Annotated in this window: 170 protein-coding genes, 6 rRNA genes and 1 pseudogene (2 of these 177 running past the window's edge); 137 read left to right on the plus strand and 40 right to left on the minus strand. The window is 72.5% G+C overall.

Annotated features, from left to right (window positions below; all coding sequences use genetic code 11):
• Together smc and ftsY are read left to right on the plus strand one after the other, a co-directional pair.
• Positions 1-3225: the 3' portion of a chromosome segregation protein SMC gene (gene smc, locus OG618_RS24880; protein WP_329489758.1), read on the plus strand. The gene continues 405 nt to the left of window position 1, outside the view; the window shows 3225 of its 3630 coding nt (coding positions 406-3630); the start codon falls outside the window, past its left edge; its stop codon occupies positions 3223-3225.
• A gap of 239 nt (positions 3226-3464) precedes the next feature.
• The gene (gene ftsY / locus OG618_RS24885) at positions 3465-4673 is read left to right on the plus strand and encodes a signal recognition particle-docking protein FtsY (protein ID WP_329489759.1); all 1209 of its coding nucleotides are present in this window, start codon (positions 3465-3467) and stop codon (positions 4671-4673) included.
• A 127-nt stretch (positions 4674-4800) separates the two neighbouring features.
• On the opposite strand, the gene OG618_RS24890 is transcribed toward ftsY, so the two are convergent.
• Positions 4801-5472 carry a bifunctional DNA primase/polymerase gene (locus OG618_RS24890; protein WP_329489760.1) on the minus strand — a complete coding sequence of 224 codons (672 nt, stop codon included), beginning with the start codon at positions 5470-5472 and terminating at the stop codon, positions 4801-4803.
• A gap of 632 nt (positions 5473-6104) precedes the next feature.
• Between OG618_RS24890 and nsdA the strand changes: the two genes are divergently transcribed.
• The 7 genes from nsdA (at position 6105) to ftsH (ending at position 16794) form a co-directional block, all read left to right on the plus strand.
• Positions 6105-7559, plus strand: coding sequence for a transcriptional repressor NsdA (gene nsdA, locus OG618_RS24895; RefSeq protein WP_329489761.1), 1455 nt, complete (start codon positions 6105-6107; stop codon positions 7557-7559).
• A 339-nt stretch (positions 7560-7898) separates the two neighbouring features.
• Positions 7899-9254 carry an ammonium transporter gene (locus tag OG618_RS24900; RefSeq protein WP_329489762.1) on the plus strand — a complete coding sequence of 452 codons (1356 nt, stop codon included), beginning with the start codon at positions 7899-7901 and terminating at the stop codon, positions 9252-9254.
• Positions 9254-9592: a P-II family nitrogen regulator gene (locus tag OG618_RS24905; protein ID WP_329489763.1), complete on the plus strand. Its 339-nt coding sequence runs from the start codon at positions 9254-9256 to the stop codon at positions 9590-9592. The genes OG618_RS24900 and OG618_RS24905 overlap by 1 nt, the downstream gene beginning before the upstream one ends.
• A gap of 196 nt (positions 9593-9788) precedes the next feature.
• Positions 9789-12305, plus strand: coding sequence for a [protein-PII] uridylyltransferase (locus OG618_RS24910; protein WP_329489764.1), 2517 nt, complete (start codon positions 9789-9791; stop codon positions 12303-12305).
• Between the two features lie 199 nt (positions 12306-12504).
• Positions 12505-14070, plus strand: coding sequence for a signal recognition particle protein (gene ffh / locus OG618_RS24915; RefSeq protein WP_329492257.1), 1566 nt, complete (start codon positions 12505-12507; stop codon positions 14068-14070).
• A 119-nt stretch (positions 14071-14189) separates the two neighbouring features.
• Positions 14190-14732, plus strand: coding sequence for a GNAT family N-acetyltransferase (locus OG618_RS24920; protein WP_329489765.1), 543 nt, complete (start codon positions 14190-14192; stop codon positions 14730-14732).
• Positions 14733-14850: 118 nt separating this feature from the next.
• Complete coding sequence (gene ftsH / locus OG618_RS24925) at positions 14851-16794, plus strand: ATP-dependent zinc metalloprotease FtsH (protein ID WP_329489766.1); 1944 nt, start codon at positions 14851-14853, stop codon at positions 16792-16794.
• A 266-nt stretch (positions 16795-17060) separates the two neighbouring features.
• On the opposite strand, the gene OG618_RS24930 is transcribed toward ftsH, so the two are convergent.
• Positions 17061-17885 (minus strand): class I SAM-dependent methyltransferase, encoded by an 825-nt coding sequence (locus OG618_RS24930; protein WP_442906858.1) that lies wholly within the window; start codon positions 17883-17885, stop codon positions 17061-17063.
• A 276-nt stretch (positions 17886-18161) separates the two neighbouring features.
• On the opposite strand from OG618_RS24930, the gene proS reads away from it, so the two are divergent.
• The 18 genes from proS to OG618_RS25020 all read left to right on the plus strand — a co-directional run bounded on the left by proS (position 18162) and on the right by OG618_RS25020 (position 35476).
• Complete coding sequence (proS, locus tag OG618_RS24935; RefSeq protein ID WP_329489768.1) at positions 18162-19574, plus strand: proline--tRNA ligase; 1413 nt, start codon at positions 18162-18164, stop codon at positions 19572-19574.
• Between the two features lie 783 nt (positions 19575-20357).
• Positions 20358-20936 carry a hypothetical protein gene (locus OG618_RS24940; protein WP_329489769.1) on the plus strand — a complete coding sequence of 193 codons (579 nt, stop codon included), beginning with the start codon at positions 20358-20360 and terminating at the stop codon, positions 20934-20936.
• 567 nt (positions 20937-21503) lie between these two features.
• Positions 21504-21932 carry a 30S ribosomal protein S16 gene (gene rpsP / locus OG618_RS24945; RefSeq protein WP_329489770.1) on the plus strand — a complete coding sequence of 143 codons (429 nt, stop codon included), beginning with the start codon at positions 21504-21506 and terminating at the stop codon, positions 21930-21932.
• A gap of 2 nt (positions 21933-21934) precedes the next feature.
• Positions 21935-22174, plus strand: coding sequence for an RNA-binding protein (locus OG618_RS24950; protein ID WP_030306741.1), 240 nt, complete (start codon positions 21935-21937; stop codon positions 22172-22174).
• Between the two features lie 235 nt (positions 22175-22409).
• Positions 22410-23033: a ribosome maturation factor RimM gene (rimM, locus tag OG618_RS24955; protein WP_329489771.1), complete on the plus strand. Its 624-nt coding sequence runs from the start codon at positions 22410-22412 to the stop codon at positions 23031-23033.
• A 56-nt stretch (positions 23034-23089) separates the two neighbouring features.
• The gene (gene trmD, locus OG618_RS24960; protein ID WP_329492258.1) at positions 23090-23908 is read left to right on the plus strand and encodes a tRNA (guanosine(37)-N1)-methyltransferase TrmD; all 819 of its coding nucleotides are present in this window, start codon (positions 23090-23092) and stop codon (positions 23906-23908) included.
• A gap of 154 nt (positions 23909-24062) precedes the next feature.
• Complete coding sequence (gene rplS, locus OG618_RS24965) at positions 24063-24413, plus strand: 50S ribosomal protein L19 (RefSeq protein ID WP_063347674.1); 351 nt, start codon at positions 24063-24065, stop codon at positions 24411-24413.
• Positions 24414-24649: 236 nt separating this feature from the next.
• The gene (lepB, locus tag OG618_RS24970; RefSeq protein WP_329489772.1) at positions 24650-25486 is read left to right on the plus strand and encodes a signal peptidase I; all 837 of its coding nucleotides are present in this window, start codon (positions 24650-24652) and stop codon (positions 25484-25486) included.
• Positions 25487-25673: 187 nt separating this feature from the next.
• Positions 25674-26426: a signal peptidase I gene (gene lepB / locus OG618_RS24975; protein WP_442906859.1), complete on the plus strand. Its 753-nt coding sequence runs from the start codon at positions 25674-25676 to the stop codon at positions 26424-26426.
• Positions 26427-26672: 246 nt separating this feature from the next.
• Positions 26673-27674: a signal peptidase I gene (gene lepB / locus OG618_RS24980; RefSeq protein WP_329489773.1), complete on the plus strand. Its 1002-nt coding sequence runs from the start codon at positions 26673-26675 to the stop codon at positions 27672-27674.
• A 145-nt stretch (positions 27675-27819) separates the two neighbouring features.
• Positions 27820-28575 (plus strand): signal peptidase I, encoded by a 756-nt coding sequence (lepB, locus tag OG618_RS24985; protein WP_329489774.1) that lies wholly within the window; start codon positions 27820-27822, stop codon positions 28573-28575.
• Positions 28576-28774: 199 nt separating this feature from the next.
• Positions 28775-29248, plus strand: a complete 474-nt coding sequence (locus tag OG618_RS24990; protein WP_329489775.1) for an NUDIX hydrolase — start codon at positions 28775-28777, stop codon at positions 29246-29248.
• Between the two features lie 55 nt (positions 29249-29303).
• A complete protein-coding gene (locus tag OG618_RS24995; RefSeq protein WP_030056781.1) occupies positions 29304-29630 on the plus strand; it encodes a DUF2469 domain-containing protein in 327 nt (108 codons plus the stop codon).
• 402 nt (positions 29631-30032) lie between these two features.
• The gene (locus OG618_RS25000) at positions 30033-30467 is read left to right on the plus strand and encodes a YraN family protein (protein ID WP_329492260.1); all 435 of its coding nucleotides are present in this window, start codon (positions 30033-30035) and stop codon (positions 30465-30467) included.
• Position 30468: 1 nt separating this feature from the next.
• A complete protein-coding gene (locus OG618_RS25005) occupies positions 30469-32190 on the plus strand; it encodes a YifB family Mg chelatase-like AAA ATPase (RefSeq protein ID WP_329489776.1) in 1722 nt (573 codons plus the stop codon).
• 2 nt (positions 32191-32192) lie between these two features.
• Positions 32193-33362, plus strand: a complete 1170-nt coding sequence (gene dprA / locus OG618_RS25010; RefSeq protein WP_329489777.1) for a DNA-processing protein DprA — start codon at positions 32193-32195, stop codon at positions 33360-33362.
• Between the two features lie 553 nt (positions 33363-33915).
• A complete protein-coding gene (whiG, locus tag OG618_RS25015; protein ID WP_329492261.1) occupies positions 33916-34731 on the plus strand; it encodes an RNA polymerase sigma factor WhiG in 816 nt (271 codons plus the stop codon).
• A gap of 172 nt (positions 34732-34903) precedes the next feature.
• Positions 34904-35476, plus strand: coding sequence for a TetR/AcrR family transcriptional regulator (locus OG618_RS25020; RefSeq protein WP_329492262.1), 573 nt, complete (start codon positions 34904-34906; stop codon positions 35474-35476).
• A gap of 37 nt (positions 35477-35513) precedes the next feature.
• Here OG618_RS25020 and OG618_RS25025 read toward each other — a convergent pair whose 3' ends face one another.
• Positions 35514-36266 carry a M23 family metallopeptidase gene (locus OG618_RS25025; protein WP_329489778.1) on the minus strand — a complete coding sequence of 251 codons (753 nt, stop codon included), beginning with the start codon at positions 36264-36266 and terminating at the stop codon, positions 35514-35516.
• A gap of 677 nt (positions 36267-36943) precedes the next feature.
• Between OG618_RS25025 and rpsB the strand changes: the two genes are divergently transcribed.
• The 6 genes from rpsB (at position 36944) to rlmN (ending at position 43098) form a co-directional block, all read left to right on the plus strand.
• A complete protein-coding gene (gene rpsB, locus OG618_RS25030) occupies positions 36944-37867 on the plus strand; it encodes a 30S ribosomal protein S2 (protein ID WP_329489779.1) in 924 nt (307 codons plus the stop codon).
• A 129-nt stretch (positions 37868-37996) separates the two neighbouring features.
• A complete protein-coding gene (gene tsf, locus OG618_RS25035; RefSeq protein WP_329489780.1) occupies positions 37997-38836 on the plus strand; it encodes a translation elongation factor Ts in 840 nt (279 codons plus the stop codon).
• A gap of 262 nt (positions 38837-39098) precedes the next feature.
• Positions 39099-39863 carry a UMP kinase gene (gene pyrH, locus OG618_RS25040; RefSeq protein WP_329489781.1) on the plus strand — a complete coding sequence of 255 codons (765 nt, stop codon included), beginning with the start codon at positions 39099-39101 and terminating at the stop codon, positions 39861-39863.
• Between the two features lie 127 nt (positions 39864-39990).
• Complete coding sequence (gene frr, locus OG618_RS25045; RefSeq protein WP_329489782.1) at positions 39991-40548, plus strand: ribosome recycling factor; 558 nt, start codon at positions 39991-39993, stop codon at positions 40546-40548.
• A gap of 200 nt (positions 40549-40748) precedes the next feature.
• Positions 40749-41885, plus strand: a complete 1137-nt coding sequence (locus OG618_RS25050; RefSeq protein ID WP_442906860.1) for a phosphatidate cytidylyltransferase — start codon at positions 40749-40751, stop codon at positions 41883-41885.
• A gap of 112 nt (positions 41886-41997) precedes the next feature.
• The gene (gene rlmN, locus OG618_RS25055; protein ID WP_329489784.1) at positions 41998-43098 is read left to right on the plus strand and encodes a 23S rRNA (adenine(2503)-C(2))-methyltransferase RlmN; all 1101 of its coding nucleotides are present in this window, start codon (positions 41998-42000) and stop codon (positions 43096-43098) included.
• Between the two features lie 49 nt (positions 43099-43147).
• On the opposite strand, the gene OG618_RS25060 is transcribed toward rlmN, so the two are convergent.
• The 4 genes from OG618_RS25060 to OG618_RS25075 form a co-directional block, all read right to left on the minus strand.
• Complete coding sequence (locus OG618_RS25060) at positions 43148-44299, minus strand: hypothetical protein (RefSeq protein ID WP_329489785.1); 1152 nt, start codon at positions 44297-44299, stop codon at positions 43148-43150.
• Positions 44300-44326: 27 nt separating this feature from the next.
• Positions 44327-45121 carry an ABC transporter ATP-binding protein gene (locus OG618_RS25065; protein WP_329489786.1) on the minus strand — a complete coding sequence of 265 codons (795 nt, stop codon included), beginning with the start codon at positions 45119-45121 and terminating at the stop codon, positions 44327-44329.
• A 212-nt stretch (positions 45122-45333) separates the two neighbouring features.
• Entirely contained in the window at positions 45334-46728 is a 1395-nt protein-coding gene (locus OG618_RS25070) for an aspartate aminotransferase family protein (RefSeq protein WP_329489787.1), read from the minus strand.
• On the minus strand, positions 46725-47198 hold the full coding sequence (locus OG618_RS25075; protein ID WP_030306695.1) for an Lrp/AsnC family transcriptional regulator: 474 nt from the start codon (positions 47196-47198) through the stop codon (positions 46725-46727). Before OG618_RS25075 ends, OG618_RS25070 begins: the two co-directional genes overlap by 4 nt.
• A gap of 269 nt (positions 47199-47467) precedes the next feature.
• Between OG618_RS25075 and OG618_RS25080 the strand changes: the two genes are divergently transcribed.
• The 3 genes from OG618_RS25080 (at position 47468) to OG618_RS25090 (ending at position 51807) form a co-directional block, all read left to right on the plus strand.
• Complete coding sequence (locus tag OG618_RS25080; RefSeq protein ID WP_329489788.1) at positions 47468-48943, plus strand: gamma-aminobutyraldehyde dehydrogenase; 1476 nt, start codon at positions 47468-47470, stop codon at positions 48941-48943.
• Between the two features lie 195 nt (positions 48944-49138).
• Positions 49139-50497: an aspartate aminotransferase family protein gene (locus OG618_RS25085; protein WP_329489789.1), complete on the plus strand. Its 1359-nt coding sequence runs from the start codon at positions 49139-49141 to the stop codon at positions 50495-50497.
• Positions 50498-50637: 140 nt separating this feature from the next.
• A complete protein-coding gene (locus tag OG618_RS25090) occupies positions 50638-51807 on the plus strand; it encodes a polyamine ABC transporter substrate-binding protein (protein ID WP_329489790.1) in 1170 nt (389 codons plus the stop codon).
• A gap of 30 nt (positions 51808-51837) precedes the next feature.
• Here OG618_RS25090 and OG618_RS25095 read toward each other — a convergent pair whose 3' ends face one another.
• Complete coding sequence (locus OG618_RS25095) at positions 51838-53490, minus strand: PucR family transcriptional regulator (RefSeq protein ID WP_329489791.1); 1653 nt, start codon at positions 53488-53490, stop codon at positions 51838-51840.
• A gap of 422 nt (positions 53491-53912) precedes the next feature.
• On the opposite strand from OG618_RS25095, the gene OG618_RS25100 reads away from it, so the two are divergent.
• The 13 genes from OG618_RS25100 (at position 53913) to OG618_RS25160 (ending at position 71347) form a co-directional block, all read left to right on the plus strand.
• A complete protein-coding gene (locus tag OG618_RS25100; protein ID WP_329489792.1) occupies positions 53913-55427 on the plus strand; it encodes a gamma-aminobutyraldehyde dehydrogenase in 1515 nt (504 codons plus the stop codon).
• Positions 55428-55489: 62 nt separating this feature from the next.
• Positions 55490-56743, plus strand: coding sequence for a polyamine ABC transporter substrate-binding protein (locus OG618_RS25105; protein WP_329489793.1), 1254 nt, complete (start codon positions 55490-55492; stop codon positions 56741-56743).
• Between the two features lie 35 nt (positions 56744-56778).
• On the plus strand, positions 56779-57921 hold the full coding sequence (locus OG618_RS25110; protein WP_329489794.1) for an ABC transporter ATP-binding protein: 1143 nt from the start codon (positions 56779-56781) through the stop codon (positions 57919-57921).
• The gene (locus OG618_RS25115) at positions 57918-58862 is read left to right on the plus strand and encodes an ABC transporter permease (protein WP_329489795.1); all 945 of its coding nucleotides are present in this window, start codon (positions 57918-57920) and stop codon (positions 58860-58862) included. Before OG618_RS25110 ends, OG618_RS25115 begins: the two co-directional genes overlap by 4 nt.
• Positions 58862-59665, plus strand: coding sequence for an ABC transporter permease (locus tag OG618_RS25120; RefSeq protein WP_329489796.1), 804 nt, complete (start codon positions 58862-58864; stop codon positions 59663-59665). The genes OG618_RS25115 and OG618_RS25120 overlap by 1 nt, the downstream gene beginning before the upstream one ends.
• Before the next feature lie 80 nt (positions 59666-59745).
• Entirely contained in the window at positions 59746-61140 is a 1395-nt protein-coding gene (locus tag OG618_RS25125; protein ID WP_329489797.1) for an NAD(P)/FAD-dependent oxidoreductase, read from the plus strand.
• 305 nt (positions 61141-61445) lie between these two features.
• On the plus strand, positions 61446-61877 hold the full coding sequence (locus OG618_RS25130) for a hypothetical protein (protein WP_329489798.1): 432 nt from the start codon (positions 61446-61448) through the stop codon (positions 61875-61877).
• A gap of 80 nt (positions 61878-61957) precedes the next feature.
• Positions 61958-62899 (plus strand): hypothetical protein, encoded by a 942-nt coding sequence (locus OG618_RS25135; protein ID WP_329489799.1) that lies wholly within the window; start codon positions 61958-61960, stop codon positions 62897-62899.
• A 210-nt stretch (positions 62900-63109) separates the two neighbouring features.
• Positions 63110-64633, plus strand: a complete 1524-nt coding sequence (locus OG618_RS25140; protein ID WP_329489800.1) for a CoA-acylating methylmalonate-semialdehyde dehydrogenase — start codon at positions 63110-63112, stop codon at positions 64631-64633.
• A gap of 641 nt (positions 64634-65274) precedes the next feature.
• Positions 65275-66798 (plus strand): 16S ribosomal RNA (locus OG618_RS25145).
• 280 nt (positions 66799-67078) lie between these two features.
• Positions 67079-70199: ribosomal RNA gene (locus tag OG618_RS25150) — 23S ribosomal RNA — on the plus strand.
• Positions 70200-70284: 85 nt separating this feature from the next.
• Positions 70285-70401: ribosomal RNA gene (gene rrf / locus OG618_RS25155) — 5S ribosomal RNA — on the plus strand.
• Together the 16S, 23S and 5S rRNA genes form the textbook arrangement of a ribosomal RNA operon.
• Positions 70402-70495: 94 nt before the next feature.
• A complete protein-coding gene (locus OG618_RS25160; RefSeq protein ID WP_329489801.1) occupies positions 70496-71347 on the plus strand; it encodes a phosphatase PAP2 family protein in 852 nt (283 codons plus the stop codon).
• Between the two features lie 81 nt (positions 71348-71428).
• Here the strand turns inward: OG618_RS25160 and OG618_RS25165 are convergent, their stop codons facing one another.
• On the minus strand, positions 71429-71992 hold the full coding sequence (locus OG618_RS25165; protein WP_329489802.1) for an acetate uptake transporter: 564 nt from the start codon (positions 71990-71992) through the stop codon (positions 71429-71431).
• A gap of 288 nt (positions 71993-72280) precedes the next feature.
• Positions 72281-74842 (minus strand): SpoIIE family protein phosphatase, encoded by a 2562-nt coding sequence (locus tag OG618_RS25170; RefSeq protein ID WP_329489803.1) that lies wholly within the window; start codon positions 74840-74842, stop codon positions 72281-72283.
• Positions 74843-75412: 570 nt separating this feature from the next.
• Here OG618_RS25170 and OG618_RS25175 point away from each other — a divergent pair.
• From OG618_RS25175 to OG618_RS25215, 9 genes are all read left to right on the plus strand, one after another.
• Positions 75413-79915, plus strand: coding sequence for a HAMP domain-containing protein (locus OG618_RS25175; protein ID WP_442906954.1), 4503 nt, complete (start codon positions 75413-75415; stop codon positions 79913-79915).
• 339 nt (positions 79916-80254) lie between these two features.
• Positions 80255-80890, plus strand: coding sequence for a response regulator (locus OG618_RS25180; RefSeq protein ID WP_329489804.1), 636 nt, complete (start codon positions 80255-80257; stop codon positions 80888-80890).
• Between the two features lie 123 nt (positions 80891-81013).
• Complete coding sequence (locus OG618_RS25185) at positions 81014-83722, plus strand: DNA translocase FtsK (protein ID WP_329489805.1); 2709 nt, start codon at positions 81014-81016, stop codon at positions 83720-83722.
• Between the two features lie 274 nt (positions 83723-83996).
• Positions 83997-84860 carry a helix-turn-helix domain-containing protein gene (locus OG618_RS25190; RefSeq protein WP_329489806.1) on the plus strand — a complete coding sequence of 288 codons (864 nt, stop codon included), beginning with the start codon at positions 83997-83999 and terminating at the stop codon, positions 84858-84860.
• A gap of 96 nt (positions 84861-84956) precedes the next feature.
• Complete coding sequence (rimO, locus tag OG618_RS25195; RefSeq protein WP_329489807.1) at positions 84957-86429, plus strand: 30S ribosomal protein S12 methylthiotransferase RimO; 1473 nt, start codon at positions 84957-84959, stop codon at positions 86427-86429.
• Complete coding sequence (gene pgsA, locus OG618_RS25200) at positions 86426-87064, plus strand: CDP-diacylglycerol--glycerol-3-phosphate 3-phosphatidyltransferase (protein WP_329489808.1); 639 nt, start codon at positions 86426-86428, stop codon at positions 87062-87064. Before rimO ends, pgsA begins: the two co-directional genes overlap by 4 nt.
• Positions 87065-87171: 107 nt before the next feature.
• On the plus strand, positions 87172-87642 hold the full coding sequence (locus OG618_RS25205; RefSeq protein WP_329492264.1) for a CinA family protein: 471 nt from the start codon (positions 87172-87174) through the stop codon (positions 87640-87642).
• Positions 87643-88025: 383 nt separating this feature from the next.
• Entirely contained in the window at positions 88026-88394 is a 369-nt protein-coding gene (locus OG618_RS25210; RefSeq protein ID WP_329489809.1) for a helix-turn-helix domain-containing protein, read from the plus strand.
• 54 nt (positions 88395-88448) lie between these two features.
• On the plus strand, positions 88449-88730 hold the full coding sequence (locus OG618_RS25215; RefSeq protein ID WP_329489810.1) for a hypothetical protein: 282 nt from the start codon (positions 88449-88451) through the stop codon (positions 88728-88730).
• Between the two features lie 100 nt (positions 88731-88830).
• Here the strand turns inward: OG618_RS25215 and OG618_RS25220 are convergent, their stop codons facing one another.
• On the minus strand, positions 88831-93618 hold the full coding sequence (locus OG618_RS25220; protein ID WP_329489811.1) for an ATP-dependent helicase: 4788 nt from the start codon (positions 93616-93618) through the stop codon (positions 88831-88833).
• A gap of 317 nt (positions 93619-93935) precedes the next feature.
• Here OG618_RS25220 and OG618_RS25225 point away from each other — a divergent pair, with 317 nt between their 5' ends.
• The 7 genes from OG618_RS25225 to rny all read left to right on the plus strand — a co-directional run bounded on the left by OG618_RS25225 (position 93936) and on the right by rny (position 101817).
• Complete coding sequence (locus OG618_RS25225; protein ID WP_329489812.1) at positions 93936-95477, plus strand: S8 family peptidase; 1542 nt, start codon at positions 93936-93938, stop codon at positions 95475-95477.
• Positions 95478-95572: 95 nt separating this feature from the next.
• A complete protein-coding gene (locus OG618_RS25230) occupies positions 95573-96127 on the plus strand; it encodes a GNAT family N-acetyltransferase (RefSeq protein WP_329489813.1) in 555 nt (184 codons plus the stop codon).
• Positions 96128-96159: 32 nt separating this feature from the next.
• A complete protein-coding gene (locus OG618_RS25235; protein WP_329489814.1) occupies positions 96160-96354 on the plus strand; it encodes a DUF3046 domain-containing protein in 195 nt (64 codons plus the stop codon).
• 50 nt (positions 96355-96404) lie between these two features.
• The gene (locus OG618_RS25240; protein ID WP_442906862.1) at positions 96405-97772 is read left to right on the plus strand and encodes an AI-2E family transporter; all 1368 of its coding nucleotides are present in this window, start codon (positions 96405-96407) and stop codon (positions 97770-97772) included.
• A 200-nt stretch (positions 97773-97972) separates the two neighbouring features.
• A complete protein-coding gene (recA, locus tag OG618_RS25245; protein WP_329489815.1) occupies positions 97973-99103 on the plus strand; it encodes a recombinase RecA in 1131 nt (376 codons plus the stop codon).
• Between the two features lie 7 nt (positions 99104-99110).
• Positions 99111-100175: a regulatory protein RecX gene (locus OG618_RS25250; RefSeq protein WP_442906863.1), complete on the plus strand. Its 1065-nt coding sequence runs from the start codon at positions 99111-99113 to the stop codon at positions 100173-100175.
• Between the two features lie 187 nt (positions 100176-100362).
• On the plus strand, positions 100363-101817 hold the full coding sequence (rny, locus tag OG618_RS25255; RefSeq protein WP_329489816.1) for a ribonuclease Y: 1455 nt from the start codon (positions 100363-100365) through the stop codon (positions 101815-101817).
• On the opposite strand, the gene OG618_RS25260 is transcribed toward rny, so the two are convergent.
• The 5 genes from OG618_RS25260 to OG618_RS25280 form a co-directional block, all read right to left on the minus strand.
• The gene (locus OG618_RS25260) at positions 101798-103627 is read right to left on the minus strand and encodes an FAD-dependent monooxygenase (protein WP_329489817.1); all 1830 of its coding nucleotides are present in this window, start codon (positions 103625-103627) and stop codon (positions 101798-101800) included. The genes rny and OG618_RS25260 overlap by 20 nt on opposite strands.
• A 146-nt stretch (positions 103628-103773) precedes the next feature.
• Positions 103774-104625, minus strand: coding sequence for an amino acid ABC transporter permease (locus OG618_RS25265; protein ID WP_329489818.1), 852 nt, complete (start codon positions 104623-104625; stop codon positions 103774-103776).
• A complete protein-coding gene (locus OG618_RS25270) occupies positions 104622-105272 on the minus strand; it encodes an amino acid ABC transporter permease (RefSeq protein WP_329489819.1) in 651 nt (216 codons plus the stop codon). Before OG618_RS25270 ends, OG618_RS25265 begins: the two co-directional genes overlap by 4 nt.
• A 49-nt stretch (positions 105273-105321) precedes the next feature.
• The gene (locus OG618_RS25275) at positions 105322-106224 is read right to left on the minus strand and encodes a glutamate ABC transporter substrate-binding protein (protein WP_329489820.1); all 903 of its coding nucleotides are present in this window, start codon (positions 106222-106224) and stop codon (positions 105322-105324) included.
• Positions 106225-106347: 123 nt separating this feature from the next.
• On the minus strand, positions 106348-107124 hold the full coding sequence (locus tag OG618_RS25280; RefSeq protein ID WP_329489821.1) for an amino acid ABC transporter ATP-binding protein: 777 nt from the start codon (positions 107122-107124) through the stop codon (positions 106348-106350).
• Between the two features lie 385 nt (positions 107125-107509).
• Here OG618_RS25280 and OG618_RS25285 point away from each other — a divergent pair, with 385 nt between their 5' ends.
• Positions 107510-108283: a response regulator transcription factor gene (locus OG618_RS25285; protein WP_329489822.1), complete on the plus strand. Its 774-nt coding sequence runs from the start codon at positions 107510-107512 to the stop codon at positions 108281-108283.
• A 6-nt stretch (positions 108284-108289) separates the two neighbouring features.
• The gene (locus OG618_RS25290) at positions 108290-109726 is read left to right on the plus strand and encodes a sensor histidine kinase (RefSeq protein ID WP_329489823.1); all 1437 of its coding nucleotides are present in this window, start codon (positions 108290-108292) and stop codon (positions 109724-109726) included.
• 80 nt (positions 109727-109806) lie between these two features.
• Here OG618_RS25290 and OG618_RS25295 read toward each other — a convergent pair whose 3' ends face one another.
• Entirely contained in the window at positions 109807-110826 is a 1020-nt protein-coding gene (locus OG618_RS25295; protein WP_329489824.1) for a TAXI family TRAP transporter solute-binding subunit, read from the minus strand.
• A gap of 130 nt (positions 110827-110956) precedes the next feature.
• On the opposite strand from OG618_RS25295, the gene miaB reads away from it, so the two are divergent.
• Complete coding sequence (miaB, locus tag OG618_RS25300; protein WP_329489825.1) at positions 110957-112453, plus strand: tRNA (N6-isopentenyl adenosine(37)-C2)-methylthiotransferase MiaB; 1497 nt, start codon at positions 110957-110959, stop codon at positions 112451-112453.
• Positions 112454-112549: 96 nt separating this feature from the next.
• Positions 112550-113248 carry a class III extradiol dioxygenase subunit B-like domain-containing protein gene (locus tag OG618_RS25305; protein ID WP_329489826.1) on the plus strand — a complete coding sequence of 233 codons (699 nt, stop codon included), beginning with the start codon at positions 112550-112552 and terminating at the stop codon, positions 113246-113248.
• A gap of 49 nt (positions 113249-113297) precedes the next feature.
• On the opposite strand, the gene OG618_RS25310 is transcribed toward OG618_RS25305, so the two are convergent.
• Complete coding sequence (locus OG618_RS25310; RefSeq protein ID WP_329489827.1) at positions 113298-113558, minus strand: antitoxin; 261 nt, start codon at positions 113556-113558, stop codon at positions 113298-113300.
• A gap of 169 nt (positions 113559-113727) precedes the next feature.
• Here OG618_RS25310 and miaA point away from each other — a divergent pair, with 169 nt between their 5' ends.
• From miaA to hflX, 5 genes are all read left to right on the plus strand, one after another.
• Entirely contained in the window at positions 113728-114678 is a 951-nt protein-coding gene (miaA, locus tag OG618_RS25315; protein WP_329489828.1) for a tRNA (adenosine(37)-N6)-dimethylallyltransferase MiaA, read from the plus strand.
• Positions 114679-114924: 246 nt separating this feature from the next.
• On the plus strand, positions 114925-115434 hold the full coding sequence (locus OG618_RS25320; RefSeq protein ID WP_329489829.1) for a hypothetical protein: 510 nt from the start codon (positions 114925-114927) through the stop codon (positions 115432-115434).
• Positions 115435-115508: 74 nt separating this feature from the next.
• Positions 115509-116429, plus strand: a complete 921-nt coding sequence (gene dapF / locus OG618_RS25325; protein WP_329489830.1) for a diaminopimelate epimerase — start codon at positions 115509-115511, stop codon at positions 116427-116429.
• A 180-nt stretch (positions 116430-116609) separates the two neighbouring features.
• Positions 116610-118985 (plus strand): RelA/SpoT family protein, encoded by a 2376-nt coding sequence (locus OG618_RS25330; RefSeq protein ID WP_329489831.1) that lies wholly within the window; start codon positions 116610-116612, stop codon positions 118983-118985.
• Positions 118986-119136: 151 nt separating this feature from the next.
• Positions 119137-120645, plus strand: coding sequence for a GTPase HflX (hflX, locus tag OG618_RS25335; RefSeq protein WP_329489832.1), 1509 nt, complete (start codon positions 119137-119139; stop codon positions 120643-120645).
• Positions 120646-120723: 78 nt separating this feature from the next.
• On the opposite strand, the gene OG618_RS25340 is transcribed toward hflX, so the two are convergent.
• Complete coding sequence (locus tag OG618_RS25340; protein ID WP_329489833.1) at positions 120724-121869, minus strand: trypsin-like serine peptidase; 1146 nt, start codon at positions 121867-121869, stop codon at positions 120724-120726.
• A gap of 32 nt (positions 121870-121901) precedes the next feature.
• On the minus strand, positions 121902-123098 hold the full coding sequence (locus OG618_RS25345) for a trypsin-like serine peptidase (RefSeq protein ID WP_329489834.1): 1197 nt from the start codon (positions 123096-123098) through the stop codon (positions 121902-121904).
• 331 nt (positions 123099-123429) lie between these two features.
• Between OG618_RS25345 and OG618_RS25350 the strand changes: the two genes are divergently transcribed.
• The 5 genes from OG618_RS25350 (at position 123430) to OG618_RS25370 (ending at position 131419) form a co-directional block, all read left to right on the plus strand.
• Complete coding sequence (locus tag OG618_RS25350; protein WP_442906864.1) at positions 123430-125265, plus strand: IucA/IucC family protein; 1836 nt, start codon at positions 123430-123432, stop codon at positions 125263-125265.
• 80 nt (positions 125266-125345) lie between these two features.
• Positions 125346-125978, plus strand: coding sequence for a GNAT family N-acetyltransferase (locus tag OG618_RS25355; protein WP_442906955.1), 633 nt, complete (start codon positions 125346-125348; stop codon positions 125976-125978).
• A gap of 61 nt (positions 125979-126039) precedes the next feature.
• On the plus strand, positions 126040-127485 hold the full coding sequence (locus tag OG618_RS25360) for a lysine N(6)-hydroxylase/L-ornithine N(5)-oxygenase family protein (RefSeq protein WP_329489836.1): 1446 nt from the start codon (positions 126040-126042) through the stop codon (positions 127483-127485).
• Positions 127463-129286, plus strand: a complete 1824-nt coding sequence (locus OG618_RS25365; protein ID WP_442906865.1) for an IucA/IucC family protein — start codon at positions 127463-127465, stop codon at positions 129284-129286. The genes OG618_RS25360 and OG618_RS25365 overlap by 23 nt, the downstream gene beginning before the upstream one ends.
• Before the next feature lie 12 nt (positions 129287-129298).
• The gene (locus OG618_RS25370) at positions 129299-131419 is read left to right on the plus strand and encodes an ATP-dependent DNA helicase (protein ID WP_329489837.1); all 2121 of its coding nucleotides are present in this window, start codon (positions 129299-129301) and stop codon (positions 131417-131419) included.
• 102 nt (positions 131420-131521) lie between these two features.
• On the opposite strand, the pseudogene lexA reads toward OG618_RS25370, so the two are convergent.
• Positions 131522-132193, minus strand: a pseudogene (gene lexA, locus OG618_RS25375) (transcriptional repressor LexA); the annotation flags it as partial.
• A gap of 551 nt (positions 132194-132744) precedes the next feature.
• On the opposite strand from lexA, the gene nrdR reads away from it, so the two are divergent.
• The 15 genes from nrdR (at position 132745) to OG618_RS25450 (ending at position 152585) form a co-directional block, all read left to right on the plus strand.
• Positions 132745-133242 (plus strand): transcriptional regulator NrdR, encoded by a 498-nt coding sequence (gene nrdR, locus OG618_RS25380; RefSeq protein WP_329489838.1) that lies wholly within the window; start codon positions 132745-132747, stop codon positions 133240-133242.
• A 300-nt stretch (positions 133243-133542) separates the two neighbouring features.
• Positions 133543-136434, plus strand: coding sequence for a vitamin B12-dependent ribonucleotide reductase (locus OG618_RS25385; protein WP_329489839.1), 2892 nt, complete (start codon positions 133543-133545; stop codon positions 136432-136434).
• Between the two features lie 221 nt (positions 136435-136655).
• A complete protein-coding gene (locus OG618_RS25390) occupies positions 136656-136901 on the plus strand; it encodes an RNA polymerase subunit sigma-70 (RefSeq protein WP_329489840.1) in 246 nt (81 codons plus the stop codon).
• Positions 136902-136904: 3 nt separating this feature from the next.
• A complete protein-coding gene (locus OG618_RS25395) occupies positions 136905-137471 on the plus strand; it encodes a Clp protease N-terminal domain-containing protein (protein ID WP_329489841.1) in 567 nt (188 codons plus the stop codon).
• A gap of 229 nt (positions 137472-137700) precedes the next feature.
• Complete coding sequence (locus OG618_RS25400) at positions 137701-139485, plus strand: sensor histidine kinase (RefSeq protein WP_329489842.1); 1785 nt, start codon at positions 137701-137703, stop codon at positions 139483-139485.
• On the plus strand, positions 139485-139937 hold the full coding sequence (locus tag OG618_RS25405; protein WP_329489843.1) for a roadblock/LC7 domain-containing protein: 453 nt from the start codon (positions 139485-139487) through the stop codon (positions 139935-139937). The genes OG618_RS25400 and OG618_RS25405 overlap by 1 nt, the downstream gene beginning before the upstream one ends.
• Positions 139934-140302 (plus strand): DUF742 domain-containing protein, encoded by a 369-nt coding sequence (locus tag OG618_RS25410; protein WP_329489844.1) that lies wholly within the window; start codon positions 139934-139936, stop codon positions 140300-140302. Before OG618_RS25405 ends, OG618_RS25410 begins: the two co-directional genes overlap by 4 nt.
• Positions 140283-140993 (plus strand): GTP-binding protein, encoded by a 711-nt coding sequence (locus OG618_RS25415; RefSeq protein WP_329489845.1) that lies wholly within the window; start codon positions 140283-140285, stop codon positions 140991-140993. Before OG618_RS25410 ends, OG618_RS25415 begins: the two co-directional genes overlap by 20 nt.
• Positions 140990-142234 (plus strand): cytochrome P450, encoded by a 1245-nt coding sequence (locus tag OG618_RS25420; protein WP_329489846.1) that lies wholly within the window; start codon positions 140990-140992, stop codon positions 142232-142234. Before OG618_RS25415 ends, OG618_RS25420 begins: the two co-directional genes overlap by 4 nt.
• A 184-nt stretch (positions 142235-142418) precedes the next feature.
• The gene (locus OG618_RS25425) at positions 142419-143624 is read left to right on the plus strand and encodes a cytochrome P450 family protein (protein ID WP_329489847.1); all 1206 of its coding nucleotides are present in this window, start codon (positions 142419-142421) and stop codon (positions 143622-143624) included.
• Between the two features lie 245 nt (positions 143625-143869).
• Positions 143870-145252: an ABC transporter substrate-binding protein gene (locus OG618_RS25430; protein WP_329489848.1), complete on the plus strand. Its 1383-nt coding sequence runs from the start codon at positions 143870-143872 to the stop codon at positions 145250-145252.
• 139 nt (positions 145253-145391) lie between these two features.
• Entirely contained in the window at positions 145392-146399 is a 1008-nt protein-coding gene (locus OG618_RS25435; RefSeq protein ID WP_329489849.1) for a carbohydrate ABC transporter permease, read from the plus strand.
• A complete protein-coding gene (locus OG618_RS25440) occupies positions 146396-147430 on the plus strand; it encodes a carbohydrate ABC transporter permease (RefSeq protein ID WP_329489850.1) in 1035 nt (344 codons plus the stop codon). The genes OG618_RS25435 and OG618_RS25440 overlap by 4 nt, the downstream gene beginning before the upstream one ends.
• Before the next feature lie 97 nt (positions 147431-147527).
• On the plus strand, positions 147528-150674 hold the full coding sequence (locus OG618_RS25445) for an Ig-like domain-containing protein (RefSeq protein ID WP_329489851.1): 3147 nt from the start codon (positions 147528-147530) through the stop codon (positions 150672-150674).
• Positions 150675-150872: 198 nt separating this feature from the next.
• Positions 150873-152585: a DUF4153 domain-containing protein gene (locus OG618_RS25450; RefSeq protein ID WP_329489852.1), complete on the plus strand. Its 1713-nt coding sequence runs from the start codon at positions 150873-150875 to the stop codon at positions 152583-152585.
• A 226-nt stretch (positions 152586-152811) separates the two neighbouring features.
• On the opposite strand, the gene OG618_RS25455 is transcribed toward OG618_RS25450, so the two are convergent.
• Complete coding sequence (locus OG618_RS25455; protein ID WP_380390945.1) at positions 152812-154359, minus strand: MFS transporter; 1548 nt, start codon at positions 154357-154359, stop codon at positions 152812-152814.
• Positions 154360-154519: 160 nt separating this feature from the next.
• Here OG618_RS25455 and OG618_RS25460 point away from each other — a divergent pair, with 160 nt between their 5' ends.
• From OG618_RS25460 to OG618_RS25470, 3 genes are all read left to right on the plus strand, one after another.
• Positions 154520-155338, plus strand: coding sequence for a TetR/AcrR family transcriptional regulator (locus OG618_RS25460; RefSeq protein ID WP_329489853.1), 819 nt, complete (start codon positions 154520-154522; stop codon positions 155336-155338).
• 183 nt (positions 155339-155521) lie between these two features.
• Positions 155522-156232 (plus strand): ribonuclease HII, encoded by a 711-nt coding sequence (locus tag OG618_RS25465; protein WP_329489854.1) that lies wholly within the window; start codon positions 155522-155524, stop codon positions 156230-156232.
• Between the two features lie 256 nt (positions 156233-156488).
• The gene (locus OG618_RS25470) at positions 156489-157016 is read left to right on the plus strand and encodes a hypothetical protein (protein WP_329489855.1); all 528 of its coding nucleotides are present in this window, start codon (positions 156489-156491) and stop codon (positions 157014-157016) included.
• A 145-nt stretch (positions 157017-157161) separates the two neighbouring features.
• Here the strand turns inward: OG618_RS25470 and OG618_RS25475 are convergent, their stop codons facing one another.
• Together OG618_RS25475 and OG618_RS25480 are read right to left on the minus strand one after the other, a co-directional pair.
• Complete coding sequence (locus OG618_RS25475) at positions 157162-157770, minus strand: hypothetical protein (RefSeq protein WP_329489856.1); 609 nt, start codon at positions 157768-157770, stop codon at positions 157162-157164.
• A 538-nt stretch (positions 157771-158308) separates the two neighbouring features.
• Positions 158309-160543 (minus strand): RecQ family ATP-dependent DNA helicase, encoded by a 2235-nt coding sequence (locus OG618_RS25480; protein WP_329489857.1) that lies wholly within the window; start codon positions 160541-160543, stop codon positions 158309-158311.
• A gap of 228 nt (positions 160544-160771) precedes the next feature.
• Here OG618_RS25480 and OG618_RS25485 point away from each other — a divergent pair, with 228 nt between their 5' ends.
• On the plus strand, positions 160772-162346 hold the full coding sequence (locus tag OG618_RS25485; protein ID WP_329489858.1) for a DUF4192 domain-containing protein: 1575 nt from the start codon (positions 160772-160774) through the stop codon (positions 162344-162346).
• A gap of 76 nt (positions 162347-162422) precedes the next feature.
• On the opposite strand, the gene OG618_RS25490 is transcribed toward OG618_RS25485, so the two are convergent.
• Positions 162423-163736 carry an alpha/beta fold hydrolase gene (locus OG618_RS25490; RefSeq protein ID WP_329489859.1) on the minus strand — a complete coding sequence of 438 codons (1314 nt, stop codon included), beginning with the start codon at positions 163734-163736 and terminating at the stop codon, positions 162423-162425.
• 749 nt (positions 163737-164485) lie between these two features.
• Between OG618_RS25490 and OG618_RS25495 the strand changes: the two genes are divergently transcribed.
• From OG618_RS25495 to OG618_RS25525, 7 genes are all read left to right on the plus strand, one after another.
• Entirely contained in the window at positions 164486-166624 is a 2139-nt protein-coding gene (locus OG618_RS25495) for an amylo-alpha-1,6-glucosidase (protein WP_329492271.1), read from the plus strand.
• A gap of 163 nt (positions 166625-166787) precedes the next feature.
• Complete coding sequence (locus tag OG618_RS25500; RefSeq protein ID WP_329489860.1) at positions 166788-167546, plus strand: NUDIX hydrolase; 759 nt, start codon at positions 166788-166790, stop codon at positions 167544-167546.
• Positions 167547-167878: 332 nt separating this feature from the next.
• Complete coding sequence (locus OG618_RS25505) at positions 167879-169594, plus strand: ATP-binding cassette domain-containing protein (RefSeq protein ID WP_329489861.1); 1716 nt, start codon at positions 167879-167881, stop codon at positions 169592-169594.
• 3 nt (positions 169595-169597) lie between these two features.
• On the plus strand, positions 169598-170503 hold the full coding sequence (locus OG618_RS25510; RefSeq protein ID WP_329489862.1) for a hypothetical protein: 906 nt from the start codon (positions 169598-169600) through the stop codon (positions 170501-170503).
• Positions 170504-170722: 219 nt separating this feature from the next.
• Entirely contained in the window at positions 170723-171655 is a 933-nt protein-coding gene (locus OG618_RS25515) for a FadR/GntR family transcriptional regulator (RefSeq protein WP_329489863.1), read from the plus strand.
• Between the two features lie 553 nt (positions 171656-172208).
• A complete protein-coding gene (locus tag OG618_RS25520) occupies positions 172209-173849 on the plus strand; it encodes an RNA polymerase sigma factor (protein WP_329489864.1) in 1641 nt (546 codons plus the stop codon).
• A gap of 397 nt (positions 173850-174246) precedes the next feature.
• Positions 174247-175029 (plus strand): S1 family peptidase, encoded by a 783-nt coding sequence (locus tag OG618_RS25525; RefSeq protein ID WP_442906956.1) that lies wholly within the window; start codon positions 174247-174249, stop codon positions 175027-175029.
• Between the two features lie 229 nt (positions 175030-175258).
• On the opposite strand, the gene OG618_RS25530 is transcribed toward OG618_RS25525, so the two are convergent.
• Positions 175259-175492: a DUF7455 domain-containing protein gene (locus OG618_RS25530; protein ID WP_329489866.1), complete on the minus strand. Its 234-nt coding sequence runs from the start codon at positions 175490-175492 to the stop codon at positions 175259-175261.
• A 536-nt stretch (positions 175493-176028) separates the two neighbouring features.
• Here OG618_RS25530 and OG618_RS25535 point away from each other — a divergent pair.
• From OG618_RS25535 to OG618_RS25560, 6 genes are all read left to right on the plus strand, one after another.
• Entirely contained in the window at positions 176029-178140 is a 2112-nt protein-coding gene (locus OG618_RS25535; protein ID WP_329489867.1) for a DNA gyrase/topoisomerase IV subunit B, read from the plus strand.
• A gap of 156 nt (positions 178141-178296) precedes the next feature.
• Positions 178297-178782, plus strand: coding sequence for a DUF1453 domain-containing protein (locus OG618_RS25540; RefSeq protein WP_329489868.1), 486 nt, complete (start codon positions 178297-178299; stop codon positions 178780-178782).
• A gap of 42 nt (positions 178783-178824) precedes the next feature.
• Positions 178825-179985 (plus strand): sensor histidine kinase, encoded by a 1161-nt coding sequence (locus OG618_RS25545; RefSeq protein ID WP_329489869.1) that lies wholly within the window; start codon positions 178825-178827, stop codon positions 179983-179985.
• Between the two features lie 65 nt (positions 179986-180050).
• Positions 180051-180743 carry a response regulator gene (locus tag OG618_RS25550; RefSeq protein ID WP_442906957.1) on the plus strand — a complete coding sequence of 231 codons (693 nt, stop codon included), beginning with the start codon at positions 180051-180053 and terminating at the stop codon, positions 180741-180743.
• A 298-nt stretch (positions 180744-181041) separates the two neighbouring features.
• Positions 181042-181398, plus strand: coding sequence for a DUF485 domain-containing protein (locus OG618_RS25555; protein ID WP_329489871.1), 357 nt, complete (start codon positions 181042-181044; stop codon positions 181396-181398).
• On the plus strand, positions 181395-183065 hold the full coding sequence (locus tag OG618_RS25560; RefSeq protein WP_329489872.1) for a solute symporter family protein: 1671 nt from the start codon (positions 181395-181397) through the stop codon (positions 183063-183065). The genes OG618_RS25555 and OG618_RS25560 overlap by 4 nt, the downstream gene beginning before the upstream one ends.
• Before the next feature lie 97 nt (positions 183066-183162).
• Here the strand turns inward: OG618_RS25560 and OG618_RS25565 are convergent, their stop codons facing one another.
• Both OG618_RS25565 and OG618_RS25570 read right to left on the minus strand, forming a co-directional pair.
• Entirely contained in the window at positions 183163-183852 is a 690-nt protein-coding gene (locus OG618_RS25565; RefSeq protein ID WP_329489873.1) for a response regulator, read from the minus strand.
• On the minus strand, positions 183849-185501 hold the full coding sequence (locus OG618_RS25570) for a sensor histidine kinase (RefSeq protein ID WP_329489874.1): 1653 nt from the start codon (positions 185499-185501) through the stop codon (positions 183849-183851). The genes OG618_RS25565 and OG618_RS25570 overlap by 4 nt, the downstream gene beginning before the upstream one ends.
• A 309-nt stretch (positions 185502-185810) precedes the next feature.
• On the opposite strand from OG618_RS25570, the gene OG618_RS25575 reads away from it, so the two are divergent.
• From OG618_RS25575 to OG618_RS25585, 3 genes are read left to right on the plus strand one after another with little or no spacing between them, the layout of a single operon-like run.
• The gene (locus OG618_RS25575; RefSeq protein ID WP_329489875.1) at positions 185811-186644 is read left to right on the plus strand and encodes an ABC transporter ATP-binding protein; all 834 of its coding nucleotides are present in this window, start codon (positions 185811-185813) and stop codon (positions 186642-186644) included.
• A 31-nt stretch (positions 186645-186675) separates the two neighbouring features.
• Complete coding sequence (locus OG618_RS25580; RefSeq protein WP_380388628.1) at positions 186676-187506, plus strand: ABC transporter permease; 831 nt, start codon at positions 186676-186678, stop codon at positions 187504-187506.
• 38 nt (positions 187507-187544) lie between these two features.
• Positions 187545-188621 carry an ABC transporter substrate-binding protein gene (locus tag OG618_RS25585; protein ID WP_329489877.1) on the plus strand — a complete coding sequence of 359 codons (1077 nt, stop codon included), beginning with the start codon at positions 187545-187547 and terminating at the stop codon, positions 188619-188621.
• Between the two features lie 45 nt (positions 188622-188666).
• On the opposite strand, the gene OG618_RS25590 is transcribed toward OG618_RS25585, so the two are convergent.
• Both OG618_RS25590 and OG618_RS25595 read right to left on the minus strand, forming a co-directional pair.
• The gene (locus OG618_RS25590; protein ID WP_329489878.1) at positions 188667-189584 is read right to left on the minus strand and encodes a sucrase ferredoxin; all 918 of its coding nucleotides are present in this window, start codon (positions 189582-189584) and stop codon (positions 188667-188669) included.
• A gap of 204 nt (positions 189585-189788) precedes the next feature.
• Complete coding sequence (locus OG618_RS25595) at positions 189789-192239, minus strand: DNA gyrase/topoisomerase IV subunit A (protein WP_329489879.1); 2451 nt, start codon at positions 192237-192239, stop codon at positions 189789-189791.
• A 270-nt stretch (positions 192240-192509) separates the two neighbouring features.
• Here OG618_RS25595 and OG618_RS25600 point away from each other — a divergent pair, with 270 nt between their 5' ends.
• From OG618_RS25600 to OG618_RS25610, 3 genes are all read left to right on the plus strand, one after another.
• Positions 192510-193883: a M16 family metallopeptidase gene (locus OG618_RS25600; protein ID WP_329489880.1), complete on the plus strand. Its 1374-nt coding sequence runs from the start codon at positions 192510-192512 to the stop codon at positions 193881-193883.
• The gene (locus OG618_RS25605) at positions 193880-195271 is read left to right on the plus strand and encodes a M16 family metallopeptidase (protein ID WP_329489881.1); all 1392 of its coding nucleotides are present in this window, start codon (positions 193880-193882) and stop codon (positions 195269-195271) included. Before OG618_RS25600 ends, OG618_RS25605 begins: the two co-directional genes overlap by 4 nt.
• Before the next feature lie 305 nt (positions 195272-195576).
• Entirely contained in the window at positions 195577-196770 is a 1194-nt protein-coding gene (locus OG618_RS25610; RefSeq protein ID WP_329489882.1) for an RtcB family protein, read from the plus strand.
• 51 nt (positions 196771-196821) lie between these two features.
• Here OG618_RS25610 and OG618_RS25615 read toward each other — a convergent pair whose 3' ends face one another.
• Both OG618_RS25615 and OG618_RS25620 read right to left on the minus strand, forming a co-directional pair.
• Entirely contained in the window at positions 196822-197631 is an 810-nt protein-coding gene (locus tag OG618_RS25615; RefSeq protein ID WP_329489883.1) for an LAGLIDADG family homing endonuclease, read from the minus strand.
• 142 nt (positions 197632-197773) lie between these two features.
• Complete coding sequence (locus tag OG618_RS25620; protein WP_329489884.1) at positions 197774-198055, minus strand: HPr family phosphocarrier protein; 282 nt, start codon at positions 198053-198055, stop codon at positions 197774-197776.
• Positions 198056-198398: 343 nt separating this feature from the next.
• On the opposite strand from OG618_RS25620, the gene OG618_RS25625 reads away from it, so the two are divergent.
• From OG618_RS25625 to OG618_RS25640, 4 genes are all read left to right on the plus strand, one after another.
• On the plus strand, positions 198399-201152 hold the full coding sequence (locus tag OG618_RS25625; protein ID WP_329492272.1) for a bifunctional acetate--CoA ligase family protein/GNAT family N-acetyltransferase: 2754 nt from the start codon (positions 198399-198401) through the stop codon (positions 201150-201152).
• A 94-nt stretch (positions 201153-201246) separates the two neighbouring features.
• Entirely contained in the window at positions 201247-201846 is a 600-nt protein-coding gene (locus OG618_RS25630; RefSeq protein ID WP_329489885.1) for a DUF5998 family protein, read from the plus strand.
• Between the two features lie 38 nt (positions 201847-201884).
• Positions 201885-203069, plus strand: a complete 1185-nt coding sequence (locus OG618_RS25635) for an alkaline phosphatase family protein (protein ID WP_329489886.1) — start codon at positions 201885-201887, stop codon at positions 203067-203069.
• Between the two features lie 33 nt (positions 203070-203102).
• Complete coding sequence (locus OG618_RS25640; RefSeq protein ID WP_329489887.1) at positions 203103-203759, plus strand: thymidine kinase; 657 nt, start codon at positions 203103-203105, stop codon at positions 203757-203759.
• A gap of 7 nt (positions 203760-203766) precedes the next feature.
• Here the strand turns inward: OG618_RS25640 and OG618_RS25645 are convergent, their stop codons facing one another.
• The gene (locus tag OG618_RS25645) at positions 203767-204522 is read right to left on the minus strand and encodes a VOC family protein (RefSeq protein ID WP_329489888.1); all 756 of its coding nucleotides are present in this window, start codon (positions 204520-204522) and stop codon (positions 203767-203769) included.
• Positions 204523-204677: 155 nt separating this feature from the next.
• Between OG618_RS25645 and OG618_RS25650 the strand changes: the two genes are divergently transcribed.
• Positions 204678-205538, plus strand: coding sequence for a sulfurtransferase (locus OG618_RS25650; RefSeq protein WP_329489889.1), 861 nt, complete (start codon positions 204678-204680; stop codon positions 205536-205538).
• A gap of 61 nt (positions 205539-205599) precedes the next feature.
• Here the strand turns inward: OG618_RS25650 and sepH are convergent, their stop codons facing one another.
• A complete protein-coding gene (gene sepH, locus OG618_RS25655; RefSeq protein ID WP_329489890.1) occupies positions 205600-206679 on the minus strand; it encodes a septation protein SepH in 1080 nt (359 codons plus the stop codon).
• A 516-nt stretch (positions 206680-207195) separates the two neighbouring features.
• Between sepH and OG618_RS25660 the strand changes: the two genes are divergently transcribed.
• On the plus strand, positions 207196-208074 hold the full coding sequence (locus OG618_RS25660) for a hypothetical protein (protein WP_329489891.1): 879 nt from the start codon (positions 207196-207198) through the stop codon (positions 208072-208074).
• A gap of 6 nt (positions 208075-208080) precedes the next feature.
• Here OG618_RS25660 and OG618_RS25665 read toward each other — a convergent pair whose 3' ends face one another.
• A complete protein-coding gene (locus tag OG618_RS25665) occupies positions 208081-209403 on the minus strand; it encodes a D-arabinono-1,4-lactone oxidase (RefSeq protein ID WP_329489892.1) in 1323 nt (440 codons plus the stop codon).
• Positions 209404-209517: 114 nt separating this feature from the next.
• Entirely contained in the window at positions 209518-210774 is a 1257-nt protein-coding gene (locus OG618_RS25670; RefSeq protein WP_329489893.1) for an MFS transporter, read from the minus strand.
• Positions 210775-210901: 127 nt separating this feature from the next.
• Between OG618_RS25670 and OG618_RS25675 the strand changes: the two genes are divergently transcribed.
• Together OG618_RS25675 and OG618_RS25680 are read left to right on the plus strand one after the other, a co-directional pair.
• A complete protein-coding gene (locus tag OG618_RS25675; protein ID WP_329489894.1) occupies positions 210902-212044 on the plus strand; it encodes a ferrochelatase in 1143 nt (380 codons plus the stop codon).
• 20 nt (positions 212045-212064) lie between these two features.
• Entirely contained in the window at positions 212065-212889 is an 825-nt protein-coding gene (locus OG618_RS25680) for an inositol monophosphatase family protein (protein WP_329489895.1), read from the plus strand.
• Between the two features lie 167 nt (positions 212890-213056).
• Here OG618_RS25680 and OG618_RS25685 read toward each other — a convergent pair whose 3' ends face one another.
• Positions 213057-213242: a hypothetical protein gene (locus OG618_RS25685; RefSeq protein WP_329489896.1), complete on the minus strand. Its 186-nt coding sequence runs from the start codon at positions 213240-213242 to the stop codon at positions 213057-213059.
• 464 nt (positions 213243-213706) lie between these two features.
• Between OG618_RS25685 and OG618_RS25690 the strand changes: the two genes are divergently transcribed.
• The 4 genes from OG618_RS25690 to OG618_RS25705 all read left to right on the plus strand — a co-directional run bounded on the left by OG618_RS25690 (position 213707) and on the right by OG618_RS25705 (position 217791).
• Positions 213707-214360 (plus strand): response regulator transcription factor, encoded by a 654-nt coding sequence (locus tag OG618_RS25690; RefSeq protein WP_329489897.1) that lies wholly within the window; start codon positions 213707-213709, stop codon positions 214358-214360.
• Positions 214361-214435: 75 nt separating this feature from the next.
• The gene (locus OG618_RS25695) at positions 214436-215749 is read left to right on the plus strand and encodes a sensor histidine kinase (protein ID WP_380388621.1); all 1314 of its coding nucleotides are present in this window, start codon (positions 214436-214438) and stop codon (positions 215747-215749) included.
• A gap of 255 nt (positions 215750-216004) precedes the next feature.
• Positions 216005-216988, plus strand: a complete 984-nt coding sequence (locus OG618_RS25700; RefSeq protein ID WP_329489898.1) for an acyl-ACP desaturase — start codon at positions 216005-216007, stop codon at positions 216986-216988.
• Positions 216989-217491: 503 nt separating this feature from the next.
• Complete coding sequence (locus OG618_RS25705) at positions 217492-217791, plus strand: DUF4193 domain-containing protein (protein ID WP_073924890.1); 300 nt, start codon at positions 217492-217494, stop codon at positions 217789-217791.
• A 276-nt stretch (positions 217792-218067) separates the two neighbouring features.
• On the opposite strand, the gene OG618_RS25710 is transcribed toward OG618_RS25705, so the two are convergent.
• Positions 218068-218517, minus strand: a complete 450-nt coding sequence (locus tag OG618_RS25710; protein ID WP_329489899.1) for a DUF3093 domain-containing protein — start codon at positions 218515-218517, stop codon at positions 218068-218070.
• Positions 218518-218652: 135 nt separating this feature from the next.
• Here OG618_RS25710 and OG618_RS25715 point away from each other — a divergent pair, with 135 nt between their 5' ends.
• From OG618_RS25715 to rrf (OG618_RS25740), 6 genes are all read left to right on the plus strand, one after another.
• The gene (locus tag OG618_RS25715) at positions 218653-219231 is read left to right on the plus strand and encodes a PaaI family thioesterase (RefSeq protein WP_329492274.1); all 579 of its coding nucleotides are present in this window, start codon (positions 218653-218655) and stop codon (positions 219229-219231) included.
• Entirely contained in the window at positions 219228-219695 is a 468-nt protein-coding gene (gene dut / locus OG618_RS25720; protein ID WP_329489900.1) for a dUTP diphosphatase, read from the plus strand. The genes OG618_RS25715 and dut overlap by 4 nt, the downstream gene beginning before the upstream one ends.
• A 69-nt stretch (positions 219696-219764) precedes the next feature.
• Positions 219765-220571, plus strand: coding sequence for a DUF3710 domain-containing protein (locus OG618_RS25725; protein WP_329489901.1), 807 nt, complete (start codon positions 219765-219767; stop codon positions 220569-220571).
• Between the two features lie 433 nt (positions 220572-221004).
• Positions 221005-222528: ribosomal RNA gene (locus OG618_RS25730) — 16S ribosomal RNA — on the plus strand.
• A 280-nt stretch (positions 222529-222808) separates the two neighbouring features.
• Positions 222809-225929: ribosomal RNA gene (locus OG618_RS25735) — 23S ribosomal RNA — on the plus strand.
• An 85-nt stretch (positions 225930-226014) separates the two neighbouring features.
• Positions 226015-226131 (plus strand): 5S ribosomal RNA (gene rrf / locus OG618_RS25740).
• Between the two features lie 104 nt (positions 226132-226235).
• On the opposite strand, the gene OG618_RS25745 is transcribed toward rrf (OG618_RS25740), so the two are convergent.
• A complete protein-coding gene (locus OG618_RS25745) occupies positions 226236-226688 on the minus strand; it encodes a GNAT family N-acetyltransferase (RefSeq protein WP_329489902.1) in 453 nt (150 codons plus the stop codon).
• A 175-nt stretch (positions 226689-226863) separates the two neighbouring features.
• Positions 226864-227655: a VOC family protein gene (locus tag OG618_RS25750; protein WP_329489903.1), complete on the minus strand. Its 792-nt coding sequence runs from the start codon at positions 227653-227655 to the stop codon at positions 226864-226866.
• A gap of 154 nt (positions 227656-227809) precedes the next feature.
• Here OG618_RS25750 and recD2 point away from each other — a divergent pair, with 154 nt between their 5' ends.
• Together recD2 and OG618_RS25760 are read left to right on the plus strand one after the other, a co-directional pair.
• Complete coding sequence (gene recD2, locus OG618_RS25755) at positions 227810-230047, plus strand: SF1B family DNA helicase RecD2 (protein WP_329489904.1); 2238 nt, start codon at positions 227810-227812, stop codon at positions 230045-230047.
• 224 nt (positions 230048-230271) lie between these two features.
• Positions 230272-230686, plus strand: partial view of a citrate synthase gene (locus OG618_RS25760; RefSeq protein ID WP_329489905.1) — the 5' portion only. Its footprint extends 875 nt past the window's final position; the window shows 415 of its 1290 coding nt (coding positions 1-415); the start codon lies at positions 230272-230274; its stop codon lies off the right edge, out of view.

Raw genomic sequence — 230686 nt, forward strand, 5'->3', positions numbered from 1 at the left:
GAGATGCACGTCATCGTCGGGCAGGGACAGCTCGACTCCGTGCTGCACGCCGACCCGATGGGCCGCCGCGCCTTCATCGAGGAGGCGGCCGGCGTCCTCAAGCACCGCAAGCGCAAGGAGAAGGCGCTGCGGAAGCTGGACGCGATGCAGGTCAACCTCAACCGGGTGCAGGACCTGGTCGCCGAACTGCGGCGCCAGCTCGGACCGCTGGGCCGGCAGGCGAAGATCGCCCGGCGCGCGGCCGGCATCCAGGCCGAACTGCGCGACGCCCGGCTCCGGCTGCTCGCCGACGACCTGCTCGCGCTGCGCACCGCCGTCGAGGCCGAGGTCGCCGACGAACTGGCGCTGAAGCTGCGCCGCTCCACCGTCGAACAGGAGCTGTCCCGGGCGATCCAGCGGGAGGCCGTCCTGGAGGCGCAGGTCCAGCAGCTCGGTCCGGGCCTGGAGGCGGCCCGGCAGACCTGGTACCGGCTCTCCGCCCTGGCCGAGCGGACCCGCGGCACCGTCGGGCTGGCCGAGGCCGGGGCCCGGCACGCGGCCGCCGGGGGAGCGGTCGAGGAGCGGCGCGGCCGGGACCCGGAAGAGCTGGAGCGCGAGGCCGAGCACGTCCGGGAGGAGGAGGCCGCCCTGGCCGAGGCCCTGGAGGAGGCCCGGTACGCGCTCGCCGAGGCGGTCGAGTCCCGGGGTGAGCTGGAGCGGGAACTCGCCGCGGAGGAGCGGCGGTTGAAGGACGCCGCCCGGGCCATCGCGGACCGCCGCGAAGGGCTGGCCCGGCTGCAGGGGCAGGCCGCGGCCGCCCGGTCCAAAGCCGCCGCCGCCGAGGCCGAGATCGGCCGGCTCACCGAGGCCAGGGACGAGGCACTGCTGCGCGCCGAGGCCGCCCGGACCGCGTACGAGGAGCTGCGGGAGCAGGTCGACGCCTCGGCGGGGGACGACGAACGGGCCGAGGCCGCCCACGAGGCGGCCCGTGCGCGGCTCGCCGCCGTCGAACGCGATCTGGCCGGTGCCCGCGAGGCCGCCGGCGCCGCCGAACGCGAGCGGGCCGGGCTGACGGCGCGGCACGACGCCCTGGCGCTCGGGCTGCGCCGCAAGGACGGCACCGGCGCGCTGCTGGCGGCAGCCGACCGGCTGGCCGGGCTGCTCGGCCCGGCGGCCACGCTGCTGCGGATCGCGCCCGGGCACGAGGGCGCCGTCGCGGCCGCCCTCGGCGCCGCCGCGGACGCGGTGGCGGTCGACTCGCCCGGCACGGCGGCCGACGCCCTGCGCCTGCTGCGCGCGGCGGACGCCGGCCGGGCCGCGCTGCTCATCGCCGGTGCGCCCGAGCCGGCCGCGCCGACGCCGCCGTTGCCGCCCACCGCCCGCTGGGCCGCCGAACTGGTCGACGGCCCGGCCCCGTTGCTGCCGGCCGCGCGGGCCCTGCTGGCCGGCGTCGCCGTGGTCGGCTCGCTCGACGAGGCGGTGCGGCTGGTGACGGAGCACCCGGCGCTGACCGCGGTCACCGCCGAGGGTGACCGGCTCGGCGCGGGCTTCGCGTACGGCGGCGCGGGCGGTGCGCCGAGCCTGCTGGAGACCCAGGCGGCGGTCGACGAGACCGCCCGGGCGATCGGCGAACTGGACCTCCGCTGCGCCGAGTCGGCCGAGCGGCTGGCCGAACTCACCGAACTCCGGGGGGAGTCGGCCGCCAGGCTGGAGCAACTGGCCACCACCCGGCGGAAGGCGGAGCGCGAGCGGGCCGAGGTGGCCGGCGCACTCGGCCGGCTCGGCGGGCAGTCCCGGGCCGCCGCCGGCGAGGCCGAACGGCTCGCGGCCGCGGCCGGTCGCGCCGAGCAGGGGCTGGCCGACCTGCTCGACACCGCCGAGGAGCTGGCCGGACGGCTCGCGGCCGCCGAGGAGTCGGCCGACGCGGGGGAGGACGAACCCGACGCCGCGGAACAGCAGCGGTTGGCCACGGCCGCCACCGGCGCCCGGCAGGCCGAGCTGGAGGCCCGGCTCGCCGTGCGGACGCACGAGGAGCGGGTGCGCGCCCTCGCCGGGCGGGCCGACCAGCTGGACCGGGCCGCGCGGACCGAGCGCGAGGCGCGCGCCCGCGCCGCCGAGCGCCGGGAGCGCGCCGAGCACGACGCCCGGGTGGCGAACGCCGTCGCGGCCGGCGCCCGACAGCTGCTGGCCTGCCTGGAGGTGTCGCTGGCCCGCGCCGACGCCGGACGGGCCGCCGTCGAGCAGGCGCGCGCCGAGCGGGAGGCGCAGCTGCGGGAGCACCGCGAGCACGGCCGCGAACTCAAGGCCGAGCTGGACAAGCTGGTCGACGCCGGGCACCGGGACGAGGTGCTGCGCGCCGAGAAGCGGCTGCGGATCGAGCAGCTGGAGTCCCGGGCGCTGGAGGAGTTCGGCATCGAGGGCGGTGAGCTGCTCGCCTCGTACGGGCCGGACCGGCTCGTCCCGGCGCCGGCACCCGACGACGGCGGGGAGCCCGGCGAGCCGCGGCCGTACGACCGGGCCGAGCAGGAGAAGCGGCTGCGGGCCGCCGAGAAGGCCTACCAGCAGCTCGGCAAGGTCAACCCGCTGGCGCTGGAGGAGTTCGCGGCGCTGGAGGAGCGGCACACCTTCCTCGGGGAGCAGCTGGATGACCTCAAGCGGAGCCGGCGCGACCTGCTGGACATCGTCAAGGACGTGGACGAGCGGGTCGAGCAGCTGTTCAGTTCGGCGTACCACGACACCGCCGCCCAGTTCGAGGGCGTCTTCTCGCGGCTCTTCCCCGGCGGGGAGGGGCGGCTGGTGCTGACCGATCCGGACAACATGCTGACCACGGGGGTCGAGGTGGAGGCCAGGCCGCCGGGCAAGAAGGTCAAGCGGCTCTCGCTGCTCTCCGGCGGCGAGCGCTCGCTGACCGCGGTGGCGCTGCTGGTGTCGATCTTCAAGGCCCGGCCCAGCCCGTTCTACGTGATGGACGAGGTGGAGGCGGCGCTGGACGAGACCAACCTGCGCCGGCTGGTCGGGATCATGGAGGAGCTGAGGGAGAGTTCCCAGCTGATCGTGATCACCCACCAGAAGCTGACCATGGAGTCCGCCGACGCCCTCTACGGCGTGACCATGAAGGGCGACGGCATCTCCCAGGTGATCAGCCAGCGGCTGCGGGAGGGGGCGCCCCCGGCCCGTCGGCGCAGGGCGCTCGCGCAGCCGGCCGGGCAGCGGGAGGCGGCCGCCGCCGCCCGTCCGACCGGGTGATCCACCGGCCGACGCCGGGGCAGCTGCCCGTGGGCGACCCGATCACGGATACTGGACGGGTTGTGACTCCTCCCCCTCGCGCGCGAGGGGGCTTCTGATTCAGCCGCTTGACGACCTCATGACGGCCAAGCCCCGACCGGTGCCGGACGGCACCGCGTCGGCGTAAGGGAGGCGGCGACGCCCCGTGCGTCGGTGACCGAAGGATCACTCTGTCGTGGGATCCCGAGAAGGAGATTGATGTGGAATACGTGATCCTTGCCGTTGTCATCGCCGTGCTGGCCGTCGGCGCGGTCGCCGGCCTGGTCGTCTCCGGCAGACGACGCCGGGAGCTCCCCCCGAAGGCGCGGCCGCCGGTCATCACGCCGCCCGGGACCCCGCGGGAGCCCCAGGTCGGCGAGGAGGCCGCGCCGCCGACCGAGGAGCCGCGGCGCACCGTCGAGGAGGTCGAGCTCCCCGAGGCGGAGGCGGCCCCGGAGGCTCCCGAGGCGGTCGAGGCCGAGCAGGCGCCGGCCCTCGAAGTCCCCGAGCCCACCGCCGGCCGGCTGGTCCGGCTGCGCTCCCGGCTCTCCCGCTCGCAGAACTCGCTCGGCAAGGGCCTCCTGTCGCTGCTCTCCCGCGAGCACCTCGACGAGGACACCTGGGAGGAGATCGAGGACACCCTGCTGACCGCCGACGTCGGCGTCGCCCCCACCCAGGAGCTGGTCGAGCGGCTGCGAACCCGGGTGAAGGTGCTCGGCACCCGCACCCCGGACGAGCTGCGCGCCCTGCTGCGCGAGGAGCTGGTCGAGCTGGTCGGCAAGGACGCCGACCGCACGGTGCACTCCACCAAGCACGAGGCCGGCCCGGCCGTCGTCCTGGTGGTCGGCGTCAACGGCGTCGGCAAGACCACCACCACCGGCAAGCTGGCCCGGGTGCTGGTTGCCGACGGCCGCTCGGTGGTGCTCGGCGCGGCCGATACCTTCCGTGCCGCCGCCGCCGACCAGCTGCAGACCTGGGGCGAGCGGGTCGGCGCGCGGACCGTCCGCGGCCCGGAGGGCGGGGACCCGGCCTCGGTCGCGTTCGACGCGGTCAAGGAGGGCATCGCCGAGGGCGCCGACACCGTGCTGGTGGACACCGCCGGCCGGCTGCACACCAAGACCGGCCTGATGGACGAGCTGGGCAAGGTCAAGCGGGTCGTGGAGAAGCACGGCCCGGTGGACGAGGTGCTGCTGGTGCTGGACGCCACCACCGGCCAGAACGGTCTGATCCAGGCCCGGGTCTTCGCCGAGGTGGTCGACATCACCGGCATCGTGCTCACCAAGCTGGACGGCACCGCCAAGGGCGGCATCGTGGTCGCGGTGCAGCGGGAGCTGGGTGTCCCGGTCAAGCTGATCGGGCTCGGCGAGGGCGCCGACGACCTGGCGCCGTTCGAGGCGGGTGCGTTCGTGGACGCGCTGATCGGGGACTGAGCCCCGGCCGCTGTCCGAGGAAGGGTCCGCTCCGGTCGGGGCGGGCCCTTCCGCGTGTCCCGGCGTCTTCCGGGGCGGCGCGGTGGGGGAGCGGGCGGCGGCCCCTCGGAGCCGGCGGGCGGGGTGGTTACGAGGCGAGCCAGGCGGGCTCGGCGCTGCGCTCGCGCCCGCGGTGGCAGGCGTAGGCGAGGGTGCCGAGCAGCAGCCGGGCCTCGGGCGGGCAGCCGGCGTTGTCACGGGTGGGCCGGCGCAGCCAGCGGACCGGGCCCAGACCGCCGAGCACGGTCGGCGGCGCGGCGACGTAGCTGCCCTCGCCGTGGCAGGTGAGGTCGAGCGCGGCGTCGTCCCAGCCCATCCGGTACAGCAGGTCGGGCAGCCGCCGGGCGGTGCCGGCGGCGACCAGGAACTGCAGCCGGCCGGTGGGCGAGGCCAGCACCGGGCCGACCTGGGTGCCCATCCGCTCCAGCCGGACCAGCGCCTGGAGGCCGGCCTGCTCGGGGACGTCCAGGACGTCGAAGGCGCGGCCGGTGGGGAACAGGACGGAGACGTTCGTACCGGTGCGGTCCGCCGGTGCGCCGCCGGGGGCCGGATGCAGACCGGGCGCGGCACAGCGGGCGGCCCCGCAGTGGCAGCGGGCCGCGGCCGCCGGGCCGGCCTGGTTGCCGACGGTGACCGCCCAGCCCCAGCGGCCGGTGTACTCCGCGGCCGCCCGGGACGCGGTCACCCGGGTGCGGCGGCGTGCGCTCAGCGGGGCCAACCGCAGGTGCCCCAGTCGAAGTTCGCCGAACAGGTTGTCCATGCCTCCCCCAACAGGTTCTCGTTGCCGATGGTTACGGGATGGTGACTTTGTGTTGATTGTCCGTTGCGTCGTGCGTGGTGCGGGAGCGGCGCGCGGCGCATGGCGTGCGCCTGTTGCGGCCCTGCGCCTCGGGCGCCGCCTTGTGGGGGGCGGTGCTCGTGCCGGATCGTCGTGTCCACGAGGCGGCCGTCTACCGGGGTGGGCGGCAAACTCGCCTGGGGCTGCCGTGGGTTGCAGGTGAGGGGCCGTGGTGCCGGTGGGGACTTGGCAGCCCGCATATGCCGGACCGCCGGGACTATCCAGTGAAGCGTGTGCGGTCTTGGATCGGTTCACTCCTGGGGGTGGCGAAAGGTGGCGTTTCGCCAGGGCCGCTCCCCGGGACCGTGTGCGGGGCGTTACGTTCAGCACGCAGACATCGTCGGGGAGTCCGCTTCCGGCCCTGTGGGGGCGGGAGTTGGGGAATCTGACGGCTCGTCCGCGAGGATGGCACACCAGTGCGACGAGTGGTCCGACCAGCGGTCTCGACAGCACCTCGGGTACGGAAGAGAAGCAGCACGTCTGGCAAGAGCCCGCAACCGTCGGGCGGTCACGATCGGGGCCCCGCAGGGGCCGGGCGGGATGGGGACGTTCCCATGGCAGAGAAGCAACCCAATGAGAAGCTGACCACGTGGTTCGCCCGCAGCGGCTGGTCCAAGGGCGAACTGGCCCGCCAGGTCAACCGCCGGGCCCGCCAGATCGGCGCCCACCACGTGTCCACCGACACCTCGCGGGTGCGGCGCTGGCTCGACGGGGAGCAGCCCCGCGAGCCCATCCCGAAGATCATGTCGGAGCTCTTCTCCGAACGCTTCGGCTCCGTGGTCTCCATCGAGGACCTCGGGCTGCGGGCCGCCATCCCGGTCTCCACCGTCGGCGGCGGCGTCGACCTGCCGTGGAGCGCCCCGCAGACCGTCCAGCTGATCAGCGACTACTCGCGCAGCGACCTGATGCTGAACCGGCGGGGCTTCCTGGGCACCTCGCTCGCCATGACGGCCGGCGCCGCGCTGATCGAGCCGATGCAGCGCTGGCTCGCCCCCGGCCCGAACGGCGCGCCCACCCCGATCCTGACCGCCGCCAACGGCGGCGAGCCGTTCACCGGCCGGCTCTCCGAGCCCGAGCTGGAACTGCTGGAGCAGACCACCGTCATGTTCCGGCAGTGGGACGCGCAGAACGGCGGTGGGCTGCGCCGCAAGGCCGTCGTCGGCCAGCTGCACGAGGTCACCGACCTGCTCCAGGAGACCTACCCCGAGCAGACCACCCGGCGGCTGTTCCGGCTCACCGCCGAGCTGGCCCACCTGGCCGGCTGGATGTCCTACGACGTCGGCATGCACCCCAGCGCGCAGAAGTACTACGTGCTGGCCCTGCACGCCGCCAAGGAGGCCGGCGACCGCCCGTTCGGCGCGCTGATCCTCACCGACATGAGCCGCCAGATGATCCACCTCAACCGCGGCGAGGACGCCCTGGAGCTGATCCACCTGGCCCAGTACGGCAGCCGGGACACCGCCACCCCGCGCCAGCAGGCCCTGCTGTACGCGATGGAGGCGCGCGCCTACGCCACCATCGGCGAGGTGAACCGCTGTGCCCGGGCGGTCCGGCTGGCCGAGGACACCTTCACCGACATCCGCGAGGGCGACGGCGACCCGGACTGGCTGAAGTTCTTCTCGCCGGCCGAGCTGAACGCCGAGAACGCGCACTCCTTCCGCGACCTCGCCTACCACTCGGACCGGGCCGAGCTGTACGCCTCGATGTCCGCCCCGGTCATGGAGCGGGCGGTCGACCTCTTCCGCCAGGACGGCGACCACGTCCGCTCCTACGCCTTCAACCTGATCGGCATGGCCAGCGTGCACCTGCTGCAGCGTGAGCCCGAGCAGGCCGTGGTGATGGCCGAGCAGGCGGTGGAGATCGCCACCAAGGTGCGCTCCGAGCGGCTCAACTCCAGGGTCCGCAAGACCACCGAGGCCGCCGCCGCCCGGTACGGCGGGGTGGACGCGATCAGCCGGCTCAAGGAGCGGGTGGTCCAGGACATCCCGGAGTACGTGTCGGTGGTCTGACCCGCACCGGCGTCCGCCCCCAGCCTTCCCAGCCCCCCGGCCCCCTCGGCCTCCCCAGCCTCCCCAGCCCCCACCGACCGTGACGGCCGCCGCCGCCACGGTCGGTGGTGTGTCCGGCACCGCGCGTGCCGCGGGGCGGCACGGTAACCCACCGGGCCCGGCGGCACGGCCGTGGTTCACGTAGGCGTAACCCGCGCGTCGCCGTCGTCACGGTCGCGAAACACCGGGTCGCATCGGTCGAAACCCGACTTCGGCACGCTCCTCCCATCGCCGACACCCCGGGTGGCACGGGACAGGTATCCCGGGTGTGGAGCGGCTTCCATTCATGAGGAGACGCCGATGCCGGACGGCTTCAGCGCGGGCGATACCGCCTTCGTGCTCATTTGCGCGGCCCTGGTCATGGTGATGACCCCCGGGCTGGCCTTCTTCTACGGGGGCATGGTCAGGGCCAAGAGCACACTCAACATGCTGGCGATGAGCTTCCTCTCGCTGGGCATCGTCAGCGTGCTCTGGGTCCTCTACGGGTACTCGCTCAGCTTCGGCCCCGACGCCGGCGCCGGGCTGATCGGCAACCTGGACTTCCTCGGGATGCACGGGGTGGGGCTGAACGACCTGACCGGGACCATCCCGGTCACCGCGTTCTCCGCCTTCCAGCTGATGTTCGCGATCATCACCCCGGCCCTGATCAGCGGGGCCGTCGCGGACCGCGCCAAGTTCACCGCCTGGGGCCTGTTCATCGCCCTCTGGGTGACCATCGTCTACTTCCCGGTCGCGCACTGGGTCTTCTTCTTCGACGGCGGCAACGGCGGCTGGCTCGGTGACCGCAACGGCGTGATCGACTTCGCCGGCGGCACCGCCGTGCACATCAACGCGGGCGTCGCGGGCCTGGCGCTCTGCCTGGTGCTGGGCAAGCGGGTCGGCTTCCGGAAGGACCCGATGCGGCCGCACAGCCTGCCGCTGGTCATGCTCGGCTCCGGGCTGCTCTGGTTCGGCTGGTTCGGCTTCAACGCGGGCTCGGCGCTGGCCGCCAACGGCGTCGCCGCGATGGCCTTCGTCAACACCCAGGTGGCCACGGCGGCCGCGCTGCTCGGCTGGCTGATCTACGAGAAGCTGCGGCACGGCGCGTTCACCACGCTGGGCGCCGCCTCCGGCGCGGTGGCCGGTCTGGTCGCCATCACCCCCGCGTGCGGTTCGGTCAGCCCGCTCGGCGCGGTCGCGATCGGCCTGATCGCCGGCGCCGTCTGCGCCGCGGCGATCAGCCTCAAGTACCGCTTCGGCTTCGACGACTCGCTCGACGTGGTCGGCGTGCACGCGGTCGGCGGTGCCATCGGCTCGCTGCTGGTCGGCCTCTTCGCCACCGGCACCGTCGGCCAGACCGCCAAGGGCCTGTTCTACGGCGGTGGCCTGGAGCAGCTCGGCAAGCAGGCGATGGGCGTGGCCGTGGTCGCCGCCTACTCCTTCGTCGTCTCCTGGCTGCTGGCCAAGGCGATCGACAGCACGGTCGGGTTCCGGGTCGCCGAGGAGGTCGAGGTGGCCGGCATCGACCAGGCCGAGCACGCCGAGTCCGCCTACGACTTCAGCGCGCTGGGGGCCGGTCCGGCCAGGATGGCCGCCGCGGTGGTCGCCGAGTCCACCTCCGGGGCCGCCGCCAGGGCCGCCGGGAAGAACACCGAGAAGACCGGGGTCGACGCCTGATGAAGCTCATCACCGCAGTCATCAAGCCGCACCGTCTGGACGACGTGAAGGCCGCCCTGCAGGCCTTCGGGGTGCACGGGCTGACCGTCACCGAGGCGAGCGGTTACGGCCGCCAGCGAGGTCACACCGAGGTCTACCGGGGCGCGGAGTACACCGTGGACCTGGTACCCAAGGTCAGAATCGAGGTCCTGGTCGAGGACGACGACGCCGACCAGCTGATCGACGTCCTGGTGAAGGCCGCCCGGACCGGCAAGATCGGCGATGGCAAGGTCTGGAGCGTCCCGGTCGAGACCGCCGTGCGGGTCCGGACCGGTGAGCGCGGCCCCGACGCCCTCTGACCAGGACCCCTTCCTCCAGGACAGGGCCTAGCATTCAGCACGATCCCGCCGGCGGGCCCGTGACCACCCCGTGGTCGCGGGTCCGCTGACGGCGTATCAGCGCTCCTCGCGCGAATCGGCGTTCCTCGCGCGACCCGGGCGCCGCCCGCTCGACCAGCGCGCGCTCAGACCGGACGACGACGGACGGGGACCCCCGATGACCACGCAGCCCGACCCGCCCTCCCGGCCCGCCGCCGGGCCCGCGACTCCCCCCGTGCGCCCGTCCGGGGACGACGGACCGCCCGACCACGGCACCGCCCGGGCCCGACTGCTGGACACGCCCGGCCTCGTCGGCACCGCCCGCCGCACCGCGCTGGCCGCGCTCACCGACGAGTGGCTGGCCGGACTGCTGGCGGCGGCCGGTGCCCCGGCCGGCGTCGCCCTGGTCGCGGTCGGCGGCTACGGGCGCGGCGAACTCTCCCCGCGCAGCGACCTCGACGTCCTGCTGCTGCACGACGGTCCGCTCGACCCGGAACTGCCCGAACGCATCTGGTACCCGGTCTGGGACGCCGGCGCCTCGCTCGACCACTCCGTCCGCACCCTCGCCGAGGCCCGGACCGTCGCCGCCGACGACCTCAAGGCCCAGCTCGGCCTGCTCGACGCCCGGCACATCGCCGGCGACCGGGAGCTCACCGCCGGGCTGCGCTCCGCCGTGCTCGCCGACTGGCGCGCCGGCGCCCCGAACCGCCTGCCCGAGCTGCGCGAACTCGGCCGCGAGCGGGCCGAGCGCCACGGCGAGCTCTCCTTCCTGCTGGAGCCGGACCTCAAGGAGGCCCGCGGCGGCCTGCGCGACGTGGTCGCGCTCAACGCGATCGCCGCCACCTGGCTGGCCGACGCCCCGCGCGACGGCCTGGACGCCGCCGCCCTGCGGCTGGCGGACGTGCGGGACGCGCTGCACCTGGTCACCGGCCGGGCCACCGAGCGGCTCAGCCTCCAGGACCAGGACCAGGTCGCCGAACGGCTCGGCGTACTGGACGCCGACACCCTGCTGCGCCAGGTGTACGAGGCCGCGCGGACCATCGCCTACGCGAGTGACGTCACCTGGCGGGCGGTGGACCGGGTGCTGGCCGCCAGGACCACCCGGGGCCGGCGCTCCTCCCGGCTCTCCTTCCCGTTCACCGGCACCGGTCGGGGCGGCGGCGCGGTGGCCCGCGGCGCGGTCCAGCGCCGGCCGCTCGCCGAGGGCGTCGTCGAGCAGGACGGCGAGGCGGTGCTCGCCCAGGGGGCCCGCCCGGCCGCCGACCCGGTGCTGCCGCTGCGCGCGGCGGCCGCGGCGGCGCAGAACGGGCTCACCATCTCCTACGCGACGGTCCGCCGGCTGGCCGCCGAGTGCCGCCCGCTGCCGGTGCCCTGGCCGGACGAGGCGCGCGAGCAACTGGTCACCCTGCTCGGCGCCGGGGAGGCCTGCCTGCCGGTCTGGGAGGCGCTGGAGGCGGAGGGGCTGATCACCCGGCTGCTGCCGGACTGGGAGCGCGTGCGCTGCCGTCCGCAGCGCAACGCGGTGCACCGCTGGACGGTCGACCGGCACCTGGTGGAGACGGCCGTGCGGGCCGCCGCGATGACCCGCCGGGTGGCCCGGCCGGACCTCCTGCTGGTCGCGGCGCTGCTGCACGACATCGGCAAGGGCTGGCCCGGCGACCACAGCGAGGCGGGCGAGGTGATCGTCCGCGACGTGGCCGCCCGGATGGGCTTCGACCACGAGTCCGTGGAGACCCTCGCCGTGCTGGTCCGCCACCACCTGACGCTGGTGGAGACCGCGACGCGGCGGGATCCGGACGACCCCGCCACCGTGGAGGCGATCACCAAGGTGGTCGCCACCCTGCCGCAGCTGGAGCTGCTGCACGCGCTGACCGAGGCCGACGCGACCGCCACCGGCCCGGCCGCCTGGAGCCGCTGGCGGGCCTCGCTGGTGGAGGGCCTGGCGGCCCGGGCCGCCGACCGGCTGGCCGGCGCTTACCCGTCGCCCGACCCGGGCCGGTGGGGCTCCCACGCCGGGGAGGCGGCGCCGACCGCCGAACAGGAGCGGCTCGCCGTCGAGGCCGCCCGGACGGGCGGTCCGGCGCTCTCGCTGCTGGCCCAGGCCGACGGGGACGACCAGCCGGGCACCGAGCCGATGGGCGTGCGGCTGACCCTCGCCGTGCCCGACCGGCCGGGTCTGCTCGGCACGGTCGCCGGGGTGCTGGCCCTGCACCGGCTGACCGTCCGCTCGGCGGGCCTGCGCGAGCTGGACCCGATCGGCGCCGGCCCGGTGCTGCTGCTGTCCTGGACGGTGGCCGCCGAGTTCGGCGAGCTGCCCGAGGCGGCCCGGCTCCGGGCCGACCTGCGCCGGGCGCTGGACGGCTCGCTGGACGTCTCGCGGCGGCTCGCCGAGCGCGACGCGGCCGCCCCGCGCCGGCGCGGCATCCCCACCCCGCCACCGGTGGTCGCCGTGGCGCCCGAGGTGGCCTCGGCGACGGCGACGGTGCTGGAGGTGCGCGCCCATGACGCCCCCGGCCTGCTGCACCGGATCGGCCGGGCCCTGGACGGCGCCGGCGTCCGGGTCCGGACGGCGCACGTCAGCACGCTCGGGGCGGAGGCCGTGGACTCCTTCTACCTGACCGACCAGGCGGGCCGGCCGCTCTCCGGCCGGCGGGCCGGGGAGGTGGCGCAGGCCGTCCGGGCGGCGCTGGGCTGACCGGGCCCCGACGGCCGCCGGGGCCCCGTCGCCGCCCTCGCCGGGCGGCCGCGGGGCCTGCGGGCGGCCGTCGGAGCCGCCCGCTCCGGGCGCCCCCGGGCCGGTTCGTCCCGGGGGTGGAGACCGTTGCCGGGGCGGCCGGATACCCTTGGGGGCGACGACCGTACTGATCCCGATGCCGCAGAGGACCCGCGACGACGTGTTCGACACCCTTTCCGATCGCCTCGCAGCGACGTTCAAGAACCTCCGGGGCAAGGGCCGCCTCAGCGAGGCGGACATCGACGCCACCACCCGCGAGATCCGCATCGCGCTGCTGGAGGCGGACGTCGCGCTGCCGGTCGTGCGGGCCTTCATCAAGCAGGTCAAGGAGCGGGCCCTCGGCGCCGAGGTCTCCGGCGCGCTGAACCCCGCCCAGCAGATCATCAAGATCGTCAACGAGGAGCTCATCGCGATCCTCGGCGGCGAGACCCGCCGGGTGAGGTTCGCCAAGAGCGGCCCCACGGTGATCATGCTCGCCGGCCTCCAGGGCGCCGGTAAGACCACCCTCGCCGGCAAGCTCGGCCACTGGCTGAAGCAGCAGAAGCACACCCCGCTGCTGGTCGCCTGCGACCTCCAGCGCCCCAACGCCGTCAACCAGCTCCAGGTGGTCGCGGAGCGCGCGGGCGTGGCCTTCTACGGCCCGCAGCCGGGCAACGGCGTCGGCGACCCGGTGCAGGTCGCCCGCGACTCGATCGAGTACGCCAAGCAGAAGCAGTACGACGTCGTCGTCGTCGACACCGCCGGCCGTCTGGGCATCGACGCCGAGCTGATGCAGCAGGCCGCCGACATCCGGGCCGCGGTGAACCCGGACGAGGTCCTGTTCGTCGTCGACGCGATGATCGGCCAGGACGCGGTCACCACCGCGCAGGCCTTCCTCGACGGTGTCGACTTCACCGGTGTGGTGCTGTCCAAGCTCGACGGCGACGCCCGCGGTGGCGCCGCCCTGTCGGTCGCCCACGTCACCGGCCGGCAGATCATGTTCGCCTCCAACGGCGAGAAGGTCGACGACTTCGACGCCTTCCACCCGGACCGGATGGCCTCGCGCATCCTCGGCATGGGCGACATGCTCTCGCTGATCGAGAAGGCCGAGCAGACCTTCTCGCAGGCCGAGGCCGAGAAGATCGCCTCCAAGCTGCAGGGCGGCGGCAAGGACTTCACGCTCGACGACTTCCTGGACCAGCTGGAACAGGTTCGGAAGATGGGCTCGATCTCCAAGCTGCTGGGCATGCTGCCCGGCATGGGCCAGATCCGCGACCAGATCAACAACATCGACGACAAGGACGTCGACCGCGTCGGCGCGATCATCAAGTCGATGACCCCGGCCGAGCGGACCGACCCCAAGCTCATCAACGGCTCGCGCCGGCTGCGCATCGCCAAGGGTTCGGGCGTCCAGGTCGGCGAGGTCAACAACCTGGTCGAGCGGTTCTTCGAGGCCCGCAAGATGATGTCGGCGATGGCCTCCGGCAAGGGCATCCCCGGTATGCCGGGGATCCCGGGCATGGGCGGCGGCTCGAAGAAGTCCGCCAAGAAGGCCCCGGCCGCCAAGGGCAAGCGCAAGAGCGGCAACCCGCTGAAGCGCGCGCAGGAGGAGGCCGCGGCCGCCGAGCGCCGCGCGCTCGGCCCGGGCGCCGGCCAGCCGCCAGCCCAGGGCGGCGCCTTCGGCCTCGGCGCGGGCAAGGGCCCGTCCGACTTCGAGCTGCCCAAGGAGTTCAAGGACCTGCTGTAGGTCCTGTTGCAGGTCCTGCCGCGGTTCCCGCGGCGCCGCCCGCCCCCGGCACCGTCCGGGGCCGCCGTCGGCGTTCGAACGGCCCGCCACCCGGGGTATCCGGGTGGCGGGCCGTTCACATGTCCGATGATGGTGGGGTGAGAGTGACGATCAGGGCCCCACGGGCCGACGACGAGGTTCCGTACGCCGAGGCCGTCCGCCGGTCCGCCGAGCACATCGGGCGGTGGAACCCGGTCGAGCCGAACGGGCTCCCCGATCTCCTGGAGCGCCAGGGCGCCGGTCTGCGCACCTTCCTGATCGTCGATCAGGCCACCGGTGGGCTGGTCGGCAAGGTGAACGTCGCCAACATCGTGATGGGCCGGTTCTGCAACGGCGCGCTCGGCTACGACTCGTACGTGCCGTTCGCCGGGACCGGCCGGATGAGCGAGGGCATGCGGCTGGTGCTGGACCGCTGCTTCGCCCCGCAGACGGCCGGCGGTCTCGGCCTGCACCGGTTGGAGATCAACGTGCAGCCGGACAACGCGCGTTCGATCGGGCTGGCCAAGCGGCTCGGCTTCCGGCACGAGGGGTACACGCCCCGGATGCTGTTCCTGAGCGGCGCCTGGCGGGACCACGAGCGGTTCGCGCTGACCGCCGAGGAGTGGCCCGGCGCGGGGGAGTAGCGCGGCGCGGGGCGGGGTGAGCGGCACGGGGGGAGCGGCGCGGCTGGCGGGTGTCCGGGGTGCCCCGGGTGCCCGTGGTGCGGCCGTGCGGGCGCGGCGTTGCGGCTGTCTCACCCGGATGAATGTCCGTATTGTCCGACAGGTGACCGATCCCGTACCGCCGCGACGGACCCCCGACCAGCCCTGGCGCTCCGAGGGCGCCCCGCCCCCGCAGCCGCCCCGTCGCAAGATGCCCGGCGGCTGGATCGGCCTCGTGCTCACCGCCCTCGTGGTGTTCCTGATCACCGACCTGCTGCTGTCCTTCTTCGGCAACGCCGGCGCGACGACGATCTCCTACACGGAGTTCAACAACCAGCTCAACAACGGCAACGTCACCAAGATCTACTCCAAGGGCGACTCCATCGAGGGCACCCTCAAGAACGCGGCGCCCAAGCCGGACGGCGCCAAGGGCGACTACACCGAGTTCGACACCCAGCGCCCGTCCTTCGCGGGCGACAGCCTCTGGACCACCCTCCAGCAGCAGGGCGTCGAGGTCACCGCCAAGCCGGTGGTCCAGCAGCGCAGCTTCCTCGCCAACCTGCTGATCTCGCTCGCCCCGATGCTCCTGCTGATCCTGATCTGGGTGCTGCTGGCCCGCCGGATGGCCGGCGGCATGGGCGGCGGCCCGCTCGGCCGCAAGGCCCCGCCCAAGCCGGTCACCGCCGAGCAGGGCAAGCGCACCACCTTCGCCGACGTGGCCGGCATCGATGAGGTCGAGGCCGAACTCGCCGAGGTGGTCGACTTCCTGAAGAACCCGCAGCACTACCGGCGGCTCGGCGCCAAGATGCCGCGCGGGGTGCTGCTCGCCGGTCCGCCCGGCACCGGCAAGACCCTGCTCGCCCGGGCCGTCGCCGGCGAGGCCGACGTGCCGTTCTTCTCCGCCTCGGCCTCGGAGTTCATCGAGATGATCGTCGGCGTCGGCGCCGGCCGGGTCCGGGAGCTGTTCGCGGAGGCCCGCAAGGTCGCCCCCGCGATCGTCTTCATCGACGAGATCGACACCATCGGCCGCCAGCGCGGCGGCAGCGGCGGCATGGGCGGCCACGACGAGCGCGAGCAGACGCTCAACCAGATCCTCACCGAGATGGACGGCTTCACCGGCTCCGAGGGCGTCATCGTCATCGCCGCCACCAACCGGGCGGACGTCCTCGACCCGGCCCTGCTGCGCCCCGGCCGCTTCGACCGGCGGATCACCGTCAGCCCGCCGGACCGCGACGGCCGCGCGGCCATCCTGCGGATCCACACCCGGGCCGTCCCGCTGGCCGGGGACACCGATCTCCACCAACTGGCCAAGGTCACCCCCGGCATGACCGGCGCCGAGCTGGCGAACCTGGTCAACGAGGCCGCCCTGCTGGCCGTCAAGCGCAAGCAGGACGCGGTGGGGGAGCGGGACCTCTCGGACGCGCTGGAGAAGGTCCAGCTGGGCGCCGTCCGGCCGCTGGTCATGCCGCAGGCCGAGCGGGAGCGCACGGCGTACCACGAGAGCGGCCACGCCCTGCTCGGCATGCTCCAGCCCGGCGCCGACCCGGTCCGCAAGATCACCATCGTGCCGCGCGGCCGCGCCCTCGGCGTCACCCTGTCCACCCCCGAGACCGACCGCTACTCGTACACCGAGCCCTACCTGCGCGGCCGGATCATCGGCGCGCTCGGTGGGATGGCCGCCGAGCAGGTGGTCTACGGGGTGATCACCACGGGTGCGGAGAGCGACCTGGAGCAGGTCACCAACATCGCCCGGGGGATGGCCGGCCGCTGGGGGATGAGCGAGCGGGTCGGCCGGCTCACCGCCGTCCCCTCCGACCCGCAGGGCGCGTACGGGCTCTCCGCGGCGCCGACCACGCTGGACGCGGTCGACGAGGAGGCCCGGCGGATCGTCGCCGAGTGCTACGAGGAGGCGGTGCGGCTGCTGACCGAGCAGCGGGCCAGGCTGGACGCGCTGGCGGCCGCGCTGCTGGAGGCCGAGACGCTGGACGAGGAGGCGGCGTACCGGGCCGCCGGGGTGCCCCGGAAGGCGCTCGACCAGGCGTGAGCCGGCCGACCGGGGGCGTCCGCGATGGCTGCGGGCGCCCCCGGTCCGGCTCCGGTGGTGGGGCGGTGCGGCGGCTGGGCTGTCCGGTGGTGCGGCTCGGCTGTTCGGCTGTTCGCTGTTCGGCTGTTCGGCGGTTCGGCGGTTCGGCGGTTCGGCGGCTCGGCGGCTCGGCGGCTCGGTGGTGCCGTGGTGCGGTTCTGTCGCGCTGTGGGCCACGCGGTCGCTCGCCGGTCGCTCCGGGGCCGGTCGCTCCGGGGCCGGTCGGGCTACCGCGGCTGGTCGGCGATCAGGTACCGGAACACGTTCTCCATCCGGACCGAGCCGTCCGGCCGCAGGTACGGCTGCAGCGCCTCCTCCAGCTCCTTCGCCACCAGCGACAGCCCGGAGAACTCCGCCGCCGCGTCGTAGAGGCCGGTGGAGAGCAGTCCGCGCACCGCGCTGTCCAGGTCCGGATAGGCGAACGGGCAGCTCACCCGGCCGCTGCCGGCCGGGCGCAGGCGGGCCGGCCCGAGCAGGTCCTCCAGGGCGCCGGGCGTGCTCAGCCCGAACGGGTCGCGTGCGGTGGTGCGCCCGGCCATCCGCCGGGCCACGTCCAGGACGGCCGCGCTCTCGCAGCGCTCCGGCGGGCCCCAGGCGGCCAGCACCACGTGCCCGCCGCGCAGCGTCAGCCGGGCCGCGTCGGTCACCACGCGCTGCGGATCGGCGGCCCCCGGCAACTGCTCGAAAACCGTGACCAGCGAATAGGCCGAGCGGGGGACCTCCGCCGGTGGCCGGGCACCCGCGCCCACCTTCAGCCGACGGTCCCGCGCCAGCTCGCGCAGCTCGTCGTGCGGCTCCAGACCGGCGACCTGGGCACCCCGCCCGGCGGCCAGCAGCAGCGCCAGGCCGGAGCGGCAGCCCAGGCCGAGCACGCTGCTCGCCGGGCCGACCTCCAGCCGGGCGTAGACCGCCTCGTAGAGCGGTACCAGCATGCGTTCCTGGATCTCCGCCCAGTCGCGCGCCCGCGCGGGCCACGCCCCCGCGGCCCGCCGGTCGTGCGGATGTGCGCCTGTGGGTCGTACGGTCGTGCCGGTCGTTCGAGCTGAAGCCATCGCGGCCTCCCATCCGGTCCTTCGGTGTCCTGCTACGGCTCCCCCAAAGTCCCGCCCCACTCCAGCGAACAGCGGCTCGGGCGCGGCGTCCAGAGGGGTGCAGGGTGGTGCGCGCGTGTCGCGGTCGTGCGCCCCCTGGCGGAACCGGGGCGCCCTTCGGCCGCCGGGCGGCCCGGGCACCGTCCCGGCCCGGGCGGGAAGGGGACGGCTTGCGCGCGAACCGGTTCCGTGGAACGGATTCGAAGTCAGGCCCCTTGTCCCCGTACCATTCGCCCCATGGCAAAGGCACCCGTTCTCACCCCCCAGGCGGACGACTTCCCGCGCTGGTACCAGGACCTCATCAACAAGGCCGAGCTGGCCGACAACGGTCCGGTGCGCGGCACCATGGTCATCCGACCGTACGGCTACGGCCTGTGGGAGCGGATGCAGCAGGAGATGGACGCCCGCATCAAGAAGGCAGGCGCGCAGAACGCCTACTTCCCGATGTTCATCCCGCAGTCCTACCTGACCAAGGAAGCGGAGCACGTCGAGGGCTTCGCCCCCGAGCTCGCCGTGGTCACCCACGGCGGCGGCAAGCAGCTGGACGAGCCGGTCGTCGTCCGGCCGACCTCCGAGACCATCATCAACGAGTACTTCTCGAAGTGGGTGCAGAGCCACCGCGACCTGCCCCTGCTGATCAACCAGTGGGCCAACGTGGTCCGCTGGGAGCTGCGTCCGCGGGTCTTCCTGCGGACCACCGAGTTCCTCTGGCAGGAGGGCCACACCGCCCACGCCACGTACGAGGACGCCCGCGAGTACGCCTCGATGATCCACACCCAGGTCTACGGCGACTTCATGACCAACGTGCTCGGCATCGACGTCGTGCTCGGCCGCAAGACCGCCAAGGAGCGCTTCGCCGGCGCGATCAACACCCTCACCCTCGAAGGCATGATGGGCGACGGCAAGGCGCTGCAGATGGGCACCAGCCACGAGCTGGGCCAGAACTTCGCCAAGGCGTTCAACACCACCTACCAGCTCCAGGGCGCCGAGCGCGAGTACGTCTGGCAGACCTCCTGGGGCGTCTCGACCCGTATGGTCGGCGGCCTGATCATGTCCCACGGCGACGACAACGGCCTGCGGGTGCCCCCGCGCCTGGCCGCCGTCCAGGCCGTCGTCCTCGCCATCAAGGGCGACGACGCGGTCATCGCCAAGGTGCGCGAGATCGGCGCCCGGCTGGAGGCCGTCGGCATCCGCGTGGTCGTCGACGACCGCACCGACACCCCGTTCGGCCGCCGCGCCGTGGACTGGGAGCTCAAGGGCGTGCCGCTGCGCATCGAGGTCGGCCCGCGCGACCTGGAGAACGGCACCGCGATGCTGGCCCGCCGCATCCCCGGCGGCAAGGAGCCGGTCTCGATCGACGCGCTGGCCGAGCTGCTCCCGGGTGTCCTGGAGGAGGACCAGGCGCTGCTGCTGCGCCAGTCCCGCGAGCGCCGCGAGTCCCGCACGGTCGACGTGACCAACCTGGACGAGGCCGTCGAGGCCGCCGCCACCGGCTGGGGCCGGATCTCCTGGGCCGAGCTGGGCCCGGAGGGCGAGGCCAAGCTGGCCGAGCAGGGTGTCTCGGTGCGCTGCATCGTGGCCGCCGACGGCTCGGTACCGCAGACGGACGACCAGGACGGCAACATCGCGATCGTGGCCCGCGCCTACTGATCGGCTGCTGAGCGGCGACTGACCGGCCGCTGACCGGCCACGTCCACCGACCAGCCCGCGCCGCCCACTGAACGGCGCGCGGATCCGTCGGCGCACCTACAGCGGTGCGCCGGTGGATCCGCGTCTGCGGGGAGGTTCGGGTCCGTTCGGGTCGGTTGGGCTGTTGGGGCTGCTGGGGCTGTTGGGGCTTCTGGTGGTGCTCGGGCCGCTGGGCCGCTCGGACGTGGGCGCACCGGCGGACCTCGGGCCGGTTGACCGGCGGGCCCGCAGGACGGGCCTGGTGCGGTCTCGGGACGCCCCGGGCGAGGCGATGGCTGACGTTGGTCGTCGATGTTGGAAACCGACAGGTACTGGCGATTTCTGGCAGCTGACGGCAATGATCCGGCAGCTGCCCGACAACCGTGAGACATCCGTCGGACATCCGGTCGACAACCGCCGTCGGGAATTCCGGCGGTAACCGTCCGGTGGCCGTCTCACCAGTCGACATCCCTACTGGCCGGTCAACTGCCGGTATTAACGGAATAGCGGTACGGTGTACGGCCCGTGGCCCTGTCAACTCGACAGGACCACGGGCCGTACGTCCTGGGTGCGACAGCCCGCCCCCCGGACGGAAATGACGAGGTCCGCCGAGCTACGACGGGCCCAAACCGGCAGGGGGTTGGTCTTGCGTCAGATCCGGAACGCGCATTTCGCGCGCGCTCGTACATTCCTGAGAGTTTCCTGGGAATTCCAGGAGATCGGGAACACGCGGAACATCGGCTCGCACTCCGTCGTTGGTCTAGCGTGAGCACGACACAGCCCCTCGTTCTCGCGGCCGAACTGGCCGCCGCCTGGAGTGACATCCAGGCCTTCCATCAGGACCTCCCCGACCTCGCCTCGCCCGAGGCGTTGATCGGCGAGTCCTCCTCGGCCTGTGGCACGCGGCTCGGTTTCGAGCGGCTCCTCCACGAGGCTGCCCACGGTCTGGCCGCGGCCCGGGACATCCGGGACACCTCGCGGGCCGGCCGCTACCACAACCGGCGCTTCCTGCTCCTGGCTTCCGAGCTGGGCCTGGCGCACCCGGTCGAGCCGCATGCGAGCAGCGGCTTCTCCCAGGTGACCATGCTCAAGGAGACGCAGGAGCGGTACGCCGAGACCATCGAGCGGCTGGATCGGGCCCTCGGCGCTCACCAGGAGGCGGTGGCCGGGGACGGCGTCTCGCGCGCCTTCCGCGGCCCGGCGGCCCGGCACGGCTCCTCCGGGGGCGGCGTCCGGGTCAAGGCGGTCTGCGGGTGCGGGCGCAACGTCCGCGTCGTGCCGTCGGTCCTCGCGCAGGCGTCCATCGTCTGCGGTGCCTGCCAGCAGCCGTTCAAGATCGCGTAGCGTGGGGAGCCGGCCGGCGACTGTGCGGGCAGTGCGTCCGGCCGGAGCGATCGACGGCCTCGGCCGGCAGGGCTGATCGGGACGACCGATCGGCGGCCCTGACCGGCGGCTGTGATGTGTTGGGCTGACCGGGAGCGGGGGCTCCCGGTCGACCTGTTTCGGCGGTCGGCGACGGGTGGACCGCGGCGGCCGGGTGGTGTGGCGGTCCGAATGGTGGGCCGGTGAGGGGCGGTGGTGAGCCGTGGCCGTGGCCGGGTGTCGGTCGGGCGGCTCCGGGGAGTGGCTGTGCCGGTCGGTTGCCGGGCGAGTGCCGGGCCAGTGCCGGTCGAGCGCTTCTAAGCGTGACCGGGCGTTGACCGGGCGACTTCGGGCCGTGGTCGGTGGCGGTCGGGCCGAGCGGGCGGCGAGGCGGTTCGCGCCGGTATGGCAGAATGGACAGCTGAGTACTCGGCAGCCGAGCAGGACCCCTCTCTCCTACGGCTGGCGTGTCCCTTGAACGGCCAGCCTCGCAACCCCACGCGACGGTGCGGCCGCTCACCCACGTCAACACCAGGAGAATCCACTCCCGTGGCAGTCAAGATCAAGCTCAAGCGTCTCGGCAAGATTCGCTCCCCGCACTACCGCATCGTCGTCGCCGACTCGCGCACCAAGCGTGACGGCCGCGCGATCGAGGAGATCGGCATCTACCAGCCGACCTACAACCCCTCGAAGATCGAGGTCGACGGCGAGCGCGCCCAGTACTGGCTGTCCGTCGGCGCCCAGCCGACCGAGCCGGTTCTCGCCATCCTCAAGCTGACCGGCGACTGGCAGAAGTTCAAGGGCCTGCCGGCCCCGGCTCCGCTGCTGGTTGCCGAGCCCAAGGTCGAGGACTTCTCGCACCTGTTCGCGAAGGCCGTCGCCGGCTTCGAGGACGCCACCACCGGTGTTGCCATCACCCCGAAGGCCAAGAAGTCGGACAAGGCCGAGGCTGACGCCGACGCCGCCGTCGAGGCCTGATCGTGATCGAGGACGCCCTCGACCACCTGGTGAAGGGCATCGTCGAGCACCCCGACGAGGTGCAGGTGCGTTCGCGCAACCTGCGTCGGGGGAACACCATCGAGGTGCGTGTGCACCCCGATGACCTCGGCAAGGTGATCGGCCGGGGCGGCCGCACGGCGCGTGCACTGCGCACCGTTGTCGGCGCCCTCGGCGGTCGCAACGTCCGTGTCGACCTGGTCGACGTGGACAGCATTCGCTGACGCTGCTGCTCGTTCAGCCGTCAGGCTTGAGGCCGGTCGGGACGCATGTCGTCCCGGCCGGCCTTTCTCTGTTCCCGACCGCCTTCTCGCCGTGCCCCCGCCTCCACGGCCCTGTGCTCCAGCGCCGGGACCCGTCACGGCGACCACACCGTTGGTACCCCGTACCAGCACCCACACCCAGTGCCCAGCGCCAGCACCCAGCACTCAGCACCCAGCACCCAGGAGAACGATCACCGTGCAGCTCGTCGTCGGTAAGATCGGCCGCGCCCACGGCATCAAGGGGGATGTCAGCGTCGAGGTCCGCACCGACGAGCCGGAACTCCGGCTCGGTCCCGGTGCCGTCCTCCTCACCGACCCCGCGTCGGCCGGACCGCTGACCGTCGAGTCCGGCAAGGTGCACAGCGGCCGGCTGCTGCTGCGCTTCGCCGGCGTCAAGGACCGCAACGACGCAGAGGCCCTGCGCGGCACCGTCCTGATCGCCGAGGTCGACCCGGAGGAGAGCCCCGAGGACCCGGAGGAGTACTACGACCACCAGCTGATCGGTCTGGACGTCGTCCTGCTCGACGGCACCCCGGTCGGTGAGCTCACCGAGGTCGTCCACCTCCCGTACCAGGACCTGCTCACGGTGGAGAAGCCCGACGGGACGGAGGTGCTGGTGCCCTTCGTCACCCGCATCGTGCCGACCATCGACCTGGAGAACCAGCGCGTCGTCATCGACCCGCCGGGCGGCCTGATCGACCCGGAGCAGGCCGAGGTCGTGCGGGGCGAGTCGGACGACGCGGATGCGTCGGACGGGTCGGAGGGGTCAGACAGGTCGGACGGGTCGGACGAGTCGGTGGATCCGGAGGAGTCGGAGTGACCGCCGAGGAACTGTCGCCGCAGGAGCCGCCCGCGGTGCGGGGCGTCCAGGACGGGATGCGGATCGACGTCGTCACGATCTTCCCCGAGTACCTGGAGCCGCTGAACATCTCCCTGGTCGGCAAGGCCCGCGCCCGCGGTCAGCTGGATGTGCACGTCCACGACCTGCGCGGCTGGACGCACGACATCCACCGCACTGTGGACGACAGCCCGTACGGCGGCGGACCGGGCATGGTGATGAAGCCCGAGCCGTGGGGCGAGGCGCTGGACGGCGTGCTGAGCGCGGGCCCCGACGGGGAGGTGCCCACGCTGGTGGTGCCCACCCCGAGCGGGCGCCCCTTCACCCAGGAGCTGGCCCAGGAGCTCGCCGGACGCCCGTGGCTCACCTTCACTCCGGCCCGGTACGAGGGCATCGACCGGCGGGTGATCGAGGAGGCGGCCGCCCGGATGCCGGTGGTCGAGGTGTCGATCGGCGACTACGTCCTGGCCGGTGGCGAGGTCGCCGTGCTGGTGATGGTCGAGGCGATCGCCCGGCTGCTGCCCGGGGTGCTCGGCAACGCCGAGTCCCATCGGGACGACTCCTTCGCGCCCGGCGCCATGGCCGACCTGCTGGAGGGCCCGGTCTACACCAAGCCCGCCGAGTGGCGCGGCCGGACCGTGCCGGACGTCCTGCTCAGCGGCAACCACGGCCGGATCGCCCGCTGGCGGCGCGAACAGGCCTTCGCCCGGACCCTGGCGAACCGCCCCGATCTGGTCGAGCGCTGGCAGTACGGCGGCTTCGACAAGAAGGACCGTGAGGCGCTGAGCATCCTCGGCCTGGCCTGGGACGAGCAGCTCGGTCGATTTCGGTCTGTGGTCGATGGTGTGGAAGAATAGGTCGCTGCTGTCTGTCGCTGGTCTCCTCACGTAGGAGTCACGTGGTCCGGTGCCCTCGCCACGGGGGGAACATCGCCAACCGATGCGGCCCGCAGCGAACCCCATTGTGACGAACTTCCGTGGGCGGCCCGTGGCGCCTGCGATGGAGAGCAACATGAGCAACAAGCTCGCTGCTGTCGACGCGGCCTCGCTGCGTAGCGACATTCCGGCCTTCCGCGCCGGTGACACCCTGAAGGTCCATGTCCGGGTCATCGAGGGCAACCGCTCTCGTGTCCAGGTCTTCCAGGGCGTCGTCATCCGCCGCCACGGCGCCGGTGTCGGCGAGACCTTCACCGTTCGCAAGGTCAGCTTCAACGTCGGCGTGGAGCGCACCTTCCCGGTGCACACCCCGGTCGTCGAGAAGATCGAGGTCGTGACCCGCGGTGCGGTTCGCCGCGCCAAGCTGTACTACCTGCGTGACCTCCGCGGCAAGGCCGCGAAGATCAAGGAGAAGCGCGACCGCTGATCCACCGTCCCCCGGTACTCCCGGGGGATCGGAGCGCTCTAGGGGGCGCGGCTGCCGCACGGTAAGCTCACCCCCCGATGAGCACGCACGAACCATCCGCGGACCGCGACGGCTGTCCCGCACCCACTGGTGCGGACTCGCCGTCGCGGTCCGCGGCCGTTTCCACGACCGCGCCCGCCACGGCGCCGGTGCCCGCCACGGCGCCGGTGCCCGCCACGGCGCCGATGGTGGAGCCGGTGCTCGAGCCGGGCACCCGGCGCGTCCCCGAGACCCAGGCGCCCCGGGAGGCGGTCCCGGAATCCGAGCGGACCTCGGCCGACGGCTCGGTGGAGGACTCGGTGGAGGACTCGGCGGGCGCTGCGGCCGACGTTTCGGTGGACGAGCCCGGGGTGGTGCCCCGTTCGCGCTCGCGTGACCTCCTTCTGCTGGTGGGTATCTGCCTGCTGTCCCTGCTCCTGGTGAACGCCTTCGTGGCGCGGCCGTTCGCGGTGCCGTCCGGGTCGATGGAGAACAGCCTGCGCCCGGGCGACCGCCTGATCGCGAACCAACTGGCCTACTCCTTCGGAGGGCATCCGCAGCGCGGTGATGTCGTGGTCTTCGACGGGAGGGGCTCCTTCCTGCGTGGGTCGGCCGAGCCGACCGGGTTCGGGAACGCACTGCGCTCGCTCGTCCGGGATCTCGGACTTGCGCCGGCCGACGACTCGGTCTACGTCAAGCGCGTCATCGGCGTCGGCGGGGACCGGGTGACCAGTACCGGGCCGGGCGCGCGGATCACCGTCAACGGCGTACCGGTCGACGAGTCCTCCTACCTCGCACCGGGGGACGAGCCGTCGAAGGTGGCCTTCGATGTGGTGGTGCCGGCCGGAAAGCTGTGGGTCATGGGGGACCACCGCGATGCCTCCCGTGACTCGCGGGACCACCTGGGTGAGCCCGGTGGCGGGTTCGTGCCCGAGGGCAAGGTGATCGGACGGGCGGAGTGGGTGGTCTACCCGGTCGGCCACTGGACCGGCCTGGACCGGTCGGCGGCGTTCGCCGCGGTAGGGGGGACCGGTGGCCATGGGGACCAGAGGTAGGGGCCGCCTGGCGGACCGACCGTCCGACGCGGTACCGGGCGATCCGGCGGGAGCACGCGGACCGGGGACGTCCGGTCCGGAGGCAGCGACGCCCATCCGCGGGCGGGCCGACCGTCGGCGTACCGCCCGCCGGGCCGCCCGCCGCCGCAAGCGCTCGCTCCTGCACGAGATCCCGCTGATCGTCCTGGTGGCACTGCTGGTGGCCCTGGTGATGAAGACCTTCATGGTGCAGGTGTTCGTCATCCCCTCCGGTTCGATGGAGCAGACCATCCAGATCGGCGACCGGGTGCTGGTGGACAAGCTCACCCCCTGGTTCGGTGCCGAGCCGGGGCGCGGCGACGTCGTGGTGTTCAAGGATCCGGGCGGTTGGCTGGAGGCCGACCACAAGCCGTCCACGGATGGGCCGGTACTTCGCGGGGCGAAGCAGGTCCTCACTTTCGTCGGGCTGCTGCCGTCCGACAGCGAGCAGGATCTGATCAAGCGGGTGATCGGTGTCGGCGGGGACACCGTGGAGTGCTGCGACGAGCAGGGCCGCCTCAGCGTCAACGGCACGGCGGTGGACGAGCCGTACCTGTCGCCGGGCAACCCGCCGTCCCGCCAGCCGTTCAAGGTGAAGGTGCCGCAGGGGCGGCTCTGGGTGATGGGCGATCATCGGGACGTGTCGGCCGATTCCCGTTTTCACATGGGTAATCCGGGGCAGGGCACCATCCCACTGAGTGGTGTGGTCGGTCAGGCGTTCGTGGTGGCCTGGCCGGTCGGCCGGGTCCATCAACTTGATGCGCCGGGTTCACTCTCCTCAGTGGCCCGGTCCGCGGACCTCCGTGGAACTGGGCCGGAAGCGATGGATGTTGGGCCGCTTCCGAAGGAACCTCCGCTCGTTATGGGTGTGTTGGGCATCCTTCCGCTCATCGGCCGAAGGCCCGGGCGGCCTCGGGAGTAGGCCCGGCTGACCGGTGGAGGGCCGGCCGGCGTGCGTGGGAGCGCGAGCCGGATGCCTGGGAGTGATAGAGAAGTGCTGGTGCGGCCGGTACGCGACAACGGCCGCGTCCGGAGGCTGTGCCGGTGTCAGGTGTCCCCCAAGAGGGCGGCCCTGGGGCCGGGGCACGGTCGATGGTGGAGGTAGTGCCCGCTGTGCGGCACTGTGAGCGCGGACGCGCAGGCGTCCGCACAGCTGGGAGGAGACGTTGTGGGGGATTTGGTGATCGGCGCCCGCTCAGGCGCCGGAGAGCCCGAGGGCTCCGGTCATCGGGCGGAACGGTCGACGGAGTCCGCAGTGTCTTCGAGTTCCGCGGAGGACGCGGCGGTTCAGTCCGCGGACGAGCAGGGCAGTGGTGCGGGCGACGGTTCCGACGCCCGGGACGACGTGAGCTCTGACGGCGGGTCGGAGGAGAAGGCCGGCGGCAAGGAGCACAAGCAGCGCTCGTTCTGGAAGGAACTGCCGATTCTGATCGGCATCGCGCTGGTCCTGGCGCTGGTGATCAAGACTTTCTTCGTCCAGGCGTTCTCCATTCCGTCGGAGTCGATGCAGAACACGCTTCAGGTCGGCGACCGCGTCCTGGTGGACAAGCTGACCCCGTGGTTCGGAGCCGAGCCCGAGCGGGGCGAGGTCGTGGTGTTCCACGACCCGGGCGGCTGGCTGGCGGACGAGCCCACCAAGCAGAGCGACAACTCCTTCGTGCGGGGGGTGCAGGACGTGCTCAGCTTCGTCGGCCTGATGCCCTCCGAGAACGAGAAGGACCTGATCAAGCGGGTCATCGCGGTCGGTGGGGACACCGTCGAGTGCGAGGGCGAGGGGCCGGTCAAGGTCAACGGGATCGCTCTCAACGAGCCGTATGTGTTCCCCGGTAACACCCCCTGCGGGACGAAGCCCTTCGGCCCGGTGAAGGTGCCGGACGGCCGGATCTGGGTGATGGGTGACCACCGAGCGGACTCGCTGGACTCCCGCTTCCACATGGACCAGCCGGGTGGCGGCACCGTTCCGGTGGACGAGGTCATCGGACGGGCCTTCGTGGTGGCCTGGCCGATCAACCACTGGTCGACACTGCCGGTGCCGGACACCTTCGACCAGAAGGGTCTGGCGGCGGCCGTGCCGTTCGTTCCGCCCGTGGCCGGCGCGGTCGGCGCGGTCAGCCTGCTTCCGCTGGTGCGCCGGCTGAAGGGCCGGTCGGAGCGCGCGAAGCGGTCCTGACCACCACCGGGTCGCCCCCGGGTCTTGCGCGGGCCGTGGTACCGACGAGTAATCTGCTCGGACGTGCCACGGCCCGCCGGGTTTTCCGCCTGTGGCCCCGGCGTGCCATGAGCGGTCCCGGGTCAGGCAGGGGTGGATGGTTTCGATGAGCAGTGTCGCGACACCGACGGCGGACCGCCCGCCTGCGCCCGGACGGTCCCGGCCCAGGCCGGCCGCGGTGCTGCAGGGCGTGCTGATCGGGCTCGGTCTGGTCCTGCTGGTCGGCGGCTTCGTGGTCATGGCGCTGGACTACCGGCCGTACGGCATTCCGACCGGTTCGATGACCCCGACGCTCAAGGTCGGGGACACCGTCGTCGCCCGGCAGATCGACGGCAAGGACGTCGGCCGGGGTGACGTCGTGGTCTTCCGCGACCAGGCGTGGGGCGGTGAACTCATGGTCAAGCGCGTGGTCGCGGTCGGCGGGGACACCGTGGCGACCACCGGGGACGACCAACGGCTGACCGTCAACGGCAAGCCGGTGGAAGAGCCGTACCTGGAGACGCAGGGCCCGCAGGGGAGCGCGTTCAGCGTGGACGTGCCTCCTGGCCGGCTCTTTCTGCTGGGAGACAACCGACAGGGGTCGCTCGACTCCCGCCTCCACCTGGAGGTCGACGGCGGCACGATCCCCGCCACCGAGGTGGAGGCCCGGGTGGAGGCCACCGTCCTGCCCTTCGGCCGGACGGGTCTGTTCGCCCGCACCACCGCCTTCGACGCGCTCGGTGGGCCGAAGGCCGGCGAGCCGGGACCGTTGGAGCCGGCCTTCTACGCCACCGTTGTAGGCGCGGCGATGATCGTCGTGACCTGTGGGGTGAGCGGGGCGGCCGGTGCGGCCCGCCGGCTGGGACGCCGCCGCGACGCTTGACGGGTGCCACGGCCGCCGCTCCGGCGGGCGCCGCCGCCCCGGTCGGCGGCGCAGCCTCAGTTCGAGTCGGCGCCGACGGCCGCGCGACCGCCGGCGCCCGTGGCCCGATCGCTCTGCCGAACATCGCCCCGGCAGGTCCTGCCGGGTGGCAGGATCGAGGGGATCGGCCCGACGAACGAGGGGAGGGGGGAGGGCGGCGATGACGGCCAAGCACCGCAAGGCTTCACGGATCCTGCTGTTGGACGGGCAGGACCGCCTGCTTCTCTTCCGGGGCTCGGATCCGGTGGTGCCGGACGTCACCTGGTGGTTCACCCCCGGAGGAGGCCTGGAACCGGGGGAGAGCACTCGCGAGGCCGCGGTGCGCGAGCTCGCCGAGGAGACGGGGCTGCGGGGCGTGGACCTCGGGCCCGTGGTTGCGTACGACACGGTTTCGTACTCCTTTCGGGAGCAGCGCTACGAGCAGGAGCAGTGGTTCCACCTGGCCCGGACCGTGGAGACGGTGCTCGATCATTCGAGGATGGGCAGGGACGAGCACGCCGAACTGCTCGCGGCACGCTGGTGGACGGTCGAGGAGCTGGGGGAGACCGCCGAAACGATCTATCCGATCGGGCTGGCGGACTTCGTGGGGCGACTGCTGGCCGAGGGGCCGCCAGTCACGCCGGTAAGGCTCTGAGGGTGAGTGCGGTGGTCCACAATGGGTGGACGTGACAAGTTGAGGGGACGCCTGGATGAGTGCCGAAGATCTCGAGAAGTACGAGACCGAGATGGAGCTCAAGCTCTACCGGGAGTACCGGGACGTCGTCGGCCTGTTCAAGTACGTGATTGAGACCGAGCGACGCTTCTACCTCACCAACGACTACGAGCTGCAGGTGCACTCGGTCCAGGGCGAGGTCTTTTTCGAGGTGTCGATGGCGGATGCGTGGGTCTGGGACATGTACCGGCCGGCCCGGTTCGTCCGTAAGGTCCGGGTGCTGACCTTCAAGGACGTGAACATCGAGGAGCTCGCGAAGAGCGATCTGGAGCTGCCCTCGGACGAGTCCGGGTTCGGGAACTGACGTTGGACCGCTCGGTCCCGCGGTGTCCAGGGGAATTTCGACTTTCCCGGGATTCTCACTCCTGCGAGTGACAGAAGTTATCCACAGGCCCGGGTTATCCACAGGAAATAGCAACCCTCTGGCCCTGTCCCGGGTCGCACGGAAACCTCCGCGTCGGAGGTGGTCACCGTGCAGGACACCAAGCGCACCACGCGTAAGCAGAGTGAGACGCCCAAGGCCCGACCGAGTGGGCAGGCCCGGCGCAGGGCGGCGAGGGCGCCGGAGGAGTACCAGGCGGAGCTGTCCGGGCTCGGAAACAGGCCAGCTCCGCCGCGCACTGAGCAGGCCGACCCGGAGAAGGCCGGTCCTGAGCGAGCCGTTCCCGAGAAGGCCGTTCCTGAGCGGGGCGGTCCGGGGAAGGCCCTGTCGGGGCGCGGCACGAACAACGGGCTGGGCCGTTACGGGGAGCGGGTCGCCGCCCGGCGGCTCGCCGAGAGCGGCCTCAGGATCCTGGACCGCAACTGGCGCTGCGTCGAGGGCGAGCTGGACATCGTCGCCCTCGACGGCGACACCCTGGCCGTTTGTGAGGTGAAGACCCGCTCCGAGCGGGGATTCCAGCAGCCGAGCGAGGCCATCGACCGAGCCAAGGCCGCCCGACTCCAGCGATTGGCGGAGCGCTGGGTGGCGGAGCGCTGGCCCGGCCACTTCGCCAGGTTGGCCGGCCCCGGGTACAGCCCCGTGCCGGCGGACCCGCAGTGGCCGCCCGTGCCGCCCGGCGGCGTCCGGATCGACCTCGTGGCCGTCATCAACCGGGCCCGGGGCGCCGCCTCGGTGGACCACCTGAGGGGGGTGGTCTGAGATGGCCTTCGCCCGTACCTGTTCCGTCGCGCTGGTCGGCGTCGACGGTGTGATCGTCGAGGTCCAGGCCGATCTGGAGCCCGGAGTCGCCGCCTTCACCCTGGTCGGTCTGCCCGACAAAGCCCTCTCCGAGGCCCGCGACCGGGTGCGCGCGGCCCTGGTGAACAGCGGCGAGGTCTGGCCGCAGCGAAAGCTCACCGTCGGACTCAGCCCCGCCTCGGTACCGAAGAGTGGCAGCGGCTTCGACCTCGCGGTGGCCTGCGCCGTCCTCGCCGCCGCCGAGCGCTTGGATCCGTCCTCCATCGCCGAACTGCTGATCATCGGCGAGCTGGGGCTCGACGGGCGGGTGCGCCCGGTACGCGGCATCCTGCCGTCGGTGCTCGCCGCCGCCGACGCCGGTTACCAGCGGGTCGTGGTGGCCGAACAGACTGCCGCCGAGGCCTCCCTGGTCCCGGGCGTGACCGTCATCGGCGTGCGCAGCCTGCGGCAGCTCGTCGCCGTCCTGACCGGCGCACCCGAGCCGGAGGAGCCGCCCGACCCGATCAGCGGCCGCCCGGATCCCCTGATGGCCGGGCTGATGCTCCCCACCGCAGGGGTGCGCGGACTGCCCGACGACCGGGCCGCCCGGCTGGACCTGGCGGACGTCGCCGGCCAGTACGAGGCCCGACGCGCGCTGGAGATCGCCGCCGCCGGTGGTCACCACCTGTACTTGAAAGGTCCACCGGGCGCGGGCAAGACCATGTTGGCGGAGCGGCTCCCGGCGCTGCTGCCGCCACTCACCCAGAAGGAGGCCCTGGAGGTCACCGCCGTGCACTCGGTGGCCGGCCTGCTCCCGGCCGGTCGGCCACTGATCGACTGCGCGCCGTACTGCGCACCGCACCACTCCACCACCATGCCGGCCATCGTCGGCGGCGGCAGTGGCCTGCCCCGACCGGGCGCGGTCTCGCTGGCCCACCGGGGTGTGCTGTTCCTGGACGAGGCGCCGGAGTTTCCGGTCAGGGTGCTCGACGCGCTGCGCCAGCCGCTCGAATCGGGGGAGGTGGTGATCGCCCGATCGGCCGGATCGCTCAGGCTGCCGGCCAGGTTCCTGCTCTGCCTGGCCGCGAATCCCTGTCCCTGCGGGCGGTACTCGCGGCGGGGCGAGGGGTGCGAGTGCACTCCGGCGATGGTCAGCCGGTACCAGGGGCGGCTGTCCGGACCGCTGCTCGACCGGGTCGACCTCCAGGTCCAGGTCGCTCCGGTGACCAGGGTCGAGCTGATGGAGCGGGACACCACGGCGGAGAGCACCGCGACCGTGGCGGCCCGGGTGCTTGCCGCGCGGGAGCGCGCGGCGGCACGGCTGGCGCACACACCGTGGCGGACCAATGCCGAAGTGCCCGGCCATGAGCTGCGGACCCGATGGCAGCTCGGCCCCAACGCGCTGAACGATGCCGCCCGACAGCTGGAGCGCGGTCTGCTGACCGCCCGCGGCCTGGACCGGGTGCTCAGGGTCGCCTGGACGGTCGCCGATCTCGCCGGGCGCGACCGGCCGGACCAGCGGGACGTACGGACGGCCCTGGTGCTCCGCACCGGTGTGGAGCAGGGGCTGCCGTTGACCGAGCGCTCCTTCGGCCGGCTCGGCGGCGAGCCGCTGCCGCCGGCCGGGCCGAATGGCGACCGGCTGCTCCGTGCCGGTCCACCTGCCGCGACACCCGATCAGCGGCCGAGCGACAAGGAGACCTGAGCATGAACCAGACGATGAACCACCCTCAGCACCCCTCCGAAGCGGGGCGGGAGGCCGAGCCCGAGCGTCTCGCCAGGGCAGCGCTGAGCAGGCTCAGCGAACCGGGCGACGCTGTCCTGGGTCGGTGGCTCACCCAGCTCGACGCCGCCGATGTCGTCCGGGCGATCCGGGACGGCACCGTCCCCGACCATCCGGGCCCGGACGCGGAGCGGCTCGCCGCCTACCGGGCCAGGCTGGTCGACGTCGACCCCGTCGCGGACCTGGAGCGAGTGCGTACGGCCGGTGGGCGCTTCATCATTCCGGGCGACACGGAATGGCCGAGCCAACTCGACGACCTGGGAGCCGGCAGACCGCTCGGGCTCTGGTTGTCCGGGACGGGTTCCCTGCGACTGCTCGCCCTCCGCTCGGTCGCGGTCGTCGGCGCGCGGGCCTGCACGGCCTACGGAGCGCACGTCGCGGGGGAGCTGTCGGCGCAACTGGCCGAACGCGGGTGGGTGGTGGCCTCCGGCGCGGCGTACGGGATCGACGCGGCCGCCCACCGGGGTGCGCTGGCCGTCGGGGGGATGAGCATCGGAGTCCTCGCCTGCGGGGTCGATGTGGCCTACCCGAGGGGCAACGCCCAGTTGATCCGACGGATCGCCTCCCAGGGACTGCTGCTGAGCGAGCTTCCGCCGGGGGAGCACCCGAACCGGTTCCGGTTCGTGCTGCGCAATCGCGTGATCGCGGCCCTCACCCGAGGGACGGTGGTGGTCGAGGCGGCGTTGCGCAGCGGGGCGCTGAGTACGGCCAGACGCGCCCGGGACCTCAACCGGCACACGATGGGTGTCGCCGGCCCGGTGACGTCGGAGCTCTCGGCCGGAGTGCACGCCCTGATTCGCGGCGGCGCCACGCTGGTCACCGACGCGGCGGAGGTCGCCGAGCTGATCGGCGCGATCGGTGACGACCTCGCGCCCCAACGCGGCGGGCCGGTGCTGCCGAGGGACCTCCTGGAGCCGGTCGTGGCGAGGGTCCTGGAGGCGGTGCCGGCGACGGCGGAGGGTGCGCCGGTGGAGCGCCTGGCCCGGCAGTCGGGTCTCCCGCCGGACGAAGTGCTCCACCGGCTCTACGAGTTGGGGTCGCTCGGCTTCGTGGAACGGCACGGTGCTCACTGGCGACTGGTGCGTGGCCGGTGACCGATCGGGCGGATCAGGACGAATCGGGAGGCGGCCGGGTGCGCCGCCGTCGGCGGGAGGTGGGGCGGTGAATCGCCGGTCAAGGCGTTCACCCCCGCTGCCGGGTCCCGGCGACACGAACGCCACCGGATCGGGGGACGACCGAGTGGCGGTAGCACATTGCAGTGAGTCGGTCACGCTACGCTCGCCATGCCTTCCCTATCAGCACATGACTCGGCAGAACGGCGCAGACCAACGCATGCCCACACACATTCCCGGACACAGAGTGACCGGTGGCGCCCGGTCCTCGGGAGGGCCGCGGACCGAGCGGCGCCCCGTGACCGAGTTCCCGCCCAAGGCGACGGGTGCGATGGGGGCCCTTGCCCGGCAGGGTGGCCGACCGGCGCACACCGGCGCGTACGCCGGTCGGCCGGACGAGCCCGGTCCGCCGGACGCTTCCGAAGCGGCCGGTACGTCCGAAGTGGCTACCGCCCCCGAGGTGGCCGCCGTCCCCGGCCCGGCCCAGGGCCAGGACGCCGCGCCCGTACCCGCGGAGACGTCCACACAAGCGGAGGTGCCCGCTCCCGCCGGAACGCCGACACCACGGCGGGAGTCGGGCGTCGGCTCCGACCGCACGGCGCTGGAAGCGCTCTGGCGCTCCTACAAGGAGACGGGCGACCAGCGATTGCGGGAGCAGCTGATCCTGCACTACTCACCGCTCGTCAAATACGTGGCGGGCCGGGTCGGGGTCGGTTTGCCCTCCAACGTCGAGCAGGCGGACTTCGTCTCCTCGGGTGTCTTCGGGCTGATCGACGCGATCGAGAAGTTCGACATCGATCGGGCCATCAAGTTCGAGACCTACGCGATCAGCCGGATCCGCGGCGCGATCATCGACGAGCTCCGGGCCCTGGACTGGATCCCGCGTTCGGTGCGGCAGAAGGCGAAGGCGGTCGAGCGGACGTACGCGACCCTGGAGGCCCGGCTGCGCCGCACACCGCACGAGCCCGAGGTCGCGGCCGAGATGGGCATCGCGATCGAGGACCTGCACGCCATCTTCAGCCAGCTCTCCCTCGCCAACGTGGTGGCGCTGGACGAACTGCTCCACCCGGTGGGCGAGGGCGGGGACCGGCCAAGCCTGGGCGACACCCTGGAGGACCGCGGCGCGGACAACCCCGTGGAGGTGGCCGAGGACCGGGAGCTGCGCAGACTGCTGGCACAGGCGATCAACACCCTGCCCGAGCGGGAGAAGACCGTCGTGACGCTCTACTACTACGAGGGCCTCACCCTCGCGGAGATCGGCCAGGTGCTGGGGGTGACGGAGAGCCGGGTCAGCCAGATCCACACCAAGTCGGTGCTGCAGTTGCGAGCCAAGCTGTCGGACATCCGGTAGCGGCCCCTTCGGCACCCGATCGTTCGGCAGCACCGACCCCTGGCGGGCTGCCTGCGGGGTGCTTCCGCCCTTCCGCCGGATCCCCTCCACGCACCCCGTCATGCGCGGCGCCGTATCGGCGGGGTGTAGGGCTCCGTACAGTGGGACAGTGCCGAAGATCCGAGCGGCCACTTTGGCCGAGCACCGACAGCTGCAGCGGGCAGCCCTCCTCGATGCTGCCCGCAGCCTGCTCACCGAGGGGGGAATGGATGCCCTGACCTTCCCCGCGCTCGCGGCGCGCACCGGTCTGGCGCGCTCCTCGGTCTACGAGTACTTCCGTTCCCGCGCCGCTGTGGTCGAGCTGCTCTGCGAGGTCGACTTCCCGCTCTGGGCGGCCGAGATCGAGGCCGGGATGGAGAGCTGCGACACCGCGGCGGCCCGGATCGAGGCCTACGTCCGAGGTCAGCTCGCGCTGGCCGGGGACCCTCGGCACCGGGCAGTGGCGGCGATCTCGGCGCTGGAGCTGGACGAAGCGGCGCGCGAGCGGATCCGGGCGGCCCACGGCAAGCTCGTCGGCCTGGTGGTCCAGGCCCTCCAGGACCTCGGTCACGAGCAGCCGCGGCTGGCTGCCGGGCTGCTCCAGGGAATCGTGGAGGCCGCCGTTCGGCAGGCCGAGCAGCGTCCTACCGGTGGACCGGCCCTGAGTCAGGAAGTGATCGCGGACGCCGCGGTCGCGCTCGCCCTGCACGGCCTGGGCGGGAGCTGACCGAGCCGGGCCCGGCGCTCCCGTCCGAGCACCGGTCTCAGCGCTCCCGTCCGAGCGGGAGCAGTCGGGCCGCACCGGCTCCGAAGAGGGCCAGGGGATCGAGGTACCAGTCGCCGCGCAGCAGCCCCCAGTGCAGGCAGTCGTGGCCGGCGCAGTGGACGGCACCGGGGGTGAGCTGCCCGATCACTTCGCCGGCCGTGACGGTGGTGCCGGTGGCGAGGCTCCCGGTGACCGGCAGATAGGTGGTCCGCAGCGGCGGAGATCCTGAGGCCGGGTGGGTGACGGTGACCACCGGTCGGCCCGCCACCAGGCCGGAGAAGGAGACCACCCCGGGGGCGGCCGACCGGATGTCCGCACCACCCGTGGCGGCGAGATCGACGCCCCGGTGTCCGGCGGCCCATGGTGTGGCCGGTGCCTCGAAGCGCCTGACCAGCCCACCCGGGCCGCCCACCGGCCACACCCGTCCGCTCCCGGAACCCGCACCGCCCCCGGAACTGGCACTGGCACCGGCATCGGCATCGACGGAGTCGCGCGAGCCGTGCCCCGCCGCCTCGGCGGCATGGCCCACCGGCCCCGGCAGAACGGTCAGCAGCAGGGTGGTCACCGTCACAAGCGCGAGCAGCAGCCGGCGGTTGGGTCCGGGCCCCGGCCCGAGTGGCGGGGGCGACGACAAGCCCCCGACCCCGCCGAGGGCGCCGGACGACGCGGTGGTGGACGAAGCGGCGCCGGACGGCGCGGCGGGGGAGACGGGCGGAACGAACGGAGCGGTGGCTTCCAGGGCGGTTGTCATGCCGCCGAGGTTCTCCGGGGTACGCGAGCCCGACCAGCCCCACCCCGATTCCTGTGGACAACCGGGCCCTGTGGACAGCCGCCATCCCTCCCACGGGTGACGCGCCCCGAGTGCACCCCCGGCGCGAGCTCCTCCGAGCACGCCCCCCCGCCCCCGCATCCACCCCTGCACGCGGCCCCTCGCCCCCACCCCCCGGCCTCCCTACCCCAGCCCGGGCCAGGCCGTCCCACCGCCCCCGCCGTCCTGCCCCCGTCCACCGCCCCACCGGCCGTCCCGGCGCGGTCCCGTCCACCCTCCCTCCCGCTTCCCCGCCCGCCTCCCCACCGACCTCCCGTCCCTGTGGAGTCGCCTGCGGCTCGGCGCTTCCCGTACACTTCACACGCGACCCGGTCCGCCGGGTCGACTTCGCACGCCCCGCCACCGGTGGACGGATGCGGCTCAGCCGCCGCCCCCGCCAGGTGCGAGTGCCGCTCGGTCCGCCGAGCCCGAAGGGTCTCCGGACCACTCGGGCCGAAGCGGCTCGGCACGTTCGGGGCGTCAGGCGTGGCTGTCACCTGACTGTCACGGACAAAACCGAGCCTGACCCGGCCGTACGCAGACGCCGAGCGGGGAGCGCCACCGCGCGACCCACCACGTCGACTGCGCGGAGCCGGGCGCAACACCTTAGGAGTACGGCTATGGCCGTCGTCACGATGCGGGAGCTGCTGGAGAGCGGCGTCCACTTCGGTCACCAGACCCGCCGCTGGAACCCGAAGATGAAGCGCTTCATCATCACGGAGCGCAACGGCATCTACATCATCGACCTCCTGCAGTCGCTGAACTACATCGACCGCGCCTTCGAGTTCATCAAGGAGACCGTTGCCCACGGCGGCAGCGTCCTCTTCGTCGGCACGAAGAAGCAGGCCCAGGAGGCCATCGCCGAGCAGGCCACCCGCGTGGGCATGCCCTACGTGAACCAGCGCTGGCTCGGCGGCATGCTGACCAACTTCCAGACCGTCTACAAGCGCCTTCAGCGGATGAAGGAGCTCGGCGAGATCGACTTCACGGATGTGGCCGGCTCCGGCCTCACCAAGAAGGAGCTCCTGGTTCTGGAGCGCGAGCACACCAAGCTCGAGAAGACCCTCGGCGGTATCCGCGACATGCAGCGCGTTCCCAGCGCCGTCTGGATCGTGGACACCAAGAAGGAGCACATCGCTGTCGGCGAGGCCCGGAAGCTCAACATCCCGGTCGTCGCGATCCTCGACACCAACTGTGACCCCGACGAGGTCGACTACAAGATCCCGGGCAACGACGACGCGATCCGCTCCGTCACCCTGCTGACCCGTGTGATCGCCGACGCCGTCGCCGAGGGCCTCAAGTCCCGCGCGGGTGTCGCCAAGGGCGACGCGAAGGCCGAGCCGGGCGCCGACCAGCCGCTGGCCGACTGGGAGAAGGACCTCATCGAGGGCGAGAAGAAGGCTGAGGAGGCTCCGGCCGCCGACGCCGACGCCGCCACCGAGGCCCCCGCCGCCGAGGCTGCTGCCGAGGTCGAGGCCCCCGCCGCCGAGGCCCCCGTCGCCGAGGCTGCGGCCGCCGACGAGGCTCCGGCCGAGCAGGCCTGACGTACCAAGGGTGAGGGGCACTCGCCGGTACGACACCGGTAAGTGCCCCTCTCTCCCGTGCCGGGACCGAACCAGCGGTCCCGGCACAACCCCACGCAGACACGCGAGACGCGAGAAGAGATTCACACCATGGCGAACTTCACCGCCGCGGACGTCAAGAAGCTCCGTGAGCTCACCGGCGCCGGCATGATGGACTGCAAGAAGGCTCTGGACGAGGCCGAGGGCAACGTCGACAAGGCCGTCGAGCTGCTGCGCATCAAGGGCCAGAAGGGCGTCGCCAAGCGCGAGGGCCGTGACGCCTCCAACGGCGCCGTCGCCGCGCTGATCGCCGAGGACAAGAAGTCCGGCGTTCTGGTCGAGATCAACTGCGAGACCGACTTCGTCGCCAAGGGTGACAACTTCGTGCAGGTCGCCGACGCGATCGCCGCCCACGTCGCCGCGTCCGCTCCGGCCGACCTGGACGCCGCGCTGGCTTCCGAGATCGAGCCCGGCAAGACCGTCCAGCAGTTCGTGGACGAGGCCAACGCCACCCTGGGCGAGAAGATCGTCTTCCGCCGCTTCGCCCAGTTCGCGGGTGACGGCTTCGTCGCGGTCTACCTCCACAAGACCAGCCCCGACCTCCCGCCGGCCGTCGGCGTCCTGGTCGAGCTGGACAAGGAGAACGCCGAGGTCGCCAAGGACGTCGCGCAGCACATCGCCGCCTTCGCGCCGAAGTACCTCTCCCGCGAGGACATCCCGGCCGAGGACATCGAGAACGAGCGTCGCGTCGCCGAGGCCACCGCGCGCGAGGAGGGCAAGCCCGAGGCTGCCCTGCCGAAGATCGTCGAGGGTCGCGTCACCGGCTTCGTGAAGGAGTTCTCCGTCCTGGAGCAGGCCTTCGCGAAGGACAACAAGAAGACCGTCGCCAAGGTCCTCGAGGAGAACGGCGTCGCCCTCAAGCGCTTCGCCCGCTTCCGCGTCGGCGCCTGAGCCACGTTCCACCGGACTCCCGGCACGTTTAGGCTGGGAACCGCCCCCGCCCGCTGACCAGGGCGGGAGGGACGCGCCGAACGGGCTCACCCAGCGTCATCCGTCTATGGGCGGGCCGCGTCGGCACCATGAACGACGAGGAGGCCATTGCCGTGCAGGACACCGTACCGGTTCCCGCGGCAGTGGCCTCCTCGCGTGTACGCGCAGGTCGGGGATCCGCACACCCGCGCCTGTGAACCAGTAGGTGTAGAAGGAGAAGTCCATGCAGGAGACGCAGGAGACCGCGCAGGACCCGCAGGCCGGCTCGCCCCGCCGGGTGCTGCTGAAGCTGTCCGGTGAGGCTTTCGCCGGTGGCGGCGGGCTCGGCGTCGACCCGGACGTCGTGCACGCGATCGCCCGTGAGATCGCCACGGTCGTCCGCGCCGGTACCGAGGTCGCGGTGGTCATCGGTGGTGGCAACTTCTTCCGCGGCGCCGAACTCCAGGTGCGCGGCATGGACCGGGCCCGCTCCGACTACATGGGCATGCTCGGCACCGTGATGAACTGCCTGGCGCTGCAGGACTTCCTGGTCAAGGAGGGCATCGAGACCCGGGTCCAGACCGCGATCACCATGGGCCAGGTCGCCGAGCCGTACCTGCCGCTGCGCGCCGTCCGGCACCTGGAGAAGGGCCGTGTGGTGATCTTCGGCGCCGGTATGGGCATGCCCTACTTCTCCACCGACACCACGGCCGTCCAGCGTGCGCTGGAGATCCACGCGGACGTGCTGCTGATGGGCAAGAACGGCGTGGACGGCGTCTACGACTCCGACCCCCGGACCAACCCGGACGCGGTCAAGTTCGACGCGCTGGAGTACTCCGAGGTCATCGCGCGCGACCTCAAGGTCGCCGACCTCACCGCGATCACGCTGTGCAAGGACAACAACCTCCCGATGCTCGTCTTCGAGCTGCTGGCGGAGGGCAATATCGCGCGTGCGGTGAAGAGTGAGAAGATCGGCACACTCATCAGCCAGGATTCTGTCCGGGCCTGAGCAGCAATCAGCCGTACGGGACGGCGTCGCTACGCCGGCACCGCGTTCGGCGGCCGCCACACCGCGACCGGCTTCGACACCGACACCGGTCGGGACAACAGCAGATGAACCGGACAGGGAGTACACAGTGATCGAAGAGACCCTCCTCGAGGCCGAGGAGAAGATGGAGAAGGCCGTCGAGGTCGCCAAGAACGACTTCGCCGCCATCCGGACCGGCCGTGCGCACCCGGCGATGTTCGCCAAGATCGTGGCCGAGTACTACGGCGCCGTGACGCCGATCAACCAGCTGGCCTCGTTCTCCGTGCCGGAGCCGCGGATGGCCATCGTCTCGCCGTTCGACAAGACCGCGCTGAAGGCCATCGAGCAGGCGATCCGCGACTCCGACCTCGGCGTCAACCCGTCCAACGACGGGTCCATCATCCGGGTGGTGCTCCCCGAGCTCACCGAGGAGCGTCGCCGCGACTACATCAAGGTCGCCCGCGGCAAGGGCGAGGACGCGAAGGTCTCGATCCGTTCCGTGCGCCGCAAGGCCAAGGACGGCATCGACAAGCTGGTCAAGGACGGCGAGATCGGCGAGGACGACGGCCGTCGCGCCGAGAAGGAGCTCGACGACACCACGGCCAAGTACGTGGCCGCCGTCGACGAGCTGCTGAAGCACAAGGAAGCCGAGCTGCTCGAAGTCTGATGAACGACGCCCCTGACGCCCCTGGCTACTGGGGCCCATCCGATCAGCAGCACCAGCAGTACCAGCCGCACCCCCCGTACCGGCCGGCGCACGCGCCGCAGCCGGGCGCACCGGGCGCTGCGGGTGACCCCGGCCACCGAACGGGTCACTCGCAGCAGCCTCCGGTGTACTGGGGCGGTGACGCGGAGGAGACTCAGGTCATGCCCCCCGTACCGGCCGACCCAGGGCCCGACCCCGCCGAGGGGCCGACCCGGGAGGCCGGTCGGCTGAGCGGACCGCTGTTCCGGGACGAGCAGCCCCGGACCGCGGTGCCGGGCGCGGCGGAGACGGTCGTGCTGCGCGCGATCACCGACGAGACCGCCCCGGCTCCCGGCCGCGGCGGCCCGCCGTACCCGGGCGTCCCGGCGTACTCCGCGCCGCCGCAGAGCCACCCGGCGGCCGGGCAGCCCCACCCTGTGCCGTTGTCCCACCCAGGGCAGGAGACACCCGTGGCCCAGCCCGCTCCGCAGCCGCAGCCCCGCAAGCAGCGCGGCGGTCGCAACCTCCAGGCCGCGATAGGCGTGGGCGTCGGCCTCGGCGCGGTGATCATCGCCTCGCTGTTCGTGGTGAAGGCGCTGTTCCTGTTCGTGGTGATGGCGGCCGTGTCGGTCGGGATCTGGGAGCTGACCAGCCGGCTGGCCGAGCGCAAGCAGATCAAGGCGCCGCTGGTCCCGCTGGTCGCGGGCGGCATCGCGATGATCGCCACCGGGTACTGGGCCGGCGTCCAGTGGGCGGCGGCCTCGCTGGCGCTGACCGGCCTGGCGGTGATGGTCTGGCGGATGGCCGAGCCGCCGGAGAACTACCTGCGGGACATAACGGCGGGCATCTTCACCGCGTTCTACGTGCCGTTCCTGGCCACCTTCGTGGCGATGATGCTGGCGGCGGACGACGGCCCGCAGCGGATCGTGCTGTTCCTGATCGTCACCGTCTGCAGCGATACCGGCGCCTACGCGGTGGGCTACAAGTTCGGCAAGAACAAGCTCGCCCCGACGATCAGCCCGGGCAAGACCCGTGAGGGCCTGGCCGGCGGCATCGGCCTGTCGATGCTGGCGGGCGCGCTGCTGATGGAGCTGATCATCGACGGCGGCAGCTGGTGGCAGGGCCTGATCCTGGGCGGCTGCGCGGCGGTCGTGGCGACCCTGGGGGACCTGGGCGAGTCGATGATCAAGCGTGACCTCGGCATCAAGGACATGGGCTCGCTGCTGCCCGGCCACGGCGGCATCATGGACCGGCTGGACTCGCTCCTGCCGACCGCCCCGGTGGTCTGGCTGCTGCTGGCGGCCTTCGTCGGCAGCTGAGCCGGCCGGGCGGATCCGAACGGTGGGAGCCGTCGAGGGGCTCCGGACGCCTGGCGTCCGGAGCCCCTCGGCCGTCTGGCGAGGTCCTAACGTCTGCGACACTGGATGAACCATGCCTAAGCCCGGAGAACTCACCTTTGTCGCGCCGCGTGGCGCCAAGCCCCCGCGACACCTCGCCGACCTGAGCCCCGTCGAGCGCAAGGAGGCCGTCGCCGAGCTGGGCGAGCAGCCGTTCCGCGCCAAGCAGCTCTCGAACCACTACTTCGGCCGGATGTCGAACGATCCGGCGAGCTGGACGGACATCCCCGCCGCCAGCCGGGAGAAGCTCACCGAGAGCCTGCTGCCCGAGCTGATGTCGGTGGTCCGGCACGTGTCGTGCGACGACGACAACACCCGCAAGACGCTCTGGAAGCTGTTCGACGGCACGCTCGTCGAGTCGGTGCTGATGCGCTACCCGGACCGGGTCACCATGTGCATCAGCTCGCAGGCGGGCTGCGGCATGAACTGCCCGTTCTGCGCGACCGGCCAGGCCGGGCTGACGCGCAACCTCTCCACCGCCGAGATCGTCGAGCAGATCGCGGCAGGGATGCGCGCGCTCAAGGAGGGCGAGATCCCGGGCGGTGAGGCCCGCCTCTCCAACGTGGTCTTCATGGGCATGGGCGAGCCGCTGGCGAACTACAACCGCGTGCTGGCCTCGATCCGCCGGCTCACCGACCCTGCGCCGGACGGCTTCGGCCTCTCCCAGCGCGGCATCACCGTCTCCACCGTGGGCCTGGTGCCGGCGATGAACCGCCTCGCGGACGAGGGCCTCTCCTGCCGCCTCGCGCTGTCGCTGCACGCCCCGGACGACGAGCTGCGTGACGAGCTGGTGCCGGTCAACACCCGGTGGAAGGTCGCCGAGGTGCTGGACGCGGCGTGGAACTACGCGGAGAAGTCCGGTCGCCGGATCTCCATCGAGTACGCGCTGATCAAGGACATCAACGACCAGGCGTGGCGGGCGGACCTGCTCGGCCGGCTGATCAAGAACCACCGGGTGCACGTCAACCTGATCCCGCTGAACCCGACGCCGGGTTCCAAGTGGACGGCCTCCCGGCCCGAGGACGAGCGCGAGTTCGTCCGGCGGCTGCAGGCGCACGGCGTGCCCACCACCGTCCGTGACACCCGCGGCCAGGAGATCGACGGCGCCTGCGGCCAGCTCGCCGCGGCGGGCTGAGACACCGGGCCGGCCCCGCCGGGCCCGCCGGCCCGGTGCGGGCGCCGGTTCAGCGCAGACCGGCGGCCGCCAGCGCGGCGGTCAGCCCGCCGGTGACCAGCAGCACGGTGCCGACCGCGAGGGTCCGCAGGGCCACCGCACCGAACAGCAACCGGGGCGGGGTGCCGATCCGCAGCAAGGCGTCGGCGACGTCCCGGCGGGCGGTGCGGAGCTCGGCCAGCCGGGACACCACGGCGGCCACCGCGCAGCCCAGCATCAGACAGGCCTCGACGGCGGGCAGGGTGTCGGCGCTGCCGGGCACCCCGATCCAGTAGCGGATGGTGGTGAGCACCACCGCGACCGCCAGGGTGAGCACGGCCAGCGGCGGGCCGAGCCGGCGGGCCTGCGCGGTCAGCCCCCGTCCGGCGAGCAGCCGCAGCGGGGTCGGCCGGCCGACGGCGAGCAGCGTTCCGGTCCAAGACAGCAGCGGGCCGGTGAGCAGGGCGAGCCCGACGGCGCTCGCCGCCCAGCCGCCCAGCGCGGCGGTGCTGGTGGAGCCGAGCCCGGCCGGCAGGTGGATCGGGCGGCCGTCGGCGGCGGCGCCGGGACGCAGCGCGATGAGTTCCAGGGCGAGGCCGATCACGGCCAGTCCGACCGGCAGGGCGATCCGCAGGGGGCCGAAGCCGGTCGGTACGGGCTGCCGCCTGCCGGGCAGGGTCTCGGCGATCGGCACCGCGGCGGCCGCCGCGATCCCCGCGGTGAGCGGGACCAGGGCGATCAGCGTGACGGGCGCGGCGGCCGGCAGCGGAAGGCCCATGCCGACCTCGGGGGCGAGCGAGGGCCCGGCGATGTCGTTGCGCAGGACCAGGAAGAGCAGCAGGGTCAGCGCGGAGCCGAGGGTGCAGGCGAGCGCGATCTCGCCGGCGATCAGGGTCCGGATCCGGGCGGAGCCGGCGCCGGCCGCGGTGAGGCCGGTGATCCGTTCGGGGCGCCGGGCCGGTACCGCGCGGGCGGCCACGGCGGCGAACCAGGCCACCGCGGCGAGCGGGGGCAGGCACCAGAGCAGCCGGGCGACGGCGTCGGCGCCGCCCGCCGGGTCGCTCATCGCCCGGCCGAGGGCGCGCAGCAGGAACGCGGCGACGACCGCGCCGGCCAGCGCGGTGAGCAGCCAGCGGCCGAGGTCGGGCACCCGGTAGCCCCGGGCCAGACGGAGATAGAACACGTCGACTCTTTCAGCGGCGGGGCGGCGTCATCGGCGCGTGGCCGACACGGCGGACGCTCCGGTGGCTCCCGGCGCGGCGGCGGTTCCGGCGGTTCCGGCGATTCCGGCCGGTCCGGGGGTGCCGCGCGGGACGGGGGCGGCGGGGGCGGCCAGCCGTCCGTCGACGAGTGCGACGGCGCGGTCCGCGTACCGGACGAGCTCGGGGTCGTGGGTGGCCAGGACGAGGGTGAGCTGGTGCGAGCGGGCCGCGCTGGTCAGTATCCGCAGGACCTGGTCGGCGGCCTCGCGGTGCAGCGGCGCGGTCGGGTCGTCGGCGAAGACGACCGGGGGCAGCGGGGCGAGCGCGCGGGCGACGGCGATCCGCTGGCGCTGGCTCTGGATCAGCCGGTCGGGCCGCAGCCGGGCGATGTCGCCGATGTCGAGCCGCTCCAACCACTCGGTGGCGGCGGTGTACGCGGCCTTGTTGCCGGCGCCGGCCAGCAGCAGGGGCAGGGCGACGTTCTCCCGGGCGGTCAGCTCGGGCACCAGGTGCGGTTCGGAGCCGACGAAGCCGAAGCGGTCGCGGCGCAGCCGTTCGCGGCCGGCCCGGCCGAGGGTGTGGACGGGGGCGCTGTTGAACCAGACCTCCCCCTCGTCGACCGGGAGGAGGGCGGAGAGACAGCCGAGCAGGGTGCTCTTGCCGGAGCCGCGCGGGCCGGTGACCGCCAGCACCTCGCCGTCCCGGACGCCGAGCGAGATGCCGCGCAGGGCGGGGGTGCCGTGATGGGACTTGACGATCCCCCGGGCCCACAGCACGTCGTTGTCAGGCGGGGCCGCTGACATGAGGTTCCATCCTGGGTGGCCGCAGGGATATGACAGTCGTCAGATTAGAACGACCGGGGCCCGGCGCGGTGGCGGCGCACTGGCCCATCAGGGGCAAATCACCCGGAAACAGGCGTGTTTGGTCCGAGAGATCGTCCGGGAAACGCCGCAGGGCGGTCCCGCGGGGAGCGGGACCGCCCTGCGGCGGAGGGTGGGGAAGGAAGATCAGGTCGTCAGATCTTGGCCCACGCGTCGGTGAGGCTGGTCCGCAGGATCTGCTCGATCTCGTCGAAGGTCGACTGGTCGGAGATCAGCGGCGGGGCCAGCTGGACGACCGGGTCGCCACGGTCGTCGGCACGGCAGTACAGGCCGTTGTCGAAGAGCGCCTTCGACAGGAAGCCGTAGAGCACGCGCTCGACCTCGTCGTCGTTGAACGACTCCTTGGTGACCTTGTCCTTCACGAGCTCGATGCCGTAGAAGTACCCGTTGCCGCGGACGTCGCCGACGATCGGCAGGTCGCGCAGCTTGTTCAGGGTGCCGAGGAAGTTCGCCTCGTTGTCCAGCACGTGCTGGTTCAGGCCCTCGCGCTCGAAGATGTCGAGGTTGGCGAGCGCCACCGCGGAGGAGACCGGGTGGCCACCGAAGGTGTAGCCGTGCAGGAAGGTGTTGTCACCCTTGTAGAACGGCTCGGCCAGGCGGTCCGAGATGATCGTGGCGCCGATCGGGGAGTAGCCCGAGGTCATGCCCTTGGCGCAGGTGATCATGTCGGGCTGGTAGCCGAACTTGTCGGCGCCGAACATGGTGCCCAGGCGGCCGAAGGCGCAGATGACCTCGTCCGAGACCAGCAGCACGTCGTGGCGGTCGCAGATCTCGCGCAGGCGCTGGAAGTACCCGGGCGGCGGCGGGAAGCAGCCACCGGCGTTCTGCACCGGCTCGACGAAGACGGCGGCGACGGTCTCGGCGCCCTCGTTGAGGATCGCCACCTCGATCTCGTCGGCGCACCAGCGGCCGTAGGCCTCGGGGTCGACGGTGCCGTCCGGGCCTTCGAGGAAGGCCGGGGCACGGTAGATGTTGGTGTTCGGGGCCTTGTGGGTGCCCGGCACCAGCGGCTCGAACGGGGCCTTCAGGCCCGGCAGGCCGGTGATCGACAGGGCGCCCTGCGGGGTGCCGTGGTAGGCGACCGCACGCGAGATGACCTTGTACTTGGTGGGCTTGCCGGTCAGCTTGAAGTACTGCTTGGCCAGCTTCCACGCGGTCTCGACGGCCTCGCCGCCACCGGTGGAGAAGAACACCTTGTTCAGGTCGCCCGGGGCGTAGTTGGCCAGGCGCTCGGCCAGCTCGACGGCCTTCGGGTGGGCGTAGCTCCACACCGGGAAGAAGGCGAGCTCCTTGGCCTGCTTGGCAGCGGCCTCGGCGAGCTCGACGCGGCCGTGGCCGGCCTGCACCACGAACAGGCCGGAGAGGCCGTCGATGTACTTCCGGCCCTTGTCGTCCCAGATGTAGGTGCCCTCGCCCCTGGCGATCGTCGGCACGGGGGAGTTCTCGTACGACGACATGCGGGTGAAGTGCATCCACAGGTGGTCGTAGGCGGTCTTGGAAAGGTCCTTCTGCGCCGGGTCGGCTGTCATCGGGTGCCCCAGGTGTAGGTCTGTTTCCGGAGCTTCAGGTAAACGAAGCTCTCGGTGCTCCGCACGCCGGGAAGCGCGCGGATGCGCTTGTTGATCATTTCGAGCAGGTGCTCGTCGTCCTCGCAGACCAGCTCGGCCAGGAGATCGAACGAGCCTGCGGTGCAGACGACGTAGTCGACCTCGTCGAGGGCGGCCAACGCGTCGGCGACGGGCTCGATGTCGCCCTCGACCCGGATCCCGACCATCGCCTGGCGGGTGAAGCCGACGGTGAGCGGGTCCGTGACGGCGACGATCTGCATCACGCCTTGGTCGAGCAGCTTCTGGACGCGTTGCCGTACGGCTGCCTCGGACAGGCCGACGGCCTTGCCGATGGCGGCGTACGGGCGGCGCCCGTCCTCCTGGAGCTGCTCGATGATCGCCTTGGAGGCGGCGTCGAGGGGAACGCTGGCGTTCCGGTCGCGGTTGGCCACGCCGCCACTGTGCCTGATCGGCCCTCTGTTCGCAAGCGCGGGATCTGCTGATTTCGTCGTGATCTTGGAAATCATGTACGGATTTCATTGCCGTGTCGAAGTTGTCCTGTCGATACCGGCTGTCGTACGGCTACTCTGGTCCGGTACGCGCGCGGCTTCGCAGCGCAGCGCGCGTCCCCCCGAACAGTGGACCGCGCCGCGCCCGGCGCGGCCACTCGGCGCCCTTCGCCCGGCGGATCCGCCGACGTACCATGGCGCCGGAATCTGCAATGCCGCAGGCCCAGACCGAGGAGAGACCCGTGAGCGACCTTCGCACGCTGCGCAACTACATCAACGGTGAGTTCGTCGATGCGGCGGACGGCCGCACGCTCGACATCGTGGACCCCACCACCGGCGAGGTCTACGCGACGTCCCCGCTGTCCGGCGCCGCCGATGTCGACGCCGCGATGGCCTCCGCCGACGCCGCTTTCCCGGTCTGGCGCGACGCCACCCCGAGCACCCGCCAGAAGCTGCTCCTCAAGATCGCCGACGCGGTCGAGTCCCGTGCCGACGAGATCGTGGACGCCGAGGTCCGCAACACCGGCAAGCCCCGCGCGCTGACCCTCTCCGAGGAGATCGGCCCGATGGTGGACCAGATCCGCTTCTTCGCCGGCGCCGCCCGCCTGCTGGAGGGCAAGGCCGCGGGCGAGTACATGGACGGGATGACCTCGATCGTCCGCCGCGAGCCGGTCGGCGTCTGCGCCCAGGTCGCGCCGTGGAACTACCCGATGATGATGGCCGTCTGGAAGTTCGCCCCGGCCATCGCCGCGGGCAACACCGTGGTGCTGAAGCCCTCGGACACCACCCCGGCCTCCACCGTGCTGCTGGCCGAGATCATCGGCGGCATCCTCAAGGACATGGAGCTGCCGGCCGGCGTCTTCAACGTGATCTGCGGCGACCGCGAGACCGGCCGGGCCATGGTCGAGCACCCCACCCCGGCGATGGCCTCCATCACCGGCTCGGTGCGCGCCGGCATCTCGGTCGCCGAGTCGGCGGCCAAGGACGTCAAGCGCGTCCACCTGGAGCTGGGCGGCAAGGCCCCGGTCGTGGTCTTCGAGGACGCGGACATCGCCGAGGCCGTCGAGGGCATCTCGGTCGCGGGCTTCTTCAACGCCGGCCAGGACTGTACGGCCGCCACCCGCGTGCTGGTGCACGAGTCGATCCACGACGCCTTCGTCGAGGCGCTGGCCAAGGCCGCGGCCGAGACCAAGACCGGTGGCGTGGACGACGAGGACGTGCTGTACGGCCCGCTGAACAACGCTAACCAGCTGAAGCAGGTCACCGGTTTCATCGACCGCCTGCCGACGCACGCCAAGGTCGAGGCCGGCGGCCACCGGGTCGGCGACAAGGGCTACTTCTACGCCCCGACCGTCGTCTCCGGGCTGAACCAGGACGACGAGATCATCCAGAACGAGGTCTTCGGCCCGGTCATCACCGTGCAGAAGTTCTCCGACGAGGACCAGGCGGTCGGCTACGCCAACGGCGTCGAGTACGCGCTGGCCTCCTCGGTCTGGACCAAGGACCACGCCCGCGCCATGCGGATGTCTCGCCGCCTGGACTTCGGCTGCGTCTGGATCAACACCCACATCCCGCTGGTCGCCGAGATGCCGCACGGCGGCTTCAAGAAGTCGGGCTACGGCAAGGACCTCTCCTCCTACGGGTTCGAGGACTACACCCGGGTGAAGCACGTCATGACTGCGATCTAGCAGGTCGTGACCGTCGGGCGGGGTATGACGGCGATCCAGTCGGTTCGCTGCGATCCAGTCGCGGTCACAGGTCTGGCGAAGGGCCCGGGTCGGGAACGACCCGGGCCCTTCGCCTTGCCATCCTGTCGGCCGTTCGGGTGACCGCCTGACAGGATGAACCTGCACTTCGGCACCGCGACTCCCTAGCCTTGCCGCATGAGCATCCCCACCGCTGACTCAGCTGCCGGCCAGGCCGTCAAGGCCGCCGACCGCGCGCACGTCTTCCACTCGTGGTCCGCCCAGGCGCTGATCGACCCCCTCGCGGTGGCCGGCGCCGAGGGCTCGTACTTCTGGGACTACGACGGCAATCGCTACCTCGACTTCTCCTCGCAGCTGGTGAACACCAACATCGGGCACCAGCACCCGAAGGTGGTCGCCGCGATCCAGGAGCAGGCCGCGAAGCTCTGCACCATCGCCCCCGGCTTCGCCGTCGAATCGCGCAGCGAGGCCGCCCGGCTGATCGCCGAGCGCACCCCCGGGGACCTCGACAAGATCTTCTTCACCAACGGCGGCGCCGAGGCCAACGAGAACGCCATCCGGCTGGCCCGGCTGCACACCGGGCGGCAGAAGGTCATGGCGACCTACCGCTCATACCACGGCGCCACCGCCAACGCGATCGCCCTCACCGGCGACCCGCGCCGCTGGGCCAACGAGACCGGCGTCTCCGGTGTCGTGCACTTCTGGGGCCCGTACGCCTACCGCTCCAACTTCCACGCCGAGAACGAGGCGCAGGAGTGCGAGCGCGCGCTGGAGCACCTGGAGCAGGTGATCGCGTTCGAGGGCCCGGGCACGGTCGCGGCGATCATCCTGGAGACCGTGGTCGGCACCGCCGGCATCCTGATCCCGCCGCCGGGCTACCTGGCCGGGGTGCGCGAGATCTGCGACCGCTACGGCATCGTCCTCATCCTGGACGAGGTGATGGCCGGCTTCGGCCGCACCGGCGCCTGGTTCGCCGCCGACCACTGGGGCGTCACCCCGGACCTGCTGACCTTCGCCAAGGGCGTCAACTCCGGGTACGTCCCGCTCGGCGGGGTGGCGATCAGCGCGGAGATCGCCGCGACCTTCGCCGAGCGGCCGTTCCCCGGCGGGCTCACCTACTCGGGCCACCCGCTGGCCTGCGCCTCGGCCGTCGCCACCATCAACACGATGGCGGAGGAGGGCATCGTCGAGAACGCCGCACGGATCGGCGAGGACGTGATCGGCCCCGGTCTGCGCGAGCTGGCCGAGCGGCACCCCTCGATCGGCGAGGTCCGCGGCCTCGGCGTGTTCTGGGCGCTGGACCTGGTCAAGGACCGCGCCACCCGCGAGCCGCTGGTGCCGTACAACGCGGCCGGCCCCGCCAACGCGCCGATGGCCGAGCTGGCCGCCGCCTGCAAGAAGCGCGGGCTCTGGCCGTTCGTCAACATGAACCGCTTCCACGTCGTCCCGCCGTGCACCGTCACGGAGGAGGAGGCAAAGGCCGGTCTCGCCGTGCTCGACGAGGTGTTGTCGCTGACCGACGAGCACACCGTCTGACCGGCGGACCGTCCGACCAGCAGGCAGTCCGACCAGCACACAGTCCGGCGTGCACGTGGCCCGACGACGTATCAGACCCGACAGGACGGCCCCGGGTGCCCGCGTGCGCCCGGGGCCGTCCCACGCCCCGGAGGCCCACCTTGTCCCGCACCACCCTCACCCGCCGCGGCGTGCTCGGCACCGCCGGGTTGATCGGCGCCGGCGCCCTGACCGGCTGCGGCATCCCGTCCGCCTACGTGGCCGAGGACCACCGCTCCGCGCCCGACCGCTCGGGGAGCGAGAAGCGGCTGGCGTTCTCCAACTGGACGCAGTACATCGACGTCGACGACGACGGCAACCGGCCGACCCTGGACGCCTTCACCGAGCGGACCGGGATCAAGGTCACCTACACCGAGGACATCAACGACAACGACGAGTTCTTCGGGAAGATCGGCCCGGTCCTCACCCAGGGCAGCGACCCCGGCCGGGACCTCATGGTGGTCAGCGACTGGATGGCCGGGCGGTACGTCTCGCTCGGCTGGGTACAGGCGATGGACCGCGCCAACCTGCCCAACGTCACCGCCCAGCTGGATCCGCAGCTGGCGAACCCGGCCTTCGACCCCGGGCGCCGGCGCAGCGTGCCGTGGCAGTCCGGGATCACCGGCATCGCCTACAACCGCAAGGAGCTGGGCCGCGAAATCAGGTCGACCGCCGACCTCTGGGCCCCCGACCTCAAGGGCCGGGTCACCCTGTTCGCCGGGCTGGACGAGGCGCTCGGCCTGCTGATGCTCGGGTACGGCGCCGACATCGGGGCCTTCACCGAGGACGACGCGCACCGGGCGATGGACCTGGTCCAGAAGATGGTCGACGGCCGGCACATCCGCCGCTTCACGGGCAACGACTACACCAGCGACCTGGCCTCGGGGGCCGCGCTGGCCTGCCAGGCCTACTCCGGTGACGCCGTCCAGCTCACCGCCGAGAACCCGGACATCGCCTTCGTGGTGCCCGAGGAGGGCGGCGAGCTCTGGGCGGAGAGCCTGCTGATACCCAACCGGGCCGACCACAAGACCAACGCCGAGCTGCTCATCGACCACTACTACCGACCCGAGGTGGCCGCCGAGCTGGCCGCCGCCGTGCAGTACATCTGCCCGGTGCCGGCCGCCCGCGAGGTGCTGGCGGACAGCGGGGACAAGGAGAAGGCCGAGCTGGCGGAGCACCCGCTGCTGTTCCCGACCGACGAGATGCGGGCACGGCTGCACACCATGCGCGACGTCACCTCGGCCGAGCGTCCAGGCCTGCACAAGGTCTGGGGCCGCATCACCGGGGTCTAGCCGCAGGGGGCCGGCCGAGGGGGCCGCGGCTCAGCGGCGCACCGCGTCCAGCCCGAGCAGCGCGACGTGCAGCGAGAGGCAGGACTCCACCTGGTCGAGGTCGACGCCGAGGATCCGTTCGACCTTGTGCAGCCGGTCGTAGAAGGACGGCCGGGACAGGTGCGCGGCGTCGGCCGCCGCCGACTTGTTCCGGCCCTGCTCCAGGTAGATCCGCAGCATCTGCACCAACTGGGCGTTGTGCTCGGCGTCGTAGGCGAGCAGCGGGCCCAGCTCGCGCTCGACGTAGGTCTGCAGCCGGGCGTCGTCGCGCAGCAGGTGCAGCAGGCCGCGGAGCCGGACGTCGGGCAGCCGGTAGTACGCGGCCGCCCGGCCGCCGGGGGCGTCGTGCAGTGCGGCGTCGGCGACCTGGGTGGCCTCCAGCAGGGTGCGCCGGGCGTCGCGCACCGAGCCGACCGAGGAGCCGGCGGCGACCACCGGCGCCGGCGCGGGGGCGGCCTCCCGGTCGGCCTCCGCCGTCAGCCGGCGCAGCGCCGCGGCGAAGGCGTCAAGCGCGGCGTGCTCGTCCTGCTGGGCGGCGAGGGCGATCAGCACGCCGACGCCCTCGTCGTCCAGCGCGCCGACGAGCGCGGAGAGCCGGCAGCTCCGGATCGCGGTGGCCGCCAGCTCGGTGAAGTCGCGCAGCCTGGCCTGGGCCTCCAGGGCGGCCGGGATGGGTCCGCGCCGCTGCCGCAGGACCACCCCGACCAGCCGGCGGCCCTCCAGCGGCACGCCGAGGGCCTGGGCGCGCAGCGCCACCTCGGAGACGGTCAGGGCATGGGTGAGGATGCCGGAGAGCAGCGTGCGGTGGGTCTGCCGCTCCAGGCTCTCGCGGTCGCGCACCACCAGCCGGTTGAGGGCGAGCGCGGAGGCGCCGCGCTCCAGCAGCATGGTGTGCGGGTGCGCGGTGCCCTCGGGCAGCGGCCCCGGGTCGGCGACCAGGACGAGCCGGCCCCAGTCCTGGCCGCGGGCGCCGACCGTGGTGACCAGCCAGCCGCTGCGCGGGTCGTGACCGGTACGGCCGGGCGGGCGGACCCCGCGCGAGCGGCGTTCCCAGTCCTCCAGCAGCTCGGTCTCGGGCCGGCCGGCGGTGTCGTGCGCCAGTACCTGGTGGGCGAGGTTCTCCAGCACCACCGGCCCGCCCGCCATCCGGGCCACCTGACGGACCACCTCGGCCGGCTCGGCGCCCTCCACCACCAGCTCGTTGAAGACCTGGTGGACCGCCTCCGAGGTGCGCAGCTGCTCCAGCTGGGCGTTCACCACCAGGGCGTGCACGGCCTCGGTGACGGCGACGAAGCGCAGCTCGCGGCGGAGCGCGATCAGCGGGAGACCGCGCTGCTCGGCGGCGTGCACCAGGGCGCGGGGCAGCGAGTCGAAGTAGCGCCGGCCGAACTCGATGACCAGGCCGGCCACGCCGACCTCGTCCAGCTCGCGCACGTACCGGGCCAGTCCCTCGCGGTCCTCGGGCAGCGCGATGCCGGTGGTCAGCACCAGCTCGCCGCCCTGGAGCACCCCGGCGACATCGGGCAGTTCGCTGACGTGGACCCAGCGGACCGGGCGCTCCAGGTGGTCGGTGCCGGCGACGACCTGGGGGAGGCCGCGCCGCATCACCTCCAGGTCGAGCACACGGGCGACGGTGGGGAGCATCGCGGGCCTCCAGGGTTCAGAGTGTCAGGTAAATCATCGCTCGCGGCGACGAACTGTCGCCCTGCCGGAACCCTTGCACCCTGTAAGGCCCTGCGCGGCTAGCTTTCCGGGGTGACCCTTGTCACGCCCCGGCGGCACCGGGCATGGTCAGCGGGTCGGCTGTGGCGAAAGACGACACAACCGCGGGAATCCGTCGCGTGACCGGAAAGCAACACCGGAATCCCTTGCCGGGGTCACGCCCGGCTGTCAGGATCGCGCATCCCGGTGACCGACCGGGCCGGTTTCCCCCGTACCGAGGACGCGGCGACTCGACCAGTCGTACGACGCCGGTGCGGTCCCCCGCCCGCCGGCACCTGCACCATGGCGGATCAGGCGGTCTTTCGCCTTGCGGGCAGTCGAACCACCGGCACTTGGAGGAACAGATGGACCTGACCGACTTCGGCGCGGGCGCGCAGTACATCGCCGGCCGGCAGAGCCGGGGGAGCGGCGAGCCCTTCCAGGTCGTCAACCCGGCGGACGGCAGCGTGGTCGAGCAGATCTCCCTCGCCTCCACCGAGCAGGTCGACGCCGCCGTGGCCGCCGCCCGCGCCGCGCTGCCCGAGTGGGCCGGCGCCACCCCGGGCGCCCGCTCGGAGGCGCTGACCAGGCTCGCCGCCGTGCTCACCGAGGCCGGCGCCGACCTCGCCCGGGTGGAGTCCGCGCAGACCGGCAAGCCGGTCAAGCTCTCCACCGAGTTCGACGTCCCCGGCACGATCGACAACGCCGCCTTCTTCGCGGGCGCCGCCCGCAACCTGGAGGGCAAGGCGGCCGGCGAGTACTCGGGGGACCACACCTCGTACGTGCGGCGCGAGCCGATCGGCGTGGTCGGCTCGATCTCGCCGTGGAACTACCCGCTCCAGATGGCCGCCTGGAAGATCCTCCCGGCGATCGCGGCGGGCAACACCATCGTCCTCAAGCCGGCCGAGCTGACCCCGCTGACCTCGGTGATGTTCGCCCGGGCCTGCACCGCGGCCGGCATCCCGGACGGCGTGGTCAACGTGGTCACCGGCGCCGGGCGCACCGCTGGCGAGCGCCTGGTCGCGCACCCGGACGTCGCGATGGTCTCCTTCACCGGCTCCACCCCGGTCGGCCGACGGGTCGCCGAACTCGCCACCGCGACGGTCAAGCGCACCCACCTGGAGCTGGGCGGCAAGGCCCCGTTCGTGGTCTTCGACGACGCCGACCTGGACGCCGCCGTGCACGGAGCGGTCGCCGCCTCGCTGATCAACAGCGGCCAGGACTGCACCGCCGCCACCCGCGCGTACGTGCAGCGGCCGCTCTACGACGCCTTCGTGGCGGGCGTCGCCGACCTCTACCGCACGATCCGGCTCGGCGACCCGCTGGACCCGCGGACCGACCTCGGCCCGCTGGTCTCCCACACCCACCGCGACCGGGTGGCCGGCTTCGTCGAGCGGGCCCGCGGGTACGGCGCCACCGTCGTCACCGGCGGACACGCCCCCGAGAAGGGCCACGACGGCACCGACCTCACCCGCGGCGCCTACTACCTGCCGACCCTCGTCACCGACGCGGCGCAGGACAGCGAGATCGTCCAGGGCGAGATCTTCGGCCCCGTCCTGGTCGTCCTGCCCTTCGACGGAGACGACGAGGGGCTGCGGCTGGCCAACGACACCCCGTACGGCCTGGCCGCCTCGGCGTGGACGAGCAACGTGCACCGTTCGCTGCGCGCCACCCGGGAGATCGCGGCGGGCTGCGTCTGGGTCAACGACCACATCCCGATCATCAGCGAGATGCCGCACGGCGGCTACAAGTCCTCCGGTTACGGCAAGGACATGTCGCAGTACTCGCTGGACGAGTACACGCAGGTCAAGCACGTCATGTTCGACACCACGGCGGTGGCCCGCAAGGACTGGCACCGCACCGTCTTCGGAGACAGATAACCCCTCCCAGGGGCGTTCCCCCACCGCCCCGACCCGACCTCTCCCCCCAGGAGGCCCGTTCCATGGTGTTCAACGAGCTCACCGACGGTCTGCCCGAACCGGTCCGCAGGGCCTGGGAACGCAGTCTGACCAGTGGCCGGGCCGCCGTCGGCAGGCGGACCCTGCTGCGCGCCGCCGCCCTCACCGCCGGTGCGGGCACGCTGGCCGCCTGCGGCATCCCGGCGGCGGGCACCGCCGGCACCGGTGACTCCACCGCGAACGCCGCCCCCGACCTGTCGGAGGACGAGCGGGAGGTGAGCTTCTCCAACTGGCCGCTGTACATCGACACCGACGAGAACGACCAGGAGAAGCACGGCTCGCTGGAGGCCTTCACCGCGGCCACCGGGATCAGGGTCAAGTACGCCGAGGACATCAACGACAACGTCGAGTTCTTCGGCAAGGTCAAGCCACAGCTCGCGGCCGGCCAGGACACCGGCCGCGACCTGATGGTGCTCACCGACTGGATGGCCGCCCGGCTGATCCGGCTCGGCTGGGCGCAGAAGCTCACCCCGGCCAACGTCACCACCGCGATCACCAACGTGGACTCCCGCTTCCGCGCCCCCGACTGGGACCCGGGCCGGCTCTACTCCTACCCGTGGGCCGGCATCCAGGTCGTGATCGCGTACAACCGGAAGGCGACCAGGGGCAAGGAGGTCACCAGCGTCGCCCAGCTGCTGGAGGACCAGGACCTCAAGGGCCGGGTCACCTTCCTCTCCGAGATGCGCGACAGCGTCGGGATGACCCTGCTGGACATGGGCAAGGACCCGGCGAAGTTCACCGCCGACGACTACGACGCGGCGATCGCCCGGCTGCAGAAGGCGGTGGACAGCAAGCAGATCCGCCGCTTCACCGGCAACGACTACGGCCAGGAGCTCTCCTCCGGGGACATCGCGGCCTGCGTCGCCTGGGGCGGCGACCTGATCCAACTCCGCGCCGACAACCCGGACATCGAGTTCGTCGTCCCGGAGCAGGGCTTCGTCTACGGGACCGACAACATGCTCGTCCCGGCCAAGGCCCGGCACAAGGCCAACGCCGAGAAGCTGATCGACTTCTACTATCAGCCCAAGATCGCGGCGCAGCTGGCCGCGGGCATCGGCTACGTCTCCGCCGTCACCGGGATGGAGAAGGAGCTCGCGGCCATCGCCCCGGACACCGCGGCCAACCCGCTGGTCGTCCCCACCCCCGAGATGGCGGCGAAGGCGCACGTGTTCCGCAGCCTGACCGAGGCCGAGGAGAGCTCCTTCGAGGAGAAGTTCTCCAAGCTCATCGGCGCCTGACCCCCTGACGGCAGAGAACCAGAGAGACACCACCCATGACAGAGCAGCTGCGCTCCGCGGCCACCGGTGGCGACGTCCGCCTCACCGGCATCGGCAAGACCTACGGCGCCTTCACCGCCGTCCACCCGCTCGACCTGACCGTCCCGCAGGGCTCCTTCTTCGCCCTGCTCGGCGCCTCCGGCTGCGGCAAGACCACCACCCTGCGCATGATCGCCGGGCTGGAGGAGCCCACCAGCGGCACCGTCCTGATCGGCGGCCAGGACGTCACCGCCCTGCCCCCGTACAAGCGCCCGGTGAACACCGTCTTCCAGAGCTACGCGCTCTTCCCGCACCTCGACATCTTCGAGAACGTCGCCTTCGGCCTGCGCCGGCGCGGCAAGAAGGACGTCAAGAAGCAGGTCGACGACATGCTGGAGCTGGTGGAGCTCGGCCAGTACGCCCGCCGCAAGCCGCACCAGCTCTCCGGCGGCCAGCAGCAGCGCGTCGCCGTCGCCCGTGCCCTGATCAACCACCCCCAGGTGCTCCTCCTCGACGAACCGCTCGGCGCCCTCGACCTCAAGCTCCGCCGCCAGATGCAACTGGAGCTCAAGCGGATCCAGACCGAGGTCGGCATCACCTTCGTCCACGTCACCCACGACCAGGAGGAGGCCATGACGATGGCCGACACCATCGCGGTGATGAACGGCGGCCGGGTCGAGCAGCTCGGCGCCCCCGCCGAGCTCTACGAGAACCCCGCCACCACCTTCGTGGCCAACTTCCTCGGCCAGTCCAACCTGCTGCCCGCCGACGTGACCGGGCAGCAGGGCGGCGACCTCCTGCTCAGCGCCGCCGGCGCCCGGCTCTCCGTGCCGAAGGCCCGGTGCGCCGCCGACGCGAGGAAGGTCCACCTCGGCGTCCGGCCGGAGAAGATCACCATCGAGCACTCCTCCGCCGAGGTCGCCGACGGCCGCAACCGGCTGGGCGGCACCGTGGTCGACTCCAGCTTCATCGGCGTCTCCACCCAGTACCTGGTGCGCACCGACGGCGGCCAGGAGGTGACCGTCTTCGAGCAGAACATGGAGCGCGACACCCGGATCGTCCCCGGTGCGCCGGTCGTCCTGCACTGGAACCCGGCGCACTCCTTCGCCCTGGACGCCGCCCAGGCGATCGACGCGGGCACCGGGGAGGAGGCGGCATGACCACCACCACCGCCGTGGCGCCGCCGCAGGCCGTACCCCCCGACGGCAGCCCGCTGCCCGGACCGGCCGCGCGGCCCAGGCGAAAGCTCACCCCGTACTGGCTGCTGCTGCCGGGCATAGCCTGGCTGGTCGTCTTCTTCGCGGTGCCGATGGTCTACCAGGCCTCCACCTCGCTGCAGACCGGCTCGCTGGAGAGCGGCTTCAAGGTCACCTGGCACGTCGCCACCTACTGGGACGCCCTGGTCGAGTACCGCTGGCACTTCGTCCGCTCGTTCGGCTACGCGGCCACCGCCACGCTGTTCTGCCTGGCCATCGGCTATCCGCTCGCCTACACGATCGCCTTCAAGGCGAGCAAGCGCTGGCGCAACGTCATCCTGATCCTGGTGATCGCGCCGTTCTTCACCAGCTTCCTGATCCGCACGCTGGCCTGGAAGACGATCCTCTCGGACGGCGGCCCGGTGGTCGGCGCGCTCAACGCGCTGCACGTCCTGGACCTCACCAGCGCCGTCGGCCTCACCTCCGGCGACCGGGTGCTGGCCACGCCGCTCGCGGTGGTGTGCGGCCTGACCTACAACTTCCTCCCGTTCATGATCCTGCCGCTGTACACCTCGCTGGAGCGGATCGACCCGCGCCTGCACGAGGCGGCCGGAGACCTGTACGCCCGCCCGTTCACGACCTTCCGCAAGGTGACCTTCCCGATCTCGCTGCCCGGCGTGGTCGCGGGCACGCTGCTCACCTTCATCCCGGCCTCCGGCGACTACATCAACGCCCAGCTGCTGGGCTCGCCGAGCGAGCAGATGGTCGGCAACGGCATCCAGAAGCAGTTCCTCAACGTGCTCGACTACCCCACCGCGGCAGCGCTGAGCTTCATCCTGATGGCCCTGATCCTGGGGATGGTGACGGTCTACATGCGCAAGGCCGGGACGGAGGAACTGGTCTGATGTCCCGAGTGATCAAGTGGATCCGGGCCCACCTGGTGGTGCTGGCCGGCCTGCTGGCCCTGGCCTACCTGGTGCTGCCCAACCTGGTGGTCCTGGCCTTCTCGTTCAACAAGCCGGTCGGCAAGTTCAACTACGAGTGGTCCGAGTTCTCCACCGACGCCTGGACCGATCCCTGCGGTGTGGCCGACATGTGCCAGTCGCTGTCGCTGAGCCTGGAGGTCGCGGTGCTCGCGACCGTCGGCGCCACCGTGCTCGGCACCATGGTCGCCTTCGCGCTGGCCCGCTACCGCTTCCGCGGCCGCTCCGCCACCACCGCGATGATCTTCCTGCCGATGGCCATGCCCGAGGTGGTGATGGCCGCCTCGCTCGGCACGCTCTTCCTCAACATGCGGATCCCGTTCGGCTTCACCACGATCCTCATCGCGCACATCATGTTCTGCCTGAGCTTCGTGGTGACGGCGGTCAAGGCGCGGGTGATGAGCATGGACCCGAGGCTCGAACAGGCCGCCCAGGACCTCTACGCGACCCCGACCCAGACCTTCCTGCGGGTCACCCTGCCGCTGGTCGCCCCCGGCATCGCCGCCGGCGCGCTGCTCAGCTTCGCGCTCTCCTTCGACGACTTCATCATCACCCAGTTCAACTCGGGCCCGACCACGGTCACCTTCCCGATGTTCGTCTGGGGCGCCTCGCAGCGCGGCATCCCGGTGCAGGTGAACGTCATCGGCACCGCGATGTTCATCGCCGCGGTGGTGCTGACCGTCGCCGGCCAGTGGCTCGGGAACCGCCGGAAGGCCACCGCCTGACCGGCACCGCCGGCGCCCCCGACGTAGCGTCGGGAGCGGCCGACAACCATCATCGATGTGCAGAAAGTGGCTGATAATGCATGGACTCCGCCCGCGCGCTCAGTGACGCCAGGCCCACCCCCTTCTGGCTGGAGGACCCGGGCCGGCCGGCGGCGCTGCCCGCCCTCGTCGGCGACACCACCTGCGACCTGCTGGTCGTCGGCGGCGGATACTCCGGCCTCTGGACCGCCCTCGTCGCCAAGGAGCGCGACCCCTCCCTGGACGTCGTCCTGGTCGAGGGCAACGAGGTGGGGTGGGCCGCGTCCGGGCGCAACGGCGGATTCTGCGCGGCCAGCCTGACCCACGGTTTCGGCAACGGGCTGCAGCGCTGGCCCGCCGAACTCGCCCAGCTCGAACGCCTCGGCGCGGCCAACCTGGACGGCATCGAGGCGACCATCGCGCGCTACGGGATCGACGCCGAGTGGGAGCGCACCGGCGAGATCGACGTCGCCACCCAGCCCCACCAGCTCGCCGAGCTGCAGGAGGTCGCCGAGGCGGTCGCCGAGTACGGACTCGACATCACCGTGCTCGACCGCGACGAGCTGCGGGCCGAGGTCGACTCGCCGACCTTCCTCGGCGGGCTCTGGGACAAGGAGGGCGTGGCGATGGTCCACCCCGCCAAACTCGCCTGGGGCCTCAAGGACGCCTGCCTCTCCCAGGGCGTGCGGATCTTCGAGCACACCCGGGCGACGGACCTCAGGGAGCACGGCGGCGGCATGGCCGTCCGCACCCCGTACGGACGGGTCTTCGCCCGCCGGGTCGCGCTCGGCACCAACGTCTTCCCGTCGCTGGTCAAGCGGGTCCGCCCGTTCGTCGTCCCGGTGTACGACTACGCGCTGATGACCGAGCCGCTCAGCGCCGAGCAGCTCGCCGCGATCGGCTGGAAGGGGCGGCAGGGGCTCGGCGACAGCGCCAACAAGTTCCACTACTTCCGGCTCTCCGCCGACAACCGCATCCTCTGGGGCGGCTACGACGCCGTCTACCACTACGGCGGACACGTCCGGCACGAGTACGACCAGCGGCCGGAGACCTTCCGAACCCTGGCGCACAACTTCTTCCGCTGCTTCCCGCAGCTGGAGGGGCTGCGCTTCACCCACGCCTGGGGCGGCGCGATCGACACCTGCAGCCGGTTCTCGGCGTTCTTCGACACCGCCCACCGCGGCCGGGTCGCCTACGCCGCCGGGTACACCGGGCTGGGGGTGGGCGCCACCCGGTTCGGCGCCGAGGTGATGCTCGACCTGCTGGCCGGGGAGCGCACCGAGCGCACCTCGCTGGAGATGGTCCGCTCCAAGCCGCTGCCGTTCCCGCCCGAGCCGGTGCGCTGGGCCGGCATCGAGCTCACCACCCGGTCGCTGGAGCGCGCCGACCGGACCGGTGGGCACCGCAACCTCTGGCTGCGCACCCTCGACCGGATGGGGCTGGGCTTCGACAGCTGAGCGGCCGCCCCGACGGCCTTCCGCGCCGATCACCGGCTGATCCGGTGATCGGCGCGGAGAATCCGCCGAGCCGATCCGATCCGAGCCGAGCTGATCCGAGCTGATCCGAGCCGAGCCGAGCCGAGCCGAGCCGAGCTGATCCGAGCCGAGCCGAGCCGAGCTGATCCGAGCCGATCCATCCGTTCGGCGAGGTGATCGCGCTATCCGTGTAAGAGAGACCCGCCGTCCGCCTCTCGTTGGTGACGGCGGGTCTCGGTTTCCCGCCGCGCCACGATCAGCAGCGCGCTGAGAAACGGGGACAGGACATGGAGAGCACCGGACTGCACTGGCTCGCCCAGGCGGCACCGGACCCGGACGCCTTCCGGGAACAGTGGGAACGCAGCGGGCTGGGCCTGATGCTGCTGCCGGCCGGCCGGCGCTGGGACGTCCTCTCGGTACCCGGCCGGCTCGGCCGTCCCGTCATCGACATCCTCGACTCCCGCTCCTGCGGGCCGGTCCTCGGCGACTCCGCCGGCGAGAGCGTCGGCTTCCTCGTCCCCGTCGGCACGGCCGCGCGCTGGGTCGGGACGGGCGTCCGGTGCGCCGGCGAAGGCACCTGGATCGTCGTACCGCACCCCGAACGGCACAACCGCGGCGTGCGCTGGCTCGTCCCGCCCGACGGCTCCGGACGGCTCAACGACCCGGTCGTGCTGGAACTCGCCCTGCACGAGGCCGCCGCCCGGCTCAGCGACTGGTGACGCCGCCGCGGCGCCGGAGCCGGGGCGCCGACCGGACGCGGCCCGGCGCACGGCCCGGGCGGCCGCGCCAGACTGGGAGGATGACCACCGCCCCGGACGCCGTCGACCCCTTCCTCCGCCCCGGCCGGGCGCAGTTGCGGCTCGCCGAGCCGGCCCGGCCCGTCTGCGACCGGCTCGGGCTCGCGCTCGCCGGTGGGCACGCGCTGCGCGCCCACGGAGTGCCGGCCTGCGCCCAGGACGGGCTGACCCTGGTGGCCGACGGCGGCACCGATCTGCCGCAGGCCGCCGCCGAGCTGGCCGCCGCCTACCGGGCGGCGGGCGGCGGGGTGGCCGAGCGCCCGGGCACCCCGCGCCTGGAACAGCTGTCCGTCCGGCTGACGCTCGGTGGGCGGTCGCACACGGTGGAGCTGCGCAAGGAGCCACTGGGCCACCGCCCGGTCCGCCTCGACCTCGGCGCGCCGGCGGCCGGGGAGCCCCCGCTGACGATGACCGTCGTCGCCCTGGAGGACGCGGCCGGACTCGCCACCGCGCTGCTCGCCGACCGGGGCCTGCCCCGGGACCTGCTCGACGTGCACGCCCTGACCGCCTGGTACCGGGAGGGGGAGCTGCTCGCACTGGCCACCGCGCTGGACGCGGACTTCCAGCCCGCCGTCCTCGCCGACCGGTTGGAGACGCTGGCCGACGCCGCCGACGGACGGTTCCGGGCCCGGGGAGCGGCGGGCGGCGCGGTGGCCGGGCTGAAGCGGTGGGCGTTGGCGTGGTCGCAGGACCTCCGCCTCGACCTGCTGGAGACCCAGGAGGCCGCGGACGGATTGCACGATCCGTACCTGGAGGACGTCGAGGCCCTGGAGGACCCGGAAGTCGAGGAGGACGTCGAGGCCCTGGGAGAGCGGGAGGGCCGGGAGGACCGGGAGCTCGTGGAGGACACCGGCGAGGCGGCACCGGTCGAGGACGCGGCGGGCGCGCGGTCGGCCGGTGCCCGGGAGGAGGCAGACGGGGCGACGGGGTCCGGTGGGGTCTGAGCTTCGCCCGTCCGGCCGATACGGCCGACGACCTGTAAGGCTGAATCCCGGATCCCCGTCAGCCTGTTCGTTGAGGCGGGCGATGACGGCCAGCAGACTGGGTGATGAGCGCGGTAGCCCCGTGATCCCGTCGCCCGGCCCTCTCGCGGGCGGCGCCACACAAGGGACCGGCGGCAGGACGCCGCCCGGGACTTCGGAGGCAGACGGACCATGAGCAAGCACATCATTCACTGGATCGGTGGCCGGCCGGTCGCCACCGCCGGCGCCGCACCCCGCCGCGGTGACCTCTTCGACCCGGCCACCGGCCAGGTCTCGGGTCACGTCGACTTCGCCGGGATCGACGAGGTCGACCAGGCGGTGGCCGCCGCCGCCTCGGCCTTCGTCGAGTGGCGCAACGCCTCGATCGCCAAGCGCACCACGGTGCTCTTCAACTTCCGCGAGCTGCTCAACGCCCGCCGGGACGAGCTGGCCGCGATCATCGTCGCCGAGCACGGCAAGGTGCACTCCGACGCGCTCGGCGAGATCGCCCGCGGCCTGGAGGTCGTCGAGTACGCCTGCGGCATCCCGCAGCTCGTCAAGGGCGGCTTCACCGAGCAGGCGTCCACCGGCATCGACGTCTACTCGATCCGCCAGCCGCTCGGCCCGGTGGCCGTCATCTCGCCGTTCAACTTCCCGGCGATGGTGCCGATGTGGTTCTTCCCGATCGCGATCGCGGCCGGCAACACCGTCGTCCTGAAGCCGTCCGAGAAGGACCCGTCCGCCGCCAACTTCCTGGCCGAGCTGTGGAAGGAGGCCGGGCTGCCGGACGGCGTGTTCAACGTCGTGCACGGTGACAAGGTCTCCGTCGACCGCCTACTGGAGCACCCCGACATCAAGTCGGTCAGCTTCGTCGGTTCCACCCCGATCGCCCGCTACGTCTACGAGACCGGCACCCGCTACGGCAAGCGCGTGCAGGCGCTCGGCGGCGCCAAGAACCACATGCTCGTCCTGCCGGACGCCGACCTGGACCTCAGCGCCGACGCGGCCATCAACGCCGGCTTCGGCGCGGCCGGCGAGCGCTGCATGGCCATCTCGGTGCTGGTCGCCGTCGACCCGATCGGCGACGAGCTGGTCGACAAGATCAAGCAGCGGATCGCCAACCTGAAGGTCGGCCCGGGCTGCAACGGCGACTCCGAGATGGGCCCGCTGGTCACCGGCCAGCACCGGGACAAGGTCACCTCCTACGTCGAGTCCGGTGTCGCCGACGGCGCCGAGCTCGCGGTCGACGGCCGCAAGCACCCGATCACCGCCGAGGACCGCAACGGCGCGCCGACCTCGGACGGCTTCTGGCTCGGCCCCACCCTGTTCGACCACGTCAAGCCCGGCATGTCCGTCTACAACGACGAGATCTTCGGCCCGGTGCTGTCGGTCGTGCGGGTCTCCTCCTACGAGGAGGGCGTGGCGCTCATCAACGCCAACCCCTACGGCAACGGCACCGCCATCTTCACCAACGACGGCGGCGCGGCCCGGCGCTTCCAGTACGAGGTGGAGGTCGGCATGGTCGGCATCAACGTGCCGATCCCGGTGCCGGTCGCCTACTACTCCTTCGGCGGCTGGAAGTCCTCGCTCTTCGGCGACGCCCACGCGTACGGCCCGGACGGCGTGCAGTTCTTCACCCGCGGCAAGGCCGTCACCCAGCGCTGGCTGGACCCCTCGCACGGCGGCATCAACCTCGGGTTCCCGACCAACAGCTGAGCCCCCGCCGCACTGCCGCCGCCGGCCGGACCCCTCCCCCCGGGGTCCGGCCGGCGGCTGTTTGCATCGCCCGGCCCGGCGGCGTAGTGTTCTCTAGTCGCTCGGCTGGGAGCACCGGACACGTGTCTACGCGGACGGTCCCGGAGCGGCCAATCCCTTGAAACATCACTTCCCGGTTCGGGCTGGGTTGTGCTTTGTCATTTCGACGGCAGGCACGGCTCATGCCTTATTCGGTGTGCCTGTTTATATGGATTGCGGCCGGATTCGCTTTTCGGGGCGGGGATCGGCTAGAGTTTGAAACGTCGGACAGGGCGTCAAGCCCGGGAAGACACCAGCGAGTTGGATGAACGAAGCGCCGGAAACGGAGCGGAAAACATCTGGTAAGCTGGAAACACGAAAGAACGAAGCGCCCGGAGGGCCCGCTGGAAGGCGGTCCGAAGGAAGTGTCCGTTCCTTGAGAACTCAACAGCGTGCCAAAAGTCAACGCCAGATATGTTGACATCCCCGGCCTTGATCCTTGTGATCGGGGTTGGAGATTCCTTTATGAAGTAAACACTAGCGAGGACGCAGTGCGCGGGGCCGCCCTATTCCGGTGGTTGCCGTGCCGCTCGACGCGAGTGCGGCTCGATTACGGGCAGACATTCACGGAGAGTTTGATCCTGGCTCAGGACGAACGCTGGCGGCGTGCTTAACACATGCAAGTCGAACGGTGAAGCCCTTCGGGGTGGATCAGTGGCGAACGGGTGAGTAACACGTGGGCAATCTGCCCTGCACTCTGGGACAAGCCCTGGAAACGGGGTCTAATACCGGATATGACCTTCCTCCGCATGGGGGTGGGTGTAAAGCTCCGGCGGTGCAGGATGAGCCCGCGGCCTATCAGCTTGTTGGTGGGGTAATGGCCTACCAAGGCGACGACGGGTAGCCGGCCTGAGAGGGCGACCGGCCACACTGGGACTGAGACACGGCCCAGACTCCTACGGGAGGCAGCAGTGGGGAATATTGCACAATGGGCGAAAGCCTGATGCAGCGACGCCGCGTGAGGGATGACGGCCTTCGGGTTGTAAACCTCTTTCAGCAGGGAAGAAGCGCAAGTGACGGTACCTGCAGAAGAAGCACCGGCTAACTACGTGCCAGCAGCCGCGGTAATACGTAGGGTGCGAGCGTTGTCCGGAATTATTGGGCGTAAAGAGCTCGTAGGCGGCCTGTCGCGTCGGATGTGAAAGCCCGGGGCTTAACCCCGGGTCTGCATTCGATACGGGCAGGCTAGAGTGTGGTAGGGGAGATCGGAATTCCTGGTGTAGCGGTGAAATGCGCAGATATCAGGAGGAACACCGGTGGCGAAGGCGGATCTCTGGGCCATTACTGACGCTGAGGAGCGAAAGCGTGGGGAGCGAACAGGATTAGATACCCTGGTAGTCCACGCCGTAAACGTTGGGAACTAGGTGTTGGCGACATTCCACGTCGTCGGTGCCGCAGCTAACGCATTAAGTTCCCCGCCTGGGGAGTACGGCCGCAAGGCTAAAACTCAAAGGAATTGACGGGGGCCCGCACAAGCAGCGGAGCATGTGGCTTAATTCGACGCAACGCGAAGAACCTTACCAAGGCTTGACATATACCGGAAACGGCTAGAGATAGTCGCCCCCTTGTGGTCGGTATACAGGTGGTGCATGGTTGTCGTCAGCTCGTGTCGTGAGATGTTGGGTTAAGTCCCGCAACGAGCGCAACCCTTGTTCTGTGTTGCCAGCATGCCTTTCGGGGTGATGGGGACTCACAGGAGACTGCCGGGGTCAACTCGGAGGAAGGTGGGGACGACGTCAAATCATCATGCCCCTTATGTCTTGGGCTGCACACGTGCTACAATGGTCGGTACAAAGGGCTGCGATGCCGCGAGGCGGAGCGAATCCCAAAAAGCCGGCCTCAGTTCGGATTGGGGTCTGCAACTCGACCCCATGAAGTTGGAGTTGCTAGTAATCGCAGATCAGCATGCTGCGGTGAATACGTTCCCGGGCCTTGTACACACCGCCCGTCACGTCACGAAAGTCGGTAACACCCGAAGCCGGTGGCCTAACCCGTAAGGGGAGGAGCCGTCGAAGGTGGGACCAGCGATTGGGACGAAGTCGTAACAAGGTAGCCGTACCGGAAGGTGCGGCTGGATCACCTCCTTTCTAAGGAGCACATGGCCGCTTGCAGGCGAATGTTCTGCACGGTCGCTCATGGGTGGAACGTTGACTATTCGGCACACTGGGTTGGCATCCGTTAGTACTGCTTCGGCGTGGAAGACGGATTGTTGATCGGGTGTGTCGGGCACGTTGTTGGGTCCTGAGGGAACGGCCGTATAGTCGTTGCTTCAGAGATGCCGGTCCCACTGAAGAGATGCCTTTGGGTGTCTTGGCGGTGGGTGACTGGTCGTTGTTTGAGAACTGCACAGTGGACGCGAGCATCTGTGGCCAAGTTTTTAAGGGCGCACGGTGGATGCCTTGGCACCAGGAACCGATGAAGGACGTGGGAGGCCACGATAGTCCCCGGGGAGCCGTCAACCAGGCTTTGATCCGGGGGTTTCCGAATGGGGAAACCCGGCAGTCGTCATGGGCTGTCACCCATACCTGAACACATAGGGTATGTGGAGGGAACGCGGGGAAGTGAAACATCTCAGTACCCGCAGGAAGAGAAAACAACCGTGATTCCGGGAGTAGTGGCGAGCGAAACCGGATGAGGCTAAACCGCGATGGTGTGAGACCCGGCAGGGGTTGCCATCGCGGGGTCGTGGGATTCTTCTTGATCGGTCTGCCGGCCGGTCGACGAGTCAGAAACCGTATGGGTAGTCGAAGGACATGCGAAAGGTCCGGCGTAGAGGGTAAGACCCCCGTAGACGAAATCTGTACGGCTCGTTTGGAGAACACCCAAGTAGCACGGGGCCCGAGAAATCCCGTGTGAATCTGGCGGGACCACCCGCTAAGCCTAAATATTCCCTGGTGACCGATAGCGGATAGTACCGTGAGGGAATGGTGAAAAGTACCGCGGGAGCGGAGTGAAATAGTACCTGAAACCGTGTGCCTACAAGCCGTGGGAGCGTCGTTCATCAGCTTGCTGGTGGGCCGTGACTGCGTGCCTTTTGAAGAATGAGCCTGCGAGTTTGCGGTGTGTAGCGAGGTTAACCCGTGTGGGGTAGCCGTAGCGAAAGCGAGTCCGAATAGGGCGATACAGTTGCATGCCCAAGACCCGAAGCGGAGTGATCTAGCCATGGGCAGGTTGAAGCGGAGGTAAGACTTCGTGGAGGACCGAACCCACCAGGGTTGAAAACCTGGGGGATGACCTGTGGTTAGGGGTGAAAGGCCAATCAAACTCCGTGATAGCTGGTTCTCCCCGAAATGCATTTAGGTGCAGCGTCACGTGTTTCTTGCCGGAGGTAGAGCACTGGATAGGCGATGGGCCTCACCGGGTTACTGACCTTAGCCAAACTCCGAATGCCGGTAAGTGAGAGCGTGGCAGTGAGACTGTGGGGGATAAGCTCCATGGTCGAGAGGGAAACAGCCCAGAACACCGACTAAGGTCCCTAAGCGTGTGCTAAGTGGGAAAGGATGTGGAGTCGCAGAGACAACCAGGAGGTTGGCTTAGAAGCAGCCACCCTTGAAAGAGTGCGTAATAGCTCACTGGTCAAGTGATTCCGCGCCGACAATGTAGCGGGGCTCAAGCACATCACCGAAGTCGTGTCATTGCAGCATTAAGGGCCAACGCCTGCTGTGATGGGTAGGGGAGCGTCGTGTGCCGGGTGAAGCGGCGGTGGAAACCAGTCGTGGACGGTACACGAGTGAGAATGCAGGCATGAGTAGCGATACAAGAGTGAGAAACTCTTGCGCCGATTGACCAAGGGTTCCTGGGTCAAGCTGATCTGCCCAGGGTAAGTCGGGACCTAAGGCGAGGCCGACAGGCGTAGTCGATGGACAACGGGTTGATATTCCCGTACCCGCTTTGAAGCGCCAACGTCGAACCAGGTGATGCTAAAGCCGTGAAGCCGGCCCGGAGTCTTCGGACAAAGGGACGTGGTGGAGCCGCTGGCCCAAGTCTGTAGTAGGTGAGCGATGGGGTGACGCAGGAAGGTAGTCCAGCCCGGGCGGTGGTTGTCCCGGGGTAAGGGTGTAGGCCGAGTGATAGGCAAATCCGTCACTCATTAAGGCTGAGACCTGATGCCGAGCCGATTGTGGTGAAGTGGATGATCCTATGCTGTCGAGAAAAGCCTCTAGCGAGTTTCATGGCGGCCCGTACCCCAAACCGACTCAGGTGGTCAGGTAGAGAATACCGAGGCGTTCGGGTGAACTATGGTTAAGGAACTCGGCAAAATGCCCCCGTAACTTCGGGAGAAGGGGGGCCATTCCTGGTGATGAGTCTTGCACTCTGAGCTGGGGGTGGCCGCAGAGACCAGCGAGAAGCGACTGTTTACTAAAAACACAGGTCCGTGCGAAGCCGTAAGGCGATGTATACGGACTGACGCCTGCCCGGTGCTGGAACGTTAAGGGGACCGGTTAGCTTGGATTCGTCCGGGCGAAGCTGAGAACTTAAGCGCCAGTAAACGGCGGTGGTAACTATAACCATCCTAAGGTAGCGAAATTCCTTGTCGGGTAAGTTCCGACCTGCACGAATGGCGTAACGACTTCTCGACTGTCTCAACCATAGGCCCGGTGAAATTGCATTACGAGTAAAGATGCTCGTTTCGCGCAGCAGGACGGAAAGACCCCGGGACCTTTACTATAGCTTGATATTGGTGTTCGGTTCGGCTTGTGTAGGATAGGTGGGAGACTTTGAAGCAGCAACGCCAGTTGTTGTGGAGTCGTCGTTGAAATACCACTCTGGTCGTGCTGGATGTCTAACCTGGGTCCGTGATCCGGATCAGGGACAGTGTCTGGTGGGTAGTTTAACTGGGGCGGTTGCCTCCTAAAGAGTAACGGAGGCGCCCAAAGGTTCCCTCAGCCTGGTTGGCAATCAGGTGTTGAGTGTAAGTGCACAAGGGAGCTTGACTGTGAGACTGACGGGTCGAGCAGGGACGAAAGTCGGGACTAGTGATCCGGCGGTGGCTTGTGGAAGCGCCGTCGCTCAACGGATAAAAGGTACCCCGGGGATAACAGGCTGATCTTCCCCAAGAGTCCATATCGACGGGATGGTTTGGCACCTCGATGTCGGCTCGTCGCATCCTGGGGCTGGAGTAGGTCCCAAGGGTTGGGCTGTTCGCCCATTAAAGCGGTACGCGAGCTGGGTTTAGAACGTCGTGAGACAGTTCGGTCCCTATCCGCTGTGCGCGTAGGAGTGTTGAGAAGGGCTGTCCCTAGTACGAGAGGACCGGGACGGACGAACCTCTGGTGTGCCAGTTGTCCTGCCAAGGGCATGGCTGGTTGGCTACGTTCGGGAGGGATAACCGCTGAAAGCATCTAAGCGGGAAGCCTGCTTCGAGATGAGCACTCCCACCTCCTTGAGAGGGTAAGGCTCCCAGTAGACGACTGGGTTGATAGGCCGGATATGGAAGCCTCGTAAGGGGTGGAGTTGACCGGTACTAATAGGCCGAGGGCTTGTCCTCAGTTGCTCGCGTCCACTGTGTTGTTCTGAAACAACGACCCCCATGACATGGCCTGTCGTGGGTGCGGTGATAAGTTTCATAGTGTTTCGGTGGTCATAGCGTGAGGGAAACGCCCGGTTACATTCCGAACCCGGAAGCTAAGCCTCACAGCGCCGATGGTACTGCAGGGGGGACCCTGTGGGAGAGTAGGACGCCGCCGAACAATCATTCCAAAAAGACCCCCTCCCGTTCGGGAGGGGGTCTTTTTGCGTTAACGTCTCCCCAGCACACCCCGCTCGGTGGAGAGGCGCGAACCGTTGCAGAACCTGACTCTTACCTGGCAGTCCGCCGGGGGCGCCGCGGTCGCTCTCTACGGAGGCGCGTACGCGGCCGCCCGGGTGCGGCGCGCACCGCTGTCGGCGCTGCTGCGGGAGGCCGGCACCTTGCTGGCGCTGTTCGCGCTCTGGCAGCTGGTGGGGCACCTCTCGCTGATGAGCGCCGAGCACGCGCTGGACCGGGCGAGCTGGATCCACCGGACGGAGCTGGCGATCGGCCTGCCGGACGAGGCCTCCTGGCAGGCGGCCGTGACCTCGTGTCCGGCCGTGGTGAAGGCGGCGAACTACTACTACGCGTCGATGCACTTCACCGTGATGATCGCGGTGCTGCTCTGGGTCTTCGTGCGGCACCGGGCCCGCTACCCGTGGGTGCGGAACACGGTCGTGATCACGACGGCGATCTGCCTGGCGGTGCAGTTCATCCCGGTGGCGCCGCCCCGGATGCTGCCGCAGGAGGGGTTCGTCGACGTCGCGGCCGAGTACGGGCAGTCGGTGTACGGCGGCGCGGTCGGCGGGATGGTCAAGGTCGCCCAGCTGTCGGCGATGCCGTCGGTGCACGTGGCCTGGTGCGTGCTGGCGGCGGTCGCGGTGATCAGGGTGTCGTCGAGCCCGCTGCGCTGGCTGGTGGTCCTGCACCCGGTGCTGACCGTCGCGGTGGTGGTGGTCACGGCCAACCACTTCTGGGCGGACGGCCTGGTGGCCGTGGTGATCCTGCTCTTCGCGTACGCGGTCCAGGCGGCCTGCGGCCGCCGGCGGGCCCGCCGGGCGGCGTCCGGTCCGGACGCCGCGGTGGCCGGAGCCCAGGCCGGGGAGCACGTCACCACCGGGAGCTGACCGGGGCGCGAGCAGTACGGGCCGGTGGGCCGGACCTCCCCGGAAGGGAGGTCCGGCCCACCGGCGTTCGCGTGTCGGGTGTTACTTGACCGGCAGTGCCACCCGGCCCCACGCGCTGTTGGTCATGGCCGCGGTGGCCCAGTACCAGGCGACCAGCCCGGAGGCCGCGGCGACCCAGCCGGCGAACTTGGCGAGCCCGCCGGAGGTGGCGAAGGTCGCGACGGCGGAGAGCACCAGGGAGACGGTCAGCAGGCCGTACACCGCGCGGCTGAACCAGCCAGCCTTCCAGCTCGCGGCGGTGAGGGTGAGCGCGAGCAGGGCCCAGAGCAGCAGGAACAGGCCAGCCGCGTTCTTGCCGGCCCCGCCGGCGGCCGACCAGGTGGCCCAGAAGGCGCCCAGGCTGGTGAAGGCCGTGCCGGTGAAGCCCTCGCCGGCCCGGAGCTGCCAGAGGCCGGCGATGAACAGGGTGAGGCCGCCGAGGAGGTGGGCGAGACGGGCGGAGTCCCCGACCCCGGTGCCACTGAAGATGCCAGTGGAGAGGAGGCCGTAGGCGAGGAGGGTCAGGCCGAGGGCGAGGTAACCGAGGTTCCCCGCGTCGGCTCCGGTGGAGCGGGCGTTCAGTGCCCCGGTAGCTTCGTTGCTCACCGGAGGCTCCTTTCACTCTGGGCGCGCGCAGGGCGCTGTGAACCGCAGGAGGATGTTCGATGAGGTGGATGCGCGCGACCGCGCCGAGGGCGCACCACAGGAGGGTGCGACGGCTGCGGTCAGAATGATGGGCCAGCGCGAAGAACTGCTGGTCGTGTCCCCGCCGGGGGATTCCCCGGTGAGATCGGTGTACCCGGCCGGACCAGCTTGTACCCTTGTGAATCACACAATTTGTGGCGTCGTCAGCTGTGGAACGCTCATGGTTGGACCCCGGGTGAGCAGACTCGGTCAGCCCGGGCGCTGGGTGGGGACGCGCAGGGTGAGGATCGCCATGTCGTCGGACGGCGGCTCCGGCGCGAAGCGTTCGACCGCCCGCTGCACGCGCAGGGCGACCGCACCGGCCGTCAGCCCGGTACAGCCGGTGAGCACCTCGGCCAGGCCGTCGTCGCCCAGCATCCGCGACCCCTCGCGGCGTTCGGTCACGCCGTCGGTGACGCAGAGCAGGACCTCGCCGGGGGAGAGCACCAAGTGCTCCGCGGTCAGGTCGAGTTCCTCCATCACGCCGAGCAGCGGCTGCGGGGTGGCGGCCCGGTCGACCTGGCCGTCGGTGCGCAGCCGCAGCGGCAGCGGGTGGCCGGCGCAGACCATGGACAGCTCGGTGCTGCCGTCCGGTCGGGGCGTGAGCTCGCCGTAGAGCAGGGTGAGGAAGCGGCTTCGCGAACCCTCGTCCAGGATGGCCGCGTTGAGCCTGCTGAGGACCTGCGGGGCGTCCAGTCCCTCGCGGGCGAGCAGCCGCAGCGAGTGCCGGGCCAGGCCGGTGACGGAGGCGGCCTCGGGACCGGTGCCGCAGACGTCGCCGATGGCGAAGCCGTAGGTGCCCTCGCGGATGGTGAAGAGGTCGTAGAAGTCGCCGCCGACCTCGTTGCCCTCGCCGGCGGCCTGGTAGTACACGTCCACCTCGACGCCCGGGATCTCGGGCAGGTCCGGGGGGAGCAGACTGCGCTGCAGCGCCTGGCTGGTGGCGGTGCGCTCGGAGTAGAGGCGGGAGTTGTCGAGGGCGAGGGCGGCCCGCCGGGAGAGGTCCTCGGCGAGTTCCAGGATCTCCTGGCGGAACCGGACGCCGGCCGGGACGCCGAGCGCGAGCAGGCCGATGACCCGGTTGCGGGCGGCCAGCGGCAGGACCACCGTCTCACCGAGCAGGCCGGAGAGCTCGGGGTTCGCGGAAAGCCCGCCGGTCCGCGCGGTCTCGGCCGGCGCCGCCCAGAAGCGGGCGCCGTGAGTGGGTCCGGAGTCCGGGGCGGGCGTCTTGTCGAGCAGGGCGCGCAGCGGGTCGATGCGGTCCTCGTCCTCGTGCAGCACGAAGGCGAGGGAGGCCGGGGCGCCGTGGTCGCCGTTGGTGTACACGGCGCACCAGGAGGCGAGGGTGGGGACGGCCATCTGCGCCATCAGGGCGAGCGTCTGCTCGTGCTCCAGGGTGCCGGCCAGCAGGTCGGAGGCCTCGACCAGGAAGGAGAGCGAGCCGCGGCGCAGCCGTTCGAGCTCGGTGAGCCGGGTGCTCTCGATGGCCAGGGCGACCCGGTCGGCGGCGAACTGCAGGCGCAGCGCGTCCTCGTTGTCGTAGCGGCCGGGCGCGGCGGCGGCGATGCCCAGCGAGCCGATCAGCCGGCCCTCGACCTTGAGCGGGACGGTGAGCAGCGAGCGCATGCCGCTGTCGCTGAGCACCGGCAGACCGGTCGGCCGGGTGGCGAGGTCCTCGTGGACGGACGGCAGGCGGGCGGAGTCGTAGCGGTTGCCGGTGCCGACCGGGAAGCGGGTGTGGCGGCGGTGGCCGGAGGTGAGGCCGGTGGCGGCCCGGACCTCGAACTCGGTCTCGTCGTCGGTGGTGAGCAGCAGGTAGGCGGCGTCGCCGTCGAGCAGGTCGCGGGCGCGTTCGACGGTGCGCTGGAGCAGGGTGTCCAGGTCGTCGGTGGCGGTGGGACCGGCGAGCAGGTCCAGCCGGGAGCCGGTCGGGTCGGGCTTGTCGCCGGGCAGCGCCCGGGCGGGCGAGCGGAGCACCGCGCGGTCGGGTTCGAGGACGAGCAGGCAGAGCGTGGACGGGACGCCCTCGGTGTCGCGGATGCGGACCTGCAGGCCGTAGACCTCGACGGTCCGGCCGTCGGCGTGGCGCAGGCCGTAGCTGCCCTCCCAGCGGGCCAGCCGCAGCGTCGCGGCCAGCCCGAGCCCGGTGCCGGGGCCCTGCGGCCAGACGGTGAGGTCGGCCCAGGGGCGGCCGAGCACGGTGTCGGCGGGGTGCTGGAAGAGCGCCTCGGCGTCCGGGTTCCAGGCGAGCACGCGGCCGTCGTCGTCGAGCTGGACGACGGCGACGTGGACCGGTCCGGCGCTGCTGGGCAGTTCGCTGCCCGGGGTGGCGGGGACGGCGTAGCGGGTGCCGGTGACGTGGGCGGGCAGGGCGAGCCGGAACCAGACGGTCTTGCGGCCGGCGGAGTACTCGACGCCCCAGCGTTCGGCGAGGGCGGAGCACATCAACAGGCCGCGGCCGCCTTCGCCGTCGGGGTCGGCGTAGCGCTCGGAGGCGGTGACGGGGACGTCGGCGAAGGACGGCAGACCGCGCTCGGGGTGGTGGTCGGTGACCTCGATCCGGACGGTCTCCTCCTCGCGCAGGCAGCAGACCTCGGCGGCGGTGCCGGCGTGCACCACGGCGTTGGTGACGAGTTCGCTGACCAGGACCACGGCGTCGTCGACGATCTCGGGCAGGCCCCAGCCCAGCAGCGCGTCCCGGACGAACGAGCGGGCGGCCGAGGCCGACCGGCCGACCGGTTCGAAGGTGGCGGCTGCGCGCGCGGTGACCACGTTGCCACTTCTCCTCTGCTCTGGCCTGGCTGCCCGGGTGCGGCGGCGACCTCCCCGTGGGCGCCGGCGGGGTGAGCGGCGGCGCTGGGGCGGGTCGTGGCCCGGTGCAGCGCCCCACCCTACTTTCCGGTTGGTTCCCCGTGGGGGCGGGGCGCCGAAACAGGCACCTGAGGGTGATTCTGCCCACCTGTTTCGGTCGGGGCGGTACCAACCGAGCGCAACCGGCCGTATACCCGGTGCCGGTGCTGCCAGACTGGGGGGTCCGTGACGCCCGTGGGAGCAGTACGGTCGATGCGGGTTCCGGTGGTCCGCGAGGTCACCGGGACGCTGTAGCGCCGACCGGTGTGGCTTCGCGCCCCGAAAACGGGGCACGGGGGATCACCGGACAGTTCACGATCTGGGAGGGGCCCGTTGAGTTCGGCCACCAAGGACGCAACCGGTACGACGCCGCCTGCCCAGCGCGGTGTGCGGCCCGGGGCCGCGCCGCGGAGCGCGGCCGGCCGGCGAGCGAACCACAGCCGCGGAGCCGAGCCGGCGGAGCTGCGCAAGCTGCTGGCCGCGCTGACCGCGATGCGCGACGGCAACTTCCGGCGGCGGCTGACCGTGCCGGGCGACGGTCCGCTGGCCGAGATCGCCGCAGTGTTCAACGAGGTCGCCGAGCGGAACCAGCACCTGACCGGTGAGCTGGCCAGGGTCCGGCGCGCGGTGGGCCGTGAGGGCCGGCTGAACGAGCGGCTGGAGACGGGTGCGGGCGAGGGCGCCTGGATGGCGGCCGTCGACAACTGCAACGCGCTGATCGACGACCTGGCCCGGCCGATGGCCGAGGTGGGCCGGGTGCTGGCCTCGATCGCCGAGGGCGACCTGGACCAGAAGATGGAGCTGCGCTCGCTGCACAGCAACGGGGTGAGCCACCCGCTGCGCGGCGAGTACCTGAAGATCGGCCGGACGGTCAACGGGCTGGTGGACCAGCTGTCGGAGTTCACCGACGAGGTGACCCGGGTGGCCATCGAGGTCGGTACCGAGGGCAAGCTGGGCGGCCAGGCCAAGGTGCGCAGCGTCTCGGGCAGTTGGAAGGACCTCGCGGACTCGGTCAACACGATGGCCGGCCGGCTGACCGCGCAGGTGCGCAACATCGCCCAGGTGACCACGGCGGTGGCCAAGGGCGACCTCTCGCGCAAGGTCACGGTCGAGGTGGCCGGCGAGATGCTTGAGCTGAAGAACACCGTGAACACCATGGTGGACCAGCTGAACGGCTTCGCGGCGCAGGTCACCAGGGTGGCCCGGGACGTGGGCACGGAGGGCCGCCTGGGCGGCCAGGCGCAGGTCCCGGGCGTCGCGGGGGTGTGGCGGGACCTCACCGACTCGGTGAACTTCATGGCCGACAACCTGACCGGCCAGGTGCGCAACATCGCGCAGGTGACGACGGCGGTCGCGCGCGGGGACCTCTCGCAGAAGATCGAGGTGGACGCGCGGGGCGAGATCCTGGAGCTGAAGAACACCATCAACACGATGGTGGACCAGCTCTCCGGCTTCGCCGAGCAGGTGACCCGGGTGGCCCGCCAGGTCGGTACCGAGGGCCGCCTGGGCGGTCAGGCACAGGTGCCGGGCGCCGCCGGGGTCTGGCGGGACCTCACCGACAACGTCAACTTCATGGCGAACAACCTCACCGATCAGGTGCGCAACATCGCGCAGGTGACGACGGCGGTGGCCAAGGGCGACCTGTCGCAGAAGATCCAGGTGGACGCGCGGGGCGAGATCCTGGAGCTGAAGAACACCATCAACACGATGGTGGACCAGCTGGGCGCCTTCGCCGACGAGGTGACCAGAGTCGCCCGGGACGTCGGTACCGAGGGAATCCTCGGCGGTCAGGCGAGCGTGCCGGGGGTCTCCGGCACCTGGAAGGACCTGACCAACAGCGTCAACCTGATGGCCAACAACCTGACCAGCCAGGTCCGCAACATCGCGGAGGTCACCACGGCGGTCGCGCGCGGCGACGTCTCCAAGAAGATCACCGTCGACGCCCGCGGCGAGATCCTGGAGCTGGTCACCACCGTCAACACGATGGTCGACCAGCTCTCGGCGTTCGCCGACGAGGTGACCCGGGTGGCCCGCGAGGTGGGTACCGAGGGGATCCTGGGCGGCCAGGCCCGGGTCCGCGGGGTGTCGGGCATCTGGAAGGACCTGACCGACAACGTCAACTTCATGGCGTCCAATCTGACCAGCCAGGTGCGCAACATCGCCGAGGTCGCCACCGCGGTGGCCCGCGGTGACCTCTCCAAGAAGATCGACATCGAGGCGCAGGGCGAGGTCGCCGCGCTGGCCGGCACCCTGAACACGATGGTCGACCAGCTCTCCGCCTTCGCGGTGGAGGTGACCCGGGTGGCCCGCGAGGTCGGCACCGACGGCATCCTGGGCGGCCAGGCCGGGGTGCCGGGCGTGGCCGGGATCTGGAAGGACCTGACCGACAACGTCAACCTGATGGCCAACAACCTCACCGGGCAGGTCCGCAACATCGCCCTGGTGATCACGGCGGTGGCCCGCGGCGACCTCTCGCAGAAGATCGACGTCGATGCGCGCGGCGAGATCCTGCAGCTCAAGACCAGCATCAACACCATGGTCGACCAGCTCTCGGCGTTCGCCGACGAGGTGACCCGGGTGGCCCGCGAGGTGGGTACCGACGGGCGGCTCGGCGGCCAGGCCCGCGTCCCCGGCGTGGACGGCACCTGGCAGGACCTCACCGAGTCGGTGAACGAGCTGGCCAACAACCTGACCCGGCAGGTGCGCGCGATCGCCCAGGTCGCCACCGCGGTGACCAGGGGCGATCTCTCGCTGCGGATCGACGTGGACGCGTCCGGTGAGCTCGACGAGCTCAAGGACAACATCAACCAGATGATCGCCAACCTGCGCGAGACCACGCGCACCAACCAGGAACAGGACTGGCTGAAGACCAACCTGGCCCGGATCTCCGGCCTGCTGCAGGGCCGCCGGGACCTGGAGGCGGTCGCTTCGCTGATCATGACCGAGCTGACCCCGGTGGTCTCGGCCCAGCACGGCGCGTTCTTCCTGGCCCAGCCGGCCGGCCGGACCGCCGAGCTGATCACCGAGGACGACGACGAGAACGACACCGTGCTGCGGCTGATCGGCAGCTACGGCTACCAGCGGCGGGCGATGCCGACGACCTTCCGGCCCGGCGAGTCGCTGATCGGCCAGGCGGCGGTGGAGAAGCGCTCGATCATCCTCAAGGAGGCCCCGCCCGGGTACCTGAAGATCGCCTCGGGCCTCGGGGAGGCCTCGCCGGCCCACATCGTGGTGCTGCCGGTGCTGTTCGAGGGCCGCCTGCTGGGCGTGATCGAGCTGGCCACCTTCAGCTCCTTCACCACCGTCGCGCTGGACTTCCTCAACCAGATCGCCGATCTGATCGGCGTCACGGTCAACACCATCAGCGTCAACACCAAGACCGAGGGCCTGCTGCTGGAGTCCCAGCGGCTCACCGCCGAACTCTCCATGCGGTCGGCCGAGTTGGAGGCGCGCCAGGAGGAACTGGAGCGTACCAACGAGGAGTTGCAGGAGAAGGCCGAGCAACTCGCCCAGCAGAACCGCGACATCGAGATCAAGAACAGCGAGATCGAAGAGGCCCGGCAGGTCCTGGAGGAGCGCGCCGAGCAACTCGCCCTGGCCTCCCGCTACAAGAGCGAGTTCCTCGCCAACATGTCGCACGAGCTGCGGACCCCGCTCAACTCGCTGCTCATCCTGGCCAAGCTGCTCTCCGACAACAACGAGGGCAACCTCTCGCCCAAGCAGGTCGAATTCGCCGACACCATCCACGGCGCCGGGTCGGACCTGCTCCAGCTGATCAACGACATCCTGGACCTCTCCAAGGTCGAGGCGGGCAAGATGGACGTCCGCCCGTCCCGGATCGCCCTGGTGCAGCTGGTCGACTACGTGGAGGCCACCTTCCAGCCGGTCGCGCTGGACAAGAACCTGGACTTCGCCGTCCGGGTCTCCTCGGCGCTGCCGGTCACCCTGCACACCGACGAGCAGCGGCTCCAGCAGGTGCTGCGGAACCTGATCTCCAACGCGGTCAAGTTCACCGACTCCGGCGCGGTGGACTTCTCGATCAGCCCGGCCGGTCCCGACGTCCCGCAGCACGTCCGCGAGCGGCTGCTGGAGGCCGGCGCGATCAAGGGCCCGGACGACCCGCTGATCGCCTTCTCGGTCTCCGACACGGGCATCGGCATCCCGGAGAACAAGCTGCGGGAGATCTTCGAGGCGTTCAAGCAGGCCGACGGCACCACCAGCCGCAAGTACGGCGGCACCGGTCTCGGGCTCTCGATCAGCCGGGAGATCGCCCGGCTGCTCGGCGGCGAGATCCACGCCGAGAGCGAGCTGGGCGCGGGCTCGACGTTCACCCTCTACCTGCCGCTGCGCACCGACGGCGGGGAGGTCGCGCCGCCGTCCGCGCCGAACGCCCCGACGATCCGCGCCGCGGTCGGCGTCACCCCGGCGGGCACGCCCGTCCCGGTCGGCGAGAACCCGGCGGACCACTGGGCCCAGGAGGTCCGCGAACTCGCGGAGGAGCGCCGCCGCGGCGCCGTGGAGCGCCGTCGTGCGGCCCTGGAGGCACCGATCGAGGGCCGGCCGCCGTCCGGCGGCCCGGCGGCCCACCAGCCGTCCCGGGTGGACACCCGCTTCGACGGTCAGCAGGTGCTGATCGTGGACGACGACGTCCGCAACGTCTTCGCGCTCACCAGCGTCCTGGAGCAGCACGGGCTGACCGTGCTGTACGCCGAGAACGGCCGTGAGGGCATCGAGATGCTGGAGCAGCACGAGAACGTCGCGCTGGTCCTGATGGACATCATGATGCCGGAGATGGACGGCTACGCGACGACCGAGGCGATCCGCCGGATGCCGCAGTTCGCCGGGCTGCCGATCATCGCGCTGACCGCCAAGGCCATGAAGGGCGACCGGGAGAAGTCCCTGGAGGCCGGTGCCACCGACCACATCACCAAGCCGGTGGAGACCGACCACCTGCTCACCGTGATGCACGAGTGGCTGTCGGCGCGGAAGTCCTGACGCGGCCCTCCGCGGCCGGGCCCGCCCCCGCCGCCCGGTGCCCCACCGGGTCGTGGGGGCGCGAACCCCGGAGTCCGCTCCGGGGTTCGCGCCTTTCGGGGCGTGCTTTGCTGGCGGGGATGGCCGGGAACCCGGTAGGGTCACCGATCGTTGCGAACAGTGACCGGATGGCGACTCGCTGGTGAGCGTGCGCCGGGGCACTGGGTGCGCGTTGCCCCGGACCAGGTTGCGACGGGGCGGTGTGCCGGGCGAGGGGGTGCGGCTAGCATGACCGGGGTAGTGGTGGGCAGTGTGCGAGTGCCTTCCCCAGGCAGGCAGGCGACAGGAGGGCGGGCCGTAATGCAGAAGGCGAAGATCCTCCTGGTCGACGACCGGCCGGAGAACCTGCTGGCGCTGGAGGCGATCCTCTCGGCGCTGGACCAGACGCTGGTACGGGCGGCCTCCGGCGAGGAGGCGCTCAAGGCGCTGCTCACCGACGATTTCGCGGTGATCCTGCTGGACGTCCAGATGCCCGGGATGGACGGCTTCGAGACGGCCGCCCACATCAAGCGGCGCGAGCGCACCCGGGACATCCCGATCATCTTCCTGACCGCGCTCAACCACGGGCCGCACCACACCTTCCGCGGCTACGCGGCGGGCGCGGTGGACTACATCTCCAAGCCCTTCGATCCGTGGGTGCTGCGCGCCAAGGTCTCGGTCTTCGTCGACCTCTACATGAAGAACTGCCAGCTCAAGGAGCAGGCGGCGCTGCTGCGCCTACAACTGGAGGCGGGCGGCGAGCAGCCTGCCCTCGGCGGTGCGCTGCTCGGCGAGCTGTCGGCGCGGCTGGCGTCGGTGGAGGAGCAGGCCGAGGCGCTCGTCAAGCAGCTGGACGGCACCGAGGACGGCGGGGTCGCCGCCACCGCGGCGCATCTGGAGCGCAAGCTGGCGGGTCTGCGGCGGGCCCTGGACGCGTTGCGTCCCGGGGTGGAGTAGCGGCCGCCCGCGCGCACCCGTCCGGGTGAAACCGGGGCGGTGTGACGGTGTGTCTGCGACACGGCGGGGCGCCCCGGCTCGGCACGTGGGCACAGCTGGTCGGCCCCGGTAGGCTGCTGAGCCATGGCCACACGTACGCCCGGAAGCGCGGCACGCAACCCGAGTCCGGGACCGTCCAAGAAGGCCGCGGCGAAGGCTCCGGCCAAGCCGGTCGCGAAGAAGGCGGCCGCCAAGAAGGCCGCCCCGGCGAAGAAGGCGGCGGCGAAGCCCGCGCCGCCCGCCCCGCCGGCACCGAGGCCGATACTCTTCCGGGCCGTCCGGGCCGTCTGGCTCGGCCTGGCGCACAGCGTCGGCGCGGTCTTCCGCGGCTTCGGCGACGGCGCCAAGAACCTCGACCCGGCGCACCGCAAGGACGGCGTGGGCCTGCTGCTGTTCGCGCTCGCGCTGGTCACCGCCGCCGGCACCTGGTTCAGCCCGCAGGGCTGGCTCGGCGAGGCGGCCACCAACGTGGTCTCCGGGCTCTTCGGCCGGCTGGACGTGCTGGTGCCGTTCCTGCTGGCCCTGGTCGCGGTCCGGCTGATGCGCCACCCGGAGCTGCCGGAGGCCAACGGGCGGATCATGATCGGTCTGAGCGCCCTGGTGGTCGGCGTGCTCGGACTGGTCCACATCGGCTGCGGCGCGCCCATGATGGGCAGCGGCGCGACCCGGATAAGGGCGGCCGGCGGGATCGTCGGCTGGGCCGTCTCCACCCCGATGATGGCCGCCGCCGGGCCGCCGCTCGCGGTGCCGCTGCTCCTGCTGCTGGCCTTCTTCGGCCTGCTGGTGACCACCGCCACCCCGGTCAACCGGATCCCCGAACGGCTGCGCGCCGCCGGGGTGCGGCTCGGCGTGGTCGAGCCCGGCCCGCAGGACGCCTTCGCCGAGGGGCGTGCGCCGGAGCGCGAGTTCTCCACCGAGCCGCCGGAGGACGCGGACCCCTCGGCGCTGCCGTACCGCGTCGAGATCGACGGTCTCGCTCCGCCGGACGAGGTCGGTGCCCGCCGTCGCCGGCGCCGCCGCAAGCAGCTGGACGACCCGGAGCTCGCCTCCGGCGTCCCCGACCTGCTCGCGAAGGACCCGTTCGGCGAGGACCCGGTGGACCCGTACGCCACCCGCGACCTCGCCGCCGGGGCCGCCGCGGACCTGGACGGCGCGCTGGTCTACGGGGTGCCCGCCTCCTCGGCGGTGGCGGACATGATGCACCAGGTGCAGGACCGCACCGCCCCGCCGGAGGAGGCCGCCGTGCCGCCCGCCCGCAGCGGCGGCCAGGCGGCCCCCGAGGAGCACGGCCCGGCCCCGGTGCGGATGGAGCAGCTCCAGCTCTCCGGCGACGTCACCTACGCGCTCCCCCCGCTCGACCTGTTGGAGCGCGGCGGCCCGGCGAAGGCCCGCAGCGCCCTCAACGACGAGGTGGTGGCCCAGCTCACCGGGACCTTCGGCGAGTTCAAGGTGGACGCCAAGGTCACCGGCTTCACCCGGGGGCCGACGGTCACCCGCTACGAGGTCGAGCTGGGCCCGGCCGTCAAGGTGGAGCGGATCACCGCGCTCGCCAAGAACATCGCGTACGCGGTGGCCAGCCCGGACGTGCGGATCATCAGCCCGATCCCGGGGAAGTCCGCGGTCGGCATCGAGATCCCGAACCGGGACCGCGAGATGGTCAACCTCGGGGACCTGCTGCGCTCGCGCACGGCCGCCGAGGACACCCACCCGATGGTGGTCGGGATGGGCAAGGACGTCGAGGGCCACACCGTGATGGCCAACCTCGCCAAGATGCCGCACATCCTGGTGGCCGGCGCGACCGGCGCCGGCAAGTCGTCCTGCATCAACTGCCTGATCACCTCGATCCTGGCGCGGGCCACCCCGGACGAGGTCCGGATGGTGCTGGTCGACCCCAAGCGGGTCGAGCTGACCGCGTACGAGGGCATCCCGCACCTGATCACGCCGATCATCACCAACCCCAAGAAGGCCGCCGAGGCCCTCCAGTGGGTGGTGCGCGAGATGGACCTGCGCTACGACGACCTGGCCGCGTTCGGCTTCCGGCACGTCGACGACTTCAACGCGGCGGTGAAGGCCGGCAAGGTGACCGCCCCGCTGGGCAGCGAGCGCGAGCTGACCCCGTACCCGTACCTGCTGGTGATCGTCGACGAGCTGGCCGACCTGATGATGGTCGCCCCGCGCGACGTCGAGGACTCGGTGGTCCGGATCACCCAGCTGGCCCGCGCGGCCGGCATCCACCTGGTGCTGGCCACCCAGCGGCCCTCGGTGGACGTGGTCACCGGTCTGATCAAGGCCAACGTGCCGTCCCGGCTGGCCTTCGCCACCTCGGCGATGGCCGACTCCCGGGTCATCCTCGACCAGCCCGGCGCGGAGAAGCTGATCGGCAAGGGCGACGCGCTCTTCCTCCCGATGGGCGCGAGCAAGCCCGTCCGGATGCAGGGCGCGTTCGTCACCGAGGCCGAGATCGCCGCCGTCGTCCAGCACTGCAAGGATCAGCTGACGGCGGTCTACCGGGACGACGTGACGGTCGGCGGCGGGCCGAAGAAGGAGATCGACGAGGAGATCGGCGACGATCTGGACCTGCTGATCCAGGCCGCCGAGCTGGTCGTCTCCACCCAGTTCGGCTCCACCTCGATGCTCCAGCGCAAGCTGCGGGTCGGTTTCGCCAAGGCGGGCCGGCTGATGGACCTGATGGAGTCGCGCGGGATCGTCGGCCCGAGCGAGGGCTCCAAGGCCCGCGACGTCCTGGTGAAACCGGACGAGCTGGACGGCGTGCTCATCGCCATCCGGGGCTGACCGGCCGCCCCGGACGGTGCGTGCCCTTGCGGGTGTTCACTCGTTCGGAGGAGGGTAGGCGCGGTGCGCGGAACCGATCGAACGTGCACCGCGTCACAGGGCGCAAGAGCGGCCTCCGGGTTCGTCGGCCCCCGTCCTGACTGTCGGTCAGTGGACGATCGGAACCGTGCCCGGATGGGCGTGCGCATTCGGTCCTGCTCCGCTTGAGAAACGATCCTCCTCCGCCCCTAGACTGTTCTCCAGCAGGTGGCCATCCGCTCGAAAGGCGTGCACCGTGACCATCGGCAAGTCCCCCGATCGCGAGAACGCTCCGTCCTCCGCCGAGCTGTCCGGCGAGCCGGACCACGCGGCCGATGCCCCGAGCATCGGCCGGGTGCTGTCCGTCGCCCGGATCGACGCCGGACTCACGGTCGATCAGGTGAGTACCGCCACCCGGGTCCGGGTGCCGATCGTGCATGCCATCGAGGAGGACGACTTCGCCCGATGCGGTGGCGATTTCTACGCCCGGGGCCACATCCGGGCGATCGCCCGGGCGGTCGGCGTGGACGGCGAGGCACTGGTCGCCCGGTACGACGCCGCGCACGGCGGGGCCCCCGCCGGCAAGCGGCCCACCCAGCTGATCGACAGCGGGCCGATCAAGGTGCCCGGCCGCGGCCGCCCGAACTGGACGGCCGCGATGGTGGCCGCGATCTTCGCGGTGGTCGCCCTGATCGGCTTCAACCTGGTGAGCGGCAAGACCGGCGGCTCGACCACCGGCTCGGCCAGCGCGCCGCTGCCCAGTGGGTCCGGCACCGGCTCGGTCGCGCCCGTCGCCTCACCGAGCGTCCAGCCGCCGGCCCCGGCGCCCAGCGCCGAGGCGATCGCGGCCGCCCCGGCCGACAAGGTCACGGTGAAGCTGGTCGCCGAGAAGGACACCAGCTGGGTCTCGGCGCTGGACGGCAGCGGCAAGTCCCTGTTCCAGAACAACATCGAGGAAGGCCAGGACCAGACCTTCACCGACCCGAAGCAGATCAAGCTGGTGATCGGCAACGCGGGTGCCGTGCATGTGTACGTCAACGGCAAGGATCTCGGTCCGGCCGGGAAGAACGGCCAGGTGGTGCACGTCACGTACACCCCCGGCGACCCGCAGGCGGGCTGATGGCAGGGGCCGTGCGCCCCGGTGAAGATCTGGTAATCCGAGGCGCGCGGCCTCCGGGGCGAACGGCACCGGAGGCCGCGCGTTAATCTTGGCCCTATGCCTGAACGCCGTACTGTCGCCCTTGTCACGCTCGGATGCGCCCGCAACGAGGTGGACTCCGAGGAACTCGCCGGGCGACTGGAGGCCGACGGCTGGCTGCTCGTCGACGACGCCTCCGACGCCGACGTGGCCGTCGTCAACACCTGCGGGTTCGTCGAGGCCGCCAAGAAGGACTCCGTCGACGCCCTACTGGAGGCCAACGACCTCAAGGGGCACGGTCGCACCCAGGCCGTCGTCGCGGTCGGCTGTATGGCCGAGCGGTACGGCAAGGAGCTGGCCGACGCGCTGCCCGAGGCGGACGGCGTGCTCGGCTTCGACGACTACTCCGACATCTCCGACCGCCTGCAGACCATCCTGTCCGGCGGCCACCACGCCCCGCACCTGCCGCGCGACCGCCGCAAGCTGCTGCCGCTGAGCCCGGTCGAGCGCCAGGCCGCCGCCGCCGAGGTCGCCCTGCCGGGCCACGGGGCCCCCGAGGACCTGCCCGAGGGCCTCGCCCCGGCCTCCGGCCCGCGCACCCTGCGCAAGCGGCTGGACGACAACCCGGTCGCCTCGGTGAAGCTCGCCTCGGGCTGCGACCGCCGGTGCTCCTTCTGCGCCATCCCGGCCTTCCGCGGCTCGTTCATCTCGCGCCGCCCCTCCGACGTGCTGCAGGAGGCCCAGTGGCTGGCCGCGCAGGGCGTCCGCGAGGTGGTGCTGGTCAGCGAGAACAACACCTCCTACGGCAAGGACCTCGGCGACATCCGGCTGCTGGAGACGCTGCTCGGCGAGATCTCCGCGATCGAGGGCGTCGAACGCGTCCGGGTCTCCTACCTGCAGCCCGCCGAGATGCGGCCGGGGCTGATCGACGCGATGACCGGCACCGCCGACGTGGTGCCCTACTTCGACCTCTCGTTCCAGCACTCGGCGCCCGCGGTGCTGCGCCGGATGCGGCGGTTCGGCTCCACTGACCAGTTCCTGGAGCTGCTCGGGACCATCCGCGGCAAGGCCCCGCAGGCCGGCGCCCGCTCCAACTTCATCGTCGGCTTCCCCGGTGAGACCGAGGAGGACTTCGCCGAGCTGGAGCGGTTCGTCACGCACGCGGGCCTCGACGCGATCGGCGTCTTCGGCTACTCGGACGAGGACGGCACCGAGGCGGCGACCTTCGACGGCAAGCTGCCCGAGGACGTGGTGGCGGACCGGCTGAACCGGCTCTCCAGGCTCGCCGAGGAGATGACCGCCCAGCGGGCCGAGCAGCGGATCGGGACCGAGGTCGAGGTGCTGATCGAGTCGGTCGACGGCGACCTGGTCGAGGGCCGCGCCGCCCACCAGGCCCCCGAGACGGACGGCCTCACCACGCTCACCGGGGTGGCCGACCCGCAGGTCGGCCGGTTCTACCGGGCCCGCGTGGTCGCCAGCGAGGGCGTCGACCTGATCGCCGAGGCGCTGGAGCAGGTCCGGGTCGGCCAGGCCCCGGGAGCCGGGGAATGACCAAGGGGCCCGGCGCTCCGGCCGCGGCTCACCCGGGCAGACCGGCGGCCGCGGCCCCGCCGGCGCCGGGAATCTGGAACATCGCGAACATGCTCACGATGCTCCGGCTGCTGCTGGTGCCGGTCTTCGTGGCGCTGCTCTTCGCCGACGGCGGCCACGACCCCAAGTGGCGCGCGGTGGCCTGGGCCTCGTTCGCGGTCGCGATGATCACCGACCTGTTCGACGGCGAGCTGGCCCGCCGCAAGGGCCTGGTCACCGACTTCGGGAAGATCGCCGACCCGATCGCCGACAAGGCGATCATGGGCTCGGCGCTGATCGGCCTCTCGGTGCTGGGCGACCTGCCGTGGTGGGTCACCGTCGTCATCCTGGCCCGGGAGCTGGGCATCACCGTCATGCGGTTCTGGGTGATCCGGTACGGGGTCATCCCCGCCAGCCGGGGCGGCAAGCTGAAGACGCTCACCCAGGGCATCGCGGTGGGCATGTACGTCCTGGAGCTGACCGGCTGGCTGGCCACCGCGCGGGCCGTGCTGATGGCGCTCGCGGTGCTGCTCACCGTCGGGACGGCACTGGACTACGTCGGGCAGGCGCTGCGCCTGCGCCGTGAGGGGCTGGCCGCGGAGCGCGCCGGCCGGTGAGGGAGGCGGACGGGGTGGGGTTCGGAGCGGACAACGTCGGAGCGGACAACGTCGGAGCGGGCAACTCCGGGGCGGGCGACGTCGGAGCTGCTTACGAGGCGGCGGCGCTGAAGGCGCACGCCGCGCTGCGCGGGGAGGGCGCCACGCTGGCGGTCGCCGAGTCGCTCACCGGCGGGCTGCTGGCGGCCGCGCTGGTCGACGTCCCCGGGGCGTCCGCGACCTTCCGCGGCTCGGTCACCGCGTACGCGACCGAGCTGAAGGCCTCGGTGCTCGGCGTCGACGAGGGGCTGCTGGCCGTGCACGGGCCGGTCCACCCGCTGGTGGCCCGGCAGATGGCCGAGGGCGTGCGCCGGCTGCTGGGGGCCACGTACGGGCTCGCGACCACCGGAGTGGCCGGACCGGATCCGCAGGACGGACAGCCGGTGGGCACGGTACACCTCGCACTGGCCGGTCCGGGGGGAAGTCGGGTCAGTTCGCCGCGACTGTCGGGGGACCGTGCCACAATCCGTCACGGAGCGGTGACCGCCGCTCTGGAGCTGCTCGTCGGGCGGCTCCCGTCCGGTGCGTCCACGCACTGACCAGCTGCTCACCCTCGGTGCCCGCCGTACGGCCCGCACCGTCGAAGGCTCCGCCCCCGGTGTCCGGACCGGTCCGTCGGCGCAGATCTCCACCGAACCGAGATCTGCCGAACTGGCGTACGGGGATGAGGTCGACGGAGGATCGTGTTACATCGGAGGTCCTGGGGCAGAAACCAGGTGGCGAACGAGTGGCGCGGCGGTGACCCGGTGCCGCACGGAGGGTACGACGAGGTGCCCGCAGGCCGGGGTGCGACACCGAAACAGGGGAGGGGACAGCCTTGCAGCCCAGAGTGAACACGACCATGGTCCCCGCACGCGAAGCGGGCAAGGCGGTACGGTGGGGGCGTGACATCTCGATCCGCAGTCCGAGGAGGGAGGCACCGATGATCCTGCTCCGTCGCCTACTGGGCGATGTACTGCGTCGGCAGCGCCAGCGCCAGGGCCGCACACTTCGCGAGGTGTCGGCAGCAGCCAGGGTTTCGCTCGGTTACCTCTCCGAGGTCGAGCGGGGACAGAAGGAGGCCTCCTCGGAGCTGCTCTCCGCGATCTGCGACGCACTCGACGTTCGAATGTCCGAGGTCATGCGCGAGGTCAGTGACGAACTCTCGCTCGCCGAACTTGCGGCGATGTCCAGCCTCTCCGAAGGTGAACTGCTGAGGCCGGTGCTCGAACCGGTACCGCTGCCCGCCCCCGGCAACGACCGGGCGAACCTCTCGCCCAAGGCCGCCGCGATGGACGTGGTCGCCGCCTGACCTGGCCTCGACGCCCGGGCGCCTGGTGCCCGGGGCGAGCGAAGGAGGCCGGTCGTGCGGAAGGCAGCTACGACGTTCGCCGAGGCCCGAATACGGCTGGGGCAGCTGGTTCCCCGGCGTCTGCGCAGGCTTCTGCCGATGTCGGCGGGCGCTCTCGCCGGCTGGCTGGTGCTCCGGGGCCAACCCGCCGACGGGGCCGCGCTGGGGCTGCTCGCGGCCGGCGGGTGGGGGCTCGGCCTGATCCCGGTGCACGCGGACCGCTGGTCCACCGGACCGGAGCCGCGCCGAACGGGTGAGCCGAGGGCCCGGATGGAGGCAGAGCCTCCGATCGGGTGAGCGCAGTGATGCGGTGCGAAGGCCGCGAGGTGGTTCTCCGCCTCGCGGCCTTCGCCGTGCCCGGCGGCGGGCGCCCGCCGTTCCCCGGGCCCGGGGCGGGTCAGGGCCGCAGCCGCAGGCCCCGTGGGGTGGGGTGGAAGCCGGCCTCCTCCAGGGCGGCGCCGAGCGGGGAGCCGAGCGCGGGCACGCCGTTGGCCCGCTCGACGGTGACGCTGCCGAGCGCCCCCGCGCGGACCGCCGAGGCCAGCGCGGCCGTCGCGGCGGCGAGGGTGGCCTCGTCCTCGGGCCAGGCCAGCAGGGACTTGCCGCCCCGCTCGATGTAGAGGCCCAGCTCGCCGTCGACCAGCACCACCAGGGCGCCGGCCTTGCGGCCGGGGCGGTGCGCCCTGGCCTCCCGGGCCTCCTTGGTCTCCTTCGGCGCCTCCCCGGCCGCGGTGGCCCGCTCGGCACCGGGTGCCGCAGTGCCCGGCGGGTCGGGCCAGGGCAGCGCGGCGCCGTAGGCGTTCGCCGGGTCGGCGGCGGCCAGGACCAGCACCTGCGGGGGCTCGGCCGCCGGACCGGCCGGCCACTCGGCGGCCCGGGCCCGCTCCAGCCGCCCGCTGACGGACCGCAGCCGGTCGGCGGCGCCGTCCATGGCGAACTGGGCGCCGCCCAGCCCCTCCACGAAGTACCCCCGGCGGGCCCGGCCGCGCTCCTCCATCGCGGCGAGCACCCGGTACACCCCGGCGAAGCCGCCCGGGATCCGCTCGGCCGCCACCGCGCCCCGGGTCAGCAGGCCGTGCCGGTCCAGCAGGCTCTGGGCCTGGGTGGTGGCCCGCACCGTCGGGTCGGCGTCGAAGGCGGGCAGCAGCGACCAGCGCCCGGCCACCGTCGGCGGTCCGCCGCGCAGCGTGCCGCCGGCCCGGCCGAAGGCCCGGCCGGCGCCGCCGTAGCGCCCGCGCGGGGTGGCCCGGGGCACCCGGTGGGCGGTCGCGCCGGCCGTCCGGCCGGAGCCGAGCAGGGCCCGCAGCGGGGCGAGGGTGTCGTTGCTGACATACCCGGCCCAGACCAGGTCCCAGAGGGCCTCGACGACCTCGTTCTCGGGGGTGTCGGGGAGCTGGGCGACCAGCTGGCGGAAGAAGAGCCCGTAGCCGCCGGCCAGGGCCTCCAGCAGCGCGGTGTGCACGGGTGTGACGGCGGGCGGGACGGGCTCCGGACGCAGCAGGTGGGCGTGCTCGGCGAGGTGCAGGCCGATCCAGCCGTCCTTGCCGGGCAGGGCGCCGGCACCGGACCAGCCGATCTCACCGGCGGCCATCAACTCGTCCAGCAGGCCGGGGGAGTAGTCCGCGAGCCGGGCCGGGAGGATCAGCCGCTCCAGGGCGGAGGCGGGCAGGGCGGTGCCCTGGAGCTGCTCGACCACCCGGAGCAGGCCGTCCGGGCCGCGCAGCCGGTGGCCGGCCAGTCGCTGCCACTGCGGGAGGAAGGCGGCCAGGGCGCGCGGCGGGACGGCCTCGACCTCCTGGCGCAGGGCGGCCAGCGAACGGCGGCGCAGTCGGCGTAGCACCTCGGCGTCGCACCACTCGACGGTGGCGGGGTGGCCGTCGGTGGAGGCGGGGCGTGCGGCGTCCGGCACGAGGGGGTGGGCGTCGGGCGGGCGGAACTCGCCCTGGACCAGCCGCCCGGCGGCGGTGAGGCGCTGCAGGGTGCCGGCGACCACCGCGCTGCCGAGGCCGAAGCGGGCGGCGGCCTCGGCGGCGGTGAACGGGCCGTGGGTGCGGGCGTACCGGGCGAGGAGGTCGCCCAGCGGGTCCTTGACCGGCTCGGTGAAGGCCTCCGGGACGCCGACCGGCAGGGGGGTGCCCAGGGCGTCGCGCAGCCGCCCGGCGTCCTCGACGGCGGCCCAGCGCTGCTCGCCGGCGATCCGGACCGCGATCACCCGGCGGGTGGCTTCGAGCTCCAGGGCCCAGAGCGGTTCGGCGCCGCGGGCGGTCAGCTCGGCCTCGGTGAGCGGACCGAGCAGCCGCAGGGCGTCGGCGACGCCCTCGGCGTCCTTGACCCGGCGCTCGGGGGTGAGCCGCTGGAGCTCCGCCTCCAGCTCGGCCAGGACCTGCGGGTCGAGCAGCTCGCGCAGCTCGGCCTGGCCGAGCAGCTCGGACAGCAGCCGGGAGTCCAGCGCGAGGGCGGCGGCCCGGCGCTCGGCGAGCGGGGAGTCCCCCTCGTAGAGGAACTGGGCGACGTAGCCGAAGAGCAGCGAGCGGGCGAACGGGGAGGGCTCGGGCGTGGTGACCTCGACCAGGCGCACGGCGCGCGATTCGAGGTCCCGCATCAGCTCGACCAGGCCGGGGACGTCGAAGACGTCCTGGAGGCACTCCCGGACGGCCTCCAGGACGATCGGGAACGAGCCGTACTCCGAGGCGACCTCCAGGAGCTGCGCGGATCGCTGGCGCTGCTGCCAGAGCGGGGTGCGCTTGCCCGGGCTGCGCCGGGGGAGCAGCAGGGCGCGGCCGGCGCACTCGCGGAAGCGGGAGGCGAACAGGGCGGAGCCGCCGACCTGGTCGGTGACGAGCTGTTCGATCTCGCCGGAGTCGAACAGGGCGGCGTCGGCGCCGACCGGGGCGTCGTCCGGCGCCGGCTGCTCCACCGGGAAGTCGAGCAGGTCGGCGTCGGGGAGGCGGAGCACGATGCCGTCGTCGGCGTGCATGACCTGGGGGTCCAGACCGTGCTTCTCCCGCAGCCGGGCGCCGATCGCGAGCGCCCAGGGCGCGTGCACCTGGGCGCCGAACGGGGAGTGGATGACGATCCGCCAGTCGCCGAGCTCGTCGCGGAAGCGCTCGACCACGATGGTGCGGTCGTCCGGGAGGTGGCCGCAGGCGGCGCGCTGCTCGGTGAGGTAGCCGAGGAGGTTCCCGGCGGCCCAGTCGTCCAGGCCGGCCTGCCGGAGCCGGGCGGTGGCGGCGGCGGGCTCCAGCGCGCCCAGCTCGCGGGTGAACGCGCCGAGCGCGCGGCCGAGTTCGAGCGGGCGGCCGAGGGTGTCGCCCTTCCAGAACGGGAGCCGGCCGGGGACCCCGGGCGCGGGGGTGACCAGCACCTTGTCGTGGGTGATCTCCTCGATCCGCCAGGAGGTGGTGCCGAGGGTGAAGACGTCCCCGACGCGCGACTCGTAGACCATCTCCTCGTCCAGCTCGCCCACCCGGCGGCCGCCGGTGCCCTTGCGGCCGGCCTTGGAGTCGGCCGCCTCGGAGCCGGCGATGAAGACGCCGAACAGGCCGCGGTCGGGGATCGTGCCGCCGGAGGTGACGGCGAGCCGCTGGGCACCGGGACGGCCGGTGACGGTACCGGCCACCCGGTCCCAGACCAGGCGGGGGCGGAGTTCGGCGAAGGCGTCCGAGGGGTAGCGGCCGGCCAGCATGTCCAGCACGGCGTCGAAGGCGGACTGCGGCAGGGTGGCGAACGGCGCGGCCCGGCGGACCAGTGCGAGCAGGTCGTCCACCGGCCAGGTGTCCAGCGCCGTCATGGCGACGAGCTGCTGGGCGAGCACGTCCAGCGGGTTGCGCGGGATGCGCAGCGCCTCGATCCGGCCGGCCCGCATCCGCTCGGTGACCACGGCGGACTGCACCAGGTCCCCCCGGTACTTGGGGAAGAAGACGCCGGTGGAGACGGCGCCGACCTGGTGGCCGGCCCGGCCGACCCGCTGGAGGCCGGAGGCGACCGAGGGCGGTGACTCGACCTGGACGACCAGCTCGACGGCGCCCATGTCGATGCCGAGCTCCAGGCTGGAGGTGGCGACCACGGCGGGCAGCCGGCCGGCCTTCAGCTCCTCCTCGACCAGGGCGCGCTGCTCCTTGGAGACCGAGCCGTGGTGGGCGCGGGCGATCACCGGCGGGGCGCCCCTGGCGACGCCGGACTCGGCCATCACCTGGGCGGGCGCGTGCGCCTCGGGGAGCGGCTCGCCGGCGGCTCGCTCGTAGGCGATCTCGTTCAGCCGGTTGCAGAGCCGCTCGGCGAGCCGGCGGGAGTTGGCGAAGACGATGGTCGAGCGGTGGGCCTGGACGAGGTCGACGATCCGCTCCTCGACGTGCGGCCAGATCGAGGCTCCGCCGCTCTGCCGGTCGGTGTCGCCGCCGGTGGCGGGGGCGGGCGGCAGGTCGTCGAGGTCGGGGACGGGGACGACCACCGAGAGGTCGAACTCCTTGGCACCGGCGGGCTGGACGACGGTGGCACCGCGCCGCGGGCTGAGGTAGCGGGCCACCTCCTCGACCGGCCGGACGGTGGCGGAGAGGCCGATCCGGCGGGCCGGGTGCTCCAGCAGTTCGTCCAGCCGCTCCAGGGAGAGCGCCAGATGGGCGCCGCGCTTGGTGCCGGCCACGGCGTGTACCTCGTCCAGGATCACCGTGTCGATGCCGCGCAGGGCCTCCCGGGCGGCGGAGGTGAGCAGCAGGAAGAGCGACTCGGGGGTGGTGATCAGGATGTCCGGCGGGTGGGTGGTGAAGCGGCGCCGGTCGGCGGCGGGGGTGTCGCCGGAGCGGATGCCGACCTGGACGTCCGGCTCGGGCAGGCCGAGCCGGACGGCGGCCTGGCGCAGGCCCGCCAGTGGAGAGCGCAGGTTCCGCTCGACGTCGACGGCGAGGGCCTTGAGCGGCGAGATGTAGAGGACCCGGCAGCGGCGCTTCGGCTCGGCGGGGGGCGGGGTGCTGCTCAGGCGGTCCAGCGCGGAGAGGAAGGCGGCCAGCGTCTTGCCGGAGCCGGTGGGGGCCACCACCAGGACGTCCGTCCCGCCGGCGATGGCCTGCCAGGCCTCGGCCTGGGCGGTGGTGGGCGCGTGGAAGGCGCCCGAGAACCACGCCCGGGTGGCCGGGGCGAATCCGGCCAGCGGGTCGGCGGGCGGCTGGGGGTGGGTCTTCGGCGCCATGCCCCCATGGTGCCGGGTAGCACTGACAAGGGGCGGGTGGAGGCGGCGGCGCCGGTCGGCCGGGGCGTCGCGAGGGCGGGGCGTTGCGGGGCCGGGGCGTCGCGGGGCCGGGGCGTCGCGGGGCCGGGTCGGGGTGCCGGGCCGTCGCGAAGTCGGGGCAGGAGGGGGCAGGAGGGGTCGGGAGGGTCACCGGAAAGGCAGAAAGGATAATCCGCTCATATGGTGATAATTCAGACCCCTGATCCTCTCGTGGCATCGGACCGCCGGTGATCGCCGGACCCCCGCGGCCACCGGGACCGACGAGCGGAGACCGTGCGATGGCGCAGGCGCACCCGGCCGGCAGCGGTCCCGTGCAGGTCCCCCGGCGCCGTACCCGGGGCCCGGTCCGCGCACTGCTCGCGATGCTGCTCACCGCGCTGGTGGTCGGCGGCGCCGTCCCGTACGTGGCCGGGCCCGGGCGGGAGTACTTCAGCTACCTGGTGCTGGCCGAGCGGCAGGACGCGTCCGGCGCCGCCCGGGCCGGTGCCGAGGCGCGTGCCGCCGGCGGGCAGGTCGTCCAGGAGTACCCCCAGATCGGGGCGGTCCTCGCGTACGCCGCCGGCGGCTTCGCCGACAAGGTCCGGGACCGGCCCGGAGTGGCCGCGGTGGGCGCCACCCGGACCTCACCGGTGCCGAGCCCGCCCCGCCCGCTGGACGGCGCCGGCGACTTCGGCGCCGGGGCCGGGGCCGGCGGCGACCGGGCGGGGTCGGACAGCGCGGACGACGCCACCCCCACCGTGGCCGACCCGGGCGAGCGCGACGCCTGGAACCTCGCGATGCTCGGCAGCGGCGGCGGCCCGTCCGCCGACACCACCGCCACCCTGCTGCGCGGTCCCGGCACCGGACCGGGCGCCCCCTCCGCCGACGCGCTGCGCCGGGTGCTGGTCGCCGTGCTCGACTCGGGCGTCGACGACACCCATCCGGACCTGCGCGCGGCCGTGGACCCGAAGAGCTCCGCCTCCTGCGCGGACGGCCGCCCGGACGCCCGGACCGGCGCCTGGCGGCCCGACCCCGGGGTCGGCGAGAGCGGCCACGGCACGCATGTCGCCGGGATCGTCGGCGCGGCCCGGGACGGCCACGGCGTCAGCGGCGTTGCCCCAGGGGCCCGGATCGCCGCCGTCCGGCTGCTCGGGCCGCTGGGGCAGTACTACGCGGAGAACATCGTCTGCGGCATGCTCTGGGCCGCCGACCACGGTGCCAAGGCGATCAACAACAGCTACTTCGCCGACCCCTGGAAGTACAACTGCCCGGAGGACGGCGACCAGGCCGCGCTGACCGCCGCCGTCGCCCGGGCCGTCGACTACGCCCGGCGCAAGGGGGCGGTGGTGGTGGCCTCGGCCGGCAACGACGGGCAGGACCTCGGGGCCGCCCGCACCGACGACCGCAGCCCCAACGACCGGAGCTCCGGCCCGGCCCGGACCCGCTACGTCGGGACGGAGTGCGTCCGGCTCCCCGGCGAACTCCCCGGGGTGGTCACGGTGACCGCCGTCAACCGGGACGGCCACCCGTCCGCCTACTCCAACTTCGGGCGCGGCAGGGTCTCGCTGGCCGCCCCCGGCGGAGACCCGGACGGCGGCCCGCAGGGGGCGGTGGTCTCCGACTGGCCCGGCGGCCAGTACGCCGCGCTGGCCGGCACCTCGATGGCCGCGGCCCATGTGACCGGCGCGGTGGCGGTGGCCGCCGCGCTGCACCCGGACTGGGACTCGGACCGGCTCGCGACCCTGCTGGCCACCACCGCGGCCGCCGCCTGCCCGCCCGGCCCGTACGCCTGCGGCGACCGCCAGTACTACGGCGCGGGGACGCTCGCGCTGCCGCACTGAGCGGGCGGGGCCTGCGCCGAGCGGCGGGCCCGCGCCGGGCTGGGGGCCGCCGAAAATCGGGTGACGGGCGCCGCGCCGTGGGCGAGGATCGGGGGATGACCGTCCACCTCACCACCGAGCGGCTGGTGCTGCGCCGCTTCACCCCCGCCGACGTCGACCACCTGGTGGAGCTGGACGGCGACCCCGAGGTGATGCGCCACCTCACCGGCGGCCGGGCCACCCCGCGCGAGGTGGTCGAGCGGGAGCTGCTGCCGCTCTACTTCGACCACTACCGGCGGTACGGCGACCTCGGCTGGTGGGCCGCCGAGGAGCGGGCCGGCGGGGCCTTCCTGGGCTGGTTCGAGTTCCGCCCGACGGACCGGCGGGACCGCGGCGAGGTCGAGCTCGGCTACCGGCTGCGCCGGCCGGCCTGGGGCCGCGGCTACGCCACCGAGGGGGCCCGGGCGCTGATCCGCCGGGGCTTCAGCGAGCTCGGCGTGCGCCGGGTGGTGGCGTACACGATGACGGTCAACCGCGGCTCGCGGCGGGTGATGGAGAAGGCCGGGCTCCACTTCGTCCGGACCTTCCACGAGGAGTACCCGGAGGCGATCCCGGGCTCGGAGCACGGGGAGGTCGAGTACGCGCTGGAGGCGGCCGACTGGACGCCCTGAAGCCTCCGGTCCGGTCCGGGATACTGGTGGGCATGAGGCTGACCGAATTCTGGCGACGGATGTACGCACACTTCGGGGAGGCGTACGCGGAGTCCTTCGCCACCGACCACGTGATGAGCGAGCTGGGCGGGCGGACGGTGCGGCAGGCCCTGGACGCGGGCTGGGAGGCCAAGGACGTCTGGCGGACGGTCTGCGAGAACCAGGGCGTCTCCGCAGTGCTCCGCTGAACCGGTGCCCGGTGCCCGGTGGGGTGTCGGGCATGGGACAGACTGTCCGAGTGACAAGCAGCGCAGAACCGCAGAATTCGGACAGGTCGGCGCAGGTCGCCGACGAGGCCGCGGGCCGGCGGCCCGAACACCGCGACGGCGCCGACCGGGAGCCCGCCCGCGACTGCGCGCCGGCCCCGGCCGACGGGCTCCTGGGGACCGGCATGCCGCGCTGGCTGCCCCGCGCCATGGTGTTGGCGCTGGTCATGGTCGGGCTGTTCCAGCTCGCCGACTGGGCCTTCCACCAGCTGATCGACCTCTTCGTGATGCTGCTGGTCGCCTTCTTCCTCTCGCTGGCGCTGGAGCCGGCAGTCGACCGGATGGCGGCCCGGGGGGTGCGCCGGGGCGTCGGCACCTTCCTGGTCTTCGTGGCGGTGGCGGTCGCGGTGGGCGGGTTCCTGGCCGCGCTCGGCACCCTGCTGGTCGACCAGGTGGCGAAGATCGCCGGGGACCTGCCACACCTGCTCGACAACCTGATCCACTGGATCAACCAGACCTTCCACCAGGACCTCTCGCTGGACGAGCTGCAGAAGAAGCTGCTCAAGGACTCCGGGGCGATCGAGACCTACGCGCAGCAGGCCGCCGACAACGTGTGGGGCGTCTCCTCGACCCTGATCGGCGGGCTGTTCCAGGCCTTCACGGTCGGGCTCTTCACCTTCTACTTCACCGCGGACGGCCCCCGGGTGCGCCGCACGGTCTGCTCGCTGCTGCCGCCCGCCAAGCAGGGCGAGGTGCTGCGGGCCTGGGAGATCGCGCTGGCGAAGACCGGCGGCTACCTCTACTCGCGGGCGCTGCTCGCGGTCGCCTCGGCACTCGCGCACTGGGTGATGTTCGCGCTGCTGGACCTGCCGTACTCGGCGGCGCTGGCGGTCTGGGTGGGCGTCATGTCGCAGTTCGTGCCCACCATCGGGACGTATCTGGCCGGCGCGCTGCCGGTGCTGGTCGCGCTCACCGTGGAGCCGGTGGACGCGCTCTGGGTGCTGGCGTTCGTGGTCGTCTACCAGCAGATCGAGAACTACCTGCTGCACCCCCGGATCACCGCCAGGACGGTGGACGTGCACCCGGCGGTGGCCTTCGGCTCGGTGATCGCGGGCGCGGCGCTGCTCGGCGCGGTGGGCGCGCTGATCGCCATCCCGGCGGCTGCCACCCTGCAGGGCTTCGTCGGCACCTACGTGCGGCGGTACGAGGTGGCCACCGATCCGCGGATCGACCGGGGGGCCCAGCGGCGGGCCCGGCGGGAGCTGCGCCGGAAGGCGGCGCGGCGGCTGCGGCGGATGGTCGGCGCGGGGGTGGGGCCGGACGGCGCCGCGGGCGGGGAGGAGGCGGGCGGCCCTGACTCCGGGCGGGGCGGGGGCCCGGGCCGGGGCGGCGAGGAGTAGCGCCGGGGCCGGCGGCCGACCGTTCGGACGGGACCGGTCGGGCCGGGCCCACCTGCGCCACTTGAATCGAACAGGTGTTCTTTGTACTCTCCGGCGAAGAGTTTTCCACAGGGTCGAGCCCGGTCGGGGCCGATTGTCAGTGGGACGCGCTAGCGTCGAGAACGATGAAGCGCACAGCACAGAACCCGAGGGTGGAAGCCATGGCAGGTACGGACCGCGAGAAGGCTCTTGAGACCGCACTCGCCCAGATCGAGCGGCAGTTCGGCAAGGGCTCGGTGATGCGCCTCGGCGAGAAGGCCAACGAGCCGATCGACGTGATCCCCACCGGGTCCACCGCCCTGGACGTCGCCCTCGGGGTCGGCGGCATCCCGCGCGGCCGGGTGGTCGAGATCTACGGCCCCGAGTCGTCCGGAAAGACCACGCTGACCCTGCACCTGGCGGCCAACGCCCAGCGGGCCGGCGGCACGGTCGCGTTCGTCGACGCGGAGCACGCGCTCGACCCGGACTACGCGAAGAAGCTCGGCGTGGACACCGACGCCCTGCTGGTCAGCCAGCCGGACACGGGTGAGCAGGCCCTGGAGATCACCGACATGCTGATCCGCTCCGGCGCGATCGACCTGGTGATCATCGACTCCGTCGCGGCGCTCGTCCCGCGCGCGGAGATCGAGGGTGAGATGGGTGACTCGCACGTCGGTCTGCAGGCCCGTCTGATGAGCCAGGCGCTGCGCAAGATCGCCGGTGCGCTGAACCAGTCGAACACCACCGCGGTGTTCATCAACCAGCTCCGCGAGAAGATCGGCGTCATGTTCGGCTCGCCGGAGACGACGACCGGTGGCCGCGCGCTGAAGTTCTACGCCTCCGTCCGGCTCGACATCCGCCGGATCGAGACCCTGAAGGACGGCACCGAGGCGGTCGGTAACCGCACCCGGGTGAAGGTCGTCAAGAACAAGGTGGCCGCGCCGTTCAAGCAGGCCGAGTTCGACATCCTGTACGGCGTGGGCATCAGCCGCGAGGGCGGCCTGATCGACATGGGCGTCGAGCACGGGTTCATCCGCAAGTCGGGCGCCTGGTACACCTACGAGGGCGACCAGCTCGGCCAGGGCAAGGAGAACGCCCGCAACTTCCTGCGGGACAACCCGCAGCTCGCCGACGAGATCGAGCGGAAGATCAAGACCAAGCTCGGCATCGGCCCGAAGACGGCGGAGCCGGCCGAGGGCGAGGCGCCGGCCGCCGGTGCCGACGCCGCTGCCGAGGGCGGGGCCAAGCCGATCACCGCGACCGCCGCCAAGACGGCCGCGGCGAAGAAGACGACGGCGGCGGCCAAGGCCTGAGTCATTGATGCAGCACAGCAGGGCGGTGGACGGCGGCCCGGCGGGCCCGGAGGACGACGACTACGGCCCGCCGGACTGGTTCGCCGCAGTGGCCGAGCCGGAACCGGGGCCGGAGCCGGAGTTCGAACCGGATCCGGCCCCGGGGCCCGGACCGCGGCCCGGGCGGGGCGTGCCGCCCGGCCGGGCCGGGCGGCGGGGTGCTCCCGACGGCGCGAGCGGTCCGGACGGCCTGGACGACGCGCTCGGGCTGGTGTCCGCGTCCGAGCTGCCGACGGGTCGGCGCCGGCGCCGTTCGGCGCTGGTGGAGGAGACGGCTCCCGGCCATCCGGCCGGGGGAGGGGCGGCCGGTCACGGGGGTGCGGCCGCCCCTGTCTCCCGCACCGGCCCGGCCGATCTCGCCGACCCGGCCGACGCGGCCGAGGAGGGCGGGCGCGCCGGGCGGGGCGCAGGTGCCCGTCGCACGCGGGGACGCGCGCGGGGGGAGCGCGCCGAGGGCGAAGGGCGCAAGGGCGCCCGGGGTGCCCGGGCGGCGAAGCCCGAGGAGTCGGTCGACCCCGAGGCCCGGGCGCGGGACATCTGCCTGCGCCTGCTCACCGGCGCCGCCAAGTCCCGCAAGCAGCTGGCCGACGCCCTGCGCCGGCGGGAGATCCCGGACGAGGTCGCCGACGGGGTGCTCACCCGGCTGGAGGAGGTCGGGCTGATCGACGACGCGGCGTTCGCCCAGGCCTGGGTGGAGTCCCGGCACGCCGTTCGCGGTCTCTCCAGGCGGGCGCTGGCCCAGGAGTTGCGGACCAAGGGGGTCGCCGGCGACCTGGTCGAGCAGGCCGTCGCGCAGCTGGACTACGACGACGAGACCGAGGCGGCCCGGGCCCTGGTCGAACGCAAGCTGCGGGTGACCAGGGGCCTGGAGCGGCAGGCCCGGACGCGGCGTCTGGTCGGCGTGCTGGCCCGGCGCGGCTACTCCGAGGGGCTGGCCTTCCGGGTGGTCCGGGAGGTCCTGGACGCGGAGGCGGCCGACGGCGGTCCGGATGGAGAGGACGTGGACGGAGGACCCGGTTCCGGGTGGGAATGACGGCCCCGCTGTGGAGGAGTTCGCCAACTACCTGGCCAGTCTTGACCGTTTCGTAACCTGCGCTTAGCCTCGCACTCAGTGCGGGTAACGCGTCGATCACTCCCCGGCCGTGCCGCGGGCAGGCATGCCCGGGCACGGTCTCGGTTGGTCCCGGGCGGCGTGGCGCGCAGGACGGGGAGTGGGCAGGATGAGGATCGCGCTGAGCGCCGGACCGGTCGTCCCCCTGCTGTCGGCCGCGGTGCTGGTCGCCGTCGTGGCGGCGGCCTGGCTGACGGTCGGGCGCCTGCGGGTCGCGCAGCGGCGGGCCACGGCCGAGACCGAGCGGGCCCGGCGCCGGGCCGAGGAGCAGTCCGCGCGGTTGCGGGCCGAACTCGACCGGCGCGAGGAGCGGTTGACCGAGGAGCTGAGCCGCCTCCGGGCCCGCGAGGGTGAACTCGACGACCGCTCGACCGCGTTGGAGCGGTCCCGGATCCAGGCCGACGAACTGCTGCGGCGCCGGGCGGCGGAGCTGGAGCGCGCCGCCGGACTCTCGGCCGCCGAGGCCCGGGCCCAACTCGTCCGGGAGGCCGAGGCCGAGGCGCGGCGGGAGGCGGCCGTCGCCGTCCGCGAGATCGAGCGGGCGGCCAAGGAGGAGGGCGAGCAGCGGGCCCGGGAGATCGTCGCGGGGGCGATCCAGCGGCTGGCGAGCGAGCAGACGGCCGAGACGGCGGTGTCGCTCTTCCGGCTGCCCAACGAGGAGATGAAGGGGCGGATCATCGGCCGGGAGGGCCGCAACATCCGCGCCTTCGAGGCGGTCACCGGCGTCAATCTGATCATCGATGACACCCCGGTCTCGGTGCAGCTGTCCTGCTTCGACCCGGTCCGCCGGGAGACCGCCCGGCTCACCCTGGAGCAGCTGGTCGAGGACGGCCGGATCCACCCGATGCGGATCGAGGACGTCCACGAGCGCAGCCGCGAGGAGGTCGAGCGGCGCTGCGTCCGGGCCGGTGAGGACGCGCTGCTGTCGGCCGGCGTCGGCGGGCTGCACCCGGAGCTGGTGCGCACCCTGGGGACGCTGCGCTACCGGGCCTCGTACGGGCAGAACGTGCTGGGGCACCTGGTGGAGTCGGCGCACCTGGCCGGGATGATGGCCGCCGAGCTCGGGGTGGACCCGGCGCCGGTGCGCCGTTCGGCGCTGCTGCACGACATCGGCAAGGCGCTGACGCACGAGGTCGAGGGCAGTCACGCGGCGATCGGGGCGGACTTCGCCCGCCGGTACGGCGAGTCGGCGGACGTGGTGCACGCGATCGCGGCGCACCACGGCGAGGTGGAGCCGAGGACGGTCGAGGCGGTGCTGACCCAGGCCGCCGACGCCTGCTCGGGCGGCCGTCCGGGGGCGCGCAAGGAGTCGCTGGAGGTCTACGTGCGCCGGCTGGAGCGGCTGGAGGAGATCGCCCGGGCGCACGAAGGGGTGGCCAAGGTGTACGCGATGCAGGCCGGCCGCGAGGTGCGGGTGATGGTGCGGCCGGAGGTGGTGGACGACCTCGGGGCGCAGGTGATCGCCCGTGAGGTCGCCAAGCAGGTGGCGGAGGAGCTGACCTACCCGGGCCAGATCCGGGTCACGGTGGTGCGGGAGAGCAGGGTCACCGAGGTGGCCCGCTAGGCGAGTCCGCCGGGCGCGGCGTCGCGCCGGAGACCTGTCGGGGCGCGGCGGCCCCGGCGCCCGCCCCGGGACCGGAGCCGGTACCGCGGGCGGATTCGGTGCCGGTGTCGCGGCCGGGACGATCGGGTTCCTGGTCCGGCTCGGCACCGCCGGCCAGGGTCGGCGGCCCGCCCCGGGCGCGCTCGGCCAGCGCGAGGAGGTCGTCCGCCGCGGCGCCCTGGGTGACCCCGACCAGATGGCCGTCCGGCCGGATCAGCAGCACGGTGTGCGGTCCGGCTCCGGGGTACTCCTCGGTGACCAGCACCTCGGCCGGCACCGGCAGGGCCGCGGCGACCTCGGCCAGCCGGGGCATCAGCCCGGCGCCGAGCCAGTGTTCGGCGGACCAGACGGCGGTGCCGGGGGCGACCAGCAGCAGCAGGAAGGAGGCACCGAGCCGGGCGTGCAGCTGGTCCGGCGTGCCGTCGGCGGTGAGCACCGGCAGGTCCGGGACGAGCACGCCGGGCGAGGTGGCGGGCAGCAGTTCGCTGAGCGAGGTCGCGTCGCGCCGGCCGCGCTGCACCGGGACCCGCCCGGGCACGCCGCTGGGCGCCGCCGGGTAGGCGGGAGCGCCGCCGAAGCGGCCGGTGCCGAGCTGGCCGTCGGCGAGCAGCGGCGCGTGCTTGCGGAACGAGCCGGAGAGCAGCGAGCGCCGGGTGGCCTGCCAGCCGCGCAGCGGGCGCAGCAGCGGCATGGCCTGGTCGACGGCGCGCAGCCGGGCGCCGACCGCGCCGCGCCGCTCGGCCTCGTACCCGTCGAGCAGCGAGCCGCCGGGCTGGGGGCCGCCGGTGTGCAGATGCCAGGCGAGGGCGAGGCGCCAGGCGAGGTTGTCGGCGTCGCGCAGGCCGTCGGCGAGGTTCTGCATGCCGAGGGCGCCGTGCAGGTGGGCGGCGTCGCCGGCGAGGAAACAGCGGCCGCTGCGGAACCGGGCGGCGAGGCGCTGCTGGGCGGTGTGGTCGGCGGCGGCGAGCAGCTCGTACCGGGGCAGCTCGCCGCACCAGCCGGTCAGGGTCGCGGTGACCCGGGTGAGCAGGGTGTCGCCGGTGACGACGCCGGGCCAGGTGGCGTGCGGGTCGACGGGTTCGCTGGGGACCGGCCGGCCGGGGGGCAGCCGCCAGTCGAGGCGCCAGACGCCGTCCGGCAGCGGTCGGGCGGAGGCCTCGCGGTCGCCGCGCCACGGGGGCTCGCGGTGCAGTCGGGCCTCGGTGAAGGGCAGGTCGACCCGGACGGTGGCGACGGCGTTGCGGTCGACGGCCGGCCGGCCGGGGAAGCGGATGCGCAGCAGCTTCCGGACGGCGGAGCGGGCTCCGTCGCAGCCGACCAGGTGGCTGCCGCGCCACCAGGTCTCGGTGCCGTCCTGCGGGTTGCGGGTGCGGACGCTGACGCCGTCGCGGTCCTGGGCGAGTTCGGTGACGCGGCTCAACGGCACCAGCCGCACCAGCGGGGTGCCGGTCAGGGCGTCGCGCAGGCCGCGCTGGAGGCGGTGCTGGGGCAGGTGGAGGACGGGGGTGTCGGCCAGGTCGATCCGCAGCACCTCCTGGCGGCGGCGCCAGATGGTGAAGGCGTCCCACCGGGCGGCGTCCGAGACGGCCCGCGGGTAGCCGATCCTGGTCAGGAAGGCGGCGGTGTCGGCCCCGAGCACGACGCTGCGAGGGCCCTCGGGGCAGAGCCCGGAGCCCTCGTCCAGGACGACGGTCGGCACCTCGTGCCGGGCGAGGGCGAGGGCCAGGGCCAGACCGACCGGTCCGGCCCCGACCACGATCACCGGGTCCATGCCGGGCCCTCCGCGCAGCGGCCGGCCGGGCGGGCGGAGCCGCGCACCCCCGGGGCCGGGCAGGCCGACGAGGGGGCGTCATATGCCGCGAGGATGGTCCCGGATGGTGTCACGAAGAGCAATGCAACAGTTCGCCTGCGTGTCCGTCAAGCAGCAGCTGATGTGCGCCGGTTCGCGCCGCGGCGGCCGCGTGCCTCGATCCACCGGGCGAGCGCGGTGAGCAGCAGGCACATCGCGATGTAGATGGGCCCGATCACCAGGACCACGGGGATGTAGGGGAAGCCCGCGGCGTTGAGCGGCTGACTGGCGATCGCCTTACCGACGAACAGCAGCTCGTGGTAGGTGATGATGAAGCCGAGCGAGGTGTCCTTGAGGGTGACGACCAGCTGGCCGATCATCGTGGGCAGCATCGAGCGGACCGCCTGCGGCACCAGGATGGTCGTCATCACCTGGGTCTTGCGCAGGCCGAGCGCGAACGCGGCCTCGCCCTGACCGCGCGGCACGGCGTTGACGCCGCTGCGGATGATCTCCGCCTGCACGGAGCCGTTGTAGAGCGTGAGCCCGATCACCAGGGCCCACATCGGCTCCTTGGCGAAGAAGGCGTAGTAGAGCGCGACGATCAGGATGAGCAGCGGCATCGCCCGGAAGAACTGGACGAAGGAGACCGCCGCCCAGCGGACCGGCTTGTGGTCGGAGAGCTGTCCGGCCGCCAGCAGCGCGCCCAGGGCCAGCGAGCCGACCGCGGCCAGCCCGAAGGCCTCCAGGGTGGCCAGCAGACCGTCGACGATCCGCTGCTGGACGGTGTTGTACTGGAAGGCGTCCCAGAGCTGGGCGTCGAACTGGCCGTTGGAGGCCAGGCTGGCGATCGCGTACCAGAGCAGGCCGGCGATCGCGAGCAGCGACAGCACCCCGAACAGCCGGTACCGCGTGCGGGCCCGGGGGCCCGGGGCGTCGTAGAGGACGCTGGCCGTGGAGGAGCGGGTGAAGAGGGCGTTCATCGGGCCACCGCCAGTCGGTCTTCCAGGAAGCGGAACAGCAGGGCGACGACGGCGCTGATCACCAGGTAGGCGCAGGCCACCCAGAAGAAGATCGCGAAGATCGAGTAGCCGTCCTCGGAGAACGACTGCTGCGCGCTGTACAGCTCGCTGACGCTGAAGGCGCCGGCGATCGCCGAGTTCCTCGGCAGGGCGATGAAGACGCTGCTCAGCGGTGCCAGCACCGTCCTGGCGGCCTGCGGCAGGACGATGCTGGTCAGGGTCTGACCGAAGGTCATGCCGAGGCTGCGGGCGGCCTCGGCCTGGCCGAGCGGCACGGTGTTGATGCCCGAGCGGAGCACCTCGCAGACGAACGAGGCCGTGTAGCTGCCCAGCGCCAGCACCGCGAAGGTGAGGTGGCTGAAGTGCACGCCGAGCGGCGGGAGCCCGAACGTGACGGCGAAGAACAGCACCGTCAGCGGGGTGTTGCGGAAGAGCGTCACCCAGGCCGTGCCGAAGCCGCGCAGCGCGGGTATGGGGGAGACCCGGAAGGCCGCCAGCAGGGTGCCCAGCAGCAGGGCGAGCAGTGCGCTGAGCGCGCTCAGCTCGATCGTCTGCAGGAAGCCGTCGCGGAACAGCGCGAAGTTGCCGTCCTCGAACAGGAAACCCATCCGGCGGCCCTCCTCTCAGGAGTGGTCAGGAACGGTGGTCGGCGGGCGGTCAGTACCGCTCAAGGGCCGGCGGGGTGGGCGCGGCCGAGCCGGAGAGGCCGAGGGTGGCGTCGTACGCCTTCTTCCAGTCGCCGTTGTCCTGGTGCGCCTTCAGGGCGTCGCTGATGGCGCCCCGCAGGGCGGCGTCGTCCTTGTTCAGGCCCACGCCGTAGTTCTCCTTGGTGAACGGCTTGCCGACCACCTTGAGCTTGGGCGCGTACTTGGAGGCGTAGCCCTTGAGGATGGCGTCGTCCGTGGTGACGGCGTCGACCTCGCCCGACAGCAGCTTCTCGACGCAGGCCGAGTAGGTGTCGAACTGGGTGATCTTCGGCGAGTACTGCTGGATGTTCTTGATCGAGGTGGAGCCAGTGGCGGTGCAGATGTTCTTGCCGTTGACCGACTCCGGGCCGGTGATCGAGGTGTTGTCCGCCTTGACCAGGAAGTCCTGGCCGGCGATGAAGTACGGGCCGGCGAAGGACACCGTCTTCTTGCGCTCGTCGTTGATGCTGTAGGTGCCGACGTAGAAGTCGATCTGGCCCTTGGAGATCGCGGGCTCGCGCTGCGAGGAGACCAGGGTCTGCCACTTGATCTGCTGCGGGGTGAAGCCGAGGTCCGCGGCGACCATCTTGGCGATCTCGATGTCGAAGCCGCTGCGGTCGCCGCTGGCGAGGTCCTCGAAGCCGAGGAACGGCTGGTCGGACTTGGCGCCGATGATCAGCTGGCCGCGCTTCTTGGCCTCGGCGAAGATCGCGGAGTCCACCTTCGCGTCGGTCTTGACGGTGTAGGTGGGCAGCTTGGGGGCGGTGCTGCCGCTGGCGGCGGCGTCACCGGGGGTGCCGTCCTTGCCACAGGCGGCGGTGGCGGTGAGCGCGATGGCACAGAGCGCGACGGCGAAGGTGCGACGAGTCCTCATGAGGGTGGTTCTCCTCGGGGCTGGGCCACGGTTCAACCGGGCTCTGGGGACAGGAAGGTGGCCGGGCGGACGTGACCGGCGCCGGCGTCCTTGCCGTCGCCGACCGGTGGTCCGTCCGGAAGCTCAGTGGTGCAGGATCTTCGAGAGGAAGTCCTTCGCGCGGTCGCTGCGCGGCGCGGTGAAGAAGGCCTCGGGGGTGTTCTGCTCGACGATTCGGCCGTCGGCCATGAAGAGCACGCGGTTGGCGGCGGAGCGGGCGAAGCCCATCTCGTGGGTGACGACGACCATCGTCATGCCGTCGGCGGCCAGCTGGCGCATGACCTCCAGCACCTCGTTGATCATCTCCGGGTCGAGCGCCGAGGTGGGCTCGTCGAAGAGCATCACCTTCGGGTTCATCGCCAGTGCCCGGGCGATCGCGACGCGCTGCTGCTGGCCGCCGGAGAGCTGCGCTGGGAACTTCGACGCCTGCGCGCCGACCCCGACCCGCTCCAGCAGCTCCTGGGCGGTCCGCACCGCCTTCTCGCGGGCGATCCCGCGCACCTTGACCTGGCCGAGCACCACGTTCTCCAGCACGGTCTTGTGCGCGAAGAGGTTGAAGCTCTGGAACACCATGCCGACCTCGGCGCGCAGCTTGGCCAGCTCCCGGCCCTCGGCGGGCAGCGGCCGGCCGTCGATGGTGATCGTGCCGGAGTCGACGGTCTCCAGCCGGTTGATCGTCCGGCAGAGCGTGGACTTGCCAGAGCCGGAGGGGCCGATCAGCACCACCACCTCGCCCTGGGCGATCTCCAGGTCGATGTCCTGGAGGACGTGAAGGGCACCGAAGTGCTTGTTCACCCCGTTCAGCACCACCAGCGGAGCGGTCGCGGCGGCGCTGGAGTCCTTGATCAGGCTCTCGGTCATCGCGCCTGCTCCTCGTGTCGGCCCCCGGAGTCGAACTCCCTTGGGCGGCAGTGATGGTAGGAACCGGGGGCCTCGGCCGGCGGAGCCTCGGCCCCCGGTGGGGTGACCATAGGAGCGATGACGATGCCACGTCAGCCGATCTGAGCGGAACTTGAGGATCACGATCCGGCCACATGCCCGGCAAGTGCCGTTCACACCGGGAAACAGGAGGGCACCGTGACAGCGGGCACCCGCACCGCCGCGCGCCGTCCCCGGCGGTCCCGGGGCGTGGCCGAGCCTGGCGTCCGGCGCTCCGCTGGCCCATACTGCGCAGGACCGGGACCTGCCCGGTGGGGCCCGTGAACATCACGTGACACCCCGGGGAACGTCGGGGGGAGGAGGAACGATGCGACTGCTGCTCGTCGAGGACGACGAACGTGTGGCCGCCGCGCTGGTCGCGGTCCTGGGCCGGCACGGCTTCCAGGTCAGGCACGCCCGCAGCGGGCACGAGGCGCTCGACGCGCTGGTGCCGGACGGCAACGACCCGTACCGGGTGGTCCTGCTCGACCTCGGCCTGCCCGACCGGGACGGCTTCGAGGTCTGCAGCCGGATCCGGGCCGGCAGCGGCGTGCCCGTGATCATGGTGACCGCCCGCGCCGACATCCGCTCCCGGATCCACGGCCTCAACCTCGGTGCCGACGACTACGTCACCAAGCCCTACGACATGGGCGAGTTGCTCGCCCGGATCCACGCCGTGGCCCGGCGCGGCGCGGCACCCGCAGCCGCCGCGGTGCCCGCCCCCGACGTCGTGCCGCAGCAGGGCGGGCCGCTGGAGTCCCGCGGCATCCTGATCGACCGCGAGCGCCGCCGGGTCAGCGTGGACGGCCGGGACGTCCCGCTCACCCGCAAGGAGTTCGACCTGCTGGCGCTGCTCGCGCAGAGCCCCGGCGTGGTCTACCGCCGCGAGCAGATCTTCAGCGAGGTCTGGCGCAGCGGCTGGGAGGGCAACGGCCGCACCCTGGAGGTGCACATCGGCTCGCTGCGCACCAAGCTCGCGCTGCCCGGGCTGGTCGAGGCCGTCCGCGGCGTCGGCTACCGGCTGATCCCCGAGAGCCCGGCCGCCGCCGGGTCCGCCGCGACGGCCGCGGCGCAAGCCCCCCAGGCCCGCGCGGAGCACTGATCGCACGTGCGTACCCGCCTGCTCGGGATCCTGCTCGCCCTGATGCTCTGCGTACTGGCCGCTCTCGGGCTGCCGCTCGCCGCGGCGGTCGCGGCCGCCGAGCAGAGCCGGGTGGTCGTCGACCGGCTCGACGACGCCGCCCGGTTCGCCCAGGACCTGCCCACCTCGGGCGTCTCCGGGCTGGAGTCCGCCCTCAAGGGGGAGTCCCAGCCCGCTCCCGGCGACCTCAGCCGCCGGCACGCGCTGGACGCCGAGGTGGCGCGCTACCACGACCTCTACGGCGTGCGGCTCGGCATCTTCCAGCGCGACGGCCTGCCGATCGCCACCGCCCCCGAGGACTGGCGGGTACCCGCCGGCGGTTGGGGCGAGCAGGCCTTCCAGGAGGCCCTGGACGGGCGGCGCAGCCACAACCCGCCGCAGGTCTGGCCGTGGACCCCCGACCGGACCCTGACCATCGCCACCCCGGTGGTCCGGGACGGCGACGTGGTCGCCGTGGTGCTCAGCGAGTCCCCGACCGGGCCGATGCGCACCCGGGTGCTGCACCGCTGGCTGGTGATCGGGGCCGGCGAGGCCGCCGCGATGATCGTCGCGGTGCTGCTGGCCGTCCGGCTCACCGAGTGGGTGCTGCGGCCCGTCCGGACTCTCGACCGGGCCACCCACGACATCGCCACCGGCCGGATGAACGCCCGGGTGGCGCCCGGCGGCGGGCCGCCCGAACTGCAGCGCCTGGCCCGCTCGTTCAACGACATGGCCGACCATGTGGTGCTCGCCCTGGACCAGCAGAAGGCCTTCGTCGCGGACGCCTCGCACCAGCTGCGCAACCCGCTGGCGGCGCTGCTGCTGCGGGTCGAGGTGCTGGGCCTGGAGCTGCCCGAGGGGCACGACGAGGAGCTCGGCAGGGTCCGGGAGGAGGGCGTCCGGCTGGCCCGGGTGCTGGACGACCTGCTGGGACTGGCCACCGCCGAGCACGCCCGCCCCGAGCCGGAGCCGACCGACCTGGTCGCGCTCACCCTGGCCCGGGCGGACGCCTGGCGGCCGGTGGCCCAGCAGCGCGGGATCGAGCTCGGCTGGGAGGGCCCGGCGCTCGCCCTCGGCATGGCCGACCCGATCGGCTTCGGCAGCGCGCTGGACGCCGTGGTCGACAACGCGCTCAAGTTCGGCCCGGCCGGCAGCCGGGTCCGGGTGCTGGTGGCGGTGCGGCGCGACGAGGTCGCGGTGACCGTCTCGGATGCCGGGCCGGGGCTCGCCGAGGAGGAGCTGGCCCGGGCCGGCGACCGGTTCTGGCGCAGCGCGCGTCACCAGAACGTGGACGGCTCGGGGCTCGGGCTCTCGATCGCCCGCACCCTCCTGCTGGCCGCCGGCGGCTCGCTCACCTTCGCCCCGGTCCGGCCGACCGGCCTCGCGGTGACGCTGGCGGTGCCGCGGGCGGGCAAGAAGCTCTGACGGCCGGGGCCGGGGCCGGGGCGGTTCGGGGCCCCGGGGGTCCGGGCCTCGCGGTGTCAGGACCTCACGGTGTCAGGACCTCACGGCTTCACCGAGCGGTAGTAGCGCATCGCGCCCTCGTGCAGCGGGAGCGGGTCGGTGTAGACGGCGGTGCGCAGGTCGACCAGCTGGGCGGCGTGGACCTGGGCGCCGATCTGGTCGCGGCTGTCTATCACCGCCCGGGTCATCCCCTGCACCAGGTCGGTGTCCACGTCCTCGCGGGTGATCAGCAGGTTGGGCACGGCCACCGTGGCGACGGCGTCCTTGGGCTCGGCGTTGGGGTAGGTGCCCTTCGGCATGGTGGCCGCCCGGTAGGCGTCGGTGCCGCCGCCCTCGACCTTGTGCACGGCCTCGGCGAGGTCGCCGAGCGGTACGAGCCTGATCCCGATGTGGTCGGACAGGTCGGTCAGCGCGCTGGTCGGCAGCCCGCCGGACCAGAAGAAGGCGTCCAGCTTGCCGGCCCGCAGCTGGTCGGCGGCGTCGCCGACGCCCAGCATGACCGGCGTGATGTCGTGGTCCGGGTCGAGGCCGGCCGAGGAGAGCAGCCGTCTGGTCACCAGGTTCACCCCGGACAGGGCCTGCCCGACGCCGACCCGCTTGCCCTTGAGGTCGGCCGTCCGGCGCACCGTCGAGTCGGCGGGGACGATCAGCTGGAGGTAGTCGTCGTAGAGCCGGGCGATGGCCCGCAGCCGGTCCTTGCCGGGGCCGGAGTACTCGGCGACGGCGTCGGCGGTCGCGATCGCGAAGTCGTCCTGGCCGCTGGTGACCCGGGCCAGGTTGTCGATCGAGCCCTGCGAGTTGTCCAGCCGCAGCCGCACCCCCGGCATCGCCCTGGCGACGTGGGTCTGCAGCAGTTGCCCGTACCGGTCGTAGACGCCGCGCTGGACCCCGGTGGCGAAGCCGGTCTCGCCGCGCGGGTAGTCGGGCGTGCGGCCCGCCGAGAGCCACCAGCCGCCGAACCCGGCCGCCACCAGCACCAGGACCAGCAGCGTCCGCCACAGCGGGCTGCGGGCGGCGGCGCGGAGGGCGCCGCCGGGGCGGGGATCGGGGGAGGGGGCCATGCAGGGATAGTGCCAGGCGCGGGCGGCGAACGGGAGGGGCGCAGGCCGGGGCGGGTGGCGGCCGGCGCCCGTAGAGCGGGCGGGCGGCGCCCGGGGGAAAGCCCTTCGCGGGTGCCCGTACCCTGGTTGGGTGAGCGGTGAGAGCGGATTGAAGAGCTACAAGGTCGTCACGTACGGCTGCCAGATGAACGTCCACGACTCCGAGCGGCTGTCCGGGCTGCTGGAGGACGCCGGGTACGTGAAGGCAGGGCAGGACGGCGACCCGGACCTGGTCGTGTTCAACACCTGCGCGGTGCGCGAGAACGCCGACAACAAGCTGTACGGCAACCTCGGGCAGCTGGCGCCGGTGAAGAGCCGCCACCGGGGCATGCAGATCGCCGTCGGCGGCTGCCTGGCGCAGAAGGACCGCGACACCATCGTCCGCAAGGCCCCCTGGGTCGACGTGGTGTTCGGCACCCACAACATCGGGCACCTGCCCGCGCTGCTGGAGCGGGCCGCGGTCGAGCGCAAGGCCCAGGTCGAGATCCTGGAGTCGCTGGAGACCTTCCCGTCCACGCTGCCCACCCGCCGCGAGTCCGCGTACGCCGCGTGGGTGGCCATCTCGGTCGGCTGCAACAACACCTGTACGTTCTGCATCGTCCCCGCGCTGCGCGGCAAGGAGGAGGACCGCCGCCCGGGCGACGTCCTCGCCGAGATCGAGGCGCTGGTCGGCGAGGGCGTCATCGAGGTCACCCTGCTGGGCCAGAACGTCAACGCCTACGGCTCCGACCTGGGTGACCGCGAGGCGTTCTCCAAGCTGCTGCGCGCCGCCGGGCAGATCGAGGGCCTGGAGCGGATCCGCTTCACCTCGCCGCACCCGCGGGACTTCACCGACGACGTGATCGCTGCGATGGCCGAGACCCCGAACGTGATGCACCAGCTGCACATGCCGCTGCAGTCCGGCTCGGACACCGTGCTCAAGGCGATGCGCCGCTCGTACCGGCAGGAGCGCTTCCTCGGCATCATCCGGAAGGTGCGCGAGGCGATGCCGGACGCGGCCATCTCCACCGACATCATCGTGGGCTTCCCCGGCGAGACCGAGGAGGACTTCGAGCAGACCATGCACACCGTGCGCGAGGCCCGCTTCACCAACGCCTTCACCTTCCAGTACTCCAAGCGCCCCGGCACCCCGGCCGCCGAGATGGAGAACCAGGTGCCGAAGGCCGTCGTGCAGGCCCGCTACGACCGGCTGATCGCGCTCCAGGAGGAGATCTCCTGGGAGGAGAACAAGAAGCAGGTCGGACGCACCCTGGAGATCCTGGTCGCCGAGGGCGAGGGCAAGAAGGACGACCGGACCGACCGGCTCTCCGGCCGCGCGCCCGACAACCGGCTGGTGCACTTCACCCGGCCCGCCGAGCCGGTGCGCCCGGGCGACACGGTGACCGTCGAGATCACCTACGCCGCCCCGCACCACCTGCTGGCCGAGGGCCCGACCCTCGGGGTGCGCCGCACCCGGGCCGGCGACGCCTGGGAGAAGCGCCAGGCGGCCCCGGCGGCCAAGCCGGCCGGCGTGATGCTCGGTCTGCCCACCATCGGCGCCCCGGCGCCGGTGGCGGCCCCCGCGGCGGGCGGCTGCTGCGGCGACTGACCGGCGCTCCTTCGACGGCCCGGCGGGATCTCGGATCCCGCCGGGCCGCCGTCGTCCCCGGCCGAACGGCCGTCCTTCTTCGTTAGAGTGATCCACATGCTGGTTGCCGCCGCCGTCTGCCCCTGTCCGCCGCTGCTCGTCCCGGAGGTCGCCGCCGGCGCCGCCGCCGAGCTGGAGCCGCTGCGCGCGGCCTGCGACGAGGCGCTCGCCGCGCTGCTCGCGGCCGGACCGGAGCTGGTCGTGGTGGTCGGGACCGGTCCCGAGCCCGAGGTCTGGACCGAGGGCGGCGCGGGCTCCTTCCACCGGTACGGCGTGCCGCTGGTGGCCAAGCTGCCGTCCGGCCGGGTCGAGGGGCCGGAGCTGAGCCCCGCGCTGACCGTCGGCGCCTGGCTGCTGGAGCGGGCCGGGGCCACCGTGCCGACGCACGCCTGCGCGGTGCCCGCCGACGCGCCCGCCGACCGGATGCTCGGGCTGGGCCAGGGGCTGGCCGGGCTGGCCGACCGGGTCGGGCTGCTGGTGATGGGCGACGGCAGCGCCTGCCGCTCGCTGAAGGCGCCGGGCTACCTGGACGAGCGGGCCGAGGGCTTCGACGCGGTGATCGCGGACGCGCTGGGCTCGGCGGACACTGCGGCGCTGGCCGCCGTCGACCCGGGCCTGGCCGGCGAGCTGCTGGCCGAGGGCCGGGCCCCCTGGCAGGTGCTGGCCGGCGCCGCCGGGGGCGCCGGCCTCACCGCGCGGCTGGGCTACCGGGACGCGCCGTACGGGGTCGGGTACTTCGTCGCGTCCTGGAGCTGAGACCGAGCCCGGGGAGCGGGTCGGCGAGCGGCCCGGGAGCGGGCCGGGATCAGGCGGACGGGCCGCCGGCACCGGGAGCGCCGGGAGCCCCTGGAGCGCCCGGGTCGCCGGGCTTGTGGGCGAAGTCGTCGACCGCCCCCTTGGCCTTGCTGGCGCCGTGCTCGATCTTGTCGCTGTACTTGCCCTTGGTCGCCTTGTCGATCGCGCCGCCGGCCTTGTCCACCACCTGCTCGATCTGCTCGCTGTGCTTGCCGGCCAGTTCGCTCGCCTTCCCCTTGAGCTCGCCGGCCTTGCCCTTGAGGTTGTCCATCAGACCCATGGTGGTCTCACCGTTCCTCTCTGTTTCCTGCTCAACGTCCGTCGTGGCCGAACCGTTCGCAGCCCGGTGAAAACGGCCGGAACCGCTCATATCGTCGCCCGGTGGGGCCGGACGGACGGGGAGGTCACCGGCGCGGCGACGGTTTTGCGAGACTGGTCCGGTGAGCAGCTCCCGTACCGTCCAGCCCCATGCCGCCCCGCCGCGCGTCGTCTCGGTGGTGGGCGCGACCGCCGCCGGCAAGTCCGACCTGGCCGTCGCCCTCGCCCGGGCCCTGGGCGGCGAAGTGATCAACACCGACTCGATGCAGCTCTACCGGGGCATGGACATCGGTACGGCCAAGCTCACCCTGGCGGAGCGCGAGGGCGTCCCGCACCACCTGATGGACATCTGGGACGTCACCGAGGCCGCCAGCGTCGCCGAGTACCAGCGGCTGGCCCGGGCCGAGATCGACCGGTTGCTCGCGGCGGGCCGGACCGCCGTCCTGGTCGGCGGCTCGGGCCTGTACGTCCGGGCGGCGATCGACGAGATGGAGTTCCCCGGTACCGACCCGGAGGTCCGGGCCCGGCTGGAGGCCGAGCTGGCGCAGGCCGGCCCGTACGCGCTGCACCGGCGGCTGGCGGAGCTGGACCCGGCCGCCGCAGAGGCGATCCTGACCGGCAACGGCCGACGGATCGTCCGGGCGCTGGAGGTCATCGAGATCACCGGGCAGCCCTTCACCGCCAACCTGCCGAGCAACACCGCCGTCTACGACGCCGTCCAGATCGGCGTCGCGGTGCCCCGGCCCGAACTGGACGAGCGGATCGCCCTGCGGGTCGACCGGATGTGGCGGGCCGGACTCCTGGACGAGGTGCGGGAGCTGGAGGGGCTCGGCCTGCGTGAGGGCCGGACGGCCTCCCGGGCGCTCGGCTACCAGCAGGTGCTGGACCACTTCGCCGGCGAGTGCACCGAGGACGAGGCCCGTGCCGAGACCGTCCGGGCCACCAAGCGGTTCGCCCGCCGCCAGGAGTCCTGGTTCCGGCGCGACGACCGGATCCACTGGCTCTCCCGGCCGGCCGGCGCCGACCCCGCCGAGCTGCTCTCGCGCTCCATGGAGCTGATCGAGCGTCAGTAATCGGACGGGCCGTGGACGGGATCCGGCCAATCCGGCGGTGCAGCTGCGCGCGCAGGTGGGCGTGCAGGACGAACCCGCGGTTACGGCCGGATCACGTCATGGCCACGGATCACCCGATGGCCCCGGTCAGGCCCGGAACGCCCTCCTGGACATGCCATCATCGATGCCATAAGGGTCGGCCCCGGGCGGGTCGACCGTTGCCCGGCCGCGAGTCCGCACTCGTGTCGAACTGTCAGGGGAGGCCGCGTGTCAACGGGTACCGGCCCCGAAAGCGGTCAGAGCGGGAGCGCCACGGCTCAGGCCGACGGCCCCGACGCCTCCTCCCTGCCGGACCTGCCGGTGCTGGCGGGTCTCGACGGACCGACCTCCTACGCGCTCGCGCTGCCCGCCCTGGACACCAGCGCCCCGGCCGGCGCGGTGCACGAGCGGGAGATCCGGCCGCGCCGCCGGCTGCGCTGGTGGCAGACCCTGCCGATCGCGCTGCTGGGCACCGCCGGCTCGCTGATGTTCGCCTTCCCGCTCGCCTTCGGCTCGGCCGGGGCCGGCTCCGCGATGGTCGGCATGCTCGGTCTGCTGCTCACCGCGGCCTCGGTCGGCTGGGGCGCGATGGCCGCCCGGCACGCCGGGTACAAGTGGCCGGGGCTGCCGCGTCGCGGCTCGGGCCGGCGCGCCGGGTGGAAGGCGATCGTGATCTACACCCTGGTCGCCCTGGTCGCCTGCGCGCTCGCGCTGTGGCGGGTCGTCCACCTGCGCTGACCGCCACCGCCCGCCGCCTCGGCGGGCGCGGTCCGCCTGCTGGTCCGCGGCGCTGCGGAGCGGGCCCGCTCAGTATGATCGGGAGGGTGAGCGAATCCTCCGTGACCCCCGCCGGCCTGCCCTTCCTGAAGGGGCACGGCACCCAGAACGACTTCGTCATCGTGCCCGATCCGGACGGCCTGCTGACGATCGGCCCCGAGGCGGTCGCCGCGCTCTGCGACCGCCGGGCCGGCATCGGCGGGGACGGGCTGCTGCGGGTGGTGCGCTCGGCCGCCGACCCGGTCGCGGCCGACCAGGCGGAGCAGGCCGAGTGGTTCATGGACTACCGCAACTCCGACGGTTCGATCGGCGAGATGTGCGGCAACGGGGTCCGGGTCTTCGCCCGCTACCTGGTCGAGGCCGGGCTGGCCGAGCCGGGCGAGCTGGCGGTGGCCACCCGGGCCGGCGTGCGGCGGGTGCGGGTGGGCGCGGACGCCGGGGACGGCACGCCCGGTCAGGTGACCGTGGACATGGGCCGCGCGGTGCTGCCCGGACCGGACGGCATCGAGGTGGCGGTCGGCGAGCGGCGCTGGCCGGCCCGCAACGTGAACATGGGCAACCCGCACGCGGTGGCCTTCGTGGACAGCCTCGACCAGGCCGGCGACCTGCTGAGCGCGCCGCTCACCAGCCCCGCGAACGCCTACCCGGAGGGCGTCAACGTCGAGTTCGTGGTGGACCGCGGTCCGCGCCACGTCGCGATGCGGGTGCACGAGCGCGGCTCGGGCGAGACCCGCTCCTGCGGCACCGGGGCCTGCGCCGTCGCCGTGGCCGCCGCCCGGCGGGACGGTGTCGACCCGTCGGTCACCGGTGAGGCCGTCACCTACACCGTGGACGTGCTCGGGGGCCGGCTGGTGATCACCGAGTACCCGGACGGCCGGGTGGAGAAGACCGGTCCGGCGGTCATCGTGGCCCGTGGCGAGCTCGACCCGGGGTGGCTCGCCACCGCCCACCGGTAGGTCCGGTTCGAACAGGCCCTGGCAGCGCGGCCGGTTTGCCCATTTCGTGCGGTGATGAATCCCCCCGTTCGGGTGATCCCGATGACCGACGGGGAGCAGGGCGTCGCGGAACGTGCTCTGCTCGGTAGCATGGACCACCGGGTCGGCCAATGCTCCCGGTGACCGCTGCCGGAGGTGCCGATGACCATCGAAGCCGGGCAGCCCCTGGCGGGGCAGCCGACGTCCGCACGGCAGGCCGGGCCCAAGCGGCCCCTGGGAGGCCTCGGCCGGGCCGCCCTCGGCCGGGCCGGGCGCGCCGCCCTGCTGGCCACCGGCCGCACGCCGGTGCCGGACGCGCTCGAACCGCTGGTGCAGGCCCACCGCCGCCACCATCCGCAGGCCGACCTCGGCCTGCTCGGCCGGGCCTACCGGCTCGCCGAGGCCAGCCACCGCGGGCAGAAGCGCAAGAGCGGCGAGCCGTACATCACCCACCCACTGGCCGTCACCATGATCCTGGCCCAACTCGGCGCCGGGACGACCACGTTGGTCGCCTCGCTGCTCCACGACACCGTGGAGGACACCGAGTTGACGCTGGACCAGGTGGGGGCCGGCTTCGGGCCCGAAGTCGCCTACCTGGTCGACGGGGTGACGAAGCTGGAGAAGGTCGACTTCGGTGCGGCGGCCGAGGCGGAGACCTTCCGCAAGATGCTGGTCGCCACCGGGGACGACGTCCGGGTGATGGTCATCAAGCTCGCCGACCGGCTGCACAACATGCGCACCATCCGGCACATGAAGCCCGCCAGCCGGGTCCGGATCGCCAAGGTCACCCGGGACGTGCTGATCCCGCTGGCCGAGCGGCTGGGCATCCAGGTGCTCAAGGCGGAGCTGGAGGACATCGTCTTCGCCACCCTGCACCCGGAGGAGTACGCCCGGACCAGGGCGCTGCTGGCCGGCCGCGAGGACCACCCGGACGCCCTGCTCGCCCCGTTCGCCCTGGCGCTGGGCCGCCAGCTCGCCGAGGCCGGGGTGGCCGCCGAGGTCACCGTCCGGCCGCGGCACTGCGTCTCGCTGCACCGGGTCCTGCTCAAGCGGGACGCCGCCGCCGGGCCGGACGGGCGCCCGCAGGGGCCCCAGCCCGCCGACTTCGGCCGGGTGCTGGTGGTGGTCGAGGAGAACGCGGACTGCTACGCCGTGCTCGGCGAACTGCACACCTGCTGGACACCGCTGCCGGGCGAGTTCAAGGACTTCGTGGCCGCTCCCAAGTTCAACCTCTACCAGTCGCTGCACACCGCGGTGGCGCTGGAGGGCGGCGAGGTGGTCGAGGTGCTGGTCCGCACCCGGCGGATGCACGAGATCGCCGAGACCGGGGTGGTGGCCCTCGGCGACCCCCGCCAGCCCGGCACCGAGCCGGGCGCGGACGAGCTGGACCGCACCGACCCGGCCAGACCCGGCTGGCTCAGCCGGCTGCTGGAGTGGCAGCAGGAGACGCCCGATCCCGACGCGTTCTGGTCCGCGCTGACCGCCGACCTCGCCGGGGACCGCGAGATCACCGTCGTCACCGAGGCCGGCGAAACGCTTCAGCTGCGGGCCGGTGCCAGCTGCGTCGACGCGGCCTACCTGCTCGGCGAGGAGACCGGCCACCGATGTATCGGCGCCCGGGTCAACGGCCGGCTCACCGCGCTCTCCACCGTCCTCCAGGACGGCGACCGGGTGGCCATCCTCACCGAGCAGGGCGATCCGGCCGCCCGCCCGTCCGGCCCGGCGCCCGAGTGGCTGGCGCACGCCCGTACGCCGGCCGCCCGGCTGGCCATCGAGCGGTGGCTGGCCGACCACCCGCCGCGCGTCCCGGTGGTCCGCACCGGGCCGTCGGCCGGCCAGCCGGCACCGCCCGCGCACCGCACCGCCGAGCGCGGCGAGGCCCCGGTCACGGTGGTCGGCCGGCCCGGGGCGCCGGTCCGGCTGGCCCGCTGCTGCACCCCGGTGCCACCGGACGAGGTCAGCGGCTTCGCGATCCGCGGCGGCGCGGTCGCCGTGCACCGCACCGGCTGTCCGGCCGGCGAGCGGATGCGGGCGGACGGGCGGGGCACCCCGGAGGTCCGCTGGCGGCCCGGCGCCGCGCCGCCGTCCGGTTACCGGGCCACCCTGCGGGCCGAGGCGCTGAACCGGCCCCGGCTGCTGGCGGACCTCACCGCGGCGATCTCGGGGGAGGGCGTCGGGATCGTCTCGGCGGAGGTGGAGCCGCCGCAGGAGCTGCGGGTGCGGCACACCTACACCGTGGAGCTGCCCGAGCCGGGCGCGCTGCCCGCCGTGCTGCGGGCGATGCTCCGGGTCTCGGGGGTGTACGACGTGGGCCGGCCGTACGCCCCGGCGGGGGGCGGCGCCCGCACCCCAGCCGCGGCGGCCGGGGCGGCGACCCGCCCGGCGCCGGGCCCGGCGCCCGAGCCGGTCTCCGGCGCGGTGTCCGCACCGGTGTCCGGGCCGGTGTCCGCGCAGGGAAATGGGGATGACCCGTCGGCGCCCGGCGTGCGACCATCATGGGGAATTCACGGCCGGTCCGCGGCGTTCACTGGACACTGAACACAAGAGTCCCAGTGGGCTCCGTGGCCCTGAGGGGTAGCTCACGACTCGCCCGAGCGGTAGACGGGGCGGCAGCTGGGCAGACTCCGGGTGAGACCGTTGTGCACGGTCGCGCCCACAGGCCGTCCCACTCCTGCAGCCAAAGGACAGAATGACCTCCACGTCAGACACCCGCGACCACGCCGACGCCCCGCGCCGCTTCGACGGTCTGCGGGCGGAAGCCCTCATGGACGAGGACCTCGCGGCCATCGACGAGGACCTCGACCACCACTACGACGGCGACCAGTACGACCGCAGCGAGCGAGCCGCCCTGCGCCGTGTCGCCGGCCTCTCCACCGAACTCCAGGACGTCACCGAGGTCGAGTACCGCCAGCTCCGTCTGGAGCGCGTGGTGCTCGTCGGCGTCTGGACCGACGGCACCGTCGAGGAGGCGGAGAACTCGCTGGCCGAGCTCGCCGCCCTCGCCGAGACCGCCGGTTCCGAGGTGCTGGACGGCGTCATCCAGCGCCGCGACAAGCCCGACGCGGCCACCTACATCGGCTCCGGCAAGGCCAAGGAGCTGCGCGACATCGTCGCGGCGACCGGCGCCGACACCGTGGTCTGCGACGGTGAGCTCACCCCGGGCCAGCTGATCCACCTGGAAGACGTCGTCAAGGTCAAGGTCGTCGACCGGACGGCCCTGATCCTGGACATCTTCGCCCAGCACGCCAAGTCCCGTGAGGGCAAGGCGCAGGTCTCGCTCGCGCAGATGCAGTACATGCTGCCGCGCCTGCGGGGCTGGGGTCAGTCGCTCTCCCGGCAGATGGGTGGTGGTGGCTCCGGCTCGTCCGGCGGCGGCATGGCCACCCGTGGTCCCGGTGAGACCAAGATCGAGACCGACCGTCGGCGGATCCGCGAGAAGATGGCGAAGCTCCGCCGTGAGATCGCCGACATGAAGAAGGGCCGCGACACCAAGCGCCAGGAGCGCAAGCGCCACCAGGTGCCGTCCGTGGCCATCGCCGGTTACACCAACGCCGGCAAGTCCTCGCTGCTCAACCGGCTCACCGGCGCGGGCGTGCTGGTGGAGAACTCGCTGTTCGCCACCCTCGACCCGACGGTGCGCCGGGCGCAGACCCCGAGCGGCCGGCTCTACACCCTGGCCGACACCGTGGGCTTCGTCCGGCACCTGCCGCACCACCTGGTCGAGGCGTTCCGCTCGACCATGGAGGAGGTCGCCGACGCGGACCTCATCCTGCACGTGGTGGACGGCTCGCACCCCGAGCCGGAGACGCAGCTGGCCGCCGTCCGCGAGGTGATCGTCTCGGTCGAGGCACAGAACGTGCCGGAGATCGTGGTGATCAACAAGGCGGACGCCGCCGACCCGCTCGTGCTGCAGCGCCTGCTGCGCCGCGAGCCGCACGCGATCGTGGTGTCGGCCCGCAGCGGCCTGGGCATCGAGGAGCTGCTGAAGCTCATCGACGACGAGCTGCCGCGCCCGGCGATCGAGGTGCAGGTGCTGGTCCCGTACACCCAGGGCGGCCTGGTCTCCCGGGTGCACGCCGAGGGCGAGCTGCTCTCCACCGAGCACACCGCCGAGGGCACCCTGCTGCACGCGAAGGTGCCGGCCGAGCTGGCCGCCGAGCTGGAGCGCTACGCGGTCGCGCTGAGCTCGCAGAGCTGAGCACCGGCAGCCGACGGGCCCCGGCCTCCCCTCGCGGGAGGCCGGGGCCCGTCGTCGTCCCCGGGGGCCGGGCGCGTCCTACTTGGCGTTCTTGGAGAAGTAGTCGAAGGCCTGCTTCGCCTGGTCCTGGAGCGAGGGGCCGGCCATGTACTCGGACGGGTTGCGGTTGCCGATCGAGTTGACGCTGATCAGGTTCGGCTTGCCGTCCTTGGTGATGAACCAGCCGCCGCCGCTGGACCCGCCGGTCATGGTGCAGCCGATCACGTACATCGGCGGGCGGGCCTGGTCGAAGGAGAGCCTGACCGGCCGGACGGTGGAGTCGCAGTGGTTGAGCTCCATACCGTCGAACGGCCGCTCGGCCGGGTAGCCGTAGGCGAAGGCCGAGGTGATCTGCTCGCGAGGGGCGTTGAACCAGATCGGGACGGAGCCGCCGACCGTCTCCTCCAGCGACTTGCCGGAGCCGTTCTCGTCGCGGACCCGGATGATCCCGTAGTCGAACTGGGAGTTGGGGCCGACACCGGTCTCCTTCACCCAGGTCGGCGCGACCAGCGCGCGGACCGCCGTCCACCGCCCGTACGGGGAGACCTGCTGCTCGGTGTACTGCCTGCCCCGGCTGGCCTGGCCGTCGCGGTTGTAGCCGGGGACGAAGACGATGTTCTTCAGCCAGCCGCCGCCCTTGCCGTCGTGCAGGCAGTGCGCGGCGGTGTAGACGAGGTTGCTGCGGCCCGGGTTGGCCGGGTCGGAGACCACGGTGCCCGAGCACATCGAGTCGCCCTCGGGCGCGGTCATGAAGATCTTGCCGACCACCGCCGTCGCCGGGCTGTACGGGTGCGGCTGCGGCCTGGCCGGGACGGCCGCCGGCGGATCGTCCCGGACGACCGTGTTCCCCGGGCTCTTGTGCGAGTACTCCGGGGTGGGCCGGCCCTTGGCGTTCTCCATCTTGGCGATCGACCAGAAGCCCTGGGCGACCTCGTTGACGAAGGCGTTCTCGCTGACGAAGCGGGCCCAGTCGTCGAGCTTCCAGCCGGCGAGGTCCTGGAGGCTGCCGGGCAGTGCGCCCGGCTTGGCGGACGCGGCGGTGGCGGCGGCGGTCGTGGCCGGGGTGGACGCGGCGTCGGCGCTGCCCGCGTCCTCCGGTCCGCAGGCGGTCGCGGTGAGCGCGAGCGCGGCGAGTACGGCGGCGGCCGCCGGCGCGGTGCGGTGCCTGGTCTTCGGCATGGTCATCGGTCCCCGTGTGGTCTTCGGCGCGGTGGCGGCTACTTCTGCTTCCTGGAGATGTAGTCCAGGGCCTGCTTGGCGACCGTCTCCAGGTACGGGCCGCTCAGCGAGGTGTGGTCCTGGGTGCCGATGGAGGTGTTGCTGACCAGGGCGGTCCGGCCGTCCGGCATCGGGGCGAACCAGCCGCCGCCGCTGGAGCCCTGGGTCATGGTGCAGCCGATGGTGAGCATCGCCGGGCGCTTGGCGTCGAAGGAGAGCCGGGTGGGCTTCCCGCCGTCGCACTTGTACAACTCCTGCCCGTCGAAGGGCTTGTAGAGCGGGTAGCCCCACGCCGAGGCGGAGATCCGGTCGCGCGGGGCGTCGAACCAGACCGGGACGGCCGCGCCGACCGTCTCCTCCAGTGACTTGCCGGTGTCGTTCTGGTTCTGCACCCGCATCACGGCGAAGTCGTACTGGTTGGCGGCGTCACCGGTGCCGCCGCCCTCGACCGTCCACTGCGGCGAGGTCACCACGTCCTTGGCCCACCAGGTGCCCAGCGGTGCCAGCTCCGCGAGCGGGGCCTTCTTGCCGCCGCTGGAGGCACCGGAGTTGTTGTAGGCGGGGACGAAGACGAGGTCCTTGTAGAAGTCGCCGCCCTTGCCCGGGTGCACGCAGTGCCCGGCGGTCCAGACCAGGTTGCTCTTGCCGGGGTGCGCCGGGTCGGCGATCACGGTGGCCGAGCAGTTGCCGCGGCCGCCGTCGGCGCTGAAGAACACCTTGCCGGACGGCTGCTTGGTGTACGGGCGGGTCACCGGCGTGGCCTTGACCGGGGCCGGGTCCGGATCGGTCACCCCGGCGTCGCCGGTCGGCTTCGCGATGGGCGGGGCCGGGTCGGCCGGCTTGGAGTCGCCCATCTTGTCCGGGTTCCAGAAGTCCTTCACCACCGGGTTGTTGAAGACGTGCTTGGAGGCCCAGTTGTCCCAGTCCTCGAACTTCCACTTCTTCAGGTCGTCCCAGCTCGTGGGCAGGCCCTCCAGCAGGCTGGTCGGGATGCCCGACGGCAGGGTCAGGCCGCCGATCACACCGCCGCCGATCACGCCGCCACCCCCGGCGGTCGTGGCGCTGCCGCTCGCCGGGGCCGGCGGCGGTGCGGCGGTGCCCCCGCCGGAGGGGCCGTCCGGCCCGCAGGCCGTCACGACGAGCAGCGTTCCGGCGGCGAGGGCCGCGGCCATGGCTGACCGGTGGATCGATGGCATGGTGTTCGCTTCCCCCTGCTGGTCCTGTGCGGCGGCGGCCGACCGCCTTGGAGTCTCCCACTGGCCACCAGGACGGCGCGGGCCGACCCCCGGGTTGCGACGGCGGCCGGAGGTCACCGATCTGTGACGAACGCCCGGTTGGCTCGTTGGCACGGCAGGTCCTCCCTCCTGAGTGTTGAACTCTCACCGCTCTTCACTCGGACGAGTGAGCAGCCCTTGTGATCACCCATCAGGGATAGCTAACCCTTACCTGACGCGACGGTGCGAGCGCCCGCCACACCCTCTCCACCACCAGCGCGCGTCCGCACCCCACGCGCCACAAGGAGCAGCCTTGAGCACCGCCGTCACCGGAGCCCCGCCCGAAGCCCCGACGCGCCACCCCGCCCCGGTCCAGCCCGCCGGGGTCCGGCCGGCCGCGGCCCGCCCGGTGCCGCCCGACCCGCTCCTCCATCCGGACCCGGCCGTCGCCGCCGAACAGGCCGGTCTGGAGGCCCTGTTGCGGTGCTGGGCCCGGGAGACCGGGGCGGTACCCGGGACGGACGGACGGCTGCGGATCGCCGTACTCGGCGGCGCCGCCCGGCTGCTCGCCCCGGTCCGCTACTGGTCGCCGGCCGGCTGGCACCGCTTCGGCCCGGCCACCCTCGCGGTCGGTGAGGGCACCGCCGCCGCCCCGGTGGACGCCGTCACCGCCGCCGCCCTGCTCGCCGCCGCGGCCGCCGACCGCCCCGACCCCGGCCAGGTCGCCGACCTCGCCGCCCGGGTGGCCGACTCGGTGGTCCGCACCGCCGACATCCTGGCCCACCGCCGCACCGCCGCCGCCCCCGGCGGGCCGGAGGGCTCGCAGTTCCTGGCCGCCGAGCAGTCCCTGCTGCTGGGCCACCCGCTGCACCCGACGCCCAAGAGCCGCGACGGCCTCGGGCCCGCGCAGAGTGCCGCGTACTCCCCGGAGCTCCACGGCTCCTTCCGGCTGCACTGGTACGCCGTCGACCGCGACCTGCTCGCGGCCGGTTCGGCGCTGACCGAGAGCGCCGACCGGATCACCGCCCACCTGCTCGGCGACCCGACCCTGGTGCCGCCCGGGACGGCCGCCCTCCCGCTGCACCCCTGGCAGGCCCGCGAGCTCGCCCTGCGCCCGGCCGTCGCGGAACTGCTCGCCGACGGGCGGCTGCGCGACCTCGGCCCGGCCGGTGACCCCTGGTACCCGACCTCCTCGGTGCGCACCGTCTACCGGCCCGGCACGCCCTGGATGCTGAAGCTCTCGCTCGGCCTGCGGATCACCAACTCCCGGCGGGAGAACCTCCGCAAGGAGCTCCACCGGGGTCTGGAGATGCACCGGCTGCTGGAGACCGGACTGGCCGCCGAGTGGCGGGCCGCCCACCCCGGCTTCGACATCGTCCGCGACCCGGCCTGGATCGGCGTCGACCACCCCGCGCTCGGCGACCCCGGCGGGCTGGACACCGTGCTGCGCGCCCAGCCGTTCGCCCCGGGCGACCGCGCCCTCTGCGTGGCCGGGCTGGTCGCCGAGCAGCCGCTCGGCACCGGCGACACCGTACCGTCGCGGCTCGGCGACACCCTGCGGGCGCTCGCCGCGCGCTGCGGACGCCCGCTGCCCACGGTGGCCGCCGAATGGTTCCTGCGCTACCTGGACGCCGTCGTCCTGCCGGTGCTCTGGCTGGACGGCCAGGCCGGCATCGCGCTGGAGGCGCACCAGCAGAACAGCCTCGTCCTGCTCGACGCCGACGGGTGGCCGCAGGGCGGCCGCTACCGGGACAACCAGGGCTTCTACTACCGGCAGAGCGCGGCCGACCGGCTCACCGCCCGGCTGCCCGGGCTCGGTGCCCGGAGCGACACCTTCCTGGCCGACGAGGTGATCGACCACCACTTCGCCTACTACCTCGGGATCAACCACGTCCTGGGCATGATCGGCGCCTTCGGCTCGCAGCGGCTGGCCGACGAGTCGGTGCTGCTGGCCGCCCTGCGCGGCTTCCTGTCCGGACCGCGCGTCGCGGCCACCGGGTCCGCGCTGCCCGCGCTCCTGCTGGACGCCGCCACGCTGCCCTGCAAGGCCAACCTGCTCACCCGGATCAACGGCCTGGACGAGCTGGTCGGGCCGGTGGCCACGCAGTCCGTCTACGTCGACATCCCCAACCCGGTGGCCGGCGCGTGAACTCCCGCGCGAGCGGCTCCGACGACGGCTGCGGTACCGGTGAAGGTCTTGAGGACGTTTCCGGTGAGGGCTCCGACGACGTGTCCGCCGAGGGCCCCGACGGTGTGACCGCCGAAGGTCCCGATGGTGTGACCGACCGGGGCCCGATGACCACCGGCGCGGGGGAGTTCCGGCTCCGCCCGGTCCGGCTGCCCGCCGACCTGGAGCTGCTCGCCGGGTGGATGAACGACCCCGAGACCGCCGCCTTCTGGGAGCTCGCCGGGCCGCCCGCCGTCACCGAACGGCACCTGCGGGCCCAGCTCGACGGCGCCGGCCGCAGCCTGCCCCGCCTGGGGCTGCTCGACGGCGCCCCGATGAGCTACTGGGAGATCTACCGCGCCGACCTCGACCCGCTCGCCGCGCACTACCCGGCCCGGCCCCACGACACCGGCGTCCACCTGCTGCTCGGCCCCGCCGACTGCCGGGGGCGGGGCCTGGGCGCGATCCTGCTCGCCGCGCTGGCCGACCGCATCCTGCGGGCGCGGCCGCGCTGCCGGCGGGTGGTCGCCGAGCCCGACGTCCGGAACCTGCGCTCGATCCGTGCCTTCGAGCGGGCCGGCTTCACCCGGGCCGCCGAACTCGACCTGCCCGACAAGCGCGCGGCGCTGATGGTCCGCGACCGCGGTCCGGACCGGCCGGGCCGGGTGCCGCCGGACCGAGCCCCCGCCGCCTGACCGCGCCCCCTCCGCCGCCCGCCCGCCCGCGACCGACCCCGCCGAGGACACCTCCGACTCCATGGACACCCCAGCAGCCCCACCCGCGCCGTACGACCTGCTCGGCGTCGGCATCGGCCCGTTCAACCTCTCGCTCGCCGCGCTGGCCGACCCCGCCCCCGGCCTGCGCACGCTCTTCTGCGACCAGCGCCCGGAGTTCCGCTGGCACCCCGGGATGCTGGTCGACGGGGCCCGGATGCAGGTCCCCTTCCTCGCCGACCTGGTCTCCCTGGTCGACCCGACCAACCGCTGGTCCTTCCTCAACTACCTGCGCGAGCAGGACCGGCTCTTCCCGTTCTACTTCGCCGAGCGCTTCCAGCTGCCCCGCCGGGAGTACGACCACTACTGCCGCTGGGCGGCCGAACGGCTCGGCAACTGCCGCTTCGGCACCGAGGTCACCGCGCTGCACCGGGACGGCGCGCTGTACCGGGCCGAACTCCGCGACACCGCCACCGGCCGGCGCACCGAGGTGCACGCCCGCAACCTCGCGCTCGGCGTCGGCACCCGGCCGGTCCTGCCCGAGGCCTTCACCGCCCTCGACGGCCACCCCCGGGCCTTCCACTCCGCCGACTACCTGGACCGCCGGGAGACCCTGGACGACGCGCGCGACATCACCGTGGTCGGCAGCGGGCAGTCCGGCGCGGAGGTCTTCCTCGACCTGCTGCGCCGGGTGGGGGAGGGCGTCCGGCTGCGCTGGCTCACCCGCACCCGGGCGCTGGCGCCGATGGAGTACTCCAAGCTCGGGCTGGAGCACTTCACGCCCGACTACACCCGCTACTTCCACGGCCTGCCCGGGACCGTCCGGGACACCCTGGTCGAGGCGCAGTGGCAACTGCACAAGGCCGCCAGCGCCGAGACCCTCGCCGAGATCCACGACCACCTGTACGAGCGGACCATCGGCCGGCCGATCGACGACGCCCCGGTCGAGATCACCCCCGGCACGGCCGTCACGGACGCCCGGCCCGGTCCCTGCGGTGGTCTCGAACTCCGCTGCCGGCACGGTGACTCGGGTGTCGAGCACGTGCTGCGCACCGACGCCGTGGTGCTCGCCACGGGGTACCGCGCCGCCCGCCCGGCCGCCCTGGAGCCGCTCGCCCACCTGATCGACTGGGACGCGGCCGGGCGCTACCGGGTCGACCTCGACCACCGGGTCGCGACCCTGCCCGACCTCGTCGGCGGACTGTACGTACAGAACGCCGAGTTGCACACTCATGGCGTCGGCACTCCCGATCTCGGGCTCGGCGCCCACCGGGCCGCCGTGATCCTCAACGCCGTCGCCGGCCGGACGGTCCACCGGCTGCCCGAACGCACCGCCTGGACCGGCTTCGCACCACCCGTCACCCCCGCCACCCCCGGTGGCTCCACCGGCCCTGCCGCCCCCGCCATGGGCGACGTCCCCGCCACCGCGGACGTCCCCGCCGTTCCGCGACCCCAGGAGTGGACCCGTGCCGCAACCGCCGGCCGCTGAAACCCCGCTGTACCTGCCCCCGCAGCTCACCGCCGGGCACTGGGCGCGGGCCGGCCGCACGCTGCTGGCCAAGATGCTCGGCGAGTTCGCCTACGAGGAGCTGATCACCCCCGTCCCCGACGGCCCCGACGGCTACCTGCTCCGGCTGCCCGAGGCCGAGTACCGCTTCACCGCCGGCCGCGGCGCGTACGGCGGCTGGCAGGTCGTCCCGGACTCGGTGCGCTGCTCCCGGCCGGACGGCCTGGACCCGCTGCGCTTCCTCCCCTACGCCCGGCACACCCTCGGGCTGCGCGGCGACACCACCGGCCACCTGATCCGCGAACTCACCGCGACCCTGATCGCCGACGCCCACCAGCTCGCCACCGCGCTCACCGCCGCCGAGCTCGCCGACCTCGGCCACCCCGAGCTGGAGGGCCGGCAGGGCGGGCACCCCTGGATCGTCCCCAACAAGGGCCGGCTCGGCTTCTCCGCCACCGACGCCGCCCGCTGGGCCCCGGAGGCGCGCACCCCGCGACCACTGCCCTGGATCGCCGTGCACCGCCGGCTGGCGCAGTACCGCGGCGTTCCCGGCGTCGCCGAGCCCGAGCAGCTGTACGCGCGCGAGCTCGACGACCCCGCCGCCCTGCGCGCCGTCCTCGGCCCGGACGCCGACGACTACCTGCTGCTGCCGGTGCACCCCTGGCAGTGGGACGAGACCGTCGTCCCGCTGTTCGCCCCGTGGATCGCGAGCGGTGAGATCGTCCCGCTGCCCACCGACGGCGACCTGCGGCTGCCCCAGCAGTCCATCCGCTCCTTCTTCAACCGGAGCCGGCCCGACCGCTGCACCGTCAAGCTGCCGCTCGCCATCCTCAACACCCTGGTCTGGCGCGGCCTGCCCACCGAGCGCACGCTGGCCGCGCCCGCCGTGACCGCCTGGATCCACGGGATCCGGCAGGCCGACCCGTTCCTGCGCGACGAGTGCCGGATCGTGCTGCTCGGCGAGATCGCCTCCGTCACCGTCGACCACCCGCTCTACCGGGAGCTGCCGGAGGCGCCCTACCAGTACAAGGAACTGCTGGGCGCGATCTGGCGCGAGCCGCTCGGCCCCTGCCTGGACGGCGGCGAGCGCGCCCGCACCCTGGCGGCGCTGCTGCAGACCGGCTCCGACGGGCGGGCGCTGGCCGCCGAGCTGATCGCCCGCTCCGGCCTCACCCCCGCCGCGTGGACCGCCCGGCTGTTCGCGGCGATGCTCCCGCCGCTGCTGCACTTCCTCTACCGGTACGGCCTGGTCTTCTCCCCGCACGGGGAGAACGCCATCGTGGTCTTCGACGAGCGGGACGCCCCGGCCCGGCTCGCGGTCAAGGACTTCGTCGACGACGTCAACCTGAGCGACCAGGACCTGCCCGAGCTGCGCGAGCTGCCCGCCGAGGTGGCCGAGGTACTGCTGCGCGAGGACCCGCAGGGCCTCTGCCAGTTCCTCCACTCCGGCCTGTTCATCGGCGTCTACCGCTACCTCGCCCCGCTGCTGGAGGCGCAGACCGGACTGCCCGAGGCCGAGTTCTGGGCCCTGCTGCGGGCCGAGATCCTGCGCTACCAGGAGCGCTTCCCCGAGCTGCGCGAGCGGTTCGAGCTCTTCGACCTGTTCCGCCCGCGGATCGACCGGCTCTGCCTCAACCGGAACCGGCTGCTGCTGGACGGTTACGGGGACCGCCCGCACCGCCCGCACGCGGCCAGGCACGGCACCGTGCCCAATGCGCTGGCCGCCGCGGGAGCCGCGGTGCCGCACGGCCGGCGGGACCGGATTGTCACCCCCGCCCCGTAGGCTGGGTGGGTCATGACGAACGACTCCGAATCCCAGCTCCCCGCCGACGACGAGGCCGACGGGTCGGCCGCCGCCGGCGCGGTCGAGGCCGTCCCGCGGGCCCAGCTCCCCGAGCTGCTGCACGCCGCCGTGGCCGCCGTCGGCGGCGTCGAGCGCCCCGGCCAGGTCAGGATGGCCGAGGCCGTCGCCGACGCCGTCGACAACGGCGAGCACCTGCTGGTGCAGGCCGGCACCGGCACCGGCAAGTCCCTCGCCTACCTGGTGCCGGCCCTCGCCCACGGGGACCGCGTGGTGGTCGCCACGGCCACCCTGGCGCTCCAACGCCAGCTGGTCGAGCGGGACTTGCCGCGGACGGTGGAGGCGCTGCACCCGGTGCTGCGCCGCCGTCCGCTGTTCGCGATGCTCAAGGGCCGCTCCAACTACCTCTGCCTGCACCGGGCCAACGAGGGCACCCCGAGCGAGGAGGGCGAGGGCCTCTTCGATCCGGTGGACGCCCTCGGCGGCCCCACCGGCAAGCTCGGCCAGGACGTCCTGCGGCTGCGCGAGTGGGCGGACGAGACGGATACCGGCGACCGGGACGACATGAGCCCCGGCGTCTCCGACAAGGCGTGGGCCCAGCTCTCGGTCACCTCCAAGGAGTGCCTGGGCGCCACCCGCTGCGCGTACGGGCAGGAGTGCTTCGCCGAGAAGGCGCGGGAGCGCGCCAAGCTGGCGGACGTCGTGGTCACCAACCACGCGATGCTGGCGATCGACGCCATCGAGGGCGCGCCGGTGCTGCCGGAGCACGAGCTGCTGATCGTCGACGAGGCGCACGAGCTGGTCAACCGGGTCACCGGCGCGGCCACCGCCGAGCTGACCGTCGGCGCGGTCAACCGGGCGGTCAAGCGCGCGGCCAGGCTGGCGAACGAGAAGGCGGTGGACGCCCTCCAGGGGGCCGCGGAGAACTACCACGGCCTGATGGAGACCGCCCAGCCCGGCCGGGTCGAGGAACTGCCCGAGTACCTGGCGTACGCGGTCACCGCGATCCGGGACGCCAGCCGGCAGGTGATCACCTCGCTCGGCGAGACGCGGGACAAGGCGCTCACCGACGAGGACGCGGTGCGCAAGCAGGCGATGGCCTCCGCCGAGGCGCTGCACGAGACGGCCGAGCGGCTGCTGGCCGACTCCGAGTACGACGTGGTCTGGATCGAGCGCAGCGACCGGTACGGCCTGGGCACCGCCTCGCTGCGGGTCGCCCCGCTGAGCGTCTCCGGGCTGCTGCGGGAGGGCCTCTACAAGGAGCGCTCGGTGGTGCTCACCTCCGCCACGCTGAAGCTCGGCGGAGACTTCACCGGCGTCGCCGCCTCGGTCGGCCTGCCCTCGGAGGCCCGGCTGCCGGACCAGCGCACCGAGGGCGACGCTCCCGAGGCCGCCTCCGGCGAGGACGCGGTGCCGCACTGGCGCGGCATCGACGTCGGCTCGCCGTTCAAGTACCCCAAGCAGGGCATCCTCTACGTCGCCCGGCACCTGGCCGACCCGGGGCGGGACCCGGAGCGCCCCGACATGCTGGACGAACTCGCCGAGCTGATCGGCGCGGCCGGCGGGCGGACGCTCGGCCTGTTCTCCTCGATGCGCGGCGCCCAGGCCGCCGCCGAGGCGATGCGCGAGCGGCTGGACAACCGGATCCTGCTCCAGGGCGAGGACACCCTGGGTGAGCTGATCCGCGAGTTCGCCTCGGACGCGACCACCTGCCTGTTCGGCACGCTCTCGCTCTGGCAGGGCGTGGACGTGCCCGGCTCGGCCTGCCAGCTGGTGGTGATGGACCGGATCCCGTTCCCGCGCCCGGACGACCCGCTGATGAGCGCCCGCCAGCGGGACGTCGAACAGCGCGGCGGGAACGGCTTCATGGCCGTCGCGGCCACCCATGCCGCGCTGCTGATGGCGCAGGGCGCGGGCCGGCTGGTCCGCGCGGCGGACGACCGCGGTGTGGTGGCGGTGCTGGACCCGCGGGTGGAGACCAAGCGGTACGGGAGCTTCTTCCGCTCCTCGATGCCGGAGTTCTGGTACACCACCGATCGCAACCAGGTGCGCCGCTCACTGGCGGCGATCGACGCCTCCGCGGCGCCGGTGCGGCCGGTGGTCAAGCGGGGCTGAGGCGTCGGTCGCCCCGAGAGGCGGCCGCCGCCCGGGCACACCGGAGGGGCTCCCCGCACCGTGCGGTGGAGCCCCTTCCCGGTGGGCGCCGTACCGGGCGGCTCAGAGGCGGCGCAGCACGGCGACGACCTTGCCCAGGATGGTCGCGTTGTCACCGTTGATCGGCTCGTACGCCGGGTTGTGCGGCATCAGCCAGATCCGGCCGTCCTCGCGCTTGAGGCGCTTCACGGTCGCCTCGCCGTCGATCATCGCGGCCACGATGTCGCCGTTCTCGGCGACCGGCTGGCGACGGACGGTCACCCAGTCGCCGTCGCAGATGGCGGCCTCGATCATCGAGTCGCCGCGTACGGTCAGCGCGAACAGCTCGCCCTCGCCGACCAGCTGGCGCGGCAGCGGGAAGACGTCCTCGACGGTCTGCTCGGCCAGGATCGGGCCGCCGGCGGCGATCCGCCCGACCAGTGGCACGTACGAGGTGGACGGACGCCCGGCCGTCTCGGCGGTGTTGGGGCGGGCCACCTCGACGCCGCGGACCTCGTAGGCGCGCGGGCGGTGCGGATCCCGGCGCAGGAAGCCCTTGCGCTCCAGGGCCATCAGCTGGTGGGCGACCGAGGAGGTGCTGGACAGGCCGACGGCCTGGCCGATCTCCCGCATGGACGGCGGGTAGCCGCGGCGCTGGACCGAGTCCCGGATGACCTCGATCACCCGCCGCTGGCGCTCGGTGAGCCCGGCCTCGTCCGTCCGGATGCCGGGGGGGCGGCCGGGCAGCGAGCGCGCGGGGACCGGGTGGCTGTCGTCCAGCACGGCGGCGTGCTCGATCGGCTGGTCGGGAACGCGGCCCGGATGGGAAATGGCCTGGCCGGAGAGGCGGTGCTCTTCGCTACGGTCCATGCTGTCCACACTCTGCTGATTCGTGGTGCGCTGCCCCACCTTGAGCTGGGAGTGTTCCTGCACCGGGATGGTGTTGCTTTCGATCGTGTTCACGGCGGCCCCTCTCGACGGCTGTCCTCTCCCCTTTTCCAGCCCAACGGCACCTCCTATCGAAAGGTTGCGCCAAACACACGTTCGAGTGAATTATTCGGGAGTTGGCTGACTCGATCAAGGCTTTGTTGTACATCGCTTAAATGTTCGACTCGAACGCGACTCCGGCAGTCTAATCGGCGCCGACACGCCAGGGGTGTCGCTTCCCCCCTGGGCCCACATGTAGTGGTTACAGTCCTCTCCGGGCCCAGTACTAGTGGTCACGTCGCATGATCCGCTTGGCGGTGCCGGGTCCTCATCGCATAGACTCGACCAGTCCGCACGTCCTGCCCGGGAGGGATCTTCAGGTGCACTGCCCCTTCTGCCGGCACTCCGACAGCCGCGTCGTCGACAGCCGGACCACCGAAGACGGCAGCTCGATCCGCCGTCGCCGGCAGTGCCCGGACTGCGGCCGCCGTTTCACCACGGTGGAGACGGCCGCACTGATGGTCATCAAGCGCAGCGGCGTCACCGAGCCGTTCTCCCGGGAGAAGGTCATCTCCGGAGTCCGCAAGGCCTGTCAGGGCCGCCCGGTCACCGAGGACGCCCTCGCCCAGCTCGGCCAGAAGGTCGAGGAGTGCGTGCGGGCCACCGGCAAGTCCGAGCTGACCACCCACGACGTGGGGCTGGCCATACTCGGACCGCTCAAGGAACTCGACGTGGTCGCCTTCCTGCGCTTCGCCAGCGTCTACCAGGCGTACGACGGACTGGAAGACTTCGAGGCCGCCATCGCGGAGCTCCGCGCCGAGCGGCCCGTCCCCGAGGCGGACGGCGCCTGCGTGCCCGTCGCCGCCGCCGCGCCCTAGGAGGCCGGCTCCGCACCACCGGCCCCTCGGGGCCTTTCGTCCCACACCAGCCACACCAGCCGCACCGGCCCTTCGGGGCCGACAGCACCACACCGGCCCCTCGGGGCTCACAGCATCACATCAGCCACATCAGCCATACCGGCCCCTCGGGGCCGAGGCGTGCCCGGAAACGGCGCACAGAACACCACAAACCGTGCGGGTACAGGCAGGTCGTCGCCTGTCCGCACACCGGAAGACGAACCAGCGGTGCCCGGACTTTTCGGGGCACTTTGGGCGTTTGCCCAGGAGGAGGAGCGAGAAGTGACAGACACCACGAGCGGTTCCGCACGCGGGTCGAAGTCCGACAAGACCGTGACCAAGGGCGCCGGCAAGGCCCCCAAGGGCGGCCTGCGGATCGAGCGCATCCACACCACCCCTGGCGTACACCCCTACGACGAGGTCCGCTGGGAGCGGCGTGACGTCGTCATGACCAACTGGCGCGACGGCTCGATCAACTTCGAGCAGCGCGGCGTGGAGTTCCCCGACTTCTGGTCGGTCAACGCCGTCAACATCGTCACGTCCAAGTACTTCCGCGGCGCCGTGGGCACCCCGCAGCGCGAGTGGAGCCTCAAGCAGATCATCGACCGCGTGGTGCTCACCTACCGCGCCGCCGGCGAGAAGAACGGTTACTTCACCACCCCCGGTGACGCCGAGACCTTCGAGCACGAGCTGACCTACGCCCTCCTCCACCAGGTGTTCAGCTTCAACTCGCCGGTCTGGTTCAACGTCGGCACCAAGCAGCCCCAGCAGGTCAGCGCCTGCTTCATCCTGGCCGTCGACGACTCCATGGAGTCGATCCTCGACTGGTACAAGGAAGAGGGCATGATCTTCAAGGGCGGCTCCGGCGCCGGCCTGAACCTCTCCCGGATCCGCTCCTCCAAGGAACTGCTCTCCTCCGGCGGCAACGCCTCCGGCCCGGTCTCCTTCATGCGCGGCGCCGACGCCTCCGCCGGCACCATCAAGTCCGGTGGCGCCACCCGCCGGGCGGCCAAGATGGTCGTGCTGGACGTCGACCACCCGGACGTCGAGGCCTTCATCGAGACCAAGGTGAAGGAGGAGGAGAAGATCCGCGCCCTGCGCGACGCGGGCTTCGACATGGACCTCGGCGGCGACGACATCGCCTCCGTGCAGTACCAGAACGCCAACAACTCGGTCCGGGTCAACGACGAATTCATGACCGCCGTCGAGAACGGCACCGAATTCGGCCTGCGCGCCCGGATGACCGGCGAGGTCATCGAGACCGTCGACGCGAAGAAGCTCTTCCGCAAGATGGCCGAGGCCGCCTGGGCCTGCGCCGACCCGGGCATCCAGTACGACACCACCATCAACCGCTGGCACACCTGCCCGGAGTCCGGCCGCATCAACGCGTCCAACCCCTGCTCCGAGTACATGCACCTGGACAACTCCAGCTGCAACCTGGCCTCGCTCAACCTGATGAAGTTCCTGCGCGACGACGACTCGTTCGACGCCGAGCGCTTCGCCAAGGTCGTCGAGCTGGTCATCACCGCGATGGACATCTCCATCTGCTTCGCCGACTTCCCGACCGAGAAGATCGGCGAGACCACCCGCGCCTACCGCCAGCTCGGCATCGGCTACGCCAACCTCGGCGCCCTGCTGATGGCCACCGGCCACGCCTACGACAGCGAGGGCGGCCGCGCCCTGGCCGGCGCCATCACCTCGCTGATGACCGGCACCGCCTACCGCCGCGGCGCCGAACTCGCCGGCGTGGTCGGCCCGTACGACGGCTACGCCCGCAACGCGGCCCCGCACCGGCAGGTCATGAAGCAGCACGCGGACGCCTCGGTCGCCGCCGTCGCGGTCGACGAGCTGGACGCCCCGGTCTGGGCCGCCGCCACCGAGACCTGGCAGGACGTGCTGCGCCTCGGCGAGCAGAACGGCTTCCGCAACGCCCAGGCCTCGGTGCTCGCCCCGACCGGCACCATCGGCCTGATGATGGACTGCGACACCACCGGCGTCGAGCCTGACCTGGCACTGGTCAAGTTCAAGAAGCTCGTCGGCGGCGGCTCGATGCAGATCGTCAACGGCACCGTGCCGCGCGCCCTGAAGCGCCTCGGCTACCAGGACGAGCAGATCGAGGCGATCGTCGCCCACATCGCCGAGCACGGCAACGTGGTGGACGCGCCCGGCCTGAAGACCGAGCACTACGAGGTCTTCGACTGCGCGATGGGCGAGCGTTCCATCTCCCCGATGGGGCACGTGCGGATGATGGCGGCGATCCAGCCGTGGATCTCCGGCGCCATCTCCAAGACCGTCAACATGCCCGCCGCGGCGACCGTCGAGGACGTCGAGGAGATCTACTTCGAGGCCTGGAAGATGGGCGTCAAGGCGCTCGCCATCTACCGCGAGAACTCGAAGGTCGGCCAGCCGCTGTCGGCCAAGAAGAAGTCCGGCGACGCGAAGGCCGAGACCGAGGCGGCCCCGGCCGCCGCGGTCGAGAAGATCGTCGAGTACCGCCCGGTCCGCAAGCGCCTGCCCAAGGGCCGCCCGGGCATCACCACCTCCTTCACGGTCGGTGGCGCCGAGGGCTACATGACGGCCAACTCCTACCCGGACGACGGCCTCGGCGAGGTCTTCCTGAAGATGTCCAAGCAGGGCTCGACCCTCGCGGGCATGATGGACGCCTTCTCGATCGCCGTCTCGGTCGGCCTGCAGTACGGCGTGCCGCTGGAGACGTACGTCTCGAAGTTCACCAACATGCGCTTCGAGCCGGCCGGTCTGACCGACGACCCGGACGTGCGGATGGCGCAGTCGATCGTCGACTACATCTTCCGCCGCCTGGCGCTGGACTTCCTGCCGTTCGAGACCCGTTCCGCGCTCGGCATCCACTCCGTCGAGGAGCGCCAGCGCCACCTGGAGACGGGCTCCTACGAGCCGCTGGAGGCCGAGGAGCTGGACACCGAGACCCTGGCGCAGTCCGCGCCGGTGGCCCCGGCGGCTCCGGCCGCCCCGGTGGCCAAGCCCGCACCGGCCGTCGAGGCCCCGCGCAGGGCCCACAACTCGACGGAGCTGATGGAGATCCAGCTCGGCCTCAACGCCGACGCGCCGCTCTGCTTCTCCTGCGGCACCAAGATGCGCCGCGCCGGCAGCTGCTACCTCTGCGAGGGCTGCGGCTCCACCAGCGGCTGCAGCTGATCCGGCCGCCGTGCCGGCCCGGTGCCGGATGACAGTCTGAGCGGCTGAGTTCCGCGAGGCGGGGCGAGGACCTTTCGAGGTCCTCGCCCCGCCTTTTGCGTTGCCCGGACTCCGGGGCGGCCCGGTCGGGCGCTCGTTGTTCGCGCGGTGGAGCGATGCGAATCCCGGGGTAGCTGTCAACCAGGGTTGACACGCGATGGGCGTCAACCTAAGTTGACGGTATGAGCGAGAACGGAGAGCTCGCGGCGGCCGCGAGCAGTCGGGATCCCGCGGTGGGGCTCCGGGCGGTGCGGGCGCTGCGCGACCTGGCCGATCGCCTGGAGGGCCTGCAGGTCGGGAACGCCCGCGAGCAGGGGTGGTCCTGGCAGGACATCGCGGTCTGTCTCGGGGTGACCAGGCAGGCGGTGCACAAGAAGTACGCCCGGCGGGGTGCCGGGGGTACCGCGAGCGAGAAGGACGGAGGCTGAGCGATGTTCGAACGCTTCACCGACGATGCGCGGCAGGTGGTCGGCCAGGCGGGCCGGGAGGCGGCGCAGCTCCGGCACGGGCAGATCGGCACCGAGCACCTGCTGCTGGCCGTCGTGGCGATGCCGCACGATCCGTCGGCGGCCGTGCTGGTCGAGGCGGGGCTGGACCACGCCGCCGTGCGGCGGGCGGTGCGCCGGCTGCTCGGCGGGGCCGACGACGCGGAGGCGCTGGCGGCGATCGGGGTCGATCTGGACGCCGTCCGGGAGGCCGTCGAGTCGGCGTTCGGCGAGGGGGCGCTGGACGCTCCGGCGGAGGGCCAGGAGTCGAGGCGGCGGGGCTGGTTCCGGGCCGACGCCAAGGGCGGACGGGTGCCGTTCACGCCCCGGGCGAAGAAGGTGCTGGAGCTGTCGCTGCGCGAGTCGCTCCGGCTGAAGTCCGGCCGCATCGGCGTCGGGCACCTGCTGCTCGGGGTGGTCCGGGAGGGGGAGGGGCTCGGCGCCAGGATCATCGCCGATCACGGGCTGGACTTCGCGGCACTGCGCCGGGCGGTGGATGCCACCTTGAGTTGATCGAGGTGCGACGGTGAGGTCGCCAATCGGTGCACGAGCCGTGAACGAATGATACTGGCCGTCAACTTGCCCATTGAGGGCAGGAGCTGAATGGATATGATCGGCCGAAAGCGTGAACCGATCAGCCGCCCGGAGACGTTTCACTACGTCGGCCGGGCGGTCGCGCGTTCGCCCGCCCCCGCTGTCGGCGTCCGCCCGTCGACGCCCGCCGCTGCCGAGGACCGCATCGATGAGAGAACGCACCAGCCCCGACGGCACGGCGCGCCGACGCCCGGCCCCGCGCACCGCGGCCCTCACCGCGGCGGCCGTACTGCTGGCGGGCGTCGCCGCCCCGGTGGCCGCGGGCCGGGCCCTGTCGGCGCACCAGCCGCTGACCGTGGCCGCGGTCTGCGCGGTCGCGGTGCTCTGGCTGATCGCGGTCGGACTGGCCGCGACCGCCACCGAGCGCGCCCGCCGACTGGCGGAGGAGCTCGCCGCGCAGCGGGAGGAGACCGGGGCGGCGCGCGAGCTGACCGCCGCGGCCGACGCCGCCGGGGCGAGCGCCCGCGAGCGGGCCGCCGCCGCCGACACGGCGCGGGAGGTGGCCCGGACCGCGCAGGCGGACGCCGAGGCCGAGGTGCTGGCCGCGCAGGCCGAGCTGGCCCGGGTGCGGACCGAACTGGAGGCCGAGCAGGCGGAGCGAGCCGCACTGGACCGGCTGGCCGGGTCCGTCCTGCCCGAGGTGGTGAAGAAGCTCCGGGACGGCGCGTCCGTGGACAGCGCGCTCGCGACGCACCGCACGCACCCTCAGTACGCGCTGCTGCGGGCCCTCGCCGAGGAGATCGGCCGGGGCGAGCGGCTGCGGGCCGCCGCCCTCGCGGTCTGCGCGACCGCCGCCGGGCGGGTCCAGGCACTCGCCACGAGCATGCACGCCGAGCTGCGCGAGATGCAGCACCGGCACGACGAGGAGGTCCTCGGCGACCTGCTGCGACTGGACCACTCCACGGCCCAGGCCGGCCGGATGGCCGACAGCATCGCCGTGCTCACCGGCGCCCGCTCGGGCCGGCGCTGGGCCAAGCCGATCGCGGTGGAGTCGGTGCTGCGCGGGGCGCTCGGCCGGATCGGCGCCTACCAGCGGGTCCGGCTGCACAACGCCAGCACGGCGGCCGTGGCCGGGTTCGCCGCCGAGGGCGTGATGCACGCGCTGGCCGAACTGCTGGACAACGCCACCAACTTCTCCGCGCCGCCGGCCGAGGTGCACGTCTACGTCGAGGAGGTGCCGGCCGGGCTGGCGGTCACCGTCGAGGACAGCGGCCTCGGGCTGAGCGAGAGCTGGCTGCGCCGGGCCGAGCGGGCCGTCTCCGCCGAGCCCCTGGACCTCACCACGCTCACCGCGGGGACGCGGCTCGGCCTCGCGGTGGTCGGCGCGCTGGCCCGCAAGTACGGGTTGCAGATCTCCTTCCGGCCGTCGGCGCGCGGTGGAACGGGGGTGGTGATGCTCATCCCGCAGCAGCTGGTGACGCACGCCGCGCCGGCGCCCGCTCCGGTGCCCGCCCCGGCCCGGGCGACGGCGCCCGCGCCGTCGCGCCTGGCGCTCACGCCCGCCGGCCCGCCGGCGCTGCTGCCGGCCAGGCCCGCCGCCGCGCCGTCGTCCGCTCCGGCGACCTCGTCCGCCCCGGTGACGTCGTCCGGCGCGGTCCCGGTGGAGGTCGCCGACAGCGGTCTGCCGCAGCGCCGCCGCGGGCAGACGCTCGCCGCCACCGGTACCACCACCGCGGCACCGGCTCCGGCCGCCAAGCCCGTCCGTGCCGACGCGGTGAGTGCCGCCGCCCGGTTCGGCGCCTTCCGGCGCGCCGCCCAGCAGGCCGGGAACGGCAGCGCACCGACCACGACCCCCGCACCGACCCCGAACCCCACGCCGGCCGCGACCCCCGCACCGGCCGCGACTCCCGCAAGGACCACGGACACCACGCCGACCGCACCGACCACGGACACCACGCCCGACGCCTCCCCCGTCACCGAGAAGGACTCCTGATGAGCAGCGTTATCGACCGTGACCTCGACTGGCTGTTGGAGAACCTGCTGACCGCCACCCCCGGCGCCCGGCACGCCCTGGTGCTCTCGGCCGACGGCCTCAGGCTCTGCCACACCGCCGGGCTCGGCGCCGATCAGGCCGACCAGCTGGCCGCGATCGCCTCCGGGATGCAGAGCCTGGCGCACGGCGCCTCGATCGAGTTCGGCGACGGCAGCGGCGGCGTGCGGCAGTCGATGACCGAGTTCCACGGCGGCATCCTCTGCATCGTGGCGGCCGGCGAGGGCGCCCACCTCGCCGTGGTCACCGACGACGAGGCGGACGTGGGCGTGGTCGGCCACAACATGCACGGTCTGATCGAGCAGATCGGCGTCCACCTCAGTGCTCCGGCCCGCGACGACGCGGGTACCGGGGCGGATACGGACGCGGTGGTCCAAGAGAGCGCCCGGGCATGAGCGGGCGGCCGGTCCTGCCGGGCCGTGACGACGACCCGGACCGCCTCTACACCATCACCCGCGGCCGCAGCCGTTCCCCGGAGAACGCCTTCGACCTGGTCACCCTGATCGTCGCCGAGCGGGAGCCGGACCCGGGCATGCAGTCGGAGCACGCCCGCATCCTGCGGATGTGCGAGGCCCCGACCGCCGTCGTGGAGGTCGCCGCCGAGCTGGCGCTGCCGGTCTCGGCGGTGAAGATCCTCCTCGGGGACCTGCTGGAGTCCGGGGCGGTCACCGCCCGGCACCCCCGGTTCGCTCCCAACAAGGCCCGGCTGCCCGATCTCGACACGCTGAAGCAGGTGTTGCATGGACTCCAACAGCTCTGAGGCCCCCGGGCCCCGGCGCACCCCGCTGCGCGGTACCGCCGACAACGCGCTGAAGATCGTCGTGGTCGGCGGGTTCGGCGTCGGCAAGACCACCCTGGTCGGTGCGGTCAGCGAGATCCGTCCGCTGAACACCGAGGAGACCATGACCAAGGCGGGCGAGGGCATCGACGACCCCTCGGGCTCCTGGGGCAAGCGCTCCACCACGGTCGCGTTCGACTTCGGCCGGATCACGCTCTCCGCGAGCCAGGTGCTGTACCTGTTCGGCGCGCCCGGGCAGGAGCGCTTCTGGTTCCTCTGGGACCGCCTGTTCAGCGGGGCGCTCGGCGCGGTCGTCCTGGTGGACACCCGGCGGCTGGAGGAGTCCTGGTACGCCATCGACCGGCTCGAACACCACGGCACGCCGTTCATCGTGGCCCGCAACAACTTCGGCGACCCGAGCCACAGCCTGGAGCAGGTGCGCGCGGCGCTCGACCTGCCCGCCGAGGTGCCGCTGGTGGACTGCGACGCGCGCGACCGGGAGTCGAGCAAGCAGGTCCTGATCGAGCTGGTCCGGCACCTGGCCGCCCGGGTGGAGGCCGGCAGCGGTCCGGCCGCCCGTCCGGAGGCCGCCCCGGTCGCCCCGGTCGCCGTGTCCGCTGTCGCTGTCGCCGGCGCCACCCACCCGTCCCCGTACGAGGAGAGCACCCCGTGACCGAGCCCGCCGCCACCCCGCCGCCGGGCTGCCCGGCGCATGCCGGCGCCACACCGCTGTACGGGCCGCGCTTCCAGACCGACCCGTCCCAGCTGTACCGCGAGCTGCGGGCCGCGCACGGTCCGGTGGCTCCGGTCGAGCTCGCCGGGGGTGTCCCCGCCTGGCTGGTCATCGGCTACCGGGAGCTGCAACTGGTGACCGGCCAGCCGCAGTTGTTCGGCCGTGACTCGACCCGCTGGAACGCCTGGGAGAGCATCCCCGAGGACTGGCCGCTGAAGCCGATGATGGCGCCGGTGCCGTCGATCCTGTACGCCGAGGGGGAGGAGCACGTCCGCCGCTCGCGGGCCGTCACGGACGCGCTGGCCGCCGTCGACCCGTACGAGCTGCGCAAGCACTGCGAGGAGATCGCCGACCGGCTGATCGACGGGTTCGCCGGGCGCGGTGAGGCCGAGCTGGTCGCCGAGTACGCGCACCGGATGCCACTGCTGGTGCTCTGCCGGCTGCTCGGACTGAGCGAGGAGCAGGCGCCCGTCCTGATCGACGGGCTGCTGGCGATGCTGGACGGCGGGGCGGACGCCCCGGCCGGCGCGCAGCGGCTGCTCGGCGTGATGCTCGACCTGGTCCGGGAGAAGGCCGAGCGGCCGTCCGACGACCTGGCCTCGCGGATGCTGCTGCACGAGGCGGGCCTGGACCACGACGAGGTGATGCGCGACCTGCGCGTCCTGCTGATCGCCGGCCACCAGCCGTGCTCGTACTGGATCTCCAACGCGCTGCGGCTGATGCTCACCGACGAGCGGTTCGCCGCCTCGCTCTCCGGCGGCCGGCGCAGCATCAACCAGGCCCTGAACGAGGCGCTCTGGGAGGACACCCCGACGCAGATCTTCGCCGGGCGCTGGGCGGTCCGGGACACCCAGCTCGGCGGCCAGCGGATCGCCGCGGGGGACATGCTGCTGCTCGGCTTCGCGGGGGCGAACGCGGACCCGGCGGTGCGGCAGGCCGACGGCAGCCCGGCGGAGGGCAACCGGGCGCACATGAGCTACTCCTACGGCGAGCACGGGTGCCCGTTCCCGGCGCAGGAGGCGGCCGAGGTGATCGCCACCACGGCGATCGAGGTGCTGCTGGACCGCCTGCCGGACCTCCGGCTGGCGGTGGCCGAGCACGCGCTGGTGTGGCGGCCGTCGGCGTGGGTGCGCGGGCTGGTGGCACTGCCGGTGTCGTTCACCCCGGGCTACGCGGTCTGACACCCGGGGCCGCGCGGCCCCGGGTCAGCCGCGCCCGCCGCACCCCGCACCCCGCACCTCGCACCCCGCACCTCGCACCCCGTGCCCCGGAACCCGGGCCCCCGCCGCAGCCCGGCAGCGAGGCGCCGGAGCCCGCCGGCAGGACCACCGGACAGGAATCAGGAAGCCAAGGAGAGTTGTGCCGATGACCGCCCCGATAGCCCTCGACCCGCTGGCGCGCGACAACGCCGCCGAGGGCGCGCTGCTGCGCGCCGCCGGCCCGGCGGTGGCGGTGGAGCTGCCCGGCGGCGTCGCCGCCTGGGCGGTGACGCGGCACGCGGCCGCGCGCGACCTGCTGACCGACCCCCGGCTGGTGAAGGACGCCGCGCACTGGGCTGCCTACCAGCGCGGCGACGTGCCGAAGACGTGGCCGCTGATCGGCCTGGCCGTGCCCGGCCCGAGCATGGTGACCACCGACGGCGCCCGGCACCGGCGGCTGCGGACGCTGGTGGCGCAGGCGTTCACGCCGCGCCGGGTGGAGCTGATGCGCCCCCGGGTGCGGGAGATCACCGACGGCCTGCTGGACGTCCTGGCCGCGGGGGAGCGGGTGGTGGACCTCAAGTCGGTCTTCGCCTTCCCGCTGCCGATGACGGTGATCTGTTCGCTGCTGGGCGTTCCGGAGTCCGACCACGCCCTGCTGCGGGGGCTCTACGAGGAGTTCTTCGGCATCCGGCCCAACCCCGACGGCATCCAGGCGACCATCGCCGGGCTGAACGCCTTCGTAAACGAGTTGGTGGCGAAGCGCCGTTCGGAGCCCGGTGACGATCTGGCCAGTGCGCTGTTGGCGGCGGACGCCGAGGGCGGGGCGCTGAGCGACGCGGAGGCGGCGGCCACCCTGCGGGTGATCATCGCGGCGGGCCACGAGACCACGGTGAACCTGATCGGCAACGCCGTCCGGGCGCTGCTCGCCCACCCGGACCAACTGGAGCTGGTCCGGGCCGGCACGGTGTCCTGGGACGCGGTGGTGGAGGAGTCGCTCCGGTGGACGCCGCCGACCAGCAACTTCCTGTTCCGGTTCGCCGCCGAGTCCATCGAGGTCGGCGAGGTCGTGATCCCGCGCGGCGAGCCGGTGCTGATCTCCTACAACGCGATCGGCCGGGATCCCGCCCAGCACGGGGTGACGGCCGAGCTGTTCGACATCACCAGGGACCCGAGCCGTCATCTCTCCTTCGGCCACGGTCCGCACGTCTGCCCGGGCTCGCCGCTGGCCCGGCTGGAGGCGGGGGTCGCGCTGCCGGCGCTGTTCGAGCGGTTCCCGGAGCTGTCCCTGGCGGTGCCCGACGAGGACCTGCGGCCGAGCCCCTCGCTGGTGGTCAACTCGCTGCGGGAGCTGCCGGTCCGGCTCTTCTGAGCGCGCCCGGCGCCGGCCGGTTCCCCGTCCGCCCGGACGGGGAACCGGCCGGCGGGCGGGGCGGATCTCCGGGTCACAACTGGGGCACGTGCCGATGAAGGTCGAACGCGGACCTTGGCGGAGGGGGGCTGCTGCGTTAACGTCGTCAAACCGGCGGCCCGCCGCGTCCATGTCGATCTCCGGTACAGCGCAATGTCGTTCTGTCGTACTGCCGGCGCTCGTGCGCCCTGGCGAGGAGGACCGCATTGACCCCCACCCCGACCACGCCGTCCGCGAGGTCCCGCCGTCTGGTCGCCGTGCCCGCCCTGCTGGCGGCGCTGGCCCTGACCGCGGCCTGCTCCAACAGTTCGAGCTCCGGCGGCGGTTCGGGCGGCGGGGGCGAGACCCTGGCCGGTGACTGCGCCAAGTACCAGCCGTACGCCGGGCATTCCGGCACCACGGTGACGGTCTTCGCGTCGATCCTCAGCCCGGAGTCGGACAACCTGGAGAAGTCCTGGGCCGAGTTCGCCAAGTGCACGGGCATCAAGATCAGTTACGAGGGCTCCAACGACTTCGAGTCCCAGCTGCCGGTCCGGGTGACCGGCGGCAACGCCCCGGACTTCGCGATCATCCCGCAGCCCGGCCTGCTGGCCCAGATGGTCAAGAGCGGCAAGGTGGCCAAGCCCCCCGCGCAGACGGTCACCAACCAGGACAAGTGGAGCCCGGTCTGGAAGACCTACGGCTCGGTCAACGGCACCTTCTACGCGGCGCCGATGAGCGCCAACATGAAGTCCCTGGTCTGGTACTCGCCCAAGGCCTTCAAGCAGGCCGGCTACGAGGTGCCGCAGTCCTGGGCCGACCTGATGGCGCTCAGCGACCGGATCGCCAAGGCCGGTGCCGCGAAGCCGTGGTGCGGCGGGATCGCCTCCGGGACGGCCACCGGCTGGCCGGCCACCGACTGGCTGGAGGAGGTGGTGCTGGGCTCGTACGGCGGCGAGGTGTACGACCAGTGGGTGAACCACCAGGTGAAGTTCTCCGACGAGAAGATCACCACCGCGATGCGGACCGTGGCGGACTGGATGCAGAACCCCGCCTGGGTCAACGGCGGGTACGGTGACGTGAAGTCGATCGCCACCACGACCTTCCAGGACGCGGGGGCCCCGATCCTCACCGGCAAGTGCCTCATGCTCCAGCAGGCGTCCTTCTACAAGGCGCAGTGGCCCAAGGACACCAAGGTCGGCCCGGACGGCGACGTCTTCGCCTTCCGCCTGCCGGCCGTGAACCCGCAGGTGGCCAGCCCGGTCGAGGGCGGTGGGGAGTTCGTGACGGCGTTCGCGAGCCGACCCGAGGTGCAGGCCGTGCAGAACTACCTGTCCAGCCCGGACTGGGCGAGCAGCCGGGTGAAGACCGCCACCGGCTGGGTCTCCGCCAACCAGGGCGTGGACAAGAGTCTGTACACCGATCCGATCGACCGGCTCTCCGCCGACGCGCTCACCGACCCGGCGGCGACCTTCCGGTTCGACGGCTCGGACCTGATGCCGGCCGCGGTCGGCGCCGGGCAGGAGTGGAAGTCGCTGACCGCCTGGTTCGCCGAGGGCCAGTCCATCCAGAAGACCGCCGCCGACATCGACGCGGCCTGGCCGCAGTAACGGGTCCGACCGTTACCGCGGCCCGGCCCCGGTAGCGGTCTCCGACCGCCAAGGACCACCTGTCGAGGGCGGTGCGGGGCCACCCACCCGCACCGCCCGCCCCTCCTTCCTGCCCGTGGCAGGGAAAGGACGCGCAGCCATGTCCCTCACCGCCACCGCGCTCGCCGACGGCGCCTGGGGCGACGCCGCCGTCAAGTTCGGCAACAGCTTCGGCGCCGTCGCCGGTTTCCTGGGCATCCTGCTGCTGGTCTTCCTGGTGGCCGGCCGGGCCTCCGGCCGGATCGCCCGCCCGCTGGCCGTCGGGGTCTTCCTCGGCCCGGCCGTTCTGCTGCTGCTCGTCGGCCTGGTCGCCCCGCTGGTCCGCACCGTCTACCTGAGCCTCTACAACGACGACAGCAGCCGCTTCGTGGGCGGCGAGAACTTCGGCTGGGCGTTCACCACCGACTCGGTCCAGAAGATCCTGGTCACCACCCTGCTGTGGCTGGTGGTGGCGCCGCTCGCGGCCACCGGTCTGGGGCTGGTGCTGGCGCTGCTGGTGGACCGGATGCGCGGCCAGGCGGTCTACAAGTCGCTGATCTTCATGCCGATGGCCATCTCGCTGGTCGGCGCCTCGATCATCTTCAAGTTCGTCTACGAGTCCCGCGACGCCGCCCAGTCGCAGATCGGCCTGCTCAGCCAGCTCGCCATCACGCTGGGCTGGGAGCACCCGCCGAACTGGACGCTCTCCCAGCCGCTCAACACCTTCCTGCTGATGGCGGTGATGGTCTGGGTGCAGACCGGCTTCGCGATGGTCGTCCTCTCGGCGGCGATCAAGGCGATCCCGGACGAGGTCACCGAGGCGGCCCGGCTGGACGGGGCGGGCGGGGCGCGGCTGTTCTGGTACGTCACGGTGCCGATGATCCGCACCACGGTGGTGGTCGTGCTCACCACGGTCATGATCACCACGCTCAAGGCCTTCGACATCGTCCGCACCATGACCGGCGGCAACTTCGGTACCCAGGTGCTGGCCAACGAGATGTACTCGCAGTCCTTCGTGCAGTTCAACACCGGGCGGGGCAGCGCGCTCGCGGTGATCCTCTTCCTCGCGGTGCTGCCCCTGGTGGCCTACAACATCCTCCAGCTGCGGAAGGAGCGCGGAGTCCGATGAGCGAGCACCGTCCGACCACGGGCCGGCGTCCGACCGGCGAGCGTCCGGCCACGGGCGGTCGGCGTCCGACCGGTGACCGGCGACCGTCGCGCGCGGGCCGGCGGGGCGTGCGCCGGCTGCCGGACGGGCGCCGGGGCCCGGTCCGGCAGGCGTTCACCAGCCCGCTCTCCTCGGTCTTCGTGATCGCGGTGACGGTGCTGTGGACCGTCCCGACCCTCGGGCTGCTCGCCACCTCGCTGCGGCCCAAGCAGGACGTCACCGCCGACGGCTGGTGGAACGTCTTCCTCCACCCGGACCTCGGCCTCTCCAACTACCACACCGTGCTGTTCGAGGGCGGCTCCGGCGTCTCCACCGGCCTGATGCCCTTCCTGGTCAACTCGCTGGCGATCAGCGTGCCGGCGACGCTCTTCCCGCTGGTGCTGGCCGCGATGGCCGCGTACGGCCTGGCCTGGGTGCGGTTCCGGGGCAGCGACACGGTGTTCTTCGTGGTGTTCGCGCTCCAGGTGGTGCCGATCCAGATGGCGCTGATCCCGCTGCTGCGGCTCTTCTCCGGCGGCGCGCACCTGGGTTCGCTGACCGTCGTCCCGGCGGTGGACTTCAAGGGCACCTACGCGCCGGTCTGGCTCGCGCACACCATGTTCGCGCTGCCGCTGGCGATCTTCCTGCTGCACAACTTCATCGCCCAGCTGCCGCGGGACCTGATGGAGGCGGCGGTGGTGGACGGCGCCTCGCACTTCAAGATCTTCCGGTCGATCGTGCTGCCGCTCTGCACGCCGGCGCTGGCCTCGTTCGCCATCTTCCAGTTCCTCTGGGTCTGGAACGACCTGCTGGTCGCGCTGACCTTCGCCGGGGGAACGCCCGAAGTGGCGCCGATGACCGTCCGGTTGGCCCAGCTCTCCGGCTCCTTCGGCGGCCGCTGGGAGCTGCTCACGGCCGGCGCGTTCCTGTCGATCGTCATCCCCCTGGCGGTCTTCTTCGGCCTCCAGCGGTACTTCGTCCGCGGCCTGCTGGCCGGTTCGGTCAAGGGATAGTCCCGATCGGCACGGGATGTGGCGGTTCCGTGGACACGGCCGACGCCGAACCGGTACACCGATAGGGGCAGTTGGCCGAGGTGCGTGGGGGGCGGTCATGGCAGGTACAGGCATTCGCGCGGGCGTCGGAAGGCGTGGCAGGCTCGGGGGTCTGCTGGCCGCCCTCACCACCGCCGTGGCGGTGGTCGCCGGCCCGGCGGCCGCTCCGGCGGCGGCCGCCACGGTGACCCTGGGCAGTACGGCGGTCGGTCCGTCCACCGATTCCGGAGACTCGAACCACCTCAACGCGTCCCGGTACGTCACCGGCGCGGCCGGCGGCACGGTCAGCAGCGTCAGCGTCTACGTGGGCGCGGTGGACGCGGCGCCGAACAACCGGTTCCAGGCGGCGCTCTACCGCGACAACGGGGGCAGCCCGGGCGCACTGCTGGCCGGCAGCGCCACGGCGACGCTCACCGCCGACAGCTGGAACACCGTGCCGCTGACGGCGGACCTCGCCGCGAACACCGCGTACTGGCTGGCCTACAACAGCAACGGCGGCAGCGCCGCCGTCAACAATCTGCGCTACAGCCCCGGCGGTACCAGCGTGTACGGCAACGGCGGCCGGGCGTTCGGCAGTTGGCCCGCCGACTTCGGCGCGGTGACGTCCAGCGGTCTCAGCTTCTCGATCTACGCGACCTACACCGCGGAGCAGACCCCGCCGCCCCCGCCGCCGGGCGCCGGCCCGGGCGCCGAGGGTCCGATCCTGCTGGTGACCAGCCAGGCCAACCCGTACACCCGCTACCTGGCCGAGATCCTCAAGGCGGAGGGCCTCAACGACTACCGCACGGTGGACATCTCGGCGGTGACCGGCTCGGTGCTGGCCTCCGCCGACGTGGTGCTGCTGGGCGAGATGCCGCTCACCGCGGCGCAGGCCGCGCTGTTCACCACCTGGACCGACGGCGGCGGCCGGCTGGTGGCGATGCGCCCCGACAAGCAGCTCGCGCCGCTGTTCGGCCTCACCCCCACCGCCGGCACCCGCGCGGACGCCTACCTCAAGGTGGACACCTCCGCGGCCCCCGGCGCCGGGATCACCGGCGACACCATGGGCTACCACGGCGCCGCCGACCTCTACGCGCTCAACGGCGCCACCACCGTCGCCGCCCTGTACGCCGACGCCGCCACCGCGACCGCCAACCCGGCGGTCACGCTGCGGACGGCCGGCAGCGGGCGGGCCGCCGCCTTCAGCTACGACCTGGCCAGGTCGGTGGTGCAGACCCGGCAGGGCAACGCGGCCTGGGCCGGCCAGCAGCGGGACGGCACGGACGGCTACGAGGCCTCCGAGATGTTCTTCGGTACCGGAGGCCGGCCGGACTGGAACGACCTGGACAAGGCGCTGATCCCGATCGCCGACGAGCAGCAGCGGCTGCTGGCCAACCTGATCACCCTGCTCGACTCCGCCCGCAAGCCGCTGCCGCGCTTCTGGTACTTCCCGCGCGACGTCAAGGCCGTGGTGGTGATGACCGGGGACGACCACGGCGTCGGCGGCACGGCGGGCCGCTGGGACGGCTACACGGCGCAGAGCCCGCCCGGCTGCAGCGTCGCCAACTGGGAGTGCGTGCGCGGCTCCTCGTACATCTACACCGACGATCCGCTGACCCCGGCGCAGGCGCAGGCCTACACCGACCAGGGCTTCGAGGTGGGCGTCCACGTCACCACCAACTGCCGGCCCTGGGGCAGCGCCTCCGCCCTGCAGGGCTACTACGCCGACCAGTTGTCCAGCTGGCGGGCCAAGTACCCCTCGCTGCCGAACCCTTCGAGCAGCCGTACGCACTGCGTGGAGTGGGACGACTGGGCGACCCAGGCGAAGACCAAGCTGGCCAACGGCATCCGGCTGGACACCGACTACTACTTCTACCCCTCCAACTTCACCAAGGACCGCCCCGGTTACTTCAACGGCACCGGTCAGATCATGCGCTTCGCCGACGCCGACGGCAGCGTGATCGACGAGTACCAGGCCACCACCCAGCTGACCGACGAGTCCGGCCAGTCCTACCCCGGCACCATCACCACGCTGCTCGACGCCGCCTACGGCGGCACGGGCTACTACGCGGCGCTGACCGCCAACATCCACACCGACTTCGCGGCCTCCGCCGCCTCGGACGCGATCATCACCGCCGCGAAGGCGCGCGGCGTCCCGGTGGTCTCCGGGCGGCAGATGCTCACCTGGCTGGACGGGCGCAACGGCTCGGCGTTCACCAAGCTGGCCTGGAGCGGCGGCAGCCTGACCTTCGACATCACCGGCGGGGCCAACGGGCTGCGGGCGATGCTGCCCGTCTCCGCCGCCTCCGGCACGCTGACCGGCATCTCCTCGGGCGGCCGGAGCGTCCCGTACCGGATCGAGACGGTCAAGGGCGTGGCGTACGCGTTCTTCGACGGGGCGGTCGGCTCCTACGCGGCTTCGTACGGCCGCGACACCACCCCGCCCGCCGTCACCGGGACCACCCCGGCCGGCGGTGCCACCGGGGTGGCGGCGGGGACGGCGGTGCGCTTCTCGTTCGGCGAGCCGCTGGACCAGGCGAGCGTGACGGCCTCCACGGTGACCCTGCGGACCGCCGCCGGCGCCGCCGTGGCCGGCTCGGTGGCGTACGACGGCGCGGCCAACGGCGTGGTCTTCACACCGAGCGCACCCCTGGCGCTGACCACCGGTTACACCGCGAGCGTCCAAGGGGTGCGGGACACCTCCGGCAACGCGCTGGCGGGCCCGTACGCGATCTCCTTCACCACCGGGGGAGCGCCGCCCAGGACGCTCGGCAACGCGGTGGTGGGCTCGCTGATCGACGACACCGACTCCCACCACCTCAACGGCAGCCGGGTCACCACCGGGGCGTCCCCGGTGCCGCTCACCGCGCTGAGCGTGCACACCGGCCCGGTCAGCGCGGCGCCGAACAACCAGTACCAGCTGGCGGTCTACACCGACGCGGGCGGCTCGCCGGGCACCCTGGTCGCGGCGACCGGCAGCGGCACGCTGACCGCCAACGCCTGGAACACGCTCCCGGTCGGGCTCACGCTGAGCGCCGACACCGCGTACTGGCTGGTCTACAACAGCAACGGGACGGGTGCTTCGGTCAACAACATGAACTACTCCACCGGCCCGACCGGCTCGGGCGCCTACAGCAACGCGGTGGTGCCCTTCGGCACCTGGCCGGCTGAGTTCGGACCGGCGGTGAAGGACACGCTGCGGTACTCGCTCTACGGCTCCTACTGACGGCCCGACCCGCCCGCACCCGCGGCACGGCGCCCCCGGGGCGCCTCTGTCACAGCCTTGTGACGGAGGCGCCCCAGGGTTTTTTGAACCTGTTCAGAATGGTCTACAGTCGGCGTCAGTCGCGGCGCCCAGGCGCCTGCCGGCGGACTGCCCCGTGGGCTGCTTCCGCATGCCCGCAGACCCTTCGAGGGGGAACTCATGCCCGGTCACTCCACACCCGCCCCGGCCGGCGGACCGTCCGGATCCGACCCGTACCGCGCTCCCGGCGGCCCGGGGCGGCAGTCGGGCCCCCAGCATGCCGAGTCCGCTCCCGGCCCGGCCGCTCCCGGCGCGTCCTGGCCGGGAGCGGCCGACGGCACGAACCCCTACCGCGCGCCGGGCCGCCCCGTCCCGTCGCCCTTCTCGTGGCTGCGCCCCAGCGACCCCGGCCCCAAGGCCCCGGCCACGCCCCGGGTGCTCGCGGCCGCCCTGGTGACCGGCCTGCTGGTCTCCCTGCTGGTGAACCGCGGACTCGGCGTCAACCTGCTGATCTGCGGCGTGGCCGCCGCCGTCGGGGCCGGCCTGGCGGCCCGCTCGGCCGGTCGCCGGGTGCGCGGCTGGACGCTCCTCTGGAGCGCGCTGGCGCTCGCCCTGCTCGCCGTCCCGGCACTCTCCGACGCCGGCTGGCCGACGATGCTGTCGACGCTCTGCGCCCTGGGCCTGGCCTCGCTCGCGCTGCACGGCGGACGCCGCTGGGCGGGCGTGCTGCTCGCGCTTCCCGGCATCCTCTGGCAGCTGGTGCCCGGTCTGGGCTGGGCCGCCGCCGCCCTGCGCCGCATCAGCCCGGCCGGCCGGGGCAGGGTCGCCCCGGTCCTGAAGGCGGTCCTGGTGGCCGGGGTGCTGCTGGCCGTCTTCGGCTCGCTGTTCGCCAGCGCCGACGCCGCCATGGCCGACGTCCTGGAGGCGCTCATCCCGGACCTGGACCTGGGTGAGTTCCCGCTGCGCGCGGTGCTGTTCGTCCTCGGCACGGTCATCGCGCTGGGCTTCGCCCACATCGCGGCGGGCCCGCGCCGCTGGGACCGCACGGTGGTCCGGCCGGGCCGCGAGCGCGGCCGGCTGGAGTGGGCGCTGCCGCTGGTCGCGCTCAACCTGATGTTCGGCGCCTTCACGCTGATCCAGGCCGTGGTGGTGCTCGGCGGCCGGGACTCGATCGTGCGGAACACCGGGATGAGCCGTTCCGAGTACGCCCGGCAGGGCTTCTGGCAGCTGACCGCCGTCACCGTGCTGACCCTGGTCGTGGTGGGCGTCGCCAAGCGCTGGGCGCCGCGCAGCACCGCGGCGGACCGCCGGCTGGTCCGCATCCTGCTCGGCGCGCTCTGCCTGCTCACCCTCGTCGTGGTCGCCTCGGCCCTCGGCCGGATGTGGTTCTACGTCGACGCCTCCGGGCTGACCAGGCTCCGGCTCTGGGTGCTGGTGGTCGAGGTCTGGCTGGGCGTCGTCTTCCTGCTGCTGATCACGGCCGGGCTGGTCCGCTCGGCGGCCTGGCTGCCGCGCGCCGTGGTGCTCAGCGGCATGCTGACGGCCGCGGTGTACGGACTGATGGGGCCGGACGCGATCATCGCCGAGCAGAACGTGGCCCGCTTCGAGCGGACCCAGCAGATCGACCTGCGCAACGTCCGGGACCTCTCGCTCGACGCCGTCCCGGCCCTGGACCGGCTGCCGAAGGACTACCGGACCTGCGCGCTGGAGCTGATGCGGACCCAGGCAGAGGAGCCCGTGCCCTGGTACGCGACCAACCTCGCGGCCACCCGCGCGCGGGACATCCTCGCCGAGCGTCCGCCGCTGGACGAGGTGTCGGCGGCGGGCGACGCCTGCGCCCGGGCGGGCCTGTGGGACGGGTACCGGGAGGGCGGGGGCGCCGAGCGGCGGTGAGCCGGCCCGGCGGGCCGTGCCGCCGTGCGGCGCGGGGGCCGGAGGTGGCCCGACGCGCGAGGGCCGGCCGGGAGCGGTGAGCTCCCGGCCGGCCCTCGTGGTGTTCCGCGGTCGGTGCGGAGTCCGGACGGTCCGCCGTCGGCGGCCGCTCCGACCGGTGTCGCGTCGGCGCCGCGTCACTGCGGTGTCGGGCTCGGTGTCGCGTCGCTGCGGTGTCGGTGTCGCGTCAGTGCATCGCGATGCCGGAGGTGTTCGACGCCAGGTCCTCCGCCTTGGCCCTGATCACGGTGACCGCGACCACCAGGGCGAGCCCGGCGAGCACCGCGCCCACGATGAAGCCGTGCGAAATGCCATGAGCGAGTACCTGGTTGGCCGCGTCGGTGCCCTTGGGGAACTCCTTCTTCTCCAGGAACGCCGCCTTCTGCTCCGGCGTGGCCGAGGCCATGAAGCCGGGCAGCTGCACCTTGGCCTCCGCGGTGGCGTAGTGCGCGAACACCGTGGTGAGGATCGACAGGCCCAGCGACCCGCCGATCTGCTGCATCGAGTTGAGCAGGCCGGACGCGGCGCCGGTGTCCTCGCCGGCCACCCCGGCGACCGCGAGCAGCATCACCGGGACGAAGGTCAGACCCATGCCGAAGCCGAACACCACCGTGGGGCCGAGCACCCCGTCGATGTAGCCGCTGTCCGCGTTCATCTGGGTCAGCCAGGTGAGCCCGATGGTGACGAACAGCGCACCCCCGGCCATGAACGGCTTCGGGCCGTACTTGGCCTGGAGGGTGGAGGCGACCTGCGCGGCGATGATGATCGACACGCTGATCGGGAGGAAGGCGAAGCCGGCCTTCAGCGGGCTGTAGCCGAGGGGTCCCTGCACGAAGAGCGTGACGTAGAAGAAGATGCCGAACATGGCCGCGGCCAGGCAGAGCATCATCACCAGGCCACCGGTGCGGTTGCGGTTGGCGAACAGGTGCAGCGGGGTGATCGGCTGCGCGGTGCGGTTCTCGATCACCAGGAACGCGGCCACCAGCAGCACGCCGGCCGCGAAGGAGCCGAGCGTCACCGGGTCCGTCCAGCCGTCCGAGGCGGCCCGGATGAATCCGTAGACCAGGCTGACCAGCCCCAGCGTGGAGGTGAGCGCACCGGGCAGGTCGAAGCGGCCGGCGCGGCGCTCCGACTCCGCGATGTAGCGCGGCGCGGCGACGGCGATCAGGATCGCGATCGGCACGTTGACGAAGAACACCCAGCGCCAGTCGAGGTACTCGGTCAGCACGCCGCCGGCCAGCAGGCCGATGGCCGCGCCCGAACCGGCCACCGCCGAGAAGACCCCGAAGGCCTTGTTGCGTTCGGGCCCTTCGTCGAAGTTGGTGGCGATCAGGGCGAACGCGGTCGGCGAACATATCGCGCCGCCGATGCCCTGGAGCGCGCGGGCGGCGAGCAGCATGCCGCCGTCCTGCGCGAAGCCGCCGAGCAGCGAGGCCAGCCCGAACAGCAGCGTGCCGGCGATGAACACCCGGCGACGGCCGAGGATGTCGCCCGCGCGGCCGCCGAGCAGCAGCAAGCCACCGAAGGTCAGCGTGTAGGCGTTGATCACCCACGACAGGTTGGTGGTGGAGAAGTTCAGCGCGTCCCTGATCTGCGGCAGCGCGATGTTCACGATGGTGGCGTCGAGGACGACCATCAGCTGCGTCGCGGCGATGACGGTCAGGGTGATGCCCTTGCGCCTGCCCTGGCTGCCTTGCGGCGGAGAGTTCTTGCTGAGCGTGTCGGAGATAGCCAAGTTAGTGCCCCCTGCTGGCTACTGCTTCGTATGCTGTGGACTCGAGGTCCAGTGCGTTCCCGCGGCGTCCCGCGGGCTATGAAGGAACGGGATCGTTCACTAGCCTGGACGATATCCTGGGCGAGATTGTGAACGCAAGCGTTCCCTAAGGTTGGTGACGATGGATCAGTTGGTACGGCGCCAGGCGGCAGAACGGCCGGGCGGCCGGGCGGCCGAGCGGCCCGTCGAGCGGCCGCGCGACCAGGTCGCGGACCGGGCGGGCGAGCAGCTCCCGGGGTCGGCGGAGGGAGCCGTGGAGTGCCCGGCGGAGGGCGGTCCGGCCGTGCCCGTGCCGAGGGTCGTCGTCCCGGTGGCCGGGCCGGCGTCGCACTGTCCGATGAAGGTGGCCGCCGAGGTGCTGTCCCGGCCGATGCGGCGCCGGGGCAAGGAGCTGGAACGCGCGATCTTCGAGGCCGTGCTCGACCAGCTCACCTCCGGCGGATTCGCACGGCTGACGATGGAAGGCGTCGCCGGGGCCGCGCGGACCGGGAAGGCCGCGTTGTACCGGCGCTGGGCGTCCAAGGTCGAACTCGTCATCGACGCCCTGGACTCCACTCTGCCACGGCCCTCCGACACCCCCGACCTCGGGTCCGCCCGTGCCGAATTGCTGCTGCTCATCCAGGGTTTCACCGAGGCGATGAACTCCCGGTCGGGTGGTGCCATGCACGCGTTGATGGCCGAGCTGGAGCACGAGCAGGCGGAGCTGTTCAAGGACTTCATCGTCCAGCGGGTGGTCGAGCCGACCAAGGACACGATCCTGGAGATCCTGCGGCGGGGAGCGGAGCGCGGCGACGTCCGGCCCGGCGCGGTCAGCCCGCTGGTCGCCGACGTGGCGCCCGCGATGCTGATGTACCGGGTCAAGGTCTGCGGCCGGCAGCTCGGGCGCGGATTCGCCGTCGAGCTGGTGGACGAGGTCCTGGTGCCGCTGATCCGCCGCTGACGCGCGCTGCCGGGGGCGGGGGCGGGTCCGGGTGGTGTGCCTGGCGGCCGGGGCGCCAGGTCGCCGGGGGCCGGGGGCCGGCTGGTCGGGGCGGCTCCGGGCGGCGGGGGCCGGGGGCCGGCTGGTCGGGGCGGTTCCGGGCGGGGCTTACGCTGGAGGTTGCCCCAGCCGAAGGACTCCGCGATGCCCATCGTTCCGCCGACGCACTCCGTCGAGCGCTCGCTGCGCCGGGCCGGCGCCAAGATCGTCGTCGGTCTCGACGAGGTCGGGCGCGGCGCCTGGGCCGGACCGGTCACCGTGGGTGCCGCCGTCACCGGGCTGCGCAAGCCCCCGGAGGGCCTGACCGACTCCAAGCTGCTGACCGAGCTGCGCCGCGAGGCGCTGGCCCCCGTCCTCGCCGACTGGGTCACCGCGTACGCGCTCGGCCACGCCTCCGCGCTGGAGTGCGACGAGCTGGGGATGACCGCGGCGCTGCGGCTGGCCGCCGTGCGCGCCCTGGAGGCGCTGCCGGTCGAACCGGACGCGGTGATACTCGACGGCAAGCACGACTACCTGGGCGGCCCGTGGCGGGTACGCACGGTCATCAAGGGCGATCAGTCCTGCATCTGCGTGTCGGCGGCCTCGGTGCTCGCCAAGGTCCACCGCGACGGACTGATGACCGAACTCGGCGAGACCTGCCCCGAGTACGGTTTCGCCGACAACGCCGGCTACCCCTCCCCGGTGCACCGCACCGCGCTGGAGGAGTTCGGCCCCACCGAACAGCACCGGCTCTCCTGGGCCTACCTGGACGGGCTGCCCCGATGGCGCCACCTGAAGCGGACCAGGGCCGTCGTCGGTGTCGGCGGACCGGGCTCGGCGGGTCCCGCGGACGAGCAGTTGACGCTCGGTTTCTGACGTTTCGTCGTCCATTGACCCGGGTGGGGGCGGAAGGCTTCCGTGCCCAATGGGTGGGGCGCCCGTGCGCGCCCGACCGGCATTTGATAGATATCCGGGTATGCCTGTCTTCCCCGAGGAGCCGGAGATTCACGAGAGCCTCCCGGGCCCCGGCGTTCCCTTCCCCCGCGAGTCGGACGCACAAGCCCCCCGTACGCCTGCCTCCGGCAGCGCGACTCCTTCCGCACCGTCGACCGTCACCGCAGCCCCGGCCCCGGTGCCGGGCCAACGACCCGCACCCGCGCGCCCGGCGCCGCCGGGCGCCGGGCGCCCGGGGCCGCAGCCCCGGCCGGGCGGGATCCCCAAGCCCGGCCCGCGCCGTCCGGCGCCCGCGGCACCGCAGGTCGCGGTCCAACTCCTGTCCGCCACCGCCGCGCAGGCGCTGGAGCGCGCCGACGAGGCGGTCGACCGGCTGCTGGACTCCGGCCGCGACCCGGGCGCCGTCCTGGTGCTGACGGTCGGCGAACCGCACCCCTGGCAGCGGCACGAACTCTCCTTCGGCGAGGAGCGCTACTGGGCGCAACTCGCCGAGGGGGGCGACGTGTTCTACGCGGACGCCGCGCTGACCCGGCCGGCCCGCCGTGCCGTGGTCGTGCTGGTGGTCAACGGCGGCAGCGCCGACCGTGCCGCCAAGGCGTTCACCGAGGCGCGCGGCCGGGCGGCCGAGCTCCTGGTGGTCTGCGGTGACGCCGGCCCCGCCGCCGAGGCCGCCGGTGTACCGGCCGGCCGCCCCGTGTCCGCCTGACACCCGTCGACCCTTGGGCCCGGCACCACCAGGTGCCGGGCCCGACCCGTTCCGTTCCGACCCGTGCCGCCACCTGTGGGCGTGCCCGCGGCGCCCGGGCCCCGAAGCACGGGTGGGCGGCGGCCCGTTGCCTGAGGGCGCGGCCTCAGTAGGTGCCGGTGCGCCGGCCGGGCTCGATCGCGGTGACCCGTGCGCCGGTCCACGGGCGATCGGACTGGCGCAGTGGGCGCTGCCCCCGAGCGCTCTCCAGTGCAGGGCGGGGCGGCAGCTCGGTCACGGTGTGGACCGGCCCGTCCGCCCACGAGCCCGAGTGCGGATTGCGTCCGCTCCGGCCGTCGGCGAGGATCTGCCAGCCCGCCGGGGTCAGCGTGAGGTACGAACCGCAGCGCAGTCCGTGCAGGGCGGCCGCGTCCTGCAGGGCCCACATCCAGGCGCCGTCCTGGGCCGTCCAGCCCGCCGAGCCCTCCCGGCAGCGCAGCAGCACGGCCGTTCTGGCCGGAGTGGTCCGGCGCAGGTCGTGCGGGGTGACCTGCCGCAGGTGCGCCAGGAGGGCGTTGCGGTGCTCCCAGCCGTCGGTGTGGCGCGGCCGGGGAACGAAGGACGCCGAGGCGTTCAGCCGGTGTGAGGCGTCCAGCACGGTGACCACGACCGTGCCGGGCTGCGGCAGGTGGCGCCGGTGCAGTTCCAGGACGAACTCGCGCGGGTCGCGCAGCGACGGGATCCCCGAGGCGGCCCATGTCTCCAGGTCGCACACCCGTCTGGGCTCCGAACCCCGGGCGAGGGGATACTGACCTCGGCCGATACCGTTGATCACGATCCTCCTTCCCGACCCACGGATGCGCGGGTACGTGTGTACGCCGGAGCCCTGGTCCAGCGGACCGGGTTCCGGGTACGGTCCAATTCTCAGGGCAGCGGGGGTGGAGCGGCAATGATGAAATGATGAACGCCGCCCGAAAGCCAACGTTCTGCCGGATATATTCCCCCTCGGCGTGACCGTCACCCACGGCTCGCGAGGCGGTGATCCGGAGCATCCGAAGGCCGGTGCGGAGTACTTTTCGCATGGTCGCCCCTTCCTTTGCCCGGTCGGTGCCGCCGGTTCCCGCAGATCGTCCGCGCTGCGCCCGCATTACTCCATTCAGGTGTAGGTCAGTGCCGGAACCCCCAGGCTCCGTCACCGTCTTCCCGCCGATCACGAGCGCAGTCCCACCTCGCTCCGCTCGTTCCGGCCCGCTTCGCACCTCCCGGTCGGCCCCGGCTCCCCGCTCGCCGGAGCCCCGCGTACCCCCCCCGGCTCAGCCCTGCACGGCCAGGACCAGCGGCAGGACGGCGCTCGCCCCGGCCTTGCGCAGCAGCCGGGCGGCGACGGTGACCGTCCACCCGGAGTCGACCAGGTCGTCGACCAGCAGCACCGGCCCGCCCGCCGCGGCCACCGCCGCCTCCACCTCCGGGGGCAGCGCGAGCGCTCCGGCCAGTGCGTGCAGGCGCTGGGCACTGTTGCTGCGCCCGCCCTGCGGCGACCGTCCGGCCGCGTACTCGATGTGCCCGAGCAGGGGCAGCCGGCCGATCTCGGCGATCCGGGCCCCGAGGCTGCCGACCAGCTGCGGTCGGCGGGACGAGGCCATGGTCACCACGCCGACCGGCCGGTCGAGCCGGACTCCCTCGGTCGTCGCGGGCCCGGCCCAGCCGCCGGGGCCGCGCGCCCAGTCGCTCAGCACCGCCACCAGGGCGTCCACCGCCTCCCCGGGCACCGGAACGTCGGGCGCCTGGTCGGCCAGCAGCGTCCGCAGCCGGTTGCCCCAGCCGATGTCGGAGAGCCGGCCCAGCGCCCGGCCGGTCTCGGCCTGCTCGCCCGCCGGGATGCGGCCCTTGAGCGGCACGCCCAGCGCGTCCATCCCGGTCGGCCAGAGCCGGCGAGGCTCGAAGCTGACGCCGGGCCGGCCGAGCGCGGCCCGCGCCGCGTCCAGCGCCGCGGCGGAGACCTCCGGGGTGTGCAGCGGTCCGGCGCAGTTGTCGCAGCGGCCGCACGGCTCGGCCTGCTCGTCGTCCAGCTGCCGCCGCAGGAACTCCATCCGGCAACCGGTCGACGCCGCGTACTCGCGCATCGCCGCCTGCTCCGCCTCGCGCGAGGCGGCGACCTTGGCGTACCTGGCGGTGTCGTACGCCCAGCTCTGCCCGGTGGCCGTCCAGCCGCCCTTGACCCGGCGCACCGCGCCGTCCACGTCGAGCACCTTGAGCATGGTCTCCAGCCGGGCGCGGCGCAGGTCCACCCTGGGCTCCAGGGCGGCGGTGGAGAGCGGCCGGCCGGCCTCGGCGAGGGCGTCGATGGTGCGGCGGACCTGCTCCTCGGGCGGGAAGGCCAGGGAGGCGAAGTAGCGCCAGATCGCCTCGTCCTCGCGCCCCGGCAGCAGCAGCACCTCGGCCCGGTCGACGCCGCGGCCGGCCCGGCCGACCTGCTGGTAGTAGGCGATCGGCGAGCTGGGCGAGCCCAGGTGCACCACGAATCCGAGATCGGGCTTGTCGAAGCCCATGCCGAGCGCGGAGGTGGCGACCAGCGCCTTGACCCGGTTGGCCAGCAGGTCCGCCTCGGCGGTGCGGCGCTCGGCGTCCTCGGTGCGGCCGGAGTACGAGGCCACCGGGAAGCCCCGCTCGCGCAGGAAGGCCGTCACCTCGTCGGTGGCGGCGACCGTGAGGGTGTAGATGATGCCGGAGCCGGGCAGCCGGTCGAGGTGGTCGGCCAGCCAGGCCAGCCGGTGCGCCGGGTCGGGCAGGGCGAGCACCCCCAGGGTGAGGCTCTTGCGGTCCAGCGGGCCGCGCAGCACCAGGGCGTGCTCGTCGGTGGTGCCGGTGCCGAGCTGCTCGGCGACGTCGGCCGTGACGCGGGCGTTGGCCGTGGCGGTGGTGGCCAGCACCGGGACGCCCGGCGAGAGGTCGGCGAGCATGGTGCGCAGCCGGCGGTAGTCGGGGCGGAAGTCGTGGCCCCAGTCGGAGATGCAGTGCGCCTCGTCCACCACCAGCAGGCCGGTGGAGGCGGCGAGCTTGGGGAGCACCTGGTCCCGGAAGTCGGGGTTGTTCAGCCGCTCGGGGCTGACCAGCAGGATGTCCACCGCGCCCGCCGCGACCTCGGCCTGGACGGCGTCCCACTCGTCGGTGTTGGCCGAGTTGATGGTGCGGGCGTTGATGCCGGCCCGGGCGGCCGACTCGACCTGGTTGCGCATCAGGGCGAGCAGGGGGGAGACGATCACCGTCGGACCGGCGCCGCGGGCCCGCAGCAGGGCGGTGGCGATGAAGTAGACGGCGGACTTGCCCCAGCCGGTGCGCTGCACCACGAGGGCCCGGCGGTGGTCGACGACCAGGGCCTCGATGGCCGTCCACTGGTCCTCGCGGAGGGTGGCGGCGGGCCCGGCGAGTTCGCGCAGGACGGCCTCGGCCCGCGCCCGGACCTCGGCGCGGTCGGCGGCTGTCGCGCTGCCGGTGCCGGCCGTGGCGGTGGTGTCGGTGGCGGTGGTGTGGTTCTGCGGCTGCTGCATGCCGTCCATGTAACCCCGAGCTGCCGACAATGGGCGAACGGCGCTGCTCACGGGTGGGTGGCCGGCGGGTGCAATTCATCAGCTCTTCCGCTGAACGGGTGTCGAATGTCCCCCGGGAGAGTGGCTCCGAATGCCCCGAACGAAGGACGTTTTATCCACAGGCGGGCTTTATCCACAGGGAAAAGGAAAATCCGGGGGCGGCTCGTGGATTGCGGCAGTCTTCCGGTCATGAACAACGAACGCGTCGCACTCCCCTTCCACCCGGCCTCCGGCGGGCGTCCGGTCACCATGCGCGGCCCGGCCGACATGGCCGAGCTGCTGCCCTACCTGCTGGGCTTCTTCCCCGACGACAGCATCGTCGCCGTCGGCCTCCAGGGGCCGGACCTCCACCAGGGCGGGGTGATCCGGCTGGACATCCCCGAGGCGCCGCAGCAGTGGTCGGCGGCCGCCGACGAGACGGCATCGCTGCTCGTCGGCCTCTCCGAGCGCCGGGACCGCCGACCGGTCCAGGTCCTCCTCTACCTCTGTCAGGACCCCGACCGGGAGCACGGTCCGCCGGTGCTCGACCGGCTCCAACCGCTCGCGGAGGAGCTGCGGGCGGCCTTCGAGGCCAGGGGAGTGCGGGTGAAGGAGTCACTCTGCGTGTCCGCCGGCCGCTGGTGGTCCTTCCTCTGCCGTCGGGAGGGGTGCTGCGATCCGGCCGGCCACCCGGTCCGGCACAGCCCCGCCCCCGGCCCGGTGGCCGCGGCGGCCACGTTCGCGGGACTCGCGCCGCGGGGCAGCCGCAAGGCGATCGTGGCGGCGGTGGGCCCGATCGGTCCGCCCGAGGCGGACGCCCAGCGCCTGGCACTGGCCCGGGTACTGGACAGCCGGGCGCCGTCGCCCTCCCGGGAGCAGGGCGGCGCGCTGCTCGACCAGGCGGTGGCCGAGTTCATGGTCGGCGCGCGCGTACTCGACGACCACCGGACGGCCCGGCTGCTCGTCGCCCTCCAGGACCGGCGCACCCGGGACCGGGCCGCCGAGTACATCCGGCCCGAGGAGCTCGCGCCCACCCAGCGGCTCTGGCGCTTCCTCGCCAGGCGGTGCGTGCCGCCCTACACCGGTTACGCCCCGCCGCCGCTCACTCTGCTGGCCTGGGCCTCCTGGGTCGCGGGGGACACCGCGACGGCCCGCGTGGTGCTCGCCCACACGCTCCGGCTCGCCCCCACCTACCTGCTGGCCCAGCTGCTCTACGAGTCGTTGAACGGCGGCCTCTCGCCCGAGGAGCTGTTGGCGAGCGTGGCGGCCGAGCGCGGCCGCCGCTCCGCCGGAGAGCGGGGAGCGCCGGCGGGCGGCCCGGGCCGCCCTGTCCCTGAGCGGGGTCCGGACCCCGAGCGGTCGCCGGAGGAGCCGTCGCCCCCGGCCCCGGCGAAGCCTCGCCGTCGGCGCGCCCGCAAGGGGGAGGTCGAGGCGGAGCCGCCGGGTGAGTCGGGTGCCGCGAGCCCGGGGGCGGTGCCCGGCGAGGCAGGTGCGCCAGGTGTCGCCCGTACGCCGGGGCGGCGCCCCGACCGTCCGGCCAGGGGCACGGCGAAGGTCCGCGAGGGCGGTCGGCCCGACGAGGGCCCGAGTGCAGGACCGCCGGTTCGGGCGTCTGACCGCGAGGCACGACGGCCGTCCTCCCGGGTGCGCTCCGCCCGGAGGGTGGGGCCCGGCCGCGCCTCGCCCTGGGCGTCGGTGGAGGCGGAGGCGGAGGCGACGGCGGATGGGCGCGGCCGGAGTCGCGGCGCCCGCGGTGCGACGGGCCGGTCCCGGCATGCGCCGTGACACCCCGGCGGTCGGGGGCCCCGGTTCCTCCGCCGGCCGGCTCGGGCCGCCGACCCGAGCCGGCGGCCCGAGACCGCTACACCTCGCCGCGGGCCATCGCGATCAGACGGTCCAGCACCTTGCCGCCGCTGACCCGGAGCCCGTCGTGCTCCCACTCGTTGGTGACCCACGTCCGCAGGCCGCGTACGGCCCGGGCGGTCTCCAGCGAGTCCGCGGTGTCGACGTACATGTCGTCGTGGTAGACCGCCGCCACGACGGGCACCTCGTTGACGGCCAGTCGGGCCGGGTCGTACAGGTCGGCCCAGTCGGTGCGGGCGGCGAGCAGCTCCGCCGTCTCCTTCAGCGGGCGGAGCGCCGGGTCGGTGTCGAACAGCCAGGGGTAGATCATCTCCCCGGTGAACAGCACCGGGGCCCCCGATTCCAGCGCAGCCCCGGCGTCGAACTCGGGGAACTCCTTGCGGACGCGCTCGGCCGCCCAGCCGGTACCCGCCCCGTCCACCGACCGCTGACCGTAGATCGATTCGTGCAGCACGGCGTACAGCGGTCCCTCGGCGAAGGAGACCTTCGCCTGGACGCCGGCCAGGAAGGTGTCGGACAGCTCGGGCCCGGCGACGCCTTCCACCCAGGCCTCCTCCAGCAGGTAGTGCAGGCTTCCGGAGCCGCTGCCGCCGCCGAGCATCATGCCGAGGCCCTGGAACGCCTGGACGGTGAGCAGCCCGCCGTCGGGCAGCGTGGCGGGGGAGTCGGCGAGGTGGGCGGCGATCCGCCGGACCGCTTCGACGTCCTGCGGGAAGCGGGCGTAGTGCTCCTCGTTCTTGCGGACCACCCGGGGGTAGGCCGCCCGGTACACGTCGTCGGCCGAGCTGCGCAGGCCCGCGAGGCCGCCCGTGACGAAGGCCTCGTGCAGCCCCTCGGGCGCGATCGACAGGTAGGTGAGGAGGCAGAAGCCGCCGAAGCTCTGGCCGAGCACGCTCCAGCGCCGGTCGTCGCCGAGAAGTCGGCGCCGGATCAGCTCGGCGTCCCGCACGATCGAGTCCGCGCGGAAGCACGCCAGGTAGTCGGCCTGCTCCTGGGCGCCGCCGCGCCGGGCGAGGGTCTGCCGGTTCGCGGGCGTGGACCGCCCGGTGCCGCGCTGGTCGAGCAGGAGCACCCGGTAGTCGTCCAGGGCGCGCTCCAGCCAGCCGTCGCGGCCGAGCGGGCGCCCCGCCTTGCCGCCCGGTCCGCCCTGGAGGAAGAGCAGCCAGGGCAGATCGTCCTTCTCACGGCGCGCGGCCACCACCTCGCGGGCGTACACCTCGATCTGCTCGCCCTGGGGGGCGGAGTGGTCGAGGGGCACGCGGAAGACGTGGTCGGTCGTGACAATCCCGGGCAGCCGGCTGGCGGTGGACATACAACTCCTCGGTATGTGTCTGGTTCACAGCCGTCACGCCGCCGCTCACGGTGTTGCCGGTGCGGGCGCCGCAACCCCCGCACCGTATCCTGACGGCGGTCGGACACGGGTTCGACGGTTGCCGTTCACGACCGTCCGCCCGAGGAGCCGCGCGAGGCTGTACGACAGCCGCGGCGCCCGTGGGTGCGGGCCCGTCACGGCACCGGCCCGGAGCGCCGGCGGCCCGGCGGCGGCACGACTGCCCGGTACCCCGGTGCGGCAGGCCGAAGTGACGGTTCGGGCGTTACCTGCGGCCGGTCCGCGGCGTTCACCCCGGGGGCACTGTGCCCGGACGGACACCGGGCTCCCGCAGCCGGACGACGCCGCGCCGCGCCGAGTACCGGGGTGCGGCCCGCCGACGGTGCCCGGCGCACCGCCCGGCCGACGGGCGGCCGGCAGAAGGTGGCCGTCCCGCGCCCGTCCACGGCGGGACCGGGGCGCCGATCGGGACACGGCGTCACCGGTGCGCCCGGGCAGAGGCCGTGACGAAGTGCCGGGCACCAGCGGGTGCCCGGGAAAGGCGAACCCGGTTCCCCGGCGGCACCGGGCACCGCATGGCACGGCCCGGCGACGGGTACGGCCAGACACGGCAGGCACGCCGGCGGGAACCCCCGCCGGCCAGGCATCATCAGCACGCGATCGAGCATGCTCGCGGCCCACCGGCCCCCCGGCCACCGGACCGCCGAGGGGAGGAGAGTCCGGTGACCGCCATGAGGCCACCACAGGCCATGCCGGCCGAGAGCGTGGTCGGTGCGCCGAGACCGGTCGGGCGCCCCGACCAGGTACCGCCGGGCATGCCCGGCGGCGCACCCGCCGGCCCGGCCCGGTCGGCGGCGCCGCGTCCGCAGCCCGCCGCCGTCCACCACGCGGTGCTCTGCGTCAACGCCCCCTCGATGGCCGCCTCCGGTCCGGACGGACAGCTGCGCGGTCACGGCCTCCACGGCTTCTACCGCTCCGGAGTCCGGGTCCTGGCCCGGATGGAGCTGCGGATCGGCGGCATGGAGCCGCTGCCGCTCCAGGGCACCCTGACCTCGGCGGCGCAGGCCCGCTTCCTCGGCGCCGTCCGGATCCCCGGCGACCTCGACCCCGATCCGGCGCTCACCGTCGAACGGCTGCGCCATGCCGACGGGATCGAGACCGTCACCGTCCGGAACACCGGCAGCAGGCCGGCCCGGCTGCCGCTGGAGATCGCGCTCGGCACGGACCTCGGCCCGGTCGGCGAGATCGCCGCCGGGCACCGGCCGCCGGACCTGCCCGGACAGGTGCAGTCCGCCGGGCTGCGCTGGGCCGGGCCGACCCACAGCGCCGTCGTCAGCGCCAAGCCCTCGCCGCACGCCGTGCTGGCCGGCGCCGGAGTGCTGCGCTGGGACCTGGAGGTGCAGCCCGGCGCCCGGTGGTCGGTCGAGCTGCGCACCGAGCTGGAGAGCACCACCCCCGGTCCCCGGCCGCCGGGCGGCCGCGGCACCGGGGTCCCGCTGCCGTGGGCGGAGCCGGAGGTCCGCAGTGACGACCCCCGGGTCCAGTCGCTGGTGCCGCGCGCACTGGACGCCCTCGGCGGCCTGCTGTTCGCCGACCCGGACCGCCCGACCGACCTCTACCCGGCCTCCGGCGCGCCCTGGCGCTTCGGACTCGCCCCGGCCGACGCGCTCTGGGCGGCCCGGCTGATGCTCCCGCTGGGCACCCGGCTGGCGGCCGGCACCCTGCGGGCACTCGCCCGCCGTCAGCAGCTCGCGCCCCCGGCCGGCCAGGGCGGCCCCGGCCAACGGCCCGAGGGGCTGCTGCCCGGGGCGCTGCGGCACGGCGGTCCGGAGCTGCCGCCCACCTGCACGGCCACCGAGGCCACCCTGCTGTTCGTCACGGTGCTCGCCGAGGCCTGGCGTTGGGGCCTGCCCCGGCACGAGGTGGCCGAGCTGTTGCCGGCCGCCGAGCGGGCGCTCGGGGCGCTCCGCGACGGCCTGGTCGACGGCTTCGTCACCGACCTGAGCCGTCCGGTGGAGGAGCGCGCCGCCCATCCGGTGGCGGCCCGCGCCGAGGTCCAGGCCCAGGCGCACCGGGCCGCGCTGCACGGGGCCGAGCTGCTGGACGCCTTCGGCCGCCCCGGCGCCGAGGAGTGGCGCTCCTGGGCGGCCGGTCTGCGGGGGCGCTTCCGTGAGCGGTTCTGGATCGACGACCTCTCCGGCGGCCGTCCGGCGGCGGGCCTCGTCCCGGGGGGCCAGCAGCTCCCCGCCGTCGCCTCCTCCTTCGTCCACCTCCTCGACCCGGGGCTCTGCGCCGACGGCGGCCGGCACGAGAGCCTGCTCGACCGCGAGCAGACCAGGGTGCTGGCCCAACGGCTGGCCGCGCCCGAGCTGGACAGCGGCTGGGGCCTGCGCACGCTCAGCGCCAAGTCGCCCCGGTTCAATCCGCTCGGCCACCGCAGCGGGGCGGTGCGGGTCCATGAGACCGCCCTCGCGATCGCCGGGCTGGCCGAGGCCGGCCACGAGAACGAGGCCGGCGCCCTGCTGGAGGGCCTGCTCGGCGCCGCCGCCCACTTCGAGGGCCGGCTGCCCGAGATGTACGCGGGGGAGCAGCGCGTCCCCGGTTGCCCGCCGGTGCCGCACCCGGCCGCGTGCCACCCGGCGGCGGTCTCGGCGGCCGGGGCCGTGCACGCGGTGTTCGCCCTCGCCGGGGTGCGCCCCGACGTACCGGGCGGCCGGGTGCTGGTCCGGCCGGCCAGCACGGCGCCGCTGGGCGAGCTGCAGCTGACCGGGCTGCGGGTGGCGGGCGAGCCGTTCTCGGTGCGGGTGAGCCGGATCGGCGTGGCGATGGTCGAGGAGGCGTCCGCGGAGCTCCAGCTGGTCGCCCGCTGACCCCCGAACCGCGCCCCGGTCGGGCGGGGCCGCCCGCCCCGCCCGACCGGCCGGCCACCCAGAGCCGGGCACGGGGCAGGGACAGGTCGGGGGCGCGGACGGTCGGGCACGCTTCGTGCGCGGGCCTGTGCTTATCGTCAGAGAGACGACTATGATCGTCGCCATGTCGCGTTATGACCCGTCGGCCTTCCCCCCGTTCGCTGTCACGGTTGACCTGGTGGTCCTGACGGTGCGGGACCACGCGCTGTGCGCCCTGCTGGTCCGACGGGGCGAGCCCCCCTTCCAGGGCTACTGGGCCCTGCCGGGCGGCTTCGTCCGCCTGGACGAGGGCCTGGCCGAGGCGGCGTCCCGGGAGCTGGCCGAGGAGACCGGTCTGCGCGCCTACTCCGCTCCCGGCCACGACGCGGCGGGCCCCGGTGCGGCCGGCGCCCACCTGGAGCAGCTCGCGACCTACGGCCACCCACAGCGCGACCCCCGGATGCGGGTGGTCAGCGTGGCCTACCTCGTCCTGGCGCCCGACCTGCCGACCCCGCGGGCCGGTGGCGACGCCAGCGGCGCCCGCTGGGCCCCGGTCGCCGAACTGCTCGGACCGAGTCCGGTCGACGGCGTCCCGCTCGCCTTCGACCACGGGCTGATCCTGGCCGATGGCGTGGAGCGGGCCCGGTCCAAGATCGAGTACTCCTCACTGGCGACGGCGTTCTGTCCGCCCGAGTTCACCGTCGGCGAGCTGCGCCGGGTCTACGAGGCAGTCTGGGGCGTGGTGCTCGACCCGCGGAACTTCCACCGCAAGGTCACCGGCACCCCCGGCTTCCTGCTGCCCTCCGGCGGCACGACCACGCGCCAGGGCGGCCGCCCCGCGCAACTGTTCACCCCCGGCGGCGCCACCGTGCTCAACCCGCCCATGCTGCGCCCGGAGTCCTGAGCGGGCATCCCGTCCAGCCCCGCGCCCGCGGCCGCCCTCCCGGCGGCCGGGCTACCGGTGCTCGCGGCGCCCGACATCCGCGGCGCCCGACATCCGCAGCGCCCGGAACGACCGCAACGCCCGGAACCGCTCACCCGATCGGCGCGACGGTGACTCCGTCGCAGGATCGGATTGTCCCCTGATCGGGTGAGGTGCGTGGGCGGCGGGCCCGTGCCGCTCCCGTAATGCCCGGAATCGCCGCTCCGGCCCCCTAATGTGCTGGCGCGGGGCCGTGCGGGCACGGCCCCGTGTCGCGCAGACCAGGTCGGCCGAGGGCACGGGAGCAGCCAGCGATGATCCAGATCACCGGACTGACCAAGGTCTACCGCAGGGGTGTCCCGCCGGCGGTGCTCGACCTGACCTTCGACGCCCGCGCCGGCTCCGTGACGGCACTGCTGGGCCCCGAGGACGCGGGCAAGTCAACCGCGTTGCGGCTGATGCTCGAACTCGAACGCGGCCAGGGCGTCACGCTCTTCGACGGCCGCACCTACCGTCGGCTCCGCCGCCCGGAGCGCGAGGTCGGCGTACTGCTGCCGGCCCCGGGCGGTGCCGGCGGCGCGGTCGCCGGGCACCCCGACCGAAAGGCCGTCAGCCACCTCCGGATGCTGGCGGCGGCCGTCGGAGTCCCCGCCCGGCGGGCCGACGAACTGCTGGAGCAGACCCGGCTGGCGGCCGTGGCCGGGCAGCGGCTGCGCAGCTTCTCGCCCGGCATGCACCGGCGGCTCGCCCTCGCCGCGGCGCTGCTCGGCGACCCGGGCACCCTGATCCTCGACGCGCCCACCGAGGGGCTCTCGCCGCGCAATGTGGAGTGGTTCCACTCCTTCCTCCGCTCGTTCGGAGTCGCCGGCGGCGCGGTCCTGGTCACCACCCGCACGCCGCAGGAGGCCTCCCGGCTCGCGGACCGGGTGGTCACGCTCGACCAGGGCCGCCTGGTGGCCGATCAGCCGGTGGAGGAGTTCTGCCGCACCCGGCTCAGCCCCGAGGTCGCCGTGCGCGGGCCGCAGATGGCCCGGCTCGCCGATCTGCTGGCGGCCCAGGGCGCGGCGGTGCGCCGGGACGGCGGGGCGGGCCTCGCGGTGGCGGGGATCGATCGCACCGAGATCGGTGAACTCGCCTACCGGCACGGCATCCTGCTGCACGAACTCGCCGACCGCGTGGTCGAGCAGCCCGCTCCCCGCGCCACCCTGCCCACGGCCTCGGGGCGGTCGGGTCGGCTCCGGGTCAGGTCGGCGCAGGCCGAGCACCGCCCGGCCGATCCCAGGTCCGGGCGCCTGGCCGAGCCCCGTTCGGCGGAGCCCCGCCCGGCGGAGGCGGCGGTGGAGCCCGAGGCCTCCCCGAGCGAGTCGGCGCAGGTGCCCAGGCCCGCCGCGGGCGCGGCGGGCACCGGCGCGCTGCCGGTCCTCGCGCTGCCTTCGTCGTCCGTCGCGGCCGCGGCCGCCGGTACCGTCGCGGTCGCCGCCGCGACGGCCCTGTCGGCGGTCACCGCGCGGGCCACCCGGCGCACGCCCCAGCAGGGCCAGCAGGGCCGGGAAGGCCGGGAAACCCGGCAGGACCGGGAAGGCCGGCAGGACCGGAAGTCACGGTCGCCCCGGGACCCCCACCCGCCCCGCCGACCCGAGCTGACAACCGCTGAAGCTCCGAACACCGGCCGCACCCCCGAGGTCGCCGACACCCCCGCGACCGCCGGTACCCCCAACACCGCCGGCACTCCCGCGACCGCCGATACCCCCGACACCGGGAGGGTCATCGAGAGCGCCGACACCGCGCCGACGGTCGTCGTGGACCGCCTCTTCCGGGACGGCCTCCGCGGACTGGCCCGGTCCGGCAGCGCCCCGGACCCCGGTGCCCGCGCCCGGCGCGAGGACGCCGGCGACCTGATGACCGCCGACACCGTCCGCCTCGGCCGACCGCTCCCGGGCACCACCCCCGACGCCCCGGACACCCCCACCACCCCCACCACCCCCGCCACCCCCGCCGTCCCCGCCGTCCCCGACCACCGGAGCGAGTGAACCGTGCGTGTACTGGCCTACGAGCTGCGCCGGCTGCGCGGCCTGCGCTCCACCTGGCTGCTCCTCACCGCCGTGCTGCTCTGCGACGCCGCGGTGGCCGCGGTGCTGGCCGCCCAGACTCCCGCCGGGCCGCTGGCCGGGTCGGCCGGCGTGCGGCTGCTGACGGCGACCGTGCCGCTGATCCCGCTGCCGTTCGCGGCGCTCGGCGCCGGGTTGCTGGGCGCGCTCTCCTACGGCCACGAGGTGCGCCACCCGGGGTTGGCGGCCTCGCAGGTGTCGTATCCGCGCCGGGTGCGGCTGCTGCTGGCCAAGCTGGTGGTGATCGCCCCGGTGGCCGGGCTGCTGGCGCTGGTCACCCTGCTGATCGACATCGTGGTCGTGCACTTCGCGCTCCCGGACGGGGTGGCGGTGGCCGCCTGGTCGGAGCCGGCCGCCCTGTCGGGCCGGGTGTCCGAGGCGCTCGCCTCGGCCGGCTTCAGCGGGCTCGCGGACCTGCCCGGGGCTTTCGCCCCCGCCGCGCTCGCGGCCGGCCAGGGGGTGCCCGCCGCTCTGCTGGCCTTCGTCCTGCTGGTGGTCGTGGCGGGCTGGACGGGGGTGCTGACGGCCTCACTGACCCGCAGTGCCGCCGCGGGGGTGCTGCTGCTCTGCGCGCTGCCGCCGCTGCTGGAGTCCGGGGTGGCCCTGGTGCTCCGGCAGACCGGCACCGCCTGGCCGGCCCGCGCGACCGAACTGCTGCCGTTCCAGTCCGGCGTCGAGTGGGCGTACGGATGGGTGTACGGCGGGGACGACCGGGTTGCGGAGGGCGGTTCGGTGCTGACCGACCCGGCGCTGCTGGCAGCGGTCGCGGCGCCGGCGCTGGTACTGCTGCTCGTCTCGCTCATGGTCCAGGCCTGGCGGCGGGCGCTCTGAGGCGACGGGCGGGCGTGCGGACCGGTCGGGCGCCCGCCCGCGCGGCTCCCGGCGGAGGCCGGTCGAAAGCCTCGCCGAGGGCCGGGAAGCCACCGGGAAGCCCCTGGCAGAGCCCGGACCGTCGCTGACGGTCTGCCAAGATCGACCAGCAGTGGCCGTAATGTGCGGTTCTTCCTGATAAGAAGTCAATTATCCAGTCACGGTCGATCACCCTTTCGTGTGCTTTTCACGAGAATTCTCAAGCTGCGCCCGCCGATCGCCGACAAAGGACTTGTGAGTACCCTTGCGCACCCCACCATGACCCCCGCCCGTTCCGCCGAAGGTGCCATCCCCGGCGCCGGCGACCTGGACCGCTTCTCGTACGCCGACCGGCCGACCCCGCCGGCGCCCCGCTGGGAGGGCGCCGAGTCGGATCTGGGCCGGGTCGGCCGCAAGACCACCAGCAGTCGTGGCCGAGGCCTGCACGGCCAGCTCGTGCAGCAGCTCGGTCAGATGATCGTCTCGGGCGACCTCGGTGCCGACCGCCCGCTCGTCCCCGAGGAGATCGGCCAGCGCTTCGAGGTCTCCCGCACCGTCGTCCGCGAGTCGCTGCGCGTGCTGGAGGCGAAGGGCCTGGTCAGTGCCCGGCCGAACGTCGGCACCCGGGTCCGGCCGGTCGGCGACTGGAACCTGCTCGACCCGGACATCATCGAGTGGCGCGCCTTCGGCCCGCAGCGCGACGAGCAGCGCCGGGAGCTGTTCGAGCTCCGCTGGGCGATCGAGCCGCTAGCCGCCAGGCTCGCCGCGGGGCACGGCCGGGAGGACGTCCAGCAGCGCCTGGTCGAACTGATCGAGATCATGGGCCACGCCGCCGCCCAGGCCGACCTCTCCACGTTCTCGCGGGCCGACGCCGAGCTGCACGCCCTGGTCCTGCAGATGGCGGGGAACCGGATGCTGGAGCACCTCTCCGGGATCGTCTCCTGCGCCCTCCAGGTGTCGGGCGGCCCGCCCACCTCCTGCGAGCGCCCCTCGGAGGCCTCGGTCAGCCTGCACGCCCGGCTGGTGGACGCCCTCGGCACCGGCGACGGCACGGCGGGCGAGGCCGCGGTGCGGGCGCTGCTCACCGTCCACCCGGAGATCGAGCCGTCCGTCCCCGCTCCCCGGGAGCACTGAGTCGCCCACCCGGCGATCGAGCGGCCCGCGAACTCCCGGCCCTCCGGCTGCACCGCACGGCGCAGCCGGAGGGCTTCTTCACGCCCGGGCCCGGCCGTCGGACGCCCGCTCCGCCGTGAACCGCTGTGATCCGCCGTGAACCGCCGTGATCCGCCGTGAACCGCTGTGATCCGCCGTGATCCGCGGAATCCGCACGCCCGGCGGCAGCCGCCCCGGCCGCAGTGGTCTGCCCATGCCAAGAGCTTGGTCGCGAGTGAGGGATGATGGAGGTCGGCCCCGGGCCGCGGGCGCCGAGTGGTGTGACCCGCGACACGAAGGCCATGCGTAACACTTGACGAGTAGCAGCGATGTGTCCTGAGCGGAAGCAGCTCCGGAATACCCCAACATGTCAGAATGCTGTGTTGGTCTGCGGCGCTGCTGCCGTCCTGCAAACCCAGTCCTCAAGCCCGAGTCGGTCGGAATCGACACCGCGCGTCCGACGCGCGATCTCCTTCCCCGCCCGCTCGGGCGGCCGGTACGGGTTCGAGTCCACTCATCGTCCGAGAGGTTGTTCGTGTCGGCCAGCACATCCCGTTCGCTTCCCCCCGAGATCGCCGAGTCCGCGGCTCTGCTGGCGCTCATCGAGCGGGGCAAGGCCCAGGGGCAGATCGCCGGTGACGACGTGCGCCAGGCGTTCGAGGCGGACCAGATCCCGGTCACCAAGTGGAAGAACGTCATGCGCAGCCTCAACCAGGTTCTGATTGAGGAGGGGGTGGACCTTATGGTCAGCGCGGCCGAGCCGGCCGGTGCCAAGCGCAAGAGCGTCGCTGCCAAGAGCCCCACCAAGCGCACTGCCACCAAGGCGGTCACCACCCGGAACCCCGCCGCTCCGGCGGCCCCGACCAAGCCCCCCGTGCGTATCGCGCCCGGCGCGACCATCTCCGTTCCGGCGGTCGCGGCCGCCGCGGCGTCGGTCGGCACGGTGTCCGCCGAGATCACCGAGGCGGGAGCCACGCTCTCCGCCGAGGCGAAGGCGCCTGCGGCGAAGAAGGCCGCCCCGGCGAAGAAGGCGGCCGCCAAGAAGACCGCCGCGCCGGCCAAGAAGACCGCCGCCAAGAAGACCGCCGCAGGTAAGGCGGGCAAGGGCGACGAGGAGATCGGCGGCGAGGAAGAGCTGATCGAGGACGTCGCGCTGCCCGGCGACAAGGCGGGCGAGGAGGCGGAGCCCGAGGAGGAGTCGCAGGGGTTCGTCCTCTCCGACGACGACGAGGACGACGCGCCTGCCCAGCAGGTCGCCGTCGCCGGTGCCACCGCCGACCCGGTCAAGGACTACCTGAAGCAGATCGGCAAGGTCCCGCTGCTCAACGCCGAGCAGGAGGTCGAGCTCGCCAAGCGCATCGAGGCTGGCCTGTTCGCCGAGGACAAGCTCTCGGCCGCCGACAAGCTGGCGCCGAAGCTCAAGCGCGAGCTGGAGATCATCGCCGAGGACGGCCGCCGCGCCAAGAACCACCTGCTGGAGGCCAACCTCCGCCTGGTGGTCTCGCTGGCCAAGCGCTACACCGGTCGCGGCATGCTCTTCCTGGACCTCATCCAGGAGGGCAACCTGGGCCTGATCCGTGCGGTCGAGAAGTTCGACTACACCAAGGGCTACAAGTTCTCCACCTACGCCACGTGGTGGATCCGCCAGGCGATCACCCGCGCGATGGCCGACCAGGCGCGCACCATCCGTATCCCGGTGCACATGGTCGAGGTCATCAACAAGCTGGCCCGCGTCCAGCGCCAGATGCTCCAGGACCTGGGCCGCGAGCCCACCCCGGAGGAGCTGGCCAAGGAACTCGACATGACCCCCGAGAAGGTCATCGAGGTCCAGAAGTACGGTCGCGAGCCCATTTCGCTGCACACCCCGCTGGGTGAGGACGGCGACAGCGAGTTCGGTGACCTGATCGAGGACTCCGAGGCGGTCGTGCCAGCCGACGCGGTCTCCTTCACCCTGCTCCAGGAGCAGCTGCACTCGGTGCTGGACACCCTCTCCGAGCGCGAGGCGGGCGTCGTCTCGATGCGCTTCGGCCTGACGGACGGTCAGCCGAAGACGCTGGACGAGATCGGCAAGGTGTACGGGGTCACCCGTGAGCGCATCCGCCAGATCGAGTCCAAGACCATGTCGAAGCTGCGCCACCCGTCGCGCTCCCAGGTGCTGCGCGACTACCTGGACTGATCCGCGACCGGCGGGACCGCCGCCGGACCACCCGGTCCGGCCCGGTCCGGCGATCCGCACCGTGAGAAGGCCCGGAGCACTGCGCTCCGGGCCTTCTCCGTGTCCGGCGTGGCTCCGGGGGGCGACCGGGCGATAGAGCGACAGGGCGATAGGGCGCGTCAGCGTCCGGGTGGCTGTTGTCGCTCGTCCGGGTGGCGGTGCGGCGGTAACCGGTCGCGGACCGTAGCCGATCACCTACGCTGTGCCGGTTGCCCGCTACCGAGCCAACTGGAGACACACGGTGCTGCCCAACCCGGATCGCGCGGACCTGCCGACCGTCGCCTCGCCCTCGGCGTGCCCGGCCGGCCGGCCGGCGCGTCGCCGCTACCGGGCGGCCGTCCTGGGCCTGCTCGCCGCGCTGCCCGCGACGCTGGTCGCGTTCGGCCCGGCCGCACCGGCCGAGGCCCAGCGGCGGGTGATCGGCGGCGCCGTCGTGAGCACCGCCGACCATCCGTGGATGGTGGCGGTCGCCAGCCGCCAGCAGTTCGGCAACGGTCGCTCGGGGCAGTTCTGTGGCGGTGCGCTCGTCACTCCGACCAAGGTCGTGACGGCGGCGCACTGCTTCTACGACGAGGCCAAGGGCCGGCGGGTGGAGCGGCCGGGGCTGAAGGTCGTGGTGGGCCGGGACGACCTGCGCGGCTCGGTCGGCCGTGAGGTGCCCGTCGAGGCGGTCTGGATCCACCCCGACTACGCCTTCGCGGCCAACATGAACGATGTGGCGGTGCTCACGCTCACCGAGTCGCAGGGTGCCCGCCCGGTGATCGACCTGGTCGGCCAGGGGGACACCGAGCCGTACCGGGAGGGGAACCGGGCGCAGGTCTACGGCTGGGGGGACACCTCGGGCAAGGGCGACTACTCGCCCACGCTCCGTGGTGTCGACGTGTCGGTCATCCCCGACCGGACCTGTGCCCAGGCCTACCCGGGTGGGTCGGACGGGCATTTCGACGCCCGCGGCATGGTCTGCGCCGGTGCGGAGAAGGGCGGGAAGGACGCCTGCCAGGGGGACAGCGGTGGCCCGCTGGTCGTCGCCGGACGCCTCGCCGGGCTGGTCTCCTGGGGGACGGGCTGCGCGGAGGCGGCCCACCCGGGTGTCTACACCCGCGTCGCCGCGGTCGCCGACGCGGTACGCTCCGTCTTGTAGTCGCACGGTCACGTTCTGACGTCGCGTCGCCCGTACCGTCGGGCGGCGCGACGGCCCGTACCGAAACCGCGGCGGGCCCGGCCGGATCGCAGCTGGTCCGATCGCGGCCGGAAACAGCAGAGCCGGGCGACCGGCCCCCGTCGGGGGACCCGCCGCCCGGCTCGCCGGTCGCGCGCAGTGCGCGGCCGGACACAGCTCGTTGGGCCTGCTGCTGCTGTGGCGCCTGGTATCAGCGCTCTTCGTCGGCGGCCGCGGCGTTGGTGGTGCTGCTGAGCCGGCCGCTCTCGTCCTGTATCTCCACGGCGATCTTCTTGAGCTCGGGCTCGAACTTCCGGCCGTGGTGGGCACAGAAGAGCAGCTCTCCGCCGCTGGCGAGTACGACGCGCAGGTAAGCCTGGGCGCCGCAGCGGTCGCAGCGGTCAGCCGCGGTGAGCGGGCTCGCAGGGGTCAGAACAGTAGTCACGTCGCCTCTTCTCTAGCTCGACGAGCTGTCGTACCAGGGTCAACATCCAACCAGGCCGAAAACGTTCCCGCTCGTGGCTTTTCTTCTTTGAGGATTCTGCTGTGTTGATGAGGACGTGCCCCGGGGGCCGGTGGTTCATGCGTACCGAAGCCCAGGATCCGCCTGTCCCTCGAACGCCCTATCGGGACGGGGTGCGAGGTCCGCGTAGCATAATCCTCTGCTGGGTTGGAGCATAAGCCCCGTCCTGGGCCCCGGTAGCCTGCATAACGGCAGTTCCGGAGCCTGCGCCCGGTCCCACGATCCGCCAGGACCGGTGGTACCGGGAGGAGATGGCGCTCCGGTGCGCGGAATCCGGCGCGATGCGTGTTCGCGCAGCGCGTACAAGCTGCGCGGGACCGGCTCGTCGTGCTGTGACCCAGCGCAGGGGCGTGCACACGTGGCGGAGCTGTTGTCGGTGCGGTGTGCTGCACTGGCGGACGTTCCGGCTGTGCCCGGATGTGACCGATGAGACAGAACTTCACCGAGGAGAGTGCCGCGTGAGTGCCGAATCGACCGTGCCGTCCGCACTGCTGGCCGGGGACGACGGCTCCAACTACACCGCTCGGCACCTGCTCGTCCTGGAGGGCCTGGAGGCGGTTCGCAAGCGCCCCGGCATGTACATCGGCTCCACCGACAGCCGGGGCCTGATGCACTGCCTCTGGGAGATCATCGACAACTCGGTCGACGAGGCCCTCGGCGGCCACTGCGACCGCATCGACGTCGTCCTGCACGACGACTCCTCGGTGGAGGTGCGCGACAACGGCCGCGGCATCCCGGTGGACGTCGAGCCCAAGACCGGGCTCTCCGGTGTCGAGGTCGTGATGACCAAGCTGCACGCCGGCGGCAAGTTCGGCGGCGGCTCCTACGCGGCCTCGGGCGGCCTGCACGGCGTGGGCGCGTCCGTCGTCAACGCCCTCTCGGCCCGGCTGGACGTGGAGGTGGACCGCGGCGGCCACACCCACGCGGTCAGCTTCCGCCGGGGCACCCCGGGTATCTTCACCGAGGGCGGCCCGGACGCCCCCTTCGAGCCCGCCAACGGCCTCAGCAAGGCCCGCAAGGTGCCGAAGGCCCGCACCGGCACCCGGATCCGCTACTGGGCCGACCGGCAGATCTTCCTCAAGGACGCCCGGCTCTCCCTGGAGCACCTGCACAACCGGGCCCGGCAGACCGCCTTCCTCGTCCCCGGCCTCACCATCGTCGTCCGTGACGAGCGGTTGACCGAGAGCGACGTGGTCGAGGAGTCGACCTTCCACTACGACGGCGGCATCGCCGAGTTCTGCGAGTTCCTCGCGCCGGACAAGCCGGTCTGCGACGTGCTGCGGCTGCACGGCGAGGGCACCTTCAAGGAGACCGTCCCCGTCCTGGACGAGGTCGGCCACATGACGCCCACCGAGGTCACCCGCCACCTCGGCGTGGACATCGCGCTGCGCTGGGGCGCCGGCTACGACACCACCCTGCGCTCCTTCGTCAACATCATCGCCACCCCCAAGGGCGGCACCCACGTCACCGGCTTCGAGCGCTCGCTCGCCAAGACCGTCAACGAGGCGCTGCGCGCCGCCAAGCTGCTGCGCGTCGCCGAGGACGACATCACCAAGGACGACGCCACCGAGGGCCTCACCGCCGTGGTCACCGTCCGGCTCGCGGAGCCGCAGTTCGAGGGCCAGACCAAGGAGGTGCTGGGTACCTCGGCGGCCAACCGGATCGTCGCCGCGGTGGTCGCCAAGGAGCTCAAGGCCTTCCTGACGTCCGCCAAGAAGGACGAGAAGCTCCAGGCCAGGGCCGTCCTGGACAAGGTCGTCGCGGCTGCCCGCACCCGGGTCGCCGCCCGCCAGCACAAGGAGGCCCAGCGCCGGAAGACCGCGCTGGAGACCAGCTCGCTGCCGGCCAAGCTGGCCGACTGCCGCAGTGACGACGTCGAGCGCAGCGAACTCTTCATCGTCGAGGGGGACTCCGCGCTCGGGACCGCCAAGCTGGCCCGCAACTCGGAGTTCCAGGCGCTGCTGCCGATCCGCGGCAAGATCCTCAACGTGCAGAAGGCGTCCGTGAGCGACATGCTCAAGAACACCGAGTGCGCCGCGATCATCCAGGTGATAGGGGCCGGTTCGGGCCGCACCTTCGACATCGACCAGGCCCGTTACGGCCGGGTCATCTTCATGGCCGACGCCGATGTCGACGGTTCGCACATCCGCTGCCTGCTGCTGACGCTCTTTCAGCGCTACATGCGGCCCATGGTCGAGCAGGGCCGGGTCTTCGCCGCCGTCCCGCCGCTGCACCGGATCGAGCTCACCAACCCCAAGCGCGGCCAGGACAAGTACCACTACACCTACTCCGACGCCGAGCTGCGCTCCACCCTGCTGGAGTTCCAGCGCAAGAACATGCGCTGGAAGGACCCGGTCCAGCGGTACAAGGGCCTCGGTGAGATGGACGCCGACCAGCTGGCCGAGACCACCATGGACCCGCGCCACCGCACCCTGCGCCGGATCAACCTGGGCGACCTGGAGCAGGCCGAGAAGATCTTCGACCTGCTGATGGGCAACGACGTCGCTCCCCGCAAGGAGTTCATCGTCGACTCGGCGGCTACCCTGGACCGCTCGCGCATCGACGCCTGAGCGCACCGCCGCACGGCAGGGGCCCTCCACCCTCGGGTGGAGGGCCCCTGCCGTGCCGGCTCCACCCCCGGTCCACCCCAGCGGCGATCAGCGGGGGGCGCCGCATCCGTAGCGTCGGAGAGGTCAGCAAGCCCTCCTGTCGGAACGGAGAATCCGATGACCGGCCTCGTCAACGTCCTCGTGATCATCGCGGTGGTCGCCCTGGTGCTCCGCCGCCAGCTGAGCCCGCAGCGCCTCGACACCGAGCGCCGGTTCTGGGTGCTGCCGCTGGTCCTCGCCGTGCTCGCGCTGCGCGACCCGGGCCTGGTCGACGGTGCCCACCGGGCCCTCTCGATCGGGCTGACCGCCGCCTCGCTGCTGGTGGTGCTGGCGATGGGCTGCGTCTGGGGCTGGACCGTCCGGATCTGGCGCGGCGAGGACGGCGCGCTCTGGACCCGCGCCACCAAGGCCACCGGGGCGGCCTGGGCCGGCATGGTCGTCGTCCGGATCGGTCTGTACGGACTGGGCGCGGCGCTGCACGTCCACCAGAGCGGCAGCGCGCTGATGCTCGGGCTCGCCGCGCTGCTGGTGGTCCGGACCGTCGTGGTGAACTGGAGGGCGCGGGAGCTGGCGACGCCGTACCGCGCGGGCGTGGCCGGCTGACCGGCCGGCCCGCGCGTGACCACACCGACGAGAGGGAGGCCCGTGCCCGGGTGGAGCTGGACCGGCTGGCCGGCCCGCGAGGGGTTGGAGAGGGACGCGGAGAGCCCGGCCCGGCGGGTCCTGACGCTGATCGGCCGGACGGTCCTGCTCGTGACCCTGGGCTGGGGGACGTTCTCCCGCGGCGGGTACACCGGCTGGGCGGTGGCCGCGGCGGCGGCCGCGCTGGCCGCGGTGGTCCTGCTGACGGCCGCCTTCCTGCGGGCCGCCCGCGCGCAGCTGCTGCGGCCCGCGCTCGCCCTGGCCGCCGCCCTGATCGGCACCGCCTGGGTCGCCGAGTGGGGGAGGGCCCACCTGCTGGCCGACTTCGTCTGGGGCGGGCTGGCCCTGACCGCGCTGGTCCGGCTGCCCGCCGGCGCCGCGCTGGCCACGGCGGCGGCCGCGTTCGGCAGTTACACGGCCGCCAGCTGGGAGAGCTGGCTGGGGATCCTCGCCACGGTGGGCGGGCTCACCCTGCTCGGCTACCTACTGCGGATGGACGGCGAGGCACGTGGCACCGCCCGGCGGCTGCTGGCCCAGGAACGGGCCGCGCGGGCCGCCGAGGCGGAGAGCGCGGCGCTCGCCGAGCGGGCCAGGATCGCCCGCGAGATCCACGACGTCCTGGCCCACAGCCTCTCCGCGCAGCTCGTCCACCTGGAGGCGGCCCGACTGATGCTGGACGCGGGCACCGACCGGGAGCAGGTCCGCGAACGGGTGGTGGCGGCGCGGCGGATGGCGCAGGACGGCCTGGCCGAGACCCGGCAGGCGCTTTCCGCGCTGCGCGGCGAGTTCACCCCGGTCGGCGAGTTCCTGGTGGAGCTGACCGGGCGCGAGCGGGCGGCGTTCACCGTCACCGGGACCCCGCGCCCGCTCCCCGCCGAAGCGGGGCTCGCGGTCCGGCGCACAGCGCAGGAGGCTCTGACCAACGTGCGCAAACACGCCCCCGGCGCACGCTGCGCGCTGGAACTGCGCTACCTGCCCGACGCGGTGGAGCTGGAGGTGCGCAACACCCGCCCGGGCCGCGGCGAATCGGCCGGTGGGCTGGCGGCCACCGGCAGCGGGTACGGTCTGCTGGGGATGCGCGAACGCGCGGAACTGCTCGGCGGCACCCTGCTGGCGGGCCCGGACGAGGGAGGGTGGCGCGTGCTGTTGCGGGTGCCGGTGTGACCGGGGCGGATCCGACCAGGGTGCTGGTCGCGGACGACCAGACGGTGGTGCGCGAGGGCATCGTGATGCTGCTCGGCCTGTTGCCGGGCATCGAGGTGGTGGGCGCCGCCGCCGACGGCGAGGAGGCCGTCGAGCTGGTCGAGCGGCACCGCCCGGACGTCGTCCTGATGGACCTGCGGATGCCGCGCTGCGACGGGGTCGAGGCCACCCGCCGGATCCGGGCGGCGCACCCGGAGACCGAGGTCGTCGTGCTGACCACCTACGCCGACGACGAGTCGCTCTTCCCCGCCCTGCAGGCGGGGGCGCGCGGCTACCTCACCAAGGACGCCGGCGGCGACGAGATCGCCCGGGCCATCGCAGACGTCCGCTCGGGCGCCGCCGGGCTCTCGCCGCAGGTGCAGCTGCGCCTGCTGGAGCGGCTGGCGGGCGGTGCGCAGCAGGCCACCGCGCCGGGCGGGTGGGACGCGTCGCACGGCGGCGGGCGTGGCGGTGGCGGTGGTGCGGGCCGGTCCGGTCCGGCCGGGCCCGGAGCGGGGCGCCCGGCGGAGCTGCCGGACGGGCTGACCGCCCGCGAGGCCGAGGTGCTGGCACTGATCGCGGAGGGCCTCTCCAACACCGAGATCGCCCGTCGGCTGTTCGTCAGCCCGGCCACCGTGAAGACGCACATCAACAATCTGTTCGCCAAGTCCGGGGTGCGGGACCGCGCCCAGGCGGTCGCGTACGCCTTTCGCCACGGGTTCACCGGTACGCAGCAGTAGTCGGATGAGCACCTGTCGGATCATCGATCACCTCATCGAGTGAACGTATCTGCAATGGGAGTTGGCGGGCTCCGCGGGCCTCCATCATGGGTTCGGTCAGAGCCCCGCCGGTCCAGGAGCAGTAGTGCCACAGCAGCAGACGAGCAGTCCCGGACAGGGGCAGCGATTCGACTGGTGGGCCGCTCCCGCCGCGGCCCCCCAGCCCGACCGGCCCGCGCCGCCGGCCCCCGCCGTGCCTCCGCCGGCACCACCGGTGCCGTCCGCGCCGCCCGCAGCCCGGACGGAGGCCGCCCCGCTCGTGCCGGCTCCCGTGCCGCCGGTCGAGGCCCCGTCGGCCGTCGACAGCAGCGAGGTGTACCGCGCCGTCCAGGGCAGCGACGCGTTCCAGGAGATCAAGCGCAGCTACCGGGCCTTCGTCCTCCCGGTCAGCGGGGCGTTCCTCGGCTGGTACCTGCTGTACGTCGCCGCCCAGGCCGGCGCGCCCGGGCTGATGCGCAGCCAGGTCGCCGGCCCGGTCAACGTGGCCTGGCTGCTCGGCCTGCTGCAGTTCGCCTCGACCTTCCTGCTCACCTGGCTCTACGCCCGCAACGCTCGCACCAAGCGGGACCGGGCCGCGCTGGGCCTGCGCTGGGACACCCAGGACCAGCTGCGATGAGGACCGCGACCCCGCCTCCCGTCGCCCCCGCCGGCGACCACCACGACCTGGCCATCGTGCTCTTCGCCGTCATCGTCCTGGTCACCCTGGGCATCACCCTCTGGGTGGGCCGCCGGGGCAGCGCCGCCGAGGACTTCTACGCCGGCGGCCGTGACTTCACCCCGCTGCAGAACGGCTTCGCGCTCTCCGGCGACTACCTCTCCGCCGCCTCCTTCCTCGGCGTCGCCGGGCTGATCGCGCTGTACGGCTACGACGGCGTGCTCTACAGCATCGGCTTCCTGGTCGCCTGGCTGGTGGTGCTGATGCTGGTCGCCGAGCTGGTCCGCAACGCCGGCCGGTACACCCTGGCCGACGTGCTGGCGCTGCGCCTGCGGCGGCGCAAGGTCCGGGCGGCGGCCGGCGGCGCCAGCGTCGTCGTCACCCTGCTCTACCTGGTCGCCCAGATGGTCGGCGCGGGCAGCCTGGTCGCCCTGCTGCTCGGCACCAGCAGCACCCAGGCCCGGACCTGGACCATCGTGGCGGTGGGCGGTCTGATGATCGTCTACGTCACGGTCGGCGGGATGCGGGCCACCACCTGGATCCAGATCGTCAAGGCCTTCCTGCTGATCGCGGGCTCGGTGCTGCTCACCGTGCTGCTGATGGTCCGCTTCCACGGGGACGTCGGTGAGCTGATGCGGCAGGCCGCCCAGCACAGCGGCGCCGGGCAGCGGTACCTGGAGCCGGGGCTCAAGTACGGGGCGAGCTTCACCAGCCGGCTGGACTTCTTCAGCCTCGGCCTCGCCCTGGTGCTGGGCACCGCGGGCCTGCCGCACATCCTGTCCCGCTTCTACACGGTGCCCACCGCCCGGGCTGCCCGGCGCTCGACGATGTGGGCGATCGGGCTGGTCGGCGGCTTCTACCTGATGGCCATCGCGCTCGGCCTGGGCGCCACCGCGCTGGTCGGCTCGGCGGAGGTCCGGCACGCCAACGCGGCGGGGAACACGGCCGTCCCGCTGCTGGCCCTCGTCCTCGGCGGCGGCAACGGCAGCACCGGCGGGGTGGTGCTGTTCGCGCTGATCTCGGCGATCGCCTTCGCCACCATCCTGGCCGTGGTCGCCGGGCTGACGCTCGCCTCCTCGGCCGCGTTCGCCCACGACATCTGGGCGGGCGCCTGGCGGGGGCGCCCGCGCCGTCGGCGGGGCGGCGTGCCGGCCTCCCGGCGGGCCCGCCGGGAGGCGTCCGAGCGCGAGGAGGTCGGCGTCGCCCGGATCGCGGCGGTGGGGATCGGGGCGGTCGCGATCGCGCTCAGCCTCTTCGCCCAGCAGCTGAACGTGGCCTTCCTGGTCGGCCTAGCCTTCGCCGTCGCCGCCTCGGCCAACCTGCCGGTGCTGCTGTACACGCTGTTCTGGCGGCGGTTCACCCCGCGCGGCGCGGTCTGGTCGGTGTACGGCGGGCTGATCCCGGCGATCGTCCTGGTGACCTTCTCGCCGGTGGTCTCCGGGACCAAGGTGGCGCTCTTCCCGGGGGTGGACTTCCACTGGTTCCCGCTGGAGAACCCGGGCCTCGTCTCCATCCCGCTGGGCTTCCTGGCCGGCTGGATCGGCACCCTCACCTCGCCCGAGCCGGCCGACGCGGACCGCTACGCCGAGCTGGAGGTCCGCTCCCTCACCGGAGCCGGCGCGGCCTGAGCCGCGGCGGGCGCCGCGCGGCGCGCACGGAACCCCGACGGGCCTGGGACCCGTCGGGGTTCCGCCGTGAACGGCGGCGATCGGCCCGGGGCGGCCGTCAGGCCCGGACGGCCAGCACGTAGCGGTGCTCGGGCCGCCCGGTGTCGCCGTAACGCAGGGTGAGCCGCAGCCGGCTGTCCCGCTCCAGCTGCTTGAGGTAGCGCTGCGCGGTGGAGCGGCTCAGCCCGGTGGCGTCCGCGACCTCCTGGGCGCAGAGCGGGCGGCCGGCGCGGCGGAGCACACCGAGCACCAGGTCGGTGGTGGGCGCCGAGTGGCCCTTGGGCAGGGCGGCCGCGGGGGCCGCCGTGCCGCGCAGGGTGGCGAAGAGCCGGTCCACCTCGTCCTGGCCCGCCTCGCGCGCGGCCGGTCCGGCCAGCGCGTGCCGCAGCTGCGCGTAGGCGACCAGCTTCTCCCGCAGCCCCGCGAAGCTGAACGGCTTGACCAGGTACTGCAGGGCGCCGTGCTGCATCGCGGCGTGCACCGTGGAGACGTCCCGGGCGGCCGTCACCATCATCACGTCGCACGCCACCTGCCGTTCGCGCAGGCGCCGCACCAGGGCGAGGCCGGTCTCGTCCGGCAGGTGGTGGTCGAGCAGCAGCAGGTCCACCGGGCGGCGTTCCAACGCGGCGAGCGCCTGGCCGGCCGAGTGCGCGGTGCCGGTGACCCGGAAGCCGGGCACCTTGGCCACGTACGCGGCGTGCACGTCGGCGACCCGGAAGTCGTCGTCCACCACGAGTACGTCGATCATCGGGCCTCCACGAGCGGTGCGGGGACGGGCGGTGCGGGGACGGGCGGTGCGGGGGCGACCGCGGCCGGGGGGTCGTCGTGCAGGGCCTCGGGGAGCTCGACGGTGAACCGGGCGCCGCCGAGCGGCCCGGTGTCGAGCACGATCCGGCCACCGGTCCGTTCGACCAGCCGCCGCACCATCGCCAGCCCCAGCCCGCGCGGCCGGTGCGCGGGCGCGTCCTTGCTGGTCCACCCCTCTTCGAAGACCCGCTCGCTTAGGGCCGCCGGCACCCCCGGCCCGCTGTCCGCGACCTCGGCCAGCAGGGTGGACCCGGCCGCCACCAGGGTCACCGCCACCTGACCGCCGCCGCCCGGAGCCACCGCGTCGACGGCGTTGTCGATCAGGTTGCCGAGCACCGTGACCAGCGCCCGGGTGTCCACCACCGCGTCCGGCAGGTGCGCCGCAGGGGCGACCGCCAGCCGGACGCCGCGCTCGGCCGCGACCGCCGCCTTGCCGGCCAGCAGCGCTGCGACGTGCGGGTCCCGCACCCGCTCGCCGATGCGGGCCACCGCCGCCGCGTGCGAGCCCGACTGCTCGGAGATGAACGCCACCGCCTGGTCGTGGCGGCCGAGCTCCAGCAGGCCGAGCAGGGTGTGCATCCGGTTGGCGTGCTCGTGGTCCTGGGCCCGCAGGGCCTCGGTGAGGCTGCGGGTGGTGTCCAGCTCACGGACCAGGGACTCCAGCTCGGTGCGGTCGCGCAGGGTGACCACCGCGCCGCCCTCGGCCGTCGCCATCCGGTTCACCACCAGCACCCGGTCGTCCCGGACGGCCGGCAGGTCGGCGCCGGTGATCCGCCCGGCCAGCACGTCGGCCAGTCGGCCCGGCGGCAGCACCTCGTCGATCGGCCGCCCGGCGAACTCCTCGGGGAGGCCGAGCAGCCGCCCCGCCTCGTCGTTGGCGAGCCGGATCCGGCCCCGTTCGTCCAGGGCCACCATGCCCTCCCGGATGCCGTGCAGCATCGCCTCCCGCTCCACCAGCAGCGCCGAGATGTCGGCCAGTGCGATGTTGTGGGTGCGGCGCTTCAGCCGGCGGGCCAGCGCCAGCGTGGCGACGGTGCCGGCGGTCAGCCCGGCGCCCGCGCAGAGCAGGATGCCGGTGAGCATCTTCAGCAGCCGCCGACGGATCGAGTCGTCGCTGATGCCCACCGAGACCTCGCCCACGATCCGCCCGTCGGCGACCCGCAGCGGGACCTTGCCGCGCGCGGTACGGCCCAGGGTGCCCTCCTGGATGGCGGTGACGCTGCGCCCGGCGAGGGCGGGCTCGGGATCGGTGGAGACCCGCTGGCCGATCCGGCCGGGATCGGTGTGCGAGAGCCGGATGCCGTCCAGGTCGGTGACCACGACGAAGCTGGCGCCGGTGGCCGTCCGGATCTGCTCGGCGTTGCGCTGGGCGGTGGCGGCGTCGCGGACCTCGGCGGCCCGGGCGATCGTCTCGTCGCCGGCGGTGGCCTGGGCGATGGACAGCGCGCGCTGCATCGCGTCGTGGTCCAGTTCGGCGCTGACCGGTGCCAGGAACAGGCCGGCGGTGAGGACGGTGACGCCGACGGTCACCACGGTCTGGCTCAGCAGCAGCTGGGCGAAGACCCGGCGGGGCCAGTGGGGGTGTTTCATCCGGGCCTCCTCTCGGGGGCGTCCGACCGGCCGCGGTCGACGGGCGAGGGGGATCAGGGCGGGGCGGGGGTGGGGGATCGGGCGGGGCGGGGCGGATCGGGCGGAACCGGGTGGGTGGCGGGTCGGTGGTCGGCACACCCTATGTTTCCGGGGTGGTTCTGTCAGCCGTGCCCCCGCTGTTGTAGCGGAAGCAAAACGAGCAGAACAGCCCTCAACGCGGAGAACCCGCAGTTCGCCGAGAAGTCTCCCGCCGCCGCCCCCGCCGCTCCTAGCCTCCCGGGGCAAGCACAGAGCACCCCGGGAGGTTCCATGAGCACAACCCCGGCGACCGGGCCGGCGCCGGCCCCGGCGATCGAGCTGACCGGCGCCACCAAGCGGTTCCGCACCCCGTCCGGCGCCCTGCACACCGCCGTCCGCGACCTCGACCTGACCGTCGCGCAGGGCGAGTTCGTCGCCGTCGTCGGCCCCACCGGTTGCGGCAAGTCCACCACGCTGACCCTGGTCAGCGGCCTGGAGGAGCCCACCGAGGGCGAGGTCCGGGTGTACGGCCGGCCGGTCGACGGCATCGACCGGAAGGTCGGCTTCGTGTTCCAGCAGGACGCCGTCTTCCCCTGGCGGACCGTGCTGTCCAACGTCACGGCCGGCCCGCGCTTCCGCGGCGTGCCGGCCACCGAGGCCAGGGAGCGGGCCCGCGACTGGCTGGCCCGGGTGGGCCTCGGCGACTTCGAGGACCGCTACCCGCACCAGCTGTCCGGCGGTATGCGCAAGCGCGTCGCGCTCGCCCAGACCTTCGTCAACGACCCCGGCATCCTGCTGATGGACGAGCCGTTCTCGGCGCTGGACGTGCAGACCCGCGCCCTGATGTCCGACCAGCTGCTGGAGTTGTGGGCCGGCACCGGGTCGTCCGTGGTCTTCGTGACCCACGACCTGGACGAGGCGATCGCGCTGGCCGACCGGGTCGTGGTGATGACCGCCGGACCGGCCACGGTCAAGGAGGTCTTCACCGTCGACCTGCCCCGCCCGCGCACCGTGGAGGCGGTCCGACTGGAGCCGAGGTTCGTCGAGTTGTACCGGGAGATCTGGGCGTCACTCGGCGAAGAGGTGCGCATCACCCGGGAGAGAGGAGCGGGTCGTGCCGCTTGAGACCGCGCCGGCCGTCGCCGGAAAGGCCCCGGTGGCCACCGCCACCAGGACGGAAGCCCGCGAACGGGCCGCCCGCAGGCGAAGGCTGGGCATCTACGGAGCCCGGATCGCGGTGCTGGTGGCCTTCCTCGGACTCTGGGAGCTGTGCGCCCGCACCGAGGTCGTCGATCCTTTCAACTTCTCCCAGCCGACGAGGATCTGGGACCAGATCTGGCAGTGGATCACCCACGGCACGGCCCAGGGCTCGCTCGGCGAGCAGATCGGCTACACCCTCTACGAGGCCCTGACCGGCTGGGTGATCGGTGTCACCGGAGGCGTGCTGCTGGGCATCGCCCTCGGCCGGATCCGCTTCCTGGCCGACGTGTTCGGGCCCTACATCAAGGTGCTGAACGCCATCCCGCGCATCGTGCTGGCCCCGATCTTCCTGATCTGGTTCGGCCTCGGCCCGGCCTCCAAGGTGGCCTCGGCGGTGGTGCTGGTGTTCTTCCCGGTCTTCTTCAACGCCTTCCAGGGCGCCCGCGAGGTCGACCGCAACCTGGTCGCCAACGCCCGCATCCTGGGCGCCGACAACCGGCGGGTCACCCTTCAGGTGGTCATCCCCGCCGCCACCACGTGGATCTTCACCAGCCTCCACGTCAGCTTCGGCTTCGCGCTGATCGGCGCCATCGTCGGCGAGTACATCGGCGCCACCAAGGGCCTCGGCCTGCTGGTCGCCGCGGCCCAGGGCACCTTCAACGCGGCCGGCGTGTACGCCGCGATGACCATCCTCGCCGTCGTCGCGCTGTTCACCGAGGGGCTGCTGACCTTCGCCGAGAAGAAGCTGTTCCGCTGGAAGCCCGCCGACTCCGGCGACGGCCGCTGACCCCCACCCCGTTCCACCGCAGAGAGGCACCCCCACCCATGCGCCCGAACCCGACCGGCAGAGCTGCCGCCGCCGCCCTCGCCGCCGTCCTGCTGTTCCCGCTCGCCGCCTGCGCCAACGACGCCGCCTCCGTCTCCCACAGCGGAGCCGCCCCGGCCGGGCAGAAGGTCGACGGCCCCACGGTCAAGATCATGGTCGGCGGCCTGGACAAGGTCATCTACCTGCCCGCCATGCTCACCCAGCGCCTCGGGTTCTTCGCCGAGGCCGGAGTCAACGTCGAGCTGCTGAGCGAACCGGCCGGCGTCAACGCCACCACCGCGCTGCTCGCCGGGGACGTCCAGGGCGCGGTCGGCTTCTACGACCACACCATCGACCTCCAGGCGAAGGGCAAGAACGTCGAGTCGGTCGTGCAGTTCTCCCAGGCACCGGGCGAGGTCGAGATCGTCTCCGCCAAGCAGGCCGACGCCATCACCTCGGGCGCCGACTTCAAGGGCAGGAAGCTCGGCGTCACCAGCATCGGCTCCTCCACCGACTTCCTCACCAAGTACCTCGCCGTCAAGAACGGCACTGCGGTCAGCGAGTTCAGCCCGATCGCGGTAGGCGCCGGCCAGACCTTCATCGCCGCGCTCCAGCAGGGCAGCATCGACGCCGGCATGACCACCGACCCGACCGTGGCCGCCGTTCTCGACAAGGGCCTCGGCAAGATCCTCTACGACATGCGGACCCCCGAGGGCTCGCGCGCCGCACTCGGCGGGCTCTACCCCTCGTCCTCGCTCTACATGAGCTCCGAGTGGGTGGAGAAGAACAAGGACACCACCCAGAAGCTCGCCAACGCCTTCGTCAGGACGTTGAAGTGGATGGCCGCGCACACCCCGGCGGAGATCGCCGAGAAGATGCCCGCGGACTACGCGCAGGGCGGCGCCGAGCAGTACGCGGCGGCGATCGGGGCGACCCTGCCGATGTTCACCACGGACGGGGTGATGCCCGCCGACGGGCCGAAGACCGTCCTCGCGGTGCTCGCCGCCTTCCACCCGGACGTCAAGGGCAAGGAGGGCTCCATCGACCTGGCCCGCACCTACACCACGGAGTTCGTCGGCAAGGCCGCCACGGGCTGATCCCGCGCCGGCGGTCCCGCGCCCACCCCCACGGGCGCGGGGCCGTCACCGTTCCTGGACCGACAGCGCCCGGACCGCCGCCACGTCCATCCGCGACGGCGTGCCCGCCGCCTTGCCGCAGCTCTCCGGGCGGGCCGGCTCGCTCGCGCCCTCGACCACGTCCACCTCCCAGGCCCGGCCGTCCCGGTGCCGCACGGTCACCAGCCAGCGTCCCGCGCCGGCGGAGCGCTGGCTCAGGGTCAGCGCGTCCACCTCGGTCTCGCCGGTGGCCAGCCGGACGGCGTGGTCGGCCGCCTGGCCCGGGCGCTCCCAGCCCGAGCAGCCCCGCGACCACTCCGGCACCATGTGCCCGGAGGCCGTCGCCGCCAGCACCTCCTTGGCGCTCTCCGCCGTCAGCCGCCCGTAGGCGAAGCCGTACGGCAGCACCAGCATGGTGGGGGAGAAGCGGTGCCCGCCCAGGTGGGTCACCTCCCACACCTCGCTGTGCCCGGCCGCCGTCAGCTGAGCGGCCAGCGGCCGGCCCAGCAGCGCGCAGCAGCGGTCCCGTCGGCCGTTGGTGCACACCAGGGCCACCGGTCCGCCGACGTGCTCCGCGCCGAACCCGCCGTGCTCGCCCGCCCCCAGCGCCCCGAAGTCCAGCCCGAGCAGCTCCGCGGGGTCCGTGACCGCCCCCCGGCGCACCCAGCCGCGACCCGGCACGGTGTGCGCGAGGAACACCTCGTGCCGCGCGGCCGGCAGGCAGTCGGCGTGCCGGCCCGGCCGCCGGATCAGCGCCACCCGCACGCCCGTCCCGGCGGCGGCCGCCTCCAGGGCCCGCCCCACCGCGGCGTCCAGATGGCTCTCCGCGAGCGCCTTCGCGCCCCACGGCCCGGTCTGCTCGATCAGCAGCCAGGTGGTGGCGGTGGCCGCCGTGGCGGCCAGCGGCTCCGACAGTTCACGCGACACGGTCGCACAGGTGCTCACGCAGGCAAGGCTACCCTTGGCCCCCCGGGCCACCGGGGCTTGGCACCCGCTTGGCCCCCTCGGCTCCCGGGGCTCCCCGGGCTCCCCGTACACGGCTCCTGCGACCCGGCCCGGACGCGAGAGAGGGGCGCCGGACTCCGGCACCCCTCCCACGACCTGCGGCCGGCCGCTGTTACACCGGGCCGCCGTTACACCGTTCCGCCCTTACACCGGGCCGGCCACCACACCGATCGGCGCCGTCACCGGCGTGCCCGACCCGTCACGACGCGGGTCGCGCTCCGGCAGGTCGACCGGAGCCCCCTTGGCGCCGGCCGCGCGGGCCGGCGCGGCACCCGCCCAGGCGAAGGACAGCACGTCCTCGCCGCGCAGGAACCGCTGGCAGCGCACGCCGCCGGTGGCCCGGCCCTTGCGCGGGTACTGCTCGAACGGCGTGACCTTCCAGGAGCTCTGCTCCTCGCCCGTCAGCGTGCCCGAGGCACCGGCCACCGAGACCACCACCGCGTCCACGGCCGGGTCCACGGCGGTGAAGGAGAGCACCCGGGCGCCGTCCGACAGCTTGATCCCGGCCATGCCGCCCGCCGGTCGGCCCTGCGGGCGCACCTGGCCCGCCGGGTAGCGCAGCAGCTGGGCGTCGGAGGCGATGAAGACCAGGTCCTCCTCGCCGGTGCGCAGCTCGACCGCGCCGACCACCTCGTCACCCTCCTTGAGGGCGATCACCTCGAACTCGTCCTTGTTCGCAGGCCACTCCGGCACCACCCGCTTCACCACACCCTGCGCCGTGCCCAGCGCCAGACCCGGCGAGGACTCGTCCAACGTGGTCAGCGCCAGCGCCCGCTCGCCCGTCTCCAGCCGCAGGAACTCGCCCACCGCGGCGCCGCCCGCCAGCGTCGGCGACGGCGTCGGCGGCAGCGCCGGCAGGTCGATCACCGGCAGTCGCAGCACCCGGCCCGCCGACGTCACCACACCGATGTCCGCCCGCGCCGTGGCCGGCACCGCCGAAACGACCACATCGTGCTTGGAGCGCTTCTCCGACACCTCGAACGGCTCGCCGTCCGCCGTCCGCGCCAGCAGGCCCGTCGAGGAGAGCAGCACCCGGCACGGGTCGTCCGCCACCTCCAGCGGAACGGACAGCGCCGCCGACGGGGCCGCGCCCGCCTCCAGCAGCACCGTTCGCCGCTCGGTGCCGAACTGCTTCGACACCGCGGCCAGTTCGCCCGACACGACGTTGCGCAGCCGGGTGTCCGACTCCAGGATCTCGGTCAGCTCCGCGATCTCGGAGTTGAGCTTCGCCTGCTCCTCCTCCAGCTCCACCCGGTCGAACCGGGTCAGCCGGCGCAGCGGCGTGTCCAGGATGTACGCGGTCTGCGTCTCCGACAGCGAGAAGCGCTCCATCAGGCGCTCCTTCGCCCGCGCCGCGTTGTCGCTCGACCGGATGATCGCGATGACCTCGTCGATGTCGATCAGGGCCACCAGCAGGCCCTCGACCAGGTGCAGCCGCTCCTGGCGCTTGCGCCGACGGAACTCGCTGCGCCGGCGCACCACCTCGAAGCGGTGGTCGACGTAGACCTCCAGCAGCTCCTTCAGACCCAGCGTCAGCGGCTGGCCGTCCACCAGGGCCACGTTGTTGATGCCGAAGGTCTCCTCCATCGGCGTCAGCTTGTAGAGCTGCTCCAGCAGCGCCTCCGGCACGAAGCCGTTCTTCACCTCGATCACCAGCCGCAGCCCGTGCTCGCGGTCGGTGAGGTCCTTGACGTCCGCGATGCCCTGCAGCTTCTTCGCGTTGACCAGGTCCTTGATCTTCGAGATGACCTTCTCCGGGCCGACGTTGTACGGCAGCTCGGTGACCACGATGCCCTTGCGGCGGGCCGTCACGCTCTCGATCGTCGTCGTCGCACGGATCTTGAAGGTGCCGCGGCCCGACTCGTACGCGTCCCGGATGCCCGACAGGCCGACGATCCGGCCGCCGGTCGGGAGGTCCGGCCCGGGCACGAACCGCATCAGCGTGTCCAGGTCGGCGTTCGGGTGCTTGATCAGGTGCCGGGCCGCCGCCACCACCTCGGACAGGTTGTGCGGCGGCATGTTGGTCGCCATCCCGACCGCGATCCCCGTCGCGCCGTTCACCAGCAGGTTCGGGAACGCGGCCGGCAGCGCCAGCGGCTCCTGCTCGCTGCCGTCGTAGTTCGGGCCGAAGTCGACGGTGTCCTCGTGGATCGACTCCACCATCGCCATCGAAGCCGCCGTCAACCGCGACTCGGTGTACCGCATCGCGGCCGGCGGGTCGTCGTTGCCCAGCGAACCGAAGTTCCCGTGCCCGTCGATCAGCGGCAGCCGCATCGAGAACGGCTGCGCCATCCGGACGACCGAGTCGTAGATCGACGCGTCACCGTGCGGGTGCAGCCGGCCCATCACCTCGCCCACCACGCGGGCGCACTTCACGTGCGCGCGGTCCGGCCGCAGGCCCATCTCGTTGGCCTGGTACAGGATCCGCCGGTGCACCGGCTTCAGACCGTCCCGTGCGTCGGGCAGCGCACGCGAGTAGATCACCGAGTAGGCGTACTCCAGGAAGGAGCCCTGCATCTCGTCCACGACGTCGACGTCGAGGATCCGCTCCTCGAAATCTCCGGGCGGCGGGGTCTGCGAACTGCGGCGGGCCATCGCGGCGGGGCTCCCTTACGTCTCGCTTGCGTCTCGTCGGCGTCAGTCGTCGTCTGCGTCTGCCGTCGTGTGCTGTCCTCGTCGGCTGTCGTCAACAGGGCCCAGCGCCCCCATTGTGGACCCTCGCGCCGACACTCCGAGCCAGCGCCCCTCTTCCGCCCCTGGCGAACGCCCGGTCCGCGCGGACACATCCGAGCCCTCCCCGCGTTGCACCACAATGGGGGACGCCACACGAACCCCCGACATCGACGACGGGAAGGACCCGAGCGCATGGCCAACCCGGCCCCCGCAGCCGCCTCCACCGGAGGAACTGGCGCTGCCATCGCCATCACCGAGCACCGCCTGGCCAACGGCCTGCGCGTCGTCCTCTCCGAGGACCACCTCACCCCGGTCGCCGCCGTCTGCCTCTGGTACGACGTGGGCTCCCGCCACGAGGTGAAGGGCCGTACCGGTCTGGCCCACCTGTTCGAGCACCTCATGTTCCAGGGCTCCGCCAGCGTCTCGAACAACGGCCACTTCGAGCTCGTGCAGGGCGCCGGCGGCTCGCTCAACGGCACCACCAGCTTCGAGCGCACCAACTACTTCGAGACCATGCCCGCCCACCAGCTGGAGCTCGCCCTCTGGCTGGAGGCCGACCGGATGGGCTCGCTGCTCGCCGCCCTGGACGACACGTCCATGGAGAACCAGCGCGACGTCGTCAAGAACGAGCGCCGCCAGCGCTACGACAACGTGCCCTACGGCACCGCCTTCGAGAAGCTCACCGCGCTCTCCTTCCCCGACGGCCACCCGTACCACCACACCCCCATCGGCTCCATGGCCGACCTCGACGCCGCCACCCTGGAGGACGCCCGCGCGTTCTTCAGCACGTACTACGCGCCGAACAACGCCGTCCTCTCCGTCGTCGGCGACATCGACCCCGAGCAGACCATCGCCTGGGTGGAGAAGTACTTCGGCTCCATCCCCGGCCACGACGGCAAGCAGCCCCCGCGCGACGGCACCCTGCCCGACACCTTCGGCCGGGAGATCCGCGAGCACATCCACGAGGACGTCCCGTCCCGCGCCCTGATGGCCGCCTACCGGCTCCCGCACGACGGCACCCGCGAGGCCGACGCGGCCGACCTGGCCCTCACCATCCTCGGCAGCGGCGAGTCCAGCCGCCTCTACAACCGCCTCGTGCGCCGCGACCGCACCGCCGTCGCCGCCGGCTTCGGCCTGCTCCGCCTCGCCGGCGCCCCCAGCCTCGGCTGGCTCGACGTCAAGACCTCCGGCGACGCCACCATCGAGCAGATCGACGCCGCCGTCGACGAGGAGCTCGCCCGCTTCGCCGCGGAGGGCCCCACCGCCGCCGAACTGGAGCGCGCCCAGGCCCAGATCGAGCGCGAGTGGCTCGACCGGCTCACCACCGTCTCCGGCCGTGCCGACGAACTCTGCCGCTACGCCGTCCTGTTCGGCGACCCGAAGCTGCTGGGCAGCGCCCTGGCCAAGGTGCTCGACGTCACCGCGGAGGAGGTCCAGGCCGTCGCCCAGGCCCGCCTGCACCCGCGCAACCGGGCCGTCCTGGTCTACGAGCCCACCACCGGCGACGACACCGACGCCGACGAGACCGCCACCGACGCCACCGAAGAGGAGGGCGCTGCCGCATGAGCACCGACTACGTCCCCGCCATGACGTTCCACCCCAAGCCCGAGCCCGGCACCGCAGAGCCGTGGGCGTTCCCCGCCCCCGAGCGCGCCGCCCTCGGCAACGGCATCACCGTCCTGCACTGCGACCGCCCCGGCCAGCAACTCGTCGCCGTCGAGGTCCAGCTCGACGTCCCGCTCGCGGCCGAGCCGGAGGGCCTCGACGGCATCGCCACCATCCTGGCCCGCGCCTTCAACGAGGGCACCGACACCCTCACCGCCGAGGAGTTCGCCGCGGAACTGGAGCGGGCCGGCGCCACCCTCGACGCGCACGCCGACCACCCCGGCCTCCGGGTCTCCCTGGAGGTGCCGGCCTCCCGGCTCCAGCGCGGCCTCGGCCTGCTCGCCGACGCGCTGCGCGCGCCCGCGCTGCCCGAGGACGAGATCGAGCGCCTGGTCGCCAACCGGCTCGACGAGCTCGTCCACGAGGCGGCCAACCCCGCCCGCCGCGCCGCCAAGGCCCTCTACGCCGAGCTCTTCGACGGCGCCGACCGGCTCTCCCGCCCCCGCGGCGGCACCGCCGACACGGTCAAGTCCATCGACCGGGCCGCCGTCAAGGCCTTCTACGACGCCCACGTCCGCCCCTCCACCACCACCGTCGTGGTGGTCGGCGACCTCACCGGCACCGACCTGCCCGCGCTCCTGGAGGCCACCCTCGGCGCCTGGACCGGCACCACCGCGGAGCCCACCGTGCACGCCCCGGTGACCGGCGACGACACCGGCCGCGTCGTCATCGTCGACCGCCCCGGCTCGGTCCAGACCCAGCTGCTCATCGGGCGCGTCGGCCCGGACCGCCACGACCCGGCCTGGGCCGCCCAGATCCTCGGCACCTACTGCCTCGGCGGCACCCTCACCTCCCGCCTGGACCGCGTCCTGCGCGAGGAGAAGGGCTACACCTACGGCGTCCGGGCGTTCGCCCAGCCGCTGCGCTCCGCCGCCGACGGCTCCGGCCGTGCGCTGATCGCGATCAGCGGCTCGGTGGACACCGCGTCCACCGCGCCGGCGCTCGCCGACACCTGGACCATCCTGCGGACCCTCGCCGCCGAGGGCCTCACCGACGCGGAGCGCGACGAGGCCGTGCAGTTCCTGGTCGGCGTGGCCCCCCTGAAGTACGAGACCGCGGGCTCCGTCGCCGGCACGCTGGCCGACCAGGTCGAGCAGGACCTGCCGGACGACTACCAGGCCGAGGTCTACCGCAGGCTCGCCGAGCTGCCGACGGCGGAGGCCACCGAGGCCGTCGTCGCGGCGTTCCCGGCGGACCGCCTGGTCACCGTCCTGGTCGGCGACGCCGCCACGATTGCCGACCCGGTGCGCGAGCTGGGCATCGGCGAGGTCACCGTGATCACCGCCTGATCAGCGCCCGATCCCCCCGGTACGGGCTGGGGCCCGGTGGAGCACTCCGCTCCGCCGGGCCCCCGCGTTTTATCCCGTTGCGGGCGCCGGGCGCCGCGTGGGTAGATGTTCCCCGGCACACACGAACGGGAGGAGGCGGTCACCATGCGGGTCGAGCGAACTGCACGACGCTCCCCAAGGCCGTTCTCCCGCTGTGCCCAGGGCGTCTGAGCCCCACCCCCGGAACTTCCCCGAGCCGCGCCGGGACTCTTCGCGCGGCACCCCACCTAGGCTTGAACCAGCCGACCTTTGGAGGTCGTTCAACCATGTCGTACACCGAGGTACCCGGCGTCCGCGTGCCGATCCGGATGTGGACCGACCCGGCCACCGTCGAGGGCCAGGCCATGCAGCAGCTGCGCAACATCAGCTCGCTGCCCTGGCTGCACGGCCTCGCCGTGATGCCCGACGTCCACCTGGGCAAGGGCGCGACGGTCGGCTCCGTGATCGCGATGAAGGGCGCCGTCTGCCCGGCGGCCGTCGGCGTCGACATCGGCTGCGGGATGAGCGCCGTCAAGACCTCGCTCACGGCCGGGGACCTGCCCGACGACCTCTCGCGACTGCGCTCCAAGATCGAGCAGGCCATCCCGGTCGGCCGCGGCCTGCACACCGACCCGGTCGACCCGAAGAAGCTCCACGGCTTCGCCGCGGCGGGCTGGGACGACTTCTGGGAGCGGTTCGACGGCGTGGCCCACGAGGTCAAGTGGCGCCGCGAGCGGGCCATGCAGCAGATGGGGACGCTGGGGTCCGGCAACCACATGATCGAGCTGTGCCTCGATACGACGGGCGCGGTGTGGCTGATGCTGCACTCCGGATCGCGAAACATCGGCAAGGAGCTGGCCGAGTACCACATGGGTGTGGCCCGTTCGCTCCCGCACAACCAGGGTCTGGTCGATCGGGATCTTGCGGTGTTCATCGCGGACACCCCGCAGATGGCGGCCTACCGGCAGGACCTGTACTGGGCGCAGGAGTACGCGAAGAACAACCGCGCCGTCATGATGGCGATGTTCCAGGACGTGCTGCGCCGAGAGTTCGCCCGGAAGAAGGTCGCCTTCGACGGGGTGATCAGCTGCCACCACAACTACGTGGCGGAGGAGCGGTACGACGGTGTCGATCTGCTGGTCACCCGTAAGGGGGCGATCCGCGCCGGGAGCGGCGAGTACGGGATCATCCCCGGCTCGATGGGGACGAGTTCCTTCATCGTCCGTGGCCTCGGGAACACGGCGGCGTTCAACTCGGCCTCCCACGGGGCCGGTCGCAAGATGAGCCGCTCGGCGGCGAAGAAGCGATTCACCGTCCGGGATCTGGAAGAGCAGACCCGGGGTGTGGAGTGCCGCAAGGACAGTGGCGTCGTCGACGAGATTCCCGGTGCGTACAAGTCGATCGAAAAGGTCATGGAGCAGCAGCGCGACCTGGTCGAGATCGTCGCCCAGATCAAGCAGGTCGTCTGCATCAAGGGCTGACCCGGTACGAGGCGGGCGCGGACATGAGCCGGGCCCGCCTCGTTGTCCGTGCTACCGGATTCGTGCTCGCGCCCGCTCGGGACCGACGAGCCGCCACTTGCGAAGGCTGCAGCTCGTGCGGGTGCGTCCGAGCTGGACGGCGACGGCGTCGAGGCTCGGCGCCCGCAAGAGCACGTCGTCCTCCTGCGGTGTCCACCGTCGTCTCGGCGGTGCCACCGCCATGTCGGCAGGGCGGATCCAGGCGGCTGCCCGTTCGGCGCTCGCCAGTTTGCGGGGAATCGCCAGGCACCCGGAATAGTAGAGGTCGGCGGAGACCGCCAGTGCGTTCTCCTTGGTGTAGAGGATGTTGTAGACCGCGTCCCGCTTGTTGCGGTTGAGCGTTCGCCGCGCGCCACAGAGCCGCTCGACGTAGCCGGAGCAGAACGCGGCAAGATCGTCACTCCGAGTGGCGAAGCTGATGAAGGGGAATCCCTTGGCCGTGATTCCCACCGAACCGTCGGCGTCGATCAGGCCTCGGAGGTAGTCCCGCTCGGAGAACGGCGCACCCGGGGGTGCGACGATGTCGGCCTTCCGGCCCACCGGCAGGCCGAGTACCTGCAGTTCCTCCCGGAACTCGCGAGCGCAGACCGTCCACGTCACCGAGGTGTGGTCCGCCTTGAAGTTCGTGCTGCGCGTCCGGTGGCGGATGCTGCTGTTGTACGGGCAGAGCCGCTGGAACTCCTCAAGGACCGGCGCGTCGCAGGCGGAGAGTTCGACACTGAGCCGGCCCCGGTTGCGGGACTGCCGGCTGAGGTGTCCGTCCGCCTGGAGGAAGGCGAACATGTAGGCGTGGTCGGGGCGCTCAAGGTCGAGGAACGTCATGCGGCGAGCATCTGTGCGGCCTGCCGCTCGAGCGGGTCGAACAGCCCGAAGTTCGCTCGATGGTATCGACGCGATCGAATACGCGAACAGAATCGCCCGGCAGTGCTATGACTGCCGGGCGATTCTGTATTCGACTACTCGCTCAGGCGGCGGCCGGCAGCTCGTCGAGGCCTTCCCGGACCAGCTGGGCGAGGCGGTCCAGGGCCTCGTCCGCGCCCTCGGCGTCGGAGGCGAGGATGACCTCCTCGCCGCCCTGGGCGCCGAGGCCGAGCAGGCCGAGCATGGAGGCGGCGTTGATCGGGGTGCCGCCGGGCTTGGCGATGGTGATCGGCACGCCGGTGGCCGTGACGGCCCGGACGAAGACGGAGGCGGGACGGGCGTGCAGGCCCTCGGCCCAACCGATGGTGACGCGGCGCTCAGCCATGAGACGTGCCTTTCCGGTGAAGCTGGTCATGGCCGGGGCAGGGGGGGTCCTTCGACCATGTTGTCTAGACCAGTGTTGCACGCAGGCAACCCCTGCGAGCCGCCGCGTTCAGGACTTGTGATTGTTTCTTTCGGGGGCATAACCCCCGGCCAGTGGCCGTCTCCACCCTGCCGCGACGACACGTCCGGCGCCATTCGGCTCGCCGCCGGATAACCTGACGAATGTGGACGACTCCGCGGTACCGCACCCCGAGCAGACCCCGCAGGATCCGCAGAACCGGCCGGCTCCCCAGCCCCGGCAGTCCCAGGACGCGGACTACCCGCAGCACTGGGAGGCCGACGTCCTGCTGCGTGACGGCGGCACGGCCCGGATCCGGCCGATCACGCCCGCCGACGCCGGCCGGCTGGTCGAGTTCTACGAGCAGGTGTCGGACCAGTCCAAGTACTTCCGCTTCTTCGCGCCCTACCCGCGGCTCTCCGACAAGGACGTCCGCCGCTTCACCCACCACGACTTCGTGAACCGGGTCGGCCTCGCCGTGGTGGTCCGCGACCGCTTCATCGCCACCGTCCGCTACGACCGGATCGACGCCGACGGCCGCCCCTCGGAGACCGGCACCGACGCCGAGGTGGCGTTCCTGGTGCAGGACGCCCACCAGGGCCGCGGGGTCGCCTCCGCACTGCTGGAACACATCGCCGCGGTGGCCCAGGAGCGCGGCATCCGCCGCTTCCAGGCCGAGGTGCTGCCGGAGAACCGCAAGATGGTGAAGGTCTTCACCGACGCCGGCTACACCCAGCACCGCAGCTTCGCGGACGGTGTGGTCCACCTGGAGTTCGACCTGGAGCCGACCGCCGCCTCGCTGGCCGTGATGCGGGCGCGCGAGCACCGGGCCGAGGCGCGGTCCGTGCAGCGGCTGCTCACCCCGCGCTCGGTCGCGGTGGTGGGCGTCTCCCGCCACCCGCAGACCGTCGGCCGGGCGATCCTGCGGGACCTGCTCGGCGGGCTGCCGCACGGTGACGACCGCCGCGTCTACGCGGTGAACCGCAACGCCCCGCCCGGCACCGCGCTGGACGGCGTCCCGGTGCACCGCTCGGTGCTGGAGATCCCCGGCCCGGTGGACCTCGCCGTGATCGCCGTCCCGGCCGCCGCCGTCCCCGCCGCCGTCGCCGACTGCGGCGCGCACGGCGTGCAGGGCCTGGTGGTGGTCACCGCCGGCTACGCCGAGACCGGCCCGGAGGGCCGCGACCGCCAGCGCGCCCTGGTCCGCCAGGCCCGGGCGGCCGGCATGCGGGTGATCGGCCCGAACGCCTTCGGCCTGATCAACACCGACCCCGCGCTCCCGCTCAACGCCTCGCTCGCACCCGTCCTGCCGCGCCGGGGCGGCTTCGGCATCTTCTGCCAGTCCGGCGCGATCGGCGTCGCCCTGCTGGAGGCCGCCCACCGCCGGGGCCTCGGCGTCTCCTCCTTCGCCTCGGTCGGCAACCGCTCCGACGTCTCGGGCAACGACTTCCTCCAGTACTGGGCGGAGGACCCGGCCACCGATGTCGTGCTGCTCTACCTGGAGTCCTTCGGCAACCCCCGCAAGTTCACCCGGATCGCCCGCCGGCTCGCCGCCGTCAAGCCGATCGTGGTCGTCAAGGGCGCCCGCCACACCGGCAGCCTGCCGCCCGGCCACGCCATCCCGGTCACCGCCAGCGGGCTGCGCGACGCCACCGTCGACGCCCTGTTCGAGCAGGCCGGCGTCACCCGGGTGGAGACCATCACCGAGCTGTACGACACCGGGGAGCTGCTCGCGCTCCAGCCGCTGCCGCCCGGCGACCGGGTCGCCGTGGTCGGCAACTCCGACTCGCTCGGCCTGCTCACCCACGACGCCTGCCTCAGCGCCGGTCTGCGCCCCCGCACCCCGGTCGACCTCACCACGGCCGCCACCGGCGAGAACTTCCGGATCGCGCTGGACGTCGCACTCGCGGACCCGTCCGTGGACGCGGTGATCGCCGTCGCGATCCCGCCCATCGGCACCTCCGCGCACGCCTTCATGGGCGGCCGGCTGACCGGCCCGGACGATCCCGAGATGGGCTCCGACGACCCCGAGATCGCCGCCGCCCTGCTCGAAGCGGGCGAGCGCGCGAGGGAGTTGGGCAAGCCGCTGGTGCTCGCCCACCTGGCGCTGACCGACCTGCCGAGCCGGCTCCGCCCGGGCGGCATCCCCGCCTACCCGGCACCGGAGCGCGCCGTCCGCGCCCTCGCGCACGCCGTCCACCACGCCGAGTGGCGGCGCCGGACGGCCGAGGCGGAGGAGACCGCCCGCGTCCCGGAGCTGGACCGGATCGACGAGGGCGGCGCCCGCGACCTGGTCGAGGCGGCGCTCAGCACCCGGACCGCGATCGCCGCCCGCACCCAGCCCGGCGGCGCGCGGATCACCCTGCCGGAGGCCGGCGCCACCGCGCTGCTCGCGCACTACGGCATCGACGTCTCCCCGACCCTGCCCGCGCCCGACGAGGAGTCCGCCGTCCGCGCCGCCGCGACGCTCGGCTACCCGGTGGCGCTCAAGGCGACCGCCCCGCACCTGCGCCACCGCCCCGACCTCGGCAGCGTCCGCCTCGACCTGACCGGCGAGCCGGGGCTGCGCCGCGCCCACCGCGAGCTGGACGCGCTGCTCGGCGGGGCCGCCCAGGCCGAACTCGTCGTGCAGCGCCTGGCCCCGCGCGGTGTGGACACCGTGATCGGGGCCACCGTCGACCCGGCGGTGGGCGCGATCCTCTCCTTCGGTCTGGCCGGCGCCCCGGCCGAGCTGCTCGGTGATGTTGCCCACCGCCTGGTCCCCGCCACCGACCAGGACGTCGCCGGTCTGATCCGCGAGGTCCGGGCGGCCCCGCTGCTGTTCGGCTGGCGCGGCGCCGAGGCGGTGGACACCGCCGCCCTGGAGGAACTGCTGCTGAGGGTGTCGCGGCTGGTCGACGATCTCCCGGAGGTCGCCTCGGTGGACCTCGAACCCGTGGTCGTCGCCCCGCACGGACTGGCGATCCTGGGGGCGCGGGTGCGGATCGCGCCCCTGCCCGTCCGCAGCGATCTGGGCCCGCGCGCGATGAGCACGCTGTAACCTTCCTTGGTTGCGCCCTGTCCGGGGGCGCTGTCGTCCGGAAGCTCGGCGCCGCGCCGCCCGCTTCGTCGGCGGACCATGCCAGGATGGAGTTATGGCGAAGACCGGTACCACCACCACTCAGGACCTGCGCTCGGCGATCGAGCGCAGCGGCTACTACCCGGCCCTGGTGTCCGAGGCGGTCGAGTCCGCGGTGGGTCCCGAGCCGATCAGCTCCTACCTGGTGCACCAGGAGACCACCTTCGACGCCAACGAGGTGCGCCGGCACGTCACCGTGCTGGTGCTGACCCCGACCCGTTTCGTGGTGAGCCACACCGACGAGCAGTCCGGCGGCGAGGCCGGCCCCGCGGTGCCCTACGCCACCACCTCCACCGAGAGCGTCCGGCTGGACCGGATCGGCTCGGTCGTGGTGAGCCGGATGGTCGCCAACCCGGAGACCTACACCCCCGGCACGCTGCCCCGCGAGGTCGTGCTGACCATCGGCTGGGGTGCCGTGCAGCGCCTGGACCTGGAGCCGGCCGGCTGCTCGGACCCGAACTGCGAGGCCGACCACGGATACACCGGATCGGCCACCGCTGACGACCTGTCACTGCGGGTCAGCGAGGCGGGTGACGGCCCGGAGACGGTCGCCCAGGCCCTGGTGTTCGCCCGGGCGCTCTCCGACGCCACGATCAGCAACGGTCCGCGGGTCTGAGCCGACGCACCGGAAGCCAGGAAGTCAGCCTCTCACCCATGTCCTTCGCACCCGACGCCCACGACGCCTTCGAGATCCTCGACCCCGCCGCCGCCCCGGCCCCCCTGTACGGCGGCGGCTCGCTCTGTGACCTGCTGCCCTCGGTGGCGGCCGGACTCGGCGTGCCCGGCTTCACCGCCGCACTGCCGATCGCCCCGGCCGACCGGGTGGTGGTATTCCTGGTCGACGGACTCGGCTGGGAGCTGCTGCTGCGCCACCCCGAGTACGCGCCGTTCCTCTCCTCGCTGATCGGCAGCTCGCTCGCCGGCACCGGCCGCCCGCTGACCGCCGGCTTCCCGTCCACCACCGCCACCTCGCTGGCCTCGGTCGGCACCGGGACCCCGCCCGGCCTGCACGGTCTGGTCGGCTACACGGTCGCGGTGCCGGGCGCCGGCCACCTGATGAACCAGCTGCGCTGGCAGCCGCCGGTCGCCCCGCACACCTGGCAGCCGTACCCGACGGTGTTCGAGCAGACGCACGCCGCCGGGGTGGCGACAGCCCAGGTCTCCTCGCCGCTGTTCGCCCAGACCCCGCTGACCCGGGTGGCGCTCTCCGGCGGCAGCTTCCTCGGCCGCACCACCGGCGAGGAGCGGATGGACCAGGCCGCCCGCTGGCTGGCCGAGCACGACCGCGCCCTCGTCTACACCTACGTGAGCGAGCTGGACGGCGCGGGGCACCGGTTCGGGGTGGACTCCGACGACTGGCGGATGACGCTGGACGCGGTGGACCGCCTGGCCCGCCGCCTGGCCGAGCAGCTGCCGCCGCGGTCGGCGATGTACGTCACCGCCGACCACGGCATGATCGACATCGCTCCGGAGGACCGGATCGACTTCGACGAGGACTGGGAGCTGGGCGCCGGCGTCGCCCTGCTCGGCGGCGAGGGCCGGGCCCGGCACGTCTACGCGGTGCCCGGCGCGGCCGCCGACGTGTACGCGGTCTGGAGCGAGGTGCTGGGCGACCGGATGTGGGTGGCCACCCGGGACGACGCGATCGCGGCAGGCTGGTTCGGACCCTCCGTGGACGAGCGGGTCTACCTGCGGATCGGCGACGTGGTCGCCGCCGCCCGGGACGACGTCGCGGTGACCGCCTCCCGCAACGAGCCCGGCGAGTCCGCGATGATCGGTTTGCACGGCTCGATGACCCCGGTCGAGCAGTTCGTGCCCCTGCTCGAAGTCCGCACGTGAACCCCCTTGAAGTGAAAGGCCTTCGCACCACCCATGGCTGAACTGGTGTTCTTCTCGGGCACGATGGACTGCGGGAAGTCGACGCTCGCGCTGCAGATGGACCACAACCACGCCGCGCGCGGCCGGCAGGGGATCATCCTCACCCGCAACGACCGGGCCGGCGCGGCCACCATCTCCAGCCGGCTCGGCCTGCAGGCCGAGGCGGTCGAGGTGGCGGACGAATTCGACTTCCACGCCCACGTCGTGCACCGGCTCTCGGCCGGCGGCCGGGTGGACTACCTGATCTGCGACGAGGCCCAGTTCTTCGCCGCGGAGCAGGTCGACCAACTGGCCCGGGTGGTGGACGAACTCGGCATCGACGTGTTCACCTTCGGCATCACCACGGACTTCCGCACCCGGCTGTTCCCCGGTTCCCAGCGGCTGATCGAACTGGCCGACCGGGTGGAGGTCCTCCAGGTCGAGGCGCTCTGCTGGTGCGGCGCGCGGGCCACCCACAACGCCCGTACGGTGGGCGGCGTGATGGTGGTCGAGGGCGCCCAGGTCGTGATCGGCGACATCACGGTGCGCGAGGACGAGGTCGGCTACGAGGTGCTCTGCCGCCGGCACCACCGCCGCCGGCTGACCGCCGCCACCGCCCGCGTCTCGGTGCTCTCCCCGGACGTGCTGCCCTTCGAGGAGCAGCAGGCCTGACCCGCTCCTACCGGAGCCCCGCCTGCAGCACCGAGAAGTGCCCGCCCTGCGGGTCCGCGAGTCGAGCCACCGGTCCGCGCCCGCTCTCGTGCGGCTCCAGCAGCACCCGGCCGCCCAGCCGGATCGCCCGACGGACCGTCAGTTCGACGTCCTGGACGGCGAAGTGGACTCGCCAGCGCGGCGGGTGGCCGCGCAGCTCGGCGCCGTGCCGGATGCCCGCCACCGGCCGGCCGTCCACCAGCAGCGCGGACTCGCCGCCAGCGGGTGCCACCGGCCGCCCGAGCACCGCGCCGTAGAACACCGCGGCGCCCTCCTCGTCCGGCGTGAGCAGCTCGGCCCAGGCCGGTCCGCCGGGCTCGGGTCCGGCCTCGCGGCCGATGTGCTCCTCGCCCTGCCAGAGGCCGAAGACCGCGCCGGAGACGTCGGCCGCGATCGCCAGCCGTCCGGCCCGCTCGGCCTGGAGCGGCCCGACCGCCACCGTTCCGCCGCACTCGTGCACCAGTTGGGCCGTCCGGTCGGCGCTGTCCACCGCGAAGTAGGTGGTCCACTGCACCGGGAAGCCGGGCACCGCGGCGACGCCGAGGCCGGCGACCGGCGCACCGCCCGACTCGGCCCGGACGTAGTCGCCGAGCTCGGTGGGGCCGGGGGTGTACGTCCAGTCGAGCAGCTCGCCGTAGAACGCGCGGGCGCCGGCCAGGTCGTCGGTCATCAGGCTGACCCAGCACGGCGTGCCCTGGGCCAGCCGGAGTGTCACCGCGGGCATGCGGGCCTCCTCACGGGGCGGTCGGCGCACGGACCTGCGCACGTGAGGGTGATGGTTCCACCCTGGCGCGCGTCGAACCCTCGGGCCGCGCGGAAAGTCCGGCAAAGACCGCACAAAGAGCGTTGAGTTGGTGGTGCTGCGCGAGAATGACCGCCATGACGACCTCTCACGATGACTCCCCGCTGGTGTCGGTGGCCGGCCTGCGGGAGGCGCTCGCCTCGGCGCGTCCGCCCGTCCTGCTCGATGTGCGCTGGCAGCTCGGCGGCCCTCCCGGCATCGAGGACTACGCGGCGGGCCATCTGCCCGGTGCGGGCTTCGTTGCGCTGGACACCGACCTCGCCGCCCCGGCCGGGCCGCCCGGGCGCGGTGGCCGTCACCCGCTGCCCGACCCGGAGGAGTTGGGCGCCGCGCTGCGTCGCCTCGGGGTCCGCGCCGACCGTCCGGTGGTGGTGTACGACGGTGCGACCTCGCTGGCGGCGGCGCGCGCCTGGTGGCTGCTGCGCTGGGCCGGTCACCCGGACGTGCGGGTGCTGGACGGCGGGTTCGCCGCGTGGCAGGCGGCCGGGCTGCCGGTGACCACCGAGGTGGAGAGCCCGGAGCCGGGTGACTTCAAGCCGGTGCCCGGGCAGTTGCCGACGGTCGACGGGGACGGCGCGGCCGCGCTGGCCCGGACCGGTCTGCTGCTGGACGCGCGGGCGGGCGAGCGCTACCGGGGCGAGACCGAGCCGATCGACCCGCGGGCCGGCCACGTGCCGGGGGCGCTCTCCGCGCCGACCACCGAGAACGTCGGCCCGGACGGGCGGTTCCGGCCGGCCGCCGAACTGGCCGAGCGGTTCCGCGCGCTGGGCGCCGCCGAGCGGGAGACCGCGGTGTACTGCGGGTCCGGGGTGACGGCGGCCCACCAGATCCTCGCCCTGGCGGTGGCCGGGCTGCCAGCCGCGCTGTACCCGGGCTCGTGGAGCGAGTGGTCGAGCGACGAGAGCCGCCCGGTGGCGGTCACCGAGCAGCCCGGCTGATCGACGGAACGGGAGAGGGGTGGCGGGCCGACCGGCCCGCCACCCCTCGTTCCACGTCTGCCTACTCCTGCTTCTTGCGCCGGCTGCCGAAGACGATCTCGTCCCAGCTCGGCACGGTGGCCCGGCGCCCGGGCCGGACACCGTCCGCCTCGGCCTGCCGGTCCGTGGTGCCCACCAGCCGCTCCCGGTGCGGGGCGACCGCACGCGGCATCAGGATGTCGGCGTACGCCGAGCCCGCACCGACCGCGGGTGCGGCCGCGGCGGCGGGCTCCTCGGTCTCCTCGGCGACCTCGACGGGCGGCACCGGTTCGATCGGGGCGGGGCCGACCGCGAGGTCGCCCCGGAAGGCGGGGACCACGTCGAGCAGGCTGGTCAGCGAGTCACGGGACTCGGCGGTGGCCTCCCGGGACTCCCGCACCTCGCGGGAGGACATGATCCGGTCGGCCGAGGGCCGGTCGATCATCGGGCGGGGCGGCCGCTCCTGGGGGAGCCGCGCGATCCGCGGGATGAACGGGAAGACCGACTCCTCCTCGCGCTCGACGTTCTCGCCGATCAGCGCGCGGGCCTCGTCGTCGTTCGGCTGGACCAGGCGCCGCGGCGGGTCGTACGTCCAGGACGCGCTGCGGCCCTCGCCGTCGGCCCGGTAGCAGAGGATGACCTCCCACGTGCCGTCGTCGCGCCGCCAGGAGTCCCAGCGCTCGGTGTCCTTCTCGGCGCCGCGCAGCGCGAGCCGCTCGGCGACGGCCTCGCCCAACTGGGGGCCGGAGGACTCGCCGTGGCGGCGGATCGCGGTCTTGCGGGCCCGCTCGGCCATGAAGGCGCGCTCCGCGAGCACCGGCCCTTCGAAGCGGCGGACCCGGTCCACGGAGATGCCGGCCGCCTGCGCGACCTCCTCGGCGGAGGCACCGGCTCGTATCCGCGCCTGGATGTCCCTGGGGCGGAGGTGGCTCTCGACCTCGATCTCGATCTGGCCGAGGCGTGGACGGTCACCACGGATGGCGGCGCGCAGCCGCTCGTCGATGGGGAGGGTGTACTCCGTGCTGTCGGCGGCCTTGAGCACCAGCCGTGTGCCGTCGTTGCTGACGGCCACAACCCGCAGTTCGGGCACGGTTACCTCCCGGGTGGTGCCTGCCGACGTCACCTGCGTCGCTGCTCCCGTACTGAGTGTGGCCTGCCCGCTCGCGACTGGCCACAACCTTGCTGAGTTCCCCGGCGTGTCGGGCTTACGCCCGGTCACACCGCTGTGGCACGGTTGCCTTTTTGCCACGTCATCCGTCGACGTCGCGCCTGGGTGTCCCGGCCGTCCTCGCACGCGCAGTGACGCGACGATCCGGGACGGGCGTCGCCGTGCGTGCCTGATCCGTGGCTCTTCGTCAATCTGCCGGTTGATAGGCAGTCGACAAGTCGACCCAAGGCTCAGGCTTTACGAACAGTACTCCATTCGTGGCATCCAAAGGGGCGGCTCGCCGCTCAAGTCTCCCGCGATTCACGGGAATCTCAAGAGCGCGCACCCCCAATGGCCGACGGCCGGCCGATGCACGGTGATCATCTTCACATATATCCCCCGCACAGAACCGCATTTTCGACCCTTGTGTCCTTCTTTGGGCAAGATGGAGTGACTTGTTCGAAGACCAGTCGTACTGACCGAGGGATGTCGATGCCGGAGCAGAAGCCCGCCGAGGAGGGCGGCAAGGAAGGTCGCAGGCGAATTGACCTGAGTGTGGCTCAGGTCGCGGCGAGTGCGCTGGCCACCGTGGTGGGCGCCCTGCTCGCCTCCGAACTCGGCGTCTACGGAACCATTCTGGGCGCGGCCGTGGTCAGCGTCGGCGCGACCACCGGCGGTGCGGTGTTCCAGCACCTCTTCCGGCGCACCGGTGAGCAACTGCGCGGGGCGGTGGACCGCACTGGCCCGGGGCCGGTGGTGAACGGGCTGCGCCAGGTGCCGGATTCCGACACGCGGGGGCCGGTGATCTCCCCGGCGTGGAACGAACCCCGGGTGGTGCGGGCGCGCCGGCGCTGGACCTGGAAGTCGTACGGGGCGGTGTCCGCGTTGGTCTTCGTGTTGGCGATGATGCCGATACTCGCCTTCGAGTTGGCGACCGGGCAGCCGGTCTCGGCGACGGTGAAGGGGGAGTCGGGCAGCGGCACCTCACTGGGCGGCACGGTCGCCCCCAAGCCGGCCGACCCGCCGACGGGCGATCACTCGGGCGGGCCGTCGCGGGGCACCGGCGGTGCTTCGCCCTCACCGTCGGCCGGGAGTGGTGGTGCGGCCTCGGAGCCGGCGACCCCTGGCGGGAGCCCGAGTGCGGGGAGCGGCGGTACGGCCTCGCCCTCGGCGGGTCCGAGCGGGACGCCGTCCGGGTCGCCCTCCGCGGGTCCGTCCACCGGTCCGTCCGCCAGCCCGTCCGCCAGTCCGTCCGGAGGTCCGTCCGGCGGGTCGTCCGCGCCGACCGGGAGCGCGTCGAAGCCGGCCGGGTCGGCGACCCCGGCCCCGCCCGCCCCGAGCGGCGCGCCGACCGGGCCGGCCGCCGGCTGAGGGCGGTCAGGCGCCCAGGACCCGCCGCAGGTAGTCGTTGCCGAAGACCCGCCGCGGGTCGACCTCGTCGCGCAACGCGGTGAAGTCGGCGAAGTGCGGGTAGACCTCGGCGAGGTAGCCGGCGTCGCGGGTGTGCAGCTTGCCCCAGTGCGGCCGGCCCCGGTGGGCGGTCATCAGCTTCTCCACCTCGGTGAAGTAGCCCTGCTCGGCGGTGCCCCGGTAGAGGTGGACGGCGATGTAGGCGGTGTCCCGGCCGCTCGCGGTGGAGAGCCAGAGGTCGTCGGCGGGGGCGAACCGGACCTCGACGGGGAAGCTGATCCGCCAGTCGGAGCGCTCGATCATGGCCTTGAGCTCGCGCAGCACCCCGGCCAGCTCCTCGCGCGGCACCGCGTACTCCATCTCGGTGAAGCGGACCTTGCGCGGGCTGGTGAACACCTTGTGGGCGGTGTCGGTGTAGCTGCGGTCCGACCAGGCGCGGCTGGCCAGCGAGGCGATGGTCGGGACGCTGCGGGGGAAGCGCCGGCCGACCCGGCAGGCGCCCTCCCAGACCGTGTTGGAGAGGAAGTCGTCCTCCAGCCAGCTCTTGAAGCGGGGCAGCGGGGCGGCCGGGCCCTGGCTGCGGTTGTTGCGCTTGGTGGAGCAGCGGTCGGTGTGCGGGAACCAGTAGAACTCGAAGTGCTCGTTCACCGCGGTGAGGTCGTCGAGCCGGTCGAGCACCTCGTCGAAGCGCATCGGCTGCTCGTGGGCGGTGAGCAGGAAGGCCGGTTCGACGGCGAGGGTCACCGCGGTGATCACGCCGAGGGCGCCGAGGCCGAGCCGGGCGCCGTGGAAGAGCCGCGGGTCCTCGGTGGGCGAGCAGTGCCGGACGCTGCCGTCGGCGAGGACGATCTCCAGGGCGCGGATCTGGGCGGCGAGCGAGCCGGAGTCCCGGCCGGTGCCGTGGGTGCCGGTGCTGGTCGCGCCGGCCACCGTCTGCACCTCGATGTCACCCATGTTGGTGAGCGAGAGGCCGGCCGCGGCCAGCACGCGGTTGAGCCGGGCGAGCGGGAGGCCGCCCTCGACGGTGACGGTCCCGGCCTCGCGGTCGATGGCGCGGACGGCGGTCATCGCGTAGGGGCGGACCAGGACGCCGCCCTCGGCCGAGGCGATCGCGGTGAAGGAGTGGCCGGAGCCGACCGCCTTGACGCCCTGCCCCTGGTCCGCGGCCCGGGTGATCTCCTTGGCCAGTTCCTCCGCCGTGCCGGGCGTGACCACCTTGGCGGGGTGCGCGCTCTGGTTCCCGGCCCAGTTGGTCCAGCGGGTACGGGGTGCGGTACTGGCCTGGGGCATGCGGTGCCTCCTGCTCCGTGGCCGAACGGTGTCGGCGCGCTCCCGGGCGGTGGGGGCCGCCCGGGTGTCCCTACCCGCGGGTAGGACCCGCGAGTAGGCAGGAGAGTAGTCAGTTCACCGTTCGAGGTCTACGGTCTCGGCGGCCGGCTGCCCGGCCGAGGCGGCGGCCAGGCCCGTTCCGAGGCGCCGCAGGCCGACCAGGGCGGTCAGTACGCCGAACACCCCGGCGGTCACCGGCACCCAGTATCCGGCGGCGGCGCCGGAGGCGTCCACCACCCAGCCGCCGGCCGAGGAGCCGAGGGCGACGCCGAGGGCGAGCCCGGTGGTGGTCCAGGTCATGCCCTCGGTGAGCTGGGAGGCCGGGACGAGCCGTTCGACCAGGGCCATCGCGGTGATCAGGGTGGGGGAGATGGCGATGCCGGCGACCAGCAGGGCGGCGCCGACCGCGATCAGTCCGCCCACGCCCCGCACGGACTCGGCGGCCAGCAGCAGCGGCACCATGCTGACGGCCATGAACAGGACGCCGCCGAAGAACCGGGCGGCCATCGAGCCCTTGAGCCGGAGGGTGCCGAACACCACGCCGGCCAGGCAGGAGCCGAACGCCCACAGGGCCAGGATCACGCTGGCGACGGACTTGTGGCCCTGGGCCTCGGAGAAGGCGACGGTGACGACCTCGACCGAGCCGAAGATCGCCCCGGTCGCGACGAAGGTCAGGATCAGCACCTGGAGGCCGCGGTTGCGGATCACCGAGCTGCCGGCGTGCCGGGCGGCCGGGTGGACCGGGGGCTCGGTGGAGCGCTGCCCGGCGAACAGCACCACGCCGACCATGAGGAAGAGCCCGGCGAGCAGGACCCCGGCCTCCGGGAAGACGGCGGTGGCCAGGCCGATCGAGAGGATCGGGCCGACGATGAAACAGATCTCGTCGACCACGGCCTCGAAGGAGTACGCGGTGTGCAGCTTGGGCGCGTCGTCCCGGTAGAGGTGGGCCCAGCGGGCGCGGACCATCGCGCCGGTGCTCGGCATCACGCCCATCCCCGCGGCGAAGAGGAACAGCGTCCAGTCCGGTGCCTCCAGCCGGGCGCAGAGCAGCAGGCCGACGGCGGCCAGCACGGTGACCGCGGTGGCCGGCAGGACGATCCGGCGCTGTCCGTGGCGGTCCACCAGCCGGGAGACCTGCGGCCCGAGCACGGCCGCGGACACCGCCAGCGTCGCCGAGACCAGGCCCGCCACCCCGTAGGAGCCTCTCAGCTGGGAGAGCATGGTCACGATGCCGATGCCGGTCATCGAGATCGGGAGCCGGGAGACGAAGCCGGTGGTGGAAAAGGCCAGAGTGCCGGGGGCGGCGAATATCTGGCGGTAGCTGGACAGCACGGGAGCTCCGCAGGAGTAAGGAACGAGGCTGGACTACACAGCTTACGTACCTTGGCAAACCGTATTTTCCGGACACCGGTGCGATCCCGGCGTCGCGGTCCGGCCCCTCAATGGCAGGATCGGTCCCATGTCCGACGTGCGCAATCCCTCACCCACCGGGGCCGCTCCCTACGACGCCCTGCTCCTGCTCTCCTTCGGCGGGCCCGAGGCCCCCGAGGACGTCGTCCCCTTCCTGGAGAACGTCACCAGGGGACGCGGCATCCCCAAGGAGCGGCTCAAGGAGGTGGGCAAGCACTACTTCATGTTCGGCGGCGTGAGCCCGATCAACGAGCAGAACCGCGAGCTGCTCGCCGCGCTGCGCAAGGACTTCGCCGAGCACGGGCTGGACCTCCCGGTCTACTGGGGCAACCGCAACTGGGCGCCCTACCTGACCGACGCCCTGCGCGAGCTCGCCGCCGACGGGCACCGCCGTGTCGCCGTCCTCGCCACCAGCGCCTACGCCGGCTACTCCGGCTGCCGCCAGTACCGGGAGAACCTCGCCGACGCGCTGGCCCGGCTCGCCGAGGAGGGGCTGTCCGGACTCCGGGTCGACAAGCTCCGGCACTTCTACAACCACCCCGGCTTCGTCGAGCCGATGATCGACGCCACGCTGGCCGCGCTGGCGCGGCTGCCCGAGGCGGTGCGGGCCGGTGCCCGGCTGGCGTTCACCACGCACTCCGTCCCCGACACCATGGCGCAGACCTCCGGCGCACCGGACGACCCGGCCCGGGGCCGGCCGGGCGGCGCGTACGTCGCCCAGCACCTGGACGTCGCCGGGCTGATCGCGGCGGCCGTCGCCGAGCGGACCGGGGTCGCCGACCGCCCCTGGGAGCTGGTCTTCCAGAGCCGCAGCGGCGCCCCGCAGACCCCGTGGCTGGAGCCCGACATCTGCGACCACCTGGAGGCGCAGCACGCGCAGGGCGCGCCCGCCGTCGTGATGGTCCCGATCGGCTTCGTCTCCGACCACATGGAGGTCAAGTACGACCTGGACACCGAGGCGGTGGCGAAGGCCGCCGAGCTCGGCCTGCCCGTCGCCCGGGCGGCCACCGTCGGTGCCGACCCCCGGTTCACCGCCGCCGTGCGGGAACTGGTCCTGGAGCGGGCCGCCGCCGAACGCGGCGCGCCCGTGACCCGCTGCGCCCTCGGCGCGCTCGGCCCCAGCCACGACGTGTGCGCGGTGGCCTGCTGCCCGAACCCGCGCGCCCCCCGCCCGGCCGCCGCCGAGCGCTGACCCCGCACCGAGGAGACCCCGTGCCCAGCCCCGGACCCGCCGCCCCGCCCGCCGCCCTGCTGGACGAACTGCTCGACGTCGCCCTGGACGCCGCCCGCCGGGCCGGCGCCCTGCTGCGCGACAGCCGGCCCGCCGACCTGGGGGTCGCGGGCACCAAGAGCAGCCCGGTCGACGTGGTGACCGAGATGGACCTCGCCTCCGAGAAGCTCCTCCTGGAGCTGATCGCCGCCCGCCGCCCGGACGACGGCTACCTCGGCGAGGAGGGGTCCGAGCGGCCCGGCACCAGCGGGGTCCGGTGGGTCGTCGACCCGCTCGACGGCACCGTCAACTACCTCTACGGGCTGCCCTCCTGGGCCGTCAGCGTGGCCGCCGAGCTGGACGGCCGGGCGGTCGTCGGCGTGGTCTACGCCCCCGCGCGCGGGGAGCTCTTCGAGGCGGTGCTGGGCCGGGGCGCCCGGCTGGACGGCCGGCCGGTGTCGGCCCGCCCGGCCCCGCCGTGGGGGCAGGCGCTGATCGGCACCGGCTTCAACTACGTGCAGGCGGTGCGCGTCCGGCAGGCCGAGGTGCTGCTCGCGCTGATGCCGGAAGTCCGTGACATCCGGCGCGGCGGCGCCGCCGCCGTGGACCTGTGCGACGTCGCGGCCGGGCGCCTGGACGGCTACTACGAGCGCGGACTGGCCCCCTGGGACCGCGCGGCCGGCTGTCTGATCGCCACCGAGGCCGGCGCCCTGGTCGGCGGCCGCCCCGGCGAGGGGCCGGACGGCGAGCTGACCGTCGCGGCCGCGCCCGGGGTCTACGAGCCGCTCCAGGAGCGGCTGGCGCGGCTGCGCGCCTGGGCCGACTGACCCGCCCCGGCCGGGGGCCGGTGTCCGCGGTGGTGCGGAACCCGGCCCCCCGGCCGGTGTCCGGGCAGCGAAGAGCCCTGGCATACGGGGAATGCCAGGGCTTGAGGTTTCGCACGGCCCCCACAGGGCCGCTGGTGCCGGAGTCCGGCGTCGGGTCGGCAGGTCGGTCAGGCAGCGCTGCGGTGGCGCTCCAGCACCGTGTCGACGCCGTGTTCGGCGGCGAGTCGGCGGAGGTCGTCCAGCTCGGACTGCTCCACCTCGGCGAGGAACTCGTCCCCGGCCTCGATCGCGCGGTGCAGGTCCTGCTCGGCGTTGGCTATGCGCTGCAGGATTCCGGCGGTGAAGGCGTCCATACGGGCCCCCTTACTGTGTCGGACGTGCACGTTCGTGCGTCCCCCGCCCCAGGATCGTGGTAGCCAGCGGAAGCGTCCGATCCGGTGGGTCGTGATCTCCGGTCGGGCGCGGAGACGGCCCTCGGCCGCTCCCGGTGACGCCCCAGCCCCAGGGCCGGCGCGGATGAACGCACGGCGGGTGGGTGCGATCGGCCGTCAGCCGGATCGCGGGTGTGCAGCTGTCCTCCCCAGCCCCTGGTCGGGGAAACCTCCCCGGGCGAGAAAGTTGCCCGTGTCACAGTCCAAGCGGAGTGTTCCCGGCACGAATCGGGACGGAGGCCGTCGTCGCGGCGGCGGTCGCGCCCCCGGGCGCTCCTGCCTCCGGGGCAGCTTATCGCTGCTTTACCGCACGACCAGGCAGGATGGAGGCACCGTCGGAGCCGCGCGTCCGCTTCCGGGGCCGGCCTGGAGAAGGGACAACGACCGTGCGGGTTCTCGTCGTCGAGGACGAGCAGCTGCTCGCCGAGGCCGTCGCCACCGGCTTGCGCCGCGAGGCGATGGCCGTCGACGTGGTGTACGACGGGGAGGCCGCGCTCCAGCGCATCGCGGTCAACGACTACGACGTGGTGGTGCTCGACCGGGACCTGCCACTGGTCCACGGCGACGACGTCTGCCGCAGCGTGGTCGACCAGGGCCTGGCCACCCGGGTGATCATGCTGACCGCCTCCGGCGACATCAGCGACCGGGTCGAGGGTCTGGAGATCGGTGCGGACGACTACCTCCCCAAGCCCTTCGCCTTCAGTGAACTCGTCGCCCGGGTAAGGGCGCTGGGCCGCCGCGCGACCGTCCCGCTGCCGCCGGTGCTGGAGCGCGCCGGCATCTCCGTCGACCCCGGCCGCCGCGAGGTGATCCGCGACGGGCGGCCCGTCCAGCTCGCTCCCAAGGAGTTCGCCGTCCTGGAGGTGCTGATGCGGGCCGGCGGCGCCGTGGTCTCCGCCGAGCAGCTCCTGGAGAAGGCCTGGGACGAGCACACCGACCCGTTCACCAACGTCGTGCGCGTCACCGTGATGACGCTGCGCCGCAAGCTCGGCGACCCGCCGGTGATCGTCACCGTGCCGGGCTCCGGCTACCGGATCTGACCGGCTCCGGCCGGACACCCGCGGGCCCCACCCCCACCACGCGACCGCCCCGGCGGACGCCCCGAGAGGACGATCATGACCACCCCGCCCCCGGCCGGCGGGCCCTCCGGCGCGCCCGCCGGCGGCCCGCGCGCCGTACCGCCCGGGCCCGTGCCGCCGAAGCCCGCGCACGCACCGCGGGCGCCCCTGCTCCACCACGCGTCGCGCGACACCTACGTGCCCGGCGACGGGATGCTCGCCTGGCTGCCGTTCCGCCCGACCATCCGGATCCGCCTCACCCTGCTCTACGGCGGCATGTTCCTGATGGCCGGCGTCGTCCTGCTGCTGCTGATGTACTTCTTCGTCCGGCAGGCCCTGCACGACGTCCAGCCGCCGCCCTTCCTGTTCGGCAAGGACATCACCGTCAACGGCGTGCCGATGAGCAGCGAGCAGTTCAACCAGTACCTCGCCAGCCGGCACGAGGTCGCCTCCAACGCGGCCCTCAACACGCTGCTGCGCAAGGCCCTCACGGTGCTGGTCTGCCTCGCCGTGATCGCCTTCGCCGCCGGCTACGCGATGGCCGGCCGGGTGCTGCGCCCGCTCGGGCGGATCACCCGCACCGCGCGCGAGGTGGCCTCGTCCGACCTGCACCGGCGGATCGAGCTCGACGGGCCGGACGACGAGCTCAAGGAGCTCGCCGACACCTTCGACGACATGCTCGACCGGCTGGACCGCTCCTTCGACTCCCAGCGCCGCTTCGTCGCCAACGCCTCGCACGAGCTGCGCACCCCGCTGGCGATCAACCGGACCCTGCTGGAGGTCCAGCTCTCCGACCCGGCCGCCTCGGCCGACCTCCAGCAGCTCGGCAAGACCCTGCTGGCCACCAACGAGCGCAGCGAGCAACTGGTGGAGGGCCTGCTGCTGCTCGCCCGCAGCGACAACGAGCTCACCGACCGCCGGCCGGTGGAGCTCTCCGAGGTCGCCACCCGCGCCCTGGTGCAGACCCGCGCCGAGGCCGACCGGCGCGAGGTCGAGCTGCGCGCCACCCTGAACCCGGCCGTGGTCTCCGGCAACGGCGTGCTGCTGGAGCGGATCGCGCTCAACCTGCTGCAGAACGCCGTGCGCTACAACTCCGCCGACGGCTGGGTCGAGATCGCCACCGCCGAGGTGCCCGGCGGCGGCGAGCTGGTGGTGTCCAACACCGGCCCGGTGGTCCCCGGCTACGAGCTGGAGCACATCTTCGAGCCGTTCCGCCGGGTCAAGGGCGCCGACCGCACCCGCAGCGACAAGGGTGTCGGACTCGGCCTGTCCATCGTCCGCTCGGTGGTCCGGGCGCACGGAGGCACCATCGAGGCCACCCCGCGCTCCGGTGGCGGCCTCACCATGCGGGTCCGGATCCCGGCGGCCTGAGCACCCCCACAGGCCCGTCTCGCCCCCGCTGCGCCGCCCGTCCCACCCGCGCTCCGTGCGCTGACCGATCCCGCCGCCCCCGCCAGGCCCGTCAAGACGACATAAGGCCTGGCGGGGGCGGCTTGTCATTTCCGGTCCGAGCAACTTACGGTGTCGTAACCTACGCAACCGTAAGTGCGTCCCGACTTCGGTGTCCCCGACGTGCCCGCCCAACGCGCCCGTCCCGCGCGTGCCCGTCCCCCTGGAGCAACACACGTGACCATCGCCCCCGTGCAGCGCACCGCCCCGACCGGTTCCAGCGCCTGGACCGATGCGCGGCTGATCATGGCCCTCGAAGAGGTGGTGGAGACCGAGCTCAACCGCCACCTGAAGGTCGCCAAGGACTGGATGCCCCACGAGTTCGTCCCGTGGAGCCAGGGCCGCGACTTCGACGGTGTGCTGGGCGGGGAGCCCTGGTCGCTGGAGCAGTCGCAGGTGACCCCGCTCGGCCGGGTGGCGCTGGTGGTCAACCTGCTGACCGAGGACAACCTCCCCAGCTACCACCACGAGATCGCCACCATGTTCGGCCGCGAGGGCGCCTGGGGCACCTGGGTGCACCGCTGGACGGCCGAGGAGGGCCGGCACGGCATAGCCATCCGCGACTACCTGCTCGCCACCCGGGCCGTGGACCCGAACGAGCTCGAGCGGGCCCGGATGAGCCACATGTCGGAGGGCTTCGAGTCCGACAACTCGCACAGCATGCTGCACTCGGTCGCCTACGTGGCCTTCCAGGAGCTGGCCACCCGGATCTCGCACCGCAACACCGGCCACTCCGCCGGCGACCCGCTCTGCGACCAGCTGCTCGCGAAGATCGCCAACGACGAGAACCTGCACATGGTCTTCTACCGCAACCTGCTGAAGGCCGCCCTGGAGATCGCCCCCGACCAGGCCATGCGCGCGATCGCCGACGTGGTCACCGACTTCCGGATGCCCGGCCACGGCATCCCCGGCTTCGAGCGGGCCGCCGCCCAGATCGCCATCGGCGGCGTCTACAACCTGCGCATCCACCACGACGACGTGCTGCAGCCGGTGCTGCGCCACCTCAAGGTGATGGAGGTCGGCGGCCTCGGTCCGGTCGGTCTGCGGGCCCAGGACGAGCTCGGCGTCTTCCTCGGGGGGCTGGACGCGCAGGCGACCAAGTTCGACGAGCGGCAGGCCGCCCTGCTGGCCCGCCGGGCCGCCCGCAAGGCCGCCCAGTAGCAGCCGGACACGAACCGCAGGACGCGCCGGGCCGTGGACCCGGCCGTTCCTGTTGGGTGGATTTTCCGTGGTTTGCCCCGGAAGATTCGGAACGTGAGCAAGGTCACACCGTGTCGCTCCACGGGGTGGGCCGGTCTCGGAGCGTGATCATGGTCGAGGCCACTCCGGTTGCGTTCCGTGACCGGGTTCGGGGTCGATGAGGTCCGGGAGGATCGGCCGAGAGCCCTGGTGAGCAAGGGAACGATCGAGTGGTCGCAAGGCCTCCGATGACTGAGCGTGTCCGGTGGGCGGGCCCGGCCGCCGGTCGGGGATGGCCCAGCGTGAGGCCTCCCGCGCCCGATCGGATCACTCCAACGGACCCCTGGCTGAGTGTCGATTGAGTAACAGGGCTTGAAGTAAGGCAAAATCTCCGCCTCGGGTCGGGCACAAGACCGGCCCCCCATGCGTTACGTGCGCTGGAGATACCGCACACACCGCACAACCCGGAGGGGGAGAGCGAAAACATGGCAACTGACTACGACACCCCACGCAAGACCGATGACGACCTCAACGAGGACAGCATCGAGGAACTCAAGGCCCGGCGGAACGAGAAGAGCACCAGCTCGGTCGACGTCGACGAGTTCGAAGCGGCGGAGGGCCTTGAGCTCCCCGGCGCGGACCTCTCGAACGAGGAGCTCTCGGTCCGGGTGCTGCCGCGCCAGGCCGACGAGTTCACCTGCATGAGCTGCTTCCTGGTCCACCACCGCAGCCAGCTGTACAGCGAGAAGAACGGCAACCCGATCTGCCGGGACTGCGGCGCCTGAGTATCAGGGCGGCCATGGGCCCGGGCTCGCGGAACCTCGTGAGACCGGCACACCGCCCCTTCCGGCCCCGGGCAGCGGGGCCGGACGGCAGTACCGGCGACGGCCGTCGAGGCGGGCGTACCGGCAGTACCGCGCCGATTCGTACCGGCGCGGTACCGCGCACTGCGCGGCGTGGCAGCAGCTCGTGCAGTACGGAGACATCTGGGACGGTCCCGCATCGCGGAACCGTCCCTCTCCGTTCTCCGGGCCGGATCCGGTCCGGAGAACGGAGCCGGGTCAGGCGCGGGCGCCGCGCCGGGCCTCGTCCAGCGCCTCGGCCAGCTTCATCGGCGAGCGCGTCGACAGGTAGAGGTACGGGGTCGGGTCGGCCGGGTCGCTGACCTCGACGCGCAGGGCGGTCGGGACGTAGCTGCGCAGCAGCATGAAAGCGCGCGGGTCCGACTTCGGGCCGCGCCAGGCCATCGCCTCGGCGGGGCTGAGCGGGTGCGCGGCGCCGAGCGCGTCGACCGGGATCCGGGCCTGGCCGGCCACCAGGGAACCCTGCACCACCCGGATCCGGGCGGAGCCGTAGCTGCTGATCGCGGCGGCGCCGGCGGCGATCCCGACCACCAGCCCGACCAGGGCGCCCACCGCGCTGAGACGCAGCAGGATCAATGCGAGCGTGAGCCCGATCGCGACCGGGAGCAACCACCAGGAGCGCGGCACGGTGAGGCGTTCGTCGTACATGCCCCCATTGTGGTCGCCGTTACGGCCGGCGGCGGACGGCACCCCCGGGCCCGGACCGGCTACCGGTCGGTAGGGTTGGGAACCGTGACCGGTTCCGTAGCCCCAGCCTCCCCGTCCGAGCGGCCGGCGCCGCCCCTGCCGCTCTCGCCCACCACGCCCCCGCCGGGCGCCGTCCTGCCGCCGCGCGCCCCCGAGGCCCCGGCCCCGGGCACCCGGCTCGGCTCGCACTACGAGCACTGCTTCGGCTGCGGTCCGGAGCACCCGGGCGGGCTGCGGATCGACGCGGTGGCGGGCCAGGGCCTCGACGTCACCGCCGAGTTCGCCGTCCGCTCCGCCCACCAGGGCGGCCCCGGCCTGGCCCACGGCGGGCTGCTGACCACCGCGATGGACGAGACGCTCGGCGCGCTGAACTGGCTGCTGCACGCCCCGGCCGTCACCGGCCGGCTGGAGACCGACTTCGTCCGCCCGGTGCCGGTCGACTCCGTGCTGCACCTGCGCGCCTGGATCACCGGCGTGCACGGCCGGAAGATCTACAGCGCCGGCGAGGCGCGGATCGGCGGGCCCGACGGCCCGGTCGCGCTCCGCGCCCAGGCACTCTTCATCCAGGTGAAGCTGGAACACTTCACCAAGCACGGTCGTCCCGAGGACATCGAGAAGGTCCTCGACGACCCTGATCTGATGAAGCGCGCCCGAGCCTTTGAGGTGAACCCTTGAGCAGCACCCCCCGTCCGCCGGTAGACGTCCTGATCAGGCGAATCGACACCGAGCTGCCGCTGCCCGCGTACGCGCAGCCCGGTGACGCGGGCGCCGATCTGCGGACCGCCGTCGACGCCGAACTGGCCCCCGGTGAGCGGATCGTCCTGCCCACCGGCATCGCCATCGCGCTGCCGGACGGCTACGCGGCGTTCGTCCACCCGCGCTCCGGGCTCGCAGCTCGTTGCGGAGTTGCTCTGGTGAACGCCCCAGGGACGGTCGATGCCGGGTACCGTGGAGAGATCAAGGTGATCGTCGTCAACTTGGACCCGCGCGAAGCCGTCAGCTTCCGCCGAGGGGACCGGATCGCCCAGCTGGTGATCCAGCAGGTCGAGAAGGCCCGCTTCCACGAGGTGGCCGAACTGCCCGGGTCGGCACGAGCCGAGGGCGGGTTCGGGTCGACCGGCGGCCACGCCGCGGTCTAGGCTGCCCGCGGCCTCGCAGGAAGCCGAGCAGGTATTCGCATCGGTCTTGGACCGGGAAGGACAGTGACCGTGTTCCGTCGTCGCCAGAAGAGCGAGGACGCTGTCGAGCAGCTCGCCGACGACGCCATCAGCGCCGACGAGCCGGCCGATGACGTCGAAGGTTCCGCCGAGAGCGAGAACGTGACCGAACTGGACCCGGCGGAGCGGGTCGGCCTGCCGCCGGCTCCGCGTCCGGACGGTCCGTGGGACCACTCCGAGCTGGAGCAGCCGGAGGAAGGCCGGGTCGACCTCGGAGGCCTGCTGGTCCCCGGTGTCGAGGGCATGGAACTGCGCGTCGAGGTGGCCGGGGACGCGATCGTGGCCGCGACGCTGGTCCTCGGCAACAGCGCCATCCAGCTCCAGGCCTTCGCGGCTCCCAAGTCCGAGGGCATCTGGGGCGAGGTCCGTGAGGAGATCGCCAACGGCATCACCTCGCAGGGCGGCCTCATCGAGGAGGAGGAGGGCCCGCTCGGCTGGCACCTCCGGGCCCAGGTCCCCGTGCAGCTGCCGGACGGCACGCAGGGTGTCCAGCTGGTGCGCTTCGTTGGCTGCGACGGGCCGCGCTGGTTCCTGCGCGGTGTGATCTCGGGCCAGGCCGCGGTGCAGCCGGAGATGGCCGGGATCCTGGAGCAGGTCTTCCAGCAGACCGTCGTCGTCCGTGGCGAGACCCCGATGGCGCCGCGCGACCCGATCGTGCTGAAGCTTCCCGAGGACGCGCAGATGGTGGCCGACGGTGGCGGGGCAGCCGCCGCTGCCGGAGAGAGCGACAGCAACCGCTTCGGCGGCGCCGCGCTCGACCCGTTCGCCCGCGGCCCGGAGATCACCGAGGTCCGCTGAGCAGGCGCCGAGCCGGCCGACCGCTCTTCGATCGCCCCCGCCCGGATGCCCGGGACGGGGGCGATTTGCATGTGGCGGGCCGGTCCCCGTACAGTTCCGGAGTCGCACCGAGAGGGGCGACGGAATGCGAATCCGATGAATGAAACTCCGGAAAACGGAGCGGAAAACATCTGATAAGCTTCAAACACGAAAGAACGAAGCGCCCGGAGGGCCCGCTGGAAGGCGGTCCGAAGGAAGTGTCCGTTCCTTGAGAACTCAACAGCGTGCCAAAAGTCAACGCCAGATATGTTGACATCCCCGGCCTCGATCGTCTGATCGGGGTTGGAGATTCCTTTATGAAGTAAACACTAGCGAGGACGCAGTGCGCGGGGCCGCCCTATTCCGGTGGTTGCCGTGCCGCTCGACGCGAGTGCGGCTCGATTACGGGCAGACATTCACGGAGAGTTTGATCCTGGCTCAGGACGAACGCTGGCGGCGTGCTTAACACATGCAAGTCGAACGGTGAAGCCCTTCGGGGTGGATCAGTGGCGAACGGGTGAGTAACACGTGGGCAATCTGCCCTGCACTCTGGGACAAGCCCTGGAAACGGGGTCTAATACCGGATATGACCTTCCTCCGCATGGGGGTGGGTGTAAAGCTCCGGCGGTGCAGGATGAGCCCGCGGCCTATCAGCTTGTTGGTGGGGTAATGGCCTACCAAGGCGACGACGGGTAGCCGGCCTGAGAGGGCGACCGGCCACACTGGGACTGAGACACGGCCCAGACTCCTACGGGAGGCAGCAGTGGGGAATATTGCACAATGGGCGAAAGCCTGATGCAGCGACGCCGCGTGAGGGATGACGGCCTTCGGGTTGTAAACCTCTTTCAGCAGGGAAGAAGCGCAAGTGACGGTACCTGCAGAAGAAGCACCGGCTAACTACGTGCCAGCAGCCGCGGTAATACGTAGGGTGCGAGCGTTGTCCGGAATTATTGGGCGTAAAGAGCTCGTAGGCGGCCTGTCGCGTCGGATGTGAAAGCCCGGGGCTTAACCCCGGGTCTGCATTCGATACGGGCAGGCTAGAGTGTGGTAGGGGAGATCGGAATTCCTGGTGTAGCGGTGAAATGCGCAGATATCAGGAGGAACACCGGTGGCGAAGGCGGATCTCTGGGCCATTACTGACGCTGAGGAGCGAAAGCGTGGGGAGCGAACAGGATTAGATACCCTGGTAGTCCACGCCGTAAACGTTGGGAACTAGGTGTTGGCGACATTCCACGTCGTCGGTGCCGCAGCTAACGCATTAAGTTCCCCGCCTGGGGAGTACGGCCGCAAGGCTAAAACTCAAAGGAATTGACGGGGGCCCGCACAAGCAGCGGAGCATGTGGCTTAATTCGACGCAACGCGAAGAACCTTACCAAGGCTTGACATATACCGGAAACGGCTAGAGATAGTCGCCCCCTTGTGGTCGGTATACAGGTGGTGCATGGTTGTCGTCAGCTCGTGTCGTGAGATGTTGGGTTAAGTCCCGCAACGAGCGCAACCCTTGTTCTGTGTTGCCAGCATGCCTTTCGGGGTGATGGGGACTCACAGGAGACTGCCGGGGTCAACTCGGAGGAAGGTGGGGACGACGTCAAATCATCATGCCCCTTATGTCTTGGGCTGCACACGTGCTACAATGGTCGGTACAAAGGGCTGCGATGCCGCGAGGCGGAGCGAATCCCAAAAAGCCGGCCTCAGTTCGGATTGGGGTCTGCAACTCGACCCCATGAAGTTGGAGTTGCTAGTAATCGCAGATCAGCATGCTGCGGTGAATACGTTCCCGGGCCTTGTACACACCGCCCGTCACGTCACGAAAGTCGGTAACACCCGAAGCCGGTGGCCTAACCCGTAAGGGGAGGAGCCGTCGAAGGTGGGACCAGCGATTGGGACGAAGTCGTAACAAGGTAGCCGTACCGGAAGGTGCGGCTGGATCACCTCCTTTCTAAGGAGCACATGGCCGCTTGCAGGCGAATGTTCTGCACGGTCGCTCATGGGTGGAACGTTGACTATTCGGCACACTGGGTTGGCATCCGCTAGTACTGCTTCGGCGTGGAAGACGGATTGTTGATCGGGTGTGTCGGGCACGTTGTTGGGTCCTGAGGGAACGGCCGTATGGTCGTTGCTTCAGAGATGCCGGTCTCACTTGAGGCAGCCTGTATGGGTTGTCGATGGTGGGTGACTGGTCGTTGTTTGAGAACTGCACAGTGGACGCGAGCATCTGTGGCCAAGTTTTTAAGGGCGCACGGTGGATGCCTTGGCACCAGGAACCGATGAAGGACGTGGGAGGCCACGATAGTCCCCGGGGAGCCGTCAACCAGGCTTTGATCCGGGGGTTTCCGAATGGGGAAACCCGGCAGTCGTCATGGGCTGTCACCCATACCTGAACACATAGGGTATGTGGAGGGAACGCGGGGAAGTGAAACATCTCAGTACCCGCAGGAAGAGAAAACAACCGTGATTCCGGGAGTAGTGGCGAGCGAAACCGGATGAGGCTAAACCGCGATGGTGTGAGACCCGGCAGGGGTTGCCATCGCGGGGTCGTGGGATTCTTCTTGATCGGTCTGCCGGCCGGTCGACGAGTCAGAAACCGTATGGGTAGTCGAAGGACATGCGAAAGGTCCGGCGTAGAGGGTAAGACCCCCGTAGACGAAATCTGTACGGCTCGTTTGGAGAACACCCAAGTAGCACGGGGCCCGAGAAATCCCGTGTGAATCTGGCGGGACCACCCGCTAAGCCTAAATATTCCCTGGTGACCGATAGCGGATAGTACCGTGAGGGAATGGTGAAAAGTACCGCGGGAGCGGAGTGAAATAGTACCTGAAACCGTGTGCCTACAAGCCGTGGGAGCGTCGTTGGCAGGCTTGCCTGCCAGCCGTGACTGCGTGCCTTTTGAAGAATGAGCCTGCGAGTTTGCGGTGTGTAGCGAGGTTAACCCGTGTGGGGTAGCCGTAGCGAAAGCGAGTCCGAATAGGGCGATACAGTTGCATGCCCAAGACCCGAAGCGGAGTGATCTAGCCATGGGCAGGTTGAAGCGGAGGTAAGACTTCGTGGAGGACCGAACCCACCAGGGTTGAAAACCTGGGGGATGACCTGTGGTTAGGGGTGAAAGGCCAATCAAACTCCGTGATAGCTGGTTCTCCCCGAAATGCATTTAGGTGCAGCGTCACGTGTTTCTTGCCGGAGGTAGAGCACTGGATAGGCGATGGGCCTCACCGGGTTACTGACCTTAGCCAAACTCCGAATGCCGGTAAGTGAGAGCGTGGCAGTGAGACTGTGGGGGATAAGCTCCATGGTCGAGAGGGAAACAGCCCAGAACACCGACTAAGGTCCCTAAGCGTGTGCTAAGTGGGAAAGGATGTGGAGTCGCAGAGACAACCAGGAGGTTGGCTTAGAAGCAGCCACCCTTGAAAGAGTGCGTAATAGCTCACTGGTCAAGTGATTCCGCGCCGACAATGTAGCGGGGCTCAAGCACATCACCGAAGTCGTGTCATTGCAGCATATAGGGCCAACGCCTGCTGTGATGGGTAGGGGAGCGTCGTGTGCCGGGTGAAGCGGCGGTGGAAACCAGTCGTGGACGGTACACGAGTGAGAATGCAGGCATGAGTAGCGATACAAGAGTGAGAAACTCTTGCGCCGATTGACCAAGGGTTCCTGGGTCAAGCTGATCTGCCCAGGGTAAGTCGGGACCTAAGGCGAGGCCGACAGGCGTAGTCGATGGACAACGGGTTGATATTCCCGTACCCGCTTTGAAGCGCCAACGTCGAACCAGGTGATGCTAAAGCCGTGAAGCCGGCCCGGAGTCTTCGGACGAAGGGACGTGGTGGAGCCGCTGGCCCAAGTCTGTAGTAGGTGAGCGATGGGGTGACGCAGGAAGGTAGTCCAGCCCGGGCGGTGGTTGTCCCGGGGTAAGGGTGTAGGACGAACGGTAGGCAAATCCGCCGTTCACATAGTCTGAGACCTGATGCCGAGCCGATTGTGGTGAAGTGGATGATCCTATGCTGTCGAGAAAAGCCTCTAGCGAGTTTCATGGCGGCCCGTACCCCAAACCGACTCAGGTGGTCAGGTAGAGAATACCGAGGCGTTCGGGTGAACTATGGTTAAGGAACTCGGCAAAATGCCCCCGTAACTTCGGGAGAAGGGGGGCCATTCCTGGTGATGAGTCTTGCACTCTGAGCTGGGGGTGGCCGCAGAGACCAGCGAGAAGCGACTGTTTACTAAAAACACAGGTCCGTGCGAAGCCGTAAGGCGATGTATACGGACTGACGCCTGCCCGGTGCTGGAACGTTAAGGGGACCGGTTAGCTTGGATTCGTCCAGGCGAAGCTGAGAACTTAAGCGCCAGTAAACGGCGGTGGTAACTATAACCATCCTAAGGTAGCGAAATTCCTTGTCGGGTAAGTTCCGACCTGCACGAATGGCGTAACGACTTCTCGACTGTCTCAACCATAGGCCCGGTGAAATTGCATTACGAGTAAAGATGCTCGTTTCGCGCAGCAGGACGGAAAGACCCCGGGACCTTTACTATAGCTTGATATTGGTGTTCGGTTCGGCTTGTGTAGGATAGGTGGGAGACTTTGAAGCAGCAACGCCAGTTGTTGTGGAGTCGTCGTTGAAATACCACTCTGGTCGTGCTGGATGTCTAACCTGGGTCCGTGATCCGGATCAGGGACAGTGTCTGGTGGGTAGTTTAACTGGGGCGGTTGCCTCCTAAAGAGTAACGGAGGCGCCCAAAGGTTCCCTCAGCCTGGTTGGCAATCAGGTGTTGAGTGTAAGTGCACAAGGGAGCTTGACTGTGAGACTGACGGGTCGAGCAGGGACGAAAGTCGGGACTAGTGATCCGGCGGTGGCTTGTGGAAGCGCCGTCGCTCAACGGATAAAAGGTACCCCGGGGATAACAGGCTGATCTTCCCCAAGAGTCCATATCGACGGGATGGTTTGGCACCTCGATGTCGGCTCGTCGCATCCTGGGGCTGGAGTAGGTCCCAAGGGTTGGGCTGTTCGCCCATTAAAGCGGTACGCGAGCTGGGTTTAGAACGTCGTGAGACAGTTCGGTCCCTATCCGCTGTGCGCGTAGGAGTGTTGAGAAGGGCTGTCCCTAGTACGAGAGGACCGGGACGGACGAACCTCTGGTGTGCCAGTTGTCCTGCCAAGGGCATGGCTGGTTGGCTACGTTCGGGAGGGATAACCGCTGAAAGCATCTAAGCGGGAAGCCTGCTTCGAGATGAGCACTCCCACCTCCTTGAGAGGGTAAGGCTCCCAGTAGACGACTGGGTTGATAGGCCGGATATGGAAGCCTCGTAAGGGGTGGAGTTGACCGGTACTAATAGGCCGAGGGCTTGTCCTCAGTTGCTCGCGTCCACTGTGTTGTTCTGAAACAACGACCCCCATGACATGGCCTGTCGTGGGTGCGGTGATAAGTTTCATAGTGTTTCGGTGGTCATAGCGTGAGGGAAACGCCCGGTTACATTCCGAACCCGGAAGCTAAGCCTCACAGCGCCGATGGTACTGCAGGGGGGACCCTGTGGGAGAGTAGGACGCCGCCGAACAATCATTCCAAAGAACCCCCCGGTCCATACGGATCGGGGGGTTCTTTGCGTTTCCAGGGCAGACCCGGAAACGTGGAATTGCGGTGCGGAACCGGGCCGGGGGACTACAGGGCGAGCTTGAACCCGAGGTGCGAGGGGACGAAGCCGAGGCGCTCGTAGAAGCGGTGGGCGTCGGTCCGGGTCGCGTCCGAGGTGAGCTGGACGAGGTCGGAGCCGAGTTCGCGGGAGCGGTCGATCGCCCACCGGATCAGGTCGGTGCCGAGGCCGGTGCCGCGCTCGTCCGCGTGGATCCGGACGGCCTCGATGATGGTGCGGGTGGAGCCCTTGCGGGAGAGCCCGGGCACCACCGTCAGCTGGAGCGTTCCGACGGTCCGGCCGGCCCGCTCGGCGACCACGAGGTGCTGGTGCGGGTCGGCGTCGATCCGGGCGAAGGCCGTCCGGTAGGGGGAGAGGTCGTCGGGGCTCTCGCGGGCGGCGCCCAGGGGGTCGTCGGCGAGCATGGCCACTATCGCCGGCAGGTCGTCGGCGGTGGCGCGGCGGATCGTCAGGTCGTTCATGATCACAGCCTAGGCGAGCCCCTGGGGCGCGGAGGGCCCGTCCGGGGCTCGGGTCCGTTCTCTGCCCGCCCCGCGCGCCCGCGGGGCCCGCCTGGGCCCGTCAGAGGCCGCCGAGAGGCCGCCGAGGGGGCCGCCCGGGTGTGCCCGAGGCGTGGAGCGGCGAGGTGATCCGGCGTCACTCGCCGGGCAGCGCGCTGGTGATGACGGCGAAGACCGCCCCGTGCGGGTCGAGGAGCTGGGCCAGTCGGCCGACACCGTGCACGTCCATCGCGGGGATGCGGACGGTCGCGCCCAGCTGGCCGGCGAGGGCGAGGGCGGCGTCCACGTTGGCGACCTCGAAGTAGGGGAGCCAGTGCGAGCCGGTGCCCGCGGCCGTCTGCTCGGGGCCGAGCTGCATGATGCCGCCGTGGGCGTCGTCGGTACCGCCGCCGGCCGGGGTGAGGACGGTGTACGTCACCTCGCCGAGCGGGACGTCCTGCTCCTGCCAGCCGAAGACGCCGCGGTAGAACTCCTTGGCCGCGTCGGCGTCGACGCTGTAGCACTCGGCCCAGCAGAAGGTGCCCTGATCGGTGACGGTGTCCAGGCCGCGGGTGGCGTGCGGCTGCCAGACGGCGAACTCGGCGCCGGTGGGGTCGCGGTAACCGGCCATCCGGCCGCTGTTGAAGACGTCGAACGGGGCGAAGCGGACGGTGCCGCCGCCGGCTTCGACGAGCGCGGTGGTCCGGTCGGCGTCGGGGGTGTTGAAGTAGATCGTCCAGCCGGGGCGGTCCGCGTTCTCGTTGAGCGGTCCGAGGGCGGCGACCGTGCGGCCGTCCTGCTGGAAGAAGCCGTAGCCGCCCCCTTCGGGCCCCGCCGTGGCGAAGGTCCAGCCGAACACGGTGTTGTAGAAGACCGCGGACGCGGCGATGTCCGGGCTGGCGAGGTCGAGCCAGTTCGGGGAGCCGGGGGTGAAGGCGGTGCTGAGCATGGTGGCGGTGCTCCTTGAACGGGCCCGTCGCGGCGGGGCACGGGCGGTGTCGGCGCCCCCCGCTGCCCTCCAGCCTGGCATCAGGACGCCCGGTGTCGCACCCGGGCGGTACGGTGCGTAGCGAAACTGCACCCGCACGGATAAGGGGGGCCCGGTGGCCAGGCAGGCGCAGGCGGACCAGCCGCCGCTGCCGCGCCAGCTCGCTCAGGTCGAGGGCGTGCTGGAGCGGATCACCTATGCCAACGAGGAGACGGGCTACACCGTCGCCCGGGTGGACACCGGGCGCGGTGCGAACGACCTGCTGACGGTGGTGGGCGCGCTGCTGGGGGCACAGCCGGGGGAGTCGCTGCGGCTGCACGGGCGGTGGGGGTCGCACCCGCAGTACGGCAAGCAGTTCGTGGTGGAGAACTACACGACGGTGCTGCCCGCGACGATCCAGGGCATCCAGCGCTACCTCGGCTCGGGGCTCATCAAGGGGATCGGGCCGCGGTTCGCGGAGCGGATCGTGGAGCGGTTCGGGGTGGACACCCTGGAGGTGATCGAGAACGAGCCGGGCCGGTTGATCGAGGTGCCGGGGCTCGGGCCGAAGCGCACCAAGAAGATCGCGGCGGCCTGGGAGGAGCAGAAGTCCATCAAGGAGGTGATGGTCTTCCTGCAGGGGGTCGGCGTGTCGACGTCGCTCGCGGTGCGGATCTACAAGCAGTACGGGGACGGCTCGATCGGGGTGGTCAAGAACGAGCCGTACCGGCTGGCGTCGGACGTCTGGGGCATCGGCTTCCTGACGGCGGACCGGATCGCGCAGGCGGTGGGCATCCCGCACGACAGTCCGGAGCGGGTGAAGGCGGGCCTGCAGTACGCGCTGTCGCAGAGCAGCGACCAGGGGCACTGCTACCTGCCCGAGGAACGGCTGATCGCGGACGGGGTGAAGCTGCTCCAGGTGGACATCGGGCTGGTGATCGACTGTCTGGCGGAGCTGGTGGCCGCGGAGGGGGTGGTGCGCGAAGCGGTGCCGGGGGAGGCGGGGGAGCCGATCACCGCCGTGTACCTGGTGCCCTTCCACCGGGCCGAGATCTCGCTGGCCAACCAGCTGTTGCGGCTGCTGCGTTCGGAGTCGGACCGGATGCCGTGGTTCGCGGACGTGGACTGGCCGGCGGCGCTCGGCTGGCTGGCGAAGCGGACGGGGGCGGAGCTGGCTCCGGAGCAGGAGCAGTCGGTGCGGTTGGCCCTGACGGAGAAGGTGGCGGTGCTGACGGGCGGTCCGGGCTGCGGCAAGTCGTTCACGGTGAAGTCGATCGTGACGCTGGCGCTGGCGAAGCGGGCGAAGGTCGTCCTGGCGGCGCCGACCGGCCGGGCGGCGAAGCGGCTGGCGGAGCTGACCGGGGTGGAGGCCTCGACGGTGCACCGGCTGCTGGAGCTGAGGCCGGGCGGGGACGCGGCCTACGACCGGGACCGCCCGCTGGACGCCGACCTGGTGGTGGTCGACGAGGCCTCGATGCTGGACCTCATCCTGGCGAACAAGCTGGTCAAGGCGGTGGCGCCGGGAGCGCACCTGCTGTTCGTGGGGGACGTGGACCAGCTGCCGTCGGTGGGCGCCGGCGAGGTGCTGCGGGACCTGCTGGCCGACGGCGGCCCGATCCCCTCGGTGCGGCTGACCAGGATCTTCCGGCAGGCGGCGCAGTCGGGCGTGGTGACCAACGCGCACCGGATCAACGAGGGCCTGCCGCCGTTGACGGAGGGCCTGCCGGACTTCTTCCTGTTCGTGGAGGACGACGCCGAGCAGGCGGCCGGGCTGACGGTGGACGTGGTGGCGCGGCGGATCCCGCAGCGCTTCGGGTACGACGCGCGCCGGGACGTCCAGGTGCTGGCGCCGATGCACCGGGGGCCGGCGGGCGCGGGGAACCTGAACACGCTGCTGCAGGCGGCGGTGACGCCGGCCCGGGAGGGGCTGGCGGAGCGCCGGTTCGGCGGCCGGACGTTCCGGGTGGGGGACAAGGTCACCCAGATCCGCAACAACTACGACAAGGGGCGCAACGGGGTCTTCAACGGCACGGTGGGAGTGGTGACCTCACTGAGCGTGGACGACCAGCGGTTGACGGTGGTCACCGACGAGGACGAGGAGGTGCCGTACGACTTCGACGAGCTGGACGAGTTGGCGCACGCGTACGCGGTGACGATCCACCGGTCGCAGGGGAGCGAGTACCCAGTGGTGGTGATTCCGGTCACCACGTCCGCCTGGACGATGCTCCAGCGGAACCTGCTCTACACCGCCGTGACCAGGGCGCGGAAACTCGTAGTGCTGGTGGGGTCACGGAAGGCGATCGGACAGGCCGTTCGCACCGTCAGCGCAGGTAGGAGGCACGCCGCGCTGGATCATCGGCTGGCGACTGGATGATTCTCCAATGGATGGTTGCCTCTATTGTTCTCTTGACGTGAAGAGATTTACGGCAGAGCCTGGAGTGGTGCCGATCTTGTCCGGTTCGTACCGGCTGCGGCGGCAGGTTTTGTAGGGGCGGTCCCTTTCGGGCCACCCCGGGTGCGCGGCTGTCCGCCAGATGGGGGATGGTAGAGACAGTCAGGGCACCTTGGAAGAGGATTCATTTCGTCGGTGAGGAAGACGTGAGCGACAACTCGGTAGTACTGCGGTACCAGGACGGCGAGTACGAGTACCCCGTCGTCGAGAGCACTGCGGGCAACGCCGGCTTCGACATCTCGAAGCTGCTCCCGCAGACCGGCCTGGTCACCCTGGACAACGGCTTCGGTAACACCGCCGCGTACAAGTCCGCGATCACCTTCGTGGACGGTGACAACGGCATCCTGCGGTACCGCGGCTACCCGATCGAGCAGCTCGCCGAGCAGGGCAGCTTCATCGAGACCGCGTACCTCCTGATCAACGGTGAGCTGCCGACCGCGGACCAGCTGTCGGAGTTCAACCGCGAGATCACCCAGCACACCCTGCTGCACGAGGACGTCAAGCGCTTCTACCAGGGCTTCCCGCGCGACGCCCACCCGATGGCGATGCTGTCCTCGGTCG

The organism is Kitasatospora sp. NBC_01246, from assembly GCF_036226505.1.
GTDB lineage: Bacteria > Actinomycetota > Actinomycetes > Streptomycetales > Streptomycetaceae > Kitasatospora.

What these genes read in the sequence shown, in the direction of transcription:
- OG618_RS24890 (WP_329489760.1), bottom strand. Translation starts at nt 5,472, where the DNA reads ATGGACAACCTGTTCGGCGAACTTCGACTGGGGCACCTGCGGTTGGCC.
- nsdA (WP_329489761.1), top strand. Translation starts at nt 6,105, where the DNA reads ATGGCAGAGAAGCAACCCAATGAGAAGCTGACCACGTGGTTCGCCCGC.
- OG618_RS24900 (WP_329489762.1), top strand. Translation starts at nt 7,899, where the DNA reads ATGCCGGACGGCTTCAGCGCGGGCGATACCGCCTTCGTGCTCATTTGC.
- OG618_RS24905 (WP_329489763.1), top strand. Translation starts at nt 9,254, where the DNA reads ATGAAGCTCATCACCGCAGTCATCAAGCCGCACCGTCTGGACGACGTG.
- OG618_RS24910 (WP_329489764.1), top strand. Translation starts at nt 9,789, where the DNA reads ATGACCACGCAGCCCGACCCGCCCTCCCGGCCCGCCGCCGGGCCCGCG.
- OG618_RS24920 (WP_329489765.1), top strand. Translation starts at nt 14,190, where the DNA reads ATGTCCGATGATGGTGGGGTGAGAGTGACGATCAGGGCCCCACGGGCC.
- ftsH (WP_329489766.1), top strand. Translation starts at nt 14,851, where the DNA reads ATGAATGTCCGTATTGTCCGACAGGTGACCGATCCCGTACCGCCGCGA.
- OG618_RS24930 (WP_442906858.1), bottom strand. Translation starts at nt 17,885, where the DNA reads ATGGCTTCAGCTCGAACGACCGGCACGACCGTACGACCCACAGGCGCA.
- proS (WP_329489768.1), top strand. Translation starts at nt 18,162, where the DNA reads ATGGCAAAGGCACCCGTTCTCACCCCCCAGGCGGACGACTTCCCGCGC.
- trmD (WP_329492258.1), top strand. Translation starts at nt 23,090, where the DNA reads ATGCGGATCGACGTCGTCACGATCTTCCCCGAGTACCTGGAGCCGCTG.
- rplS (WP_063347674.1), top strand. Translation starts at nt 24,063, where the DNA reads ATGAGCAACAAGCTCGCTGCTGTCGACGCGGCCTCGCTGCGTAGCGAC.
- lepB (WP_329489774.1), top strand. Translation starts at nt 27,820, where the DNA reads ATGAGCAGTGTCGCGACACCGACGGCGGACCGCCCGCCTGCGCCCGGA.
- OG618_RS24990 (WP_329489775.1), top strand. Translation starts at nt 28,775, where the DNA reads ATGACGGCCAAGCACCGCAAGGCTTCACGGATCCTGCTGTTGGACGGG.
- OG618_RS24995 (WP_030056781.1), top strand. Translation starts at nt 29,304, where the DNA reads ATGAGTGCCGAAGATCTCGAGAAGTACGAGACCGAGATGGAGCTCAAG.
- OG618_RS25005 (WP_329489776.1), top strand. Translation starts at nt 30,469, where the DNA reads ATGGCCTTCGCCCGTACCTGTTCCGTCGCGCTGGTCGGCGTCGACGGT.
- dprA (WP_329489777.1), top strand. Translation starts at nt 32,193, where the DNA reads ATGAACCAGACGATGAACCACCCTCAGCACCCCTCCGAAGCGGGGCGG.
- OG618_RS25025 (WP_329489778.1), bottom strand. Translation starts at nt 36,266, where the DNA reads ATGACAACCGCCCTGGAAGCCACCGCTCCGTTCGTTCCGCCCGTCTCC.
- rpsB (WP_329489779.1), top strand. Translation starts at nt 36,944, where the DNA reads ATGGCCGTCGTCACGATGCGGGAGCTGCTGGAGAGCGGCGTCCACTTC.
- tsf (WP_329489780.1), top strand. Translation starts at nt 37,997, where the DNA reads ATGGCGAACTTCACCGCCGCGGACGTCAAGAAGCTCCGTGAGCTCACC.
- pyrH (WP_329489781.1), top strand. Translation starts at nt 39,099, where the DNA reads ATGCAGGAGACGCAGGAGACCGCGCAGGACCCGCAGGCCGGCTCGCCC.
- OG618_RS25050 (WP_442906860.1), top strand. Translation starts at nt 40,749, where the DNA reads ATGCCCCCCGTACCGGCCGACCCAGGGCCCGACCCCGCCGAGGGGCCG.
- rlmN (WP_329489784.1), top strand. Translation starts at nt 41,998, where the DNA reads ATGCCTAAGCCCGGAGAACTCACCTTTGTCGCGCCGCGTGGCGCCAAG.
- OG618_RS25065 (WP_329489786.1), bottom strand. Translation starts at nt 45,121, where the DNA reads ATGTCAGCGGCCCCGCCTGACAACGACGTGCTGTGGGCCCGGGGGATC.
- OG618_RS25070 (WP_329489787.1), bottom strand. Translation starts at nt 46,728, where the DNA reads ATGACAGCCGACCCGGCGCAGAAGGACCTTTCCAAGACCGCCTACGAC.
- OG618_RS25080 (WP_329489788.1), top strand. Translation starts at nt 47,468, where the DNA reads ATGCCGCAGGCCCAGACCGAGGAGAGACCCGTGAGCGACCTTCGCACG.
- OG618_RS25085 (WP_329489789.1), top strand. Translation starts at nt 49,139, where the DNA reads ATGAGCATCCCCACCGCTGACTCAGCTGCCGGCCAGGCCGTCAAGGCC.
- OG618_RS25095 (WP_329489791.1), bottom strand. Translation starts at nt 53,490, where the DNA reads ATGCTCCCCACCGTCGCCCGTGTGCTCGACCTGGAGGTGATGCGGCGC.
- OG618_RS25100 (WP_329489792.1), top strand. Translation starts at nt 53,913, where the DNA reads ATGGACCTGACCGACTTCGGCGCGGGCGCGCAGTACATCGCCGGCCGG.
- OG618_RS25105 (WP_329489793.1), top strand. Translation starts at nt 55,490, where the DNA reads ATGGTGTTCAACGAGCTCACCGACGGTCTGCCCGAACCGGTCCGCAGG.
- OG618_RS25110 (WP_329489794.1), top strand. Translation starts at nt 56,779, where the DNA reads ATGACAGAGCAGCTGCGCTCCGCGGCCACCGGTGGCGACGTCCGCCTC.
- OG618_RS25115 (WP_329489795.1), top strand. Translation starts at nt 57,918, where the DNA reads ATGACCACCACCACCGCCGTGGCGCCGCCGCAGGCCGTACCCCCCGAC.
- OG618_RS25120 (WP_329489796.1), top strand. Translation starts at nt 58,862, where the DNA reads ATGTCCCGAGTGATCAAGTGGATCCGGGCCCACCTGGTGGTGCTGGCC.
- OG618_RS25125 (WP_329489797.1), top strand. Translation starts at nt 59,746, where the DNA reads ATGGACTCCGCCCGCGCGCTCAGTGACGCCAGGCCCACCCCCTTCTGG.
- OG618_RS25130 (WP_329489798.1), top strand. Translation starts at nt 61,446, where the DNA reads ATGGAGAGCACCGGACTGCACTGGCTCGCCCAGGCGGCACCGGACCCG.
- OG618_RS25135 (WP_329489799.1), top strand. Translation starts at nt 61,958, where the DNA reads ATGACCACCGCCCCGGACGCCGTCGACCCCTTCCTCCGCCCCGGCCGG.
- OG618_RS25140 (WP_329489800.1), top strand. Translation starts at nt 63,110, where the DNA reads ATGAGCAAGCACATCATTCACTGGATCGGTGGCCGGCCGGTCGCCACC.
- OG618_RS25175 (WP_442906954.1), top strand. Translation starts at nt 75,413, where the DNA reads ATGCGCGACGGCAACTTCCGGCGGCGGCTGACCGTGCCGGGCGACGGT.
- OG618_RS25180 (WP_329489804.1), top strand. Translation starts at nt 80,255, where the DNA reads ATGCAGAAGGCGAAGATCCTCCTGGTCGACGACCGGCCGGAGAACCTG.
- OG618_RS25185 (WP_329489805.1), top strand. Translation starts at nt 81,014, where the DNA reads ATGGCCACACGTACGCCCGGAAGCGCGGCACGCAACCCGAGTCCGGGA.
- rimO (WP_329489807.1), top strand. Translation starts at nt 84,957, where the DNA reads ATGCCTGAACGCCGTACTGTCGCCCTTGTCACGCTCGGATGCGCCCGC.
- pgsA (WP_329489808.1), top strand. Translation starts at nt 86,426, where the DNA reads ATGACCAAGGGGCCCGGCGCTCCGGCCGCGGCTCACCCGGGCAGACCG.
- OG618_RS25210 (WP_329489809.1), top strand. Translation starts at nt 88,026, where the DNA reads ATGATCCTGCTCCGTCGCCTACTGGGCGATGTACTGCGTCGGCAGCGC.
- OG618_RS25220 (WP_329489811.1), bottom strand. Translation starts at nt 93,618, where the DNA reads ATGGCGCCGAAGACCCACCCCCAGCCGCCCGCCGACCCGCTGGCCGGA.
- OG618_RS25225 (WP_329489812.1), top strand. Translation starts at nt 93,936, where the DNA reads ATGGCGCAGGCGCACCCGGCCGGCAGCGGTCCCGTGCAGGTCCCCCGG.
- OG618_RS25230 (WP_329489813.1), top strand. Translation starts at nt 95,573, where the DNA reads ATGACCGTCCACCTCACCACCGAGCGGCTGGTGCTGCGCCGCTTCACC.
- OG618_RS25235 (WP_329489814.1), top strand. Translation starts at nt 96,160, where the DNA reads ATGAGGCTGACCGAATTCTGGCGACGGATGTACGCACACTTCGGGGAG.
- recA (WP_329489815.1), top strand. Translation starts at nt 97,973, where the DNA reads ATGGCAGGTACGGACCGCGAGAAGGCTCTTGAGACCGCACTCGCCCAG.
- OG618_RS25250 (WP_442906863.1), top strand. Translation starts at nt 99,111, where the DNA reads ATGCAGCACAGCAGGGCGGTGGACGGCGGCCCGGCGGGCCCGGAGGAC.
- rny (WP_329489816.1), top strand. Translation starts at nt 100,363, where the DNA reads ATGAGGATCGCGCTGAGCGCCGGACCGGTCGTCCCCCTGCTGTCGGCC.
- OG618_RS25260 (WP_329489817.1), bottom strand. Translation starts at nt 103,627, where the DNA reads ATGGACCCGGTGATCGTGGTCGGGGCCGGACCGGTCGGTCTGGCCCTG.
- OG618_RS25265 (WP_329489818.1), bottom strand. Translation starts at nt 104,625, where the DNA reads ATGAACGCCCTCTTCACCCGCTCCTCCACGGCCAGCGTCCTCTACGAC.
- OG618_RS25270 (WP_329489819.1), bottom strand. Translation starts at nt 105,272, where the DNA reads ATGGGTTTCCTGTTCGAGGACGGCAACTTCGCGCTGTTCCGCGACGGC.
- OG618_RS25275 (WP_329489820.1), bottom strand. Translation starts at nt 106,224, where the DNA reads ATGAGGACTCGTCGCACCTTCGCCGTCGCGCTCTGTGCCATCGCGCTC.
- OG618_RS25280 (WP_329489821.1), bottom strand. Translation starts at nt 107,124, where the DNA reads ATGACCGAGAGCCTGATCAAGGACTCCAGCGCCGCCGCGACCGCTCCG.
- OG618_RS25285 (WP_329489822.1), top strand. Translation starts at nt 107,510, where the DNA reads ATGCGACTGCTGCTCGTCGAGGACGACGAACGTGTGGCCGCCGCGCTG.
- OG618_RS25295 (WP_329489824.1), bottom strand. Translation starts at nt 110,826, where the DNA reads ATGGCCCCCTCCCCCGATCCCCGCCCCGGCGGCGCCCTCCGCGCCGCC.
- OG618_RS25305 (WP_329489826.1), top strand. Translation starts at nt 112,550, where the DNA reads ATGCTGGTTGCCGCCGCCGTCTGCCCCTGTCCGCCGCTGCTCGTCCCG.
- OG618_RS25310 (WP_329489827.1), bottom strand. Translation starts at nt 113,558, where the DNA reads ATGGACAACCTCAAGGGCAAGGCCGGCGAGCTCAAGGGGAAGGCGAGC.
- dapF (WP_329489830.1), top strand. Translation starts at nt 115,509, where the DNA reads ATGATCGGGAGGGTGAGCGAATCCTCCGTGACCCCCGCCGGCCTGCCC.
- OG618_RS25330 (WP_329489831.1), top strand. Translation starts at nt 116,610, where the DNA reads ATGACCATCGAAGCCGGGCAGCCCCTGGCGGGGCAGCCGACGTCCGCA.
- hflX (WP_329489832.1), top strand. Translation starts at nt 119,137, where the DNA reads ATGACCTCCACGTCAGACACCCGCGACCACGCCGACGCCCCGCGCCGC.
- OG618_RS25340 (WP_329489833.1), bottom strand. Translation starts at nt 121,869, where the DNA reads ATGACCATGCCGAAGACCAGGCACCGCACCGCGCCGGCGGCCGCCGCC.
- OG618_RS25345 (WP_329489834.1), bottom strand. Translation starts at nt 123,098, where the DNA reads ATGCCATCGATCCACCGGTCAGCCATGGCCGCGGCCCTCGCCGCCGGA.
- OG618_RS25360 (WP_329489836.1), top strand. Translation starts at nt 126,040, where the DNA reads ATGGACACCCCAGCAGCCCCACCCGCGCCGTACGACCTGCTCGGCGTC.
- OG618_RS25370 (WP_329489837.1), top strand. Translation starts at nt 129,299, where the DNA reads ATGACGAACGACTCCGAATCCCAGCTCCCCGCCGACGACGAGGCCGAC.
- OG618_RS25390 (WP_329489840.1), top strand. Translation starts at nt 136,656, where the DNA reads ATGAGCGAGAACGGAGAGCTCGCGGCGGCCGCGAGCAGTCGGGATCCC.
- OG618_RS25395 (WP_329489841.1), top strand. Translation starts at nt 136,905, where the DNA reads ATGTTCGAACGCTTCACCGACGATGCGCGGCAGGTGGTCGGCCAGGCG.
- OG618_RS25400 (WP_329489842.1), top strand. Translation starts at nt 137,701, where the DNA reads ATGAGAGAACGCACCAGCCCCGACGGCACGGCGCGCCGACGCCCGGCC.
- OG618_RS25405 (WP_329489843.1), top strand. Translation starts at nt 139,485, where the DNA reads ATGAGCAGCGTTATCGACCGTGACCTCGACTGGCTGTTGGAGAACCTG.
- OG618_RS25410 (WP_329489844.1), top strand. Translation starts at nt 139,934, where the DNA reads ATGAGCGGGCGGCCGGTCCTGCCGGGCCGTGACGACGACCCGGACCGC.
- OG618_RS25415 (WP_329489845.1), top strand. Translation starts at nt 140,283, where the DNA reads ATGGACTCCAACAGCTCTGAGGCCCCCGGGCCCCGGCGCACCCCGCTG.
- OG618_RS25425 (WP_329489847.1), top strand. Translation starts at nt 142,419, where the DNA reads ATGACCGCCCCGATAGCCCTCGACCCGCTGGCGCGCGACAACGCCGCC.
- OG618_RS25435 (WP_329489849.1), top strand. Translation starts at nt 145,392, where the DNA reads ATGTCCCTCACCGCCACCGCGCTCGCCGACGGCGCCTGGGGCGACGCC.
- OG618_RS25440 (WP_329489850.1), top strand. Translation starts at nt 146,396, where the DNA reads ATGAGCGAGCACCGTCCGACCACGGGCCGGCGTCCGACCGGCGAGCGT.
- OG618_RS25445 (WP_329489851.1), top strand. Translation starts at nt 147,528, where the DNA reads ATGGCAGGTACAGGCATTCGCGCGGGCGTCGGAAGGCGTGGCAGGCTC.
- OG618_RS25450 (WP_329489852.1), top strand. Translation starts at nt 150,873, where the DNA reads ATGCCCGGTCACTCCACACCCGCCCCGGCCGGCGGACCGTCCGGATCC.
- OG618_RS25460 (WP_329489853.1), top strand. Translation starts at nt 154,520, where the DNA reads ATGGATCAGTTGGTACGGCGCCAGGCGGCAGAACGGCCGGGCGGCCGG.
- OG618_RS25465 (WP_329489854.1), top strand. Translation starts at nt 155,522, where the DNA reads ATGCCCATCGTTCCGCCGACGCACTCCGTCGAGCGCTCGCTGCGCCGG.
- OG618_RS25480 (WP_329489857.1), bottom strand. Translation starts at nt 160,543, where the DNA reads ATGCAGCAGCCGCAGAACCACACCACCGCCACCGACACCACCGCCACG.
- OG618_RS25485 (WP_329489858.1), top strand. Translation starts at nt 160,772, where the DNA reads ATGAACAACGAACGCGTCGCACTCCCCTTCCACCCGGCCTCCGGCGGG.
- OG618_RS25490 (WP_329489859.1), bottom strand. Translation starts at nt 163,736, where the DNA reads ATGTCCACCGCCAGCCGGCTGCCCGGGATTGTCACGACCGACCACGTC.
- OG618_RS25495 (WP_329492271.1), top strand. Translation starts at nt 164,486, where the DNA reads ATGAGGCCACCACAGGCCATGCCGGCCGAGAGCGTGGTCGGTGCGCCG.
- OG618_RS25500 (WP_329489860.1), top strand. Translation starts at nt 166,788, where the DNA reads ATGTCGCGTTATGACCCGTCGGCCTTCCCCCCGTTCGCTGTCACGGTT.
- OG618_RS25505 (WP_329489861.1), top strand. Translation starts at nt 167,879, where the DNA reads ATGATCCAGATCACCGGACTGACCAAGGTCTACCGCAGGGGTGTCCCG.
- OG618_RS25540 (WP_329489868.1), top strand. Translation starts at nt 178,297, where the DNA reads ATGACCGGCCTCGTCAACGTCCTCGTGATCATCGCGGTGGTCGCCCTG.
- OG618_RS25550 (WP_442906957.1), top strand. Translation starts at nt 180,051, where the DNA reads ATGCTGCTCGGCCTGTTGCCGGGCATCGAGGTGGTGGGCGCCGCCGCC.
- OG618_RS25560 (WP_329489872.1), top strand. Translation starts at nt 181,395, where the DNA reads ATGAGGACCGCGACCCCGCCTCCCGTCGCCCCCGCCGGCGACCACCAC.
- OG618_RS25565 (WP_329489873.1), bottom strand. Translation starts at nt 183,852, where the DNA reads ATGATCGACGTACTCGTGGTGGACGACGACTTCCGGGTCGCCGACGTG.
- OG618_RS25570 (WP_329489874.1), bottom strand. Translation starts at nt 185,501, where the DNA reads ATGAAACACCCCCACTGGCCCCGCCGGGTCTTCGCCCAGCTGCTGCTG.
- OG618_RS25575 (WP_329489875.1), top strand. Translation starts at nt 185,811, where the DNA reads ATGAGCACAACCCCGGCGACCGGGCCGGCGCCGGCCCCGGCGATCGAG.
- OG618_RS25585 (WP_329489877.1), top strand. Translation starts at nt 187,545, where the DNA reads ATGCGCCCGAACCCGACCGGCAGAGCTGCCGCCGCCGCCCTCGCCGCC.
- OG618_RS25595 (WP_329489879.1), bottom strand. Translation starts at nt 192,239, where the DNA reads ATGGCCCGCCGCAGTTCGCAGACCCCGCCGCCCGGAGATTTCGAGGAG.
- OG618_RS25600 (WP_329489880.1), top strand. Translation starts at nt 192,510, where the DNA reads ATGGCCAACCCGGCCCCCGCAGCCGCCTCCACCGGAGGAACTGGCGCT.
- OG618_RS25605 (WP_329489881.1), top strand. Translation starts at nt 193,880, where the DNA reads ATGAGCACCGACTACGTCCCCGCCATGACGTTCCACCCCAAGCCCGAG.
- OG618_RS25610 (WP_329489882.1), top strand. Translation starts at nt 195,577, where the DNA reads ATGTCGTACACCGAGGTACCCGGCGTCCGCGTGCCGATCCGGATGTGG.
- OG618_RS25615 (WP_329489883.1), bottom strand. Translation starts at nt 197,631, where the DNA reads ATGACGTTCCTCGACCTTGAGCGCCCCGACCACGCCTACATGTTCGCC.
- OG618_RS25620 (WP_329489884.1), bottom strand. Translation starts at nt 198,055, where the DNA reads ATGGCTGAGCGCCGCGTCACCATCGGTTGGGCCGAGGGCCTGCACGCC.
- OG618_RS25630 (WP_329489885.1), top strand. Translation starts at nt 201,247, where the DNA reads ATGGCGAAGACCGGTACCACCACCACTCAGGACCTGCGCTCGGCGATC.
- OG618_RS25635 (WP_329489886.1), top strand. Translation starts at nt 201,885, where the DNA reads ATGTCCTTCGCACCCGACGCCCACGACGCCTTCGAGATCCTCGACCCC.
- OG618_RS25640 (WP_329489887.1), top strand. Translation starts at nt 203,103, where the DNA reads ATGGCTGAACTGGTGTTCTTCTCGGGCACGATGGACTGCGGGAAGTCG.
- OG618_RS25645 (WP_329489888.1), bottom strand. Translation starts at nt 204,522, where the DNA reads ATGCCCGCGGTGACACTCCGGCTGGCCCAGGGCACGCCGTGCTGGGTC.
- OG618_RS25650 (WP_329489889.1), top strand. Translation starts at nt 204,678, where the DNA reads ATGACGACCTCTCACGATGACTCCCCGCTGGTGTCGGTGGCCGGCCTG.
- OG618_RS25660 (WP_329489891.1), top strand. Translation starts at nt 207,196, where the DNA reads ATGCCGGAGCAGAAGCCCGCCGAGGAGGGCGGCAAGGAAGGTCGCAGG.
- OG618_RS25665 (WP_329489892.1), bottom strand. Translation starts at nt 209,403, where the DNA reads ATGCCCCAGGCCAGTACCGCACCCCGTACCCGCTGGACCAACTGGGCC.
- OG618_RS25675 (WP_329489894.1), top strand. Translation starts at nt 210,902, where the DNA reads ATGTCCGACGTGCGCAATCCCTCACCCACCGGGGCCGCTCCCTACGAC.
- OG618_RS25685 (WP_329489896.1), bottom strand. Translation starts at nt 213,242, where the DNA reads ATGGACGCCTTCACCGCCGGAATCCTGCAGCGCATAGCCAACGCCGAG.
- OG618_RS25695 (WP_380388621.1), top strand. Translation starts at nt 214,436, where the DNA reads ATGACCACCCCGCCCCCGGCCGGCGGGCCCTCCGGCGCGCCCGCCGGC.
- OG618_RS25705 (WP_073924890.1), top strand. Translation starts at nt 217,492, where the DNA reads ATGGCAACTGACTACGACACCCCACGCAAGACCGATGACGACCTCAAC.
- OG618_RS25710 (WP_329489899.1), bottom strand. Translation starts at nt 218,517, where the DNA reads ATGTACGACGAACGCCTCACCGTGCCGCGCTCCTGGTGGTTGCTCCCG.
- OG618_RS25745 (WP_329489902.1), bottom strand. Translation starts at nt 226,688, where the DNA reads ATGAACGACCTGACGATCCGCCGCGCCACCGCCGACGACCTGCCGGCG.
- OG618_RS25750 (WP_329489903.1), bottom strand. Translation starts at nt 227,655, where the DNA reads ATGCTCAGCACCGCCTTCACCCCCGGCTCCCCGAACTGGCTCGACCTC.